Annotated in this window: 204 protein-coding genes and 8 tRNA genes (1 of these 212 cut by a window edge); 90 read left to right on the forward strand and 122 right to left on the reverse strand. The window is 64.7% G+C overall.

The window, feature by feature from the left end; all coding sequences use genetic code 11:
* Both ACYVG8_RS00235 and ACYVG8_RS00240 read right to left on the reverse strand, forming a co-directional pair.
* Positions 1-418 (reverse strand): two-partner secretion domain-containing protein (locus ACYVG8_RS00235; protein ID WP_460744878.1); only part of this gene is annotated, 418 nt, incomplete at its 3' end.
* Positions 419-567: 149 nt separating this feature from the next.
* A complete protein-coding gene (locus ACYVG8_RS00240) occupies positions 568-2,250 on the reverse strand; it encodes a ShlB/FhaC/HecB family hemolysin secretion/activation protein (protein WP_460744879.1) in 1,683 nt (560 codons plus the stop codon).
* Positions 2,251-2,524: 274 nt separating this feature from the next.
* Between ACYVG8_RS00240 and ACYVG8_RS00245 the strand changes: the two genes are divergently transcribed.
* Entirely contained in the window at positions 2,525-2,791 is a 267-nt protein-coding gene (locus tag ACYVG8_RS00245) for a hypothetical protein (RefSeq protein ID WP_028497814.1), read from the forward strand.
* 38 nt (positions 2,792-2,829) lie between these two features.
* On the forward strand, positions 2,830-3,180 hold the full coding sequence (locus ACYVG8_RS00250; protein WP_028497813.1) for a tRNA-binding protein: 351 nt from the start codon (positions 2,830-2,832) through the stop codon (positions 3,178-3,180).
* 77 nt (positions 3,181-3,257) lie between these two features.
* Here ACYVG8_RS00250 and ACYVG8_RS00255 read toward each other — a convergent pair whose 3' ends face one another.
* The 3 genes from ACYVG8_RS00255 to ACYVG8_RS00265 form a co-directional block, all read right to left on the reverse strand.
* Entirely contained in the window at positions 3,258-4,490 is a 1,233-nt protein-coding gene (locus tag ACYVG8_RS00255; protein WP_460744953.1) for an autotransporter outer membrane beta-barrel domain-containing protein, read from the reverse strand.
* Positions 4,475-5,053 (reverse strand): hypothetical protein, encoded by a 579-nt coding sequence (locus ACYVG8_RS00260; protein WP_146745014.1) that lies wholly within the window; start codon positions 5,051-5,053, stop codon positions 4,475-4,477. The genes ACYVG8_RS00255 and ACYVG8_RS00260 overlap by 16 nt, the downstream gene beginning before the upstream one ends.
* Before the next feature lie 67 nt (positions 5,054-5,120).
* Positions 5,121-6,491 (reverse strand): sigma-54 interaction domain-containing protein, encoded by a 1,371-nt coding sequence (locus ACYVG8_RS00265; protein WP_112692111.1) that lies wholly within the window; start codon positions 6,489-6,491, stop codon positions 5,121-5,123.
* Positions 6,492-6,720: 229 nt separating this feature from the next.
* Between ACYVG8_RS00265 and ddaH the strand changes: the two genes are divergently transcribed.
* Together ddaH and ACYVG8_RS00275 are read left to right on the forward strand one after the other, a co-directional pair.
* Positions 6,721-7,485, forward strand: a complete 765-nt coding sequence (gene ddaH, locus ACYVG8_RS00270) for a dimethylargininase (RefSeq protein ID WP_028497809.1) — start codon at positions 6,721-6,723, stop codon at positions 7,483-7,485.
* A gap of 209 nt (positions 7,486-7,694) precedes the next feature.
* On the forward strand, positions 7,695-9,110 hold the full coding sequence (locus ACYVG8_RS00275; protein WP_036384720.1) for a basic amino acid/polyamine antiporter: 1,416 nt from the start codon (positions 7,695-7,697) through the stop codon (positions 9,108-9,110).
* Here the strand turns inward: ACYVG8_RS00275 and recR are convergent.
* Genes recR through dnaX form a run of 4 tightly spaced genes read right to left on the reverse strand, consistent with a single transcriptional unit; the run spans position 9,107 to position 12,556 of the window.
* A complete protein-coding gene (gene recR / locus ACYVG8_RS00280; RefSeq protein WP_028497807.1) occupies positions 9,107-9,709 on the reverse strand; it encodes a recombination mediator RecR in 603 nt (200 codons plus the stop codon). The genes ACYVG8_RS00275 and recR overlap by 4 nt on opposite strands.
* 12 nt (positions 9,710-9,721) lie before the next feature.
* Positions 9,722-10,123 (reverse strand): GFA family protein, encoded by a 402-nt coding sequence (locus ACYVG8_RS00285; RefSeq protein WP_028497806.1) that lies wholly within the window; start codon positions 10,121-10,123, stop codon positions 9,722-9,724.
* A gap of 27 nt (positions 10,124-10,150) precedes the next feature.
* Positions 10,151-10,477, reverse strand: a complete 327-nt coding sequence (locus tag ACYVG8_RS00290; RefSeq protein WP_028497805.1) for a YbaB/EbfC family nucleoid-associated protein — start codon at positions 10,475-10,477, stop codon at positions 10,151-10,153.
* A 3-nt stretch (positions 10,478-10,480) separates the two neighbouring features.
* Positions 10,481-12,556 carry a DNA polymerase III subunit gamma/tau gene (gene dnaX / locus ACYVG8_RS00295; protein ID WP_460744880.1) on the reverse strand — a complete coding sequence of 692 codons (2,076 nt, stop codon included), beginning with the start codon at positions 12,554-12,556 and terminating at the stop codon, positions 10,481-10,483.
* A gap of 135 nt (positions 12,557-12,691) precedes the next feature.
* On the opposite strand from dnaX, the gene ACYVG8_RS00300 reads away from it, so the two are divergent.
* Positions 12,692-14,068: an FAD-binding oxidoreductase gene (locus ACYVG8_RS00300; protein ID WP_036384717.1), complete on the forward strand. Its 1,377-nt coding sequence runs from the start codon at positions 12,692-12,694 to the stop codon at positions 14,066-14,068.
* 23 nt (positions 14,069-14,091) lie between these two features.
* Here the strand turns inward: ACYVG8_RS00300 and ACYVG8_RS00305 are convergent, their stop codons facing one another.
* The gene (locus ACYVG8_RS00305; RefSeq protein ID WP_211249582.1) at positions 14,092-14,607 is read right to left on the reverse strand and encodes a GNAT family N-acetyltransferase; all 516 of its coding nucleotides are present in this window, start codon (positions 14,605-14,607) and stop codon (positions 14,092-14,094) included.
* A complete protein-coding gene (gene uvrB, locus ACYVG8_RS00310) occupies positions 14,591-16,594 on the reverse strand; it encodes an excinuclease ABC subunit UvrB (protein ID WP_028497801.1) in 2,004 nt (667 codons plus the stop codon). Before uvrB ends, ACYVG8_RS00305 begins: the two co-directional genes overlap by 17 nt.
* A gap of 225 nt (positions 16,595-16,819) precedes the next feature.
* On the opposite strand from uvrB, the gene ACYVG8_RS00315 reads away from it, so the two are divergent.
* Positions 16,820-17,692, forward strand: coding sequence for a D-alanyl-D-alanine carboxypeptidase family protein (locus tag ACYVG8_RS00315; RefSeq protein WP_107889463.1), 873 nt, complete (start codon positions 16,820-16,822; stop codon positions 17,690-17,692).
* A gap of 224 nt (positions 17,693-17,916) precedes the next feature.
* Here ACYVG8_RS00315 and kdpE read toward each other — a convergent pair whose 3' ends face one another.
* From kdpE to kdpF, 6 genes are all read right to left on the reverse strand, one after another.
* A complete protein-coding gene (gene kdpE / locus ACYVG8_RS00320; protein ID WP_112692114.1) occupies positions 17,917-18,606 on the reverse strand; it encodes a two-component system response regulator KdpE in 690 nt (229 codons plus the stop codon).
* Positions 18,603-21,278: a DUF4118 domain-containing protein gene (locus ACYVG8_RS00325; RefSeq protein ID WP_460744881.1), complete on the reverse strand. Its 2,676-nt coding sequence runs from the start codon at positions 21,276-21,278 to the stop codon at positions 18,603-18,605. The genes kdpE and ACYVG8_RS00325 overlap by 4 nt, the downstream gene beginning before the upstream one ends.
* 76 nt (positions 21,279-21,354) lie before the next feature.
* Positions 21,355-21,996, reverse strand: a complete 642-nt coding sequence (kdpC, locus tag ACYVG8_RS00330) for a potassium-transporting ATPase subunit KdpC (RefSeq protein WP_084299743.1) — start codon at positions 21,994-21,996, stop codon at positions 21,355-21,357.
* A 20-nt stretch (positions 21,997-22,016) separates the two neighbouring features.
* Entirely contained in the window at positions 22,017-24,080 is a 2,064-nt protein-coding gene (kdpB, locus tag ACYVG8_RS00335) for a potassium-transporting ATPase subunit KdpB (RefSeq protein WP_460744882.1), read from the reverse strand.
* Positions 24,081-24,138: 58 nt separating this feature from the next.
* The gene (gene kdpA, locus ACYVG8_RS00340; protein ID WP_460744883.1) at positions 24,139-25,917 is read right to left on the reverse strand and encodes a potassium-transporting ATPase subunit KdpA; all 1,779 of its coding nucleotides are present in this window, start codon (positions 25,915-25,917) and stop codon (positions 24,139-24,141) included.
* Positions 25,914-26,006, reverse strand: coding sequence for a K(+)-transporting ATPase subunit F (gene kdpF, locus ACYVG8_RS00345; protein WP_084299741.1), 93 nt, complete (start codon positions 26,004-26,006; stop codon positions 25,914-25,916). Before kdpF ends, kdpA begins: the two co-directional genes overlap by 4 nt.
* 365 nt (positions 26,007-26,371) lie before the next feature.
* Here kdpF and ACYVG8_RS00350 point away from each other — a divergent pair, with 365 nt between their 5' ends.
* Positions 26,372-27,937 carry a methyl-accepting chemotaxis protein gene (locus ACYVG8_RS00350; RefSeq protein WP_028497794.1) on the forward strand — a complete coding sequence of 522 codons (1,566 nt, stop codon included), beginning with the start codon at positions 26,372-26,374 and terminating at the stop codon, positions 27,935-27,937.
* 105 nt (positions 27,938-28,042) lie between these two features.
* Here the strand turns inward: ACYVG8_RS00350 and ACYVG8_RS00355 are convergent, their stop codons facing one another.
* The 4 genes from ACYVG8_RS00355 to earP all read right to left on the reverse strand — a co-directional run bounded on the left by ACYVG8_RS00355 (position 28,043) and on the right by earP (position 32,027).
* Positions 28,043-29,350: a hemolysin family protein gene (locus tag ACYVG8_RS00355; protein WP_107889459.1), complete on the reverse strand. Its 1,308-nt coding sequence runs from the start codon at positions 29,348-29,350 to the stop codon at positions 28,043-28,045.
* Between the two features lie 222 nt (positions 29,351-29,572).
* Positions 29,573-29,926, reverse strand: a complete 354-nt coding sequence (locus ACYVG8_RS00360) for a helix-turn-helix domain-containing protein (RefSeq protein WP_308417826.1) — start codon at positions 29,924-29,926, stop codon at positions 29,573-29,575.
* Between the two features lie 339 nt (positions 29,927-30,265).
* Positions 30,266-30,826: an elongation factor P gene (gene efp / locus ACYVG8_RS00365; RefSeq protein ID WP_028497791.1), complete on the reverse strand. Its 561-nt coding sequence runs from the start codon at positions 30,824-30,826 to the stop codon at positions 30,266-30,268.
* Between the two features lie 67 nt (positions 30,827-30,893).
* Positions 30,894-32,027: an elongation factor P maturation arginine rhamnosyltransferase EarP gene (gene earP / locus ACYVG8_RS00370; protein ID WP_028497790.1), complete on the reverse strand. Its 1,134-nt coding sequence runs from the start codon at positions 32,025-32,027 to the stop codon at positions 30,894-30,896.
* Between the two features lie 119 nt (positions 32,028-32,146).
* Here earP and ACYVG8_RS00375 point away from each other — a divergent pair, with 119 nt between their 5' ends.
* Positions 32,147-32,599, forward strand: coding sequence for a peroxiredoxin (locus tag ACYVG8_RS00375; RefSeq protein WP_028497789.1), 453 nt, complete (start codon positions 32,147-32,149; stop codon positions 32,597-32,599).
* A gap of 52 nt (positions 32,600-32,651) precedes the next feature.
* On the opposite strand, the gene leuD is transcribed toward ACYVG8_RS00375, so the two are convergent.
* The 6 genes from leuD to ACYVG8_RS00405 form a co-directional block, all read right to left on the reverse strand.
* Positions 32,652-33,293, reverse strand: a complete 642-nt coding sequence (gene leuD / locus ACYVG8_RS00380) for a 3-isopropylmalate dehydratase small subunit (RefSeq protein WP_028497788.1) — start codon at positions 33,291-33,293, stop codon at positions 32,652-32,654.
* Positions 33,290-33,421, reverse strand: a complete 132-nt coding sequence (locus ACYVG8_RS00385; RefSeq protein WP_084299740.1) for an entericidin A/B family lipoprotein — start codon at positions 33,419-33,421, stop codon at positions 33,290-33,292. The genes leuD and ACYVG8_RS00385 overlap by 4 nt, the downstream gene beginning before the upstream one ends.
* A 76-nt stretch (positions 33,422-33,497) precedes the next feature.
* Positions 33,498-33,641 (reverse strand): entericidin A/B family lipoprotein, encoded by a 144-nt coding sequence (locus ACYVG8_RS00390; protein WP_084299739.1) that lies wholly within the window; start codon positions 33,639-33,641, stop codon positions 33,498-33,500.
* Positions 33,642-33,723: 82 nt separating this feature from the next.
* Entirely contained in the window at positions 33,724-35,142 is a 1,419-nt protein-coding gene (leuC, locus tag ACYVG8_RS00395; protein WP_460744884.1) for a 3-isopropylmalate dehydratase large subunit, read from the reverse strand.
* A 114-nt stretch (positions 35,143-35,256) separates the two neighbouring features.
* Positions 35,257-36,165, reverse strand: a complete 909-nt coding sequence (locus ACYVG8_RS00400) for a LysR family transcriptional regulator (RefSeq protein WP_199489742.1) — start codon at positions 36,163-36,165, stop codon at positions 35,257-35,259.
* 5 nt (positions 36,166-36,170) lie between these two features.
* Positions 36,171-36,782: a TetR/AcrR family transcriptional regulator gene (locus ACYVG8_RS00405; RefSeq protein WP_084299738.1), complete on the reverse strand. Its 612-nt coding sequence runs from the start codon at positions 36,780-36,782 to the stop codon at positions 36,171-36,173.
* Between the two features lie 403 nt (positions 36,783-37,185).
* On the opposite strand from ACYVG8_RS00405, the gene ACYVG8_RS00410 reads away from it, so the two are divergent.
* The 3 genes from ACYVG8_RS00410 to adeC are packed head-to-tail and all read left to right on the forward strand — an operon-like array spanning position 37,186 to position 42,973.
* Positions 37,186-38,367 (forward strand): efflux RND transporter periplasmic adaptor subunit, encoded by a 1,182-nt coding sequence (locus ACYVG8_RS00410; RefSeq protein WP_028497784.1) that lies wholly within the window; start codon positions 37,186-37,188, stop codon positions 38,365-38,367.
* Positions 38,368-38,379: 12 nt separating this feature from the next.
* Positions 38,380-41,529, forward strand: coding sequence for an efflux RND transporter permease subunit (locus tag ACYVG8_RS00415; protein WP_028497783.1), 3,150 nt, complete (start codon positions 38,380-38,382; stop codon positions 41,527-41,529).
* Between the two features lies 1 nt (position 41,530).
* A complete protein-coding gene (adeC, locus tag ACYVG8_RS00420; RefSeq protein ID WP_028497782.1) occupies positions 41,531-42,973 on the forward strand; it encodes an AdeC/AdeK/OprM family multidrug efflux complex outer membrane factor in 1,443 nt (480 codons plus the stop codon).
* A 71-nt stretch (positions 42,974-43,044) separates the two neighbouring features.
* Here adeC and ACYVG8_RS00425 read toward each other — a convergent pair whose 3' ends face one another.
* Positions 43,045-44,562, reverse strand: a complete 1,518-nt coding sequence (locus tag ACYVG8_RS00425) for an MFS transporter (protein WP_028497781.1) — start codon at positions 44,560-44,562, stop codon at positions 43,045-43,047.
* Positions 44,563-44,649: 87 nt separating this feature from the next.
* On the opposite strand from ACYVG8_RS00425, the gene ACYVG8_RS00430 reads away from it, so the two are divergent.
* Entirely contained in the window at positions 44,650-45,582 is a 933-nt protein-coding gene (locus ACYVG8_RS00430) for a LysR family transcriptional regulator (protein ID WP_107890331.1), read from the forward strand.
* Between the two features lie 24 nt (positions 45,583-45,606).
* Here ACYVG8_RS00430 and ACYVG8_RS00435 read toward each other — a convergent pair whose 3' ends face one another.
* The 7 genes from ACYVG8_RS00435 to ACYVG8_RS00465 all read right to left on the reverse strand — a co-directional run bounded on the left by ACYVG8_RS00435 (position 45,607) and on the right by ACYVG8_RS00465 (position 55,226).
* The gene (locus ACYVG8_RS00435) at positions 45,607-46,233 is read right to left on the reverse strand and encodes a hypothetical protein (protein WP_460744885.1); all 627 of its coding nucleotides are present in this window, start codon (positions 46,231-46,233) and stop codon (positions 45,607-45,609) included.
* 129 nt (positions 46,234-46,362) lie between these two features.
* Complete coding sequence (locus ACYVG8_RS00440; protein ID WP_460744886.1) at positions 46,363-49,755, reverse strand: RHS repeat domain-containing protein; 3,393 nt, start codon at positions 49,753-49,755, stop codon at positions 46,363-46,365.
* A gap of 42 nt (positions 49,756-49,797) precedes the next feature.
* Positions 49,798-50,775 carry an RHS repeat-associated core domain-containing protein gene (locus tag ACYVG8_RS00445; protein ID WP_460744887.1) on the reverse strand — a complete coding sequence of 326 codons (978 nt, stop codon included), beginning with the start codon at positions 50,773-50,775 and terminating at the stop codon, positions 49,798-49,800.
* A 54-nt stretch (positions 50,776-50,829) separates the two neighbouring features.
* Complete coding sequence (locus ACYVG8_RS00450; protein WP_112692120.1) at positions 50,830-51,849, reverse strand: RHS repeat-associated core domain-containing protein; 1,020 nt, start codon at positions 51,847-51,849, stop codon at positions 50,830-50,832.
* Positions 51,850-52,076: 227 nt separating this feature from the next.
* Positions 52,077-53,105 carry a threonine aldolase family protein gene (locus ACYVG8_RS00455; RefSeq protein WP_107889452.1) on the reverse strand — a complete coding sequence of 343 codons (1,029 nt, stop codon included), beginning with the start codon at positions 53,103-53,105 and terminating at the stop codon, positions 52,077-52,079.
* Between the two features lie 118 nt (positions 53,106-53,223).
* Complete coding sequence (locus ACYVG8_RS00460) at positions 53,224-54,789, reverse strand: MDR family MFS transporter (protein WP_460744888.1); 1,566 nt, start codon at positions 54,787-54,789, stop codon at positions 53,224-53,226.
* A complete protein-coding gene (locus ACYVG8_RS00465) occupies positions 54,786-55,226 on the reverse strand; it encodes a MarR family winged helix-turn-helix transcriptional regulator (RefSeq protein WP_051528607.1) in 441 nt (146 codons plus the stop codon). The genes ACYVG8_RS00460 and ACYVG8_RS00465 overlap by 4 nt, the downstream gene beginning before the upstream one ends.
* A 139-nt stretch (positions 55,227-55,365) precedes the next feature.
* Here ACYVG8_RS00465 and tadA point away from each other — a divergent pair, with 139 nt between their 5' ends.
* Genes tadA through ACYVG8_RS00485 form a run of 4 tightly spaced genes read left to right on the forward strand, consistent with a single transcriptional unit; the run spans position 55,366 to position 57,464 of the window.
* Positions 55,366-55,899 carry a tRNA adenosine(34) deaminase TadA gene (gene tadA, locus ACYVG8_RS00470; protein ID WP_107889449.1) on the forward strand — a complete coding sequence of 178 codons (534 nt, stop codon included), beginning with the start codon at positions 55,366-55,368 and terminating at the stop codon, positions 55,897-55,899.
* On the forward strand, positions 55,853-56,332 hold the full coding sequence (locus tag ACYVG8_RS00475) for a L,D-transpeptidase (RefSeq protein ID WP_028497774.1): 480 nt from the start codon (positions 55,853-55,855) through the stop codon (positions 56,330-56,332). The genes tadA and ACYVG8_RS00475 overlap by 47 nt, the downstream gene beginning before the upstream one ends.
* Complete coding sequence (locus ACYVG8_RS00480; RefSeq protein ID WP_084299730.1) at positions 56,329-57,024, forward strand: L,D-transpeptidase; 696 nt, start codon at positions 56,329-56,331, stop codon at positions 57,022-57,024. Before ACYVG8_RS00475 ends, ACYVG8_RS00480 begins: the two co-directional genes overlap by 4 nt.
* 2 nt (positions 57,025-57,026) lie before the next feature.
* The gene (locus tag ACYVG8_RS00485) at positions 57,027-57,464 is read left to right on the forward strand and encodes a DUF2721 domain-containing protein (protein ID WP_028497773.1); all 438 of its coding nucleotides are present in this window, start codon (positions 57,027-57,029) and stop codon (positions 57,462-57,464) included.
* A 16-nt stretch (positions 57,465-57,480) separates the two neighbouring features.
* Here the strand turns inward: ACYVG8_RS00485 and ACYVG8_RS00490 are convergent, their stop codons facing one another.
* From ACYVG8_RS00490 to ccoN, 10 genes are all read right to left on the reverse strand, one after another.
* On the reverse strand, positions 57,481-58,134 hold the full coding sequence (locus ACYVG8_RS00490) for a hypothetical protein (RefSeq protein ID WP_112692125.1): 654 nt from the start codon (positions 58,132-58,134) through the stop codon (positions 57,481-57,483).
* 16 nt (positions 58,135-58,150) lie between these two features.
* Positions 58,151-59,533: an AAA family ATPase gene (locus tag ACYVG8_RS00495; RefSeq protein ID WP_028497772.1), complete on the reverse strand. Its 1,383-nt coding sequence runs from the start codon at positions 59,531-59,533 to the stop codon at positions 58,151-58,153.
* 198 nt (positions 59,534-59,731) lie between these two features.
* Positions 59,732-60,151, reverse strand: a complete 420-nt coding sequence (locus ACYVG8_RS00500; protein WP_028497771.1) for a Spy/CpxP family protein refolding chaperone — start codon at positions 60,149-60,151, stop codon at positions 59,732-59,734.
* Between the two features lie 335 nt (positions 60,152-60,486).
* Complete coding sequence (locus ACYVG8_RS00505) at positions 60,487-60,930, reverse strand: YbaY family lipoprotein (protein WP_051528604.1); 444 nt, start codon at positions 60,928-60,930, stop codon at positions 60,487-60,489.
* Positions 60,927-61,436, reverse strand: a complete 510-nt coding sequence (locus ACYVG8_RS00510; protein ID WP_051528603.1) for a FixH family protein — start codon at positions 61,434-61,436, stop codon at positions 60,927-60,929. Before ACYVG8_RS00510 ends, ACYVG8_RS00505 begins: the two co-directional genes overlap by 4 nt.
* A 52-nt stretch (positions 61,437-61,488) precedes the next feature.
* The gene (gene ccoG / locus ACYVG8_RS00515; RefSeq protein WP_112692126.1) at positions 61,489-62,922 is read right to left on the reverse strand and encodes a cytochrome c oxidase accessory protein CcoG; all 1,434 of its coding nucleotides are present in this window, start codon (positions 62,920-62,922) and stop codon (positions 61,489-61,491) included.
* A 194-nt stretch (positions 62,923-63,116) separates the two neighbouring features.
* Complete coding sequence (ccoP, locus tag ACYVG8_RS00520; protein WP_028497768.1) at positions 63,117-64,043, reverse strand: cytochrome-c oxidase, cbb3-type subunit III; 927 nt, start codon at positions 64,041-64,043, stop codon at positions 63,117-63,119.
* Entirely contained in the window at positions 64,043-64,255 is a 213-nt protein-coding gene (locus ACYVG8_RS00525) for a cbb3-type cytochrome oxidase subunit 3 (protein WP_028497767.1), read from the reverse strand. Before ACYVG8_RS00525 ends, ccoP begins: the two co-directional genes overlap by 1 nt.
* 11 nt (positions 64,256-64,266) lie before the next feature.
* Positions 64,267-64,881: a cytochrome-c oxidase, cbb3-type subunit II gene (ccoO, locus tag ACYVG8_RS00530; RefSeq protein WP_028497766.1), complete on the reverse strand. Its 615-nt coding sequence runs from the start codon at positions 64,879-64,881 to the stop codon at positions 64,267-64,269.
* 23 nt (positions 64,882-64,904) lie between these two features.
* Positions 64,905-66,326 (reverse strand): cytochrome-c oxidase, cbb3-type subunit I, encoded by a 1,422-nt coding sequence (ccoN, locus tag ACYVG8_RS00535; protein WP_028497765.1) that lies wholly within the window; start codon positions 66,324-66,326, stop codon positions 64,905-64,907.
* 353 nt (positions 66,327-66,679) lie between these two features.
* Between ccoN and ACYVG8_RS00540 the strand changes: the two genes are divergently transcribed.
* On the forward strand, positions 66,680-68,470 hold the full coding sequence (locus ACYVG8_RS00540) for a M61 family metallopeptidase (RefSeq protein WP_460744889.1): 1,791 nt from the start codon (positions 66,680-66,682) through the stop codon (positions 68,468-68,470).
* A 7-nt stretch (positions 68,471-68,477) separates the two neighbouring features.
* Here ACYVG8_RS00540 and ACYVG8_RS00545 read toward each other — a convergent pair whose 3' ends face one another.
* Positions 68,478-69,524, reverse strand: coding sequence for an AraC family transcriptional regulator (locus ACYVG8_RS00545; protein WP_028497763.1), 1,047 nt, complete (start codon positions 69,522-69,524; stop codon positions 68,478-68,480).
* A 221-nt stretch (positions 69,525-69,745) separates the two neighbouring features.
* On the opposite strand from ACYVG8_RS00545, the gene ACYVG8_RS00550 reads away from it, so the two are divergent.
* The 9 genes from ACYVG8_RS00550 (at position 69,746) to pepN (ending at position 83,343) form a co-directional block, all read left to right on the forward strand.
* On the forward strand, positions 69,746-71,017 hold the full coding sequence (locus tag ACYVG8_RS00550) for a hydantoinase/carbamoylase family amidase (protein ID WP_036384704.1): 1,272 nt from the start codon (positions 69,746-69,748) through the stop codon (positions 71,015-71,017).
* A gap of 44 nt (positions 71,018-71,061) precedes the next feature.
* Positions 71,062-71,742: a glutathione S-transferase family protein gene (locus ACYVG8_RS00555; protein ID WP_460744890.1), complete on the forward strand. Its 681-nt coding sequence runs from the start codon at positions 71,062-71,064 to the stop codon at positions 71,740-71,742.
* Between the two features lie 226 nt (positions 71,743-71,968).
* The gene (gene allE, locus ACYVG8_RS00560; RefSeq protein WP_028497761.1) at positions 71,969-72,742 is read left to right on the forward strand and encodes a (S)-ureidoglycine aminohydrolase; all 774 of its coding nucleotides are present in this window, start codon (positions 71,969-71,971) and stop codon (positions 72,740-72,742) included.
* Positions 72,743-72,877: 135 nt separating this feature from the next.
* Positions 72,878-73,906: an aspartate/ornithine carbamoyltransferase family protein gene (locus ACYVG8_RS00565; protein WP_107889446.1), complete on the forward strand. Its 1,029-nt coding sequence runs from the start codon at positions 72,878-72,880 to the stop codon at positions 73,904-73,906.
* Between the two features lie 351 nt (positions 73,907-74,257).
* Complete coding sequence (locus tag ACYVG8_RS00570; protein ID WP_199489744.1) at positions 74,258-75,715, forward strand: YfcC family protein; 1,458 nt, start codon at positions 74,258-74,260, stop codon at positions 75,713-75,715.
* A gap of 88 nt (positions 75,716-75,803) precedes the next feature.
* Entirely contained in the window at positions 75,804-77,168 is a 1,365-nt protein-coding gene (allB, locus tag ACYVG8_RS00575) for an allantoinase AllB (RefSeq protein WP_028497758.1), read from the forward strand.
* Positions 77,169-77,392: 224 nt separating this feature from the next.
* Positions 77,393-78,832: an NCS1 family nucleobase:cation symporter-1 gene (locus ACYVG8_RS00580; protein WP_036384703.1), complete on the forward strand. Its 1,440-nt coding sequence runs from the start codon at positions 77,393-77,395 to the stop codon at positions 78,830-78,832.
* A gap of 151 nt (positions 78,833-78,983) precedes the next feature.
* A complete protein-coding gene (locus ACYVG8_RS00585; RefSeq protein WP_036384702.1) occupies positions 78,984-80,423 on the forward strand; it encodes a YfcC family protein in 1,440 nt (479 codons plus the stop codon).
* A 298-nt stretch (positions 80,424-80,721) separates the two neighbouring features.
* A complete protein-coding gene (gene pepN / locus ACYVG8_RS00590; protein ID WP_460744891.1) occupies positions 80,722-83,343 on the forward strand; it encodes an aminopeptidase N in 2,622 nt (873 codons plus the stop codon).
* 104 nt (positions 83,344-83,447) lie between these two features.
* Here the strand turns inward: pepN and ACYVG8_RS00595 are convergent, their stop codons facing one another.
* A complete protein-coding gene (locus ACYVG8_RS00595) occupies positions 83,448-83,780 on the reverse strand; it encodes an SCP2 sterol-binding domain-containing protein (RefSeq protein WP_028497755.1) in 333 nt (110 codons plus the stop codon).
* 262 nt (positions 83,781-84,042) lie between these two features.
* Between ACYVG8_RS00595 and ACYVG8_RS00600 the strand changes: the two genes are divergently transcribed.
* From ACYVG8_RS00600 to ACYVG8_RS00615, 4 genes are all read left to right on the forward strand, one after another.
* Complete coding sequence (locus tag ACYVG8_RS00600) at positions 84,043-84,693, forward strand: GntR family transcriptional regulator (protein ID WP_107889444.1); 651 nt, start codon at positions 84,043-84,045, stop codon at positions 84,691-84,693.
* 310 nt (positions 84,694-85,003) lie between these two features.
* Positions 85,004-86,920: a M14 family metallopeptidase gene (locus ACYVG8_RS00605; protein WP_460744892.1), complete on the forward strand. Its 1,917-nt coding sequence runs from the start codon at positions 85,004-85,006 to the stop codon at positions 86,918-86,920.
* A gap of 455 nt (positions 86,921-87,375) precedes the next feature.
* Entirely contained in the window at positions 87,376-87,885 is a 510-nt protein-coding gene (locus tag ACYVG8_RS00610; protein ID WP_036384701.1) for a PAS domain-containing protein, read from the forward strand.
* 16 nt (positions 87,886-87,901) lie between these two features.
* Entirely contained in the window at positions 87,902-89,365 is a 1,464-nt protein-coding gene (locus ACYVG8_RS00615; protein WP_107889442.1) for a methyl-accepting chemotaxis protein, read from the forward strand.
* A 77-nt stretch (positions 89,366-89,442) separates the two neighbouring features.
* Here ACYVG8_RS00615 and ACYVG8_RS00620 read toward each other — a convergent pair whose 3' ends face one another.
* Positions 89,443-90,378: a LysR family transcriptional regulator gene (locus ACYVG8_RS00620; protein ID WP_460744893.1), complete on the reverse strand. Its 936-nt coding sequence runs from the start codon at positions 90,376-90,378 to the stop codon at positions 89,443-89,445.
* A gap of 103 nt (positions 90,379-90,481) precedes the next feature.
* Here ACYVG8_RS00620 and ACYVG8_RS00625 point away from each other — a divergent pair, with 103 nt between their 5' ends.
* The gene (locus ACYVG8_RS00625; RefSeq protein WP_460744894.1) at positions 90,482-91,480 is read left to right on the forward strand and encodes an aldo/keto reductase; all 999 of its coding nucleotides are present in this window, start codon (positions 90,482-90,484) and stop codon (positions 91,478-91,480) included.
* Between the two features lie 13 nt (positions 91,481-91,493).
* Here the strand turns inward: ACYVG8_RS00625 and ACYVG8_RS00630 are convergent, their stop codons facing one another.
* Positions 91,494-92,897: an MFS transporter gene (locus ACYVG8_RS00630; protein ID WP_460744895.1), complete on the reverse strand. Its 1,404-nt coding sequence runs from the start codon at positions 92,895-92,897 to the stop codon at positions 91,494-91,496.
* A 113-nt stretch (positions 92,898-93,010) separates the two neighbouring features.
* On the opposite strand from ACYVG8_RS00630, the gene ACYVG8_RS00635 reads away from it, so the two are divergent.
* The gene (locus ACYVG8_RS00635) at positions 93,011-93,874 is read left to right on the forward strand and encodes a helix-turn-helix transcriptional regulator (protein WP_028497749.1); all 864 of its coding nucleotides are present in this window, start codon (positions 93,011-93,013) and stop codon (positions 93,872-93,874) included.
* Positions 93,875-94,069: 195 nt separating this feature from the next.
* On the opposite strand, the gene ACYVG8_RS00640 is transcribed toward ACYVG8_RS00635, so the two are convergent.
* On the reverse strand, positions 94,070-94,258 hold the full coding sequence (locus ACYVG8_RS00640; protein WP_460744896.1) for a hypothetical protein: 189 nt from the start codon (positions 94,256-94,258) through the stop codon (positions 94,070-94,072).
* 115 nt (positions 94,259-94,373) lie between these two features.
* On the opposite strand from ACYVG8_RS00640, the gene ACYVG8_RS00645 reads away from it, so the two are divergent.
* The gene (locus tag ACYVG8_RS00645) at positions 94,374-94,628 is read left to right on the forward strand and encodes a type II toxin-antitoxin system HicA family toxin (protein WP_112692131.1); all 255 of its coding nucleotides are present in this window, start codon (positions 94,374-94,376) and stop codon (positions 94,626-94,628) included.
* Positions 94,625-94,966 carry a type II toxin-antitoxin system HicB family antitoxin gene (locus tag ACYVG8_RS00650; protein WP_028497747.1) on the forward strand — a complete coding sequence of 114 codons (342 nt, stop codon included), beginning with the start codon at positions 94,625-94,627 and terminating at the stop codon, positions 94,964-94,966. Before ACYVG8_RS00645 ends, ACYVG8_RS00650 begins: the two co-directional genes overlap by 4 nt.
* Positions 94,967-95,248: 282 nt before the next feature.
* On the opposite strand, the gene ACYVG8_RS00655 is transcribed toward ACYVG8_RS00650, so the two are convergent.
* The 3 genes from ACYVG8_RS00655 to ACYVG8_RS00665 form a co-directional block, all read right to left on the reverse strand.
* Positions 95,249-95,324: transfer RNA gene (locus ACYVG8_RS00655), tRNA-His, on the reverse strand.
* Between the two features lie 43 nt (positions 95,325-95,367).
* A tRNA-Arg gene (locus ACYVG8_RS00660) sits at positions 95,368-95,444 on the reverse strand.
* A 25-nt stretch (positions 95,445-95,469) separates the two neighbouring features.
* A tRNA-Pro gene (locus ACYVG8_RS00665) sits at positions 95,470-95,547 on the reverse strand.
* A gap of 112 nt (positions 95,548-95,659) precedes the next feature.
* On the opposite strand from ACYVG8_RS00665, the gene folD reads away from it, so the two are divergent.
* The 10 genes from folD to ACYVG8_RS00715 all read left to right on the forward strand — a co-directional run bounded on the left by folD (position 95,660) and on the right by ACYVG8_RS00715 (position 104,473).
* Positions 95,660-96,511 (forward strand): bifunctional methylenetetrahydrofolate dehydrogenase/methenyltetrahydrofolate cyclohydrolase FolD, encoded by an 852-nt coding sequence (folD, locus tag ACYVG8_RS00670; RefSeq protein ID WP_028497746.1) that lies wholly within the window; start codon positions 95,660-95,662, stop codon positions 96,509-96,511.
* A gap of 77 nt (positions 96,512-96,588) precedes the next feature.
* A complete protein-coding gene (purU, locus tag ACYVG8_RS00675; RefSeq protein WP_028497745.1) occupies positions 96,589-97,449 on the forward strand; it encodes a formyltetrahydrofolate deformylase in 861 nt (286 codons plus the stop codon).
* Positions 97,449-98,054, forward strand: coding sequence for a hypothetical protein (locus ACYVG8_RS00680; protein ID WP_028497744.1), 606 nt, complete (start codon positions 97,449-97,451; stop codon positions 98,052-98,054). Before purU ends, ACYVG8_RS00680 begins: the two co-directional genes overlap by 1 nt.
* A 186-nt stretch (positions 98,055-98,240) precedes the next feature.
* Positions 98,241-99,173, forward strand: coding sequence for a protein translocase subunit SecF (secF, locus tag ACYVG8_RS00685; protein ID WP_028497743.1), 933 nt, complete (start codon positions 98,241-98,243; stop codon positions 99,171-99,173).
* Between the two features lie 142 nt (positions 99,174-99,315).
* Positions 99,316-99,954, forward strand: a complete 639-nt coding sequence (locus ACYVG8_RS00690; protein ID WP_107889436.1) for a DedA family protein — start codon at positions 99,316-99,318, stop codon at positions 99,952-99,954.
* Between the two features lie 41 nt (positions 99,955-99,995).
* Positions 99,996-101,918, forward strand: coding sequence for a DNA mismatch repair endonuclease MutL (mutL, locus tag ACYVG8_RS00695; protein WP_460744897.1), 1,923 nt, complete (start codon positions 99,996-99,998; stop codon positions 101,916-101,918).
* Between the two features lie 81 nt (positions 101,919-101,999).
* Positions 102,000-103,166 (forward strand): benzoate/H(+) symporter BenE family transporter, encoded by a 1,167-nt coding sequence (locus ACYVG8_RS00700; protein ID WP_028497740.1) that lies wholly within the window; start codon positions 102,000-102,002, stop codon positions 103,164-103,166.
* 32 nt (positions 103,167-103,198) lie between these two features.
* Positions 103,199-103,732, forward strand: coding sequence for a helix-turn-helix domain-containing protein (locus ACYVG8_RS00705; protein ID WP_233495187.1), 534 nt, complete (start codon positions 103,199-103,201; stop codon positions 103,730-103,732).
* Positions 103,732-104,304 carry a PIN domain-containing protein gene (locus ACYVG8_RS00710; protein ID WP_036384697.1) on the forward strand — a complete coding sequence of 191 codons (573 nt, stop codon included), beginning with the start codon at positions 103,732-103,734 and terminating at the stop codon, positions 104,302-104,304. Before ACYVG8_RS00705 ends, ACYVG8_RS00710 begins: the two co-directional genes overlap by 1 nt.
* 73 nt (positions 104,305-104,377) lie before the next feature.
* Positions 104,378-104,473 (forward strand): hypothetical protein, encoded by a 96-nt coding sequence (locus ACYVG8_RS00715; protein ID WP_373325114.1) that lies wholly within the window; start codon positions 104,378-104,380, stop codon positions 104,471-104,473.
* Positions 104,474-104,742: 269 nt separating this feature from the next.
* Here ACYVG8_RS00715 and ACYVG8_RS00720 read toward each other — a convergent pair whose 3' ends face one another.
* Positions 104,743-105,351, reverse strand: coding sequence for a glutathione S-transferase (locus ACYVG8_RS00720; RefSeq protein WP_460744898.1), 609 nt, complete (start codon positions 105,349-105,351; stop codon positions 104,743-104,745).
* A 120-nt stretch (positions 105,352-105,471) separates the two neighbouring features.
* On the opposite strand from ACYVG8_RS00720, the gene ACYVG8_RS00725 reads away from it, so the two are divergent.
* Positions 105,472-105,927 carry an Lrp/AsnC family transcriptional regulator gene (locus tag ACYVG8_RS00725; protein WP_460744899.1) on the forward strand — a complete coding sequence of 152 codons (456 nt, stop codon included), beginning with the start codon at positions 105,472-105,474 and terminating at the stop codon, positions 105,925-105,927.
* Between the two features lie 20 nt (positions 105,928-105,947).
* On the opposite strand, the gene ACYVG8_RS00730 is transcribed toward ACYVG8_RS00725, so the two are convergent.
* Complete coding sequence (locus tag ACYVG8_RS00730; RefSeq protein WP_315383125.1) at positions 105,948-106,874, reverse strand: pyridoxal-phosphate dependent enzyme; 927 nt, start codon at positions 106,872-106,874, stop codon at positions 105,948-105,950.
* A 147-nt stretch (positions 106,875-107,021) separates the two neighbouring features.
* Between ACYVG8_RS00730 and ACYVG8_RS00735 the strand changes: the two genes are divergently transcribed.
* Together ACYVG8_RS00735 and ACYVG8_RS00740 are read left to right on the forward strand one after the other, a co-directional pair.
* Positions 107,022-108,830, forward strand: a complete 1,809-nt coding sequence (locus ACYVG8_RS00735) for a putative nucleotidyltransferase substrate binding domain-containing protein (RefSeq protein WP_460744900.1) — start codon at positions 107,022-107,024, stop codon at positions 108,828-108,830.
* Positions 108,830-109,438, forward strand: a complete 609-nt coding sequence (locus ACYVG8_RS00740) for a 3'-5' exonuclease (protein ID WP_028497733.1) — start codon at positions 108,830-108,832, stop codon at positions 109,436-109,438. The genes ACYVG8_RS00735 and ACYVG8_RS00740 overlap by 1 nt, the downstream gene beginning before the upstream one ends.
* A 53-nt stretch (positions 109,439-109,491) precedes the next feature.
* On the opposite strand, the gene yiaY is transcribed toward ACYVG8_RS00740, so the two are convergent.
* The gene (gene yiaY / locus ACYVG8_RS00745) at positions 109,492-110,640 is read right to left on the reverse strand and encodes an L-threonine dehydrogenase (RefSeq protein ID WP_107889433.1); all 1,149 of its coding nucleotides are present in this window, start codon (positions 110,638-110,640) and stop codon (positions 109,492-109,494) included.
* Positions 110,641-110,727: 87 nt separating this feature from the next.
* Complete coding sequence (adh, locus tag ACYVG8_RS00750) at positions 110,728-112,248, reverse strand: aldehyde dehydrogenase (RefSeq protein ID WP_028497731.1); 1,521 nt, start codon at positions 112,246-112,248, stop codon at positions 110,728-110,730.
* 326 nt (positions 112,249-112,574) lie between these two features.
* Between adh and ACYVG8_RS00755 the strand changes: the two genes are divergently transcribed.
* Positions 112,575-114,404, forward strand: a complete 1,830-nt coding sequence (locus ACYVG8_RS00755; RefSeq protein WP_460744901.1) for a sigma-54-dependent Fis family transcriptional regulator — start codon at positions 112,575-112,577, stop codon at positions 114,402-114,404.
* A 3-nt stretch (positions 114,405-114,407) separates the two neighbouring features.
* On the opposite strand, the gene cysK is transcribed toward ACYVG8_RS00755, so the two are convergent.
* Positions 114,408-115,340: a cysteine synthase A gene (gene cysK / locus ACYVG8_RS00760; protein WP_028497730.1), complete on the reverse strand. Its 933-nt coding sequence runs from the start codon at positions 115,338-115,340 to the stop codon at positions 114,408-114,410.
* 173 nt (positions 115,341-115,513) lie between these two features.
* Here cysK and ACYVG8_RS00765 point away from each other — a divergent pair, with 173 nt between their 5' ends.
* The gene (locus ACYVG8_RS00765; protein WP_107889432.1) at positions 115,514-116,314 is read left to right on the forward strand and encodes a CHAD domain-containing protein; all 801 of its coding nucleotides are present in this window, start codon (positions 115,514-115,516) and stop codon (positions 116,312-116,314) included.
* Between the two features lie 122 nt (positions 116,315-116,436).
* Here the strand turns inward: ACYVG8_RS00765 and ACYVG8_RS00770 are convergent, their stop codons facing one another.
* A complete protein-coding gene (locus ACYVG8_RS00770) occupies positions 116,437-118,056 on the reverse strand; it encodes a YdgA family protein (RefSeq protein WP_460744902.1) in 1,620 nt (539 codons plus the stop codon).
* A 156-nt stretch (positions 118,057-118,212) separates the two neighbouring features.
* Here ACYVG8_RS00770 and ACYVG8_RS00775 point away from each other — a divergent pair, with 156 nt between their 5' ends.
* The 4 genes from ACYVG8_RS00775 (at position 118,213) to ACYVG8_RS00790 (ending at position 121,327) form a co-directional block, all read left to right on the forward strand.
* Entirely contained in the window at positions 118,213-119,394 is a 1,182-nt protein-coding gene (locus ACYVG8_RS00775) for a DesA family fatty acid desaturase (RefSeq protein WP_028497727.1), read from the forward strand.
* 16 nt (positions 119,395-119,410) lie between these two features.
* Positions 119,411-120,001 (forward strand): methyltransferase domain-containing protein, encoded by a 591-nt coding sequence (locus ACYVG8_RS00780; protein WP_460744903.1) that lies wholly within the window; start codon positions 119,411-119,413, stop codon positions 119,999-120,001.
* Positions 120,002-120,093: 92 nt separating this feature from the next.
* Positions 120,094-120,819, forward strand: coding sequence for an energy transducer TonB (locus ACYVG8_RS00785; protein ID WP_460744904.1), 726 nt, complete (start codon positions 120,094-120,096; stop codon positions 120,817-120,819).
* 37 nt (positions 120,820-120,856) lie between these two features.
* Entirely contained in the window at positions 120,857-121,327 is a 471-nt protein-coding gene (locus ACYVG8_RS00790) for a copper chaperone PCu(A)C (RefSeq protein WP_028497726.1), read from the forward strand.
* A gap of 157 nt (positions 121,328-121,484) precedes the next feature.
* On the opposite strand, the gene ACYVG8_RS00795 is transcribed toward ACYVG8_RS00790, so the two are convergent.
* Positions 121,485-121,889 (reverse strand): RidA family protein, encoded by a 405-nt coding sequence (locus ACYVG8_RS00795; protein ID WP_028497725.1) that lies wholly within the window; start codon positions 121,887-121,889, stop codon positions 121,485-121,487.
* 124 nt (positions 121,890-122,013) lie between these two features.
* Here ACYVG8_RS00795 and ACYVG8_RS00800 point away from each other — a divergent pair, with 124 nt between their 5' ends.
* The 11 genes from ACYVG8_RS00800 to ACYVG8_RS00850 all read left to right on the forward strand — a co-directional run bounded on the left by ACYVG8_RS00800 (position 122,014) and on the right by ACYVG8_RS00850 (position 131,131).
* A complete protein-coding gene (locus tag ACYVG8_RS00800) occupies positions 122,014-122,916 on the forward strand; it encodes a LysR family transcriptional regulator (protein WP_460744905.1) in 903 nt (300 codons plus the stop codon).
* A gap of 100 nt (positions 122,917-123,016) precedes the next feature.
* Positions 123,017-123,235: a YgaP family membrane protein gene (locus tag ACYVG8_RS00805; protein ID WP_028497723.1), complete on the forward strand. Its 219-nt coding sequence runs from the start codon at positions 123,017-123,019 to the stop codon at positions 123,233-123,235.
* A gap of 6 nt (positions 123,236-123,241) precedes the next feature.
* On the forward strand, positions 123,242-123,604 hold the full coding sequence (locus tag ACYVG8_RS00810) for a carboxymuconolactone decarboxylase family protein (RefSeq protein ID WP_107889429.1): 363 nt from the start codon (positions 123,242-123,244) through the stop codon (positions 123,602-123,604).
* Between the two features lie 256 nt (positions 123,605-123,860).
* Positions 123,861-125,582 (forward strand): arginine--tRNA ligase, encoded by a 1,722-nt coding sequence (argS, locus tag ACYVG8_RS00815; RefSeq protein ID WP_028497721.1) that lies wholly within the window; start codon positions 123,861-123,863, stop codon positions 125,580-125,582.
* 179 nt (positions 125,583-125,761) lie between these two features.
* Positions 125,762-126,790: a CAF17-like 4Fe-4S cluster assembly/insertion protein YgfZ gene (gene ygfZ, locus ACYVG8_RS00820; RefSeq protein ID WP_281661359.1), complete on the forward strand. Its 1,029-nt coding sequence runs from the start codon at positions 125,762-125,764 to the stop codon at positions 126,788-126,790.
* Between the two features lie 147 nt (positions 126,791-126,937).
* A complete protein-coding gene (locus tag ACYVG8_RS00825; protein WP_281661360.1) occupies positions 126,938-128,683 on the forward strand; it encodes a putative bifunctional diguanylate cyclase/phosphodiesterase in 1,746 nt (581 codons plus the stop codon).
* A 333-nt stretch (positions 128,684-129,016) separates the two neighbouring features.
* Entirely contained in the window at positions 129,017-129,310 is a 294-nt protein-coding gene (locus ACYVG8_RS00830; RefSeq protein WP_308417874.1) for an H-NS histone family protein, read from the forward strand.
* Positions 129,311-129,513: 203 nt separating this feature from the next.
* Positions 129,514-130,446, forward strand: coding sequence for a dihydroorotate oxidase (locus ACYVG8_RS00835; protein WP_107889427.1), 933 nt, complete (start codon positions 129,514-129,516; stop codon positions 130,444-130,446).
* A 128-nt stretch (positions 130,447-130,574) separates the two neighbouring features.
* Positions 130,575-130,650 (forward strand) — tRNA-Asn (locus ACYVG8_RS00840).
* Positions 130,651-130,708: 58 nt separating this feature from the next.
* A complete protein-coding gene (locus ACYVG8_RS00845) occupies positions 130,709-131,002 on the forward strand; it encodes a GIY-YIG nuclease family protein (protein ID WP_028497717.1) in 294 nt (97 codons plus the stop codon).
* A gap of 24 nt (positions 131,003-131,026) precedes the next feature.
* On the forward strand, positions 131,027-131,131 hold the full coding sequence (locus tag ACYVG8_RS00850) for a type II toxin-antitoxin system HicB family antitoxin (RefSeq protein ID WP_107890327.1): 105 nt from the start codon (positions 131,027-131,029) through the stop codon (positions 131,129-131,131).
* A 3-nt stretch (positions 131,132-131,134) separates the two neighbouring features.
* Here the strand turns inward: ACYVG8_RS00850 and ACYVG8_RS00855 are convergent, their stop codons facing one another.
* The 4 genes from ACYVG8_RS00855 to ACYVG8_RS00870 form a co-directional block, all read right to left on the reverse strand.
* The gene (locus ACYVG8_RS00855) at positions 131,135-132,889 is read right to left on the reverse strand and encodes a cytochrome c peroxidase (RefSeq protein WP_460744906.1); all 1,755 of its coding nucleotides are present in this window, start codon (positions 132,887-132,889) and stop codon (positions 131,135-131,137) included.
* A 14-nt stretch (positions 132,890-132,903) separates the two neighbouring features.
* Entirely contained in the window at positions 132,904-135,567 is a 2,664-nt protein-coding gene (locus tag ACYVG8_RS00860; RefSeq protein WP_460744907.1) for a hypothetical protein, read from the reverse strand.
* A gap of 137 nt (positions 135,568-135,704) precedes the next feature.
* Positions 135,705-136,664 (reverse strand): FecR domain-containing protein, encoded by a 960-nt coding sequence (locus ACYVG8_RS00865; RefSeq protein WP_460744908.1) that lies wholly within the window; start codon positions 136,662-136,664, stop codon positions 135,705-135,707.
* Positions 136,661-137,176 (reverse strand): sigma-70 family RNA polymerase sigma factor, encoded by a 516-nt coding sequence (locus ACYVG8_RS00870; protein ID WP_107889423.1) that lies wholly within the window; start codon positions 137,174-137,176, stop codon positions 136,661-136,663. The genes ACYVG8_RS00865 and ACYVG8_RS00870 overlap by 4 nt, the downstream gene beginning before the upstream one ends.
* 186 nt (positions 137,177-137,362) lie before the next feature.
* Between ACYVG8_RS00870 and ACYVG8_RS00875 the strand changes: the two genes are divergently transcribed.
* From ACYVG8_RS00875 to ACYVG8_RS00885, 3 genes are all read left to right on the forward strand, one after another.
* A complete protein-coding gene (locus ACYVG8_RS00875) occupies positions 137,363-138,415 on the forward strand; it encodes an NADP(H)-dependent aldo-keto reductase (RefSeq protein WP_107889422.1) in 1,053 nt (350 codons plus the stop codon).
* 88 nt (positions 138,416-138,503) lie between these two features.
* Positions 138,504-139,112 (forward strand): LexA family protein, encoded by a 609-nt coding sequence (locus tag ACYVG8_RS00880; protein ID WP_234412933.1) that lies wholly within the window; start codon positions 138,504-138,506, stop codon positions 139,110-139,112.
* A 52-nt stretch (positions 139,113-139,164) separates the two neighbouring features.
* On the forward strand, positions 139,165-139,329 hold the full coding sequence (locus tag ACYVG8_RS00885; protein WP_156952443.1) for a hypothetical protein: 165 nt from the start codon (positions 139,165-139,167) through the stop codon (positions 139,327-139,329).
* A gap of 91 nt (positions 139,330-139,420) precedes the next feature.
* Here ACYVG8_RS00885 and ACYVG8_RS00890 read toward each other — a convergent pair.
* The 6 genes from ACYVG8_RS00890 to uvrC all read right to left on the reverse strand — a co-directional run bounded on the left by ACYVG8_RS00890 (position 139,421) and on the right by uvrC (position 142,302).
* A tRNA-Cys gene (locus ACYVG8_RS00890) sits at positions 139,421-139,494 on the reverse strand.
* 41 nt (positions 139,495-139,535) lie between these two features.
* Positions 139,536-139,611: transfer RNA gene (locus ACYVG8_RS00895), tRNA-Gly, on the reverse strand.
* An 18-nt stretch (positions 139,612-139,629) separates the two neighbouring features.
* Positions 139,630-139,705: transfer RNA gene (locus ACYVG8_RS00900), tRNA-Gly, on the reverse strand.
* A 31-nt stretch (positions 139,706-139,736) separates the two neighbouring features.
* Positions 139,737-139,812: transfer RNA gene (locus tag ACYVG8_RS00905), tRNA-Gly, on the reverse strand.
* A gap of 81 nt (positions 139,813-139,893) precedes the next feature.
* Complete coding sequence (gene pgsA / locus ACYVG8_RS00910; protein WP_028497711.1) at positions 139,894-140,475, reverse strand: CDP-diacylglycerol--glycerol-3-phosphate 3-phosphatidyltransferase; 582 nt, start codon at positions 140,473-140,475, stop codon at positions 139,894-139,896.
* A gap of 30 nt (positions 140,476-140,505) precedes the next feature.
* The gene (gene uvrC, locus ACYVG8_RS00915) at positions 140,506-142,302 is read right to left on the reverse strand and encodes an excinuclease ABC subunit UvrC (protein ID WP_028497710.1); all 1,797 of its coding nucleotides are present in this window, start codon (positions 142,300-142,302) and stop codon (positions 140,506-140,508) included.
* A 114-nt stretch (positions 142,303-142,416) separates the two neighbouring features.
* Between uvrC and guaB the strand changes: the two genes are divergently transcribed.
* A complete protein-coding gene (guaB, locus tag ACYVG8_RS00920; RefSeq protein WP_028497709.1) occupies positions 142,417-143,877 on the forward strand; it encodes an IMP dehydrogenase in 1,461 nt (486 codons plus the stop codon).
* A gap of 91 nt (positions 143,878-143,968) precedes the next feature.
* Here the strand turns inward: guaB and astE are convergent, their stop codons facing one another.
* The 3 genes from astE to ACYVG8_RS00935 form a co-directional block, all read right to left on the reverse strand.
* Entirely contained in the window at positions 143,969-144,973 is a 1,005-nt protein-coding gene (gene astE / locus ACYVG8_RS00925; protein WP_028497708.1) for a succinylglutamate desuccinylase, read from the reverse strand.
* Positions 144,974-145,096: 123 nt separating this feature from the next.
* Complete coding sequence (locus tag ACYVG8_RS00930) at positions 145,097-145,975, reverse strand: beta/alpha barrel domain-containing protein (protein ID WP_051528595.1); 879 nt, start codon at positions 145,973-145,975, stop codon at positions 145,097-145,099.
* A gap of 132 nt (positions 145,976-146,107) precedes the next feature.
* Positions 146,108-147,235: an NAD(P)/FAD-dependent oxidoreductase gene (locus tag ACYVG8_RS00935; protein ID WP_036385023.1), complete on the reverse strand. Its 1,128-nt coding sequence runs from the start codon at positions 147,233-147,235 to the stop codon at positions 146,108-146,110.
* 247 nt (positions 147,236-147,482) lie between these two features.
* Here ACYVG8_RS00935 and ACYVG8_RS00940 point away from each other — a divergent pair, with 247 nt between their 5' ends.
* The 5 genes from ACYVG8_RS00940 (at position 147,483) to ACYVG8_RS00960 (ending at position 153,497) form a co-directional block, all read left to right on the forward strand.
* The gene (locus ACYVG8_RS00940; protein WP_107889418.1) at positions 147,483-148,457 is read left to right on the forward strand and encodes an ABC transporter substrate-binding protein; all 975 of its coding nucleotides are present in this window, start codon (positions 147,483-147,485) and stop codon (positions 148,455-148,457) included.
* 110 nt (positions 148,458-148,567) lie between these two features.
* Positions 148,568-149,386, forward strand: a complete 819-nt coding sequence (locus ACYVG8_RS00945; protein WP_028497706.1) for an ABC transporter permease — start codon at positions 148,568-148,570, stop codon at positions 149,384-149,386.
* Between the two features lie 52 nt (positions 149,387-149,438).
* Positions 149,439-150,233 carry an ABC transporter ATP-binding protein gene (locus tag ACYVG8_RS00950; RefSeq protein ID WP_199489745.1) on the forward strand — a complete coding sequence of 265 codons (795 nt, stop codon included), beginning with the start codon at positions 149,439-149,441 and terminating at the stop codon, positions 150,231-150,233.
* A 97-nt stretch (positions 150,234-150,330) separates the two neighbouring features.
* A complete protein-coding gene (locus tag ACYVG8_RS00955) occupies positions 150,331-152,157 on the forward strand; it encodes a sensor histidine kinase (protein WP_460744909.1) in 1,827 nt (608 codons plus the stop codon).
* Complete coding sequence (locus ACYVG8_RS00960; RefSeq protein WP_107889417.1) at positions 152,154-153,497, forward strand: sigma-54-dependent transcriptional regulator; 1,344 nt, start codon at positions 152,154-152,156, stop codon at positions 153,495-153,497. The genes ACYVG8_RS00955 and ACYVG8_RS00960 overlap by 4 nt, the downstream gene beginning before the upstream one ends.
* A gap of 2 nt (positions 153,498-153,499) precedes the next feature.
* Here the strand turns inward: ACYVG8_RS00960 and ACYVG8_RS00965 are convergent, their stop codons facing one another.
* From ACYVG8_RS00965 to ACYVG8_RS00975, 3 genes are all read right to left on the reverse strand, one after another.
* Positions 153,500-154,795, reverse strand: coding sequence for an EAL domain-containing response regulator (locus ACYVG8_RS00965; protein WP_112692145.1), 1,296 nt, complete (start codon positions 154,793-154,795; stop codon positions 153,500-153,502).
* A gap of 170 nt (positions 154,796-154,965) precedes the next feature.
* Positions 154,966-155,610: a response regulator gene (locus ACYVG8_RS00970; protein WP_460744910.1), complete on the reverse strand. Its 645-nt coding sequence runs from the start codon at positions 155,608-155,610 to the stop codon at positions 154,966-154,968.
* A gap of 43 nt (positions 155,611-155,653) precedes the next feature.
* Positions 155,654-155,974 (reverse strand): helix-turn-helix domain-containing protein, encoded by a 321-nt coding sequence (locus ACYVG8_RS00975; protein ID WP_107889414.1) that lies wholly within the window; start codon positions 155,972-155,974, stop codon positions 155,654-155,656.
* Positions 155,975-156,173: 199 nt separating this feature from the next.
* Between ACYVG8_RS00975 and ACYVG8_RS00980 the strand changes: the two genes are divergently transcribed.
* Positions 156,174-156,791: a helix-turn-helix domain-containing protein gene (locus ACYVG8_RS00980; RefSeq protein WP_028497701.1), complete on the forward strand. Its 618-nt coding sequence runs from the start codon at positions 156,174-156,176 to the stop codon at positions 156,789-156,791.
* Positions 156,792-156,908: 117 nt separating this feature from the next.
* Entirely contained in the window at positions 156,909-157,613 is a 705-nt protein-coding gene (locus tag ACYVG8_RS00985; RefSeq protein ID WP_460744911.1) for a helix-turn-helix domain-containing protein, read from the forward strand.
* Here the strand turns inward: ACYVG8_RS00985 and corA are convergent.
* From corA to ACYVG8_RS01030, 9 genes are all read right to left on the reverse strand, one after another.
* On the reverse strand, positions 157,576-158,673 hold the full coding sequence (gene corA / locus ACYVG8_RS00990) for a magnesium/cobalt transporter CorA (protein ID WP_107889412.1): 1,098 nt from the start codon (positions 158,671-158,673) through the stop codon (positions 157,576-157,578). The two genes, ACYVG8_RS00985 and corA, sit on opposite strands and share 38 nt — an antisense overlap.
* Positions 158,674-158,742: 69 nt before the next feature.
* Positions 158,743-160,254, reverse strand: coding sequence for a Ppx/GppA phosphatase family protein (locus ACYVG8_RS00995; RefSeq protein WP_460744912.1), 1,512 nt, complete (start codon positions 160,252-160,254; stop codon positions 158,743-158,745).
* 177 nt (positions 160,255-160,431) lie between these two features.
* Entirely contained in the window at positions 160,432-161,133 is a 702-nt protein-coding gene (phoU, locus tag ACYVG8_RS01000) for a phosphate signaling complex protein PhoU (protein WP_028497697.1), read from the reverse strand.
* A gap of 146 nt (positions 161,134-161,279) precedes the next feature.
* On the reverse strand, positions 161,280-161,942 hold the full coding sequence (gene rpiA, locus ACYVG8_RS01005; RefSeq protein WP_028497696.1) for a ribose-5-phosphate isomerase RpiA: 663 nt from the start codon (positions 161,940-161,942) through the stop codon (positions 161,280-161,282).
* Between the two features lie 89 nt (positions 161,943-162,031).
* A complete protein-coding gene (gene ispF / locus ACYVG8_RS01010; RefSeq protein WP_036384690.1) occupies positions 162,032-162,526 on the reverse strand; it encodes a 2-C-methyl-D-erythritol 2,4-cyclodiphosphate synthase in 495 nt (164 codons plus the stop codon).
* 13 nt (positions 162,527-162,539) lie between these two features.
* Complete coding sequence (gene ispD, locus ACYVG8_RS01015; RefSeq protein WP_028497694.1) at positions 162,540-163,235, reverse strand: 2-C-methyl-D-erythritol 4-phosphate cytidylyltransferase; 696 nt, start codon at positions 163,233-163,235, stop codon at positions 162,540-162,542.
* Positions 163,232-163,957 (reverse strand): DNA polymerase III subunit epsilon, encoded by a 726-nt coding sequence (dnaQ, locus tag ACYVG8_RS01020; RefSeq protein WP_028497693.1) that lies wholly within the window; start codon positions 163,955-163,957, stop codon positions 163,232-163,234. The genes ispD and dnaQ overlap by 4 nt, the downstream gene beginning before the upstream one ends.
* 26 nt (positions 163,958-163,983) lie before the next feature.
* Positions 163,984-164,433, reverse strand: coding sequence for a ribonuclease HI (gene rnhA / locus ACYVG8_RS01025; protein ID WP_112692147.1), 450 nt, complete (start codon positions 164,431-164,433; stop codon positions 163,984-163,986).
* Positions 164,423-165,157 (reverse strand): class I SAM-dependent methyltransferase, encoded by a 735-nt coding sequence (locus ACYVG8_RS01030; protein ID WP_107889410.1) that lies wholly within the window; start codon positions 165,155-165,157, stop codon positions 164,423-164,425. Before ACYVG8_RS01030 ends, rnhA begins: the two co-directional genes overlap by 11 nt.
* 30 nt (positions 165,158-165,187) lie before the next feature.
* Here ACYVG8_RS01030 and gloB point away from each other — a divergent pair, with 30 nt between their 5' ends.
* Together gloB and ACYVG8_RS01040 are read left to right on the forward strand one after the other, a co-directional pair.
* The gene (gene gloB, locus ACYVG8_RS01035; RefSeq protein WP_107889409.1) at positions 165,188-165,961 is read left to right on the forward strand and encodes a hydroxyacylglutathione hydrolase; all 774 of its coding nucleotides are present in this window, start codon (positions 165,188-165,190) and stop codon (positions 165,959-165,961) included.
* A 265-nt stretch (positions 165,962-166,226) separates the two neighbouring features.
* Positions 166,227-168,125, forward strand: coding sequence for a LysM peptidoglycan-binding domain-containing protein (locus ACYVG8_RS01040; RefSeq protein WP_460744913.1), 1,899 nt, complete (start codon positions 166,227-166,229; stop codon positions 168,123-168,125).
* Positions 168,126-168,219: 94 nt separating this feature from the next.
* Here the strand turns inward: ACYVG8_RS01040 and ACYVG8_RS01045 are convergent, their stop codons facing one another.
* The 9 genes from ACYVG8_RS01045 to cmk all read right to left on the reverse strand — a co-directional run bounded on the left by ACYVG8_RS01045 (position 168,220) and on the right by cmk (position 176,133).
* Positions 168,220-168,864 (reverse strand): MBL fold metallo-hydrolase, encoded by a 645-nt coding sequence (locus ACYVG8_RS01045; RefSeq protein ID WP_084299701.1) that lies wholly within the window; start codon positions 168,862-168,864, stop codon positions 168,220-168,222.
* Positions 168,864-169,853, reverse strand: a complete 990-nt coding sequence (gene rfaD, locus ACYVG8_RS01050) for an ADP-glyceromanno-heptose 6-epimerase (RefSeq protein WP_028497687.1) — start codon at positions 169,851-169,853, stop codon at positions 168,864-168,866. The genes ACYVG8_RS01045 and rfaD overlap by 1 nt, the downstream gene beginning before the upstream one ends.
* A gap of 48 nt (positions 169,854-169,901) precedes the next feature.
* The gene (rfaE1, locus tag ACYVG8_RS01055) at positions 169,902-170,867 is read right to left on the reverse strand and encodes a D-glycero-beta-D-manno-heptose-7-phosphate kinase (RefSeq protein WP_051528592.1); all 966 of its coding nucleotides are present in this window, start codon (positions 170,865-170,867) and stop codon (positions 169,902-169,904) included.
* Between the two features lie 14 nt (positions 170,868-170,881).
* Positions 170,882-171,613, reverse strand: coding sequence for an orotidine-5'-phosphate decarboxylase (pyrF, locus tag ACYVG8_RS01060; protein ID WP_051528591.1), 732 nt, complete (start codon positions 171,611-171,613; stop codon positions 170,882-170,884).
* Between the two features lie 13 nt (positions 171,614-171,626).
* The gene (lapB, locus tag ACYVG8_RS01065) at positions 171,627-172,796 is read right to left on the reverse strand and encodes a lipopolysaccharide assembly protein LapB (RefSeq protein ID WP_028497685.1); all 1,170 of its coding nucleotides are present in this window, start codon (positions 172,794-172,796) and stop codon (positions 171,627-171,629) included.
* Between the two features lie 85 nt (positions 172,797-172,881).
* Complete coding sequence (locus ACYVG8_RS01070; protein ID WP_028497684.1) at positions 172,882-173,178, reverse strand: LapA family protein; 297 nt, start codon at positions 173,176-173,178, stop codon at positions 172,882-172,884.
* Between the two features lie 180 nt (positions 173,179-173,358).
* Positions 173,359-173,667: an integration host factor subunit beta gene (locus tag ACYVG8_RS01075; protein WP_028497683.1), complete on the reverse strand. Its 309-nt coding sequence runs from the start codon at positions 173,665-173,667 to the stop codon at positions 173,359-173,361.
* Between the two features lie 12 nt (positions 173,668-173,679).
* Positions 173,680-175,449: a 30S ribosomal protein S1 gene (rpsA, locus tag ACYVG8_RS01080; protein WP_084299696.1), complete on the reverse strand. Its 1,770-nt coding sequence runs from the start codon at positions 175,447-175,449 to the stop codon at positions 173,680-173,682.
* A gap of 18 nt (positions 175,450-175,467) precedes the next feature.
* Entirely contained in the window at positions 175,468-176,133 is a 666-nt protein-coding gene (cmk, locus tag ACYVG8_RS01085; RefSeq protein ID WP_028497681.1) for a (d)CMP kinase, read from the reverse strand.
* 190 nt (positions 176,134-176,323) lie between these two features.
* On the opposite strand from cmk, the gene aroA reads away from it, so the two are divergent.
* Together aroA and ACYVG8_RS01095 are read left to right on the forward strand one after the other, a co-directional pair.
* Positions 176,324-177,610: a 3-phosphoshikimate 1-carboxyvinyltransferase gene (gene aroA / locus ACYVG8_RS01090; protein WP_107889407.1), complete on the forward strand. Its 1,287-nt coding sequence runs from the start codon at positions 176,324-176,326 to the stop codon at positions 177,608-177,610.
* Complete coding sequence (locus ACYVG8_RS01095; protein WP_051528589.1) at positions 177,607-178,056, forward strand: nucleoside triphosphate pyrophosphohydrolase family protein; 450 nt, start codon at positions 177,607-177,609, stop codon at positions 178,054-178,056. The genes aroA and ACYVG8_RS01095 overlap by 4 nt, the downstream gene beginning before the upstream one ends.
* 134 nt (positions 178,057-178,190) lie before the next feature.
* On the opposite strand, the gene ACYVG8_RS01100 is transcribed toward ACYVG8_RS01095, so the two are convergent.
* The 19 genes from ACYVG8_RS01100 to ACYVG8_RS01190 all read right to left on the reverse strand — a co-directional run bounded on the left by ACYVG8_RS01100 (position 178,191) and on the right by ACYVG8_RS01190 (position 197,482).
* Complete coding sequence (locus ACYVG8_RS01100; protein ID WP_028497678.1) at positions 178,191-178,916, reverse strand: YebC/PmpR family DNA-binding transcriptional regulator; 726 nt, start codon at positions 178,914-178,916, stop codon at positions 178,191-178,193.
* A 119-nt stretch (positions 178,917-179,035) separates the two neighbouring features.
* Complete coding sequence (fliR, locus tag ACYVG8_RS01105) at positions 179,036-179,830, reverse strand: flagellar biosynthetic protein FliR (protein ID WP_028497677.1); 795 nt, start codon at positions 179,828-179,830, stop codon at positions 179,036-179,038.
* Position 179,831: 1 nt separating this feature from the next.
* Positions 179,832-180,101: a flagellar biosynthesis protein FliQ gene (gene fliQ / locus ACYVG8_RS01110; RefSeq protein ID WP_460744914.1), complete on the reverse strand. Its 270-nt coding sequence runs from the start codon at positions 180,099-180,101 to the stop codon at positions 179,832-179,834.
* 10 nt (positions 180,102-180,111) lie between these two features.
* Positions 180,112-180,873, reverse strand: a complete 762-nt coding sequence (gene fliP / locus ACYVG8_RS01115; protein WP_051528588.1) for a flagellar type III secretion system pore protein FliP — start codon at positions 180,871-180,873, stop codon at positions 180,112-180,114.
* The gene (gene fliO / locus ACYVG8_RS01120; RefSeq protein WP_051528587.1) at positions 180,873-181,316 is read right to left on the reverse strand and encodes a flagellar biosynthetic protein FliO; all 444 of its coding nucleotides are present in this window, start codon (positions 181,314-181,316) and stop codon (positions 180,873-180,875) included. The genes fliP and fliO overlap by 1 nt, the downstream gene beginning before the upstream one ends.
* Before the next feature lie 4 nt (positions 181,317-181,320).
* Positions 181,321-181,764 carry a flagellar motor switch protein FliN gene (fliN, locus tag ACYVG8_RS01125; RefSeq protein ID WP_028497674.1) on the reverse strand — a complete coding sequence of 148 codons (444 nt, stop codon included), beginning with the start codon at positions 181,762-181,764 and terminating at the stop codon, positions 181,321-181,323.
* 37 nt (positions 181,765-181,801) lie between these two features.
* Positions 181,802-182,803 carry a flagellar motor switch protein FliM gene (gene fliM, locus ACYVG8_RS01130; protein ID WP_028497673.1) on the reverse strand — a complete coding sequence of 334 codons (1,002 nt, stop codon included), beginning with the start codon at positions 182,801-182,803 and terminating at the stop codon, positions 181,802-181,804.
* Positions 182,804-182,805: 2 nt separating this feature from the next.
* Positions 182,806-183,246 (reverse strand): flagellar basal body-associated FliL family protein, encoded by a 441-nt coding sequence (locus ACYVG8_RS01135; protein WP_460744916.1) that lies wholly within the window; start codon positions 183,244-183,246, stop codon positions 182,806-182,808.
* 113 nt (positions 183,247-183,359) lie between these two features.
* The gene (locus ACYVG8_RS01140) at positions 183,360-184,601 is read right to left on the reverse strand and encodes a flagellar hook-length control protein FliK (RefSeq protein ID WP_158537403.1); all 1,242 of its coding nucleotides are present in this window, start codon (positions 184,599-184,601) and stop codon (positions 183,360-183,362) included.
* A 109-nt stretch (positions 184,602-184,710) separates the two neighbouring features.
* A complete protein-coding gene (gene fliJ, locus ACYVG8_RS01145; protein ID WP_107889405.1) occupies positions 184,711-185,145 on the reverse strand; it encodes a flagellar export protein FliJ in 435 nt (144 codons plus the stop codon).
* Between the two features lie 7 nt (positions 185,146-185,152).
* Positions 185,153-186,556, reverse strand: coding sequence for a flagellar protein export ATPase FliI (fliI, locus tag ACYVG8_RS01150; protein ID WP_084299694.1), 1,404 nt, complete (start codon positions 186,554-186,556; stop codon positions 185,153-185,155).
* Positions 186,543-187,355: a FliH/SctL family protein gene (locus tag ACYVG8_RS01155; protein WP_169735623.1), complete on the reverse strand. Its 813-nt coding sequence runs from the start codon at positions 187,353-187,355 to the stop codon at positions 186,543-186,545. The genes fliI and ACYVG8_RS01155 overlap by 14 nt, the downstream gene beginning before the upstream one ends.
* A 4-nt stretch (positions 187,356-187,359) precedes the next feature.
* The gene (fliG, locus tag ACYVG8_RS01160) at positions 187,360-188,358 is read right to left on the reverse strand and encodes a flagellar motor switch protein FliG (protein ID WP_028497668.1); all 999 of its coding nucleotides are present in this window, start codon (positions 188,356-188,358) and stop codon (positions 187,360-187,362) included.
* Positions 188,351-190,015: a flagellar basal-body MS-ring/collar protein FliF gene (gene fliF, locus ACYVG8_RS01165; protein WP_331637541.1), complete on the reverse strand. Its 1,665-nt coding sequence runs from the start codon at positions 190,013-190,015 to the stop codon at positions 188,351-188,353. The genes fliG and fliF overlap by 8 nt, the downstream gene beginning before the upstream one ends.
* 176 nt (positions 190,016-190,191) lie before the next feature.
* Positions 190,192-190,527: a flagellar hook-basal body complex protein FliE gene (gene fliE / locus ACYVG8_RS01170; RefSeq protein ID WP_028497666.1), complete on the reverse strand. Its 336-nt coding sequence runs from the start codon at positions 190,525-190,527 to the stop codon at positions 190,192-190,194.
* Positions 190,524-191,939: a sigma-54-dependent transcriptional regulator gene (locus ACYVG8_RS01175; RefSeq protein ID WP_028497665.1), complete on the reverse strand. Its 1,416-nt coding sequence runs from the start codon at positions 191,937-191,939 to the stop codon at positions 190,524-190,526. Before ACYVG8_RS01175 ends, fliE begins: the two co-directional genes overlap by 4 nt.
* A gap of 4 nt (positions 191,940-191,943) precedes the next feature.
* Positions 191,944-192,624 (reverse strand): chemotaxis protein CheB, encoded by a 681-nt coding sequence (locus ACYVG8_RS01180; protein WP_028497664.1) that lies wholly within the window; start codon positions 192,622-192,624, stop codon positions 191,944-191,946.
* Positions 192,621-196,793, reverse strand: a complete 4,173-nt coding sequence (locus ACYVG8_RS01185; protein WP_051528584.1) for an EAL domain-containing protein — start codon at positions 196,791-196,793, stop codon at positions 192,621-192,623. Before ACYVG8_RS01185 ends, ACYVG8_RS01180 begins: the two co-directional genes overlap by 4 nt.
* A gap of 284 nt (positions 196,794-197,077) precedes the next feature.
* A complete protein-coding gene (locus tag ACYVG8_RS01190) occupies positions 197,078-197,482 on the reverse strand; it encodes an OsmC family protein (RefSeq protein ID WP_028497663.1) in 405 nt (134 codons plus the stop codon).
* Between the two features lie 909 nt (positions 197,483-198,391).
* Here ACYVG8_RS01190 and ACYVG8_RS01195 point away from each other — a divergent pair.
* The 6 genes from ACYVG8_RS01195 to ACYVG8_RS01220 all read left to right on the forward strand — a co-directional run bounded on the left by ACYVG8_RS01195 (position 198,392) and on the right by ACYVG8_RS01220 (position 217,529).
* On the forward strand, positions 198,392-200,389 hold the full coding sequence (locus ACYVG8_RS01195) for a hypothetical protein (RefSeq protein ID WP_460744918.1): 1,998 nt from the start codon (positions 198,392-198,394) through the stop codon (positions 200,387-200,389).
* A 36-nt stretch (positions 200,390-200,425) separates the two neighbouring features.
* Positions 200,426-202,987, forward strand: coding sequence for a DUF5585 domain-containing protein (locus ACYVG8_RS01200; RefSeq protein ID WP_460744919.1), 2,562 nt, complete (start codon positions 200,426-200,428; stop codon positions 202,985-202,987).
* Between the two features lie 48 nt (positions 202,988-203,035).
* The gene (locus ACYVG8_RS01205) at positions 203,036-205,840 is read left to right on the forward strand and encodes a Tc toxin subunit A (RefSeq protein WP_460744920.1); all 2,805 of its coding nucleotides are present in this window, start codon (positions 203,036-203,038) and stop codon (positions 205,838-205,840) included.
* 54 nt (positions 205,841-205,894) lie between these two features.
* On the forward strand, positions 205,895-210,061 hold the full coding sequence (locus ACYVG8_RS01210; protein WP_460744921.1) for a Tc toxin subunit A-related protein: 4,167 nt from the start codon (positions 205,895-205,897) through the stop codon (positions 210,059-210,061).
* A gap of 53 nt (positions 210,062-210,114) precedes the next feature.
* Complete coding sequence (locus tag ACYVG8_RS01215; protein WP_460744922.1) at positions 210,115-212,910, forward strand: RHS repeat-associated core domain-containing protein; 2,796 nt, start codon at positions 210,115-210,117, stop codon at positions 212,908-212,910.
* A 74-nt stretch (positions 212,911-212,984) separates the two neighbouring features.
* Positions 212,985-217,529: a SpvB/TcaC N-terminal domain-containing protein gene (locus ACYVG8_RS01220; protein ID WP_460744923.1), complete on the forward strand. Its 4,545-nt coding sequence runs from the start codon at positions 212,985-212,987 to the stop codon at positions 217,527-217,529.
* Between the two features lie 5 nt (positions 217,530-217,534).
* Here ACYVG8_RS01220 and ACYVG8_RS01225 read toward each other — a convergent pair whose 3' ends face one another.
* A complete protein-coding gene (locus ACYVG8_RS01225) occupies positions 217,535-218,056 on the reverse strand; it encodes a L,D-transpeptidase family protein (RefSeq protein ID WP_460744924.1) in 522 nt (173 codons plus the stop codon).
* Between the two features lie 164 nt (positions 218,057-218,220).
* On the opposite strand from ACYVG8_RS01225, the gene tsaD reads away from it, so the two are divergent.
* Both tsaD and ACYVG8_RS01235 read left to right on the forward strand, forming a co-directional pair.
* Entirely contained in the window at positions 218,221-219,255 is a 1,035-nt protein-coding gene (tsaD, locus tag ACYVG8_RS01230) for a tRNA (adenosine(37)-N6)-threonylcarbamoyltransferase complex transferase subunit TsaD (protein ID WP_028497657.1), read from the forward strand.
* A gap of 4 nt (positions 219,256-219,259) precedes the next feature.
* Positions 219,260-220,564 carry a replication-associated recombination protein A gene (locus tag ACYVG8_RS01235; RefSeq protein ID WP_460744925.1) on the forward strand — a complete coding sequence of 435 codons (1,305 nt, stop codon included), beginning with the start codon at positions 219,260-219,262 and terminating at the stop codon, positions 220,562-220,564.
* A gap of 7 nt (positions 220,565-220,571) precedes the next feature.
* On the opposite strand, the gene ACYVG8_RS01240 is transcribed toward ACYVG8_RS01235, so the two are convergent.
* The 3 genes from ACYVG8_RS01240 to ACYVG8_RS01250 form a co-directional block, all read right to left on the reverse strand.
* Complete coding sequence (locus tag ACYVG8_RS01240) at positions 220,572-220,901, reverse strand: type II toxin-antitoxin system RelE/ParE family toxin (RefSeq protein WP_028497655.1); 330 nt, start codon at positions 220,899-220,901, stop codon at positions 220,572-220,574.
* Positions 220,898-221,170, reverse strand: a complete 273-nt coding sequence (locus tag ACYVG8_RS01245) for a type II toxin-antitoxin system Phd/YefM family antitoxin (RefSeq protein ID WP_028497654.1) — start codon at positions 221,168-221,170, stop codon at positions 220,898-220,900. Before ACYVG8_RS01245 ends, ACYVG8_RS01240 begins: the two co-directional genes overlap by 4 nt.
* Positions 221,171-221,258: 88 nt before the next feature.
* Positions 221,259-222,134, reverse strand: a complete 876-nt coding sequence (locus tag ACYVG8_RS01250; RefSeq protein WP_233495190.1) for a prephenate dehydrogenase — start codon at positions 222,132-222,134, stop codon at positions 221,259-221,261.
* Positions 222,135-222,387: 253 nt separating this feature from the next.
* Here ACYVG8_RS01250 and ACYVG8_RS01255 point away from each other — a divergent pair, with 253 nt between their 5' ends.
* The 3 genes from ACYVG8_RS01255 to ACYVG8_RS01265 all read left to right on the forward strand — a co-directional run bounded on the left by ACYVG8_RS01255 (position 222,388) and on the right by ACYVG8_RS01265 (position 223,486).
* Positions 222,388-222,708, forward strand: a complete 321-nt coding sequence (locus ACYVG8_RS01255) for an ElaB/YgaM/YqjD family protein (RefSeq protein ID WP_028497652.1) — start codon at positions 222,388-222,390, stop codon at positions 222,706-222,708.
* 92 nt (positions 222,709-222,800) lie between these two features.
* Positions 222,801-223,181, forward strand: a complete 381-nt coding sequence (locus ACYVG8_RS01260; RefSeq protein ID WP_084299685.1) for a phage holin family protein — start codon at positions 222,801-222,803, stop codon at positions 223,179-223,181.
* On the forward strand, positions 223,178-223,486 hold the full coding sequence (locus ACYVG8_RS01265) for a hypothetical protein (RefSeq protein WP_028497650.1): 309 nt from the start codon (positions 223,178-223,180) through the stop codon (positions 223,484-223,486). The genes ACYVG8_RS01260 and ACYVG8_RS01265 overlap by 4 nt, the downstream gene beginning before the upstream one ends.
* Positions 223,487-223,495: 9 nt before the next feature.
* Here ACYVG8_RS01265 and ACYVG8_RS01270 read toward each other — a convergent pair whose 3' ends face one another.
* The 5 genes from ACYVG8_RS01270 to ACYVG8_RS01290 all read right to left on the reverse strand — a co-directional run.
* Entirely contained in the window at positions 223,496-224,665 is a 1,170-nt protein-coding gene (locus ACYVG8_RS01270) for a dicarboxylate/amino acid:cation symporter (protein ID WP_036384673.1), read from the reverse strand.
* Between the two features lie 95 nt (positions 224,666-224,760).
* Positions 224,761-225,558 (reverse strand): aminodeoxychorismate lyase, encoded by a 798-nt coding sequence (gene pabC / locus ACYVG8_RS01275; RefSeq protein WP_460744926.1) that lies wholly within the window; start codon positions 225,556-225,558, stop codon positions 224,761-224,763.
* A 55-nt stretch (positions 225,559-225,613) separates the two neighbouring features.
* Positions 225,614-226,462, reverse strand: a complete 849-nt coding sequence (locus ACYVG8_RS01280) for a Rossmann-like and DUF2520 domain-containing protein (protein ID WP_028497648.1) — start codon at positions 226,460-226,462, stop codon at positions 225,614-225,616.
* A 69-nt stretch (positions 226,463-226,531) separates the two neighbouring features.
* Positions 226,532-227,806 carry an O-acetylhomoserine aminocarboxypropyltransferase/cysteine synthase family protein gene (locus ACYVG8_RS01285; RefSeq protein WP_460744927.1) on the reverse strand — a complete coding sequence of 425 codons (1,275 nt, stop codon included), beginning with the start codon at positions 227,804-227,806 and terminating at the stop codon, positions 226,532-226,534.
* A 115-nt stretch (positions 227,807-227,921) separates the two neighbouring features.
* Positions 227,922-228,097, reverse strand: the 3' end of a protein-coding gene (locus ACYVG8_RS01290) for a pyridoxal-phosphate-dependent aminotransferase family protein (protein WP_107889395.1). Its footprint extends 979 nt past the window's final position; the window shows 176 of its 1,155 coding nt (coding positions 980-1,155); the start codon falls outside the window, past its right edge; its stop codon occupies positions 227,922-227,924.

Raw genomic sequence — 228,097 nt, forward strand, 5'->3', positions numbered from 1 at the left:
CGGACGGGTTGGCGACGATGACGTCGGCGCGCGGACCGGCCACTTCCAGCAGGCCGCGCAGCAGGCTGGGCTGGCTGCTGTTGACCTCGTTGATGATCAGCCTGGCACTGCCGTTGGCCAGGGCCGGATTGCTGCGCACCCAGCCGCCAAGCTCGGTCTGCACATCGTGGCGGGCGTTGTTGAGGATGGCGCCGCGCGGGCCGACGTCGAACTGGCGGTAATGGTTGTGCGAAACGCCAGCGGCGTTGGGGGTCTGGATGTCGACCTGCGGCAGGCCGCTGGCGGTGCGCTGCACCACCGGCTGCTGCGTGCTCGCGGCCCCCGGATCGGCGACGATGCCGTCCGCGCCGGCGCCGGCAGCCAGCAGGAACAGCAGCGGAAGCAGCAGGGACGGCACGCAGCGGCGGACGAGGGGCATGGTGACGGCGCGGGACGGGTTGGACTCCGTCACGCTACGCGGCACAGGCGCGCATGCCATCTGCCGGATTCCCGAGTTGAAACGGGAAGCCGCTGATTATTTGCTGGTTTTTACTGTGAAGAGACTCAGAGAAAGACGATTTATCCGGCTCAGAAACTGCTGTTGATGCTGAAACCGCCCGTGGTGCTGGCGGTCCGGAACCCGGTCGGCTTGCGCAGCGGCCAGCCGGCGAACAGGTCCCAGTTCAGCCGGCTGCTGCCACCGCGCCAGCCGATGACCGCACCGCTCAGTTCCCGGCCCAGCAGCCGCCGGGCGGACGGGCCGCCGACGCGGCCATGGTCGAGACCGAGATAGAGCTCCTGGCTGCCGCCGCCGGGGCTCAGGCCAAGCTCGTTGCGGATCAGCCAGCCCCGCTCGCCGGTCAGCGACAGTTCGCCATCGAAGCCACGCACGCTGTAGCGCCCGCCAATGGCAAAACGGTCCTGCGGCGTCAGCGCGACATCGCTCCACTGCCCGCGCAGCGTGCCGGCATAGCGCCAGCGTTGTCCCGGCCACGAAAACGGCAGGGTCAGGCCAAGGTCGGCGCGCAGGAAACCGCCGCGCGCATCCTCCTCGCCCAGCCTCTGCCCCGGTGCCGGCAAGGCATTGAACGCGCCCGTGCCGCGCCGCCAGGTCAGTGTGCCTTCCAGCAGGCTGCCGGCCAGATGCACCCGCTGGCCCAGTGACAGTTCCCAGCCCGCGGTGCGGCGGCGTTGCGATGCCATCGCGTTGTCGTCGACGTGGTTGCTCGACTGCCGTCGCCAGCCGCGCAATGCCAGGGTGGTCTTGCGTTCGGCGCTGCGCAACAGCACCCGGGACAGGCTGAGCTGGGCGTTGCGGCTGTTGCCACGGTACACCCGGCCGGGAACCGGGCTGGCCACGGTCTGGAAATAGTCGTAGTCGCTGGCATTGGCACCGAGCAACCAGTAACCGAAAGGCAGGGAATAATGGACCGCACTGTTGCGCGTACCGTGGCGCGGCCCGCCGTCGCCGCCGAGGCTGCGGCCGGTGCTGAAATAGAACAGGTCGCTGAGGGTCAGCAGATTGTCGATCGACAGCGTCACCGTGCCCTGGTAGCGGCCGGTCGAGCGCGAGCCGCCATCGTCGGCGGACAGGGTCAGCCGGTACGGAAAGGCCTCGTTGCCGCCGAGTACCAGGTCGCTGATGCCGGGTTGCTCGGCCGGCTCGATGCGCAGCGCGGCTTCGGTCGACGGTACGCGCTTGAGGTTTTCCAGCCCCTGCTCGATATCGCGCAGGTTCAGCAGGTCTCCGGGGCGGACCGGAATCGCATTGCGATGCGCCGGGCGCAGGCGGGAAGCGGTCTCGTCGCGGATGGCGCGCAGGCGGCCGGGCAGCACGGTCAGTGTCAGGATTCCCGTATCCAGATGCTGGGCACCGACCAGCACCCGGGTGGTGACATAGCCGTCGCTCGCGATCGCCTGCTGTACCCGGCGGGCGGCGGCAGCGATGCCCAGCGCGCCGAGGCAGCGACCAGCAGGATCGCCGATGGCCGCCAGTGCCCGCCGGAAGCGTTCGGCCTGTTCGCCGTCGAGGCGGACGGTGTGAATGGGAAAGCACGGGGTTTCGTCCGCCGGCCAGTCGGCCCCTCCTCCCGTTTCCGGGGGCGGCAGGCGCAGCGCGGGGAGGGCCTCCAGCCGTTCACGCTGCGCCTTTTCCCGTTCCTGCTGACGAATCAGTTCCTGATCCGGGGTGTCGGCAAGGCTGACGGGCGGCAGTTGCGCCAGCCCCAGGGCCAGGCTGGTGGTCACGAGGCGGCGGAGAAGGAACGACATGTCATCGCGGGCAAGGAGGTCGCAGGAGCCCGTACGCTACGCGGCCAGGCTGGCACTGACATCGCGACGAATCTTTAATTTCATACGGAAAAAACTGATTTTTTACGGCTTGCCAGGCAGGATAAAGAAGGAAAGAAACCCTGCTCCCCGCTTGGCCCAACCCCGGATTCCGGACTTTTTCCCACGACTGTTTCCCGAGCCATCGATGACCCGGGGCTTACAAAAATTGCCCGCGCGGGGCAGACTGGGGCCCATGACCGCACGCTGGATAAAAATGCGTCATCAGCTGGAAGTCCGCTCGCTGATTACCAACAAGACCCACCAGGGCGAATGTACGCATCTGTCGGTCGAGGGCATGGTCTTTCTGGCTGACTTCGTGCCCCAGCATGCGGAGCGGCTGGAGGTCACCATGCTGCCAGCCGATATCGGCGCCTACCGCGCCACGCCATTCGTCGCCGAGACCGAGGTCCGGCACTGCTACCGGCACACGGATGGCGAACGTTATGAAATCGGCGTGGTCATCCGGGAACGCAAGCGCTGACGCGTGTCCCGGCGAGCACGCCCATGCAAGGACACCTCATGAGCGCTCCCGTCAAACCGGTCGTCACCCTGGACGATCTGGACAAACTCGATATCCGTCTCGGCCAGATTCTTGCCGTCGACGATGTGCCGCGCAGCGACAAGCTGGTGCAACTGACCGTCGACTTCGGCGATTTCCAGCGCACCATCCTGTCCGGCATGAAGCAGGAACGCGATCCGCAGGAGATTGTCGGCAAGCAGGCGCTGTTCGTGGTCAATCTCGCACCGCGCAAACTGTCCGGCGTGGTGTCGGAAGGCATGGTGTTCGACATCGGCTTTGCCGATGGCGTCGCCAAACCGGCGCTGGCCCAGCCCGAACACCCCCTGCCGAACGGCTCGCGCGCAGGCTAGCGCAGCCTCGCACCCGACAAAAAGCCACGGGTTTTCGCCCGTGGCTTTTCTGTTGCTGATGAAGCGGGAAGCCGGACTCAGAACATCCAGCGCGCCTTGACCGAAGCGGTCTGGTTGGTGAAGCCCTCGCGGAACTCGATGTCGTAGCGTGCCGACAGTTCCAGCGTGTCGTTGACCCTGTTCACCAGCCCCAGCCCGCCGCGACCCAGCCACTTGCTCGGCTCGATGCCCTTGGTCGTGAACGCGGCCGACGGCGTGCCGGCAAAGGCGGCGACAATGCTCGACTGCTTGCCGAGGAAATCGTAACCGGCGCCGATGTTCGCCACCAGCGTCGTGCGCTCGTTCAGTATCTGCGACAGCTTGCCGTCCACGCCGACGATCAGTTCCTCGGCCCGGTTGCTGTCCACGTTCAGGTTCAGCGCATCGGCGCCGGTTTCGCGGTAGCCCTGGTCGCGGATCACCGCGTAGTCGGCGCGCAGCGACGGGGTGAACGAGGTGCGCTCGCCCAGCGCCAGGGTATGGGCCACCGCCACGCCAAGACGGCTGGCTTCGTTCAGCCCGGTGTCGGCCCCGACCACCATGCCGTAGGTTCTGGCCGTGTAGCCGCTGGCACCGTTGCTGTCGGCCTGATCGGCCCAGCTGCCGAGCGGCCTGGCCCAGACCCGGCGGTCGGTAAAGAACTCGTCGCCGGACGAGCGGCCGTGCTGGCCTTCCTGACGCGCCTGCACCACGCGGTTGGTGCCGTGCAGCGCGCCGCTGGTCGCCTGGGATGCGCCAGCGGTCAGCAGCGGCAGGGTCTGGCTGACGGCGTTCGATACTTCGCGCTCGCTGCCGAGCTGGCCCAGTGCGGTGATCACGGTCCCCATGTCACCGCCGGCATTGCCGCCAGCGATCAGGCGGTCAAAGACCCGGGCAGCCCCCGGGGCCGGGCTGTTGCCATTGCTGATGGCGGCCTGGCTGGCGCTGGTGCTCTGGCTCTTGACGATCTCGAGGTCGATGCGGCCGCCTTCCCCGCTGTTGATGGCCAGGCTCCTGAAGTCGAACAGGGCGCTGTTGTCAGTGACTTTGCTGAAGTTGCCACTGAGGCCGGCTCCGGCCGTGACCACGCCGACGAGCTTCTGGCCGACGGCGAGGGTGTTGGCGGTCTTGACGTCGACATCGGTGCTGCCGGCGAAGCTGACGACACCGTCCACGGCCAGCTGGCTGTAACCGCCGGTCAGGCTGCTCTGGGCGGCAATGCGCAGCACGCCGGTCCCGGTCTGGGTAAAGTTGCCGGCGACATAGCCGGTATCTTTCAGCCCCAGGTCGATGGTGCCGGCGTTAGGGAGGCAAACCCGCCGGTCTCCCCGGCGGCAAAGACGTTGATGACACCACCGCTGGCGTTGAGCAGGCTGCCCCCCGTGGAAATGGTCTCGGCCTCGATGCCCCGCACCCGGATGTCGCCATTGTTGCCGCTGTTGGTGGCCGTGCCGGTAATCAGGCCATTGTTGACCAGCTGGCCGGAAATCGTGACGCTGTAGATGCCGTCGGCAACGGCCAGACCTTGTCCGGCGCTATTGGCCGCACTGGCAGACATGTTCCGGTTCTTGGTCAGCGTGCCGGAAAGATCGCCATCGATGTAAATGCCGTAGGCCTTGGCCCATTGCCCCGTCTGATTGGCCGACCCCGCGCGGATAGCGCCGGCATTGGTCAGGGTGCCGGCCAGATTCCGGGTGACCCGGATGCCGTAGTTGGTGTCCTCGACCATCAATGAGGCATCAATGATGCCGTTGTTGAGCAAGGTCTTGCCGACGCCAAGATCGGTGGCGAACTGGACCGCCGCCGGCTGGTCCTGCTGTTCCACCCCCGAACCGGCGCCGGTCGTTCTGAGCAAATCCGGGACGGAATTACCTTTTTGTCATCGCAGCGCCGGATCTGGCCGCAGGATAAAACCCTCTCCGTCAGGCCTGCAGCCCCAGCCGCTGCATGCGCCCGATCAGGGTAGTGCGCGGCAGTCCCAGCGCCGCTGCCGCCCGGGCCGCATTGCCGCCATGCGTCGCCAGCGCCTGGGCGATCCACTGTCGTTCGGCCTCCTCCAGCCGGTGGTGCAGGTCGCCGTCGACCGGCAGGACCGGCGGCAGTGCCGGCGACTCGCCGTCGTCCGGCAGCGAGATCCGCTCCAGCACTGCCCCCTGCCCGCCATGCAGCAGCAGGCTGCGGCGGATGGCGTTTTCCAGCTCACGGACATTGCCGGGCCATGGCAGCCGCTGCAGCTGCGCCAGCGCCGCATCGCCCAGCGCGGTCACGTTCGGGTTCAGTTCGGCCGCATCGCGGCGGACGAAGGCGTGTGCCAGCAGCGCGATGTCGTCACGGCGCTCGCGCAGCGGCGGAATATGCAGGCAGCCGACATTGAGCCGGTAGTACAGGTCCTCGCGCAGGCGGCCATCGGCGATCGCCTCGCGCGGTCGCTGGTTCAGCGCTGCAATCAGCCGCACATTGGCATGCTGGGCCAGCTGGCTGCCCAGCGGCAGATAACTGCCGTCCTGCAGCACGCGCAACAGCTTGCTCTGCAGCGACTGCGGCATCGAGTTGATTTCGTCCAGGAACAGGGTGCCGCCATCAGCCAGGGCGAACATGCCCTTGCGGTTTTCCGCACCGGTAAACGCGCCACGCGTGGTGCCGAACAGCGTGCTTTCCAGCAGGGTTTCCGGAATGGCGGCGCAGTTCAGGCTGATCATCGGCCGCGCGCTGCGGCGGCTCATCGCATGCGCGCGCCGCGCAAACAGTTCCTTGCCGGTTCCGGTCTCGCCATGGATCAGCAACGGCAGGTCGGTCACGGCGAAGATGTCCAGCGCCGCCAGTTGCCGCTGCATGGCCGGGTCACGGGTCAGGATGTCCGGTGGCGGGGTATGCCGCGCCGCGCCGTCACTCGGCATTTCCGATACCGTACGGCCGACTTCCATCGCGCCGATCAGCTCACCGTCGCGATCCAGCAGCGGGAAGGCACGGTGCAGGTAATGGACCGGTTGCCCGCCGGCGCCGTGGTAGGCCTGATAGGCATCGACCAGCGGCACCCGCTCGCGCAGGCAGCGCAGCAGCGTGCTGTCATCGGCATCCAGCCACGGCGTGATCTCCAGTACATGGCAACCGATCATCTGCTGCGGGTCGGTGCCGTCCAGCAGGGCACTGGCGTGGTTGTAGTAAACGAAGCGGCCCTGGGTATCGACGATGGTGACCGGCTGATCAAGCCCGTCCAGACCGGTCCGGACGCAGTCAACCAGCCATTGCAGCGATTCGGCAACACGGAATGTCGCGTGGTCGTCGGTTGTCATCACAATCCCTTGTTCTGTCTGAGTCGCAGGACCGTCGAAATATGGACATTCGTCCATTTCTCGACAAACGATCCCATTTTACCTGCTTCGGCCAGCCTGAATATGGCAAAAAACAGCGAAAAACACCGCATTTTCCATTTTTCAGCGTCTGAAATTCCAGAAAACCAGGCACGCACCTTGCTAAGTAACAGGCAGACACTCCCGATTACCAAACGGAAAGGACTCCACCATGTTCAAGCACATCATTGCCCGCACTCCCTGCCGCGCGCTGGTCGACGGACTGAGCTCCAGCCATCTGGGCAAGCCGATCTATGAAAAGGCGCTCGAACAGCACAATGCCTATATCCGGGCGCTGCAAACCTGCGAGGTGGACATCACGCTGCTGCCGGCGGATGAACGCTTTCCGGACTCGGTCTTTGTCGAAGACCCGGTACTGTGCACACCGCATTGCGCCATCATCACCCGCCCGGGCGCCGAAACCCGGCGTGAGGAAACCGAGATCATCGTCGAGACCATCGAACGCTTCTATCCGGGCAAGGTCGAGCGCATCACGGCACCGGGCACGGTCGAAGCCGGCGACATCATGATGGTCGGCAGCCACTTCTATATCGGCCAGTCGGCACGGACCAATGCCGAAGGCGCCCGGCAGATGATCGCCATCCTCGAACGCCACGGCATGACCGGTTCGGTGGTGAAACTGGAAAAAGTGCTGCACCTGAAGACCGGCCTCGCCTATCTGGAGCACAACAATCTGCTGGCCTGCGGCGAGTTCATCACCAAGCCGGAATTCCAGTCGTTCAACATCATCGAGATTCCGGAAGAAGAGTCGTATGCAGCCAACTGCATCTGGGTCAACGAACGCGTGATCATGCCTTCCGGCTACCCGGTCACCCGCGACAAGATCGCCAAACTCGGCTACCAGGTGATCGAAGTCGACACGTCCGAATACCGCAAGGTGGACGGCGGGGTGAGCTGCATGTCGCTGCGCTTCTGAACCGGCATGTCCGGCGGGCACCGGTAGCCGGGGGGCAACGGTGCCTGTCCGACGGGGTGCGGGGCTGGCAGGCAGTTTCTCCGCTGCCTTCCGGCTCCGCCCGCCCCTGCAGTGGCGGGCAGACCCCGCTTCGCTCATCCGTCCTGCATGATGCAGGCGGGTGAGCAAACCGGCCCGGGCAATCCCGGGCCTTTTCGGTGGAGCGCACAATGACAAACGCAACACGACTCGGCCTGCCCGCACTGACGGCGCTGGTGGTGGGCGGCATTATCGGCAGCGGCATATTCAGCCTGCCGCAGAACATGGCCGAAGGGGCTGGCGCTGGCGCCATCCTGATTGCCTGGGCCATCACCTTCGTCGGCATGCTGACGCTGACGCGGATCTTCCAGTGGCTGTCGACATCGCGTCCGGATATCGACGACGGGGTCTATGGCTATGCGCGCGAGGGTTTCGGCCGCTATCTGGGCTTCAATGCCGCCTGGGGCTACTGGATTTCGGCCTGGATCGGCAGTACCGGCTATCTGGTGGTCATGTTCAGCGCACTCGGCTCGTTCGCCGCGCTGAGCTTCTTCGGCGACGGCACCACGCTGCCGGCCCTGCTGTGCGAACTGGCCGTGCTGTGGCTGGTCCACTCCTTCGTGCTGCGCGGTGTGCAGAGCGCGGCGCTGACCAACTTCGTGGTCACGGTGGCCAAGATCGTGCCGATCGGCCTGTTCATTGTCTGTGCCGCCCTGATGTTCCGCGTCGATGTGTTCCGCATCGATTTCTGGGGCAGCGCGGCACTGGGCAGCGTGACCGACCAGGTGAAGAACACCATGCTGTATACGGTGTGGGTGTTCCTCGGCATCGAGAGCGCCACGGTCTATGCGTCCCGGGCGCGCAATATGGTCGACGTCAGCCGGGCAACCTTCCTCGGTTTCATCATCACCATGCTGTTGCTGGTCTGCGTGTCGGTGCTGTCGCTGGGCATCGTGCCGCAGCATGAACTGGCGGCGATGAAGAATCCGTCGATGGCGCAGGTGCTGGCAGCGGCCGTCGGACCGTGGGGCGCGGCGCTGATCAATATCGGCCTGATCGTCTCGGTGGCTGGCGCCCTGCTGGCCTGGACCATGCTGGCGGCGGAAATGCTGTACCTGGCCAGCCGGGGCGAGCGCAATACTGCGCCGTCGCTGTTCGGTCGCGTCAACGCCCGCGGTACGCCGGCACCGGCACTGTGGCTGACCAATGTACTGGTTTCCGGTCTGCTGCTGATCGCCTATCTGAATGCGTCCGGCTACAACGCACTGATCCAGCTGGCCACGTCGATGGCGCTGATCCCGTATCTGCTGTGTGCGGGCTTCTCGCTGCAACAGGCCATGCACGCGCCGCAGCCGTCCACCGCCCGTATCGGTCTGACCGCGCTGGGCTCGGCTTACGGGGTATGGCTGATCTATGCCGCCGGGCTGAAGTTCCTGCTGCTGTCGATGATCCTGTATGCACCGGGGCTGCTGTTCTTCCTGTGGGCGCGGCGTGAACGCGGCGAACCGGTGTTCGCCAACCGGGGCGAGCAACTGGCAGCCGGTGTGGTACTGGTGCTGGCGGTGACGGCGGTCGTCGCCATGCTCAGCGGCAAGCTGGCGCTTTAATCCTTGATCCCGCGCCGCTCGTACAGTGCCTGTGCGAGCGTGCCGGGATCGACGTATTCAAGCTCGCCGCCGACCGGCAGGCCACGGGCAATGCGCGTCAGCGTCAGCCCGCGATCCTTCAGCAAGGTGTGCAGCACATGCGCTGTCGCCTCGCCCTCGGCGGTGAAATTGGTCGCCAGCACCACTTCCGATACCGTGCCGTCCAGCGCCCGCCGCGCCAGCTGTTCCAGCGGCAGGTCGCGCGCGGTCAGGCCGTCCAGCGGCGATACCCGCCCCATCAGCACGAAGTACAGGCCGTCGTAGCTGCGGGTCTGTTCAATCATCATTTCATCAGCCGGCATCTCGACGATGCACAGCAGGTCCTGGCGCCGCTGCGGATCGGCACAGACTCCGCACAGCTCGCTTTCGCTGAAGGTATTGCAGCGGGCGCAGTGCTTCAGATGGCTGCGCGCATGGTCGATGGCGCGGGCAAGCCGGTCGGCGCCGGCGGTGTCGCGCTGCATCAGGTGATAGGCCATGCGCTGCGCCGACTTCGGGCCGACACCGGGCAGGACACGCAGCGCGGTGATCAGCGAATCGAGCGAGGGAGGATTTTTCATGCAGTCGGGGGGTCAGTCGTCGAGCTCGCCGTGCAGGCTGCGCGGCAGGGCATCGTCGATATGGAAACCGGGAATGGCGCTGGCGGTCCACACATGGACCTGCGCCGCAATGGCTTCCGGATGGTCCAGCGTGGCAACGCTGACTTCGAAATAGTCGCCGTCGAGCGGCTCGAAGAACAGGCTCGAACCGCAGGTCGGACAGAAATGCCGCCACGCACGTGCCGATGAGCGGTAACGGGCAGTCTGCCCGTCCACGCTCACCGCCTCGCGCGGGAACGAGACGCCGAAATACACCGGCGCCCCGGTCGCCCGCTGGCAGGTGCGACAGTAGCAATAGCCTGCCTTCAGCGGCTGGCCGTGACACTGGTAGCGAACCGCGCCGCACAGGCAGCGGCCCTGAAGACAGTCATCCATCGCGCGCCCTCCGGGCAGCCGGATCACTCAGAACGGCAGCTTCATCCCTGCCGGCAGATTCAGGCCTTGCGAGAAGCCGCCCATTTTTTCCTGGGTGGTGGTGTCAATGCGACGGTTCGCGTCATTGACGGCGGCAGCGACCAGGTCTTCCAGCATTTCCTTGTCGTCCATCACGCTGTCGTCGATCTGCACGCGCTTGACGTCGTGGTTGCAGGTCATGGTGATCTTGACCATGCCGGCGCCGGACTGGCCTTCCACCTCGATGGTGGCCAGCTCGTCCTGGGCCTTCTTCATGTTTTCCTGCATTTGCTGCGCCTGCTTCATCAGGCCTGCAATACCGTTCTTGCCGAACATGGCTTACTCCTCAATCGGTTGAATGGATTCGGGCACGAGCGTGGCGTTGAATTCCCGCATCAGCTCGGCCACTTTCGGGTCGCTATCGATGGCGGCGCGCGCGGCGGCAAGTTTTTCGCCCTGCACCCGTGCACGCTGCATCAGATGGGTTTCGCCAGCCACTTCGCCGATCTCGACATCGATCTGCACCGGCTGGCAGAAGTGATCGGCCAGCGCGCTGGCCAGTTGCTGCTGGTAATCGTGTCCGGACACGAAGCGGTGGGCAGACGGCACGCGCAAGGCAAAGCGGGTACCGTCCAGCCCGGCGCACTCGGCGTTCTGCGCCAGCATGCGCGCCTTCGCGCCCAGTCCTTCCTTCAACTGGTCGACCAGCGCAATCCAGTCGCCGTCGAACGACAGCGGCGAATCGGCGCCGACCGGCGCGATAACCGGCGCTACGGCCGGCACGCCAGCGTCGGCGGCAGGCGGCAGTACCGCCGCTTCCGGTTCCGGAGCAGGTTCCGCGGCAACGGCGGCGGGCGGTTCGCCAAACATGTCGTCGTGCGCTTCGGCCTCGGCCACGGTCAGCCCGTCGGGCTGCGCACCGTCGTCGGCCACTGCGGCCGGCTCGACCGGCGACGGCGCCTCGACGACCGGCGTCGGCTGATCGGCTACGGCATCGGCGACCGGTGCGTCGTCCCAGGGCGGCACGACAGCCGCTTCCGGTACAGGCGGCGGTTTCGCCACAAGCTCGGGCGCCGGTACCGGCTCGGGTTCAGGCGGTGGCGTGTCGTCGGGTGGTGGCGTTGGCGCAGCCGGGCGCGGCGCGACCCGGGTCGCCGGCGCGGGTGGCGGGGTCGCCGGTCCGCGCTTGAGGAATTTTTCCAGTGCGGCACGCGCCGCAGCCGGACCGGTGCCGCCCGCAGGCGGCGGGGAGGACGGCCGTTCGACGGCAGGACGCGCGGCAGCGGCGGGTGCCGGACTGGCCGGGGCAGCGGCTTCGGCCACCGGCGCATGCGCCGGGTGGAAGGCCAGCATGCGCAGCAGCGTCATGTTGAAGCCGAGCTGCTCGTCCGGTGCCAGCGGCAGGTCGCGACGGCCCTGGGTGGCAATCTGGTAATACAGCTGGACGTCTTCCGCCGCCAGGGTCTGCGCCAGTGCCAGCAGCGCCTCGTGGTCGGGGTCGTCCTCGGCCAGTGCCTGCGGTACGGTCTGCGCCAGCGAGATCTGGTAGAACAGGCAGGCGAGTTCTTCCAGCGCGGCATCGAAACCGACGCCGCGCTGCGCCAGTTCGCTGGCTTCGGCCAGCAGGGCCGCGCCATCGGCATCGGCCAGCGCCGCGATCAGCGCGAACAGGTAGCGGCGGTCAACGGCCCCGAGCATGGCGCGCACGCCGGCTTCCTGCACTTCGCCAAGGCCATAGGCGATCGCCTGGTCGAGCAGCGACAGCGCGTCGCGCATCGAGCCATTGGCCGCCCGGCCGAGCAGCGTCAGCGCGCCGGGCTCGTACGGCACCTGCTCGGTTTCGAGCACATGGGCCAGGTGGCCGGACACCTGCGGCGGTGTCATGTTGCGCAGGCTGAACTGCAGGCAGCGCGACAGCACCGTCACCGGCACCTTTTGCGGGTCGGTGGTGGCCAGAATGAATTTGACGTGCGCCGGCGGTTCTTCCAGCGTCTTCAGCATGGCGTTGAACGCCGACTTCGACAGCATGTGCACTTCGTCGATGATGTACACCTTGTAGCGGCCGGCGGTCGGCGTGTACTGGGCGTTCTCGATGACTTCGCGGATGTTGTCGATGCCGGTATTGCTGGCCGCGTCGATTTCGAGCAGGTCGACGAAGCGGCCGGCGTCGATCTGGCGACAGGCCGCGCATTCGCCGCACGGCTCGGCGCCAACGCCGCGTTCGCAGTTCAGGCTCTTGGCCAGAATGCGGGCGATGGTGGTCTTGCCGACCCCGCGCGTGCCGGTCAGCAGATAGGCGTGGTGCAGGCGTTCGCCGGCCAGCGCATTGCCAAGCGCACGCACGACGTGCTCCTGGCCGACCAGATCGGCAAAGCGTTTCGGACGCCACTTGCGGGCAAGGACTTGATAGCTCATAGGTAGCGGATTCTATCTTAGGTTGCCGGACAACTCATAAAGGGATGCTGCAAAAAGCCGGAGGGGGGCGTAGTCTTTTTTGCATAAAAACCGACTGCAACCGATCCGGAACGGATCCCGGGAGAAGAAACTGCAATGATTCCTGCCGCCGCACTGGCCGAGCTGTCGTCGCTGCTTGGCGACCGCCTGTCCACCACCCGCAGCGTCTGCGACCAGCATGGCCGCGACGAATCCCCCTACCCGGCCATGCCGCCCGACGCGGTCGCCTTCGCCGACAGTACCGACGAGGTCGCCCGCATCGTGCAGGTTTGCGCCCGCCACCGCGTGCCGGTCATCCCGTATGGCGCCGGCTCGTCGATCGAGGGCCATCTGCTCGCCATCCGGGGCGGGCTCAGCCTCGACCTGTCGCGCATGACCCGCATCATCGCCATCGACGCCGACGACCTGACCGCCACGGTCGAGGCCGGCGTGACCCGCGAGGCGCTGAACGACGCGCTGCGCCACAGCGGGCTGTTCTTTCCGATCGACCCCGGCGCCAACGCCAGCCTGGGCGGCATGAGCGCCACCCGCGCGTCCGGCACCAATGCCGTTCGCTACGGCACCATGCGCGAGAACGTGCTGGCGCTGACCGTGGTCACCGCCGCCGGCAAGGTCATCCATACCGGGACGCGGGCGCGCAAATCGTCGGCCGGCTATGACCTGACCCGGGCCTTCGTCGGCTCGGAAGGCACGCTGGGCGTCATGACGGAAATCACCGTGCGCCTGCATCCGCAGCCGATGGCGGTATCGGCGGCGGTCGCCACCTTCGACAGCGTCGCCGACGCCGTGAATACCGTGATCCGCACCATCCAGTACGGGATTCCGGTCGCACGGGTCGAGTTCATGGATATCCAGGCCGTCCGTGCGGTCAACGCCTACTCGAAGCTGTCGCTGCGCGAGGCGCCGACGCTGCTGTTCGAGTTCCACGGCAGCGAGGCCGGTGTGGCCGAGCAGGCGGAGACCGTGCAGGCCATCGCACACGAGTTTGGCGGCACCGATTTCGAGTGGGCCAGCCGCCAGGAAGACCGCAGCCGGCTGTGGGCGGCGCGGCACAAGGCCTATTTTGCCTCGCTGCAGCTGCAGCCGGGCTCGACCTGCGTGACCACCGATGTCTGCGTACCGATTTCCCGGCTGGCCGAATGCGTGACTGCCACCTGTGCCGATATCGACGCGTCCGGCATCCTGGCCACCGTGCTCGGCCATGTCGGCGACGGCAATTTCCACGTGCTGCTGCTGGTCGACCCCGCCGACCCGCAATCGCGCGAACGCGCCGAAGCCGTGAATGCCCGCATCGTGCGCCGTGCGCTGGACATGGACGGCACCTGCACCGGCGAGCACGGCGTCGGCCTGCACAAGATGGACTTCATGCGTGCCGAGCATGGCGAGGACGCGCTGGACATGATGCGCGCGCTGAAACGCGCCTTCGACCCGCAAAACCTGATGAACCCGGGCAAAATCGTCACGCTGGACTAGCACCGGGCGCCGGCACGGGATCGCTACAGCAGCAATTGCATCTCGTGCCACGCCATGCCGCCATGCAACGACGGCGACGGTCGCACATACGCATAGCCGAGTTTTTCGTACAACGGCACGTGCCGCTCGCGGCACATCAGCTGGATCGAGGTCTTGCGCCACTGCCGTGCGCGTTCGACAAAGGCGCGCATCAGGGCGCCGGCCAGCCCTCTGCCCTGCCAGTCCGGATGAACGACCACGGACAGGATCACCAGATGGGCGCCGTCCGGGTCGTGGCCGACCAGTTCCTTGAACGCCTCGTCCTCCATTTCCACCACGTCGGCCGCACCGGCGTTGATGAAGCCGGCGACCTCGCCGTCCATCTCGGCCACCAGGAAGGCCTGCGGAAAGGTCTCGATGCGGATGCGGATCTTGTCGCGGGTGGCGGCTTCGTCGCCCTCATAGGATTCGGTCTCGATCCGGTAGCAACGGTCGAGATCCCGCGCCTCGACCTGGCGGATGCGGCAGGCGTCGCCTGCCCGCTCATTCTTCGTCGACAAACAACTGCTCCTTCAGTGAACGCAGGGTATCGCGCAGACGGGCTGCTTCCTCGAACCGCAGGTCGCGGGCCGCTGCCATCATGTCTTTCTCGGTGGTCTTGATCAGCTTGGCCAGCTGCTTTTCGTCATGCAGCTTCGGCGCGGCCTTCGCCTTCGGGTCATTGTGATAGACGCCGTCGATAATGTCCTTGATGCGCTTCTGCACCCCGCGCGGCACGATGCCGTTGGCCAGGTTGAACGCCGTCTGTTTGGTGCGGCGGCGGTCGGTCTCGCCGATCGCGCGCTCCATCGACGGCGTGATCCGGTCCGCATACAGAATGGCGAGGCCGTGCAGGTTGCGCGCCGCGCGGCCGATGGTCTGGATCAGCGACCGCTCGCTGCGCAGGAAGCCTTCCTTGTCGGCGTCGAGGATGGCGACAAGGCTGACTTCCGGGATATCCAGCCCCTCGCGCAGCAGGTTGATGCCGACCAGCACGTCGAACACGCCGAGACGCAGGTCGCGGATGATCTCCACCCGCTCCACGGTGTCGATGTCCGAGTGCAGGTAGCGCACCTTGATCCCGTGTTCGGTGTAGTAATCGGCCAGTTGTTCCGACATGCGCTTGGTCAGCGTGGTCACCAGCACCCGCTCGCCCTTGGCCACGCGCAGGGTGATTTCGCTCATCAGGTCGTCAACCTGGGTCGCCACCGGCCGCACGCTGATCAGCGGGTCGACCAGCCCGGTCGGCCGCACCACCTGTTCGACCACCTGCCCGGCATGGTCGGCCTCGTACGGACCCGGCGTGGCCGACACGAAGATGGTCTGCGGCATCAGTTGCTCGAATTCCTCGAACTTCAGCGGCCGGTTGTCGAGCGCGGAAGGCAGGCGGAAGCCGTAGTCGACCAGGTTTTCCTTGCGCGCCCGGTCGCCGCGATACATGCCGCCGACCTGCGGCACGGTCACGTGGCTTTCGTCGATGATCATCAGCGCGTTTTCCGGCAGATAGTCGATCAGCGTCGGCGGCGCCTCGCCCGGCAGCTTGCCGGAGAAGTGGCGCGAGTAGTTCTCGATGCCCTTGCAGAAGCCCATCTCGTACAGCATTTCCAGGTCGAAGCGGGTGCGCTGCTCGATGCGCTGCGCCTCGACCAGCTTGCCCTCGCGCTCGAAGCGGCTGCGCCGCTCGGTCAGCTCTTCCTTGATGGTTTCGCACGCGCGCAGCACGGTCTCGCGCGGTGTCACGTAGTGGCTGGACGGGAACACGGTAAAGCGGCCGACCCGGCTGTGGATGCGCCCGGTCAGCGGGTCGAACAGCTGCAGCGTCTCGACCTCGTCGTCGAACAGGCCGATACGCAGCGCCAGCTCGGCACTTTCGGCCGGGAACACGTCGATGATGTCGCCGCGCACGCGGAAGGTGCCACGGGTGAAATCGACCTCGTTGCGATCGTACTGCATCACGGCGAGGCGGGCGATGATGTCGCGCTGCGGGCAGCGGTCGCCTTCCTTCAGATGCAGGATCATCTTGTGGTAGTCGGACGGGTCGCCGATACCGTAGATCGCGCTGACTGTCGCCACGATGATACAGTCCGGCCGCTCCAGCAGCGCCTTGGTCGCCGACAGCCGCATCTGTTCGATATGCTCGTTGATCTGCGAATCCTTTTCGATGAAAAGGTCGCGGCTCGGCACATACGCTTCCGGCTGGTAATAGTCGTAGTAACTGACGAAATACTCGATGGCATTCTCGGGAAAGAACTCGCGCATTTCGGCATACAGCTGCGCGGCCAGCGTCTTGTTCGGCGCCATGACAATGGCCGGCCTGCCGGTGCGGGCGATGACGTTGGCCATGGTGTAGGTCTTGCCCGAACCGGTTACGCCAAGCAGCGTCTGGTAGGCCAGCCCGTCGTCCAGCCCGTCGATCAGCTTTTCAATCGCGGCCGGCTGGTCGCCGGCCGGCGGAAACGGCTGGTGCAACTGGTACGGGGAGCCCGGAAAGGTGACGACATCGGCCATGTGATCGCCTATGAATCAAAGAATAAGAAGGAAATTGTAGGCGTATGCCGCCCCTCGCGGCGAGCCCGACCCGGAATTTACAATTTTTCGATTCGGAACCACCTGTGCTTGCGTTTAAAATCGGAGCCTTCGCCAACCAGGGAAACCCTTACGGCCTTTGACGATGCCGTCTGCCGGGCGGCGGACGCATCGCATGCGACAGGCTCTCGAGGGAGGAAACAATAAATGCTGCCCCGCTTTCTCATTTCCGGATTGACCGCCGCCGTGCTGGCGCTCAGTCCGATGCTGCCCGCCGCCGCCGAGCAACTGCGCGTCGCGTCGCTGGACAGCCTGGAGTCGGCTCCCGTGCTGCACTCCAACGCCGTGCTGATCATCAATGCACAGACCGGCGTTCCGGTATTCAGCAAGAATGCCGACAAATTGTCGTCCATCGCCTCGATCACCAAACTGATGACCGCCATGGTCGCCCTGGACAGCAATCCGGATCTGGACGCCGCGCTGACCATCAGCGACGACGAGGTCGACCGGCTCAAGCGCACCACGTCCCGCCTGCCGGTCGGCACCACGCTGACCCGCCGCGAAATGCTGCTGCTGGCGCTGATGTCCAGCGAGAACCGCGCCGCCCACGTGCTGGCCCGCTCGGCCCTGCCCGGCGGCACCGGCATCTTCGTGTCCCGCATGAACCAGAAGGCGCGCCAGCTCGGCATGACCCATACCCGCTTCTACGACCCGACCGGGCTGAACAGCGGCAATGTGTCCACCGCGCAGGACCTGGCCAAGATGGTGGCGGCGGCCTACCGCTATCCGCTGATCCGCCAGTTCACCACCACGCAGGAACATGACGTCTACGTGAAAACCCGCCTCACGCACTACAAGAACAGCAATGCGCTGGTGCGCGAGGGCGAATGGCAGATCGGGCTGTCCAAGACCGGCTACATCCAGGAAGCGGGCCGTTGCCTGGTCATGCACGCCATGGTCGGCACCACGCCGCTGATCATGGTATTCCTCGACGCCGGCGGTTCGGCCGCACGCACCAACGACGCGCGCGCCATCCGCACCTGGCTCGAAGGCCATCCGGGGACGTGGCTGGCCGGTTGAGGCTACCCCCATCGGCGCCCGGAACACCGTGGCGCCATTCCATGCCCGGCAAACACCAGGGGGCGCCAGACACGGCAGCCCCCTGTTCGATTCCGGTGCTCGCCCTGTCTCGCTGCGGCAAGCGAATCCCGCTTCGCTCGTCCATGGTTTCTGCTGCCTGTGCGCGGTGGTAACGGCACCGGCACCAGAATCCCCATTTCATCCGGGCTGAGGGCTCACGTCCCTCACAGCAACAGCCGGTAGCCGACCCCTGTCTCGGTCAGCAGGTGGCGCGGCTGGGCCGGATCGGCCTCCAGCTTCTGCCGCAGATGGCCCATGTAGATGCGCAGATAGTGCGGCCGGTCGGCGTAGCCGGGGCCCCAGGTATCGAGCAGCAACTGGCGATGGGTCAGCACCCTGCCGTGGGCCTTGATCAGCGTTGCCAGCAGCCGGTATTCGATCTGCGTCAGCCGGACCGGCTCGCCGTTGCGGCTGACCGCGCGCGCGGCGAGGTCGACACTGATATCGCCGAAGCGGCAGATGCTGTCGCCGTCATCGGCCAGACGCGTGCCGCGCCGCAGTTGCGCCCTCACCCGCGCCAGCAGCTCGGGCACGCCGAACGGCTTGACCAGATAGTCGTCCGCACCGGCATCCAGCGCGGCAACCTTGTCCTCTTCCCGTTCGCGCGCCGACAGCACGATGACCGGCACCGCCGACCAGCCGCGCAGGTCGGTCAGCACCTCGATGCCGTCCAGATCGGGCAGGCCGAGGTCGAGCACCACCAGGTCCGGCTGCCGGGTCCCGGCCTCGATCAGGCCACGCTGGCCACCGTCGGCCTCGAACACGACAAAGTGCTCGGCCTCCAGTGCCGCACGCAGAAAGCGGCGGATGGGCGGATCGTCCTCGATGATCAGGATGCGGGGTTCGGTATTCATGCGTCGGACTCGGCTGCGTCAATGTCAGGCGGTGTGGTCAGCGGCAGCGTAAAGCTCAGCCGCGCGCCGCCCCCCGTCAGGGATTCGGCCTGCATCTTACCGCCATGCGCGTCGATGATGCTGCGCGCCAGCGCCAGCCCGAGGCCGGCGCCCGGCGTGGCCGATTCGCGCTCGCCACGGGCAAAGGTATCGAACAGCCGCTCGGGGTCACCGTCCGGCAACCCGGGACCGTCGTCCTCGACGCCAACCACCAGATAGTGACCGTCGACCCGGGCGAACAGCCGGACCCGGCTGCCGGCCGGCGTGTACTTGGCGGCATTGTCGAGCAGGTTGCACAGTACGCGTTCGATCATGACCGCATCGAACTGCACCAGCGGCAGTTCGGCCGGCAGCCGGGTTTCGACCCGGTGGCCGCCGAGGCTGGCCGCACTGGCACGCAGGGCGCTGCCGACCACCTCTTCCACGGCCTGCCATTCGCGGTTCAGGCGGACACCGCCGGCCTGCAGCCGCGCCAGCGCCAGCAGATTGTCGACCAGCGCCGCCAGCCGTTTCGCCTCGTGATGCACGGCACTGGCCAGGCCATCGCGCGTCGCCGCCGGCTGGGCCGGATTGGCCGCGGTTTCCGCCAGCCCGACCAGCGCCGTCAGCGGGGTGCGCAGATCGTGCGACACGCTGGCCAGCAATGCATGGCGCAAACGCTCGGATTCCATTTTCACCAGCACGTCCTGCGCCACTTCCACATAGTGGATCCGTTCGATGGCCAGTGCGATCTGCGCTGCCGACGCTTCCAGCCACTGCACCGTTTCCGGCTCGTCCAGCCGCGCCAGATCGGCCGGGCGCAGGCCGAGCACGCCGCGAATGCGCATCGGCGCTTTCAGCGGCAGGTAGCGCGCCGTGGCGGCCGACAGCGTCCGGGTACCGGCGCCGGCGGCCTGGCCGCTGTCGTAAACCCACTGCGCGACCGCGCTGTCCGGCACCCAGTCGCCGCCCTGCCCGTCGCTGGTCGCCGCCCGTACCCGCTCATGGCTGTCCGGCAGCAGCAGCACGCTGACTGCGCCCAGCGCACTGTCCAGATGCCGGGGCAGGCACTCGACCACCTGGTCCAGCGTCAGTGCCGCCGACAACTCGCGCGCCAGCGCCGCCAGTGCATAGGCGCGCCGTTCGCGCGCCCGGGCCACATCGGCGGCAAAGCGCAACCGCGCCGCCAGCTGGCCAATCCCCAGTGCCACCGCCAGCATCAGCACAAAGGTGAACAGATACTGGCCGTCGGCCACCGTGAACGAAAAGCGCGGCGGCACAAAGAAGAAATCCAGTCCGCCAACGGCCAGCAAGGCGGCCAGTGCACCGGGGCCACGGCCCCAGCGATAGGCGATGCCGACCACCGCCACCAGATAGACCATCACCACGTTGGCAAGGTCGAACACCGTCAGCAGCAAGGCAGTCAGCGCGGTGGTCAGTACGCCGATGGCAACCGTCCACGCATAGCCGCGCCAGTCGGTGCGGCGCGGCTGGCGCGAGCGGATCGGCGCCCGCGGCACATCGAGCGCGATCTGGTGCAGTTCCAGCCCCGGCGCCAGCCGGGCCAGCGATTCGGCCAGCCGGGGGCGCAGGCCGGCCCAGCCCCGGCGCCGGCTGCCGGCACCCAGCACTACGGTGCCGGCATTGTGCCGGCTGGCACATTCCTGCAGCGCGGCCGCGATGTCGTCGCCGGCCAGCGATACGGTTTCGGCGCCGAGTTCGGCCGCCAGTTGCAACGCCGACAGCGCACGGCCGCGCACCTCGGCGCTGGCGCGCGCCAGTTGCGGCGTTTCCACATAGACCGCCAGCCAGTCGGCGCGCAGCGATTCGGCCAGCCGCGCCGTCGCCCGCACCACCTGCTCGCCGCCATCCGGTCCGACACAGGCCAGCAGCCTCGGCACCGCCGGCCACACCGGCCGGATATCGCGGTCAGCGCGCCAGGCACGCATTTCGGCATCGACCCGCGCCGCCGTCCGCCGCAGTGCCAGCTCGCGCAGCGCCAGCAGATTGCCCTTGCGGAAAAAGTGCCCGGCCGCGCGTTCGGCCTGGCCGGCCAGATAGACCTTGCCGGCCTTGAGCCGGTTCAGCAGTTCGTCCGGCGGCAGGTCGCACAGGATGACGTCCTCGGCCGCGTCGAACACCCGGTCCGGCACGGTTTCCGCCACGCGGATGCCGGTGATGCGGCCGACGACGTCGTTCAGGCTTTCCAGATGCTGGACATTGAGCGCGGTATAGACGTCGATGCCGGCGGCCAGCAGCGCTTCGATATCCTGCCAGCGCTTCGGGTGCCGGCTGCCGGCGACGTTGCTGTGGGCGAGTTCGTCGACGATGATCAGCGCCGGCTTTGCCGCCAGCGCCGCATCGAGGTCGAACTCGGCCAGTGTCCGTCCGCGGTACTCGACTGCGCGCGCCGGCAGGATCGGCAACCCGTCGAGCAGCGCGGCGGTCTCGACCCGGCCATGGGTCTCGGCCACGCCGATCAGCACGTTGGCGCCGGCCTGCAGCTGTTCGCGCGCGGCGGACAGCATCGCGTAGGTCTTGCCGACGCCGGCGCAGGCGCCGAAGAAGATTTTCAGCTTGCCACGGGCGGCGCGTTCGCTGTCGCGTGACAGGCTTTCCAGCAGTCGGTCGGGATCGGGACGGGTATCGTTCATCGGCACGGCAGTCTGTGAATGTGAGTCGACCCGTCCCGCGCAGGGCGGGACGGGTGGCGGCGGATCGGGGTAACGCTCAGCGCTTCAGGTCATCCAGCGCCAGGTTCAGCGCCAGCACATTGACGCGCGATTCACCGAACAGCCCCAGTTGCGGGCCCTCGGTCGCATGCACGATCAGCGCCCTGACCTCGCTTTCGGGCAACTGGCGCGCCCGGGCGATGCGACCCGCCTGATACAGCGCCGCTTCCGGCGAGATATGCGGGTCCAGACCGGAGGCCGAGCTGGTGGCCAGGTCGGCCGGCACCGGACCGCGCTGGTCCGGATGCGCGGCGCGCAGCGCGGCAACGCGGGTCGCGACCTGCTCGGCCAGCACCGGGCTGTTCGGCCCCAGGTTGGCCGCGCCGGACGACGCCGCATTATAGGCTTGCGGCCCGGTGGCCGACGGGCGGCCCCAGAAGTAGCGCTCACCGGTGAACGACTGGCCGATCAGCCGCGAGCCGACCACCTTGCCATCGCGGACGATCAGGCTGCCGGCAGCCTGTTCCGGGAACAGCAGCCGGGCCACGCCGGTCACGGCCAGCGGGTACAGCAGGCCAACGATGGCCGACAGCACGACAAACACGGTCAGCGCCGGGCGCAGTACGCCACGCCAGATCGAGTCCTTGCCGCGAGCGGCGGCGTGCGCCGGGTGCGACGGGTTTGCAAGCGATTGGTACATGGAATGTCTCCGGTCGGGGATCAGGCCCAACCCAGCGCATTCAGCGCCAGGTCGATCAGTTTGATGCCGGCAAACGGCACGAGGATGCCGCCGAGGCCGTAGATCAGCAGGTTGCGACGCAGCAGCCGCGCCGCGCCCAGTGCGCGATAGCGCACCCCCTTCAGCGCCAGCGGAATCAGGAACACGATCACGATGGCGTTGAAGATCACCGCCGACAGGATGGCCGAGTTCGGGCTGGTCAGGCCCATGATGTCCAGCCGGCCCAGTTGCGGGTAGGTGACGGCGAAGGCGGCCGGGATGATGGCAAAGTACTTGGCGACGTCGTTGGCCAGACTGAAGGTAGTCAGCGCACCGCGCGTCATCAGCATCTGCTTGCCGATCTCGACAATCTCGATCAGCTTGGTCGGGTTCGAGTCGAGGTCGACCATGTTGCCGGCCTCTTTCGCAGCCTGGGTACCGGTGTTCATCGCCACCGCGACGTCGGCCTGGGCCAGCGCCGGCGCGTCGTTGGTACCGTCGCCGGTCATGGCCACCAGCTTGCCTTCGGACTGGTAGCGGCGGATCAGCGCCAGCTTGTCTTCCGGGCGGGCTTCGGCCAGGAAGTCGTCGACGCCGGCTTCGGCAGCGATGGCAGCAGCGGTCAGCCGGTTGTCACCGGTAATCATCACCGTCTTGATGCCCATGGCGCGCAGTTCGGCAAAGCGCTCCTTGATGCCGCCCTTGACGATGTCCTTGAGTTCGACCACCCCCAGCACGCGAAGCCCGTCGACCACCACCAGCGGCGTGGCGCCACGGCGGGCAACGTCGTCGATGGTGCCGTCCAGCGCCGCCGGCCACTGACCGCCACCGTCAGCCACATGGCGGCGCACCGCGTCAGCAGCCCCCTTGCGGATATGGCGCGAGCCGATGTCGACCCCGCTCATCCGCGTCTGGGCGGTAAACGGCAGGAAGTGGGCATCGCCCAGTGCGCGACCGCGCAGGTCGAAGCGGGTCTTGGCCAGCACGACAATCGAGCGGCCTTCCGGCGTCTCGTCCGACAGCGATGCCAGTTGTGCCGCATCGGCCAGTTCGCGCTCGTCCACGCCCTGCGCCGGCAGGAAGGCGCTGGCCTGGCGGTTGCCGAGGGTGATGGTGCCGGTCTTGTCCAGCAGCAGCACGTCGACGTCACCGGCTGCCTCGACCGCACGGCCGGAAGTGGCGATGACATTGGCCTGCATCATCCGGCTCATGCCGGCGACACCGATGGCGGACAGCAGGCCGCCGATGGTGGTCGGAATCAGGCACACCAGCAGCGCCACCAGCACGGCGATGCCGACCGGACTGCCACTGCCGGCTGCATCGGCGCTGTAGATCGAGAACGGCAGCAGTGTAGTGCAGGCCAGCAGGAACACCAGCGTCAGTGCGGTCAGCAGGATGGTCAGTGCGATCTCGTTCGGGGTTTTCTGCCGACGCGCGCCTTCGACCATGGCGATCATGCGGTCGAGGAAGGCCTCGCCGGGCTTGACCGTGATGCGCACCACCAGCCAGTCGGACAGCACGCGGGTCCCGCCAGTGACAGCGGTGAAGTCACCGCCGGATTCGCGGATCACCGGTGCGGACTCGCCGGTAATGGCGGATTCGTCGACCGACGCCACGCCATCGATCACCTCACCGTCCAGCGGCACAATGTCGCCGGCCTCGATCAGCACGATGTCGCCGCACTGCAGCGAGAAGGCGTCGATCACGCTGACGGTCGAGAGACGGTCGGCAGAGGCCAGCCGCTTGGCGCTGACATTCTTGCGGGCGCCGCGCAGCGCGGCAGCCTGGGCCCGGCCCCGGCCTTCGGCCAGCGCCTCGGCCAGGTTGGCGAACAGCACGGTGAACCACAGCCAGGCGGCGATCGCCAGGGTAAAGCCGGCCGGGGCGTCGGCCACGCCGGCCAGCGCCGCAAAGCCGAGCAGCGAGGTCAGCACGCTGCCGGCCCAGACGACGAACATCACCGGATTTTTCCACTGCGCCCACGGCGACAGCTTCCTGAACGCGTCTTTCAGCGCCGGTCGCAGCAGCGCCGGGTCAAGCAGCGGCAAGGTACGAGTTGTATTCATGATCGTTTCCATGGCCCGCCGGAGCGGGCACAAATGATTTCTGCGGGATGCGCCAGGCTCAGCGGAACAGTTGCAGGTGGTCGACGATCGGCCCCAGCGCCAGCGACGGAATGAAGGTCAGCGCGCCGACCAGCAACACCGTGCCGACCAGCAGGGTGACGAACAGCGGACCATGCGTGGGCAGGCTGCCGGCGGTGGTCGCCAGCTTCGGCTTGGCGGCCAGATGACCGGCAATGGCCAGCACCGGGATGATCACGCCGAAGCGGCCGAACCACATCGCCATGCCCAGCATCACGTTGTAGAACGGGGTATTGGCCGACAGACCGGCAAAGGCCGAACCGTTGTTGTTGGCGGCGGACGTGAACGCGTACAGCACCTCGGAGAAGCCGTGCGCCCCGGTATTCAGCATGCCGGCGCGGCCAGCCTCGACCACCACGGCGATGGCACTGCCGCCCAGCACCAGCGTCGGCGGGATGAGGATGGCCAGCGCCAGCATCTTCATCTCGAAGGCTTCGATCTTCTTGCCCAGGTATTCCGGCGTGCGGCCGATCATCAGCCCGGACACGAACACGGCGACCAGCGCGAACACCAGCATGCCGTAGAAGCCGGAACCGACCCCGCCGTAGATCACCTCGCCCAGCTGCATTTCCAGCATCGGCACCAGACCGCCGAGCGGCATCAGCGCATCGTGCATGGCGTTGACCGCACCGCACGAGGCCGCCGTGGTCACCACGGCGAACAGCATGGTGCCGATCACGCCGAAGCGCATTTCCTTGCCTTCCATATTGCCGAGGCCCGGATCAAGCCCGGCAAGCTGCGGATTCAGCTGGCCCTCGGCCATAAACGCCGCCGCCGCCATCAGCACGAACAGCACCGTCATGGCAGCAAGAATGGCGACACCCTGGCGCCGGTCGCCGATCATCCGGCCGAACACCAGGCACAGCGCGGCCGGGATCAGCAGGATGGCCAGCATCTGGCTGAAGTTGGACAGCGGGGTCGGGTTTTCGTACGGGTGTGCCGAGTTGGCGTTGAAGAAGCCGCCGCCATTGGTGCCGAGCAGCTTGATCGCTTCCTGCGAAGCCACCGGTCCCATCGCCAGCAACTGGGTGGTCGCCTGCTCGGTCTTCATGGCCGGCAGGCCGGCCGCATCGGTCTGCGGCTTGCCGTCGGCATCGACGACCGGCACGCTGTAGCTGACCGTTTCGGTCAGTTGCGCCAGCCGGTAGCTGTCGACGTTCTGGATCACGCCCTGGCCGACCAGGAACAGGGCATACAGGAACGACAGCGGCAGTAGCAGGCCCAGGGTCGCCCGCGACAGGTCGATCCAGATATTGCCGAGGCCGCTGGCCGAACGACGGGCAAAGGCACGCATCAGCACCACGGCGACCACAATGCCGGTCGCGGCGGACAGGAAGTTCTGCACCGCCAGCGCCAGCATCTGCGTCAGGTAGCTCATCGTCGATTCGCCACCATAGCCCTGCCAGTTGGTGTTGGTCACGAACGAGATCGCGGTATTGAATGCCGAATCGGGGGCGACGGCCGCAAAGTCCTGCGGATTGAACGGCAGTCCGCCCTGCACGCGCTGCAGCAGATAGACGGCAATCAGGCCGATCACGTTGAACACCAGCAGTGCACTGGCGTAGCGGCTCCAGTGCATGTCCTGGTCCGCATCGGCGCCGGCCAGCCGGCAGACGCCACGCTCGACGGCATCCAGCCAGCGCCAGCGCGCGGCCAGCCGGCCGTCGAACAGGGCCGCGCAGTAATTCGACAGCGGCCACGCCAGAACCAGCAGCACGGCCAGGAACAGCCCGACCTGCAGGATGGCAGCATGGTTCATGCGACCTCCTCGGCGTTGATCAACGCCCAGACCAGGTAAACCGCCAGGCCCAGCGCCACGGCGCCGGCCATCCAGTAAAGCATGCTCATCGCCGGGTCTCCAGTTTGCGGCAGCCGGACAGCAGACCGGCTACAGCCAGGGCAAACAGCGCACAAAGCGCCAGATAGACGACATCCATTCCGGTCTCCAGATCAGTGGGGGGATTTCGTCATGGATGCTAGGCGCCGGCGTATAAATCCGGCGTCGAGAGCCCGGTCATCCCTGTAAACGGAATGTAAAAAAAGGCGTGCCGGGCCGCGGAGCCCGACGAAAGAAAACGGGGAAAACAGCATTGAAAACAGCCATTTGCAATGAAACATGCCAGGAACATGCCTGCAAAGTCAGCTCTTTGACATAAATAGGTCAACCGTGCCGCTATAATGATTTCGCCCCTTATAAGAAAAAGCCTTCCCGAATGCGCAACAACCAGCCCGTCACCCAGCAAGAACGCAGTTTTCCAGGCGAACAGCGACTGATCTCCAGTACCGACCTGAAAGGCCGCATCACGTATTGCAACGATGCGTTCGTCCATCAGTGCGGGTTCAGCCGTGACGAGCTGATCCGTGCGCCGCACAATCTGATCCGCCACCCCGACGTGCCGGCTGCCGTATTCGGTCACATGTGGGCCGCGCTGAAGCAGGGGCAGCCGTGGATGGGCATCGTCAAGAACCGCTGCAAGAATGGCGATCACTACTGGGTCAACGCCTATGTGACGCCGGTCTATGACGGCGACCAGGTGTCGGGCTACGAATCGGTACGGGTCAAGCCGACCCGTGAGCAGATCGCCCGGGCGGAAAAGCTGTATGCCCGCATCAATGCCGGCAAGTCGGCCACGTCCCGCATCAGCCGCGTGCTGCCGCAGGTGATCGACTGGCTGCCGTACGGCGTCGTGGCCGTACTGGGTGGCGCGGCGGGCGCGCTGTTCGGCCCCGCCGCCGGTCTGGGCGCCGCCGTGGCACTGGCGGTACCGGTCGGTCTGGCCGGACTGCGCTTCCAGCGTCGTGAACTGGCGCGCTTGCTGGAACTGCCGGGACAGGCCCTGTCCGATCCGCTGCTGGCCGCGCTGTACACCGACCGCAGCGGCGTGGTCGCCCAGCTGGAAATGTCCATGCTCAGCCAGGAAGCGCGGCTGCGCACCTGCATGACGCGGCTGGAGGACAGTGCGGTGCAGCTGGCCAGCCAGGCGCAGGAAGCCGATCGCCTGACGCACGGCAGTTCCGACAGCCTGAAGCGCCAGCAGGAGGAAACCGAGCGGATTGCGGTCGCCGTCGGCCAGATGGCCAGTTCGGTGCAGAGCGTCGCCGACGGCGTGCAGAGCACGGCCAACGCCACCCACGAAGCCAATCAGCTGACCCGTCAGGGCCGCGACATGACCACCGAAACCCATGACGCGATCCAGCGTCTGTCGCAGGTGGTCGGCAAGGCCGGCGAGTCGATGGGGCGCCTGGCCCGCGACAGCGAAGAGATCGGCGGGGTGGTCGATGTGATCGAGGGCATTGCCGAACAGACCAATCTGCTGGCACTGAATGCGGCAATCGAGGCCGCGCGCGCCGGGGACCAGGGCCGCGGCTTCGCCGTGGTGGCCGATGAAGTGCGGACGCTGGCCCAGCGTACCGCCCAGTCGACCCAGCAGATTCACGGGCTGATCGCCCGCCTGCAGGGCACGGTCAATGAAGCGGTCGCCACCATGGATACGGCCTGTACCCAGGCCAGCGCCTCGGTGGTGCAGGTCGGTCAGGCCGAGCAGGCACTGGCCGGCATCAGCGACGCCGTCTCCCGCATCAACCAGATGACCCTGCAGATTGCCAGTGCCGCCGATGCGCAAAGTCGCTCGGCCGAGGAGATCAACCTCAATGTCGGCACCATCGCCCGGCTGACCGACGCCACCAATGACGAAGTGCACCGGACCGCGCGCCTGAGCGAAAGCCTGACCCAGACCGCGCTGGACCAGCAGGCGCTGGTGTCACGCTTCAACCGCTAGTCCGGCCCGCGGGAAACCGGCATGAAAAAGCCCCGTGCTGCCATGGCAGCACGGGGCTTTGACTGCGGCGACAGCAGCAGCGCCGGGTTTACGCAGCCCTGCGCTTTATTCGTCGTGCGGGTAAATCCGCAGCAGCACGATGCGCGGGCCATGCATCTTCTTGACCACGGCGTCAAAGTGCTCGAACTCGATCCGTTCCCCTTCGGACGGCACATTGCCGAGCCGGGAGAAAATCAGCCCGCCGACCGTGTCGACCTCTTCGCCCTGGTCCGGCTCGATATCGACCCCCAGCGCGCGTTCCAGGGTAAAGATCGGCAGGCTGCCCTTGCCAAGCAGCGAGCCGTCGTCGAGCCGCGCCCATTCGTTGCGCGCCTGGCGGAACTCGTCGCGGATCTCGCCGACCATCGCGCCGAGCAGGTTGTCCAGCGTCAGATAGCCGAGCGGCTGGCCGTCGTCACTGTCCTCGACGATGGCGAAGTGCGGCGCTCCCTGCTGCAGGCGGCGGAACAGCTCCATGGCCGACAGGTGCGGCGACACCCGCAGTGCCGGACGCAGCAGTTCGCCGAGATCGACGTCGTCATGCTTCTGCATGGCGAACAGCACGTCTTTCAGGTGAATGATGCCCTGCACGTGACCATTGTCATCGAGATACGGGTAGCGGCTGAAACGGTGCTGGGCCGCACGGTCGAGGCTGGTCTGGAAATCGTCTTCGGCACGCAGGCACACCGCCTCGTTGAACGGGCGCATCAGGTCCGACACTTCGAGTTTGCGAAAGTCGAGCGACTGCGCGAGCACGCGCCATTCGTCGCCGGTAAACTGGCCGTCGGCACGCGACGAGCGCAGGATCAGCTTCAGCTCGTCGGCGGAATAGTGGCTGTCATGCCCGGTGTCGCCATCCAGTTTCAGCAGGCTCAGCACCTTGCCGGCGCTGTGATTCAGCAGCCAGATGGCCGGATACATGGCCCAGTAGAACACGTACAGCGGCGGTGCCGTCCACAGGCCGACTTTCTCCGACATGCGGATGGCCAGCGATTTCGGGGCAAGTTCGCCAACGACGATGTGCAGATAGGAAATGGTAAAGAAGGCCACGACAAACGAGATGCCGTGCACCAGTTGCGGCGAGTCAATGCCGGCGGCCTGCAGCAGCGGTTCGAGCAGGCGCGAGAAAGCCGGTTCACCAATCCAGCCCAGACCGAGCGAGGACAGCGTGATGCCGAGCTGGCAGGCTGACAGGTAGGCGTCCAGGTCCTGATGCACCCTGACCAGCAGACGCCCGCGACGCCCGTGCGTCTTGGCCATTGCCTGCACGTGGGTCTGCCGGAGCTTGACCAGGCCGAATTCGGCCGCAACGAAAAACCCGTTCAGCAGAACGAGCAGGAACGCAGCAAAAACGAGTAATAAGTTACTACCCATATCGGGGACACCAGCGGATGTCCCACACCTTTCCGATTGTCAGGAGAGGGCAAATTGTGCACGAATCGCCGCACGCTGTCGCGGAAATGGCATGCTGCGACGCAATGAGCCGGAGCCGGCCCATACCGCCCCCGGCCGGATTTTTTCATCTGCCGGGCATCGCCCCGCCGCGCCAGCAACGGGCACGGAGCCTGCGCATGGCAGCCGGCGGCACGGGCACGGTCAGCCCTTGCGCTTGATCATTTTTGCCAGGCTCGCATACAGCTCCGGATGCTGGTCGCGCAGATAATGGACAATCTTCAGATCATCTTCATTCAGCGCTTCAATATCGACGTGCCGGACGTAGAGCAGGTTCAGCAATATCCGCACCGGTTTCGGAATATAGTAACCACGCTCATAGCGACTGCCGCCACTTTGTGAAATACCCAATGGGCTCCAGAACTGTTTCTGGGTTAATCCGACTCCCTCCCGGATACGAATGACATCGCTGTTATCGAACAATTTGCGCACAAACGGTTTGCGGCTGCCAACCGCCATGACCGACTGGGCCGCGCCGTGGCTGAGCTGATTATCCATATTACCCCCGATAAAAACCGTATTCGCCAGCAAATAACACCTGTCTGGGTGCCAGTATTCCGCGTGACCAGACCGGAGTGACCTTGAGTTCCCTCCGCTGACCAACTAGGCTTAGCCATGCTAAATATTCCGCACGGTCACCAGCAATAGGATTTTTCTCAAATTAAGTGGCGTCATTTCTGATGCCATGGACATGTCAGATAAATCAAGTCGGCAGAAGGCTACAATCAGGGCAATCCCGGTCATATACCGGCCGGAAATGAAAACGCCGCTTTCCGTGAGAAAAGCGGCGTTTCGGCCAGAGATTCAACTGCGGCCCCGGGGGGGCGGTGAGTGAACTCAGGCGCGCTTCTTGAATTCGCCAGTGCGGGTGTCGATTTCGATGAGGTCACCGATTTCGACGAATGCCGCCACCTGAACGATGGTACCGTTCAGCAGACGGGCCGGCTTCAGCACCTTGCCCGACGTGTCGCCGCGAACGGCCGGTTCGGTGTATTCGACTTCGCGCACGACGGTGGTCGGCAGTTCGAGCGAGATCGCGCGGCCATCGTAGAACACCACTTCGCACACGTCTTCCATGCCGTCCTGCAGGTACGGGAGCACGTCACCCATGTTGTCGGCTTCGATCTCGTACTGGTTGTACTCGGTGTCCATGAACACGTACATCGGGTCGGCGAAGTACGAGTAGGTGCACTCCTTCTTGTCGAGGGTGATGACGTCGAACTTTTCGTCTGCCTTGTACACGGCTTCGCTTGCGCTGCCGGTCAGCAGGTTCTTCATCTTCATCTTGACGACGGCGGCATTGCGGCCCGACTTGTTGTACTCGGTTTTTTGCACGACCATCGGCTGGCCGTCGAACATGAACACGTTGCCGGAGCGAAGTTCCTGAGCGGTTTTCATCTAATATCCTGTAACTGACTGTCTGATTGGCGAGCAGCAAAGTGCCCGCGTTTCGGAAAACGCGTGATTATAAAAGACTTTCGCAAAAACGCGCCAGATTGGACGTCAGATCCCCCAGCGCGGCAAGCCGGTCCGCCCAGCGGCGCGCATGTGCGCGAATTTCCGGCAGTACGGCGACATAGGCCTGCCAGGCCTCGCCGATCCCGTCGCCGGCCCCGTTCCAGACCCGATGCATCTGCCGCACCGAAGCCGCCGCCGCCGGGCTCAGGCCCTCGCAATACCGGGTCAGCCACGCGTCCAGTTTGACCAGATGGGCATCGTCCTGCTGCGGGTAGATATGCCACAGCAGGGGCCGGGCCGCCCACTGTGCACGCACGAACGAGTCTTCGCCGCGAATGAAATTGATGTCGCAAGACCATAACAGCGGGTCGTAATCCGGCTGGGCGACAAACGGCAGCACGCTGAGGGCCAGCGCGCCTCGGCGCAGTGTTTCGCCACGGGTCAGCGGCCGTCCGGCCCAGCCGGCGACCGAATCGAGCACGCGCCCTTCCGGCACCAGCACGTGCACGGCGCATTCGCCAGAGGCCAGCGCGTCCAGCCAGGCCGGCAGCGCCGGGTTCTCGTAGGCGAACAGCGAGACGGTCAATGCGCCCTCGTCGATGCTCAGGCCGGCCTCGTGCCGGAACGCGGCCTGCGCGACCGGATCAGCCACGAAGGCATCGCGCTGCGCAGACAGCGCACGCTCGGCCAGCAGTCCGCCACTGCGCGGGGTGAAGCCGGGAAAGAAGAAATGCTTGCGCAGCGGCGGCTGCGGCGAGGCCATGCCGTGGCAATCGTCGATCCAGCTCTCCGCCGACAGGTATTCGAGATTGATCCACACCGGCGGTGGCGACGCAGCCGCCATGGCCTGACGAAACCGGGGCGGAATCTCGCAGGCGAAGGCCTCGACCACCACCCGGTGCGGCACGACCTCGTCCCAGTGTGCGGACCAGTGGCGCACGTCGACACCATCCCGTGTCTGTGCGGTCAGCGTCGGGTCGATCTGTGGCGCAATGCGGGCGAAGCTGTGCAGGTCGTCGACCCACAGCCGCACCGGCTCGCACCGTTCGGCGGCCAGTTGCCGGGCCAGCCGCCAGCACACGCCGATATCGCCGTAATTGTCGATGACGGTGCAGAAGATATCCCAGGAAAGCACGGGCATGGGGAGAGGCCTGCGGAGGAAAAGCGGCATGCTCTCACAAGCGGCGGGCGGCGCGAAGACTGGAAGCGGCGGCGCCATTCGCTACACTATGCAGACTGAAGACCCAGCCGGAGAAGTTCATGAGCGCCACGCCCTGCCCCGATTTCACCCTGCCGTCCACTGGCGACGACAGCTTCACGCTGTCCAGCGCGCCAAAGCCGCTGGTGCTGTATTTTTATCCGAAGGACAACACGCCCGGCTGCAGCAACGAGGCCGCCGCCTTCCGTGACCTGTACCCGGCCTTCCGCGCTGCCGGCGCCGAGGTGGTCGGCATTTCGCGCGACAGCCTGAAATCGCACGAGAATTTCCGCGCCAGATTCGAGCTGCCGTTCGCGCTGCTGTCCGACAGCGACGAAACCGTCTGCACGCTGTTTGACGTGATCAAGATGAAGAACATGTACGGCAAGCAGGTGCGCGGCATCGAGCGCAGCACCTTCCTGATCGGCCGGGATGGCGCGATCGCCGCCGAGTGGCGCAAGGTCAAGGTACCCGGCCACGCCGAGCAGGTGCTGGAAGCGGTAAAAGCGCTGTAAGTGCACCGGCGGGATCGGGGCAGACCCCGGTCCCGCCGGAAAGATCAGGCGCTTACGACGCGAACAGCCACGGCTGCGACTGCTTGCGCGCGTCCTCGAATGCGTGGATCTCGTCCGCGTGCTGCAGGGTCAGGCCGATTTCATCCAGTCCGTTCAGCAGGCAGTGCTTGCGGTGCTCGGTGATGTCGAACGGGAACGACTCGCCGGACGGCGTGGTCACCACCTGGGCGGCCAGATCGACCACCAGCCGGTAGCCTTCGCTGGCCTCGCACTCGCGGAACAGCTGGTCGACGACCGCTTCCGGCAGCACGATCGGCAGCAGGCCGTTCTTGAAGCTGTTGTTGAAGAAGATGTCGGCAAAGCCCGGCGCGATAACGGCACGGAAGCCATAGTCGTCCAGCGCCCACGGCGCGTGCTCGCGCGAACTGCCGCAGCCGAAATTCTGCCGTGCCAGCAGCACCTGCGCACCACGGTAGCGCGGGAAGTTCAGCACGAAATCGGGATTCTGCGGCCGCTTGCTGTTGTCCATGCCCGGTTCGCCATGGTCGAGATAGCGCCATTCGTCGAACAGGTTCGGGCCAAAGCCCGAGCGCTGGATCGATTTCAGGAACTGCTTCGGAATGATGGCGTCGGTATCGACGTTGGCGCGGTCGAGCGGACAGGCGAGTCCGTCGAGTCGGGTAAAGGCTTTCATTTGGCTACTCTCTCAATGGCGCGACCGCCGGCACTGATGTCGCGGCCGACCCCTTGCACGGTGTTGCAGCCGGCCAGAACGCCGGCCAGAAGAACAACAAGTACGCTCAGCTTTGTCATGTTTTTCATCTATCGATCAGCAGTCCGGGACCGACCCGCAGGCCCCGGACTGCCGCCCCCTTCAGTCAATGTGCGGCAGGTGTCGCTACATTTTTTCTTTGACGTCCTCGGCAGAATTCGACATGCCCTGCCCGGCAGCCTTGACGTCCTTGCCCATGCCGGACACGGTGTTGCACGCGGACAACCCGATGGCGGCCAGCGCCGCTACAGCCACTAACAACAGCTTCATGTCACGCTCCTTGAGGTGCTGCCATCACCCGATGGCCACCCTAAGCATAGCGCGTGAATCCGCCGTGCCGGACCGTGCGGCATCAGCCCGCGGTACGCAGGTCGACGAAATGGCCGGCGACGGCAGCGGCGGCGGCCATGGCCGGACTGACCAGATGGGTACGCCCGCCCTGCCCCTGCCGCCCTTCGAAATTGCGGTTCGAGGTCGATGCGCAGCGCTCGCCCGGCTCCAGCCGGTCGGCGTTCATCGCCAGGCACATCGAGCAGCCCGGCTCGCGCCACTCGAAGCCGGCAGCGCGGAACACCTGGTCCAGCCCCTCGGCCTCGGCCTGCGCCTTGACGTTGCCGGACCCCGGCACCACCATCGCCAGCCGGACCGAATCGGCCTTGTGCTTGCCGGCCACGACCGCGGCCGCTTCACGCAGGTCCTCGATGCGCGAGTTGGTACAGCTGCCGATGAATACCTTGTCGATGGCGATGTCGGTGATCGGCGTATTCGCTTCCAGTCCCATATAGCTGAGGGCGCGGATCATGCCGTCGCGGCGGACCGGATCGGTCTCGCGCGCCGGATCCGGCACCCGGCCGGTGACGTCGGTCACCATTTCCGGCGACGTGCCCCAGGTCACTTGCGGCGCGATGGCGGCGGCATCCAGCCCGACCACGTGGTCGAACTGCGCACCGTCGTCGGACACCAGCGTGCGCCAGTTGGCGACGGCGGCTTCCCATTGCGCGTCGGTCGGCGCAAACGGGCGTCCCTTCACGTAATCGATGGTGGTCTGGTCGACGGCGACCAGGCCGGAGCGCGCACCGGCCTCGATGGCCATATTGCACAGCGTCATCCGCCCTTCCATCGACAGTCCGCGAATCGCGTCACCGGCGAATTCGATCGCGTAGCCGGTACCGCCGGCCGTGCCGATATGACCGATGATGGCCAGGGCGATGTCCTTGGCGGTCACGCCGGGCTGCAGCTTGCCGTCGACGCGAACCAGCATGTTCTTCGATTTTTTCGCCGTCAGGCACTGGGTCGCCATCACGTGCTCGACTTCGGACGTACCAATGCCATGGGCCAGCGCGGCAAAGGCGCCATGGGTCGAGGTGTGCGAGTCACCACAGACCACGGTCATGCCCGGCAGCGTCGCGCCCTGTTCCGGACCGACGACGTGGACGATGCCCTGGTTGCGGTCCATGAACGGGAAGTAGGCCAGCGCACCGGTGGCACGCACATTGGCATCCAGCGTCTCGACCTGCAGCCGCGAGATCGGGTCCTTGATCCCGGCGATGCCTTCCTCCCAGTGGTCGGTCGGCGTGTTGTGGTCGGCGGTGGCGACAATGGAAGAGATGCGCCACGGCTTGCGACCGGCAATCTTCAGCCCCTCGAACGCCTGCGGGCTGGTGACTTCATGCACCAGGTGGCGGTCGATATACAGCAGGGCGGTGCCGTCGGCATCGGTGCGCACGACATGGCTCTGCCAGAGTTTGTCGTAAAGGGTGAGTGCGGCCATGGTGAACCTTCCGGTAAGGAGATGGCGGGAGAATATGCAGCGATTATGCACGCCCGCCGTCCTCATCGGCACTGAAATCGGACGACGCAGACATCGCAGATGGCGATGGCTGGATCAGGCGCTTTCGCCGCTGGCGGCCAGGTGGCCGAACAGGCGTTCGGCGGCCGGCGACAGGGAGGCGCCTGCCTTGCGGCACAGGTACAGATGGTGGGTGGCCCACGGTTCGTCCAGCGTCAGCGCCGCCAGCCCGAGCGGCACCAGATACGGCGAGATGGCGGCGCGCGGCACCACGCCGACCCCCAGCCCGGCCGACACCATCGCGCAGACAGCATCGAAACTGCCGACCTGGATGCGCAGCGGCAGGTCACGGCCGATATCGCCGGCGGCCAGCAGCAGCCGGCCATGCAGCGTACTGCCGGCTTTCAGCCCGACCATCGGATAGTCGAGTGCCGCGGCAAAGCGCAGCCGCGTCTGCCGGGTCAGCGGATGGCCGGGCGGCGCCAGCAGCACCAGTTCGTCGCTGCGGCACAGCGTCAGTTCCAGCCCGTCGTGGCGCAGCAGTTCGCTGACGACACCGAGGTCGGCCACGCCTTCGGTCACCGCCTGGGCGATGCGGGCCGACACGTGCTCTTCCAGATCGACGCGGATGCCGGGCCACTGCCGGTCGAAGCTGGCCAGCACCGGTGGCAGGAATTCGACGATGGACGAGATATTGGCGAACAGCCGCACATGGCCGCTGAGCCCGGCGCCATAGCTGGCAATCTCGCGCTCGACCCGGCCGGCTTCTTCCAGCAGGCCGCGCGAGCGCACCAGCAGCGCCAGCCCGGCCGCAGTCGGCCGCACGCCACGATTGTGCCGCTCGAGCAGTGCGGTACCGAAGGCGGCTTCAAGGTCGGACAGCCGCTTGCTGGCGGCACTCGGCACGATATGGCAGCGCTCGGCGGCGCGGGCGATGCTGCCGCTGTCGGCGGCGGCGATAAACAGCTCAAGGTCCCGCCAGTCAAAACCGATGCGCGTGGGCATGGCGGTCAGGCGCTGAGCAGGTACTGCATGACCATCTTCAGGCTGCGCATGATGGCTTCCTTGTCGAAGTCGTCATTGCGTACCGAGCGGATGATCAGCCCGTCGAAAATGGCGCTGATGATTTCCACCCGCCCGTTCAGTTCCCGCTCATCCTGAACCCAGCCGGTCTGCAGCGCATTGCGCAGCATGTTGCGGAAGCGGGCGCGAACGATGGCATCGGCCTCCGACACCATGGCCGAGACCTTCGGATTGCGCGAGGCCTCGCTGAGGATTTCCAGCCACAGCCCGGCCTCGTACGGGTCGATCGACATTTCGACGCCCTCGTCGACACAGTCGAGCAGATGGCGGAATACGTCCTCGGCGGCCTCGAAGGCGGCGATCTTTTCCAGCATGTCGGCCAGGTCACGCTGGACGATGGCGGCAATGATCGCCTCCTTGTTGGCAAAGTAATGGTAGATGTGGCCAACGCTCATCCCCGCTTCTCTGGCGATGCCCGCCATGCCCGCGCCATGAAAGCCATGCTGCCTGAAACAGTCGGCTGCGGCCTTGATGACCTGTTCCCGCCGACTGTCCGCACAGCACGGCGAACCCGCCGCGTGCATTTCCTTGCCTGCCATTCCTCTGTCTCCCGAACATGTTGTACTTGACGCGTGACCGCATTGTAGTGGCAATGCGCCACCACAGGTAAAAAACTAGAATGAACGTTCACTCTAGCGCCAGAAACGGTGCTAGACTGCGCGTCCACCCACTAGTGGAATCGCCATGTCGTGCGATTCAGTCGCAATTAACTCGAACGGCCTGCGCTGCGCGACTCATCGCGCAGGCGCCCGCCATTCCTCTTTTGCCGCGCAGATCCGTGGCAGGGGCCACAGGCCCTCCCCTTGTTGTAGCAAGCGCCGCCCTGGCGAGCAGCCGGCCACCGCGACGCGGTCGTATGAAGCATCAGACAGCAGCCAAAAATAACAATCGCCAATGCCCGCTTGCGCTCATTGGCCAGCTTTCATTCCAGAGAGGTTCCACATGCAGATCAATCGAACTGTCGCGCAGTTGACTGCCGCCGGCATCCTGCTCTCCGGCAGCATCCTGCTGACCGGCTGCGGCAAGAAGGACGCCCCTCCGCCCCCGGGGCCGCAGGAAGTGTCCGTGGTCTCGGTCGTGTCGCAGCAACTGGCCATGACGACCGAATTGCCGGGTCGCACCTCATCGTTCCAGATTGCCGAAGTCCGCCCGCAAGTCGGCGGCATTATCCAGAAGCGCCTGTTCCGCGAAGGCGCCGACGTCAAGGCTGGCCAGCCGCTGTACCAGATTGATCCGGCCACCTATCGCGCCGCCTACGACAGTGCCCGCGCCACGCTGGCCAAGGCCGACGCCAATCTGACCACCGCGCGGCTGAAGGCCGAACGCTACCGCGAGCTGGTGTCGATCAATGCCGTCAGCAAGCAGGAATACGACGACGCCGACGCCGCCTTCAAGCAGGCCGCCGCCGACGTGGCCGGCGCCAGGGCTGCCGTGGAAAGCGCGCGCATCAACCTCGACTACACCCGCGTGAGTTCGCCGATCTCCGGCCGCATCGGCAAGTCGACGGTGACGCCGGGCGCCCTGGTGACGCAGAACCAGGCCGATGCGCTGACCACGGTCCAGCAGATCGACCCGATCTATGTCGACGTGACCCAGTCGAGCACCGAAGTGCTGCGCCTGCGCCGCGAACTGGAAAGCGGCAAGCTGGCCCGCGCCGGCAACGGCGGCGCCCGGGTCAAGCTGCGGCTGGAAGATGGCAGCGACTATGCGCATGAAGGCCGGCTGGAGTTCTCCGACATCACTGTCGACCAGGGCACCGGCGCCATCACCATCCGCGCGGTATTCCCGAACCCGGAACGCAATCTGCTGCCGGGCATGTATGTCCGCGCCGTGCTGGAAGAAGGGGTCAATGACCAGGCGATCCTGGTTCCGCAACAGGGTGTGACCCGCAATCACAAGGGCGAAGCCACCGCACTGGTGGTCGGTCAGGACAACAAGGTCGCCGAGCGCGTGCTGAACGTGTCGCGCACCATCGGCGACAAGTGGCTGGTAAACAGCGGCCTGAAGCAGGGTGACCGGGTCATCGTCGAAGGGCTGCAGAAAGTGCACCCGGGCGCGGTGGTCAAGCCTGTCCCGGCCAAGCCGGCCAAACCCGCCCCGCAAGCCGCGGCCGCCAAGCCGTAAGAGGATTCATTCATGGCCAAGTTTTTCATTGACCGGCCGATTTTCGCCTGGGTCATCGCCCTCGTCATCATGCTGGCGGGCGCCCTGTCGATTCTGAAGTTGCCGGTTTCACAGTACCCGAGCATTGCGCCGCCGTCGGTCACGATCAGCGCCAACTACCCGGGTGCCTCGGCCCAGACGCTGCAGGATACGGTCACCCAGGTGATCGAACAGCAGATGAAGGGGATTGACCACCTGACCTATATGTCCTCGACCAGCGATTCGAGCGGCTCGGCCAGCATCACCCTGACATTCGATGCCGGCACCGATCCCGATATCGCCCAGGTCCAGGTGCAGAACAAGCTGTCGCTGGCGACGCCGCTGCTACCGCAGGAAGTCCAGCGTCAGGGCATTTCCGTGTCCAAGAGCTCGTCGAGCTTCCTGATGGTGCTCGGCTTCGTGTCCGAAGACGGCAGCATGAGCGGCAGTGACCTGACCGACTATGTGGTCGCCAACCTCCGTGATCCGATCAGCCGGGTCAACGGGGTCGGTACCGTGCAGGTGTTCGGTTCGCAGTATGCGATGCGCGTCTGGCTGGACCCGAACCGGCTCGACAAGTTCAGGCTGACACCGAGCGACATCGCCACGGCGATCACCGCGCAGAACGCGCAGATCTCCGCCGGCCAGCTCGGCGGCACGCCGTCGATTCCGGGCCAGCAGATCAACGCCACCATTACTGCGCAGACCCGGCTGCAGACGGCCGAGCAGTTCGAGCAGATCCTGCTGCGGGTGCAGCCTGACGGCTCCAAGGTATTGCTGAAGGATGTCGCCCGGGTCGAGATCGGCAGCGAAAGCTACGATACCGTCGCGCGCTTCAACGGCAAGCCGGCGGCCGGCGTGGGCATCCAGCTCGCGACCGGTGCCAATGCGCTGGACACGGCATCGGCCCTCGAAGCCAAGCTGGCCGAACTGCAGCCGTACTTCCCGGCCGGCACCAAGGTCGTGATCCCGTACGACACCACGCCGTTCGTGAAAGTGTCGATCCATGAGGTGATCAAGACGCTGGGCGAAGCCATCGTGCTGGTGTTCCTGGTCATGTACCTGTTCCTGCAGAACTGGCGCGCGACGCTGATTCCGACCATCGCCGTGCCGGTGGTGCTGCTGGGCACCTTCGGCGTGCTGGCGGCGGCCGGATTCTCGATCAACATGCTGACCATGTTCGCCATGGTGCTCGCCATCGGTCTGCTGGTCGACGATGCGATCGTGGTGGTGGAAAACGTCGAGCGGGTGATGAGCGAGGATGGCCTGTCGCCACGCGAGGCAACCCGCAAGTCGATGGGACAGATCACCGGCGCCCTGGTCGGCATCGCCCTGGTGCTGTCGGCCGTGTTCGTGCCGATGGCGTTCTTCGGCGGCTCGACCGGCGTGATCTATCGCCAGTTCTCGATCACCATCGTTTCGGCCATGGTGCTGTCGGTGCTGGTGGCCATGATCCTGACCCCGGCCCTGTGCGCGACGCTGCTGAAACCGGTCCAGAAGGGCCACCACATCGTCGATACCGGCTTCTTCGGCTGGTTCAACCGGGTGTTCGACACCGGCACCCAGCGCTATCAGTCCGGCGTGCGCGGCATTCTCGGCCGCAGCAAGCGTTTCATGCTGATCTACGGTGTGATCATCGCCGTGATGGCGCTGATGTTCATGCGCCTGCCGACCTCGTTCCTGCCAGACGAGGACCAGGGCATCCTGTTCAGCCAGATCCAGCTGCCGGCCGGTGCCACCCAGGAACGTACCCTGGAGGTCATCAAGCAGGTCGAACAGCACTTCATGGTCAAGGAAAAGGACGCGGTCTCGTCAGTGTTCGCCGTCGCCGGCTTCAGCTTCAGCGGCAATGGCCAGAACAACGCGATCGCCTTCGTCAGCCTGAAGGACTGGGACCAGCGTGACGGCAAGACCCAGAGCGTGAAGGCTCTGGCCGGGCGCGCGATGGGTGCGTTCTCGCAGATCAAGGACGCGATGGTGTTCGCCTTCGCCCCGCCGGCCGTGGTCGAGCTGGGCAATGCGACCGGCTTCGACCTGCAACTGCAGGATCGCGGCGGCCTCGGTCACGACAAGCTGATGGAAGCGCGCAACCAGTTGCTCGGCATGGCGGCGAAGAGCCCGGCGCTGGCAGGGGTGCGTCCGAACGGTCAGGAAGATACGCCGCAGCTGCGCATCAACATTGACCAGCAGAAGGCCACCGCGCAGGGGCTGAGCATCGCCGCGATCAACGACACCCTGTCGTCGGCCTGGGGCGGCGCCTACGTCAACGACTTTATCGACCGCGGCCGGGTGAAGAAGGTCTATCTGCAGGCCGATGCCCCGTACCGCATGGTGCCGGAAGACCTGAACAAGTGGTTCGTGCGCAATACCCAGGGCGACATGGTGCCGTTCTCGTCCTTCGCCACCGCAAGCTGGGAATACGGTTCCCCGCGTCTGGAACGCTATAACGGCGTGCCGTCGCTGGAAATCCTCGGCGAACCGGCGCCGGGCAAGAGCTCGGGCGAGGCGATGCAGGAAGTCGAGGACATGATCGCCAAGCTGCCCCCGGGCATCGGCTACGAGTGGACCGGTCTGTCGTTCCAGGAACGCATGACCGGCTCGCAGGCACCGGCGCTGTACGCGATCTCGCTGCTGGTGGTGTTCCTGTGCCTGGCCGCACTGTACGAAAGCTGGTCGATTCCGTTCGCGGTGATGCTGTCCGTGCCGCTCGGCGTGGTCGGTGCGGTGGTTGCCACCAGCGTGACCGGGCTGTCCAACGACGTGTACTTCAAGGTCGGTCTGCTGACCACGATCGGTCTGGCGGCGAAAAACGCCATTCTGATTGTCGAGTTCGCCAAGGAGCTGTACGAAGGCGGCATGGGCCTGATAGACGCCACGCTGGAAGCGGTGCGGATGCGTCTGCGCCCGATCCTGATGACCTCGCTGGCCTTCACGCTTGGCGTGCTGCCGCTGGCAATCAATAACGGTGCCGGTTCCGGCGCGCAGAACGCGATCGGTACCGGCGTGGTCGGCGGCATGATTTCCGCCACCGTACTGGTGATCTTCCTGGTTCCGCTGTTCTTCGTGCTGGTCCGCCATCTGGCCGACCGCAAGCGCACGGCCGCGACGGCAACCGAAGCTACCCCATCCCAAGAGGGTCAATGACATGAAGTACGCCCCCCTCTCCGCACTGGCCGCCGCGCTGCTGCTCAGCGGTTGCATCAGCATGGCGCCGACCTACCACCGGCCGGCCGAGCCGGTGGATGCGGCCTGGCCGCAAGGCCCGGCCTACCCGAAGGAGGCGTCGCCGGCCGACGCCACCCCGGCGGCCGATATCGGCTGGCGCGATTTCTTCGTCGATGAGCGGCTCAAGCGCCTGATCGCGCTGGCGCTGGACAACAACCGCGACCTGCGCGTCGCCGCGCTGAACATCGAGAAGGCGCGTGCGCAGTACCAGATCCAGCGCGCGGACCTGTTCCCGTCGATCAACGCCCAGGGCGCCGGCACCGGCCAGCGCACGCCGGGCAGCCTGAGCACCACCGGCCAGGCGCTGACCACGCGTCAGTATTCCGCCGGACTGGGCTTCAGCGCCTATGAGCTGGACCTGTTCGGCCGGCTGACCAGCCTGAAGAACCAGGCGCTCGAGCAGTACTTCGCCACCGAAGCGGCGCGCAACAGCGCACAGATCAGCCTGGTGGCGGAAGTCGCCAATGCGTGGCTGACCCTGTCGGCTGACCGTGAACGACTGCGGGTCGCCGCTGACACGCTGAAAAGCCAGCAGTCGTCGTACACGCTGATCCAGCGTCGCTTCGAGCTCGGCTCGGCCTCGGCGCTGGACCTGCGTCAGGCGCAGACCAGTGTCGATTCGGCCCGGGTCGATATCGCCGGCTTCACCGCTCAGGTCGCCCAGGACGAGAACGCACTGGCACTGCTGGTCGGCATGCCGGTCCCGCAGGATCTGCTGCCGGTCGAATCGGTCGAACGCGTCGCGGCGGTCACCGACATTCCGGCCGGCCTGCCCTCGACGGTACTGGTCCGGCGTCCGGACGTGCTGCAGGCCGAGTACCAGCTGAAAGCGGCCAATGCCAATATCGGCGCGGCCCGCGCGGCGTTCTTCCCGAGCATCACGCTGACGGCATCCGGCGGTACGGCCAGCAACACCCTGTCCGGCCTGTTCAAGGCCGGATCGGGCGCCTGGTCGTTTGCCCCGCAGATCAATCTGCCGATCTTCTCCGGGGGCCGCAACCTGGCCAATCTGGACGTGGCAAAGACCGAAGAGAAGATCGCCGTCGCCCAGTACGAGAAAGCGATCCAGAGCGCGTTCCGCGAGGTCGCCGATGCGCTGGCCCAGCGCGGCACGGTCAATGATCAGCTCGACGCCCAGTCGTCGCTGGTCACGGCCACGGCCGATGCCTACCGCCTGTCGGGCGCCCGCTACGACAAGGGGGTCGACAGCTATCTGAACGTGCTGGACTCGCAGCGCTCGCTGTACAGCGCCCGTCAGGGCCTGATCACCGTGCGCCTCGCGCAGCTGGCCAACCAGGTCACGCTGTACAAGGTGCTCGGCGGCGGGCTCGGTGAAACCACGAAAGTGGCCGCCAAACCCTGAAACGGTCAGCCATCTGCAGAAAAACGCCACATCCGGTCCGGATGTGGCGTTTTTTCATGGATGGCCGGCAGTCAGTTGTAGACCCGCTGCCGGTAGACGATCAGGCCGACGATCACCGCCATCACCGCCAGCAACTGGTAGTAGTCGAGACAGGACATCAGCATCGACTGGCGATCCACGCTTCGCGCCAGCACACTGAGCGCCATCTGCCCGCCCGGGTCGTGCAGGATGCCATCCAGTTGCTCGACCTGCTGCCGGTACAGCGGGTTGAAGAGGCTGAAATTCTCCGACAGCCGGCTGTAGTGCACCGCGCCGCGCGACTGCAGAAACAGCGTCGCCAGCGTGATGCCGAACGACGATGCCAGCTCGCGGATGACATTCTTGCTCTGGTAGGCATGCGAGAACGTGCGCTCGTCCATGTTCATGAACGCGCCCTGTGCCACCGGACCGATAAACAGCGACATGAAGCCGCCGCCGAGCAGCATGGTGACACCGAACCAGGCCCAGGTCACATCCGGCGAGAAGCGGCTCATCAGCGCCGACGACCCGGCCAGAATCACCAGCCCGCTGAGCATGTAGACGCGGAAACCGGCCTTGATCCGCAGCAGCGTCACGTGCAGCAGGGCGCTGGCCAGACTGCCGATCGACGACAGCGCCGCCAGACCGCCGGTATTCAGGATGGTGAAGCCCAGCCCCTCATGCGCCAGCTTCGGCATGATGAAGCCGTTGGCGTTGACCACCAGATAGCCGAAGAAATAGCACATCATGCCGATCAGGAAGCGGGCCTGGAACAGCGGCCGGTAGTCGATCAGCGGCCGCGCGTGCCCCATCTGCCGGCGGCAGAACCACAGCACGCACAGCGCACCGGCCACCGACAGCGCCAGCAGCCGGCCGGACTCGCTGAAGAAGTCATAGCGTGAGCGCTGCAGCGCATACTGCAGGCCGATCCCGCCGACGACCACCCAGATCAGCCCGCCCCAGTGCGCCTGGCTCTTGTCTTCCGCCGAGCCGACCTCGGTCGGCATGAACCGCCAGCACAGTACGGCGACCAGCGCCAGCACCGGCAGCATGGACCAGAACAGGTCGCGCCACTGGCCATGGTCGAGCAGCCAGCCGGCCAGCAGCGGCGCCAGCGTCGATGCGCCCAGCAGGGCGATGACGAAGGCCAGCAGCGGCCGCAGCCGGCCCGGGCCGGCGACGGTATTGCACATGACCCGGCCGGCACAGAAGAAGGTCGCGCCGCCCGCGCCCTGCAGCACGCGCCCCAGCACGAATTCCGGCACATTGGCGGACAGGGCACAGACTACGGTGCCGATCGCGTACACCAGCAGCGACACCAGCGCAAAGTCGCGGTAGCCCAGCTGCTCGGCCAGCCAGCGATGCTTGAACAGCATCAGGATGGCGGCCACCGAGTAGGCCATGGCGGCGAAACTGAATTCTTCCGGTGCGGCGCCAATGCCGCCGACGATATACGAGGCGGAAAAATTGACCATGCCGTTCTGCAGGAACTCGATGCAGGTCAGGCTGGCGATGAACAACAGGAACAGCGGGCCGGGCAGCGGCTCGCCCGGGGAGGCTGGCTGGGTCATGCGATGGGGGCAATGGGGGAGAAGAGCCCGATTGTAGGAATATCAGCCCAATCACACCAATCGATGCGAAAGATTTACAGTATCGACATGGATAATATTCAACATGCGGACTTCCGCCGGCTGGACCTGAACCTGCTGGTCGCCTTCGACGCGCTGATGCAGGAGCGCAGCGTCAGCCGCGCGGCCGAGCGGCTGTATATCGGCCAGCCGGCCATGAGTCATGCCCTGGCGCGCCTGCGCGAGCTGTTCGGCGACGAGCTGCTGTTCCGCAACGGCGCGGTCATGGAACCGACCTCGCGGGCGCTGGAGCTGGCGGCCCGCATCCGCCCGCTGCTGATGCAGGCCGGCACCCTGACCCAGCAGAGCGCGTTCGATCCGTCGACCCTGAACAGTCACGTTCGCATCTCGATGTCCGACCCGCTGGAAGCCATCCTGCTGCCCGGGCTGATCGCCCGCCTGCGCGAGCAGGCCCGCGGACTGACGCTGTCGGTGCAGCCGTCGTCGGCACCGATGCAGCTGGAACTGCTCGATCGCGGCGAGATTCTGCTTGCGGCCGGTCACTTCCCCGAGCTGCGCGATGTGCATCAGGCCGTGCCGCTGCTTGATGTCCCCTACTACGGCATGTTCAATCCGGCCCTGGTGCCGCTCGGCGAGGCGCCAACACTGGAACAGATCCTGTCCGTGCCGCACATTCACACTGCCTACGGCGGCGACTCGCTGGGGATTTTCGACCGGGCACTGAAGCGCCAGGGCCTGCAGCGGCGCATTGTCGTGCGCAGCGCCAGCCTGCTGTCGATCCCGTTCGTGGTCAGCCAGTCGGCACTGTTCGCCGTGCTGCCGGCCATTGCCACCCGCCCGTTCCTGCACCACCGCGAGTTGCGCATCGTCCCGATTCCGCTCGATGGCCTGGCGCTGGCACTGCATGTTGTCAGCCACCGCCGCAATCAGGCCGACCCGCTGGTCGCCTATCTGGCCGGTCTGATCATAGACAGCGGGCGGGAGCTGTTTCCATCCAGCTGAATCACTGGCTTCTCCACACCAATTTTATTTAGTCAATACTTTATCGGAAAAGATGTAAGAAGCCCGGTTTTTCAAATCAAAGGTCAAGCCGTACGCAGTTTGTCCCTGAAAGTGAAAATTATAGTATCGATAGACATTAAGGGTTTCACTGCTGGGTGGAATTCTCCGTGAATATTTATCTATGGTTCCCACGGCCAGTAACGTCCCATCGGGCTGGCTCAGACAAGGCTGGACCCACTTGCCACCGTTCTTGTCCACATGCGTCATGTATAGCATATTGCCTTCAGCACGATGAAAAATCGTCAATGTGCCATCTTGTGGACTGGCGTTCGGTCTCTGCCACTCGAACAGAAGCACTCCGTCCAGGTAATAGCGCGCCGTATCCTGTTCCACGCCATTCGCGGCAGCACGCAGATAAATCAGGCGCCCACCGGCATCGTACCAGTTAGCCAGCGTCGAGCTGGTCTTCAACCATTTTGCAGTAACGGTCTTGACACCATCCTCCATGCCATAATCAAATGTTTTTATATTATAGCTGCCGTGGAGAACAAACTGCTGCTTGCTGACATGTCCTTCGTTATCATTAGTAAAAGCAACGGCATCCGGAAAATAGCTTGTAACAGTCTGACTATTATTGCCAATCTGTAACAACTGGTTGTTGGCATTGTAGCGATAAACAGCATGATTGTAACCATCACTTGTTTCGCTATTGATCTGCGATATATTCCCGGCATGGTCATACAGGAATGACTGGGAAGCAATGGAATTACCGAATTGATCCTAGCAAACCAGGTTTCCCGTCCGGTGCCAGCTGGCAAGTTGTGCGCGATCATTATATGCAAACGAATCCACCCAGCGGGTTCCCCCTCCTCCCAGGCTGGAAGTATACTTCGCCTGCAGCAACAAACCATGGTGGTCATAATTCATGGAAACCGCCATAATCCGCCAGAGCTTGCCGGCTACCGTACCTGCACTGCCCTGCCTCGGTGGAGGCCCCAGCTTCCATTCGGTATGGTTTGTCCTGTTATAATTCCCGTACCCATAATTAATGTCCATGGGTATCCGTTCCAAACCCGGCGAAACGATTCGTGCAGAAGAACCGCGGATATTTCTGATATTTCCATTTATTTCATCACGCATGATAGTTGCTTCGCACAGCAATGCGCCATGCATCGACCAGCTCATCTTCCGTGTCAGCCCCTGCGAGTCATACAGACAGTCGATAACAATCGTGTGTGCCGGCGGCGTCACAGGAAAAGAGAACAATGCCCGCAGCAGCAGGCCTTGCACGGAGCGAGGGGTCTGGACGGAATAGGATCCGAATGCCAGACCGGCCCATCCACCACTGCTGCCGTTCTCGTTGTTGAACTCATCATAGGAAAACGTATGCGTATACTGGTCAGCGCGATGACTTTTCAGCAAGCGGGTACGAATATCATACTCATAAATCCTTGATGCCGATTCCGTACCATCGGCATTGCTGACATCCCGTCTTGTAACATTATCAAGGACGGCATCGTATTGATAGGCCCAGGTTCTTCCGTTGGAAATCTTCACCGTTGACGGGCGAGAAAACATGGCTGAACCAGCATAGTCATATGAGGTACTGACCCCATCCACAATTGAGGATTTCTGCCGTCCCAACCCGTCAAATTCTCGAGTTCCGATCACTTTTTCGTCGATGGCAATCATGCATACTGACTCATCCAGTAAATGAGGGGCGTAAGTCATCGTCTGCCGCCCGCTCGATGACCCTGTTCTGGCCACGGGGCGATCAAATGCGTCATATTCAAAAGATTCGGTTTCCCGGGCTGTTTTGGCATGACGGATCAAGCGTAAAAAAGCATCATAGAACAGGGTTTCGGTCACATCCGCCATCTCCTTGCTGGCTGGACTGCAGATTTCCCGCTTGCTTAGCTCGCCATGGGCATCAAAACAGGTCAGGGTTTTGACGTCACCAGGCTGATGAACCTGCTCAATGGAAAATGTCCCGTCTTCCATTTGAAAAAACTGATAGTCGTCAGAAGAACACCCCGGTTTTTTCATACTAACCAATTCATCATAGACATTATAGTCCGACAGGGTTGTTTTCGAAAAAACCTGCTCTCCTGCATAGTCATATTGCGTTTCTTGTATCAGCTGACCAATTTCGTTATAGATAAAACCGGCCATCAAATAATCCAGCGCCTTTCCATCCCGAATGATATTCACTTCTTTTTTAACCACATGACCGGATCCATCCCGGACAAGGGTTTCACTGAAAGCATCTGTTGTACTCCTGGTGACCTGCTTGCCGGATTGCCACTGATACGTGACATGCACGGTATAACCGTACGGTCGCCCCGGCGCATAAACGGTCCTGATGGTACGCCCGATCTCATCATAGCCATACTCGGTGATCACACCATTTTCATTAACAGCTGACTGAACAAGCCCCGTGGTGTACGCACGCGTCACCACTTCACTTTTGGTCACTTGATCCCAGCCGACAATTTTTTTGGTGACAGACAGCTGTCTGGTATTTTCGTTTCGCTGGTAAATAAAATAAAATATCGTTGAAAAATAATCATCAGTCGTCAATGATTTGATACTGGATATTTTTTTTAATGGTGCACCATAGCTACCATAAGTATGGCTGACCATCGACTGTGCCACGAAAGTGGCCGTACTTTCATTTTGCAGTGCAAACTGTTCGGTTTTCACCATGACCAATGAAGTCGCAGCAATGGATTGATAAGTGTAGCCAAAAATTTTTCTGGGATAATCACCAGATCCATTGCCTGAAGATATAATCCTTGTTTTAATATAATTGACAAATCCATTTGGATCAGCAGGGCACAACACTTCCCCGTCGCCATTCTTCTCACCCATCACGTCATAATATTCATACCACTCTTTCATTCCATTTTCATCAGTGAATTGAACGAGATTGGCAAATTGATCATATTGACAGGATGTCAGCCGTGAAACGTTACAAGGTGTTCCGGCACGATCACTGCCGGTGCTCACATGGACATTCAAAACAGACAGCATGAAAGTCGATGATTGCGCATCAATACCCTTTCCAGGAACCAATGCATATCCGTATGTGCTGTATTTTCTGCGCGCGGCGCCATCTTCCCTGCCTGGACGAGGAAAACATTTCACAAGCAGATAGAATTTATTATAATGAAACTCGGTAATCTTGGCCGGCAGAGCCGCATTCCCGATTTTCTCGGTTACTATATACGTATAGTCATCCGGTCGGGATTCCAGATTGTCGGCATCAGAAATCCATGCCGGGCCGTCAGCCCCCCCCAGGTAATTCTTTTTTCCATATTCATACGCAAAGTGTACCGCATGCTCTGCTGACTGACGGGAATCAATGAAATCAACAGCCCGGACATCCTGTTTCAGCCCCGATGGCTTTGGCAGGCTTTTATAAGAAATGATATCCTGTTGAACATAATTAACCCAGGCATCCCATTTTATTATTTCCAGATAACTGTCGTTATGAATCGCATACTTCATGCGGCACAGTGATGGCCCTGAGCGAATGGCGACGCCAGTCAGCTGTTCAACACCACTGCTATCGCAGGTAAAGTCCAGCAGCGAGTCCACAACCGATACAGTATGAGTTTTCCCTGTCGCTGTCGTCGCAATTGTTGTCGTAACAAGATTTACGCCTCCATCATCACTGATCACAAACGAAGAATCACTGTTCCAGGCCAGATTGAGACCGAGACCATTGGGCAGTTCAACCCGGGTCGTTCTCCCGTTTTCTATTGTTTCAATGATGCCTTCTTTGCCTACCAGCTGGTATTTATCAGGATTTGCAGAGATTTGTTTGAAATCAAATGTCAATGTCCGCTTGTATTTCAATGTCGCGATGCCATCCTGATCTTCAATCAACTGATAGCGCGCCCCGTTGGAGAGGACCAGTGTCTGAATGGCGTTATTATTTTCATCAACCTCGGCATCGATATGAGAAAGATTAAATTCCCAGCCAACACCAAATCCATAATTCAATGCATTGAACTGGTTGAAGCGAAGGGCTAGCGAGATTTCAGGCCCCTGCAATTTATTACCTGATACGCTGGCCACCGGGATATGGCGAAGATACATTCCACTACATGGATCAATGCCATTTTTCGTCCAGTCCATCAGGCTGAAAATATTGGAATAGAACAGCATACCCCCCCTACCTGATATAGTATTCTGACCGGCGTTGGCTGGTTAAATAATGATATTAAAATTTTGCATCGACATGACAGAATTTGCATGCGAGGAATTCTGAAAACTGGACGGGGCCGTAAAAAACACATGTTCTAGCGTAGATGACGAACGCAATGAGCTGCCCAATGACCCCCCTTCGCGCAACTGCTGCAGAGATGACATGCCGCTATGGTTTCGTGCTTCCATCAAAAACCAGTTTGATGCCGACTTTGAACCGGCCAGCCCAACCAGGGATTCTGGATTTGAAGCCGTGCGTGTCATCCCTGAAAATCCGCTCATGCCGGAAGAGACAGACCGCCTGGACGAGGTCAACGTACTGCGGCCGCTTTGTGCGGCGAGTGCTTTGGCAACGGTCCTCGCAGTTATTGCCCCCCGTAGTGCAGCCAATTGGCCCAGGACGAGAAATACTACGGACACAATATAAAAGCCGTTGGCAACCCTTATCAGGGTTGCGGACAATGCAGGATTATCATCCTGGGCGAGCGCACCCACAATTTGCAGTACTCCCCCTGACAGCATCAACGCGCCAGAGAGGATTGCAGACCAGAGGACAATTCCGGCCCCCCCGGCAAAGAGCAATATGGTAAACCCCAGAAAAACCATCAGCAAATTACCCAGGCCCAATATCAAATTTTGCCTCACATCAATGTTACTGATATCTGCGTAGCCTGACGGATCGCTTCGGTTGACAGGATCTCCCGAGCAGAATCCATATGGATTGACACCGCCTATTGAAAAAGGGCTGAAAATGTCCTGACTCAGGAAACGCCCATATGCCGGATCGTAGCACCGTACACCATGACCAAGAAGATATAGCTGACAGTGGGGCCCTACCCAGACAATCCGTTCTCCATGCATGCCGATGCAAGGCGGAACGCTGTCGGCCTTGACCCCGCTGGATGCTTTCTCTTCCTGAGTGGCGATCCGGTCAGGCTTTTTCCTCTGCGGCGGGCGGGAAAAACGAAAAGGAGGCATCATGTTTCTCCTGGAAAAATATTGGCTGCACCCCTGACTGTGCAAAAAAGCATTGCGTCAAAAATGCATCAGCCCACCCAGCTTTGCATCAAAGAACAGAAGATCAAATCCCCTTGCCGGATCAAATCGGCGGATGCCATACAGAGAACTGGTTCCGAGCGCAATGACTTCTCTGTTCAGCCTTCTCGCCAGGAGTGCAGCATTTGCGTGGGCCCCGTTCTTTGCTGCATGGCAGGACATCAGATAAAGTGGCGTACGGCTTGAGCTCAAACGATAAACCTCCATTCTGGCCAATTCATTAGCCCAGACATTGACCGGCATATACTCCCCACTATATCCCTGCAGAATGCCTGGTCTGCCATGCGTCGCCACCAGAGAACCTTGTTTAAAATCTGTGGCAAACAGAAAATCTATTGCTGGCTTATCACTGGATTTTGGACTGAAATTATTTTTGATATAGCCGCTTGCCACTCCCTTGAGATAATGTCCCCTCAGCTTGGCATAGCTTGCTGCCAGCGGCATGGGCAGCCCCAGCAGAATGGAGGCAATGCTCAGCCCCAGCGTAGTCCACCCCAGTGCACGCGACAGCACTGGATCAACCTCCTTCACAAGGATGGATACAATTCCATATACCCCGGCTGTCACGCCCAGCGCCAATGAGCTGACCGCAAGAAACAGTCCGACAGGCAATAACGAAATTGAAAATACGCCAAAGGTGGCCAGACTCAGAACAATACCCAGAACAGCGAGTGCAATACCAAACCAGTCCGCAGCTGAGACATAGCCGGATGGATCACTTCGATTGACGGGATCGCCCAGGCAATAGGCATAGGAATTGGTGCCAGCAATGGAAAATGGGCTGAATGGATCCTGGCTCAGAAAGCGCCCGCACTCTGGATCATAGCTGCGGGCACCATTACCAAGAAAATACAGCTGGCAGCGCTGTCCCACCCAGGTTATTCGCTCGCCGTGCAAGCCCACAGATGTCGTCAGGGCACCTCGAACCGGCGCAGTGCCCTGCCTTGCCTGCGGCAGCAACCGGCCGCCTGAAGTCGGATTGGTAGAGGCAGAAGGCATGATATTTCCATGCTGGAACCGTCAGCACATGATCAGACCAGGCTCGCAAAGAGTGACAGGAAAGTGTGCATGCGATTTTTAATAAGGAAAATCAGAAAACACGCAGCCCGGAAAGAAAGCTGGTGGCACTGTGCAGTGATTACTCTTCTGCTTTATAGGTGAGTTCAACCTGTGGCAGGGGCCAGCCGACGAATGGGGAGCCCGTTACTGAAACGGGCCCCCCCCCTTTATACCGTCAGCCCCGACTCGACTGCAGTAGCCAGCTTCGCCACATCTTCTTCAGTGATCTGCCAGTGGGTCACGAAACGCATCATCCCGTGTTCCGGCGGATTGGCCCTGATCCCGTGCGCCGTCAGTGCCGCCATCAGCGCCACGGTGTCGACTTCGGGGGCGAGGCGGCACCAGACCATATTGATATCGAGCTGACCGCGCATGACCGAAATACCTGGCAGGGCATCGAGCCGGGCCGCCAGGCGGCGGGCGTTCGCGTGGTCCTGGTCGAGTCGCTGCGTCATGCTGTCCAGCGCAATCAGCCCGGCGGCGGCCAGGATGCCGACCTGACGCAGCCCGCCGCCCATCAGCTTGCGCTTGCGTCGCGCGGCAGTGATGAAATCGCGCGAGCCGGCCAGCATCGAGCCGACCGGCGCCGCCAGCCCCTTGGACAGACAGATCATGACCGAATCGGCATGGGCGGCGACCCGGGCCGCATCGACCCCGAGCGCCGTGGCCGCATTGAACAGCCGCGCGCCGTCCAGATGCACCGGCACGCCGAGGGCATGGGCGTGGGCCGCGATGGCGGCCATATTGTCCAGCGGGATGACGCGTCCGTTCGAGTGGGCGTTTTCCAGACAGACCAGCCCGGTTTTCGGCTCGTGGATATCGTCGGTGCAGCGGAGGCGCGCGGCGACCGCCGCCGGATCGAGTACCCCCTGATCGCTGGCTAGCGTGCGCAGGTTGACACCGGCAATGACCGCGGCAGCGCCGCCCTCGTGCCAGACGATATGGCAGTCATCGCCGAGCACGACTTCGTCGCCGCGCCGGCAGTGGGTGAACAGCGCCAGCTGGTTGCCGAAGGTGCCGGACGGCACGAACAGCGCCGCCTCCTTGCCCAGCCGGGCCGCGACGCGCGACTCCAGCTCGATCACGGTCGGGTCGTCGCCATAGACGTCGTCGCCGACCTCGGCGCGCGCCATCGCGTCGCGCATGGCAGGGGTGGGATGGGTCACGGTGTCACTGCGTACGTCGATCCAGCGCATGGCAATCGGCCTCTTCGGTCAGGAAAGGCATCAGACTAGCATGCGGCCCGGCACCGATCAGCCCGCAGGCCGGACGACATCTCCCTCCCGCGCGCCGGGTCCCCCGGCCATCGTCGTCTCAGGCCGGGCTGTCGGTCCGCCGGTCTGCGAACGGCGGCAGGCGCCGGCTGATGGCAAAGCTGATGCCGGCGATCAGTACGCAGCCGGCAAAGGCAAGATGGATGCCACTGACCAGCCCGAGTCGCGCCTGTTCGACCAGTGTGGCGGCATCGAACCCGCCCGCATGCGACAGCGCAGACAGCGTCTGCAGGTCCTGGGCCCGCACCAGCAGTTGCGGGCTGTCGAACAGCTGCGTCACGCGCGCATCGGTGACCCCGCTGCCGGCCAGTGCCGCCCCGATCTCATGCCCGTAGCGCACATTGACCAGCATCCCGGCCAGGCTGGCGCCAAACATGCTGCCCAGCGTGCGGTTGGTCTGGATCAGCGCCGAGGCAATGCCGGTATCCTGCCGCGTCACGGCCGACTGGACCTGCAGCGTCAGGTTCGGCAGCTGAAAGCCCAGACTCAGCCCGCACAGGCCGAATACCAGCGCCAGCCATGCGACCGGCGAGTCATGCTCGAGCGTCACCAGCAGCGCGCAACCGGCCATCAGACCGAGCAACCCCCACGAAATCAGTTTTTCCGGATGCGCCAGCCGCGGCATCAGCCGGCCGTTGATGATGCTGCCGATGGTCACGCACACCAGCAGCGGCGTGACCAGCAGACCGGCCATTTTCGGCGAGAAGCCAAAGCCGCCCTGCAGCAGCAGTGGGGCATAGAACACCAGCACGAACATCGCCAGCCCGGTCAGCGCGCTGATCACGCACAACTGGCGCACGGCCGGGGTGGAGAACAGGTGAGCGGGAATCACCGGCGCACGGCTGCGACGCTGGTGGCGGACGAAGACCGTGCACAGCACGATGGCCGCAACCACGATGGCCCAGTACAGCGGGTTGCCGAAGCCCAGCGTCGCCCCCTGCTCCGAGGCCAGCAGCAGCCCGCACATCGACAGTGTCAGCAGCAACGCACCGCCCCAGTCGATACCGGCATCGTCAGCACGCCGATGGACGATATGCGGCAGAAAGATCCACACCACGGGCAGCGCCAGCAGCGCGACCGGCAGGTTCACGTAGAACACGCTGCGCCAGCCAAGGTGCTCGGTCAGCCAGCCGCCCAGTACCGGCCCCATTGCCGTGGCAATGCCGAAGCTCGCCGACAGCATGGCCTGCCAGCACACCCGCTCCAGCGGCTCGGGAAACAGGTCGCTGACGCAGGCGAAGGCGGTACCGGCCAGCATGCCGCCGCCAATCCCCTGCAAGCCACGCGCCAGCACCAGCTGCAGCATGCTGTCGGCCATGCCGCACAGTGCGGAAGCCAGGGTGAACAGCACGATCGCTGCCAGCACCAGCCCCTTGCGGCCGTGCAGGTCGCCCAGCCGGCCGGCAATCGGAATCATCACTGCCGTGGTCAGCAGATAGGCAGACGCCACCCACTGGTACAGGGCGAAGCCCTGCAGCTCGGCCACCACGCGCGGCAGGGCGGTGCCGACCACGGTCTGGTCGAGTGCAATCAGCAACATGACCAGGCAGATACCCAGCATGGCCGCTACCGACTGCGAGCGGCTGCGCACCGGACTGGCACTCATGATTCACCTCGTGCCGCCTGGCCGGTTTCGAATACCTGCTGCAGGATATCGAGCGCATCGTGAACGGTGTCGCGCGCCGTCGGCGGCACGCGATCGAGCAGGGCGCCGGCATGACGGTCGAGCTCGGCATTGATCCGCGCCGCCTGCTCCTGGCCGGCCGGGGTCAGCGTCAGCAGCACGCCACGGCGGTCGGTCTCGCTCGGCTGGCGTTCGACCCAGCCCTGGGCCACCAGCCGGTCCACCGCCCGGCTGATCCAGCTTTTTTCCCACGCGCCAATCCGGCACAGCGCCGCCTGCGAAATCGGCCCATGGCGATACAGCCACGACAGCATGCGGCTCTGCGCCGGCTGGCCGAACGTCGACAACGCCTGTTTCTGTTCATTGATGAAAAAACGCATGACATTGCGCAACTGGGCAATCTGCCTGTCGTCAGCCATCCGGCTTCTCCCGACGGAACCAAGAATGACTGCAATGTAGCCGTAAAAGTTGTCTTTAGCAACAATAACGCCAGTAATCGATGCCACGACGCCGACGGGCGGCGCGTATAATTGCCGGATTCTCACCGCCGATGCCGCCATGACCCCCGCCCTTCCCCACGACGAATTTTTCATGCGCCAGGCGCTTGAACTGGCGATGGAAGCGGCTGCACGGGGCGAAGTGCCGGTCGGCGCCGTCGTAGTGCTCGACGGCAAGGTGATCGGTCGCGGCTCCAACGCGCCGATCGGCAACAGCGACCCGACCGCACACGCCGAAATCGTCGCCCTGCGCGCGGCCGGCGAGCGGCTGGGCAACTACCGCCTGCCCGGCGCCGAGCTGTACGTGACGCTGGAACCGTGCGTGATGTGCACCGGCGCGATCCAGCATGCGCGGATCGCGCGGGTGATTTTCGGTGCCCGCGACCCGAAAACCGGCGCGGCCGGCAGCGTGGTCGACCTGTTTGCCGAACCCCTGCTGAACCACCATGCGGACGTCACCAGCGGCGTACTGGCCCAGACCTGCGCCGACATGCTGTCCGATTTTTTCCGTTCCCGGCGCGCGGCCCAGAAGGCGGCGCGGAGTGCCCATGCAGATTCGCATTGTTCTTGCCGACCAGACCCTGACCTTGCTTGACGACGCGGGCGCACTGGTGCGCCGCTATCCGGTCTCCACCGCTGCGCGCGGCGCCGGCGAGCAGTCCGGCAGCTTCCAGACCCCGCGCGGCCGCCACCTGATCCGCGCCCGGATCGGCGCCGGCCAGCCGGCAGGCGCCGTGTTCAGGGCGCGCCGACCGACCGGGGAGATCTGCGATGCCGCCAGTTATGCCGCCAATCCGGACCGCGACTGGATCCTGACCCGCATCCTGTGGCTGTCCGGCTGCGAACCGGGTCGCAACCGGCTCGGCAAGGTCGACACCATGCGCCGCTATGTCTATATCCACGGAACCCCCGACGAGGTCGATATCGGCAAGCCGGGCTCGCACGGCTGCGTGCGCATGCGCAACCATGACCTGATCGACCTGTTCGACCGCGTACCGGTCGGCACACCGGTGGAAATCATCGAATGAATGCCGGTCTGCCGCTGGCTGCCGCCCTGCTCCTGGCCGCCGCCCTCGCCCAGGCGGCACCGGCCGATTTTGTCGATGCACAGCAACGCGTACCGTTGCTGGCTCACGCGACCAATCCGCGCAGCCCGGACAAACCGTGGCTGCGGGTTGACGTCGCCGGCCAGTGGCTGACCCTGTACGACGCCGACGGTACGCCGCGTCGCCACTACCGTGTCTCCACGGCCAGCAATGGCGTGGGCGAAACCGAAGGCAGTTACCAGACGCCGCGCGGCTGGCACGTGGTCTGCGACAAGATCGGCGACGACGCACCGGCGGACACCATCATCTATCGCCAGCAGGTCACCGACTGGCGCTACACACCGGCGCTGCATGCACAGTATCCGGACAAGGACTGGATCCTGACCCGCATCCTGTGGCTGTGCGGCGTCGAACCGGGCCGCAATCAGGGGGAGCGCGACGACGGCACCGTGGTCGACAGCTACCGCCGCTTCATCTACATCCATGGTGCCGGCGATCATGTACCGTGGGGAACGCCAAGCTCGAAAGGCTGCGTGCGCATGTCCAGCCCGGACGTGATCGACCTGTACCGCATCGCCCGCCCCGGCCTGGAAGTCCTGATCGATGCCCCGCACGACCCGGCGCCCCTGTCCGCTGGCGCGCCTTCTTCCGACCCGCTGCACCAGGACCCCTGACAATGGAATTGTCCCTGACCACCCCGGCACTGCTGTTCCCGGCCCTGTCCCTGCTGCTGCTCGCCTACACCAACCGCTTTCTGAGCCTGTCGGCGGTGATCCGCAACCTGTACGACCGTCACCGGGAAAAGCCCGATCCGCGCCACCTGCGCCAGCTCGACAACCTGCGCCGCCGCGTCGAACTGATCCGGCAGATGCAGACCGCCGGCACGCTGAGCATTCTGCTGACCTCGGTCAGCATGACCTTCCTGTTCTTCGGCCTGCACCTGGCCGGCCTGATCGCCTTCGGCATCTCGCTGGTGCTGATGTGCGTCTCGCTGGCGCTGTCGGTCATGGAACTGGCGATTTCCGGCGATGCGCTGACCATCCTGCTCGCCGACCTCGAACAGATCAGCGGCGAGGACAAACCGAAACCGCGCCGCTGGCTGCGCCGGCCGTAGGAACGGCCCCCCGGTCTTATTCCTTGCGTGCAGCCCCCAGCCGGGTTTGCGAAAAACGGTTTACCTGCGTCCTGAAATGCCGATAGGAGTCCAGCCCTTTCACAGGGCCATTCGGGTCAAGATCAAAGGTCAGCCGTGCCCGCATGTCAGCAAAACGCCCCTTGAATTTTTTCAGCCGGCTGCCTTGTGTCTGGCTGGCCTCGCAAAGCGCCTCACACAGCAACTGCTTGCTGTCCCGGACTTTCTCCAGTCTTGAAATACCGGGGATACACTCAAGGCTTCCCTTGTAGCCACTATTGCCAGCAACTCTCTTGATGGCTTCCGCATCTGCCAGCAACCAGGTTTCCAGCATCGTAACCGGGATAACAGGGATAATCCGTTCAGCCGCCAAGATACCGAGCGCGGCACGCCATACTTCCTGCTCACGAGTCTCAACACCGACATTATCAGCATCACGGTGAACAAATATCACATCACTATTCGGATAGTGCCTTGCCAATGCCATAAGTTTTTCTCTGACAGAACGACCAACAGCGGGGCTGAACAGGCTGAGATCGGGTGCTTCACCACGCACCTCAGTGAAACCTTCTTCAATTAATACGCTTCCAATATGTTCAACCAGACGCAGATCGGAGCTGCCCTCTCCGGTAAGAATGAAGCTTAATTTCATATTTTCGCCCCTGTATTCAGTGTTCGAAATCCATCGATATCTGGCTGTCAGGCGGAAGCGCCAGGTACGCAATAATGGATCCCTTGTCTATGCATTCCTCCCCTGATTTGCAGCGCCAGCTTTCTCGCAAGCTTTTACAACGGATAGTGGATGCAGGCTTGCCATCCGGCCCCCTTACCTTGACCGCATCGGCATAAATCAGGTCATCCGGCGTTTCCAGTTTGACCAGGACCGGAGAGTGTGTGGCGATAAGAATCTGCCGCATGGGGTTGTCTTCGCCCGCAGCCAGATCGGGGTCAACCGCCAACTCTTTCAACAGTGCCAGCATTGCGCTCATTTTGGCCGGATGAATACCGTTTTCAGGCTCCTCAAAGCAAAGCAGCCCACTGAAATCCGGGTCTTCTGCCATGATGCACAGGGCCAGAAAACGCAGCGTGCCATCGGAAAGAGCACGAGCGGGCAGGAATGCGCCGGCTCGTTCCTTGACCTCCAGCGTCAGCAATTGCCTTACCGGATCCATATCCACCCGGACATCGGAGGTTGGCACAATCTCCGACAGCCTGCTGGCAATACGGGAATATACGTTTTCGTCTCGCCGATGCAGCTTGTACAGCGCCGCCGCCAGTTTGCCGCCATCGGCACCGACACTACCGTTCTCGTGGATTTTGTTCGAGCGGCGCATTGCACTGGGTTCCAGCGACAGAAACCGCCACGACTGCATCTCTCGGCGAGCCGCGAGGATCGTTGGCCAGACAGCACTATTGGTATTGGCAATCACTGTTTTCGGAATATGGCGTGCAGGGATTTTTTGTGGCTGACCACTACTGCCACCATCCTGGTGCAAATGAATCTCGATGATTCCATCATCCATCACCTGCGTTGAAATATAGCCTGCACCTTTTCGCTTGTTGACCACGGCCTGATCGCGAAACCGGGTAGCGCTCAATGGGAAGTGCAGGTGATTTACCGCTTCACCCTTGTTGATATAGCTCAGCGTCTCGCGGGCAAGATAAAGGCCAAAGGAGCCATTTGCCTCCTCCTGCAAGTCTCTGGCGAGCTCTACTTCATAGCGGAGAAAGGTAGAAGTCGCAATGGCCTTTCTTCCGAAGTCATCGATGATATCCAGCGGCACAAGCATCTCTGCTGCTAATACCAGGCGCTCTGCCCGGTAATCTCCATTGGTCCAGAAAATATCCAGAGGATCGGTCGACTCGGAGTCCCGTACCGCCAATGCGGCCTCAACAATAGATTTATCACTTAATAGGGAAAGGAACTTTATGGCATCGAAAATATTCGATTTTCCCACCCCGTTCAGCCCGGCGATACAATTGAATGGCCCCAGGGATACGGAAAAATCCAGAAGATTTTTGAAGCCATGGGCTTCGAGCTTGGTGAGCATGAGCGTTCTCTGTCATCGAACTGATGGTCAGAACTGTAACAGAGTCTGCCAGTCATGACGGCTGCAGCAGGAAGGTGCAAATGGGGACATGTGGCATCAACCACACAAAAAAAGGCACCGTCCGAAGACGGTGCGAACCCATGGAGGAATGCCGATGAGGACATTACCGGTGTGGGCTACCTGCCCACCGAGGTTTGACTAGGGCTGACGCGAGGGTAACGCGGGCTTTTCGTCGAAAATCGTTTGCTGCGCCGGTGTCAGCTGGGTGTACAGCGCGGTGACAACCGGTTTCATGGCTTCGAGGTGCCTGACCTGCGTGCGGGCCATTTCAATATGGCGTTCGACACGTTCAGGCGCGGTGGCCGGCGGGTGACGGCGGTTCGCTTCAGCGAGTTCGCGCATCTGGCGCTGCTGCTGCTCACGGAGCGCGCGGTAACGTTGCCAGGCCGGCTCCTGCTTCCCGGTGAGCTCGAGTCTGGACTGGAGCGTTTCAAGTTGCCGTTCCCCCTCTTCCATCGACAATGGGCCGGCCCGCATGACTTGTGCTGCCGGCGGGACGCCGTCGGTCACTGGCGCGGCGACGACAGCGCCCGAAAAAAGAGACACTCCCAGCAGCATGGCGGACGCCGTAGCGCGTACAGGTGTTCGCATGGCGTGTTCTCCGTTTCTTGGTGAATTATCAGGAGACCCCGGTGGGGAAGTGAAATTCATCATAGGCGGTCCTGGTAACGATCATGTGTCCGCCCGGCGCCAATTGTTAACAAACATTGCGTTCTCCCCAGTCTCGCTGGGCAAGCGGGTGGACATCCTGTGGATATCTGGCCACGACACTGATCAAGTCTTTATTTTTAAACGATATCCGTGAAATTGCTCATTTTTTCAGCTAAACGGCCATCAACAGGCCACAATAAAAAACGGGCCCTTTCCAGGACCCGTTTTTTACTGGCGGATGTTCAGTGCCCTATCGGCCTCACCGTCACGTCAACGTGTGCAGGCGCCCCCTGCGTCAGCACCGGATACGCATCGGCAGTCAGCATCAGCAGCCGGCCGTCACGGTCGGTAATGCGGGCCGACACCTGATAACGGGCGTGCCTGCTCACCTTGTCCGCATCCGTGCACAGCTCGAAGGCGTGCGGCAGTGTGCGTTCGCCGCCCAGTCCGGTGTACTGCTCGGCCAGCACGGTCGCCGGCGCATCGGCCAGCGACGTGTCCAGCAGCTGGACGCGCAGCAGCGCACCCGGCGGCAGGGCAGCAGCGCCGGCGGGCAGCAGCACCCTGCCGCTCACCGTGACCTGGGCCGGAGCGACAGCAGCAGGCCGCGCCAGCGGCGGCGCGGCGCAGGCGGCAAGCCCGGCCGCCATCACCAGCGCCAGCACAACCGGGCGGATTCTGCTCAACGTGCCGGTTCCAGCATCACGCCATTGCCCTTGTCCGGCGTCCATTGCCCTTCGACCCGCCAGCTGTCGGCCGGGTCCTGCAGGCGCACGTACCAGTGCTTGGATGCCACCGTCAGCTTGACCTCACCGATATAGCTGCCCGCTCCCTCGCGCTTCAGCGTTGCGGTCACGTCATGACCGGCGATGGTCGGATGCTGGAATGACAGCGTCAGCGTGTCCGGCAGCGGCTGGCTGCCCTGCTGGCGCAGCAGCACGCGCACCGCACCGCCCTGATCGGCAAACAGCATCTGCGCGCTCAGTCCGCGCTGTGCGGCGGCGGCATCGCGCCCGAGGTCCTCGTTGATCTCGTTGCCGCGCTTGTAGTAGTCGTCGTTGACCAGCGGATCATTGGTCTGGACGGCAATCACCAGCGTCGCAATCCCGGCAACGACCACGATGGCCGGTCCGAGCATCAGCAGCCACGGCCAGCGCTGCTTGTACCACGGGGGGGTCAGGGTGGTGCTCATGCGGATTCTCCGTTTGCAGTCGGCCGGGCTCACGCCCGGCCATGGATCATTGTCATTCGCCGATGAAGCTCGACTTTTCCGACAGCGAGATGCTGCCGCCGTCGACCGAGGTCGCGGTGAAGTGGATCGGATGGCTGCCGCTGGTCGCCGCTTCCGGGTCCACCTGTGCATGCACGGTAATCACTTCGTTGCCGGTCGGCCCGATCGTGACCACCGGGGTGTCGGTCACCAGCTTGATGCCTTCCAGCCCGTTGACGCCCAGCCGGACCTGCTGCGGCTTCTCGGACAGGTTGATCAGACGCAGGTTGTAGGTATTCTCCAGCATCCCTTCATCGGTTTCACGCACCAGCGACGCACGGTCGCGAACGATGTCGAGCCGCATCGGCTGGCGCATGACCAGCGAGGTCATCGCCACCCCGAGCACGGTCAGCAGCACCACGGCGTACATGACCACGCGCGGCCGCTTGAGCCGGGTCAGGATCGCACTTTCCGGATACTTCTTCTCCAGCGCGCTCTCGGTGGTGTAGCGGATCAGCCCGCGCGGATAGCCCATCTTGTCCATCACGTCGTCGCAGGCATCGATACAGGCAGCGCAACCGATGCACTCGTACTGCAGCCCGTCGCGGATATCGATGCCGGTCGGACAGACCTGGACGCAGATGCCGCAGTTCACGCAGTCGCCCTTGCCGGCCGCGTGGGCATCGACGCCCTTCTTGCGTGCGCCGCGCGGTTCGCCACGTTCGGCGTCATAGGAAATGATCAGCGTATCGGCATCGAACATCACACTCTGGAAGCGGGCGTACGGGCACATGTACTTGCAGACCTGTTCGCGCAGCATGCCGGCAAACAGATAGGTGGCGCCGGCATAGAAGAACACCCAGAACGCTTCCCAGCCCGCCACGTTCAGCGACACCAGATCGCCGAACACGCTGCGGATCGGCAGGAAATAGCCGACCAGGGTAATGCCCGACAGCAGCGACACGGCAATCCACAGCGCATGCTTGACCGTTTTCTTGCCGATCTTGGTCGCAGTCAGCGGGCCCTTGTCGAGCTTGATCCGCTTGTTGCGATCGCCTTCGACCAGGTTCTCGATCCACATCATGATTTCGGTGTAGACCGTCTGCGGACAGGCATAGCCGCACCACAGCCGCCCGGCGATGGTGGTCCAGACAAACAGGCCGAATGCACAGCTGATCAGCAGCGCGGCCAGATAGATGAAGTCCTGCGGGAACAGCGTCAGACCGAACAGATAGAACTTGCGGTTCATCAGGTCGAACAGCACGGCCGGCCGATCGTTCCAGGTCAGCCACGGCAGACCGAAATACACCAGCTGGGTCAGCACGACCAGCGCGATGCGCCAGTTGGCGAACACGCCCCAGGCCTGGCGCGCATAGATCTTCTTGTGGCTTTCGTACAGCGAGATCGGCTGGATCTCGACCACTTTTCTGGGTTTGTTGTCGGGGTCTTGCTGCTGCGGGTCACTCATTTCGGCAGTTCCCTTTACGGAGGATTCGACGGAAACCGCGCAAGCGGTCTCGATCCAGTCCTCCCGATGATGCGCATTACACATTACAGGAGACGGAAACGATCACGGCACCGGCCGGACCGCTTCCACAAGCGTCACTGCCCGCACGGGGCGGGCAGCGATTCACACTTACAGCGTACCGTCAGACGACCAGTTTACTGCTGGGCGGCTGCTTTGGCAGGCTTGTTCGACAGGCCCCAGACATAGGAGGCCAGCAGGTGCACCTTGCCGTCGCCGAGGAAGTCCTTCCACGCCGGCATCTGGTTGCTGCGACCATTGGTAATGGTCTCGACGATGGTCTTTTCGGTACCACCGTACAGCCAGATATTGTCGGTCAGGTTCGGCGCGCCGATATCCTTGTTGCCCTTGCCGTCCGGACCGTGGCAGGTCGCGCAGATGGCCTTGAACGTGTCGGCACCGCGGGTGGCGCGTTCGGCATTGTGCTTCTTGCCGGACAGCGACATCACGTAGTTGGCCACGTCCTTGACCTTTTCCTCGCCGAATGCAGCGCCGAACGGCGGCATCTGGCCATGGCGACCGTTGAGGATGGTTTCCTGGATTTTCTCAGGCGAGCCACCGTACAGCCAGTCGTTGTCGGTCAGGTTCGGGAAACCCTTCGCACCGCGGGCATCGGAGCCGTGGCACTGGACACAGTAGGTCTGGAACAGGCGATAGCCCATTTCCTGTGCCTTCTGGTCGCCGGCGACGGTCGGGATGTCCTGCTTCAGGAAGGCGTCATACAGCGGCTGGTACTTGGCTTCCGCCGCGGCGCGTTCCGCCGTGTACTCGCCAACCGACGTCCAGTTGCGGATGCCCTTGAACGAGCCCATGCCCGGATACAGCACCAGGTAGGCAACGCCGAACACCAGCGTGAGCGTGAACATCCACATCCACCATTTCGGCAGCGGGTTGTTGTACTCGGCCAGATCACCGTCCCAGACGTGGCCCGTGGTCTTGACCTCGGTCCCCGACTCGACTTTCAGTCTGTTCTGCGAGAACAGCAGATAGGTCAGACCGACAATCCCGACGACGACGACGCCGGAGATCCAGTAGCTCCAGAAATCGCTTACGAAATCACTCATTATTTTGCTCCGTTGTGGCCCGGGGTCGACAGGCGACCCAGGCCGGACCGCGCAGCATTATCGTTGTCATCGTCGGCAAACGGCAGGTTCGCCGCCTCCTCGAAGCTTTTCTTCGCCGCCCTGCCACCAAAGGCCCAGATCAGGATCAGGATGAAGCTGGCAAATGCGGCAACGGTGACGATGATGTGAATCAGCGTGGCGGTATCTAGCATATCGATTGCTCTCAGCGGGTGTTTTTCAGCGCGAGACCGAGGCCTTGCAGGTAAGTGACCAGGGCGTCCATTTCCGACTTCCCTTCCACTTCGCTCTTGGCCTTGGCGATCTCTTCATCCGAATACGGCACACCGACCAGGCGCAGGGCGCGCATCTTGGCCTGGACGCTGTCCGCGTCAGCCAGGTTGCGGGCCAGCCACGGGAACGCCGGCATGTTCGATTCGCTGACCACGTCACGCGGATTGATCAGGTGGACGCGGTGCCATTCATCCGAATAGCGGCCGCCGACACGGGCCAGATCGGGACCGGTACGCTTCGAACCCCACAGGAACGGGTGATCGTAGACCGACTCCCCCGCCACCGAGTAGTGACCGTAACGCTCGGTTTCCGCACGGAACGGACGGATCATCTGCGAGTGGCAGTTGTAGCAGCCTTCGCGGATGTAGATGTCGCGACCGGTCAGTTGCAGTGCCGTGAACGGCTTGACACCGGCAACCGGCTGCGTGGTCGAGCGCTGGAACATCAGCGGCAGGATTTCAGCCAGCATCGCCACGCTGACCACGAGCAGGGTAAACACGATCAGATAGCCGACATGCTCTTCGACCAGTTTTTGGATTCTTTCCATTTGCGTCTCTCTCGTCAGCTATATCAGGCGTGTGCGGCAACGGCCGGGATACGGGCGTCGACAGCACGGCCCATCGTGACGGTGCGGAACACGTTGTAAGCCATGACCAGCATGCCGACCAGATACAGCAGGCCACCGATCAGACGAACGAAGTGGTACGGATAGGTTGCCTTGACCACTTCGGCGAACGCGTAGGTCAGCGTGCCGTCCGGGTTCAGGGCGCGCCACATCAGACCCTGGGTCACACCGGCGATCCACAGCGCGGCGATGTACAGCACGACGCCCAGCGTGGCCAGCCAGAAGTGAACTTCGATCAGCTTGGTCGAGAACATCTGTTCACGGTTGAACAGGCGCGGGATCAGGTAGTACAGCGAACCCATGGTGATGAAGCCAACCCAGCCCAGCGCACCGGAGTGAACGTGACCAATGGTCCAGTCGGTGTAGTGCGACAGCGCGTTGACGGTCTTGATGGCCATCATCGGGCCTTCGAAGGTCGACATGCCGTAGAACGACAGCGACACCACGAGGAACTTCAGGATCGGGTCGGTACGCAGTTTGTGCCATGCGCCGGACAGGGTCATGATGCCGTTGATCATGCCGCCCCAGCTCGGTGCCAGCAGAATCAGCGAGAACACCATGCCGAGCGACTGGGTCCAGTCAGGCAGCGCGGTGTAGTGCAGATGGTGAGGACCCGCCCACATGTAGGTGAAGATCAGCGCCCAGAAGTGGACCACCGACAGGCGGTACGAGTAGACCGGACGACCGGCCTGCTTCGGGACGAAGTAGTACATCATGCCGAGGAAGCCGGCGGTCAGGAAGAAGCCGACCGCGTTGTGGCCGTACCACCACTGCACCATCGCATCGACGGCACCGGCGTAAGCCGAGTAGGACTTCCACATCGACACCGGGATGAAGGCACTGTTGACCACGTGCAGCAGGGCCACGGCGAGAATGAACGCACCGTAGAACCAGTTGGCGACGTAGATGTGCTTGACCTTGCGCTTGGCGATGGTGCCGAAGAACACGACCGCGTAGGCGACCCAGACAATGGTCAGCAGTACCTTGATCGGCCATTCCATCTCGGCATATTCCTTGTTGAAGGAAAGGCCGAGCGGGTAGGTGATCACGCACAGGACGATGACTGCCTGGTAACCCCAGAAGGTAAAGGCGGCCAGTGCATCAGAGAAGATGCGGGTCTGACAGGTGCGCTGCACCACGTAGTAGCTGGTCGCGAAAAGGCCACAGCCGCCAAATGCGAAAATCACACCGCTGGTATGAAGTGCGCGCAGGCGACCAAAGTGGAAGTACGGTCCGAAGTTCAGATCAGGCCAGACCAGTTGGGCTGCGATCGTCACGCCGACCAGCATACCGATGACACCCCACACGACTGTCATCACGGCAAACTGGCGCACCACCTTATAGTTATAAGTGGATTGCGTCTCCATCGAGGATTCTCCAAGGTTACGAACGAGTCATCCGCAAAAGACCGCCAGACCTTCGTCTGACAGCCAGTCAGGCCGGCCCCCAGCCAGACCATGACATGTTTCCGGATTGATTTTTTGACGGCGCGCCACCATCTTCTGGCGAGCACCCCGTTTGCATGGTGGCATTCTAATGCAAACCCGCATGGCGAACTAGCTGAACAAAAGCTTAAAGCACCATGCGCGCAGCACGTAAACAGCCACATCTTGCATACGGCGGATTATATTGTCATGACCGTTTGACCCCTTGACGCAGGTCAATTGCGGACGGCCCTTCACTCGCCCGTCATGGGCCTGGATCTGACGGAACGCTTCTCATGTCCCACCCCGTGCACTACCGGATCACCGCGGCCGACCCCGCCGCCCATCTGTTTTCCATCGAAATGACCGTTCGTCGGCCGGCTGCCGACGGCCAGGTATTTCGCCTGCCGCGCTGGATTCCGGGCAGCTACCTGCTGCGTGATTTCTCCCGCCATCTCGGCCCGCTGTCGGCCCGGTCGGCGCACGGGCCGGTCACGCTGACCGCACTCGACAACCACAGCTGGCAGGCCGCGCCCTGCCATGGCCCGCTGACCCTCAGCTACACCGCCTATGCCTTCGACCTGTCGGTCAGGGGGGCCTATCTCGACCGCGAGCGGGGCTTCTTCAACCCGACCAGCCTGTGTCTGGAGGCAGTCGGACAGTCCGGCCAGTCACACGGGCTCCGTGTCGACGCGCCGGCGCCGGGCACGGTCAGCGGCGACTGGCGTCTGGCCGGCACGCTGCCGGCCGACGGCGCTGCGCCGTTCGGCTTTGGCGACTTTGTCGCCGACAGTTACGACACGCTGATTGATCACCCGTTCGAGCTCGGCCATTTCGACGTTGTCCCCTTCCGCGTCTGCAACACCGATTATGAAATTGTCGTATCCGGCCGCCATCGCGGCGATCTCGACCGGCTGGCGCGCGATGTCGCACGGATCTGCGAATGGCAGATCCGGCTGTTCGGCGAACCGGCACCGTTTCACCGCTACCAGTTCCAGCTGTTTGTCGGCAAGGACGTCTATGGCGGGCTGGAGCATCGCGACTCGACCGCGCTGATGGCGAGCCGCGACGACCTGCCGGTCCACGGCGACGACACGCTGAGCGACGGCTATCTCGACCTGCTCGGCCTGTTCAGCCACGAACATTTCCATGCCTGGAACGTCAAGCGGATCAAGCCGGCCGCCTTCACCCCCTACGACCTGTCGCAGGCGGCGCTGACCTCGCTGCTGTGGGCCTTCGAGGGCGTCACGTCGTACTACGACGATCTGACCCTGGTGCGCAGCGGCGTGGTGCCGGTCGAACGCTACCTGGCCCAGCTGGCGCGGACCCTCACCGCCGTGCAGCGCGGCAGTGGTCGCCACAAGCAGACGCTGGCCGAATCCAGCCTCGATGCCTGGACCAAGTACTACCAACAGAATGAAAACAGCCCCAACGCCATTGTCAGCTATTACCAGAAGGGTGCGCTGGCCGCGCTGGCGCTGGATCTGAAGATCCGCCAGGACAGCCACGGCACCCGCTCACTCGACGATGTGATGCGGGCGCTGTGGCGGCGCTGGCGCGATACCGGCGCCGGCATCGGCGAGACGGAGTGGGAACGGATCGCTCAGCAGGCGACCGGGCTGGATCTGGGCGCCTTCTTTGACCAGGCCATCCGCTCGACGGCCGACCTGCCGCTGCAGGCGCTGCTGCAGGACGCCGGCGTGACCGTTGCCTGGCGTGTCGCCCAGAGTGGCGCCGACAAGGGGGGCGCGCCGTTGCCCGCCGCAAGCGACACACCACCACGTGCCGTCATCGGCGTGCGCAGCGCGGCCGATCCGGCAGGCATCCGCCTGACCCATGTTCTGGACGGGGGGGCCGCACAGGCGGCGGGCCTGTCGGCAGGGGATGTTCTGGTGGCGATCGACGGGCTGCGCGCCAGCGATCTCGAACGCCAGCTTGCCCGCCACCGGCCCGGCGACAGCGTTCGCCTGCACGCCTTCCGCCGCGACGAGCTGCTGGCCTTCGACGTCATCGTCCAGGCCGCGCCCGCCGATACCTGCTGGCTGGCGCCGCAGGACACACCGCTGTGGCTGTCGCCGGCGGCCTGAGTCGCGCTCAGGTCACCAGTTGCAGGCAGCGCTGGCGATACTCGCTCGGCGAACAGCAGAACCAGCGGTGGCAGGCCCGGCAGAAATTGCTGGGGTCGGAGAACCCCAGCCGGTAGCCGATCTCGACCACCGCCAGATTGCCGTGGCTGAGCCAGTCGCTGGCCAGCGTGCGCCGCACCTGGTCGAGCAGCGCCTGAAAGCTCTGGTTTTCCTGGCGCAGCTTGCGCTGCAGCGTACGCACCGACAGCCCGAGATGGGTGGCAACATCGACCAGCTTCGGTTCGCCGCTGGGCAGCATGTCCTGGATCTGGGTCAGCACCCGGTCCGAGAACAGGCTGCGCTCCAGCCGCGACAGATAGTCGCGGATCGCCTTTTCGTTCAGCCCCACCAGCATGGTATTGGCACTGGCATACGGCTCGATGGTATCGGCATAGGTAAAGCCGATCGCATCGGCCTCGGCCCCCAGCGTCACCGGCACATGGAAATACTGGTCCAGCCGCTCGGTCCCCGGCGCCGGCGGCATGCCGAGCGTGACGAAGGACGGAATCACCTGACGCTGGCTCAGCTTGCATGCCTGGCGATAGACAAAAGCCAGCATGGCGATGCGCGCCGCGTGGTTCATCTCGCTGCCGCCGAGCGTGTTGACCACCAGCGCGCTGCCGCCGGCATCATGGCGCAGACTGATATACATGGTGGTCGACAGCACGGTCGCATAGCGCGCGACCAGGCTCATCAGCTCGGACAGCGAACCGCAGGCGAGGATGGCCAGCCCGAGCCCGTGCAGCGTGGCCGGCTGGACTTCCTCGCCGAGCCGCAACCCGAGCAGCGGGTCGCCGGTCGCCTCGATTGCCAGTCGCCAGAAGCGGCGCACGCCGATCATCGGGAAGCGCGCCTCCGGCACATTGAGCCGGTTGGCGTCCAGCCCGGCCCCTGCCATCAGCGGCAGCGGATCGCAGCCGTAGCCGCGCACGGTCTGGCAAAGCGCCCGGATCCAGCTGGCCAGCACACTGGGAGACACCGGGTCGAGCGATGCTGCGTAACTGTCCTGAGCCACTTGCGTCTCCCTGCGAAAATCGGATCGGTGGCGGCCCCGGGCCGGTGCAACACCGGTGTTCCGCGCCGCCCTGGTCTGGCAGATAGCCGGCTTTTCTCATGCCGGCATGTTGGTGATCATAGCAACCGGAACCGCGCGGAATCTTGACTGGCGTCCAATGACAAGGATTTGGCGCAGGAAATCAATTCGTCCCGCCCGCCAGCACCTAGACTTAGTCAATCATGACCCAGCTTCCCTTCTCCTACCCGGCCATCGACGGCGAGCGCCTGCTCGCCGACCTGCACACCCTGCGCGGTTTCGGCGCCGTCGGACACGGCGTGGTCCGCCCCAGCCTGTCGCCGGAAGACATCGCCTCCCGGCACTGGCTGCGTCAGCGCATGGCCGATGCCGGCCTCGACGCGACCCTCGACGGTGTCGGCAATGTCATCGGCCGTTCGCCGCAGCCGGGGCCGGCACTGCTGCTCGGCTCGCATACCGACACCCAGCCACTCGGCGGCTGGCTCGACGGCGTCTATGGCGTAATCGCCGCACTGGAAGTCGCCCGCACCCTGCGACACGACCCGGTACTGGGTGCCATCGCCCTGGATGTCGCCAGTTTCATTGACGAAGAAGGCACGCATTACAGCTTTCTCGGCAGCCTGTCGGCCAGCGGGCAGCTCGACCAGCCGACACTGGACGCCGCACGCTGTCGCGACGGCACCTCGCTGCCGGAACGCCTGCATGCCGCCGGGCTCGACGGCCGGATCGCACCGCTCGACCTGCGCCGCTACGCCGGCTTCATCGAACTGCATATCGAACAGGGACCGGTACTCGACGATGGCGGCAAGCGCCTCGGCGTGGTCAGCGGGATTGTCGGCGCACGCAATATCGATATCGTCGTCAGCGGCGAGGCCAATCATGCCGGCACCACGCCGATGGCGCGCCGGCATGATGCCGGCCGGGCGCTGATCGCGCTGGCCAGTGCCATCGAGGACACCTTCAGCCGCACGGCCGGCCCGGAAACAGTATGGAATATCGGCCGCATGAGCTTCCAGCCGGGCGCAGCCGCCATCGTGCCGGAACGCGCCGAATTGCGGCTGCAGTTCCGCGACCTCGACAGCCGCCGGCTCGACCGGCTGGAAGCCGCCCTGCAACCGCTGGCGGCAGATATCCGTACCCGCTGGCAGGTCGGCGTCGACATTGCCCGCGCCGGCCAGCCAACCCTGCCGGCCCATCTGTCGCCGGTGCTGCAGGCGCACCTGGTCCGGGCAACCGAACGTCGCGCATCCGGCGCCTGGATCACCCTGCCCAGCGGCGCCATGCACGACGCCGGCATCTTTGCCCAGGTCATGCCGGCCGCCATGCTGTTCGTCCCCAGCCTTGGCGGACGCAGCCACTGCCCGGAAGAAGACACCCGCCCCGACGATCTGGTACTGGGCGCCCAGGCACTTGCCGACGCCGTTGTCGACTGGGCCCGCTTCACCCTCCCCGACCGGCTGCCCGCACGCAAGTAGCCCCGCGGCCGGTTGCTCCCTCCCCGCAAGAACAGGAGATCGACATGATCACGCTTTATGGCCGGCGCAATTCCGGCAATGTGCAGAAAGTCCTCTGGACCCTGGATGAAATCGGTATCGGGTACCAGCGCCTGAATGCCGGCGGCAGCTTCGGCGGCACCCAGGTTGCCGACTATCTGGCACTGAATCCGAACGGGAAAGTGCCGACCCTGGTCGATGGCGACCTGGCCCTGTTCGAGTCCAACACCATCGTGCGCTACCTGGCCGCCCGCTACGGCAACGACTCGCTGTGGCCGGCCGATCCGGCGCAACGCGCCGCCCGCGAAAAATGGATGGACTGGGAACTGTCCACCCTGGCGCCGGTGGTCGGCCCGGCCTTCCTCGCCACCATCCGCACCGCCCCGGCCGAACGCGACCACAAGCTGATTGCCGCCCGCGCGGCAGCGCTGGCCGACACCTTCGGCCTGCTGGACCGAGAGCTGGCCCGGACCCCGTATCTGTCCGGGGCCGAATTCGGGCTGGCCGACATCCCGGCCGGCACGCTGACCGCACGCTACAGGGCGCTGCCGCTGGATCGCCCGCCCCTGGTCCATGTCGACGACTGGTTCGAGCGGCTGTCGGCGCGCCCGGCTTTCCGTCGTCATGTACTGATCGAGATCGGCAGCACCCCGGACGAATGGACCCGGCTGGAGCGCGCCGAGGCCGGCCAAACCGGCAAACAATGACTGCAAACAGGAAAAAACGACCGCCGCAAGGCGGTTTTTTCATTGCCTTTCAACAGCTTGAAACACATGGCGCGCAGAGACAACGACTTGTCATCCCCGGCCATGCGACTTGCACGGGGCCACGCGTAGACTTCATTCAACACCTGAAGACAAACCGCCACAAACACCATGAGTACGGCGATTTTTCTGAAAGATGAATGCACGTTAACCGAACTTGGAGATAATCATGCCCTATCCCGACGGCCCGCTGAAGAACCGCTCCGTAGTCAAGCACGGCAACTATGCCGTCCTGTCGAACGACGGTCGCGTCATCAACTGCGTTCCCGGCTTCGCCGACTGCAAGCTGACCATCCTCGCCACGCCGAAGATGGGTGCCAGTTTCATCCAGTTCATCGGCACGGTCGGCGCGGAAGGTCGCACCACGCTGACTTACGCCGCCCAGCCGCACGAAGAAAGCTTTATCTACATCCTCGATGGTGAAGGCCAGCTCAAGCTGACCGTCGGTGGCGAAAGCAAGGTGATGGGTCAGGGTGGCTATGCGTATGCCACCGCCGGCCAGGGCATTGCCTTCGAGAACGCCAACGGCAAGGAATGCCGGATCCTGCTGTACAAGCAGCGCTATGTGCCGCACCCGGATGGCCGCAAGCCGTTCACCGTGTTCGGCAATACCAATGAAATCGAATGGCAGGACTACGACGGCATGAGCAACGTCCACCTGAAGGACCTGCTGCCGATCAACGAAGCGTTCGACATGAACATGCACATCCTGAGTTTCGATCCGGCTGGCTGCCATCCGATCATCGAAACCCATGTGCAGGAACACGGCGCCTACCTGTACGAAGGCGAAGGCCTGTACCTGCTCGATACCGACTGGATCCACGTGCAGGCGGAAGACTTCATCTGGTTCGGCCCGTTCACCAAGCAGGCCTGCTATGGGACCGGACGTGGCCCGCTGACCTACATCTACTCGAAGGACTGCAACCGCGACGTCGAGATCTGAAGCTTTCTGTCCGCGCCGGGCTTCCTTTCCTCTCCGCTAACCGCCTGATTCCCCGTCCGGCCCGTCACCGGGCGGGAGGCGCGGACAGCCCTTATGAACGCTCCATTCCGTATCCCTTTCTGAAGGAATCGCATCATGGCTCTCACCAAGAACTTCAAGACCCTGGACATCCGCGAGCAACTGGCCGCTACCGGCATGAAGGGCAAGAACATCACCTTCCTCGACGATTTCAAGCGCGAACAGATCCATGCGCTGTATGAATCCGCGAAGATGCTCGAACCGTTCCTGCGCACCGGCGTCGACCTGCTGAAGGGCAAGACCCTGTACACGCTGTTCTTCCAGCCGTCGACCCGTACCCGCTGCAGCCATGAAAACGCCATGCTGCGCCTGGGCGGCAACGTGATCACCGAAGCCGACCCGCTGCACAACTCGTCGGTAGCCAAGAACGAAAGCCTGTACGACAGCCTGCGCGTCACCTCGCAGTACGCCGACGTGATCGTCATGCGTCACCCGGACGACAAGGAAGCGCTCGGCGCCATCGAACAGCTCGGCACCGACAGCTCGCCGATCATCTCCGGCGGCTACGGCCACGTGACCCACCCGACCCAGGGCCTGCTGGACAGCTACACCTGCTGGCGCGCCTTCGGCGACCTGCAGAACGCCACCGTGGTGATCAGCTCGCCCGACCTGTCCCGCGCCCGCTCCGGTCAGTCGTTCGCTCTGGCGCTGGCCGCCATGGGTGCCCGCATTGTCTACACCGGCACCAGCGAGCTGCGCACGCCGGAAATCATCCGCAAGAAGCTGACCGCCATGGGCGCACGCTGGGAAGAGCATTTCGACCTCGACCAGAAGAAGCATGCGGAAATGTTTGCTGACGTCGGCGCCGACCTGATCTACCTGCCGGGCTGCTCGGTGAAAAAGGACGATCCGGACCGCGAAGCGTTCATGCGCAAGCTGGAAAACCACTACGTGTCGCTCGACATGCTCGACAACCTGAAGAAGAAGACCGGCAAGGTCGTCGGTGTCCATCACTCGCTGCCGCGCAACCCGGGCGAGTTCGACATGGCCATCGACCGTACCGAACACGAGCTGTACTTCAAGGCCATCGGTTTCTCGGTCGCCGTGCGCATGGCCCTGCTGGCATCGGTCATCGGCGTCAACTGATCAGGTTCCCTCGTTCCAGTACCGGCCGCTGCCTGCGGTGGCCGGTTTGCGTTGCGAATGCCGCCGTCCCGGCGTACCCGGTGCGGCGGCCGGTCGCGAGTACTGTTTGGCTTCAGATGCCAGGAGGCGACACGGCGCCCTGCCATGCCGCCCTGTGCCAGGAGGTGGATCGGTCATTGGCCGGGACGCCCTGCTGACGGACGGGGATGTCCCCGACCCGGTCAAGCACCTGCTGCCGCATGTTGTCTGCCGGTTTTCCGGCATACGCATACCGGACCCTGACGCCCGAACCCGGCAAGTCCCTGGCCGTCGTCCGGTGTGCTGACACCCGTCAACACTCTGGAGAGAAGCATGAGCACCCATCCCGCCACCAATGCGCCGATGCCCCCCGACAGCCGGCCGGCCCGCAAATCATTCCGGATGCCGGACATCTACATCGTCCTGTCGGTCTTTATCCTGGTCATGGCCGTCCTGACCTTCATCATCCCCGCCGGCGAATACACCCGCGAAACCCTGCAGACCGCCCACGGTCCGCAAACGCTGGTCGTGGCCGGCACCTACCACCAGGTCGCCCAGCAACCGGTCGGCTTCATGCAACTGGTCACCGCCATCCCTGACGGCCTGAAGCGCGCCGCATCCATCGTGTTCCTGACCTTCATGGTCGGGGGCGGCATGGGGCTGATCAAGCGTGCCGGACTGATCGACATCGGCGTGCACAAGCTGATCGACGGCGTCGGCGACAAGGGCTTTCTGGTCATTCCGATCCTGATCGGCATTTTCACCGGCCTGGCCGCCTTTATCGGTGTGCCGGAACTGTCGCTGGCCTACCTGCCGGTGCTGCTGCCGCTGTTCTACCGGCTCGGCTATGACGGCATGTCGGCCATGGCGGTCGCCCTGCTCGGACCGTGCATGGGCTTCACCTTCGGCCTGACCATTCCGGGCTCGGTCGGTGTCGGCCAGCAGATCGCCCAGTTGCCGATCTTCTCCGGTTCGGCCTTCCGCGCCGTGGTGCTGGTGATCGTCACCATCGTCACCGTCGCCTACGTGATGCGCTATGCCGCCCGGGTCAAGGCTGACCCGAGCCGCAGCCTGACGCTGGACTCCGACCAGCTGATGCGTGCCGAGCTGCAGGAAGCGCAGCGCGAACAGGGCGAGCTGGTCGTCACCCGCCGCCACATCCTGGCCGGCCTCGCCTGCCTGGTGATGTTCCCGTGCGCCATTGCCGCCATCCTGATCAACAACCTCGGTTTCGAGGCCATCGGCGGGCTGTTCCTGTTCATCGGCATCACGGCATCCGCCATTGCCGGCAAGCGGCCGCAACAGATCTGCGACGACGTCAATGCCGGCATGCGTGACATGATGGTCGCCGCGCTGCTGTGCGGGGTGGCCAGCGCCATCGCCGTGGTCATGGACCGTGGCGTGATCACCGATACCCTGGTGTACTGGCTGGAACAGATCATGCGCAGCGTGCCGGCCGAAGTGTCCGCCATCGTGGTGTTCTGGGAACAGGCGCTGTTCAATGCACTGGTGCCGGGCGCCACTGCCCTGACCGTGCTGACCATGCCGGTGCTGTCGCCGCTCGGCACCCTGCTCGGCATCTCGCAGCAGGCCGTCGTCACCGCCAATGCCTGGGGTGGCCAGCTGACCGACATCTTCTTCCCGACTTCGGGCTTCTTCGTCGCCACGCTGGTGATGGGCAAGGTCGACTTCGGCAAGTGGATCCGCTTCTACACCCCGCTGATGCTGATACTGGGCGCCATCGCCTGTGTCGCCCTGTATCTGATGCAGACCATGAACCTCGGCATGTAGCCGCAGACGGCCCATGAAGATGGGCACGGACCGCCAGAGGCGGGCCTGGCGACAGGCCCGCCGCAATGAACCGAAAGGACTCCTTACCATGATGTTCGACACGATCATCCGCAATGGCGCCGTCGTGTTGCGCGACGGCACCGTTCCGCTCGACCTCGGCATCCGCGACGGCAAGATCACCTGTCTCGCCGGCCGCCTCGACCCGGCGCAGGCCGCCGAAGTCATCGACGCCGACGGCCAGTACGTGCTGCCCGGCATGGTCGACGCGCACATGCACATTTCCGAGCCCGGCCGCACCGAGTGGGAAGGCTATCTGAGCGGCACCCGGGCCATGGCTGCCGGCGGCACCACCACCTTTGTCGAGATGCCGCTGAACACCATCCCGGCCACCACCGATCTGGCCTCGCTGCAGATCAAGCTGGATGCCGCACGGGGCCAGTGCCACGTCGACTATGCGCCGATGGGCGGGCTGGTGCCGTGGAACCTCGCCGACCTCGAACCGCTGTCCGCCGCCGGCGTGGCCGCCTTCAAGTGCTTTGTCGCCACCTGCGGCTCCGGCAAGCCGGGCGACTTCATGAATGTCGACGACTACGAGCTGTATCGCGGCATGCAGGTGCTGGCCAGAACCGGCGACCTGCTGGTCATCCACTGCGAAAACGCAGCCCTGACCGACAAGCTCGGCCGTGACGCCCGCGCCGCCGGCAAGACCCGCGTGTCCGACTACGTGGCCAGCCGCCCGGTGTTCACCGAGGTCGAAGCGGTCCAGCGCGTGCTGCTGATCGCCAGGGAAACCGGCTGCCGGGTGCATATCGCCCACAACAGCTGCCCGGAAGCAGTCGACGCCATCCACCGCGCCATAGCCGACGGGGTCGATGCCAGCGTCGAGTCCTGCCCGCACTACTTCCTGCTCTGCACCGAGGAGCTGGATGCGATCGGCCCGCGCGCCAAGTGCTCGCCGCCGATCCGCGACCGCGCCAACCAGGAACGGATGTGGGACGCGCTGCGTGCCGAACGCATCCACATCATCGGTTCCGACCACTCGCCATGCACGCCGGACCTGAAAGCATCGCCGAATGCCTTCGATGCCTGGGGCGGGCTGTCCGCCTGCCAGAACAGCGTCGACGCGATGTTCGATGCTGCCGTACTCCAGCGCGGCATCGACCCGTCGCTGCTGATGCGGCTGCTGGCCACCCGACCGGCCGAACGCTTCCGCCTCGGCCAGAAGGGCGAGATCGCAATCGGCAAGGATGCCGACGTGGTGCTGCTCGACCCGACGCGGCCATACACGCTGCGCGCCGAGGACCTGTACTACAAGAACCGTTTCAGCGCCTACGAAGGACGGCGCATCGGCTGCCGCATCACGCGCACGCTGCTGCGCGGGCGCACGGTCTTCCGCCTCGACAGCGGCATCGTCGGCGAGCCGGCCGGCCAGTTGCTGCGGCCGGGTGAGTGAACGGCGCGAAAAGACCACATGCTGTCGGGTCATGACAACTCCCGTCCGGTAACCGGTCCGTAAACTGGTTCTGTTCCGGCCGTCACGACAGGCGGCCGGCACTACCGGATATATCCGGTGTGGCGGCCGGCCAGCGGCGGCCGCCACACCCGACAGCGCCGCACCGTGCGACGACCTTCCCGCAACGGGTGCGGCACAGGAATTCATCCTTCAGGGAGCTTTTCATGAACGCACCGGACCCCTCCACCCTTCCGCCCTCGTACAGCCCGCGTCTGACCAATGACGATCTGCTCCCGATCTCGCGGCGCAGCTGGGGTACCTACAACTACTTCGCCATGTGGATGAGCGATATCCACAGCGTCGGCGGCTATGTATTCGCCGCCGGGCTGTTCTTTCTCGGCCTGTCCGGCTGGCAGATCCTGCTGGCGATGATGGCCGGCATCCTGGTGGTCAACAAGCTGCTCGACGGCGTCGGCGTGATGGGCCAGCAGCTCGGCGTCCCGTATCCGGTCATCGCCCGGCTCAGTTTCGGCGTGTTCGGCGCCAATCTGCCGGCCATCCTGCGTGCCATTGTCGGCATCGTCTGGTACGGCGTGCAGACCTGGCTGGCCTCGACCGCGCTGGTGATCATGGTGGCCGCGCTGTGGCCGGCGGCAGTCGGCCGGCTCGACGGCATGTGGCTCGGGCTGACCGAGCTGGGCTGGATCTGCCTGATGATCATGTGGTGTCTGCAACTGGCGCTGTTCTGGCGCGGCATGGAATGGGTGCGCCGCTTTATCGACTTCTGCGGCCCGGCGGTCTACCTGGTCATGTTCGCACTGGCGGCCTGGATGCTGTCGCAGGCCGGCTGGGGCGCCCTGACCCTGTCGCTGTCTGACAAGACGCTGAGTCCCGGCGAGACCCTGTACCAGATGCTGTCGGTGGTGGCGCTGGTCATCGCCTACTTTGCCGCACTGCTGCTGAATTTCGCCGACTTCTCGCGCTTCGGCGTCAGCACGAAGGCGGTCCGGCGCGGCAATTTTCTCGGCCTGCCGATCAACTTCCTCGCTTTCGCGCTGGTGACGGTTGCGGTCACCGCCAGTACCGTTTCCGTCTTCGGCGAGGCCATTCTCGACCCGATCCATGTCGTGCAGCGCATCGATCACCCGACCGTGCTGGTGCTGGGCTGCCTGACCTTCGTCATCGCCACCATCGGCATCAATATCGTCGCCAATTTCGTCTCTGCCGCATACGACATTGCCAATATCGCGCCGAAGCACATCTCGTTCTGGCGCGGCGGCGTCATCACTGCCGTGCTGTCCATCCTGGTCATGCCGTGGTCGCTGTACCACAACCCGATCGTGATCAATCTGTTCGTCGGCTGCCTCGGCGCCTGTCTCGGCCCGCTGTTCGGCGTGATCATCACCGACTACTACGCGATCGCCCGCCGCCAGGTCGACATCAGCGCGCTGTACAGCGAATCGCCGGACGGTGCCTACTGGTATCACCGCGGCGTCAACCGCCGTGCGGTACTGGCGTTCTTCGTCGCCGCGATTCCGTCCTGTGTCATTGCCCTGTGGTCGCCGCTGGAACGGCTGGCGCCGTTCGCCTGGATCATCGGCACGCTGCTCGCCTCGGCGCTGTACTGGCTGCTGATGAAGCATCGCCGCCAGCCGGTCATCTGACGACCACCGGCATGGCGTGCAAGGACAATGCATTGTCAGTCCCGGACAGCAAAGCCCTTCCGCACCCTGCTTAGACTAGCCATGAGTCATATCACGTTCCCCTGGCGGCCGGCCCAAGCCGGTTCGCCCAGTCCCAAACCTGGAGGTCATCATGGCTACCCTGCACACCCCGTCCGAGCAGAAGACGGACAGCAAGTCACCCGCGGCGAAGAAGTTCGTGATTCCGGACATCTACGTCATCCTTGGCGCCATGGTGCTGATCGTCGCCGTGCTCAGCTACATCATGCCGGCCGGCGAATATGCACGCACCATGGTCAACGGTCGTTCGACCGTGGTGCCGGGTTCGTTCCAGTTCATCGAACAGACCCCGCTGAGCTTCATGCAGATCATGTCCGCCATTCCTGACGGCATGGTCAAGGCGGCCGACGTGGTCATCCTGACCCTGCTGGTCGGCGGCGCGGTTGGCGTCATCCGCATGGCCGGCGTCATCAACTACGCGATCGACAAGCTGCTGGCCGCCCTCGGCGCGCGGGTCAGCCTGATCATGTTCGTGCTGGTCTTCATTTTCAGCCTGATCGCCGCCTTTGTCGGCACGCCGGAACTCGGCATCGCCTACCTGCCGATCGTGCTGCCGCTGATGCTCCGGCTCGGCTATGACACCACCAGTGCCGTCGCCATCGCGCTGCTCGGCCCGTCGGTCGGCTTCGCCTTCGCCCTGACCGCCCCGGCCACCATCGGCACCTCGCATATCGTCGGCCAGCTGCCGATGTTCTCCGGCGCCGGCTATCGCGCGATCTTCCTGGTGGTCAGCACCCTGATCTCGATCGCCTATCTGATGCGCTACGCGGCACGGGTCAAGGCAGATCCGGCCCGCAGCCTGACGCCGGAACTCGACGCCACCCTGCGCAGCAAATACCAGGCCGAAACCAACGCCGGCCCGGTGGAATACACCGTCCGCCAGCGGATCGCTGCCGTCGCCACCCTGGTGATGTTCATCACCATCATCTGGTCGATCCTGCAGTTCAAGCTCGGCTTCGTCCCGATCTCCGGCCTGTTCATGGGCATGGCCGTGGTATGCAGCCTGATTGTCGGCCAGCGCCTGAACGACATCTGCTCGAACTACAACGAAGCGATGCGCGGCGTGATGGTCGGCGCACTGATCTGCGGCGTGGCACGCGGCGTCTCGGTCGCCCTGGAAAACGGCCATATCCTCGACACCATGGTGTACTACCTCGCGCAGATGCTGTCCGGCCTGCCGACCTCGCTGACCGCCATCGGCATCTGGATCGTGGAATGGGCATTCAACCTGGTGGTGCCGTCCGGCGCCGGCAAGGCCGTGATCACGCTGCCGGTGTTCTTCCCGCTGGCCGACCTGGTCGGTCTGCACCGCCAGGTGGTCGTGCTCGGCCTGCAATGGGGTGACGGGCTGGCCAACCTGATGCAGCCGACCGAAGGCTACTTCATGGCCATCATCGCCATGGCCGGCCTGCCGTTCGGCAAGTGGCTGAAGTTCTACCTGCCGCTGTTCGCCATTCTCAGCGCCGTCTGCATCATCGGTCTGCTGGCAGCGGTCTCCATCGGCCTGAACTGATCCTGGCCTGCGCGCTCTGCAAACGCCGTCCTTCGGGACGGCGTCTGACTGTCCATGAACCCCGGCCACAAAGAACGGACGAACGAAGCGAGGTTTCCCCGCGGCGGCGGGGACAGAAGAGGCAGGGTTCAATCAGGCAGACTGCCGTGCTCGGGACAGATTCTGTCAGTCGGGTGTGTACCGACGCCACGGTGAACATCGGCGCCCACCTTGATGAGCCGTCTGGACGGTGTTCGGTCGCCCGGCCGGGCACGGCGTATAATCCCGGGGTCTGAAGCCACTTTCCCGGACCTGGATCATGAGCCAACCGCAAGCCAAGTACCGCGCCGATTATCTCCCGTCTGCCTTTCTGATCGATTCGGTCGATCTGACCTTCGACCTGCGCGACGACGACGTCCGCATCGACAGCCGCATGACGGTCCGGCGCAATCCGGCGGCGGCGGCCAGCAGCGAGCTGGTGCTCGACGGCACGGCCGAACTGGTGTCGGTGACCCTCGACGGCGAACCGGTCGCCGTCAACCACTATTCGAACGACGCGGAAACGCTGACCCTGCGTGACGTGCCGGAAAGTTTCATTCTCGAAATCGCCACCCGCGTCGACCCGTATGCGAACTCGTCGCTGATGGGGCTGTACGCCAGCAACGGCAACCTGTTCACCCAGTGCGAGCCGGAAGGCTTCCGCAAGATCACCTATTACCTTGACCGTCCGGACGTGATGGCCAAGTTTTCCACCACCATCATCGCCGAACGCAACCGCTTCCCGGTGCTGCTGTCCAACGGCAACAAGGTCGGCGAAGGCCAGACCGACAAGCGGCGTCACTGGGTCAAATGGGTCGACCCGTACCGCAAGCCGAGCTATCTGTTTGCGCTGGTCGCCGCGCGCCTGTCGGTGCTGCGCGACGAGTTTGTCACCCGGGGCGGCAAGAAGGTCACCCTGGAAATCTGGGTCGAGCCGCAGGACCTGGACAAGTCGCAGCACGCGATGGAAAGCCTGAAGCGCGCAATGGACTGGGACGAACGCCGCTTCGGTCTCGAATACGACCTCGACACCTACATGATCGTCGCCGTCGGCGACTTCAACATGGGGGCGATGGAAAACAAGGGCCTGAACGTCTTCAACACCAAGTACGTACTGGCCAGCCGCGCCACCGCCACCAACACCGATTTCGACGGCGTCGAGGGCGTGATCGGCCACGAATACTTCCACAACTGGACCGGCAACCGCGTGACCTGCCGCGACTGGTTCCAGCTGTCGCTGAAGGAAGGGCTGACCGTCTTCCGCGACCAGGAATTCTCGGCCGACATGGGCAGCCGCGCGGTCAAGCGCATCGGCGACGTGCGCAATCTGCGCGCGATGCAGTTCCCGGAAGACGCCGGCCCGATGTCGCACCCGATCCGTCCCGAGAGCTATCTCGAGATGAACAACTTCTACACCATGACCGTGTACGAAAAAGGCGCGGAAGTGGTGCGGATGTACCACACCCTGTTCGGCGAGGACGGCTTCCGCCGCGGCATGGATCTGTATTTCAAACGCCATGACGGCCAGGCCGTCACCTGCGACGATTTCCGCGCCGCCATGGCCGACGCCAACGGCGCCGACCTGACCCAGTTCGGCCGCTGGTACAGCCAGGCCGGCACGCCGGAGGTGAAAGTCTCCTGCCAGTGGTCGGAACTCGGCCATACGCTGACGCTGACCGTCAGCCAGTCGACACCGCCGACCCCGGGCCAGGCCGACAAGCTGCCGCTGCACATCCCGCTGGCCATCGGCCTGCTCGATCCGGACGGCAGGGAATTCCCGCTGACCCTGTCCAGCGACGCCGCCCCCGGCCCGACCACGCGCGTGCTGTCGGTGCAGGAAGCCACCCAGCATTTCACTTTCATCAATATCGACCGCAAACCGGTCCCGTCGCTGCTGCGCGGCTTCTCCGCACCGGTCCGGCTGACTTACGACTACAGCGACAGCGAACTGGCCTTCCTGCTGGCTCACGACCGCGACGACTTCGCCCGCTGGGAAGCCGGCCAGCAACTGGCCGAACGCATGCTGCTGGCGCTGTACCGCGCCAGCGTCGACGGTCTCGAACTGGCCGTGCCGGACGACTTCATCTGCGCCTGCCGCGCCGTGCTGGTCGATACCGCGCTGGACCCGGCCTTCGTTGCACTGGCGCTGGTACTGCCATCGGAAAACGAGCTGCTGGAAAAGATCGACGCCGCCGATCCGGAACGCATCCGCCAGGTGCGCGCCTTTGCCCGCGCCGAACTGGCCCGCCAGTTGCGCGCCGACCTGATTGCCGCCTACGAACTGAACGACATCAAACCGTTCAGCCATGAACACGCCGGTCAGCGCGAGCTGAAGAACCTGTGCCTCGGCTACCTGGCCGCACTGGACGATCCGCTGGCCATCGATCTGGCCGTCAGCCAGTGCCGCAATGCCGACAACATGACCGACCAGATCGGCGCACTGAACGCGCTGCGCGATATCCGCCATCCGGATCGCGACGCGGTGTTCAACGAGTTCGCCCATCGCTGGATCGACGACGCGCTGGTGATGGACAAATGGTTCGCGCTGAATGCCGCCAGCCATCGCGGCGACACGCTGCAGATGGTGCAGGACCTGCTGCTGCACCCGGCGTTCTCGCTGCGCAACCCGAACAAGGCACGCGCGCTGCTCGGCAGCTTCGGCCGCAATATCGCCGCCTTCCATCGCGAGGATGGCGCCGGCTACCGCTTCATGGCCGACCAGGTGCTGGCGGTCGATGCGATCAACCCGCAGGTCGCGGCGCGGCTGGTGGCGGCGTTCAACCGCTGGAAGCGGGTCGATCCGGCGCGGCGGCAGATGATGCAGGCCGAGCTGGAACGGCTGATCGCGCATCCGGCCCTGTCCAAGGACGTCTACGAAATCGTCGAAAAGAACCTCGCGTAGCCCGTATCAGCAAAACGGCCCGGAAATCCGGGCCGTTTTGCTGTCCACAAACGCCGCCTGCGAAGAACGGACGAGCGCAGCGAGGTGCCTGCCGAATCAGGCGCTCAGGCCGGGCGGGAGAACGCCTGCATCAGCGTCATCATTTCCGGCAGGTTGGACAGCTTGATCTTGCCCTGCATGAAGGCCACTTCCGGCCGCAGTTCGCCACGCTCGATCGCCAGATAATCGGCACCGCTGGCTTCAACCACACACTTCGCTTCGCCGGTCAGCCCCTTTTCGACCTGGCACTGGCCCTTGTCGAGCGCCACGGTCCATTCGCCGCCCGGCTCGCCGGACAGTTTGAAATGGAAGCGGCTGACCACGCCGGCGGCCTTGTCGGCCTGCAGGCGTGCCGGCATGCCGGCAAACAGTTCATCGAGAGTGGAAGGCAATGCCATGTCGGGTTCTCCAGACGGGTCCGCAGCGGCCGGCAAGCCGGGCGGACGGGGTTAAACAAGTGTTTAATGTCATAGTACTACCAGTTTCCAGCTAATGGATACGCGAATCTGCGGCACTTGTCCAACCACGCCAGCCCCGGTCATTCCGACATAAATGCGACACCCTGCGCCATGTTCTTGTGTCAAACACCAAGACAATCTTGTGTGCCGTCGCAGCGTATAGGAAAATACTAATATTAAAAATACCGGGCATGTTCATATCATGACATTCAAAGCCAACGATTCCCTGACGGAGCAGATTGCCCGTTATCTGGGCAAGCAGATCATCCAGAACGACATGCATGCCGGCGAGCGCATCCAGGAACTGCGCATTGCCGCCGAACTGGACGTCAGCCGCGGGTCGGTGCGCGAAGCGCTGCTGCTGCTGGAACGCCGCCATCTGGTCAATATCTACCCGCGCCGCGGCGCCGTGGTGGCGGAACTCGGAGCGGAAAGCGCCGACGAGTTCTTCGACCTGTGGTTCGCACTGATCGAACGGGTGGTGGTCACCTTCTGCCAGACCTGGGACAACGAAGAACTGGCGCCGTTCTTCGACATCAGCACCCGGCTGATGGAAGCCCAGCAGCATGATGACCTCGAAGCGTACTACGACAGCTCGGTCGCCCTGCTCAGCGCACTGTATCCGCTCGGCCGCAACCGCTATCTGGAACAGACGCTGGACGACCTGCTGCCGCTGACCCAGCGCTGCTTCTACGCCGTGCTGAAGAGCGGCAAGACGCAGATGGCCATGACCAACCAGCTGGTCGACGCCACGCTGAAGGCGGTCACCGCACGCGATGTCGAGCGTGTCCGCAAGGCCATTGCGGACTTCAGTGCCGCCTACCGCCACATCATTGCCGAGGCACTGCAATAAACGCGGCGACAGGAACACGGAAAAGACAAAGACTCGTCCCGCACGAGTCTTTTTTCTTGTGCCTGCGAAAATTGCAGCTACACCCAATTGATCTGCATCACCCTAAATTTAAGAAATAGTTAATATACTTATTACCTCGGAATCCGCGTTCGAATGCCCACCCGGCATGCAGGCGCCGGATTCCATCGTGGATAGTCGGGCGGCCGCCCGGCCTGCGCCCAGTCGCCGATCTTCCGGCCAACACCGGACTCGACGTCCGTTACGCGACCGGACCCCGCTTTCATGCCTCACCCGTTACGGAGAGCCATAAATGCACACCTTCCCTTCCCGTCGTTTCGCCCTTGCCACCAGCGCGCTCGCCATCATGAGCCTGCCGGCACTGGCAGCCCTGCCACAAGCCCCGGGCTATATCGACGATTCGACCGCCGTTCCGGCCGCCAAGACCCGCATTCTGCCGCCGATGTTCGAGCAGACGCTGACCAGCACCCGGTTCCTGGTCGGTGCCGACAATCCGCTCGCCACCGTCGCCGAGGCCAGCGACTTCCACAAGACCAGCAACTACACGCAGACCGTCGAGTACATGAAGAAACTCGCGGCCGCCTCCAGTGGCGCGATCAAGCTGACCTGGATGCCGGAGAAAAGCGCCGAAGGCTACGACATGATGCTGGCCGTCGCGTCGACGTCGGCGGACAAGAGCCCGGAAGGCCTGAAGAAGTCCGGCAAGCCGACCGTGCTGGTCGAAGCAGAAATCCACCCGGGTGAAGCCAACGGCAAGGACGCGATGTTCATGCTGCTGCGCGACATGACCACCGGCAAGAAGCCGCTGGCGTCGATTCTGGACAAGGTCAACATCCTGTTCATCCCGACCGTCAACGTTGACGGCGACATGCGCACCAGCGCCTATGGCCGCATCAACCAGAACGGTCCGGACATCACCGGCTGGCGCGTCAACGGCCAGAACCTGAACCTGAACCGCGACTTCACCAAGCTCGACAGTGCCGAAATCCGCAACGTGGCCTGGGTGTTCAACCAGTACGACCTGAGTTTCTTCGCCGACACCCACTCGACCGACGGCGCCATGTATCCGTACGACAGCTCGTACTGCAATAACGGCGAAGGCTGGTCGCCGGCCGCGACCCGCTGGATGGATACCGTGATGCAGCCGCACGTCTACAAGGAAGTGCAGAGCTACGGCCACCAGATCCACGAGTGCATCAGCCTGAACGACAACAAGGACCTGACCCAGGGCTACTACCCGTACCGTACCGACCTGGCCCGCTTCTCGAACCAGTACGGCGATATCCGCAGCGTGCCCTCGGTGCTGATCGAACAGCATGCGCTGCACCCGTACAAGACCCAGGTGCTCGGCAACTACGTAATGCTGAAGGCGATGTTCGAATCGGTCGGCAACAATGCCGGCTCGCTGAAGACCGCCATTGCCGCCGACCGCAGCAAGGCACTGTCCGACGACAAGGTCACCCTGACCTGGAAGCCGGGTACACCGAAGAAAGTCCAGTTCACCGGCGGCGCCTACACCTACGAGATGTCGCCGATTACCGGCCAGAAAACCATCAAGTGGACCAACAAGCCGAAGACGATGACCGTACCGGTCACCGCCAACGACGTGCCGGACCTGACCGTCACCCGGCCGGCCGAGTACATCGTGCCGGTGCAGTGGAGCGACGTGATCAAGCGGCTGCGCGCGCACGGCATCCAGATGAAGACCCTGGACAAGCCGACGCCGGTCGAAGTCACCCTGTACCGGATGGACAACGTCAAGCTCGCCGGCGGCTTCGAGCCCGACCGGGCGGCGAAGAACCAGATCCCCGGCTATGAAGGCCACCTGCTGGTCAGCGGCGATGCCAAACCGGTCAAGCGCCTGCAGACTTTCCCGGCCGGCTCGGTGGTCATCGATGCCCGGCAGCCGCTCGGCGTGCTGGCCATGAACCTGCTCGAACCGACCAGCCCGGATTCGTTCTGGTCATGGGGCTTCTTCAACTCGACCCTGGTCGCCGCCGAAGAACCCGAGGAATACGTGATGGAACCGATGGCGCGGCAGATGCTGGCCCAGGACCCGAAACTCAAGGCCGAATTCCAGCACAAGCTGAAGACCGACAAGGCCTTCGCCAGGGATGCCGGCGCCCGTCTGCAGTGGTTCTACCAGCACACGCCGTTCTATGACGCCAATGCCTATCTGTATCCGATTGGCCGGGTAGAAAAGAAGTAGTTTTTCCGGCAGTCCCGGGACAAGGGCGACGCCTGCCGCGTCGCCCTTGTCTTTTTGTCATGACCCGGATTTTTTCCAGCGAAAACAAGGCAATCCGCTTGACAATAGCAAGCGGATTAACCTAAATTCCGTCAATGCCGGCAGCATCAGAATTGTCGCAAAAAAATGCGGAACAACAGCGGACGAATGGCCGCACCGGACGCCACGGCATCCCGGCGTGCGTCAGCAAATCCCTGCCACGAAGCCCTGTCATGACCCGCCCTCCCCCCTGCGCCCGCGCAGCCCTGACAAAAAGTCGTACCGGTCCCGGGCAGGCGGGCCGCCGCCCCTCCCGCCGCCCCCTCTCCCTCGCAGACATTTCCCTCGCCTGCCGTGCGCCATGCACCGCCGGCGTTGTGGCGTAGCCGATGGCGAACGACCGGTCGCAAAGACACAAAGCAACGGAGTTGATTTCAATGAACAACCAGGAAGTGCGACTGCAGCCCGACGACCTGATCATCACCAAGACGGACCAGAAAGGCATCATCACCTATGCCAACCGGAAGTTCATGCAGGTGTCGAACTACGCGGAATCCGCCTTGCTGGGACAAGCGCACAACCTGATCCGCCACCCGGACATGCCGCGCGGCGTCTTCCGGCTGATGTGGAAGACACTCATGCAGGGCAAGGAATTCTTCGGCATCCTGAAGAATTACACCGCGGATGGCGGGTTCTACTGGGTGTTCGCCAATGTCACGCCCGACTATGGCATCGATGGCAGCACCAAGGGCTATTATTCGGTCCGCCGCATGCCGACCCGGCATGCCATCGACACCATGACCAGAATCTATGCCGAAATGCGCGCGGTGGAACAGTCCGCCGGCAAGGCAGCAGCACCGGATACCTCGCTGGCCTGGTTACAGGACTACCTGGACAAGGCCCACGCCGGCTCGTACGAAAATTTCGTCCTCGGCCTGAACAAGTAACAGAGAATCAACCTACATGGGCACCACCACCACTTCCTCGCTGTTCCTGAAACAGCGTACCTATCTGTATCTGCTGGCATTCAACATCCTGATCCTGATCGCGGCCGGCCATGAAGTCTTCATCGACAACGACAGCCTGTACCTGCTGGCCCTGCCCGCCTGTTCGATCCTGCTGAGCTTCCATGTCCACCGGCAAACGTCGCGGATGTTCGCCATTCTCGGCATCCTGAAGGAGCAGTTGAGCTACGCGAACAAGGGCGAGCTGTACCACCGCGCAACCCGCACGCCGGGCATGGGCGAAATCGGCCTGGTCGCCTGGGAACTCAACGATTTCATGGACCTGATCGAGACCTATTTCAAGGAAATCAATACCTGCTTCGTGCGCATCAGCAAGGGCGATTTCAACCGCTATCCGCTGTCGTCCGGGATGCCGGGGGTGTTCTCGCTGTCGATGGAAGTGTTCGCCAAGGCGATCAAGGCGATGGAGGACAACGACGTCTATGTGCGCCAGAACCAGCTGTCATCCCAGCTGCACAAACTGAACACCCAGTACCTGCAGAGCAATCTGGCCTCCAACCAGAGTGACCTGAACGTGATCAGCAGCGAGATGGAATCGGTGTCCCGGCTGGCGGAAGGCAATGCCGCCGGTGCCGACGAGAGCCTGAAGAGTGCGCAGGACCTGAGCCTGCAGCTGGATACCATCGTCGACAGCGTCAGCGCGGTGAATGAAACCGCGATGACCCTCAGCGAAAAATGGACCCATATCGAGACCTCGCTGTCGTCGATTGCCGCCATTGCCGACCAGACCAACCTGCTGGCGCTGAATGCCGCCATCGAGGCGGCGCGGGCCGGTGAGCAGGGTCGTGGCTTTGCCGTGGTCGCCGACGAGGTGCGCATCCTGGCCGAGCGCAGCAAGAGCACGGCCGGCGAAGTCAAGAACGTGCTGACCGTGCTGTCGGACCTGATCGCCAACATGCGCGAGAAGTCGAGCCAGAGCGGCGAGACCGCCGCCCGGGTCAAGACCTCAATCGACGCATTCCGCAGCCAGTTCGAGAACCTGGCGGAAACGTCGAGCGAAGTGATCGGCCGCGTGTCGCTGGTACGCGACAAATCGCTGGTGTCGCGGGTCAAGGTCGACCACATCATCTACAAGCAGGGTGCGTACATGCACCTCGACGCACGTCAGGCCAGCGAGTCCGACAAGCGCGACGTGCGCAGCGATACCTGGATCAAGAGCGAAGGCCAGACGCAGTTCGGCAGCACCCGCTCGTTCCAGGCGCTGCAGGCCAGGATATCGCTGGTCAGCGACAATATCGCCACCGCCACCGCCACCCTGGCCGAACACGGTGCCGGGGAAAGCGAAGCCATCCTCGCCCGGATGCGCGAAGCGGAAAAGGCCAGCCAGGAAACCATCCAGTTGATCGACGCCATGGTAGTGGAGAAGCACGATACCGGCAGCAAGGCCGCCATCGCCGCCTGATCCGCTCCGCCCGACAGGCGCCGCCGGCGCGGGAGACGTTCCTGCACCGGCGGCGTTTTCATTTCCGCACGAGGCCGTCAGCCGGCAACGGCTGGACGCAACAGCCCGATAAACGCCCGCAGCGTGGCCGGCATCTGCCGCCGGCCCGGGTAATAGAGAAAGAAGTCCAGCGGCGGCAGGCAATAGCTGTCGAGCACGCGCAGCAGCCGCCCGTCGGCAAGTGCGTCCGCCACCATGGCCTCGTACATATAGGCCAGGCCGATGCCGTCCAGCACTGCGCCGAGGATCAGCACATCATCGTCGAGCAGCAGTGGTCCATTCACCTGCACTGCCAGCGGCCGGCCATGGCGGACAAACTCCCAGTCATACACCGCGCCACCAGGGAAGCGACGGCCGATGCAGGCGTGATCCTTCAGTTCGTCCGGCGTGACCGGCAGTCCGTGCAGTGCGGCGTAGGCCGGCGCGGCAACGACAATCAGCCGCGATGCCGGCGCCAGCGGCAGCGCCACCATGTCACCGGCCAGACTGTCACCGAAACGGATGCCGGCATCGAAACCGCCAGCGACGATATCCACCAGTCCGTCATCCGTGACCACTTCCAGCCGCACCTGCGGGCAGGCCTGGTGAAAGCGTGCGAACAGCGGCGCCAGCAGCAATCTTGCCGCTGCCCGCGGCACATTCAGCCGCAGCGTGCCGCTGGGCGTATCACGGAACAGATTGACCTCGTCGAGCGCCTCGCCAATCTCGCGCAGCGCCGGCGCCAGCCGCGCCAGCAGGCGCTCGCCGGCCTCGGTCGGGGTGACGCTGCGCGTGGTGCGGTTCAGCAGACGCACGCCCATGCGCGCCTCCAGTCCGCGCAGTGCATGGCTGAGCGCCGACGCCGACACCCGCCGCTCGGCGGCGGCCTTGCGAAAGCTGCGATGGCGCGCCACGCAGGCGAAGGCGTCCAGCTCTCCCAGATCGGGCGGGGCCTGGTGGCCATGGGCGCGAACCTCGTTGTCGGATCGGGTCATTGATGAATTTTCCTCAGTAGTTCATCCATCATAAGCGGACTTATCACCAGCAATGAAGCACGCGACACTACCGGGGTCGTCACCTGACCAGGAAAACTCCGCAATGAAAACCCGCACACTGGGCCGGCAAGGCCTGAACGTTTCCGCCATCGGCCTCGGCTGCATGGGCATGAGCTTCGGCTACGGCGCCGCCGACGAGCAGGAAGCCATCGCCACGCTGCAGCGCGCCATTGATCTTGGCGTCAGCTTTCTCGATACCGCCGAAGTCTACGGCCCGTATACCAACGAGACCCTGCTTGGCCGCGCCATCAGGGGCCGCCGCGACCAGGTGGTGCTGGCGACCAAATTCGGCTTCAACATCCTGCCGCACGGCCAGGGCACCGAGCGCATGGCCGGCGTCGACAGCCGGCCGGAACATGTGCACGAGGCGGTGGAAGGCTCGCTGCGCCGCCTCGGCGTCGACTGCATCGACCTGCTGTACCAGCACCGGGTCGACCCGCAGGTGCCGATCGAGGACACCGTCGGCGCCATGGCCGAACTGGTGCGTGCCGGCAAGGTGCGCCACCTTGGCCTGTCGGAAGTGTCGGCGGCCACGCTGCGCCGCGCGCACGCGGTGCATCCGATTGCCGCCGTCCAGTCCGAGTATTCGCTGTGGAGCCGCGATGCCGAACGTGAAGTGCTGCCGGTCTGCCGCGAACTCGGCATCGGCTTCGTCCCGTACAGCCCGCTCGGACGCGGTTTCCTGACCGGCAAGCTGACCAGTACCGACAGCCTGGCGGCTGACGATTTCCGCCGCACGCTGCCGCGCTTCCAGGACGAGGCGCTGCGCCACAACCTGGTGCTGGTCGACGCGCTGACCAGGCTGGCGACCAGCCGGGGCTGCACGCCGGCGCAACTGGCGCTGGCCTGGCTGCTGGCACAGCATGAACAGATCGTACCGATCCCCGGCGCACGCCGCGTCAGCCATCTGGAGGAGAATGCCGCCGCCGCCAATATCGAACTCGATGCCGACGCACGCGCCGCCATCACGGCGGCCCTGCCCCCGTCCAGCGTGGTCGGCCAGCGCTACAACGATGCGCAGCTGACCATGGTCAACCTCTGAGCGGTACCTGCCGTCACCGGCAGCGATAGCGTACGGCACTGGCCACCAGCACTGCCATCAGGCACAGCTCGGCAGCCAGTGCCGTCAGCACCGCCTGCAGGTAGTCGCCGCCGGTCGCGTGCAGGCGGTGGGCAAACACCGCCCCCAGCAGCGCTGGCCCCAGCCCCAGTGCGGCCTGCTGCACCGTGGTCAGCATGGCTCCGCCGGCACCGGCCCGGGTCACCGGCACATCGGACAGGCCGATGCGGAAAAAGCAGCTGACGATCAAGGCCTGCCCGCTGCCGATCAGCAACGACCCCGGCACCAGACTCAGCACGCCAAGCTGCGGCCATGCCCGGCTCAGCGTCAGCATCAGCACCAGCAGGCCGGTCATCTGGACAACGCAGCCAAGCCGCAGCGTCACCACCTTGCCGAAACGCTCGACCAGCCGCGCAGTCTGCAGCGATGCCAGAAAATAGATCACGCCCAGCGTGATAAAGGCATTGCCGGACTGGAAGGGCGACAATCCGGCTCCGGACTGCAGCAGCAGTGCCACCACGAACATGAAGCCACTCCAGCACGAGAAGAACAGCACGGCGATCAGCAGGCCGAAGCGCACGCTCGGCAGGCGCAGCAAGGCCGGCGGCAGCAAGGGAAACGCACCACGCCGTTCCTGGTGCAACTCGACCCGCCACAGTGCCCACAGCAGTGGCGGCACCGCCAGCAGCATCGCCACGCACGGCCACGGCCAGTGCTGCGCCGGCCCCAGTGCCAGCGGCAGCAGCAGAAAGACGATCAGCAGCGCCAGCAGCACGGTGCCGGGCCGGTCGATGCGTGCGGCGTCGTTTTGCCGGGTCTCCGGCACCCACAGACGGGCGCAGCCCAGTACCAGCACGCAGATCGGCAGATTGATCAGGAACACGCTGCGCCAGCCAAGCCCGGCAATATCGGCCGAGACCAGAAAGCCGCCCAGCACCTGGCCGACCACGAAGGCCAGCCCGCCGATGGCGCCATACAGACCGAGCGCACGCGAATGTTCGCGGCCGCGCAGGCTGACATGCAGGGTGGCCAGGATCTGCGGCACGATCAGCGCGGCGCCGACGCCCTGCAGCGCCCGCGCCAGCAACAGCATCCATACCGTACCCGCCAGCCCGCACAGCAGCGAAGCGAAGCCGAACAGCCAGACACCGTGGCAGAACAGCCGCCGCCGGCCAAAATTGTCGCCAAGCCGGCCACCCATGGCCAGGCAGACGGCAAAGGCCACACCATAGATGGCGACGATCAGTTCGAGCTGTGTCGGCGTGGCATCCAGTGAGCGGGCGATGGCATCGAGCGCAACATTGACAATGGAGAAGTCGATCATCGGCAGCAACTGCCCGGCCAGCAGGATCATCAGTCCGGCACGGCCGAGCGCTGGCGGGTAAACGGGGTTTTTCATGGGATGCAATCGTGGTTCCGGCTGGAGTGAAGTGCCAGCATCGCGTATCGTTTAACCGGGTACCAGTTCTTGCTTATCCTGGTATAAAAACTGCCCGTCACCGGAATGCCATCATGCCCAGCGCCCCCCAGACCGACGCCGCCGCCCACCGCACCCGCGAACTGGGTACCTTTCTGCGCAGCCGCAGGGAAAGTCTGGACCCGGTCCGCCTTGGCCTGCCGCGCGTCGGTCGCCGCCGCACCCCGGGCCTGCGCCGGGAAGAAGTCGCCCAGCTGGCCGAGGTCGGCGTCACCTGGTACACCTGGCTGGAACAGGGCCGGCCGATCCAGGCCTCGGCCAGATCGCTCGGCGCCATTGCCGTCGCCCTGCAGTGCAGCGCGGCGGAAACCCGCCATCTGTTCGCCCTTGCCGGCCTCGGTGAACCGGTCGCGCCCCACGCGCCCTCCTGCGAACGGCTGTCGACCGCTTCCCGCATCCTGCTCGACCAGCTCGATCCGCTGCCGGCCCTGATCCAGAATGCCCGCTTCGACATCCTCGGCTACAACCCGGCCTACAGCCGCCTGATCGGCGTCGATCTGACGCAGGTCCCGCATGAGGATCGCAACTGCATTTATCTGGCGCTGACCCACCCGGTCTGGCGCAGCCGGCTGGCCGACTGGAACGATATCCTGCCGCGCATGGTCGCCTCGTTCCGCGCCGCCATGGCCGGCCATCTGGAAGACCCGCAATGGGGCGCGCAATTGCAGCGTTTTCTCAGCATCTCCGCCGACTTCCGCGACACCTGGCAGCGCAATGAGGTGCGCAGCATCGAGAACCAGAGCAAACGCTTCCGCCACCCGCTGGTTGGTGTGCTGGAGCTACAGCAGGTCAATTGGTGGTCGGCACCAAGAAACGGCGATCGTTTGCTGGTGTACGTACCGGTCGATGCCGACAGCGAGCGGGCGTTGAAGCGGATCGCGGAAGACGGGGGACCATGACCGGACTCACCGGCGGCCACTTGCCGCTACCCCATTGATTCTCATCTGACCCCTGCATAAAAACCCGGAATTTTGCAGGGGTTCTTTATTGTCGCCAGAAAGGGTTTGTGGCGCCGGCGTCACACCCCGGCCGGTCACAGGATAATGAAGTGCAGGTCGCTCTCGTTCATCTGGTCGAGGCGGTCGATGGCGGCTTTAACCTGGCACACGGGGGTCAGCCTGTTGCGGGCGGCAATCGATGGCACCATCCCGGTCATCGAGCGTGACCTCGACCGCATCGCTCTCCAGACCGGCCTTGTCGGTAATGCGCAGGCTGATCAGACGGTCACGGCACGTGGCGGTAGTGTCCTTGCCATCGGCAAGGATCTGGAAATCCGGTCGCATGGGGCGCCCCCAAAAAAACAAGGCCCCATGCCGGTGGAAGGTCAACACCGACACCAGCCGCCGCATCTACCCATCAATGGTTTGACTTGGTACTACAATTTGGTACCATAAATCAATGAAACGCAGATACCAATCCACGCTGGAACTGATCTTCAAGCGCCCCGTCAGCGGCAACATCCGCTGGAAAGAGATTGAGGCCCTGCTCGTCGAACTGGGCGCCACGGTGGAAGAGCGCGAGGGTTCGCGCATCGGCGTGACGCTGTTCGGGTCGGTGCGCGTGTTTCACCGGCCCCACCCGTCACCGGAGACAGACAAGGGTGCCGTAGCATCAGTCCGCAAGTGGTTGGAAGAAAACGGAGTCAAGCCATGAACAACATCATGATCATCAACGGCCAGAAGGCCGTCATCGCCTACGATCCCGAAATCGAGATGTTCCGCGGCGAGTTCATCGGTCTGAGCGGCGGAGCCGACTTCTATGCGGCGGATGTCGCCAGCCTCAAGGCCGAGGGCGAAACCTCTCTCCGGGTTTACTTGGCTATGTGCACGGAAAAGGGTATCGAGCCCTACAAGTCCTATTCTGGCAAATTCAACGTGCGCATTGATCCGGCCACTCATTCTGCGGCCGCCGTTTCTGCAGCCGCACAGGGGAAAAGCCTGAATGAGTGGGTAGCCGAAGCTATCGAAGAGTACGCTGAGCACGCTGCATAGGCATTCTGCCGCCGGGCCATTCACGCGGCATCGGCATGCCGGCTTTCAAGTAGAGCGAGACGAATGCCCGGTTCATCCCCGCGCACGCGGGGAACACTGATCGAACGGCACTACGACAGACGACGAGCAAGGGTCGCCAAGCCGGTCCGGTGACCTCACGACAACAGGTCAAGTTCCGAAAACACAAAATCATCTTCCGAAATTCAGCCTGGACCAGCAGGCGCCACAACGTCCGAAACGACACAAGCCCCTGATTCTGCTGAATCAGGGGCTTGTGAATTTTGGGGTGGATGATGGGGCTCGAACCCACGACAACTGGAATCACAATCCAGGACTCTACCAACTGAGCTACATCCACCACAGAAACCGGTACTACAACTCTTGCTGCTGACCACTCCGAGTGGCGCGCCCGACAGGATTCGAACCTGTGACCCTCGGCTTAGAAGGCCGATGCTCTATCCAACTGAGCTACGGGCGCACGGACCGTCGGGCGTTGCCTTGAATGGTCGGGGCGGTGGGATTCGAACTCACGACCCCCTGATCCCAAATCAGGTGCGCTAACCAGGCTGCGCTACGCCCCGAACAAGAGGACGCCACTATAAAAACCCGGACGATTCCTGTCAACACCTGTTGAGCAAAAAGCCCAAAAAATGCGAAAATCCGCTTTTCGGTTTCTGGTGTGAAAGCAAGGGCATGACGGCACAACTGATTGATGGAAAAACCATTTCCGCAGATCTGCTCGACCGGGTGGAAAACGGCGTAAAAATTCGTCTCGATGCAGGCAAACGCGCGCCGTGCCTCGCGGTCATCCTGGTCGGCAACAATCCGGCCTCGGAAGTCTATGTGCGCAACAAGAAGCGCTCGTGCGAGAAGGTCGGCATCACCTCGGTCGCCCATGACCTGCCGGCCACCACCACCGAAGCCGAGCTGCTGGCACTGATCGACCAGTTGAATGCACGCGATGACGTCGACGGCATTCTGGTGCAGCTGCCGCTGCCGGAGCACATCGCGTCGGAAACCGTGATCGAGCGCATTGCGCCGCACAAGGACGTCGACGGTTTCCACCCGTACAACATGGGTCGTCTGCTGGTGAAGATGCCGCTGATGCGCCCGTGCACGCCGCGCGGGGTGATGATCATGCTCGAACACACCGGCATCAACGTGAAGGGCATGAACGCCGTGGTGATCGGCCAGTCGAATATCGTCGGCCGGCCGATGGCGCTGGAACTGCTGATGGAGCGCGCCACCGTGACCATCTGCCACAGCCAGACCCGCGACCTGCCGGCCAGGGTGCGCGACGCCGACCTGGTCGTTGCCGCCGTCGGCATCCCGCATTTCGTCAAGGGTGACTGGATCAAGCCGGGCGCCGTGGTCATTGACGTCGGCATCAACCGCCTCGACAACGGCAAGCTGGCCGGCGACGTCGATTTCGACGCCGCGCGCGAACGCGCGAGCTGGATCACGCCGGTGCCGGGTGGCGTGGGCCTGATGACCGTCGCCACGCTGCTGCAGAACACCCTCGACGCCGCCAACCGCAACGCGTAACCTCGCGCGCACTCCCGCCTTACGATTGAGACGGGCTGCTTTTCGGGCAGCCCGTCGTGCATTTATACAGATTGATCATGAGCGAACAACATTCCGCCACGCTGTTGATGAGCTGCCCGGACCAGAAGGGTCTGGTCGCGGCCATCGCCAATTTCCTGATGACCTACAACGCCAACATCCTGCATGCCGACCAGCATCAGGATGCCGGCGAGAACCTGTTCCTGATGCGCGTGGAATGGGATCTGGACGGTTTCACCCTGCCGATGGAAAGCTTTGCCGCCGCGTTCCAGCCGATCGCCGACGAGCACCGGATGGACTGGAACGTGTCGCTGTCGTCGCGCAAGCCGCGGATGGCGATCTTCGTGTCGAAGTACGAGCACTGCCTGGTCGACCTGCTGCACCGCTGGCGCATCGGCGAGCTCGGCTGCGACATCCCGCTGGTAATCTCGAATCATGAAGACTGCCGCCGGCTGGTCGAGTTCAACGGCATTCCGTTCCATGTCGTGCCGGTCACCCGCGACAACAAGGCCGAAGCCGAAGCCGAGCAGTTCCGCCTGCTGGAAGAAGCCGGTATCGATTTCGTGGTGCTGGCGCGCTACATGCAGGTGCTGTCGGCCGACTTCGTCCGTCGCTACCCGAACCGCGTCATCAATATCCACCACAGTTTCCTGCCGGCCTTCGACGGCGCCAAACCGTACCATCGCGCCCACGCCCGCGGCGTGAAGCTGATCGGCGCCACCAGCCACTATGTAACCCAGGATCTCGACGAAGGCCCGATCATCGAGCAGGAAGTGGCCCGCATTTCGCACCGCGACGCGGTCGACGCGCTGATCGAAAAAGGCCGCGATCTGGAAAAGGTCGTGCTGTCGCGCGCCGTGCGCTGGCATGTGGACAACCGCGTGCTGTCGTACTGCAACAAGACGGTCGTGTTCGACTGATGCGACTGATCGACGACGCGCTGGAACTGGCCCGCTTCCGCATCTGGACGCTGGAGGCCTACCAGTATCCGTTCTGGCAGAGTGCGCTGCTGCTGACGCTGGTCGGCATCACCTCGGCCGCCAGCAACGAGGCGGTCGGCTTCGTGGCCGGCGCCGGCACGCGGATGCTGTTCTTCATCATCCTGACCTGGGCGGAAACGCTGCTGTTCATGGTGTTTATCGGCGGCTGGATGAAGCACGCCGGCTGGGAACGGCCGGCGCCGCTGTTCGGCCTGATCGTGCTGACCTACGCCCCGCAGTTGCTGACGCCGCTGACCAGCTGGCTGCCGCCGGATGTCAGCCAGGGACTGAACTTCGCGCTGTCGGTCTATTCGATCCTGCTGCTGATGCGCTCGCTGACCCTGATCAGCGGCCTGTCGCGCGGCCGGGTGATCGCCGGCATCCTGCTGTTCGCGCCGGTGTCGATCCTGGTGATGTCGCTGATGCTGAGCGTCGGCGTCTCGGCCGGCTGGATCGACCTGCCGGCCGACATGGCGGCATCCGTGTCGTCGTCCTCGTCATCCGGCGATGACGGCGGCAGTGCCGACGATGCGGCGCTGCCGTAAAAACCCTGCCGGCATCAGCTGGCCGTCAGCAATGTGCCGACGGCCCTGTGCTACCATACCCGGCTGATTTTCTGTCGGTGGCGACGTGTTCGCCGCCTGCATGCGGCCCGATGCCGCCTAACGATGGAAACCTCATTCATGCAAGACAGCAAGACGCCGGCCCCGGCCGGCAAACATCCGTGGTGGATGAAGCACTTCCTGAAGCACGACATCCGCTTCATGAGCTACGGCAAGGTGACCACGCTCATCTCGCTGCTGACCTTCCTCGCCGCCGTCTTCTTCCTGTACGCCAAGGGCCTGAACTACTCGGTCGAATTCACCGGCGGTACGGTGATGGAAGTCCAGTACCAGCAGGCAGCGCAGCCGGAAAAAATCCGTACCCAGATCGACGGCCTGCATATCGGTGACCCGGTGGTGCAGATGCTCGGCACCTCGCGCGACGTGCTGATCCGCCTGCCGAACATCAAGGACCGCACGTCGGCCCAGGTCTCCAACGAGGTGCTGACGGCACTGAAGTCCGGCGGTGACCAGGTCGAGATGCGCAAGGTCGAGTTCGTCGGCCCGCAGGTCGGCGAAGAACTGGTGACTCACGGCCTGACCGCGCTGACCATCGTCTGCCTCGGCATCATCGCCTACCTGGCCGTGCGCTTCGAGTGGCGCTTCGCCGTCGCGGCCGTGATTGCCAACATGCATGACGTGGTGATCATTCTCGGCTGCTTCGCGCTGTTCCAGTGGGAGTTCTCGCTGACGGTGCTGGCGGCGGTGCTGGCGGTACTTGGCTACTCGGTCAACGAATCGGTGGTGGTGTTCGACCGGATCCGGGAAAACTTCCGCAAGCCGGGCATGCGCGGCAAGAGCACGGCGGCAATCATCGACAACGCCATTACCGCAACCATGAGCCGGACCATCATCACCCACGGTTCGACCGAAATGATGGTGCTGTCGATGCTGTTCTTCGGCGGCCCGGCGCTGCACGGCTTCGCCATGGCGCTGACCATCGGCATCGTGTTCGGCATCTACTCGTCGGTGCTGGTGGCCAGCCCGATCGCACTGGCGCTCGGCGTATCGCGCGAGCACATGATCAAGCCGGTCAAGCCGAAGGAAGAAGCGGTCGTCTGACCCCGCTGCGCTCGTCCGCGCTTCCGGGCGGGGTTATCGGTAGTGTGAACGTGCGGCTGCGGCCGCACGTTTTGCATGCCGCTCATTCATTCATCCTTAAGCTCCGGACTGGCACAGTCCGTCTTTTTCCCCGGTGCGCCCCATGGAATTCATCAGCTTCATCATCGATTTCATCCTCCATATCGATGTGCACCTGACCGAGCTGGTCGCCGCCTACGGGCCGTGGATCTACCTGATCCTGTTCCTGATCGTATTCTGTGAAACCGGGCTGGTGGTGATGCCGTTCCTGCCCGGTGATTCGCTGCTGTTCGTCGCCGGCGCCATTGCCGCGCTGGGCGGCATGGATGTCCACCTGCTTGTGATCACGCTGATCGCCGCCGCCGTGATCGGCGACACGGTCAATTACCAGATCGGCAAGTATTTCGGCCACCGGCTGTTCAGCAATCCGGATTCGCGCGTGTTCCGTCGCGCGTATCTGGAAAAAACCCACGACTTCTACGCCCGCCATGGCGGCAAGACCATCATCCTGGCGCGCTTCGTGCCGATCGTGCGCACCTTCGCGCCGTTCGTGGCCGGCATCGGCGGCATGGGTTATCGCAAATTCCTCAGCTTCAATCTGGTCGGCGCCGTGCTCTGGGTCGCCGGCATCTGCTACGCCGGTTATCTGTTCGGCAACCTGCCGGTCATCCGCAGCAATCTGTCGCTGCTGATCGTCGCCATCGTCTTTGTGTCCTTCCTGCCCGGCCTGATCGAGCTGTGGCGCGTACGCCGGCTGCGCTAAGCCGGTAAAATCGCGTTTTCTGCCGTTCCGCCGGAGCCCGCATGTCCCGCATCCACCGCCTGCCCGACCATCTCGTCAACCAGATTGCCGCCGGCGAGGTGGTGGAACGGCCGGCGTCGGCGCTGAAGGAACTGCTGGAGAACAGCCTCGACGCCGACGCCAGCCGCATCACCGTCGACCTTGGCCAGGGCGGCATCCAGCTGATCCGGGTCAACGACGACGGCAACGGCATCAGCCAGGACGACCTGTCACTGGCGCTGCACCGCCACGCCACCAGCAAGATCTCGTCACTGGACGATCTGGAGCAGGTGTCCACGCTCGGTTTCCGTGGCGAAGGTCTGGCCAGCATCGCTTCGGTCTCGCGGATGACACTGGTCAGCCGCACTGCCGACAGTGAACACGCCTGGTCGGTCTCGGCACTGGACGGCACACTGGAAGCACCGGAACCGGCCGCCCACGCCCCGGGCACCACGGTCGAAGTGGCCGACATCTATTTCAACACCCCGGCGCGGCGCAAATTCCTGAAAAGCGAATCGACCGAATTCGCCCACTGCGCAACTGTGTTCGAGCGCGTCGCCCTCGCCTACCCGCATGTCGAATTCCTGCTGCGCCACAATGGCCGGGTGGTGAACCGGCTGCCGTCCGAGTCGCTGGCCGACCGGGTCGGCCGGCTGCTGGGCAAGGACTTCGTTGCCGCGGCTCTGGATATCGACGAAGCGGCCGGCCCGTTGGCCATCGCCGGGTTCGCTGCCTCGCCATCACTGAGCAAGGCCGGCCGGGATGCGCAGTACTGCTTCGTCAATGGCCGTTTCGTCCGCGACAAGCTGCTGGCGCATGCCGTGCGCCAGGCCTATCGCGACGTGCTGCATCATGAACGCCAGCCGTGCTACGCGCTGTTTCTGCGCGTGCCGCCGGAAGCGGTCGACGTCAATGTGCATCCGACCAAGGTCGAAGTGCGCTTCCGCGAATCCCAGGCCGTGCACCAGTTCGTGTTCCATGCCGTTAACCGGCGGCTGGCGACCACCCGCACCCGGGAAGCCGGCCAGGCCGACACCGGCGATGACCGCCCGGCCGATACCGATGCCCCCGATACCGATGCCCCCGCCATCCGGCCCGACACGGCCTCGCCGACGCCACACTACAGTGCAGGCGGCAATGGCAGTGCCGGCTTCGCCTATCGCGGCGGCACCCGGCCGCTGGACCTGAAAGCGGCCGAAGGCGGGCTGGACACCTACCGCCTGCTGTTCGGCGATATCGAATCCCGGGAACACGCCAGTGCCGGCGTCCGGCCCGCCGGCAGCGATGACGGCGATGCGCCAGCACCACAGACCGGCTCGCCGCTCGAGCCGGCGCCGGCACTGACAACCGGCGACGACACCCTGCCGCCGCTGGGCTTCGCCATTGCCCAGTTGCATGGCGTCTACGTGCTGGCACAAAACGCCGCCGGGCTGATCATCGTCGACATGCACGCGGCACACGAACGCATTGTCTACGAACGGCTGAAGCGCGCGTTCAACCGCGACGGGCTGCCGAACCAGCCGCTGCTGATTCCGGTCACCTTCCCGGCCGACCGCTTTGAAGTCGCCACCGCCGCCGACCAGGCCGAACTGCTGGCAAGGCTGGGCTTCGAGCTGACCGTGCTCGGCCCGGCGCAGCTGGCGGTCCGCGCCCGCCCGGCGCTGCTGGCCGATGCCGACCCGGTATCGCTGGCGCGGGCCACGCTGGCCGAAGTGCGCGAGCTCGGCGCCAGCGAGGCGATTACCGCCCGCCGCGACGAGATGCTGGCCACCATGGCCTGCCATGGCGCAGTCCGCGCCAACCGGCCGCTGACGCTGACCGAGATGAATGCGCTGCTGCGCGACATGGAAGCCACCGAACGCTCCGACCAGTGCAACCACGGCCGGCCGACCTGGCGGCAACTGAGCATGAAAGAGCTGGACGGGCTGTTCCTGCGCGGCCAGTAACCACGCCTCGTCCCCTTGGCGTCGCGGGCGGGTTCGCAGTTACACTCACCCTCCCGTCATTCGTGTCTGGCAGTCTGACCCATGCGTGCTTTCAAGGATTTGTCGCTGTCGGCGATCATCGCCGGCTTCGTGACCGTGCTGGTCGGCTTTACCAGCTCGGCCGTCATCGTGTTCCAGGCCGCTGAGGCATCAGGCGCCAATGCGGCCGAAGTCGCCTCCTGGATGTGGGCGCTCGGCCTCGGCATGGGCCTGACCTGCATCGTGCTGTCGCTGCGCTACCGGGTGCCCATCGTCACCGCCTGGTCGACACCGGGCGCCGCCATGCTGATTACCGGCGCTGCCGGCGTGCCGATGAGCGAGGCCATCGGCGCCTTTGTCGTCTCGGCGGCACTGATCACCGCAGCCGGATTCTCCGGCGTGTTCGAGCGGGCAATAAAGCGCATTCCGGTCTCGCTGGCCGCCGGCATGCTGGCCGGCGTCCTGTTGCGTTTCGGCCTCAATGTGTTCGTCGCCCTGCAGGCGCAGTTCCTGCTGGTCGTGAGCATGTGCGCCGTCTACCTGCTTGCCCGCCGTCTGCTGCCGCGCTACGCCATCATTCTCGCGCTGGCGGCCGGCCTGGCCGTGGCGCTGCTGCATGGACAGCTGCACTTCGGCGATGTGCGACTGGAACTGGCCACGCCGGTGTTCACCCTGCCGTCGTTCTCGTTCGCCGCGCTGGTCGGCATCGCCCTGCCGCTGTTCGTCGTCACCATGGCATCGCAGAATGTGCCCGGCGTCGCCGTGATCCGCGCTTCCGGCTACGACGTGCCCGTGTCGCCACTGGTCGGCTGGACCGGTCTGACCACGCTGCTGCTGGCGCCATTCGGCGCCTATGCGCTGAATCTGGCCGCCATCACCGCCGCCATCTGCATGGGCCGCGAGGCGCATGAAGACCCGTCGCGCCGCTATATGGCCGCCGTATCGGCCGGGGTGTTCTACCTGCTGATCGGCGCCTTTGGCGCCACGGTCGGTGCGGTGTTCTCCGCCCTGCCAAAGGAACTGGTGCTGGCCATAGCCGGTCTGGCGCTGCTCGGCACCATCGGCAACGGCCTGGCGGTCGCCCTGCGCGAGGACAGCGATCGCGAGCCGGCGCTGATCACCTTTCTGGTCACCGCGTCCGGCGTCACCCTGGCCGGCGTCGGTTCGGCCTTCTGGGGGCTGGTCGCCGGCGTGATTGCGCTGCTGGTGCTGCGCGTGCGGAACCGGTGAGGCGGGCAGGCTCGCCGGCACCATTTCGTTTATTGCGATTTTCGATTATTTCGTTTACGGTGTACCTGTCCGATATGGCTAAACAAGGGAAACAAGCCATGACCCCAGTTCTGTCAGCCGAAATGACGCTCCCGGCGGCGCGGGAGGCACAGCTGGCCGGTGAAGGGCGACGTGCGCTGGCCGCCTGCCTGGCAAGCGGCCCCGGCACCCAGCGCCTGCAGATACTCGATGAACAGAATCAGTCCCACCAGCTGGATCTGCCCATCTCTGCCCTGCGCCTGCTGCTGGATATCCTGGCCGAACAGGCAGAAGGCAATACCGTCAAAGTCGTTCCCGTGCATGCCGAACTGACCACACAGGAAGCGGCGGATCTGCTGAATGTCTCACGCCCGCATCTGGTCAAGCTGCTCGATAACGACGCTTTGCCCTGCCACAGGACAGGCAAGCATCGACGTATCCGGCTCACCGACCTGATGCGTTTCAAGGCTGAACGTGATCACAACAGTGAGCAGGCCATGGCTGCACTGGCCAGCCAGGCCCAGGCGCTGGGCATGGGCTACGACTGATGGCGACGCCCTTTGTCGCCCTCTGCGATGCCTGCGTCCTCTACCCTGCACCACTGCGGGACCTGCTGATATGGCTCGGACTGTCAGGGCAGTTCCGGGCGCGATGGAGCCCGCAAATCCACGCCGAATGGCAGCGCAACCTGCTGAAGAACCGCCCGGACCTGACACCCCGGCAAGTCAGCCGCACCGCAGCCCTGATGGACCAGGCCATCCCGGATGCCGTGGTGACAGGTCATGAACACCTGATAGAAGCGCTGGCCTTGCCTGATGCTGATGACCGCCATGTGCTGGCCGCAGCCATACACGGCAATGCCAGCGTGATCGTGACTTTCAATGAAAAAGACTTTCCGTCCAGGGTACTGTCAGGCTACGGAATCGACGCTCAGCATCCGGACAGCTTTATCGAAAACCTGTTCGATCTGGATCAGGCAGCCGTCGTCCAGGCAGCCCGGAAACAGCGAGAGCAGCTCAGAAATCCACCGATAGCGGTGGATCACTACCTCGCCATTCTGCTGAAGCAGGGCCTGGTGCGGACAAGCAAACTGCTTTCGTCTTTCCGGGGCATTCTCTAGCCTTTTTCCAACCAGCGTATGGATTGCCGCCAGCCTGTTCCTATATTTTTTTGCCGGTGCCTGCTGACTGCCCGTGGTCTGGCTGCAGATACGCATGCAGCGCCTCGCCAGCGAAGCCATGGTCCGGGGCACGCCCCTGCCCGCGCGGTACTGGACCATGACCCGGTAGTGGTTCTGGCTCGGCGTCCCGGCCTTTCTCTCGATGGTACGGGTCGTGGCACTGATGGTCTTCAAACACTTTCCGGGAGCCGGATCATGAAAAGTCTGATACAGCAGGTGCTCGGCGCCGACTGGGATGCCCTGCCGCCAGCGCTGCAGGCCCATTACCACTTCGGCACGACAAGCGACACCGGCCGGATGGATATCGAATACCCTCCGGTTCATGCAGCCGTTCCTGCATCTGCCCGGCCTGTGCGGTGTACTGGTTAATTGAACCGGTCAGCGCTGCGGCGACGCCAGGAATGCAGGCAGGCGTTCCGCGCGCAGCGAGAAGTCGGCCAGCAGCGGGCAGGCGTCGGGGACAAGGAGGTCCGGCAGCATCAGTTGCATGAATGCCCAGGCCACGGCAACCGACAGATCGGCCTGTGTCATGAGGGCGGCGTCGGCCGACAGTGGTGTGGCTGCCGCTTCCTGCTCGATGGCCGACCAGGCCGCAACGAGCTGACTGCTGACCCTGTCCAGCCAGGGCTGATGCTGCTTCCCGGCCGGCCGAAGGTTTTGCTCGTAGACGATCTGCACCGTTTTCTCGCAGGCGACCAGCGCCAGCCCGGTGAGACGCAGCGCGCGGACCCGTTCGCTGGCGGCAGCCGGCATCAGGGAGCGGCAGCTCACTCCCTCGGCGTAGTCGATGATCAGCGAGGAATCCATCAGCACAGTGCCGTCGTCGCAGACCAGCGTCGGTGCCTTCACCACCGGATTGATCTCGCGAAACCGGTCAAAGTCACTGAATACCGACAGCGGCCGGTGTTCGAAGGGCAGCCCCAGCAGCCGCAGGGAAATCGCCGTGCGCCGCACGTAGGGTGAATCCAGCATTCCGATGAGTTGCATTTGTCCTCCCGAGGAAAGTACCCCACGATACCGGGGATGCCATTCGTGGCGAATGGCAGTTCATCGGAAATCCGCCCTCCTGACCGATGATTCATCGGTCAGCAACCTGATCGGAAACACATGCCTGTCGACAAGAAGGACCGCCAGATCCTGGAAGCGCTCCAGGCTGACGCACGCCAGAGCCTGGCGGCACTGGGAAAGAGGATCGGCCTTTCACAGCCGGCGATGAGTGAGCGCGTGCGCAAGCTGGAGCACAGCGGCGTTATCGAAGGGTACGGCGCCCGCGTCAACCTGCGCGCGCTGGGCGTCGGCCTGGAAGCCATTATCCGGATCAGGACCACGCATGCCGGCATCGCCCGGTATCTGGCACTGTTCGAGGCCATGCCCGAGGTGTTGAGCGCTGACCGCGTGACCGGCGAAGACTGCTTTATCGTGCGCTGCGCCATCGCCGAGCCGCAGGACCTGGAGCGCGTCGTGGATGCCCTGGCCGTCGAGGGCGCGGTGACGACCTCACTGGTGCTGTCGAGCCCGGTCCGCAAACACGTGACCGTGCAGGCGGTAAAAATCACGCCGTAACGGCCCCCCGGGCAGACGCGCTACGCCTGGTCCTGCAGCCCGGCCCAGGTACGGATCTGGTCGATGGTCGCCGTCGCGCCGCCGCATACGATCACCAGCACCTTGCGGCAGGCGGCCAGGGCGGTGGCCTGCTCGTAGACCGCGGCCAGCGCTGCGCCACAGGCCGGTTCGACCAGAATGCGGTGATCGGTCAGAAAACGCTCGCAGGCAGCAAGGGCGCTGCGATCCGGTATCACCAGACTGTGGACCGGGTGTGTCTGCGCGCAGTGCCATGCCTGCTCGCACACCTGCTTGGCACCCAGCGAAGTGGCAATACTGCTGATCCGCTCCAGCGCCACCGGATGCCCGGCCTGCACGGCGGCCTGGAACGAGGCCGCCCCTTCGGTTTCCACCGCCAGCACCGGCACGTCATGCCAGCCATTGCGCTGCAGACCCGCCACGACGCCGGACAGCAGACCGCCACCACCGACCGACAGCACCACGGCATCCGGCTTGCCACTGGCCCGGGCGACCTCGTCGATCATCGTCGCATGGCCCTCCCACAGCAGCGGATCATCGAACGGATGCAGGAAGGCATCGCTCGCACCCAGCAGGGTTTGTGCATGCTGGTTGGCCTCCTGCCAGGAACTGCCGTGCACGATGACATCGGCCCCTTCCAGAGCCAGTAGTTCTTTCGCCCGTGCCGTCGTCGTTTCCGGCACCACGACCGTGACCGGCAGCCCCAGACAACGCCCGGCATAGGCGACGGCCAGCCCGGCATTGCCGCCTGATGACGACACGAAACGCTGCGCCCCGCGCTGCCGGTAAACGGTGCATGCGTGGCCGATACCCCGGATCTTGAACGACCCTGGCACTTGCAGCGCCTCCAGCTTCAGCCAGACGGACTGGCCGCTCAGCACGCTCAACGGGCGTGATTCCATCAACGGGGTTTCAATGTGCAGTGGCATGGCAGTGTGTTTCCGGGCGGAGGCACAAGATAGCACGGGTTTTCGCCGGCTCCCCAATGGCAAACATCTTGTCCGACAATCCTGATGACGCGCGTTCGGCAAACGGGCATCATGACGAAAGGATAATCACGACGGACTCGCCCCGCCATGCAACGATTCGACTTTTCCCACCCGCCTTTCGACGTTCTGGGGCCGGCCGAGCGCAGCCGGGTCGAGCAGGCAGTCGACATCCTGTACTTTGCGGCCGAAGCGGTAATTCTGGCTCCGGGCGCGGCGGTCGAACACATGTTCGTGGTCATGAAGGGCATGGCCTGCGAGCGCGCCGATGATGGCGAGATCGTCGCCGTCTTCCGCGAGAACGACACCTTCGACAGTCGTGCGCTGATCGCCGGCCGCGCCGGCCACCGCATCGACGCACATGAGGAAACGCTGCTGTTCGCGATTCCGAAGGCGGTGGTCATGGCGCTGATCGACGGCAACAGCCTGTTCGCCGCCTTTTTCTTCCAGAGCGCGGCGCAGAAATTCGCCGCGCTGGCCGGTCGCGGCAACAATCGCGAGTTGCAGACCATCCTGACCGCCTCGGTACGGGACGCTGTCGTGAAACCGGCGGTGTTCCTGCCCGCCGATGCCACCGTTTTCGACGCCGCCGTCGCCATGCGCGACCACAAAGTGCGCTCGGTGCTGGTCGGTGCCACTGACCGGGTCGGCATCTTCACCACCAGCGATTGCCGTGACGTGATCATCAACGGCACGCCGTCCGACACCCCGCTGGACGCACTGTGCCGCTTTGAACTGATTACCGTCGACATCGACGACTACCTGTTCGACGCCCTGCTGATCATGACCCGCCACATCATCCAGCGCGTGGTCGTCACCGAGGAAGGCCGCCCGGTCGGCGTGCTGGAACAGATCGACCTGCTGTCGTACTTCTCCAATCATTCGCACCTGATCGCCCAGCAGCTGGAAGTCGCCGACTCGCTGGACGCGCTGCGCGCGGTCGCCGCGCAGATGGAGACACTGATCGCCATGCTGGCCGGCCACGGCGTCAAGGCACGCGAACTGGCCCGGCTGATGCAGGCGCTGAACGGCAAACTGTTCGCCCGCGCCTGGGAACTGATCGCGCCGGACGGGCTGTTCGCCAACAGCTGTCTGGTGGTGATGGGATCGGAAGGCCGTGGCGAACAGATCATCAAGACCGATCAGGACAATGCCCTGATCGTGCGCGACGGCTACCCGCTCGACGGGGTCATGGTCGCCTGCGAGGCGTTCTCCGCCACGCTGGCCGATTTCGGCTACCCGCCATGCCCGGGCCGCATCATGGTCAACAACCCGGAATGGGTGCAGTCGCAGACCGGCTTCCGCAACATGCTGTATCGCTGGATCTACCAGCCGGACGAGGCGGCACAGATGAAGCTGGCCATCTTCGTCGATGCCAGCACCGTTGCCGGCGATGCCTCGCTGCTGCAACAGGCTCGCGAGTACCTGTTCGGCATCATGCACGACGACGCGTCCTATTTCGCCCGCTTCGCCCGTGCCGTCGACCAGTTCGACGCGCCGATGGGACGGCTGTCGCAGTGGCTGGGCAGTGGTCGCCACGGCGCCGAGCTGCTCGACCTGAAAAAGACCGGCATCTTCCCCATCGTCCATGGCGTGCGTGCCTATGCGCTGGAGTCCGGCCTCGACGATACCAACACCTTTGACCGGCTGACCGCGCTGGCGGCGGCCGGCCGCCTCGACGGCGAACTGGCGCACGACACGGCCGAAGCCCTGTCCTTCCTGCTCGAACTGCGACTGGCTCACGGTCTGGAGGCACAGAAACTCGGCCAGAAGGTCGATACCCAGATCGATGCCGCCCGCCTGTCGACACTGGAGCGCGACCTGCTGAAGGATGCGCTGGCCGTGGTCAAGCGCTTCAAGACCATCGTCCGCCACCACTTCAAGAGCGGGGCTTTCTGATGTGGGCAAAACTGCGCACGACGCTGGCGCGGCGGCGCCTGCGCCCGGAATGGCTCGGCCTGCTCGATACCCCGACCGACGAATATGTGTCCCTCGACTGCGAAACCACCAGCCTGAATGTGCGCGAGGCCGAGATCCTGTCCATCGGCGCAGTGCGGCTGACGCCGGGCCATATTCACGCCAGCGAATCGCTGTACCTGCTGGTCAAGCCGGAGCGGCTGCCCGAGCCGGGCAGCGTGGTAGTGCACGGCCTGCGCCCGAGTGACCTGTCCGATGGCCTGCCGCCGGCCGAGGCGGTCAGCCGCCTGCTGGAATTCATCGGCGGCCGCACGCTGGTCGGCTATTACCTCGAATACGACGTGGCGGTGCTGAACAAATACGTGCGCCCGCTGATCGGCACCGGTCTGCCACAGCCGCAGATCGATGTCTCCGGGCTGTATTACGACTGGAAGCTGAAACAGACGCCGAACGGCTATGTCGATCTGCGTCTGCAATCCATCCTCGACGAGCTGCACCTGCCGTCGCTGGGCCGGCATGATGCGCTGACCGATGCCATTACCGCCGCCGTGATCTGGCAGGCAATGGCCAGCCGCGGGCATCCGGGGTGATGCCTGCGGCGGGCGGGCACCGACGCCAGCAGGAACGTCGGTGCCTTTCCTGGCTACATCGCGTTGCGGAACAGGGCTTCGATCTCCTGCTGGCTGGCCGGACGCGGATTGGTCAGCCCGCAGGCGTCCTTCAGGGCATTGGCCGCCAGCAGCGGAATGTCTTCCGCCTTGACCCCGAGGCTGCTCAGACCGGCCGGAATGCCGACATCCTCTGACAGCTGACGGATCGCCGTCAGGCACGCCTCGGCACCGGCCTGCCCGCCGCCGGAGACGCTGCCGCCCATCGCCCGCGCCACATCGGCAAGCCGGTCTGCCGAGGTGGCGGCATTGAATGCCTGCACATGCGGCAGCAGCACCGCGTTGCACACGCCATGCGGCAGGTCATAGACGCCGCCAAGCTGGTGCGCCATCGCATGCACGTAGCCGAGCGATGCATTGTTGAAGGCCATGCCGGCGAGGAATTGCGCGTAGGCCATCTGTTCGCGGGCCTCGGCATTGCCGCCGTTGGCCACCGCGCTGCGCAGATGGCGCGAAATCAGATCGACCGCCTTCAGCGCACAGGCATCAGTGATCGGCGTCGAGGCGGTCGACACATAGGCCTCGACCGCATGGGTCAGCGCATCCATGCCGGTGGCTGCGGTCAGCGACGGCGGCATGCCGGCCATCAGCGCCGGGTCGTTGACCGACAGCAGCGGGGTCACGTTGCGGTCGACAATGGCCATTTTCACGTGCCGCTGCTCGTCGGTGATGATGCAGAACCGCGTCATCTCGCTGGCGGTGCCGGCGGTCGTGTTGATGGCGATCAGCGGCAGTTGCGGCCGGGTCGAACGGTCGACGCCCTCATAGTCGGAAATATGCCCGCCATTGGTCGCGCACAGCGCGATGCCCTTGGCGCAGTCATGCGGCGAGCCGCCGCCGAGCGAGACGATCGCGTCGCAGTCGGCGGCCTTCAGCGCCGCCAGCCCGGCTTCGACGTTGGCCACGGTCGGGTTCGGCTTGGCGCCGTCGAATACCGTTGACTGGATATCTGCATCGGCCAGCAACTGCTGGATGCGGGCCGCCATGCCGGAACGGGCCAGACCGGCATCGGTCACGATCAGCAACCGGCGCAGCCCGTGGCGGCGGATGGTCGCCACGGCCTCGCTGATGCAGCCGGTGCCCATGATATTGACGGACGGAATGAAAAACGTAGTGGTGGCCATGCCATGTCTCCTGTGTTGTTTTTGACTTCAGGTATGCCAGTGCGCCCGCCACGGGCAGCGTGCCCCGCGGCGGGAAAAGGGAAAAAATCAGAAGAAGCCGAGCGCGTCGGGGCTGTAGCTGACCAGCATGTTCTTGGTCTGCTGATAGTGGTCGAGCATCATCTTGTGGTTCTCGCGACCGACGCCGGACTGCTTGTAGCCGCCAAACGCCGCATGCGCCGGATACAGGTGGTAGCAGTTGACCCACACCCGCCCGGCCTGGATGCCGCGACCGAAGCGATAGGCGCGCGAGCCGTCGCGCGTCCACACCCCGGCGCCCAGTCCGTACAGCGTATCGTTGGCAATTTCCAGTGCTTCGGCCTCATCCCTGAAGGTCGTTACCGCCACCACCGGGCCGAAGATTTCTTCCTGGAAGATGCGCATCTTGTTGTGGCCCTCGAACACGGTCGGCTTCACGTAGTAACCGCCACCGAGTTCGCCGCCGAGTTGCTGGCGTTCGCCGCCGGTCAGGCAGCGCGCCCCTTCCTGGCGGCCCAGCTCCAGATAGGACAGGATCTTGCTCAGTTGCTCGTTCGAGGCCTGGGCGCCGATCATGGTGGTCGGATCGAGCGGATGGCCCTGCTTGATCGCCTCGACGCGCTTGATCGCACGCTCCATGAAGCGGTCGTAGATCGAGGCCTGCACCAGGGCGCGCGACGGGCAGGTGCAGACTTCGCCCTGGTTCAACGCGAACATGGCGAACGCTTCCAGCGCCTTGTCGAAATAGGCGTCGTCCTCGTTCATCACATCGGCAAAGAAGATGTTCGGGCTCTTGCCGCCCAGTTCCAGCGTGACCGGAATCAGGTTCTGGCTCGCATACTGCATGATCAGCCGGCCGGTGCCGGTTTCGCCGGTAAACGCGACCTTGGCGATGCGGCGACTGGAGGCCAGCGGCTTGCCGGCCTCGAGCCCGAAACCGTTGATGACATTGATGACACCCGGCGGCAGCAGGTCGCCGATCAGCTCCATCAGCACCATGATCGACGCCGGCGTCTGCTCGGCCGGTTTCAGCACCACGCAGTTGCCGGCCGCCAGCGCCGGCGCGAGCTTCCAGATCGCCATCAGGATCGGAAAGTTCCACGGAATGATCTGCGCCACCACGCCGAGCGGTTCGTGGAAATGGTAGGCAATGGTGTCGTGATCGACTTCGGAAATGCTGCCTTCCTGCGCCCGCAGGCAGGCAGCGAAATAACGGATGTGATCGACGGCCAGCGGCAGGTCGGCGGCACGGGTTTCACGGATCGGCTTGCCGTTGTCGATGCTCTCGGCCAGCGCCAGCGTTTCCAGATTCTGCTCCATCCGGTCTGCGACCCGGTTCAGCAGCAGGGCGCGCTCGGCGGCCGACGTGCGACCCCAGGCGGCCTTGGCCGCATGCGCGGCATCCAGCGCCCGTTCGACATCGGCTTCCTTCGAGCGGGCAATGCGGCAGAACGGCAGGCCGGTGATCGGCGAGATATTGTCGAAATACTCGCCGTCGGCCGGCGCGACCCACTGGCCGCCAATGAAATTGTCGTAGCTGTCGCGGAACGGATAGGCGACGCCCAGGAACTGCAATTCGGCGTGGTTCATTGGTGTTTCTCCTCCCGGGCTTGTTCTGGCGTGGCCCCTCACCGGCCCGGGGTTTCGGCGGAGGCCCCCCTTCATCCGCAATTCCCGTGCCACCCGCCAGACAGCCGGTAACAAGCCGAAACAAGGGCTTACAGCGGAGATTCTCTGTGCCGGGACGGGACAGTCCGGGTGACCGCTGTATCGTTTCGGCACACCCGGGCGCCGGAATCGGCGCCCGGCGCGCGGTCCTGGCCGGGGCGTGCTAATGTTCTAAGCATTCCCGGCCAGCAGATGCCGCACGAGCGGCACGCCCACAGTCAATGAGCCCGGGATGAGGAGACAAGCCCATGACGGCCCGACTCGATTCGCGCCCCGTCCCGCGGCTGGCCGGCCATGCCGACCTGATCGCGCACGCGCATGCCCGTTCCGCCACCCACGGCCTGCGCCGCCAGGACGCCCCCGACCTCGACCGCCTGCCGCGCTCGGAACTCGAGCTGCGACGGGAACAGCACCGGACCCTGCTGCGACAGGCCACCCCGGTCATGACCGAGCTGTGCCGGCAGCTGGCCGGCACGCGCTGCATGGCGGTGCTGTCCGGCCCGGACGGACTGCTGCTGCATGCCGATGGCGACGCCCGCTTCCTGCGCCGCTCGGAACAGGTAGCCCTGCAGCCAGGGGCCGACTGGTCCGAAGGCCGCAAGGGCACCAATGCCATCGGCACGGCCCTGGCCACCGGCACCCCGCTGGTGGTCGGCGGGCCGGAACACTTTCTCGATGCCAACCGCTTTCTGGTCTGCGCCTGCGCGCCAATAGAGGATGCCGACGGCACCCTGCTCGGTGCGCTCGATGTCTCCGGCGATGCTTCGTCGTCCGGTCTCCATCCGCTGACGCCGGTCCAGACCGCCGTGCTGCAGATGGAACACTGCCTGTTCCTGGCCCGCCACGCCGATGCAGTCTGCCTGGCCGTCGACGACCGGCCGCAGCGGCTCGGCACGCCGGCGGAAGGCCTGCTGGCCTTTACGCCGGACGGGCGCGGGCTGGCCATGAATCGCGCCGCGCGGCGGCTGTTCGGCCTGCATCCCCGGGCGCTGCCGCCGGCGTTTGCCGATCTGTTCGACGCCGGTTGCGAACCGGAGGCCGCGCTGCCTCACGCGACAGAGTCCCGGACCGTACGCGGCCGGGATGGCTGCGACTGGCTGGTTCGCCGCTACCCGGCGCCCGCCCCGGTGGTCCGCCCTCCGGCCGTCGAACCGGTTGCCGGCCGGGCCCTGTCGGCACTGCAGTCCGGCGACCCGGTCATCAATGCCGCCATCGGCAAGCTGAAGCGGGTGCTGGGCAAACAGGTGGCGGTGGTACTGTCCGGCGAAACCGGTACCGGCAAGGAGCTGTTCGCCCGTGCCATCCACGACGACACCCCCGGCCGCGACGGCCCGTTCGTCGCCGTCAACTGCGCGGCCATTCCGGAAGCGCTGATCGAAGCCGAGCTGTTCGGCTACGAAGAAGGCGCCTTTACCGGCGCCAGACGCAAGGGCGGCATCGGCAAGCTGCTGCAGGCTGATCGCGGCACGCTGTTCCTGGACGAGATCGGCGATATGCCGACCAGCCTGCAGGCGCGACTGCTGCGGGTGCTGCAGGAACGTGCGGTCACGCCGCTCGGCAGCACCCGTACCCTGCCCACCGATTTCATGCTGGTCTGCGCCACCCACCGCGACCTGCGGGCGATGGTCGACGATGGCAGCTTCCGCGCCGATCTGTACTACCGGCTGAACGGCCTGACCATCCGTCTGCCCGCCCTGCGCGAGCGCGTCGATCTGGCAGCCCTGATCGGCAGGATGCTCGGAGCCGGAACGACAACGCCGCCGCCGCGTCTGAGTGACGCGGCGACGGCGTTGCTGCTTGGCCATGACTGGCCGGGCAATCTGCGCGAACTGGCGACGGTACTGCACACCGCCCGCTGTCTGGCCGACGACGGGCTGATCGATGTCGAGCACCTGCCGGATGAGCTGACGACCCGCCCCCGCCTGCCGCCTGCCGCCACGGCAGTCCGCCTCTGCGAACATCAGGACCGGCTGGTCGCCGATACGCTGGAACGGCTTGGCGGCAATATCTCGGCGGCGGCACGCGCGCTGGGCATCTCGCGCAACCGGCTGTACCGCCAGCTGGCGCGGGCCCGCTGACTATCAGTCGACCAGATCGGCGTACAGCGGCGTGGACAGGTAGCGTTCGCCGAACGACGGAATGATCACGACGATGGTCTTGCCGGCGTTTTCCGGCCGTCTGGCCAGCTCCAGCGCGGCCCAGGTCGCGGCGCCGGACGAAATGCCGACCAGCAGCCCTTCCTTCGCCGCCATGGCGCGGGCAGTGGAGAATGCATCGTCGTTCTTGACGCGGATGATCTCGTCGTAGATTTCGGTATTCAGCACCTTCGGCACGAAGCCGGCGCCAATGCCCTGGATCGGGTGCGGTCCCTTCGCGCCACCGGACAGCACCGGGCTGGCATCCGGTTCAACGGCGACGATCTTCACGCCCGGCTTGTGTGCTTTCAGCACTTCGCCCACGCCGGTAATGGTGCCGCCGGTGCCGACGCCGGACACGAAGATGTCGACCTGGCCGTCGGTATCGCGCCAGATTTCCTCGGCCGTGGTCTTGCGGTGGATTTCCGGGTTGGCCGGATTTTCAAACTGCTGCGGAATCAGATAGCGGCTGTCGGCCGCGGCCAGCTCACTGGCCTTGGCGATGGCGCCGCCCATGCCGTCCGGCCCCGGGGTCAGGATCAGTTCCGCGCCGTAAGCCTTCAGCAGGATGCGGCGCTCGCGGCTCATGGTTTCCGGCATGACGATGGTCAGCTTGTAGCCGCGCGCGGCGCAAACCATGGCCAGACCAATGCCGGTATTGCCACTGGTCGGCTCCAGGAAGATGGTGTCCGGCTTGACCTTGCCGGCCTGTTCGGCGGCATCGACCATGGCGACCGCAATGCGATCCTTCACACTGTGGGCAGGGCTGTAGAACTCCAGCTTGGCGAGCACGGTCGCCTGCGCGCCCTCTGTCACCCGGTTGAGTTTCACCAGCGGCGTGTTGCCGACCAGTTCACTGACATTCTGCGCAATGGCCATTTCTATATTCCTGAAAAATAGGTTTCACACATGGACTAGCCTCTAACGAGCATATTAGCCCGATTGCGGCCGACTGCGCGCGCGCAGTTTGTTCTAAATTAGGGCAAATTCGCTATATCCTGCATGTTGTTGCCCAATGGACCGGCCCACGCTGCCCGACCGAGAGTCACACCATGCCCCAGTCGCTGAAAAAACTGCTTGCCCTCGAAATCGCTCACCGCATCGATGCCATGCGGACGTGCCGCAAGCGCGCGCTGCGCGGTGAGGATGCCGAGTCGCTGCACAATCTGCGCGTCGCGCTGCGCCGCCTGCGCAGCCTGACCCGGCCGCTGCAGCCGCTGCTGACGCCCCGCATCCGCCGCATCGAGCGCCGGCTCAAGCGGCTGGTGCAGGACACCAATGCCCTGCGCGATGCGGAAGTCCACCAGCAATGGCTGTCGCGCCTGGCACCGGACCTGCCGCCGCCGTCGCCCCGGCGCAAGGATGCCGCCCGCCTGCGCAGGGCCCTGAAAAGCGGCCGGCTCAAGCGCGATCTGAACCTGCTGCGCGAGCGGCTGCCGCGGCAACTGGCGAAAACGCCGAAATTCGCACTGACCCGGCTGCTGGCCGGCGGCTGCGACGCGGCCCAGATCGAACTGGCGCATGCGCTGTCGCGCAGCGGCTTCGACGATGCCGCTCCGCAGGACCTGCACAACAGCCGCCTGCTGACCAAACGGGTGCGGTATCAGGCGGAAAGCTATGCGGTTCTGCTCGGTGACAGCCGGCTGGCCTTGCTGGCCACGCCGTGCCGGGAGCTGCAGGATGCGCTGGGCGATCTGCGCGACCTCGAGGCCTGTGCCGCCTCCCTGCCGCAGGCAGAACAGAAACGGGCCGCGGCCCGGGTCCGCCAGGCCCGTGCCGAATGCCGGGAACGCGCGCGGCTGGCCTGGCAGGACATGCACGACCGGCTGGCACCGACCCCGCTCGAAGACTGAACACAAAGGGGACACCGGCGGTCATCGTGGGGAAATCCCGCTTCGCGCGTCCGTCCTTCAATCCCTGCAGCAGCAATTGAAAAGCCCCCCGTTCATATCGACTGAACGGGGGGCTTTTCATTTTACGGTCTGGCAGCGGCGGCAGGTGGTGGTGCCGGCTCCGGCTCCGGTGCCGGCGGCGCTTCCTGCCACGGCATGGACACCGGCTTGCCGCTGATGCTCATCTTGCCGTCCTTCCAGTTCATCCGCGTCCTGACCTGGCCATTCTGGATGGTCAGGTAGTGCCCTTCCTGCCAGATCTCCAGTTGCGAAGCGAGCAGGTTGCGGGCCAGATCGTCGATCTCGTCCACGCTCGGCGGGTTCTCGGCCGTTTCGTCGACCACGAACAGATTGCGCGCCTGCGCGACCACCATCGACTCCAGCGTCAGCTTCGGCACTTCGATGCTGGCATTGGCTTCGACCTTGGCCAGGAAGTCCGCCGGCTTGTTCAGGTCAGCCTCGCGCAGATTGTTCAGCGCCAGATCGCCGGAAGCCTTGACCTCGCCGGCCGGCAGCTTCAGGTAGAAATCGTTGACCAGCAGCTTCGGATTGTTGGTCAGCAGCGGCAGCCCGTTCTTCTTGATGGTATCGATGTACTGCTGGCGCAAAGCGGCCGGCTCGACCCCCTCGAACGGAATCGCCGACAGCGCCTGGTCCAGCCTGACCAGCGTCGGGCCGTGCAGGTGGTTGGCCGACACGTCAAGCCGCATCGGCCCGTAACTGTTCTGGTCCACGCTGAGGTGGGCAAACGACAGCTTGCCGCGGGTGTTGACGAAATCGTCCTGCTCGCTGGTGACGATCTGGTAGCGCAGCTGGTCGAGCACCGCCCTGGACGGCTTGATCTCGCCCACCGGGTTGATGAACTCGCCGACGCGCATGCGCGTCAGCAGGTACACCAGTTCGTTCAGCTTGATCTCGTACGGCAGGCTTTCCTTGGCGTCGAGGCTGACCTTGACGACGGACATCTCCGACGAGCCCAGCGTCACCCCGGTCTGGCCCGGGCGATGGCTGGACTGGTAATGCACCCCGTCCAGCGCGACGCGGCCCTTGGTCGCGGCCTCGACATTCAGCCCCGGCACCTTGACGTCGACCGCGTACTCCTTGTAGCCCGGCTCGTAGTCGATCCGGGTGTCCAGCCCCTTCCAGTCGACCTTGACCCCGGCCAGCGGCTCTTCATAGTCGAATTTCGGAATGCTGGCGGTCAGCGTGCCGCCACCGCCGAAGTTCAGCCGGTTGATGACCGTGATCGGCGGCTTGTCGCCAAAGAACTTCTGCAGCGTCTTGCGCGTCTGTTCGCTCATCGCGAACTCGGTGGTCACCACCGCGCGTCCCGGACGGAAGCCGAAGTCGCCGATTTCCGGCAGCGGGCCGTGCTTGATGTGATTGGTGTAGCGCACCGTGGTATCGAGCCACTCGGCCGCATTGGCCGGCAGCATCGACAGATACGGCGTGAACAGCTTCTTGTTGAACGTCAGCTCGGTCGTCTCGGTCGAACTGAACCAGCCGCGCTGGTAGCTGTGCGACTTGACCACGAACAGCGGCACGCTCTGCAGCAGGCGATACTGCTCGGCCAGCGTCTGCTCGGTTTTCAGGCCGAACCAGTAGGAACCGCCGCCCCAGGCAACGGCGGCAACGACGACGCCGACGGCGGCCTGCTTGAGGCCACGGCTGCGGAACACGGACAAAAAGGTATGCGAGGACATGGCGCGGAATGTTACACGACTCACCCCGGCTGGCGCAGCCAATGTGGCGTATCGCTGTGTACCGTTCCTCCGGTCGTCGCCACCCGCACCGTCGGCACCCACCCGTTTCACAGTCTGTGTAGAATGGAGTTTCTGCTCCAATATTGAGATACATCAATGGAATACCTGAATGGCCTTGTCAACTGGCCATGGTGGGGGTACGTGCTGTACACGCTGGCCGTGACCCACGTCACCATCGCCTCCGTCACCATCTTCCTGCACCGTCACCAGGCGCACCGCGCGCTGGACCTGCACCCGATCGCCAGCCACTTCTTCCGCTTCTGGCTCTGGCTCACCACCGGCATGGTGACCAGGGAATGGGCGGCCATCCACCGCAAGCACCATGCACGCTGCGAAACGGCCGACGATCCGCACAGCCCGCAGGTTCTCGGCCTGAAGACGGTCATGTGGCAGGGCGCCGACCTGTACCGCGAAGCCGCCAAAGACCAGGCGCTGCTGGACAAGTTCGGTCACGGCACGCCGGACGACTGGATGGAACGCAACGTCTATACCCGCCGCAGCGCGCTGGGCGTCGGCATCCTGCTGGTACTCAACCTGATCCTGTTCGGACCGATCGGCCTGACCATCTGGGCGGTGCAGATGGCATGGATTCCGTTCTGGGCCGCCGGCGTGGTCAATGGCGTCGGCCACTTCTGGGGCTATCGCAACTTCGAGAACGAGGACGCCGCCACCAACCTGCTGCCGTGGGGCATCCTGATCGGCGGCGAGGAACTGCACAACAATCACCATACCTTCGGCACCTCGGCCAAGCTGTCGTACAAGTGGTATGAATTCGACATCGGCTGGATGTATATCCGGCTGATGGAAATGGTCGGGCTGGCCAGGGTCCGCCGCGTGCACCCGGTACTGCTGCAGGGCACGCCGAAGCCGCAGCTCGATCTGGCCACGCTGCAGAGCATCGTCAGCAACCGCTATGCACTGGCGTCGCGCTATGCACGGGAACTGAAGGCGGCCTACCGCGCCGAGATTGATGCCATCCGCCGCCAGCACCCGGACATCTGCGCCCGCACACTGCGCCGGAAGATGAAAGTGTGGCTGAAGCAGGAAGCCAGGGACACGCCGAGCACCGAACGCCATGTGCTTGATCGCGCGCTGGCGGTCAGCCCGACGCTGGACACCATCTATCGCATGCGCCAGGATCTGAGCCGGGTGTGGGAGCGCTCCAGCCTCAGCCGCGAACAGCTGCTGCAGGAACTGCAGGACTGGTGCGCCCGCGCCGAAGCCAGCGGCATCCGCCAGCTGGAGAACTTTGCCCGACGCCTGCGCGCGGTCGGCTGAACGGACGCAGAAAGCCATGGCACAGGACAGCTCGCTTGCCGACTTCTGGGATACCCGCTACCAGCAGGGCGTCACGCCGTGGGACGCGGGCCAGGTGCCGGTCGAGTTTGCCGCCTTTGCCGAAGAACAGCCGCGTGGCCGGGTGCTGGTGCCCGGCTGCGGCAGCGGCTACGAGGTACGCTGGCTGGCCGAACGCGGCCACGCCGTCAGCGCCATCGACTTCAGCCCCGCCGCCATCGCCGTGGCGCGCCAGGTCATCGGCAACGACAGCCTGCTGCGCGAGGCCGACTTCTTTGCGCTGGACGAGCCGCCGTACGACTGGGTTTACGAGCGGGCCCTGCTGTGCGCGCTGCCGCCGCGCACCTGGGCAGACTGGGGTACACAGATGGCGCGCCTGATCCGTCCCGGCGGCCTGCTGGCCGGTTACTTCTTCCATGCCGACACGCCGAAGGGGCCGCCGTTCGGCCTGCACGACACCCGGCTGCAGCAATTGCTCGAACCCGGCTTCCGCCGCATCGACGATCGCCCGAGCGGTACCGGCCTGCCGATCTTCAGCGGTCGCGAGCGCTGGCAGGTCTGGCAGCGGCTGGACAACGCTGGCACCTGATCACCATCAAGCATCCTGCGACGGATTGCCGCACGCCACCGTCATGCCCCCCGCAGCCCGCCCGCCGCAGGTAAACTGGCGCCGCCATGCTGATGTCCCGCCCCCTGATTCCCGCTGCCGTATCGCTTGCCCATATTGCCGTTCTCGCGGCACTGGCCGGCGTGTGGGTGGTCGAGCGTGCGCCAATCCCGCCGCGACCGCTGCAGGCCATGCTGTACACCCCGGCGGTCGCCACCCCGGTCGAGGCCCCCCCGGCGTCGGCACCACCGGCACCACAGGCCCGACCGGCCGCCGCAACCGCACCGGCGCACAGCATCCCCACTCGCGAACAAGCTGACGCCCCGGCCGACATCACCCGGAAAACCCGCCCGCAGCCGCCCGCACCGACCGCGGCACCGGCTACACCGGCCAGTCCGCCGGCAGCAGCGAGTGCCGCGCCGGACAGCAGCAGCGCCACGGCCGACGGCAGCGCAACCGCCAGTGGCGGTCAGGGCCGGCACGGCACGCAGGACAGCGGCGGCGACGGCCCGCACGAAGCCAGAATCATCAGCTCGATGTACAGCAATCGACCGCCAACCTATCCGGCAGCATCGCGCAGCCTCGGCGAAGAAGGCCGCGTCATTCTCAAGGTCCGCGTCAATGCGGCAGGACGGCCGGAGAGCATCGACATCGACACCTCCAGCGGCTTCCCGCGCCTCGACCGCGCCGCGACTGACGCCGTCCACCGCTGGCGTTTCGAGCCGGCGATGTCGCAAGGTCAGCCGGTCGCCGGCTGGGTCCGCGTCCCCATTCTGTTCCGGCTCGACAACAGCCGCTGATTTCTCCCCCTTTACCCCGTTCTGCAAGGACACCCCAATGAAGACCTTTGTATCCGCTGCCCTGTTGCTGCTGTCGAGCACCGCCTTCGCCCACAGCTATACCGCCGGCGACGTCGCCATCGGCCACCCGTGGGCCCGCGCCACACCGGGCCCGGTCAAGACCGGCGCGGCCTACCTGACGCTGCAGAACAAGGGCAAGAGCGCCGACACGCTGCAGGGTGCCGACGGCGATGTCGCCGACCGGGTCGAAATCCACAACCATATCAACGACAACGGCGTGCTGAAGATGCGCCGGGTCGATGGCGTGAGCGTCGAACCGGGCCAGCGCGTGGCACTGCAACCCGGCAGCTACCACATCATGCTGATCGGCCTGAAAAAGCCGCTGCTGGCCGGCGAATCGTTCCCGCTGACACTGCACTTCAAGCGCGCCGGCGATGTCAGGGTCGACGTCAAGATCGAAGCGACCACCAGTGAGGCCCCCGCGGCCGACGCCCACGGCGAACACTGATCCGGACAGCATCCGGGCGGCAAGGATTCTGCTCCCTGTTTTGCGCACGCAAGTGCGCAGGACAGAGGGGGGGCGTCCTTGCCGCCCTTTGCATTGCGGGGCAACGGTCATGAGGCAACGCCCTGCGAGTCAAGGCGTGCGGGCACAGGCATCCTCGCTACGGCCTGGCCCCGGGCAGTCTGGCCACCACCTTGATCTCGAGATCAAAGCCGTACAGCCAGGTAACGCCCACGGCGGTGAGTGCAGGATGGGGCGCCTCCCCCCAGTAATCGGGCAGGACCTTCCACAGGGTATCGAGCACGGCCTCGGGGTTGACGATAAACAGCGTGACATCGATGACATGATCAAAGCTGCAGCCTGCGGCTGACAGGATGGCGTTGAGATTGTCAAACGCCCGGCGGATCTGTGCTTCCAGACCGGGCTCGGGCGAGCCGTCCTCGCGGCTGCCGACCTGGCCGGACACGAAAAGAAAGCCGTTGGCGCGGATGGCGGGCGAATAGCGGTTTTTCTCGTACAAGGCCTGACGGCCGGCGGGAAAAACGACCTGGCGAACATTGCTCATGAAAGTCTCGACCACGAAGTGACAGGAGCCGCCACTATCCGCGAGGGCCAGACCGCGATAAACAGGCAATACTCCCCAGCGCTGTTTGTAAAATTCAAACAATCGACAGAGAGGGAGCGCGCCATTGGACCGTTTCGACGCCATGCAGGCTTTTGCCAGGGTCGTGGAGACCGGCAGCTTCACCAGGGCAGCGGATGCCCTGCACATCAGCCGGACCACGGCCACCCAGCTGGTCCAGCAACTGGAGGCGCGGCTGCGCGTGAGCCTGCTTCACCGCACCACGCGCAAGGTCGGACTGACCCCGGCCGGCAGTATTTACTATGAGCGCGTGGTCCAGTTGCTGGCCGATCTGGACCGGGCCGAGGCGGATCTTCCGCAGGCGCTGGGCACGCCCGCGGGCCGGCTGCGCGTCGACGTACCCGGGCCGCTGGCCAGCATGGTGCTGGTGCCTGCGCTGCCGGCGTTTTTTGAACGCTATCCCGGCATCGAGCTGCACATGGGTGCCGGCGATCGCATGGCCGATCTGCTCGACGAGAGCATTGATTGCGTGGTGCGCGGTGGGCCCGTCACCGACCAGTCCCTGATCGCCCGGCATGTCGGGGATCTGCAGATGTCGGTATACGCGGCGCCGTCTTATCTGGCCCGCAAGGGGATGCCCGCGCACCCGGGCCAGCTGGCGGGGCCGGAGCACAGCCTGGTCGGTTTTCTGTGGGAGTACCGCAATCTGCCGCAGCCTTATGCGCTGCGGCGCGGGAACGAGTGCATCCCCGTGCGCGGCCACTACGCCCTGGCGCTCAATGATGGCAATGCCTATCTGGCGGCCGGCCTGGCCGGGCTGGGCGTCGTCCTGCTGCCCGACTACATGGCCCGCCAGGCAGTCGGCGAGGGCCGGCTGCAGCGTCTGTTCGAGGGCTGGCACGTCGACCCCATGCCCATACATGTGGCTTTTCATCGCACCAGGCACAGCAACGCACGGCTGCGGGCCTTTATCGACTGGGTGGTCGAACTCATGGCCGCCCTCCGCTAGCGCGCAGTCCCGGCTCGACCCGGCCGGAAAACAATATGCTTGATAATATAATGTTATTTGTTATTATATTTGTACGTGTATTGTTAACCCGGAGAACAACATGCAAGCCAATGTGGGCGGTCCCGACCGCATCCTTCGCATCATCGCCGGCCTGGCGCTGATCGCCGCCACGGCACTCGGCTGGATTGGCGCCTGGGGCTGGATCGGCCTGCTGGTCCTGGCCAGCGGCGTATTCCGTTTCTGCTTTGCCTACCGGCTGCTCGGTCTGAACACCTGCGGCAGTTGCTGCAGCGGCAAAACCTGCAAGAAAGCGGAGTAAATCCACATGAACAGCACCGATTACCGTGATCTGACCCGGACCCTTACCCAGAACCTGTCCGCGCTGCGCAGCGATCTGCCCGAGCTGATGAAAGGCTTCGGCGATCTCGGCCGCGCCGCCACCCGCGACGGCGCACTGGACCACAAGACCAAGGAACTGATCGCCCTCGCACTCGGCGTCGCCGCGCGCTGCGACGGTTGCATCGGCTTCCATACCCAGGCGCTGGTCAGGCTGGGTGCCAGCAAGGCCGAAGTCGAGGAAGCCCTCGGCATGGCGGTCTACATGGGCGGCGGGCCGTCGCTGATGTACTCGGCCAACGCCATCGCCGCCTTCGACGAATTCAGCGCCGCCGCCGCCGACGCGCGCTGACGCGCTGACACCCTGCCATCGGCCGGGGGCACCGACGCCACGGCAACCGCCGGTCCCCACCCTTGCAAGCAGTCCGCAACCGCCTTCATGGCGGTTTTTCCTTTCCCTTTCGGGAAGTTCCGGATATCCAGCGTTGCCGGGGCGGGGGGCCCGGACATACAATCAAGCGGTACTTTTCTGCATTTGCCGGCATCAATGCTGCTTTGGCTGTTATTTGCAGCTTTTTTACCGCGCCCCTCACTACGGAATCCGCAAGATGACGCTGCAACATCTTCTGCAAGACAAGCTCGCCGCCGCGCTCGCCGCCGCCGGTGTCCCCGACGCCCAGCCGCTACTGCAACCCGCAAGCCGACCAGAGTTCGGCGATTACCAGGCCAACGGCGTGATGTCCGCGGCCAAACAGCTGAAGATGAATCCGCGAGAGCTGGCGCAGAAAGTCATCGACAAGCTCGACCTGACCGGCATTGCCAGCAAGGTCGACATCGCCGGACCGGGCTTCATCAACATCACGCTGGATCCGGCCTTCCTGGCATCGCGCCTGGACCATGTACTCGAACAGCCGAAGCTCGGCGTCGAACCGCAGCAGCCGACCAAACGCGTGATGGTCGAATACTCGTCGCCGAACCTGGCCAAGGAAATGCACGTCGGCCACCTGCGCTCGACCATCATCGGCGACACGCTGGCCCGCGTGGTCGACTATCTCGGCCATGACCTGGTGCGTGGCAACCACGTCGGCGACTGGGGCACCCAGTTCGGCATGCTGACTGCCTACCTGGTGGAAACCCAGCAGGCCGGCAATGCCGCGCTGGAACTGAACGACCTGGAAGGCTTCTACCGCAAGGCCAAGATCCGCTTTGACGAAGACGCAGACTTCGCCGATCGCGCCCGCGACTACGTGGTGCGCCTGCAGGGCGGTGACGCTGACGTGCTGGCACTGTGGAGACAGTTCGTCGACGTGTCGCTGAAGCATTGCGAGGCGGTCTACCGCAAGCTTGGCGTCGGTCTGACCCGCGACGACGTGCGCGGCGAATCGTCCTACAACGACGACCTGCCGATCATCGTCCAGGAACTGCACGATGCCGGCCTGCTGACCGAAGACAACGGCGCCCAGGTCGTGTACCTGAACGAATTCAAGAACCACGACGGCGAACCGATGGGCGTCATCGTGCAGAAGAAGGACGGCGGCTTCCTGTACACCACCACCGATATCGGTGCCGTGCGCTACCGCCACAAGACGCTGCACCTCGACCGCGTGATCTACGTGGTCGATGCGCGCCAGAGCCAGCACTTCCAGCAGATGTTCAGCATCTGCCGCAAGGCCGGCTTCGCCCCGGCCGGCATGTCGCTGGAGCACGTCGGCTTCGGCACGATGATGGGTGACGACGGCAAGCCGTTCAAGACCCGCACCGGTGGCACGGTCAAGCTGATCGAGCTGCTGGACGAGGCCGAAGAACGCGCCTTTGCCCTGGTCAGCGAAAAGAACCCGGACCTGGCGGAAGCCGAACGCCGCAAGATCGCCCACGCGGTCGGCATCGGCGCGGTCAAGTACGCCGACCTGTCGAAGAACCGCAACAGCGACTACATCTTCAACTGGGACCTGATGCTGGCGTTCGAGGGCAATACCGCCCCGTACCTGCAGTATGCCTACACCCGCGTGGCCAGCATCTTCCGCAAGGCCGGCGCCTTTGACGCCAGCGCACCGCTGCAACTGAACGAACCGGCCGAGAAACAGCTCGCCCTGGTACTGGCACAGTTTGGCGACACGCTGAATGCCGTGGCCGACGACTGCCTGCCGCACGTGCTATGTGGTTACCTGTACCAGGTTGCCACCCACTTCATGCGCTTCTACGAAGCCTGCCCGGTACTGAAGAGCGAAGGCGCCGTGCGCGCCAGCCGCCTGAAGCTGGCCCGGATCACGGCGGAAACGCTGCGTACCGGTCTGGACCTGCTCGGCATCGAAGTGCTCGAGTCGATGTAAGCCCGGGGAACGGGAGCCGGTTCGCGCCGGTTCCGTTCGCGAACCGCATGCCGGCGTGCCCCTTTCGGGACACGCCGGCATTTTTTTACTTGTCGACCCGGCCTGCCGTCCCCATCTTGTCCGCCAGTACATCGCACGGCACGATCGATACCGCCGCGCCCAATGGAGAATCTCTCAGCATGAATGCATCCTGGCTCGAATTCCTGGCCGCGCAAGGCGCGGTCGTTACCGATGGTCATGTCAGTGCCTTCGCCGGCCGCGACGCGCGCGCCGACAGCGGGCTGGCAGCGGCACACGCGCCGACCGTCACGCCGCTGACCCGGTTCGCCGTGCTCGATTTTGCCGGCGACGATGCGCAGGCCTTCCTGCAAAGCCAGTTTTCCAGCGATGTACGTCAGGTCGACGCGACCAGCGCCCAGCTGTCCAGCTACTCGACCGCCAAGGGCCGCATGCTGGCCAGTTTCCTGATCTGGCAGCGCGACGGCCGCTACCGGCTGCTGCTGGCCGCAGATCTCGCCAGCGCCATCGACCGCCGTCTCGGCATGTTCATCCTGCGCAGCAAGGTCAGCCATGCCCCGCTGGCCGGACAGGTCCTGCTCGGCATCGCCGGCGAGCACGCCGCCCGCCGTGCCGGCGTCATTGCCCCCGCACCGGCCGCCGATTTCAGCCTGACCGCCTTCGACGGTGGCGAAGTCATCCGCCTGCCGGGCGAGCGCTTTGTCGTCATGGTCGCGGAAGACCGGGCGGCGGACGTCTGGCATGCGCTGCAGGAAGCCGGTTCGCAAGCGACCGGCGAAGCCGCGTGGGACTGGCACGACATCGCCACCGGCACCCCGTGGATCAGCCTGGCCACCCAGGAAGCCTTCGTGCCGCAGATGACCAATATGGAGCTGCTTGGCGCGGTCAATTTCAAGAAGGGCTGCTATCCGGGCCAGGAAATCGTCGCCCGCACCCAGTACATCGGCAAGGTCAAGCGGCGCATGCTGCGTGCCCATGTCGATGCCGATGCCAGCGCCGGCCAGGACCTGTACGCGGCGGAAACCGGCGAGCAGTCGATCGGCAAGATCGTGCAATCGGTGCCGGCCGCACACGGTGGCAGCGAAGTACTGGCGGTCGCGCAGCTGTCGGCCTGGGCATCCGGGGTGCATCTCGGCGCCCCGGACGGACCGGCGCTGACGGCCGGCACCCTGCCCTATCCGGTAGCGTAAATCACGGCGCTGACAGATAAGCATTCGTAATGCCGGTGCGAACCGGCGATGCGGATCAATTGTCAGCGCAGGACGACTAATGCCACAATCGCGGCGCCCGACCGTGCAACGGAGAATGCCTCCCCGGCGGGACACCGAGGTCCTCCCGTGAAGTGGTTTTCGCTGTATCCGTCCTTCCTGCAACCCGCCAGGTCCGAGCCGCCACCGGCCCAGACCCAGATACTGCTGTGCGCGCTGGAACAGTGCGTCGACTCGGTAATGATTACCGACGCCAATGGCATCATCACTTATGTGAATGCCGCCTTCGAGCGCATCACCGGCTTCAGCAAGCGGGAAACCCTCGGCCGTACCGCCTCGCTGCTGCGTTCCGGCCGCATGAGCGCCGCTTTCTACGCCCAGTTGTGGGCACAGCTGCGCGCCGGACGGGTATTCAAGGCCATCTTCATCAATCGCCGGAAAAACGGCGAGCTGTACAGTGAAGAGAAAACCATCACGCCGCTGACCGACGAAAACGGTCAGATCACCCACTACATTTCCACCGCGCGCGATGTCACCGAACGCCTGCGCACCCAGGACCAGCTGCACCGGCTCAGTCATTTCGACCTGCTGACCGGGCTGAACAACCGTGGTGCCTTCCTGAGCCTCGGCGAGCGGGTACTGGAGCGGGCGCGGCTGGACAATCATCGCGTTGCCGTCGTCCTGGCCGACGTCGACCACTTCGGCCAGCTGAATGCCATTCATGGCCAGAATGTCGGCGATGCACTGCTGGTGGAAATGGCCGAGCGCCTGAGCCGGCTGTGCCAGAGCGAACACCTGGCCCGCACCAGCGGCCGCGGCTTTGCCTGGCTGATGACCGATCCGGCACCGGACACGGTGCTGACCCAGGCCATGCGCCCGCTGCAGAGCTGGCAGACCCCGTTCCCCTGCGACAATGTCTCGCTGCCGATCACCGTCTCGGCCGGCATCGCCCTGTTCCCGGACGATGCCGAAAACTTCTTCGACCTGCTGCACAAGGCACAACTGGCCAAGCGGCTGGCCAAACAGGGCGGTGGCGGCATCAGCCAGCGCTACCAGCCGGAACTCGGTCTCCGCGAAAGCGGCGACAGCCGGCTGTGCGCCGAACTGCGTACGGCACTCGGCAACGCCGAGCTGTCGGTGTTCTACCAGCCAATCTTCGACCTGACCTGGAACCGGCTGGTTTCGGTCGAGGCGCTGCTGCGCTGGGATCATCCGCAGCACGGCATGCTGTCGCCGGCAATCTTCCTGCCGCTGGCACAGCGCAGCGGGCTGATGCCGCAGCTGAACCGCTACGTCAGCGACATCGCCTGCACGGCCCTGTCCCGCATCAACGACGGCAGGGAACGGCCGCTGCGGCTGTCGATCAACCTGTCGGTGGGCCAGTTCGCCGACCCCGGGTTGCCGGACACCATGCGCCAGGTACTGACGCGTACCGGCTTCCCGCCCGGGCTGCTGACCGTGGAAGTCGACAGCGCGGCACTGAGCGGCCCGCAGGCGCGCCCGGACGGTGCGCTGGCGGCGCTGGGCGCGCTCGGCATCGAACTGGCCATCGACGACTTCGGCCTCGGCCACCTGGCGCTGGAAGCCCTGCGCCGGCTGCCGGTGCAGGCGGTCAAACTCGACCGGCAGCTGGTCGGCCGGCTCGACAGTGACCCGCTGGCGGAAAATGTGGCTCGCGCCAGCCTGCTGCTGGCCCGGGAACTCGGCCTGACCCTGATTGCCGAAGGGATAGAAACGCCCCGCCAGATCCAGTGGCTGCAACAGCAGGGCTGCCATTTTGGCCAGGGTTATCTGCTGGCAAAACCGATGTCGGCAACGGCATTGGCGGAATATCTGGATTCCGACCAGTGTCGCTTTGGCAGCGAACTGCTATAAGCAACGGTTCATCATGCCGGGCTGAAAATACCCGGCGTCTTCTGCCCGGCAAGTTCCGTGACGATGCGCCGAAAATTCATCTGCACAAGTGTCCGTTCGTTCATCGGCACGTAAGAAATACCCCTTTTAATCGGGCGGGCAATCCTTCCGCCGACCGATTTACAAAAAATTGACAAATATCAGCCCGCAAATGACCCCGGGGGTCTTTTCAAAGTCGGCAAAAACTATTATTTTCCGGGGTGTTTCTTGACAAACAGAAACCTGTTTCGCTAACGTGAAGCAAGTTTCCGATTCACCCGCACAAAAAGGCAGAACACAATGGACTTCCAAAACATGGAATACACCGAACTCCTGACGCTGAAGGCGCAGATCGAGTTCGAAATCAAGCGTCGCGAATCCGAAGAAAAGAGCAAGGCCCGCAAACAGATTCTCGAACTGGCCAAGACCTACGGTCTGGAACTCGACGAAGTGCTGGGCAAGGTGGCTACCACCACCCGCAAGCCGGTTGAAGCCAAATACCGCCACCCGGCCGACCCGTCACAAACCTGGACCGGCCGTGGCCGCAAGCCGCGCTGGGTTGAAGAACTGCTGCAAAGCGGCAAGACGCTGGAAGACCTGGCCATCTGAGCCTGGCCATTGCCTTCCGAAAGCGGCAGAGAAATCTGCCGCTTTCGTTTTTTCAGCACAACACGAATGGGCACATTATCCGGTCATTTCAAGACCAGCTGCATAATGAGAATCCATGCACGAATAGCGCTTGACCGGTCACAACACCGGCAGCGGAAAATTCGCGCATAGTGCCCTTTTCCCTTCGACGCAGGAGCCTGCCCGTGACCGATATCTCCACCCACATCCTCGACCAGCGCATGCGCAGCCCGGTATACAACGCGTCCGGCGTGATGTGCAGGGAGACTACGGAGCTTGAAGCCGTACGCCACAGCGATGCCGGCGCACTGGTCAGCAAAAGCTGCACGCTGGAGGCCCGCGACGGCAATCCCGAGCCGCGTTACGCCGCCACGCCATTCGGCAGCATCAATTCGATGGGCCTGCCCAACCACGGCTATCGCTATTATCTCGACTACGCCGCCCATTACGATTACACCGACAAGCCGCTGTTCATCTCGATTTCCGGACTGAGCCTGGCGGACAATCTGCACATGCTCGACGCGTTCCAGCGCCTGAAACGCCCGCTGCTGCCGGAGGTGAATCTCTCCTGCCCGAACGTGCCGGGCAAACCGCAACTCGGCTACAGCTTTGACGACATGGCCACGGCGCTGACCGCCATCCACGCGGCGATGGACATTCCGTTCGGCGTCAAATTGCCCCCGTATTTCGATATCAGCCACTTTGAAATGGCGGCGGAAATCTTCAATCGCTTTGAACGTCTGAAGTTCCTTACCTGCATCAATTCGATCGGCAATGGGCTGGTGGTGGACACCGACAGCGAGACCGTGCTGATCAAGCCCAAGAACGGGCTGGGCGGCATTGGCGGCGATTATGTATTGCCAACGGCATTGGCCAACGTCAATACGTTCTATCGGCTGTGCCCGGACAAGCAGATTATCGGCTGCGGCGGCATCGGAGCCGGTGAGCAGGTATTCCAGCACATACTCTGCGGCGCAAGTGCCGTTCAGGTCGGTACCCGGTTGTGGGAAGAAGGCGCCGGCCTGTTCACCCGTCTCAATCAGGAGCTGGTGGCGATCATGCAGCGCAAGGGTTACCAGTGCCTGGCGGACTTCCGTGGCAAGCTGTGCACGCTTTAAACCGCTTAGTGGATGATGGAAAAGGGAAAAGTGCCGGCAAGGCCGGCCATTCCGGTCCGGACGTTCTGAATTCCTGAAGAAACGCTTGACGCTTCAATAAGGAAACCGTATAGTTCGCCTCCATCAATTCCCCGATAGCTCAGTTGGTAGAGCGCCGGACTGTTAATCCGTAGGTCCCTGGTTCGAGCCCAGGTCGGGGAGCCAGATTCAACGCCGTGAACCATTGGTTCACGGCGTTTCACGTTATGGGCCATCCCTTGCCATGAACTGGTACCTGTACCTGCTCGAATGCCGCGGCGGCAGCCTGTATACCGGCATCACCACCGATGTCGAGCGCCGCTATGCGATGCACGCGGCCGGCAAGGGGGCCCGCTATACCCGCCTGCATCCCCCCGAACGCATCGCGCTGGTCGTCGCCTTCGACAGCAAGTCCGACGCCCTGAAAGCCGAGTACGCCATCAAGCGCTTCAGCCCGGCCGAGAAGCGCCGCTGGATCGCCGAAGCCGGTGGCGCTGCCGGGCAGCCCCTGACCGCACAGGAAGACGGCCATCGGTAGAAACAGCGAAATCCACCAACTTGCCTGCCCCGGCGCGTACTGACCCTGATCGACCGCTATGCCAGGGCACACCACGAAAGCCGCACGGGCTTTCTCGCCCGTGCGGCCGTCCTGGCCATGCGCGACTGACCCTCAGCGCCGCGCCGACACCGGCTCCAGCCCCATCTCGGCCGGTGTGGCCGGCCCGGTCCTGGCTTCGCCGCTGACCGCCTGCAGGAATGCATGCAGCGCCTGTTTCTCCCGCAGCGTCAGCCCCAGCGGCCTCAGCTCGGGCGCCGCCTGCGGCAGATCGGGCCGGCTGGCGGCCGTCTGCACCATACCGGCATCGTACATGGCGATCACCCCCAGGTTCTCGGTCAGCGGAAACAGCCCGTTATGCATGTACGGACCGGTCAGCAGGATGTCGCGCAGTGACGGCGTACGGAATTTGCCCCGGCCAGCCGGGTCACCGGTCACGGCGTAACGGCCAAGGTCCTCGAGTTCGCGGCCGAAATAATGCAGGCCGTTGCTGTGGAAACGGTTGTCGGACAGCAGTGCCCCATTGTGGCAGTTGATGCAGCGCGCCTTGGTCCGGTACAGATGCAGCCCCCACAGCGCCCGGTCATCAAGCGCCATGCGCTCGCCCTTCAGGAAACGGTCGAAGGCGCTGTCATGGCTGATCAGCGTGCGCTCGAACGTCGCCAGCGCCCGTGCCATGCGCAGCGTATCGACCCGCGCATCACCAAAGGCCGCCGCAAACAGCGGCGCATACCCTGGCTGTGCCGCGATGCGGGCGACTGCACGCGCGAGCGGCTGGTGCATTTCCAGCGGATTGCTGATCGGTCCCAGCGCCTGCGCTTCCAGCGAGCCCGCCCGGCCGTCCCAGAACAGCGACGTGGCATAGGCACTGTTCAGGATGCTCATCGAATTGCGCTCGCCACGCTGGCCGAGATGGCCCAGCGAGACCGCGCGCCGGTCGGTCCAGCCGGTGGCCGGATTGTGACAGCTGGCGCAGGACACCTGCCCGTTGCGCGACAGTTGCGGATCGAAGAACAGCCGACGCCCGAGTTCGACCTTCTGCGGAGAGTACGGATTGTCGGCCGGGAACGGCACGGGGGGCAGCAGGCCCAGATCGGCGAAGCCGTCGCGCACCGACGCATCGATCTGCGGCGGCGGCCAGTCCGGCTGCCATGACTCGCCCGGGCGGTAGCGCGCGTACTGCGCCCGCCATTGCGCCAGTTGCGCCGCCGACGGCGGCAGATCCTCCCCCACCGCGGCCGCTGGCGGCCGCAGGAAGGCGCCAGACGGGCCGGACCGGCGGGCCGGCACGACCGCCGGCTGCCCGCGCACCAGCCGCACGGCACCGGCACGCGTCGGCAACAGACTGGTGGCCGGCAGCTCGCGGTGGGTATCGTCGAACCACACGGCGCGCACGCCGCCGACCCGGTGCAGGGTCGAACTCCAGTAGAAGGTCGGCAGCGCATCCGGAAACGCCCGCCGGTCGATGGCCGGCCGCGACGGCCGGGTGGCAACACGGGACAGATCGAGCAGCGATTTCAGCTCGTCCTCGTCCGGCAGCCGCCAGTCGTCATGGCCGCACAGCCGCGCGGCATTGACCGCCGCCACATACGACGGCGCATCGCAGCGGGGCAATGCCGCATCGCAGCGCCCGGCCTCGCCGCCGCGGCGGCTGTCGACCGGCAGATACACATGGTCGCGCGCGCGCAGCCCGGAGCGGGTCTTCCGCTCCCAGAGCAGACCGGTACGCCGGTCGAGCACGCAGGCCACCTCGCCAGTGCGCCCGCCAGTCTGCGGCACAAAGCGCAGACCGCCATCGCCGCGTGCCATGGCCGGCAGGGCGGCGCCCAGCGCCAGCGCTCCCGGCAGCAGATACTTGAATATCGACATGTGCCAGCCCTCCGTCAGAACCGATAGTTGGCTTGCAGCCAGATTTCGCGACCATTGCCATACTGGTCGTTGTTGCGCTTGATCAGCGGCGAGGTCGACACCAGCACCGGCTGGCGGTTCAGCACATTGAGAATGTCCACCGTCAGTTCCAGCTGGCGCCAGAACGTCGGCTGCCAGACCAGCCGCGCATCCCAGGTCCAGTACGACGGCAGCGTGCCCTCCTGGTACATATCCAGCTGGTCGGCCTTGTTCACGCCGACATAGAACACGTCGTCGCGCTTGCTCAGCCAGTTGAAGCGGTTGTTCCAGCGCAGCCCGATGCCGTTCCAGCCGGCGTTGAGATCGAGCGTGACCCGCGACGGCTGGTTGAAGTTCGCCGTCGGGCGGTCGGCAGCATCGATCAGCCTGCCGTTGTAGTAGATCTGCCCGTTGTCGACCCCGGTGTCGTCATAGCCGTCGACCAGACTGTTGTTACTGCGGAAACGCTCGTAGCTCAGTGCCAGCCGCATCTGCCAGTCCGCGCCCAGCGCCTGCCACGGCCGCTGGTTGGCGAGGCTGAGCCCGAACGAATCGGTGCGCGACTCGCCGTCGTTCACATACTCGTAGCCGAGCAGCACGTTCTTGCTGTCGCGCAGCGCCCGCTTGTTGATTTGGTCGCGTCCCTCGCGATGGACATAGGACAGCACGCCCTCCAGCCCGGCGAACTGCTGGGTCAGCGCCAGCGAGCGCTCGTCGTTGTACGGCGTATCCAGGTCGCGGTAGCGCGAGATCTCCCCGCTGCCCGGCGAGGCCACCGGCAGGCCGGCGCTGTTCAGTACCGACTCGGTCAGTTTGCTGACCCGCTCGCGCAGCGCCAGATCGAGCACGTTGTCGCCGTAATAGCGCGCCATGCCGAGCGTGACCACCGACTGTCGACTGCCGAACAGGTCCCAGTCCATCCGCGTCCGCGGCGACAGATTGCTGTTGCCCAGATAGCTGTCGCGGTCGAAACGCAGCCCCGGGGTCAGACTGACCCGCCCCCAGCGCATCTCGTCGGCCAGCCACAGTGCCCGGCTGTTGTAGGACACGCCGACCTGGCCAGCGTGATAGCGGGTCAGGCTGGTGATCTTTTCGCTGCCGTTGGCCTGATGCGTCAGCCGGTACGAGCTGGCGTCATTGAAGCGCTGGTAGTCGACCTCGACCCACTGGCTGTCGACCCCGACCGACAGCGTGTGCGCCACCGGCCCGGTCAGCAGCGGATCGAGATCCAGCCGCGCCTTCAGCGCCCAGCTGTCGCGGGTTTTCTGTTCCTTGCCCAGCCCGCCGGTGGTGAACTGGGTGCGGGTGCTGGCGAAATAGTGGGTGACCAGATCGTCGCGGTTCGAGGTACGGCTGTCGTCGAAACGGTCCCAGCCCAGCTGGAAGTTGAATTTCGCGCCATTCAGGCGCTGATCCAGATTCCACGCCACCCCGGCCGCATCATGCTCGTTGTCCCAGCGTGAATCGACAAACAGCGAATTGGCCCGCTGCTCGCGGCGGGCGCTGTACTTCAGCGTCAGATCGGTCACCGTATCGCTGTCGATCCACCAGCTGAGCTTGCCCAGCAGATTGTCGACCCGGTCCTGTTCGGTCGAGGTGCCGGCCACCACACTCTTGTCCAGGCTGACCGAGCTGGCGCGGCGGATATCCGACTCGCGGCGCGACAGGCCGAGGACCACGCCGAAGCGGTCATCCAGCTTGCGGTCGACATTCAGCGAATAGAAGCGCTTGCGCCAGTCCGGGGTATAACCGGACATGCCGAGATCGTAGTTCGACTGGTTGCCGTCGCTGACCCGCTGTTCGCTGAGATTGGAGCCACTCATGCGATAGCCGACATCGACACTGTCCTGGCCACTGGCCCGCTTCAGCCGCGCATCGACCACACCGCCATTGAAGCGGCCGTATTCGACCGGAATATTGCTGTCGAACACCCGCACTTCGCCCAGCAGGCGGGTATCCAGGAAATAGGCCTGGCTGTTGCTGGGAATGTTCCTGACCTGCAAATTGCTGTTCTTGTTGGCCGGATTGATATTGTTGCTGCCATCCATGCCGTCGATCTGGAACAGGTTCTGGTACGGGCTCGCACCATGGAACGACAGGTCCTCCGGCGCCAGCGAGCCACGCGTCAGCGAGCCCCCGGCGCTGCTGTTCTGGCGCACGGCCGGATGGGTGGCCAGCAGTTCGCTCAGGTCGCCATTGGCCGCCGGCGTATTGCGGATATCGTCGGCGCTCAGCAGCGCCCGGCCCGGCGCCAGCGGCGGACGCCGGTCGCTGATCACCACCACCGGCAGGCGGATTTCATCGCGCAGGCGGTCGGCGATCACCACCACCGCCGGCAGGCTGTCGGGGTTGCCGTCAGCGCTCCGGCCATCCGGGCGCAGCACGAAGCCGTCGCGGGCATCGCCGGCGACCTCGATGCCGCTGCCGACCAGCAGCTGCTTCAGCGCATCGAGCAGCGAATAGCGACCGTCCAGCCCGGCGGTCTGCCGGCCGGCCGCAATATGGGAACCGAACGAAATCATCACCCCGGCCTCCCGGCCCAGCCAGTTGACCGCCGCCTCCAGCGAGCCGGCCGGGATCTGGTAGTAACGGGTCTCCGCGGGCAATCCGTCGGCCCGTGCCGGCGCGGCCGGCACGCACAGCGCGGCCCCCAGGGTCATGCCGATCAGGACGCGCCGGAATGGCGCCGGAACGGAAAGTCTTCGCCGATGCATGTCTTCTGTCTCTCTGTGCAGTGGAGTTCTCCCTCTGCTGTCACGCGAGACGAAAAAACGGACCATGAAAATACGGATTATTTTCAGATGGCGACCGGAGCGGGCGGGCGCGGATACAGCCCGACCCACAATCGGGTGCGCTGGCGCAGCTCCAGCCCCAGCCCGCTGGCGAGCAGATGCAGGATGCGGTCGGTATCGGCCAGCGGATAGGTGCCGGAGACGCGCAGCCCGGCAATGGCAGGGTCGCAGTGGATCCAGCCATGCCGGTAGCGCCCCAGTTCGGCAAGCAGATCGGCCAGCCGCCAGCCGGACACCACCAGCATGCCGTCGGCCCAGCTGGCGTCCTCCGCCGCCAGCACGACGTTCGACACGATGCCTGCCGCACGGAAGCGCACCTGTCTGCCTGCAGGCAGCGACAGGGGCCGGGCCGCAGACGGACAGAGCCGCACCGCGCCGGTGTGCACGCCGAGCGTGTCGCTGTCCCCGCCGGCCCGCAGCACGAACTGCGCCTCAACGGCCTCCGCCCATCCCTGCCCGCAGGCAAGACGCAGCGGCCGCCCGGCGCGGGCCGACACGCTGGCCAGCACTTCGCCGCGCAGCAGCGTGACCTGATGCCTGCGCGGATCGCGGCCCAGCGCAATGGCGCTGTCGGTATTCAGCGTCAGCCGCACACCGTCGGCCAGCGCCACGCTGCGCGTCTCGCCGACCCCGGTCAGATAATCGGCCTGCCACGGCTGCGCCCGCGCGACCAGCAGCGCCGACGTGCCGCCGACGGCCAGCACGCCCAGCGCCTGCAATGCACGGCGGCGGGCCGGCGAAGCCGGCCGCTCCAGCGTATCGCGCGCGGCGCCGGCCGGCAGTTGCCGCCAGCGCGCCCGCACCGTCTCGATCCGCTGCCAGGCCTGATGGTGAACCGGGTCGGCGTCCAGCCACGAATGCCACTGTGCCAGCCGTTGCGGCGTCGGCGGGCAATCGGCGAACTCGACCAGCCAGGCCACCGCCTGACCGGCCACTGCGGCGCTGAACGGCGCGGCGCGGCTCATTGCGGCAGCTCGGCGAAATAGCACTGCATCGCCGCCCGGCTCATGTGCCGCTTGACCGTGCTGACCGAGATGCCGAGCCGGGCACCGATCTCGGCATAGCCGAGGCCATCGAGCTGGGACAGCAGAAAGGTGCGCCGCACCGCCGCCGGCAATCCGTCCAGCAGCCGGTCCAGCTCGCACAGCGTTTCCAGAATCATGAGCCGCGTTTCCGGTGGCGGCGCCACCGGTTCCGGCAGGCTGGCGAGCGTCTCCAGCCAGGCGCGCTCGATCTCGGCCCGGCGGTAGTGGTTGGCCAGCACGCGTCGCGCCACCGTGGTCAGAAAGGCACGCGGTTCCTGAATCGCGCCGACATCACGCGACAGCAGTACGCGCACAAAAGTGTCCTGCGCCAGATCGGCGGCCTGCTCCACGTCTGCCAGCCGGCGGCGCAACCAGCCGGACAGCCAGTGGTGATGCCCGTGGTAGAGCTCGGCCACCACCGACGCCGCATGGGCAGTAGATGCGTCAGCCACAATCCCTCCGCGTCGGAAAAAACCCAAATAGTAATGAGAATCGTTCTATTCGTGAAGCATTAATTCCCATTCGGCATGCCGTCGATATAACCATCCGGCCGGCTGCAGCGCAGCAGAAGCCATTTGAGGCCGCGAACCGCTCTGCTACCCTGAGCGACCCGAATCCCGTCTCGCAAAGGACGCGCAATGGAATACGTCGCATTGGGCGACAGCGGCCTCGATATCAGCCGCCTGACCCTGGGCACCATGACCTGGGGCGAACAGAACACGGCGCAGGACGCCTTTTCGCAGATCGACCTGGCACTTGAACACGGCATCAACCTGATCGACGTCGCCGAGATGTACCCGGTCCCGCCCCGCCCGGAAACGCAGGGCGACACCGAGCGCATTCTCGGCCAGTGGCTGGCGCGCTCCGGCCGCCGCGACAAGGTGCTGATCGCCACCAAGGTGGTCGGCCCGATCAACGACCCGACCCGACCCAGTCACTTCCGTGACGGCAACACCCACTTCGATCGCGCCAATCTGACCGCTGCCCTCGACGCCAGCCTCAAGCGCCTGGGCACCGACTACGTCGACCTGTACCAGCTGCACTGGCCGGATCGCAATGCCAACTACTTCGGCAAGCTCGGCTACCCCTACCAGGACGACGCGCCGGACAGCGCCCCCATCGAGGAAACCCTCGCCGTGCTGAAGGAATTCATCGCGGCCGGCAAGGTGCGCCATATCGGTGTATCCAATGAAACCCCGTGGGGAGTCGGCCGCTTCCTGGAAGCCGCCCGTCATGCCGACCTGCCACGCATCGTGTCGATCCAGAATCCGTACAGCCTGCTGAACCGCAGCTACGAGATCGGCCTGTCGGAATTCGCCCACCGCGACGGCATCGGCCTGCTCGCCTATTCACCGCTGGCATTCGGCGTCCTGTCCGGCAAGTACCTGAACGGCGCCCGGCCGGCCGGTGGCCGCCTGACCCTGTTCGACCGCTTTGTCCGCTACAGCAATCCGCAGGCCGAGGCCGCCACCGCGCAGTACGTCGCCCTGGCCGATGCCCATGGGCTGACACCGGCGCAACTGGCGCTGGCGTGGGTCAACAGCCGCCCGTTCGTACTCAGCAACATCATTGGCGCGACCACGCTGGCGCAGCTGGAAGAAAACCTGCGCAGCATCGATGTCACCCTCGACGCCACGCTGCTGGCCGGCATCGAAGCCATCCACACCCGGCAGCCGAATCCGGCGCCCTGACACCGTTCGTCGGCCTGTACGCCGACACGGGCTTGCCGACGGCGGGGTTTCTGTTATTCTTGTTACACGAATAACAGAAACCCCGTGCATGAGCGAAACCCAGAAACCCCGACAACGCAAACCCGGCGCCGGCCGCAAGGCCGGTACCGGCCAGTTCGGTGGCGAGCCGACCGTGATCGTCCGCCTGCCCGAGGCCGATCGCGACTCGCTGCTCGAGCTGGCCCGCCTGCGCTCCGAACGACGACGCGGCCTGTTCCCGCCACTGCCGGCCGACCAGGTCTACCGCCCGATGCCCGATGCGCCCCGGGTCGCCATCCCGCTGGCCGGCGTCTCGGTCCGTGCCGGCCTGCCGTCCCCCGCCGCCGACTTCGAGAGCGAGCAGCTGGATCTGAACGACTACCTGCTGCGCGATGCGCCATCGACCATCATGTATCGGGTCAAGGGCCTGTCGATGATCGGCTGCGGCATCGACGAAGGAGATCTGCTTGTCATAGACCGCAAGCTCGAGGCCGGGCACAATGACATTGTACTCGCCGAGATCCCGGGTGAAGGTGCCACGGTCAAACGCCTGTACCGCAAGGGTGGCCGCGTGGCGCTGCTGCCCGAGAACCCGGACTTCGAGCCCATGGAATTCTGCGGCGAGCAGGAGTTGCTGCTCGTCGGCGTCGTTACCGGCTGCATCAAGAAATTCCGCTAGCCCCGGTCCCGCTTACCTTTATCGCAGTCGTCACCGTATTGCGGAGGTCACCATGTCCCATCTGATGAACTTCATTCCCCGCCGCCTGGCGGTCTTTCCCACCGAACGCGAGGCGATGCTGTACGCACGGCAGAAGCTGGCGGAGGGCCTGAAACAGGTCAACGTCGTCGCCGGCAAGCATGGCTGGGTGGTCAACCGCGCCGGCCGCCTGAACTGAAACGCCGGCGGGCACCGTGACAGGTGCCCGCCTGAATGCCGCCCATGCAAAAAGCCACCGTCGGGACGGTGGCTTTTTACTTCGGTGTCACTGGAGGCGGGGGTCGGAATCGAACCGGCGTCTACGGATTTGCAGTCCGCTGCATAACCACTTTGCTACCCCGCCTTTGAACGGCACGGCAGGAACACTTCCTGCCGGGATAAAACTGGAGCGGGAAACGAGGCTCGAACTCGCGACCTCAACCTTGGCAAGGTTGCGCTCTACCAACTGAGCTATTCCCGCTTGGGGTGAAAATCAGGCTGGAGCGGGAAACGAGGCTCGAACTCGCGACCTCAACCTTGGCAAGGTTGCGCTCTACCAACTGAGCTATTCCCGCATACCGTGATTTTCTGCCGCAAAGAAAGAAGTGGAGCGGGAAACGAGGCTCGAACTCGCGACCTCAACCTTGGCAAGGTTGCGCTCTACCAACTGAGCTATTCCCGCATACTTTCTCTTTGCCTCCCGCGTCGTTGCCGTCGCGAGAGATTGCGAATTATAGGGATTGCCGAATGGCTGTCAACCCCATCAGACGTCGATTTTTTTACCCGACAGCTCGACCGAAGCCATTTTCAGGTAATAAACCATTGACCACAAAGTAAGAATGGCCGCGATCACCATCAGCACATTTCCCAGCAAATTTGTATCGACATACGGAACCAGCGGCGCATCGGACAGCAGCAACAGAATGGCAACCATCTGCGCCGTGGTCTTCAGCTTGCCGACGGTGGCCACGGCGACGCTCTTGCGCTGGCCAAGCTGCGCCATCCACTCGCGCAATGCCGAAATGGTGATCTCGCGACCGATGATGATCATCGCCAGGATGCTGTCGGTCCGTTCCAGGCGCACCAGCAGGATCAGCGCCGCCGCGACGATCAGCTTGTCCGCCACCGGGTCGAGGAAGGCGCCGAATGCCGAGGTCTGCCCCCAGCGCCGGGCGAGAAAACCATCGAGCCAGTCGGTCACCGCAGCGAACGCAAAGATCAGCGCCCCGACCAGATTGGCCGTTTCCACCTGGATCCAGCTTACCGGCAGGTAGAACACCGCCACGAACACCGGGATCAGCGCCACGCGCATCCAGGTCAACAAGATAGGAAAATTAAACGGCATCGCTCGGTCTTCGGTTGTCTTCCGCACGGCTCAATGCAGCGCGGCATGTATTTTTTCCGCCAGCACGCGGTTGATGCCTTCCACCTGGGCGATATCGTCCACGCTCGCCGCCGCCAGCCCCTTCAGGCCGCCGAACCGGGTCAGCAGCCGCTGCCTGCGCTTGGGACCCACGCCGGCAATCTGTTCGAGCGAAGAAACGGTGCGCGCCTTGGCCCGGCGCGCGCGGTGGCCGGTGATGGCGAAGCGGTGCGCTTCGTCTCTTACCGTCTGGATCAGGTGCAGTGCTGGATGGTCTTTCGGCAATTGTATCGCCTTTTGCTCGCGAACCAGTATCAGGGTCTCCAGACCGGGCTTGCGCGCCTCGCCCTTGGCCACGCCGACAATGGGCAGATCGTTCAGGCCCAGCTCGTTGAGCACCTCCAGCGCCACCCCGACCTGGCCCTTGCCGCCGTCGATCAGCAGCACGTCGGGCAGCTTGCCCTCGCCGGCGGCCAGCCGCGCATAGCGCCGGTTCAGCGCATCGCGCATCGCCGCATAGTCATCGCCCGGCGTGATGCCGCTGATGTTGAAATGGCGGTACTCGCCCGGCTGCATCGCGCCCTTGTCATAGACCACGCAGCTGGCCACGGTCGCCTCGCCCATGGTGTGACTGATGTCGAAGCACTCCAGCCGCTCGACATTCTCGTAGCCCAGCGCCTCGCCCAGCGCGGCCAGCCGCGCCTCCTGGGTCGCCTGGCCGGACAGTCGCTGCTCGATCGACAGCCGGGCATTCTTCTCGGCCATATCGAGCCAGACCCGGCGTTCGCCATTCGGGTTCGACACGATGGCCACCCGGTGGCCGGCCAGGCTGGCCAGCGCTTCGGTAACGACGCCGTCGACCGGCTGGTTCACATAGATGACGCCGGGCGCCGGCTGGCGGCCGTAATGCTGCAGCAGGAAAGCCTCGACAATGCCGCGCTCGTCCATCTCGTCGGCGTTGTCGGGGAAAAAGCGCTTGTCCCCCAGATGACGCCCGCCGCGGATCATGACCAGGTTCACGCACGGCATGCCCTGCCACACCACACAGGCAGCGACATCGCAGTCGATCTCGCTCGAATTGCTGCTGACGTACTGGCGCTCCTGCACCCGGGCCAGCGCCTGGATCTGGTCGCGCAGCTCGGCCGCCTTCTCGAACGCCAGCTCGGCACTGGCCGCCACCATGTCCGCCGTCAGCTCGTCGATCAGTTCGCTTTGCCGGCCGGACAGGAAGTCGGACGCGCGGCGCACGTCGGCACGGTAGTCGTCGTCAGAGATCCGCCCGACACAGGGCGCGGTGCAGCGCTTGATCTGGTACAGCAGACAGGGCCGCGAGCGGTTGGCGAACACCGCATCCTCACAGGTTCGCAACTTGAAGACCCGCTGCAGCACATGAATGGCCTCGCGCACCGCCAGGCCATTCGGGTACGGGCCAAAATACTGGTGCTGCCGGTCCAGCGCACCGCGGTAATAGGCCAGTTGCGGATAGGCATGACCGGACAGCATCAGGTACGGATAGGACTTGTCGTCGCGGAACAGGATGTTGTACTTCGGCGTCAGCGACTTGATCAGGTTGTTTTCCAGCACCAGCGCCTCGGCCTCGGAACGGGCCACGGTGGTCTCGATCGACGCGATCTGGCGCACCATCAGCCGGATGCGCGGGCTGAGGTCGGACTTCTGGAAATACTGGCTGACGCGACGCTTCAGGTCGACGGCCTTGCCGACATAAAGCACCTGCGCATCCGCGTCCAGCATGCGGTAAACCCCCGGCAGGTTCGGCAGGGTGGCGAGTACGGGTTTCGGATCGAACATCGGAAAGCAGACAGTAACAATTTGGTGAATCGGGGTTACAACGCGGCAGTCGCCAGATTTTGCCCAACGAATAGCACGCCCGGTATAATGTTTTTTTGCCGCAAAGGAAACACGATGCGCATCGTCCAGAAAGCGTATACGTTCGACGACGTTCTGCTGGTTCCCGCCCACTCCTCCGTTCTTCCGCGTGACGTCAGTCTCGCCACCCAGTTCACCCGCAACATCCGGCTGAATCTTCCGCTCGTGTCCGCCGCCATGGACACCGTGACCGAAGCCCGCCTCGCCATTGCCCTGGCGCAGGAAGGCGGTCTCGGCATCGTGCACAAGAACATGTCGGCACAGAAGCAGGCGGCCGAGGTCGGCAAGGTCAAGCGTCACGAGTCCGGTGTGGTCAAGGACCCGATCATCATCCGTCCGGACATGCTGGTCCGCGACGTCATCAAGCTGTCCCGCGAACACAAGATCTCCGGCCTGCCGGTGATCGAGAACGGCACCGTGGTCGGCATCGTCACCAACCGCGACATCCGTTTCGAGAACCGTCTCGACACGCCGGTTCGTGACATCATGACCCCTCGCGACCGTTTGGTCACGGTCCGTGAAGGCGCCTCGCTTGAAGACGCGCGCGAACTGATGCACGCCCACAAGCTGGAACGCGTGCTGGTCGTCAACGACGCGTTCGAACTGAAGGGCCTGATCACGGTCAAGGACATCATCAAGACCAGCGAAAAACCGCTGGCCTGCAAGGATGACCAGGGCCGTCTGCGCGTCGGCGCCGCTGTCGGCGTGGGTGAAGGCACCGAAGAACGCGTGACGCTGCTGGTCGAAGCCGGCGTCGACGTCGTCGTGGTCGACACCGCCCACGGCCACAGCCAGGGCGTGATCGATCGCGTGCGCTGGGTCAAGCAGAACTTCCCGCACGTCGAAGTCATCGGCGGCAACATCGCCACCGCCTCGGCTGCGCGCGCACTGGCAGACGCCGGCGCCGACGCGGTCAAGGTCGGCATCGGCCCGGGCTCGATCTGCACCACGCGTATCGTCGCCGGTGTCGGCGTGCCGCAGCTGACTGCCGTGTCTAACGTCTGCAAGGAACTCGCCGGCTCCGGCATTCCGCTGATCGCCGACGGCGGCATCCGCTTCTCCGGCGACATCAGCAAGGCCATCGCCGCCGGTGCGAACACCGTCATGCTCGGCGGCCTGCTGGCCGGTACCGAGGAAGCCCCGGGTGAAATCGAACTGTTCCAGGGCCGCTCGTTCAAGAGCTACCGTGGCATGGGTTCGCTCGGAGCCATGCAGCAGGGTTCCAGCGACCGCTACTTCCAGGACAACGAGGCGAATGCCGACAAGCTGGTTCCGGAAGGCATCGAAGGTCGCGTGCCGTACAAGGGTTCGGTCATTGCCGTCATCCATCAGCTGATGGGCGGTCTGCGCTCGTCGATGGGCTATTGTGGCTGCGGGTCGATCGACGACATGCGTACCCGTGCCGAGTTCGTCGAGATCACCTCGGCCGGCATGCGTGAAAGCCACGTCCACGACGTGACCATCACCAAGGAAGCACCCAACTACCACGTGGATTGATGCAGGCGACCGTTTGCCATGGCAAACGGCCGGTGCCCGCCACGCAAAAGGAGCTGCAGCTGCAGCTCCTTTTTCTTTGGCACAGACCGACTCAGTCCAGCGTTACCGGCTCGACAACGATACCGGCGCGCAGCCCGGGCCTGACAGTCGGGTTCGGGAACAGGATGCGCTCGCCGCCGCCTTCGGCGATCCAGCGTTCCTCGCCGTCCTCGGCAATGACAAAGCCCGCCGCCAGCGGGGTGAAATTTTCCACCGAGTCGGCCAGGTTCAACCGGAACGCTTCGCTGCGCTTGACCAGATCGTACCTGGCGCGGAACAGCGGCAGTGCCGGATCGAAATCGGCCTTGCCATCGTCGGCCCCTCCGAGCAGCGCCCGCAGCGCGCGGTCAATGCCGGCAAAACGCGAGAGGTCGTTGTGGCCGAACGGTCGCGCCTTGCCCAGCTCCAGCGTATAGGCATCCACACCGAGCCGATGGCTGGTGAAGTAGCTGAATGTCGCCGCCGGCGCACTGTGCAGCAGCACGGCTTCGATACCGGCCTGGCCGAGCCAGCCGAGCCGGGCACGCGCGGTCGGGCGCTCGTGCAGATACGGCTGAATGGCGAATTTCTCGAATAGCGAGCCGCGAATCGCCGTATGCAGATCCAGATGCAGCCGCGCGCCATGGCTGGATGAGAAAAAGGTGGTCGCGGTCTGTTCCAGCCGCCGCGCATGCGCAGCCTCGCGCATGTCGGGCTGGGCAGCATGCCGGCCATCGAACAGCCGGTTCAGGTCGTAGTCCAGATAGCGCTCGCCGCTGCGCAGCGCATCGGGGTTGCCGAGCTGCACCCGCGTGCGTCGCGCCAGCGTCAGCCGGCCATGCAGCAGGTCATCGATGATGGCCATCACCACCTCGACCGGTGCCGTTTCATTGCCGTGGATGCCGACCGTCAGCAGTACGTCGGTATTCGATGCGCCGGCCTGCGCCGGCAGCAGGTCGAACACGCCATCGGTCACCATCCGCAGGCTGCCGCCTGCGGCCAGGGCGAGATCGGGTACGGCACGGCCGGCCAGGGCGTCATCGAGCAGGCGGGCGGCGGTATAGTCGGGGGTCTGCATGGCGGCTCTCGGAACGGAAGTCGACCGATTGTAGGCATGGATTGCCGTCGTGACGATGCCGTGACGCGGTTTTGACCGCCCATGGCGGAAATCGCCCGCTCCCCGGCATCGCCGACAGCGGTGCTAGAGGCCGACCGAACGCAACGCCTGCGCCACATGCGAGCGGGTCGGCAGGCCGGTGATGCCGGCCAGCAGCCGGCCGGTTTCCGCCAGCCGGCCCAGATCCACCCCGGTCCTGACCTCCAGCCCGTCGAGCAGATAGACCACATCCTCGCTGGCCAGCGTGCCGGCGCAGCCAGGCAGCCACGGATTCGGCAGCACGCCGCCAGTCGCCGTCTCCACCGTCGTCACCCCGCACTGCAGGCTGGCGAGCAGATTGGCGATGCCCAGCCCGTAACTGTCCATCCAGCGCACGGCCAGTTTCTTTACCGGTACCCGCCGGTCCACGGCCTCGAACACCCGGCGGACCCGGTCCGGCGTCAGGTGACCGGTCAGATCGGACAGCACCACGCTGTCGCAGCCCATCGCATACAGCTCGCCGGCCACTGCCGCTACCGCCAGTGGCGACAGATCGCCCTCGTACGGGCAGCCGAACGCGCCGGCCACGCGGCCGCGCACCTTGAAGCCGGCCTGATTGATGGTGTCGATCGTGCCTGCCAGATGGTCGAGCACGGCAGCCAGGCTGCCGTCCAGATGCCGGCGCGAGAACGTCTCGCTGGCGGTCGCCCGGACCATCAGTTCGCCGGGCCAGTTGGCCGGCAGACGCGGCATGGCCGTCAGCGGGCCACCGCCTTCCGCCAGATAGCGCACGCCCTTGCGTGGCGGCAGCTCGCCCAGCAGCCCGGATTCGGCATCCAGAGCCCCCACGGCCAGCGTCGGCATGCCGGCATCGGTCAGCCGGATGGCGATATCGAGCTGGTGTGGCCGCAGTGCCACCCACGAAGGCAGCACCTCGCTCAGCACCAGATCGACGATATGGACCTGTTTCGGTAGTGTCTGCATGACTCCCTCCGCCCTCGCCGTCCCGAGGGGACCTCGGAAACCCCCGGCATCGCGTGATGACGGCGGCCCACCGGCGGGCTCAGCCCTTCTCTATGTAGCGCCTGAGCCGGGGATTGCCAGTCCGATCCGCAATCAGTCGATATCGAGCGCAACCGGGCGATGCCCGTCCAGCCGGTCCCCCACCTCGCGCGCAATGGCCAGACAGGCCGTCAGGCCGGGCGATTCGATACCGAACAGATTGACCAGCCCGTCCAGCCCGTGGACTTCCGGCCCCTCGATGCAGAAATCGCCGCTCCGGCCATCGAGCTTCGGCCGCACACCGGCATAGGCCGGCATCAGTGCCGTCTCCGGCAGAGCCGGCCACCAGCGGCGGATCGCTTCGGCAAAGGCACCGGCCCGGCCCGGGTCCACCTGGTAATCGGGCTGTTCGACCCACTCGACATCCGGGCCGAAACGCGCCTGCCCGCCCAGATCCAGGGTCAGGTGCACGCCAAGCCCGCCCGGCTCGGGCAGCGGATAGATCAGCCGCTCGAACGGCACCCGCCCGGCGACGGAAAAATAGTTGCCCTTCGCATAGCGGGCACGCGGCACATCGGGCAGGCCCTCGATCATCGCCGCCAGGCCGGCCGCATCCAGCCCGGCCGCATTGACCAGTTGCCGGGTCGCCAGCAGCGACACATTGTCACTGCCTTCCTCCCCGATCTCCAGCCGCAGCACGCCACCGTCGCAGTCGATGCGCCGCACCGGGCTGTGCAGCACCAGCACCGCGCCGGCCGCTTCGGCATCGGCCAGCAGCGACCACATCAGCGCATGGCTGTCGATGATGCCGGTGGACGGCGACGACAGCGCGCCCCGGCAGCGCAGCGACGGTTCCAGCCGGGCCACGCCATCCGCATCCAGCAGGACCAGATCGTCGACGCCACTGGCACGGGCACGCATGGCCATCGACTCCAGCAGCGGCAGCTGGGCATCCTCGGTGGCGATCACGAGTTTGCCCAGCCGGCGGAACGGCACGCCACGTGCCGCGCAATAGCCATAGAGCAGCTCGCGTCCCTCGACGCACAGCCGCGCCTTCCACGAGCCGATCGGGTAATAGATGCCCGCGTGCACAACCTCGCTGCTGCGTGCGCTGATGCCCTGCCCGATCGCTCCGGCCTGCTCCAGCAGCCATACCTCACGCCCGCGCTGTGCCAGCTCGCGGGCCACCGCCAGACCGATGACGCCTGCCCCGATCACGACGGTATCGACGATTTCCTGCATGTCGATCCTTTCATTCCATAGCACGTTTTCGCACGTCAGCGGGCGGAAATCCATCCCGTTTTCCAGCCCGGTGTGCGAATCCCCGCACACACCCCGACAGGAAAATACACCAACACAATGATTTCAATCATGTTTTCTTAAAACCGGAGCTGGCATGCCGTTTGCGTTAACGGAAAGCATGGACGACACGTTCCATACACGCACCGCCCGGACACGGCGGTGACGAACGAGAACATGAGGAGACACCATGACCCCCCAACGCTATCTGCTGGCCGGCGCACTGACGCTTGCCGCCCTGTCCGCCTCCGCCGCCGACCTGGTCCGCCTCGGCAACCTGAAGTTCGCCCACTACGGTGCGGTGTCCTACATGAAGGAACTGGCACCGAAGTACAACCTGAAAATCGACGAGCGCGTGTTTGCCAAGGGCATCGACATCATTCCTGCCATCGTGGCCGGGGAAATCGACATCGCGGCCAGCGCGGCTGATGGCGCCATCGCCGGCCGTGCGGCCGGCGCACCGATCTACGTAGTCGCCGGTTTCTCGAAGGGCGGCGTGCGCTTCGTGTCGCGCAAGGGCGCCGGCATCCAGACACTGGCGGACCTGAAAGGCAAGAAGGTCGGCGTGGCGCGTGGCGGCACCCAGGAAATGCTGCTGCTGGCCGAACTGGCCAAAGCCGGCCTGAGCTGGTCGGACAAACCGGGCAAGGATGTGCTGGTGCTGTACATGCCGTATGCCGACCTGAACCAGGCGATGCTGGCCGGCAGCATCGATGCGATGAGCCAGTCCGAACCGCAGGCGGCGCAGGCCATCAACAAGGGCTTCGGCGTCGAGCTGCTGAAGCCGTATGACACGCCGATCGGCGAGCCGGTGCGCACGCTGGTCATGACCGAAAAAATGTACAAGGAAAAGCCGGACGTGGCGCTGCGGGTCATGAAGCTGTTCGTCGAGGCCACCAGAACCTTTATCGACAAGCCGCAACTGGCCGAACAGTACGTGCGCCAGACCATGTTCAAGAACCAGATCAGCGCGGAGGACTACAAGGACGCCATGGGCAATGCCCGCTTCAGCTACAGCACCTCGGTCAAGGAGATCCAGACCAATACCGACATGATGAAGCGCTATGGCGTCGGCAAGATGGCCCAGCCGCCGAAAGCCGCTGACTGGGTGAAGCTCGATCTGCTGCAAAAGGCGGAAGGCGCGCTGAAGACCGGTTCGAACTGAGCCTGCGGGTGCACCGGCGGCCAGGATGGCGCCGGTGCCGGCCTGACTGATTGCGAACAAAGGCGCGTGTCCCGGCTACGCCGGGAGGCCGCCCGTTGCTGGAGCATGAGATGAAACCCAGATTCAACCGGACCGTTCAGGGTCTGCTTGTCCCGATTGTGCTGCTGGTGCTGTGGGAGGCCGTCGTCCGCGCCGGACTGGTCAACCCGCACCTGCTGCCCGCCCCGTCGCAGGTCGCCGTCAAATGGTGGGAATACCTGCTGCCGACCCAGCCGTTCGAGCCCGAAGCCGGCTCGCGACTGGCATGGTGGTTTTCCGGCGACCTGATCCACGATGCGTTTGCCAGCCTGTACCGGGTACTGATCGGCTTTCTGGTCGGCGCCGGCCTGGCCTTGCCGCTGGGCCTGCTGATGGGCGCCAACGACCGTGTCTATCACTTCTTCAACCCGCTGGTTCAGTTGCTGCGCCCGATCCCGCCGATTGCCTTCATTCCGCTGTCCATTCTCTGGTTCGGCCTCGGCAATCCGCCGGCGTTCTTCCTGATCGCCATCGGCGCGTTCTTCCCGGTGCTGATCAACACGCTGTCCGGGGTGCGCAACGTCGACAGCATCTACCTGCGCGCGGCACGCAACCTCGGCGTCGGCCGCATGACGCTGTTTACCCGGGTCATTCTGCCGGCCGCCACGCCATACATCCTGACCGGCGCGCGCATCGGCATCGGTACCGCCTTCATTGTCGTCATCGTCGCCGAGATGATTGCGGTCAACGACGGCCTCGGCTACCGCATTCTGGAAGCGCGCGAGTACATGTGGTCGGACAAGATCATTGCCGGCATGTTGTCGATCGGCGTGCTCGGACTGGCCATCGACCTCGGCATGACCCGGCTGAACAACCATCTGCTGCGCTGGCATCGCGGGCTGGAAAGCTGACGGCGCGCACCATGCCCGTCATCCCGTCCCCTGCCGCCCCGAAGGAATTTCCATGTCCGACCTGATCCATATCCGCAATGTCGACAAGCGCTTCGCCACTGCCGACAAGGAAGTCGTCGCGCTCGACGACATCAACCTCACCATTCCCGCCGGCCAGTTCGTCTGCCTGCTCGGCCCCTCCGGCTGCGGCAAGTCCACCCTGCTGAACGCCATTGCCGGTTTCTCGCTGCCGAGCAGCGGCGACATCCTGGTCGACGGCCAGCCGGTGCGCGAGCCCGGGCCGGACCGGGGCATGGTGTTCCAGGAGTACGCGCTGTTCCCGTGGATGACCGTCGAGCAGAACATCCGCTTCGGCCTGGAAATCAAGCGGCTCGGCCAGCGCGAAATGGCCGAGAAGGTCGACGCGCTGCTGGCAATGCTGAGCCTGTCAGACTTCCGCCACCGCTTCCCGAAAGACCTGTCCGGCGGCATGCGCCAGCGCGTCGCCATTGCCCGCGTGCTGGCGCTGGACTCGCCGATCATGCTGATGGACGAGCCCTTCGGCGCACTCGACGCCCTGACCCGGCGCAATCTGCAGGACGAGTTGCTGAAGCTGTGGGCGGAGCTGAAAAAGACCATAATCTTCGTCACCCACAGTATCGAGGAGTCGATCTACCTGGCCGACCGTACCATCGTGCTGACCTACCGGCCCGGCCGGATCAAGCGCGACGTGCAGATCGACATGGAACGACCGCGCGACCCGAGCGCGCCCGGCTTCAATGCGCTGAAGCGGGAACTGGCCGAGCTGGTCATGGAAGAGCAGCGTCGCCACCACAACGACGAAATCCACGCCGTCACCAGCGACTGAGACAGCCGACGCCATTGCATGGTATCTAAACGGGACAGCGGGGCGCGCCATGCGCGGGCCCTGCCGTCCCGGCCATCCCGTTTTACGCAGGTTTCCCATGCCGTCTTCCTTCCGCTTTCGCCTGCGCGGCACGCGCTGGCTGGCCGCTGCCGCCATCTGCTGCGCCAGCCTGGTCGCAGCGGTGGTCTATCACGTGGTCTACGCACACGGTCTGGACACGCTGACCCAGCTTGGCCGTCACCGGGCCGAACTGTTCAGTGCCGGGCTGAGAAGCAGCATCGCCCGCTACGACTACCTGCCGACCCTGCTCGCCCTGAACCCGGAAGTGGCGCGCCTGCTGCGCGAACCGCATGATCCGGCCCAGGTCGACCGGCTGAACCGTTATCTGGCACGCATCAATGCCGAGGCCCAGTCGTCGGCGCTGTACGTGATTGCCGCCAACGGCACCACGCTGGCCGCCAGCAACTGGAACCAGCCCAGCAGCTATGTCGGCAGCAACTATGCATTCCGGCCATACTTCCGCGACGCGCTGGCCGGCGGGACCGGCCACTTCTATGCCGTAGGCGCCACCACGCGCGAGCCCGGCTATTTTCTGGCCAAGCCGGTGCGCGACGCCGGCCGCCTGGTCGGTGTGGTCGCGGTCAAGATCGATCTGGCGGCGCTGGAGCGCACCTGGCGGCAGAGCGCCGAAAAGGTCATGGTGTCCGACGACAACGGCATCATCGCGCTGGCAGCCGATCCGGCCTGGAAATTCGCCGCGCTGGACGAACTGGATGCGCGCCAGCGCGCCCGGCTGACCAGCACGCGCCAGTATTACACCTCGCCGCTGCCGCGACTGTCGGTGGTCTGGCACGACGACGATCAACTGGCGCTGGATGGTCACCGCTATCTGGTCAATACCACACCGCTGCCGATACTCGACTGGCGCATGCGCATCCTGCTCGACCTGCAGCCGCTGAAGACCACTGCCGGGCTGGCCGGGCTGGCCAGCGCGCTCGCCTGCTGGGTAGTGATGCTGCTGGTACTCTACGCGCGCCAGCGCACGCGCCGGTTGCGCGAGCGGCTGGCTGCGCGCGATGCGCTGGAACGTACCGTGGCCGAGCGAACCGCCGAGCTGGCCGAGGCCAATGCCCAGCTGACACGCGAGATTGCCGAACGCCGCGACACCGAAGCCAGGCTGCGGGTGACCCAGCACGATCTGGTGCAGACCAGCCGGCTGGCGGCCCTCGGCCAGATGGCTGCCGGGCTGGCCCACGAACTGAACCAGCCACTGGCCGCCCTCGCCACCTATGCCGGCAATACCCGCCAGTTGCTGGCGCGCGGTCAGCGCGATCTGGCCGAAGACAATCTCGACCAGATCGCGGCGCTGGTCGAACGCATGGCCCGGCTGACCTCGCAACTGAAGCTGTATGCGTCACGGCGGCGGGCCGAAGGCAGCGGTGCCGGGACAGCCCGGCCCGACCAGGCGCTGGACCATGTCCGGCACTGGATGGACGCCCGTTTCGCCCGCGCCGGTGCCACACTGATCACGGCGATGCCGCCGCATGCCCCGTTGCTGCCGCTGGAACCCGCCGCTCTCGAGCAGGTGCTGCAGAACCTGCTCGCCAATGCGCTGGACGCCATGCCGCCCGATGCATTGCGCCGCGAAGTCCGGGTCAGCGCCGGCGAGGACGACAGCGGCCGGCGCTGGCTGGAAGTGCAGGACAGCGGCACCGGCATCGCCAGCGAGCTGATCGACCGCATCACCGAACCGTTCTTTTCCACCAAGCCGCTTGGCCAGGGTCTCGGGCTTGGCCTCGCCATCGTGCGCGGGCTGATCGAGGACAGTGGCGGGCGGCTCGGCATCGCCAATGCCGATGACGGCGGCGCCAGCATCATGGCAGTCTGGCCGCCCTCGGCTGCCCCGACAGGAGAACCGGCATGAATGCCACCGCGTCCCCCGACATCCACGTTGTCTACGTCGAAGACGATGCCGCCGTGCGTCGCGCCAGCACCCAGGCTTTTGTGCTGGCCGATCTGCAGGTCCGCGACCTGCCGCGCGCCGAGCCGGCACTGCCACTGCTGACGCCCGACGCCCCGTGCATACTGGTCAGTGACGTGCGCCTGCCCGGCATGAGCGGGCTGGAACTGCTGGAGCGGGTGCGCCAGCAGGCGCCGGACCTGCCGGTGATCCTGGTGACCGGACACGGCGATGTCGGCATGGCGGTCAATGCGATGCGCGCCGGCGCCTATGACTTTATCGAGAAACCCTATTCGCCGGAACGACTGCTCGATGTCGTTCATCGCGCGATCGACCAGCGCCGGCTGACGCTGGAAAACCGGCGCCTGCGCGAGCGGCTGGCGACGCTGGAAGGCATGGATGCGGTCCTGCTCGGCCACAGCCCGGCCATTGAGCGGGTCCGCCACATCGTCGCCAACCTGGCCGACACCGATGCCGATGTGCTGATCCTCGGCGAAACCGGCACCGGCAAGGAACTGGTCGCGCAAAGCCTGCATGACGGCGGTCGCTGGCGTGCCGGCAACTTTGTTGCCATCAACTGCGCGGCGCTGCCGGAAAGCGTGTTCGAGAGCGAGATGTTCGGCGCCGAGCCCGGCGCCTACACCGGCGCCACCCGACGCCGGATCGGCAAGATCGAACACGCCCACCGCGGCACGCTGTTTCTTGACGAGATTGAGGGCATGCCATTGCCGTTGCAGGCCAAATTGCTGCGGGTTCTGCAGCAGCGCTCGGTGGAACGGCTTGGCGCCAACGAGGCCGTGCCGGTCCAGTGCCGGGTGGTGGCCGCCAGCAAGGAAGACCTGGCCGATGCCAGCCGCGACGGCCGCTTCCGCGCCGACCTGTACTACCGGCTGAATGTCGCCACGCTGACCCTGCCGCCACTGCGCGAACGACGCGAGGACATTCCGCTGCTGTTCACCCACTTTCTGCATCAGGCCGCGCGCCGCTTCGAGCGACCGGCACCGGAGCTGTCGCCGGCGCTCAGCGACCGGCTGACGGCCCAGCACTGGCCGGGCAATGTCCGCGAGCTCAAGCATGCAGCCGAGCGCCATGTGCTGGGATTGTGGGAAACCGACCTGCCAGCCGGCGATGACACGCTGTCGTTGCCCTTGCGGGTCGAACGCTTCGAGAGCGCGCTGATCGAGTCGGCGCTGGCCGCCAGTCGCGGTGGCGTCACCGAAGCGGCGGCCGCGCTCGGCATCGCCCGCAAGACGCTGTATGACAAGCTGGCCCGCAACGGCATCGATCCGGCCCGCTTCCGCTGAGCTCAGCACGCACCGGCACGGGTCTGCCGGCAGCGCAGCCAGTCGATAAAGTCGGTTTCGCACATGGCCGGCGCGATGAAATGCCCCTGGACCTCGTCACAGCCCAGCGAACGCACCAGCTGGTAGTCCTCGTCGCGCTCGATGCCCTCGGCCACGGTACGCAGACCGATCCGGTGCGCCAGTTGCTGCACGGCGGTCAGCACCTGGGTCGCCGTCTCGCTGCAGCTGGCGCGGTGGACCAGCGAGCGGTCGATCTTCAATTCATCCAGCGGCAGTTCGGCCAGCAGGTGCAGCGCGTTGTAGCCGGCGCCAAAGTCGTCCAGCGACAGCTGGAAGCCCCGCATGCCAAGGCGGATCAGGTTGTCCAGCGTCGGCCCCATGTGCTGGATGACCGACCATTCGGTCATTTCCAGCACGACACGCTCGGGCTCGATCCGGTACGCGCGGGTCTGGTGCAGGATGCGATCGGCCAGCGCCGGATCCGCCAGCTGCGACCAGCACAGGTTGAAGCTCAGCGTCAGTCCGGCGTCCTGCGATTCCAGCTGGCCCAGCAACTGCAGCGACTGCTCCAGCAGGATGGCACTCATCCGTTCCATCAGGCCATGCAGCTCGATCCCGCTGAGAAAGCAGGCCGTCGGCAGGATGCCCTGCTCGGGGTGGCGCCAGCGCGCCAGCACCTCGAAGCCGAGCGGCCGGCCGGTCAGCGGGTCCGTCTTGGGCTGGTACCACGGCTCGATGGCACGGCTGTCGAGCGCGCGTTCCAGCACGGGGCGGCTGACGAACATGGGTTGTGCTGACGACGGATACGTATTCACCGGCTTGCCTGCCCTCGTACGATCGGTCACCACTTCCTGCAGCAGCCTGTGCAGCTGCTCGGGACGGACCGGTTTGTCCAGCAGCCCTCCGAAAGGGACCTGGTATTGCCGCATCATTTCACGCACGGCCAGCATCAGCCGCGGCGGCAGTGAACAGCTGAGCAGCAGCACCGGCTTGCGCGGCAGCGCGGCCAGCTGCCGGATCAGCTCGACGCCATCCATCTCCGGCAGTTGCAGGTCACAGATCACCACGTCGACGGCCCCGATGCCAAGCCCGTCCTCCGCCAGTCCGTCCAGCCCGCGCAGGATATGGTAGGCATCCCAGCCGCTGCTTGCTGCATAGATCACGCAGGCGCCCAGTGCGCGCAGTGCCTGGCACAGCGCGGTCCGCTGGCTGTCATGCCGCTCGGCGATCAGCACGTTGAGCGGCAGGCACGCCTCGGACAGACAGACCGGCGACGGGGAAAAGGTGTTTCTGGTCATGAGCGGAACCCCGGCAACAAAACGATATGGCGCGTCAACATTGAACACGCCGCAGCAGCTTACCGCCCGGTCCGGAATGACTTGAATCAGCCAAATCCTTTTCTTGGCATCACATAATCCGAGTATATGAAAGCCATCACTTACGTCATCAGAACTTTCTGGTTTTTGTGTCAGCGGGCCCGCTGCATCAGCCCGCTCTGCTCGGCAAATTCGAACAACGCCCGATCGCTGCCCAGCCCCAGCTTGTGAAACGCGGTGACCTTCTGCTGGCTGATGGTCTTGATGCTGCGGTTGCGCAAACCGGCGATCTCGGTCACCGACAGCCCGCGCAGGCACAGCAGCAGCACTTCCCGCTCCCGGCGCGACAGCCGGTCGAGACCGCTTTGCCACCAGGGGGCGCCATCGCCCGATGCCGCGCAGACGGCGCTGCGGACACTTCGGTCGACAAAGGTGCCGCCGGCCGCGACCACGCGCAATGCCAGTGCCAGTTGCCGGCGGGCGATGCATTTAAGCAACAGTCCGTGCACGCCGGTGTCCAGCACCAGCCGCAGCACGGCCGGATTGACCAGCATGGTCAGCACGATGATCTTCAGTGCCGGGTAGCGCCGGCGCAATCCGGCCACCATCGCCACCCCGTCGCCATGATCGCCACCGGGCATCATCAGGTCGGTGACCAGAATGTCCGGCAGTTGCCGTTCCAGCAGCGGCATCAGCGTGGTCGAGCTGTCCGCCTCGCCGCACAGGCTGGCATCGCACATGCCGGTCACCAGGCTGCCGATGCCCATCCGGACCAGTGCATGGTCGTCGGCAATCATGATGCGGATGGCGTGTCCGTGCCGGGACGCCCCGCCCGTTCCGTCACACCCGTCCCTTGTCCATCCCGTCGCCATGATTGCCCTCCCGCAGCGGTGACTGACTGACCGTTCTTGGTCGCAGAACGCGCTTGCCATTAACATCCCAGCGGTCCGGCCACAGCTCGCACAGCGGGATGCCAAGGAAAGCCGCGATGACGATTTCACCGGAGCGTACCGGCCGGCGCAATGCGTTGCGAACGTTGGCGGATGGCAGGTGATGCTCCCGCGCCAGATCCGCCATGCTTTTGCCGCGTTTCCTGATGGCCGCCTTGACGTCTTCCGGGTGCCAGTACCGGGGTGTGTCGTTCGTGTTCAGGTTTGTCATGTGGATTTTCTCAATCCGGCCATTTGCCGTATAAGTTAGCGTTCGGGATCAACTGAGAATCCAGTTGACCATATTCGGCCTTCTCTGCATCCAAATTCGCAATATAGCGAATGCAGTGACGGCAGTACATTCGCCAACCCTTCACAGAGGACAAGTGTGCTAACGACGCCACACCCAACCGTTAGCGCCAGACAACCGGATGAACAAAAAACTGAAGAATCCCGAATTTGTGCAACGCGTGAAATGGCTGATCGATACCCGTTACGACGGCATTCCGGCCCGGCTCAGCGACGCCACCGGCGTCTCGAAGGCCGGCCTGTCGAAGATTCTCAATTCGGGAACGCAGCCGTTTTCCCGCACGGTGACCAAACTGGTGGAGGGCACTGGCTGCACGCGCGACTGGCTGCTCGATGGGGATGGCGAGCCGTTCCCGGGTGAGCCCCGCCTGCCGGCCATGGCAATGAGCGATGCTTTGGCGGCGACGCCGGCCGAGTCGTGGCAGCAGCGCTGCTTTATCGAACTCTATGGCCATGTATGCGCGATGTCGGGAGCGCTGCCGGTGGCAATCGAGCCTGAACGTCTTGCCCGGGGCATCGCTGTCGCCACCCGCACGGCGATGCCGGACAGCCAGCTGGAACCCGTCGCACTGGAGACGGCCATTGTCGTGGTTGAAACCAGGCTGGCGCAGCGGGCGTTGCGCCTGACGGCCGAACAGCGGGCGGTGATGGCACTGAGCTGCTACCAGTTGAACGCACTGGCCGGCGGCTCGTCGTTTGACGATATCCTGCGCGTGTTGTTGGAAGACCACGTCCGTTGACGGCGTCCCTGCGTCCGATTGGTTTTTTCACGCCGCATGAGTTAGCGTTCGGGACCGAATGCCGGTGAGTGCGAACACACCACCGGCTCCCCGTCCACCCGTGGGTAACCGTAGCCGATGATCCAGAAACTGAAAAACCCCGAGTTCGTGCAGCGGGTGCAATGGCTGATCGACACCCGTTTCGACGGCATCCCCGCCCGGCTCAGCGAGTCCAGCGGCGTATCCCGGGCCGGTCTGTCAAAAATCCTCAATGAGGGTACGCGTCCGTTCGCCCGCACCGTGACCAAGCTGGTGAATGCTGCCGGCTGCAGCCGGGACTGGCTGGTCGATGGGGTTGGCGACGCATTTCCCGCGCCGGCCGACACGACGCTGTGCGAGACGCGGGCAAGTTACGGTCCGTTGCCGGCACCGGACGCCGGCCTGCCGGAACGGCAGCGCTTCATCCGCATCTATTCCCATGTCAGCGCGCTGACCCGGGCGCTGCCGGTCGAGACCACGCCGGAGCGGCTGGCCAGGACCATCGCCATTGCCGCCCATGCGGCGACGCCGGCCGAAGTCGGGCTGGATGTTGCGGCGCTCGAATCGACCATTGTCGCCGTGGAAAAGGCACTGGTGCAGTACGGCATCGCGCTCGATGCCGAACAGCGCGCCATCATCACGCTGAATCTGCGCCAGCTCGACCTGCTGACCGGTGGCCGCTTTTTCGATCACATTCTGGCTGCCCTGCTCGATGGTCATCCACGGCAGGCAGCGGACGCGGGGATCGAACCCGCGTCATGCACGGCTACAGCCAGCGCCGACGCCAGAACACCCAGCCCATGACCATGGCAATGCCGATCATCACGCTCCAGACCAGGAAATAGCCGTAGCGCCAGTGCAGTTCCGGCATGAATTCGAAGTTCATGCCATACACGCCGACGATGAAGGTCAGCGGCATGAACAGGGTCGAGACCACGGTCAGGAAGCGCATTTCGCGATTCAGGCGGTTCGACTGGTTGGACTGGTACAGCTCGACCATGTCGCTGATCAGATCGCGCAACAGGTCCAGCGATTCGATCAGCTGGGTCGCATGGTCGTAGACATCACGCAGGAAGATCCGCGTATTGTCCTGCACCAGGTCATGGTCGCCGCGCACCAGGGTATTGATCGCCTCGCGCAACGGCCACATCGCCCGCCGCAGCTCGAGCGCGTCGAGCTTCAGTCCGCGGATGCGGTGCAGTGCGCCGCCGTCGATCGGCATGCCGGCCAGCAGCATGTCGTCGAGCTGGTCGGTCTGGTCGGCAAAGCGGTCCAGGGTGATGAAGTAATAGTCGACCACGGCATCCAGTAGCGCATAGGCGAGGTAGTCCGGCCCGTACTTGCGCGCCTGGCCCTTGCCGGTCCGCAGCCGCTCGCGCAGTGCCTCGAAGCGGCCGGTCGGCCGTTCCTGCACGCTGAGCACGAAGTCGCGGCCGAGCACGATGCTGATCTGGTCGCTGTCGAGTTCCCCGTCGCCGTTCAGGCCGAAGGTGCGGGTGACAATGAACAGGTAGTCGCCGTAGTCCTCGACCTTGGGCCGCTGCTGGGTGTTCAGCATGTCCTCGACCACCAGCGGGTGCAGCTTGTAGCGGCGCCCGATCTCCTCGAGCACGGACGGGTTCTGCAGCCCGTACACATTCAGCCACTGCACGCCATTTTCCAGCGGCGGCTGGGTGCGGCTTTCGTTGACGGCCTCCAGCCCGGTCTGCCGGTAATCGGTGTCGTTGTATTCGATCAGGGCCAGCGACGGCGCATCGGTGCGCACGGCGCCGATATGTGCCAGGGTGCCGGCCTCCTGGCCAACCTTGACCAGTCGCGCCTTGCCCGGGCGGCGATGCTTGCGTTTGTAGCGCGAATCCGTCATGCGTACTCCAGCGGAACGTCAGCCTGCCACCCTGCCACGGACCACGCGCCGGCGCCAGCCCGGAAATGCTCAGACCAGCAGTTTGCGATCGTCCTGCCCGCGCACGGTCAGCTGGAAACCGATGTCCTTCCAGCCGCTGGCTTCCTCGCGCAGTGCGCTGGCCGTCATCGGATGGCTGTCCAGCCAGTCGGCGTCCAGAACCACCCGGAACTGGCGTGGCGCGACGGTGCTGAAGTGCAGGTTCTCCGGCAGCGCCAGGTCGCGACGGCTGCGCGAGAACAGGGCCGCCAGCCGCAGCGACACGACCACCGGCCACAGGCTGTCGTCGGTGACCTGCGACAGCAGTTTGCCGAGCGAGCCGCGATGGGCCAGGATCAGCGTCGCCAGCACCTTCTGCTCCTGGCGGGAAAAGCCGGGCATGTCGGCATTCTCGACGATATATGCCGAATGCTTGTGGTAACCGGTGTGCGAGATATCGAGCCCGATCTCGTGCAGCGCCGCCGCCCAGCCCAGTTCGCGTTTCCAGTCCGGCGCCGCCTCCTGCCCGGCCGACAGCCCGGCCAGCACGTGATGGGCCACCCGGGCCACGCGCGTGGCCTGCACGGTGTCGACATGGTAGCGGCGCATCATCTGCGCCACGCTGTCGGCACGCGGGTCGCGCTCGTCCTGGCGACCGAGCAGGTCGTACAGCACGCCGTCGCGCAGGGCGCCGAGCGTAACGTCCATGCGCTGGATACCGAGTTCCTCGAATACTGCCAGCATGATCGACAGCCCCCCCGGCAGGACCGGGGCGCGATCGCCGCGCAGGCCGTTCAGGTGGGCGGCTTTCAGGCTGCCGGCGCGGATCAGTTCGGCGCGCAGCTTTTCCATGCCGTCCAGGGTGATGCCTTCGCTGGAGAAATCGGACTGTTCGAGGATGTCGCGCAGCGAACGCGCAGTGCCGGAAGTGCCGATGGCGAGCTGCCACTGGTCGGGGCCGAATTCGGCGGCGATGCGCTGGATCTGGTCGCGCGCGGCCACCACCGCATCCTTGAAGTTGTGCCGGGTCAGACGACCGTCGGGGAAGAAGCGCAGGCTGTAGCTGACACAGCCAAGGTTCAGGCTTTCGGTCTTCAGCGAACGCATGCCCTGGCCGACAATGAACTCGGTCGAGCCGCCACCGATATCGACCACCAGCCGCTTTTCCTGGCTGGCCGGCAGGCTGTGCGCCGCACCGAGATAAATCAGGCGCGCTTCTTCGCGGCCGGCGATGATTTCGATCGGAAAGCCGAGCAGCCGTTCCGCCCTGGCGATGAACAAGGCGGCATCCTTGGCAACGCGCAGGGTATTGGTGCCGACCACGCGCACCCGGTCAGGGTGGAAACCGCGCAGGCGTTCGCCAAAGCGGGCCAGACAGGCCAGCGCACGGTCGGCGATGTCCTGGTCGAGTTCGCCGGAAGGCAGCAGCGCGCCGCCAAGGCGGACGGTGTCCTTCAGCGAGTCCAGCGGATACAGCATGCCGTCCATCACGCGGACGATTTGCAGGCGAAAACTGTTCGAGCCGAGATCGACGGCGGCGAGGGTGTCAAACGATGCGGTCATCTGGGCGGCGCTGGCAGGGAAAGGAAGGAAAGCGACACGGTGCGCCGCAGGGGGTCTGCCGGCGACACCGGGCAACACGGGCAGGGGCGGACCGGATGGCCCGACCCTGGCCGCGCTATTGTCACACAGCTGGCGGGAACCGGCAGCAAGCCGCTACCGGTTGCCACCGGGAAAGGCCTACAGACCTTCGCGCTCGACGTCCTCGAGCGAGGTGTGACGGATGTCCTTGCCCTTGACCAGGTACACCACGTATTCGGAGATGTTCTTGGCATGGTCACCGATGCGCTCGATCGCCTTGGCGATAAAGATGGTGTCCAGCGACATGGTGATGGTGCGCGGGTCTTCCATCATGAAGGTGATCAGCTGGCGCAGGCTGGCGCTGAAGTCCTCGTCGAGCTGACGGTCCTGGCGGGCCACGTCCAGCGCGCCGTAGACGTCGAGACGGGCAAAGGCATCCAGCACGCGGCGCAGCATCACCAGCGCGACATTGGCCATCTTCTCGATTTCGCGCAGGCGAGGCACCTGGACCCGCTCGTCTTCCAGCATTTTCTTGCCGACGCGCGCGATCTTCTGCGCCTCGTCACCGATGCGCTCAAGATCGGTAATGGTCTTGATCACGGTGATGACCATGCGCAAGTCGCTGGCCGCCGGCTGGCGACGGGCGATGATGTGCTGACACTCCTCGTCGATCCCCACCTCCATCGCATTCACATGCACGTCGTCGGCGACGACGCGGCCCAGTGTCTCGATGTCACCGTCAATCAGCGCCTGCATGGCACTGCTGATCTGTTGTTCGACCAGTCCCCCCATCTGCAGCACGCGGGTGCGGATGGTTTCGAGTTCCATGTCGAACTGCTTGGATATATGTTCTTTTGGCATTATCGCGCTCTTCGGTTTGCCCAGCGTCAGCAGACGAGTGTATTGCCCTGCCGTGACATCGGTATGACAGGCCGTTGTAACGGACCGGGCCGGCGCAGGTCATGCAGACACTGCCCCGGCCCGGTCCAGCGACATGATATCGGCGCTTACTCGAGAACCTGTACCGTGCCATCGGCACGGCCGAGCAGCAGCACGTCGGCATGACGGCGGGCAAACAGGCCGCAGCAGATCACGCCCGGAATGTGGTTGATGGTTTCTTCCATCTCCACCGGCGCCATGATGTTCAGCCCGTGCACGTCGAGGATGATGTTGCCGTTGTCGGTCACGTAGTCCTGCCGCCATTCCGGATGACCGCCCAGCTTGACCAGCTTGCGTGCGACCAGGCTGCGCGCCATCGGCAGGACTTCCACCGGCAGCGGGAATGCGCCGAGCTTCTGTACCAGCTTGGCTTCGTCGGCGATGCAGACCAGCTGTCTGGATGCGGCGGCAACGATCTTCTCGCGCGTCAGCGCACCGCCACCGCCCTTGATCATGTGCAGGTGATGGTTGATTTCGTCGGCGCCATCGATATACACCTCGAGGTCGCCAACCGAGTTCAGTTCGTAGACCGGGATGCCGATCGCCTTCAGCCGGGCGGTGGTCGCCTCGGAACTGGATACGGCACCGTCGATGCGGTCCCTGATTGTGGCCAGCTCGTCGATCAGGAAATTGACGGTGGAACCGGTACCGACGCCGATGATGGCGTTGTCCGGAATGTACTGCACTGCCTTCTTGGCCGCAGCCATCTTCATTTGGTCTTGGGTTTTCATGCTGACGTCTCCGTTGCAGATAGCAGGATTATCCCATAGCCGGGCGCCAACGGCCCACCGGATCGCAGCGGGCGGGCCGGACCGTGCAGTTACTTGCCGCTACGGTGCGACAGCAGGCATACCGCCTCGGCGGCGATGCCCTCTTCACGTCCCAGATGGCCAAGCCGCTCGCTGGTCTTGGCCTTGACGTTCACATTGTCGGGCGGGACGCCAAGGTCGGCCGCCAGGTTCGCGCGCATGCGGTTCACGTACGGGGCCAGCTTCGGTGCCTGGGCAATCACGGTGCAGTCGATGTTGACCACGTCGAAACCGGCCGCCCGCACCCGCTGAACCGCTTCGCGCAGCAGCACCCGACTGTCCGCTCCCTTGAAATCTAGGTCAGTATCGGGGAAATGGCGGCCAATATCGCCAAGCCCGGCCGCGCCGAACAGCGCGTCGGTCACGGCATGACACAACGCGTCGGCATCGGAATGACCATCGAGGCCCCGGTCATGCGGAATGATCACGCCGCCGAGAATCAGCTTGCGGCCTTCGACCAGCCGGTGGACATCCCAGCCCTGTCCGATACGGAAAGGTATTGTCATCGCGTTTCTCCCGTCATTCGACCCGCCCGCCCCGCTCCGCGGCCAGGATGGCGCGCGCCAGCGGCAGATCATGCGGCCAGGTCACTTTCAGATTCATGGTATCCCCTTCGACCAGCCGCGGCGACAGTCCCAGCCGTTCGACGGCACTGGCCTCGTCGGTCACACCGGCATCCAGTTCGCCGCCCAGCGCCCGTGCCAGCAGACCGGCACGGAACATCTGCGGCGTCTGCGCCTGCCACAGGCCATCGCGCGCCACGGTGGCGGCAACGCGCAGCCCGCCGTCAGCCCGTTTCAGCGTGTCGGCCACCGGCACCGCCAGCAGGCCGCCGACCTCGTCGTCGTCCAGCGTGTCGATCAGCCGTGCCAGCGCGGCGGCCGGCAGACAGCAGCGGGCGGCATCGTGGACCAGCACCCAGTCGCCGGCGTCCGCCGCCAGCACCGCCAGTCCGTTGCGCACGCTTTCGGCGCGCGACGGACCACCGACGCGGAGCACGGCCAGCCGGCGATCTTCCGGCCAGGCGAAGGTATCGAACCAGCCATCGTCCGCCGCCAGGACCAGGACGATGCGGTCGAGGCGCGGCTCGGCCAGCAGGCGTGCCAGCGTGTGCGCGAGCAGTGGCCGGCCGGCCAGTTCCAGATACTGCTTCGGCCGCCCGGCGCCCATGCGGCTGCCGCCGCCGGCGGCCGGCACCAGGGCAATGCGGCTCACGACGCGTCGGCGCCGGCCGGCGCGTCCAGCGGCTCGTAGTCGCGCCATACGCAGGCGCCGCCGGCCTTCTTGTCCAGCCGCGCCAGCATCGCCTCATGCCCGGCCTGCTCGGCCGCGCTGGCGCGCTGCACGATCAGCGGCTTGCGCGCGCCGAGCGACAGGTCGTTGCTGCTGTCACTGTCGGTCTCGATCGCCATTTCCAGGCTTTCCTGACCACGGGTCAGCGCCAGATAGACTTCGGCCAGCAGCTCGCAGTCGATCAGCGCGCCGTGCAGGGTCCGGTTGCTGCGGTCGATCTCGAAGCGGTCGCACAGGGCATCGAGGTTGTTGCGCTTGCCGGGAAAGACCTCGCGCGCCATCGCCAGGGTGTCGATCACACCACCGGCCACGCTGCGGGTCTTCGGCAGCCGCACCCGCTCGAACTCGGCATCGAGAAAGCCGATGTCGAACGCCGCGTTGTGGATGATCAGTTCGGCATCACGCAGGAAGTCGGCAATCTCGCCGGCCACCTGCTTGAACACCGGCTTGCCTTCGAGCATGTCGAGGCTGATGCCGTGCACGCGCTGCGCATCCGGATCGATGTCGCGCTGCGGGTGGATATAGAAGTGGCAGTGCCTGCCGGTCAGCTTGCGGTTGACCATTTCCAGCCCGGCCACTTCGATCAGGCGGTGTTCGCGCGGATCGAGGCCGGTGGTTTCGGTGTCGAGGATGATTTGTCGCATGGGGGTCCTGTGCGCCGGTCCGGCCATCAGCGCGAGCGTTCGCTGACGCCGCGGTTGGCCAGCTGGTCGGCGCGTTCATTGAATTCGTGGCCGGCGTGGCCCTTGACCCAGCGCCAGTCGATGTCGTGCGGCTGCCGGGCGGCATCCAGTTGCTGCCACAGGTCGGCATTCTTGACCGGTTCCTTGCTGGCGGTCTTCCAGCCGCGCGCCTTCCAGCCCTTGATCCACTCGCTGATGCCCTTCTGCACGTACTGCGAATCGGTGTACAGCACGATGCGGCACGGCCGCTTCAGGCATTTCAGCGCTTCGATGACCGCCATCATTTCCATGCGGTTGTTGGTGGTCATCGGCTCGCCGCCGAACAGTTCCTTCTCCTGGCCGCGATAGATCAGCAGCGCGCCCCAGCCGCCGGGGCCGGGATTGCCCTTGCAGGCGCCGTCGGTATAGATGTCGATATGTTCTGGTTCAGTCTGCAATGTCGTCTTTCAGCATTTCATTCGGGGTCATGGCCGGGCGCTTGGCGCGGGTGACGGCAATCAGTGGCTGGGCCAGCACTTTCCAGCGCGGCATGATCAGGCGCATGCCGCGCACGCGCTTGACCGCCTCCAGCGCATAGACGCCGCTGGCGACCGGCCACCAGCGATCGCCGGCATCTTCCATGAAGGCGAAGCGGCCCCGCCACTTGTCGGAGGCCAGCGGCGGCGCGTAGCACAGGAAGGCGCCGCCGGCGATATCGAAATTCAGCAGCTCGAGCCAGTCCTTCAGCCGGCCGAGGCTCAGGAAGTTGCCGTTCCACGGCGACGGCGCGCGGGTCAGTACCCGACGCACGCCAAACAGCGAGACCGGGTTGAAGCCGGTCAGCAACAAACGCCCTTCCGGCACCAGCACCCGCTCGACCTCCCTGAGCACCTCGTGCGGATGCGACGTAAAATCGAGGGTATGCGGCATCAGGACCAGGTCGAGACTCTGTGCGGCGAACGGCAGCTGTGCCGGATCGGCGACAATGTCGGCATCGGGCCGCAGGCCGACCACGCGCTGCCATGGAATCCGGTTGTCGCGCAGGAACGGCTGGTCGGCAAAGCCGATCTGGATCGCACGATAGCCAAAGGCATCCGCAACCGCCTGGTCAAAATAGGCCTGTTCGCGCGCCATCACATACTGGCCCAGCGGCGACGCCAGCCACTCTTTCAATCCGGGCATCCGCCCACTCCTTGTAGCAAAGGGCTCGTCATGGTCGACGTCACTCCGGTTCCCGCCTTCAGCAGCAATTATATCTGGGTTCTGCACCGCGCCCAGACCGCAGTCGCAGTCGACCCCGGCGATGCCGCGCCGTTGCTCGACCATCTTGCCGGCGCCGGGCTGGTGCTGGACGCGGTACTGATCACCCATCATCACGCCGATCATGTTGGCGGATTGCCGGCGCTGCAGGCGAGATTCCCCGCCCTGACGGTCTGCGGGCCGGCCGGCGTGGCCGGCGTCACCCACCCGCTGGCGGACGGCGACCGGGTGGAACTGGCCGCGCTCGGGCTCAGCCTGGACGTACTGGCAGTGCCCGGCCACACGCTCGATCACCTGGCCTATGCCGGCGCAGGCTGGCTGTTCTGTGGCGACACGCTGTTCGCCGCCGGCTGCGGCCGGCTGTTCGAGGGCACGCCGGCGCAGATGCTGGCGTCGCTGACGCGGCTGGCCGCACTGCCTGATGACACCCGCATCGCCTGTGCCCATGAATACACGCTGGACAACCTGCGTTTCGCACTGGCGGTCGAGCCGGACAACCCGGCACTGCATGCCCGTCTCCGCCGCGACCAGGCCAGCCGCGATGCCGGCCTGCCGACCCTGCCCTCGACGCTGGCGCTGGAGCACGACACCAATCCGTTCCTGCGCGTCCGCGTGCCGTCAGTGCAGGCCGCCGCCGCGCGTCAGGCCGGCGAGCCGGCGACCGGTGACGGGCTGGCGACCTTCACCGCGCTGCGGCGCTGGAAAGACCGGTTCCAGGCCGGTTAGCCCCGGTTTCGCCCGCCACGCCCACGGCATGAAATGACCGTCCGGCGGATATTCCGGCGGAATGAATTGCGTAAATTCAACCGCCAACAGTTCAAATCGGGACAAACCCGCTGAAACTATTGACATTTCCTGTTGACGATCCTTCCGGCGAGCGCATACGATTCCCGCTAATTTTGTATCAATCCTTTACAGGGGACCTCCAAAAACCGACGCGCGCACCGTGCGGCCGGCTTTTGAAGGTGCCCTTCACATCGGGCCGGGCACGATGAAACACACACTGAAGCTGGCATTGTCGCTGGCGTTCGCAGGCGGCCTTGCCGGCCAGGCACACGCGGAGTTCGACAACCTGTCCTATTCCTCCGGGCAGGCGATGATGCAGCAGAACAACATCCTGCTGCGCAATGGCGACGATGTCTGGCAGCGCATCCGCGAAGGCTTCCAGATGGATGAAGTCAACGCCGATCTGGTCCGCCGCTTCGAACGCCAGTACGCCGCCAATCCGGCCGGCATCGAACGCACGCTGGGCCGCAGTCACAAATACCTGTTCCACATCATCAACGAAGTCGAAAAGCGCGGCATGCCGACCGAGCTGGCCCTGCTGCCGGTGGTCGAAAGCGCCTTCGTCCCGCAGGCGGAATCGCCGGTCGGTGCAGCCGGCCTGTGGCAGTTCATGCCGGCCACCGGCCGTCATTACGGCCTTGAGCAGACCTGGTGGTACGACGGCCGTCGTGACGTGGTCGGCGCCACCCAGGCGGCGCTGAACTATCTCGAATACCTGCACGGCCTGTTCGGCGACTGGTCGCTGGCGCTGGCCGCCTACAACTGGGGCGAGGGCAATGTCAGCCGCGCCCAGGAACGCAACCGCGCCCAGGGCCTGCCGGACGACTTCGAACACATCCGCATGCCGGCCGAGACGCGCAACTATGTGCCGAAGCTGATTGCCGTGCGCAATGTGCTGTCCGACCCGAAGCGCTACAACGTCGCGCTGAACAAATTCCCGAACCGCCCGTACTTCGTCGCCGTCAGCACCGGCAAGCATATCGACATCGACGTGGCGGCCAAACTCGCCAATGTGCCGGAAGCCGAGCTGAAAACGCTGAACCCCGGCTACAAGCGCCCGCTGCTCGCCTACAAGAACGGCCGCCAGTTGCTGATTCCGGTCGACCACTTCGACCGCTTCGAGAAGAACCTGGCCAGCTGGGACAAGCCGCTGTCGCAGTGGCAGGCCGTGGTCGCCCAGGATGGCGACACGCCTGACGTGGTGGCCGAACGCTACAACATGACCGTGGCCGAGCTGCGCTCGGTCAATGGCGCGCTGGGTGGCCGGCTGCAGGCCGGCCAGCCGCTGCTGGTGGCCCAGCGCGGCAGCAGCGCGGCACCGGCCCTGATTGCCGCCGCCGATCGCGACGACCAGGCCGAGGCCCCGCGCACCGTCGCCGCCCGTCCGGTCAGCGACAGCCCGGCCCGCCCGGTGGTGACCGTTGCCCGCGCGCCGGTCGTGGCCGACAAGGCCCCGGTCGTGGCGGCCGCGCCGGTCGCCAGGCCCGCCGTGATGGTCGCCAGCGCCGATACCCGCCCGGCGGCCAGCAGCAGAAGCAGCAGCGCCGTGACCACCGACCTGCCGCCGGCCGTCGATACCGTGGCCTCGCCGCGTCCGTTCGCCGATATCGAGGTCGTGCCGTCTCCGGTCGTCGCCACAGCCGCTTCGGCCGAGGATGCGATCAGCGAAATCGCGTCGATCAGCCCGGCCGTCGATACCGTGGCCCGGACTGAACCGGCCCGCCCGCAGCAGACAGTCGCTGTCGCGACTTCATCACGGCATACGGTCAGCAGCGGCGATACGCTGTATAGCCTGGCCAAACGCTACAACATGAGCGTCGCCCAGCTGCGCGATCTGAACCAGCTGAACGGCAATGCGCTGCAGCTCGGCCAGACGCTGCAGGTCGCCGCCGGCAGCAGCAGTGACCTGATCACGGTCGCGGCCAGCAGCGCCGCCGCCCCGCGCACCCAGCAATACCAGTACGTGGTCCAGCGTGGCGATACGCTGTACAGCATCGCCCGCAAGTTCGGTCTTGATCATCAGGACCTGCGCCGCTGGAACGACGAGCGCAAGCTCGCCCGCCTGCAACCGGGCAACCGGGTCACGCTGGTGGTCGGCATCTAGTCGCAGCGGGGCCACCCCGCTTTGCCGCGCCTCGCGTCAGAATGAAAACAGGCCACCGGTTTACCCGGTGGCCTGTTTGTCTTTCATGCCGGCTTCAGCCGAAGCGCTTGTCGGCCACAAACGGATTGTGCCGGCGCTCGTCACCGAAGGTCGACTCCGGGCCATGGCCGGGAACGAAGCGGATGTCGTCGCCGAGCGGGAACAGCTTGCCGCGAATTGACGCCACCAGGTCATCCTGATTGCCACCGGGAAAGTCGGTACGGCCAACCGAGCCGGCGAACAGCACGTCGCCAACCCAGGCCCGGGCGGCTTCGCGGTCGACAAACACCACGTGGCCGGGGGTATGGCCGGGACAGTGCAGTACATCCAGCGTGCGTTCGCCGACGCGGATGCGGTCGCCCTCGTCCAGCCAGCGGTCCGGCGTCAGCGCCTCGGCCGGCGGGAAGCCGAACATCTCCGCCTGCTGCGGCAGGCCGGTCAGCCAGTACTCGTCGGCGCGATGCGGACCGAGAATCGGCACGTCCAGCGCCGTTGCCAGCGCGGCAGCGGCCCCGACGTGGTCGAGATGGCCATGGGTCAGCAGCACGCGGGTCACCTTGACGTCCAGCGCGTCAATGGTGGCCAGCAGCGTGTCGACATCACCGCCGGGGTCGACCACGGCGGCTTCACGGGTGGCGTCGCACCACAGGATCGAGCAGTTCTGCGCGAACGCGGTGACCGGAACGATGCGGTCGCCCATCAGCGCAACGCGTCCGCGTAGCGGGCCACGCCATCGGCGACGGTCAGGAACTCGTCAGCGTAGCCGGCCGCACGCAGCGCGCCGATATCGGCGCAGGTGTAGCTCTGGTACTTGCCCTTCAGGGCGTCCGGGAAGTCGATGTACTCGACGATGCCGGCGGCGATCATCTGCTCCAGCGTCATTTCTGCCTCACCCTGCTGGCGGCGGCAGGCGTTGACCGCTGCCAGCGCCACATTGTTGAACGGTTCGGCTCGGCCGGTGCCCAGGTTCCAGATGCCGGACGATTCCGGGTGATCGAGGAAGTGCAGGTTGACCCTGACCACGTCTTCCACCGACACGAAGTCACGGCTCTGCATGCCGGCTTCATAGCCATCGTAGCTGCCGAACAGCTTCACCTTGCCCGTGTCGCGATACTGGTTGAAGTGGTGGAAGGCCACCGAAGCCATGCGCCCCTTGTGCTGCTCGCGCGGGCCATAGACGTTGAAGTAGCGGAAGCCGGCGACCTGGGCGGTCAGCCCGTTCTGCATCCGCTTGCGCACGACCTGGTCGAACAGGAATTTCGAGTAGCCGTAGACATTCAGCGGGCTTTCGAAGCCGCGTTCCTCGCGGAACACCTGCCCCCCGCCGTACACCGCCGCACTGGACGCGTACAGCAGCGGGATGGCGTCCTGCTGGCAGTATTCGAGCAGGCTGACCGAATACTGGTAGTTGTTCTCCATCATGAACTTGCCGTTGTGCTCCATGGTGTCGGAGCACGCGCCCTGGTGCAGGATCGCGCGGATCTCGCCGTCCCAGACGCCATCGAGCAGCATCTCGATAAACTGGTCCTTGTCGACGTAATGGGCGATGTCGCAATCGACCAGATTGCGGAATTTGGGGCCATCGGTCAGATCATCGACCGCGATAATGTTGCGTTCGCCGCGCGCATTCAGTGCGTGGACCAGGTTGGCGCCGATAAAGCCTGCGGCACCGGTAACGACGGTATACATGGAGTGCTCCTTCTGGCGCGCCGCGAACGATCGCGACGACGCGTTTGATCAATGACCGAACAGTTCGGACCGTCGGACGACGGCCGTGCCCAGCTTGCCGACCACGATGCCGGCAGCGACATTGGCCACCTGCATCGCCTCGGGCAGCGCCAGCCCGGCGGCGACCATCAGGCCGAGTGTGCCGATCACGGTGTCCCCGGCGCCGGATACGTCGAACACTTCGCGGGCGACGGTCGGCACATTCAGCGGGCCGTCGGCGCGGAACAGGCTCATGCCGTCCTCGCTGCGCGTGACCAGCAGCGCGTCGAGCTGCAGATCGCTGCGGATGCGCTCGGCGCGCGCCGCCAGGTCATGCTCGTCGCGCCACTGTCCCGCCACCTGACGGAATTCGCTGCGGTTCGGCGTCAGCAGCGTGGCACCGGCGTACTTGTCCCATTCATCGCCCTTCGGGTCGATCAGCACCGGCTTGCCGGCAGCACGGGCCAGTTCGATCATGCGCGTGACGTGGGTCAGGCCACCCTTGCCGTAGTCGGACAGGATGACCACATCGTGGTCGGCGATCAGGCGGCTGTACTCGTCGAGTTTTTCCGCCAGCACTTCATGGCTGGGGGCATCCTCGAAATCAAGCCGGATCAGTTGCTGCTGGCGGGCGATCACCCGCAGCTTGACCGTAGTGGCGATGCGCGCGTCGCGCCGGAACGACACCGCCACGCCATCGCGTTCCAGCAGGGCAGCCAGGGCATCGGCCGCCTCGTCCTCGCCCACGACCGACAGCAGTGTGGCGTTGCCACCGAGGCTGACGATATTGCGCGCGACGTTGGCCGCGCCACCGGCGCGCTCTTCCATGCGGGCAATGCGCGCCACCGGTACCGGCGCTTCCGGCGAGATGCGCTCGACGTCACCGAACCAGTAGCGGTCCAGCATCACGTCACCGACCACCAGCAGGCGGGCGGCGGACATCCGCGCCATCAGACCGGGTTCGCGCGCCAGCAGCGCGGGAATGAATTCACTCATCGGACGGACTCCGTTCAGGCCAGGCCAAGTTCGGCATGGATGGCGGCCAGCGTCGCCAGCGGATCGGCGGCACGCGTGATCGGCCGGCCGATGACCAGGTAGTCGCTGCCGGCCTGCAGCGCGGCGGACGGGGTCATGACCCGACGCTGGTCATCGGCCACGGCATCGGCCAGGCGGATGCCCGGCGTGACCAGCCTGAACGACTCGCCCAGTGCAGCCTTCAGTTGTGCCGCCTCGAGGGCGGAGCACACCACGCCGTCCAGCCCGCTGTCGCACGCCAGCCGTGCCAGCCGTTCGACCTGGGCCGCAGCGCCGTCGTTCAGGCCGATTTCGGCCAGTTCGGCATCACTCATGCTGGTCAGCACGGTCACGCCGATCAGCAGCGGCGGCTGCGACAGGCTGGCCACGGCTTCGCGTGCGGCCTCCATCATTCGCCGGCCGCCGGACGCATGCATGTCGACCATCCACACCCCGAGATCGGCCGCCACGCGGCAGGCGCTGGCCACGGTATTCGGGATGTCGTGGTACTTGAGGTCGAGAAACACGTCGAAGCCGCGCGCGGTCAGCTTGTCGACCAGGTGGCGACCGGATGCGGTGAAGATTTCCTTGCCGATTTTCAGCCGGCACAGGCCCGGCTCCAGCCGGGCGACGAATTCGAGCAGGTCTTTCTCGGCCGGGAAGTCGAGAGCGACGATAACGGGCGACGCGCTGTGCGCGATCGGGGCGGCGGGAGCAAACGGATTCATGGTTGGGCGGCGTTCAGACGGACAGCGACTCGCTGCGGTTCGGAGTCAGGCTTTCCCACTCCCCGCAGGCCGGGCACTTCCAGAAAAAGGTTTTGGAACGGAAATTGCAGTGCTGGCAACGATGCACGCGCAGGCGCTTGGCATGTGACAGCACCACTTCGCGGGCCAGTTCGGCATCCTGCCGGGTGGCCGGGTCCATGGAGCCGAATTTGGCGTCGATCAGTTTGGCAATGCCGGCCAGCGACGGATAGCCGTGCACGGCATCGCGCAGGAACGACAGGCCTTCCCGCTCGCCGCCATGCTGGGCGACCCGCGGATACAGCAGATCGGCCAGGTCGAGCTGCGGATAGGTTTCCAGCCAGCCCCGGACCAGTTTGATGCCGTCGGCGGTCCGGCCCAGCGCGTCATAGGCGCCCAGCACCCGTTCCGCCACCAGGGTCAGGTATTCCGGCTGCTGGTTTTCCAGTGACTGCCAGGCAGTAATCGCGCCTTCGGTGTCACCGGCGGTCAGCAGGATGTCACCATTGAGCAGATACGCTCGCGGGCAGCGGCGATTGGCAGCGAACGCGGCCGCGACTTCCTTGCGGGCCTGTTCCAGATCGGACTTGAACAGCGCAGCCTGGGCCAGCTCGCAATGGAATTCGGCCAGTTCGCGCTGGAACTGGGTCGCGTCGTTGCGCAGCGTCTTCGCCAGCGTGATGGCCCGGTCCCAGTCGCGTTCCTGCTGGTACAGGGCCAGCAGCCGCGAGCGTGCCAGGCTGGCGACGGCGGGCCGGTCGGTCAGCTGGGTAAGGATTTCCTCCGCCCGGTCGACCAGTCCGGCGCGCTGGAAGTCGTCGGCCAGTTCCAGCCGGATCTGGTCATGGGCAGGCTCGGGCAGGTCCGGGTTTTCCAGCAGGCCCTGGTGCAGGCGGATGGCAAGGTCGTTCTCGCCACGGCGGCGGTACAGCTTGCCGAGCGCGATCTGCAGATCCAGCGCACCGGGTTCCTGTCGGGCCACTTCAGCCAGCCGGCGGCTGGCTTCGCTGGTGTCGTCATCGACCAGGGCGGCCAGGCCGCGGAAATAGTTGGTCGGCAGTTTGCGGGCACCGGCGATCACGGCCCGCATGTCGATGCGCGCGGCCAGCCAGCCCAGCGCGAAGAACAGCGGGAAGATCAGCAGCCACCAGAGTTCGAAATCCACCAAGAGGAAGATCCTTAGGAAACGGGAATGACGGAAAGCGCCGGGCCGAAACGGCCCGGGATGCGGTCAGGCGCGGGAAGCGCGATTACTCGGCCACGGATTCGCTCGGGTCGTTGACGACCTGACCCGGCGCCTGCTGACGCGCACGCAGTTCTTTCTTCAGTTGCGTCAGTTCACGGCGCAGCTTCAGCGAATAGAAGAAACCGGCAGACAGGCCGGCGGCGGCGCCGACGGCGAAGAAAACCAGCAGCACCAGGATCAGCGGTGCCTGCCAGGTATGGCCCATGAACAGGTTCAGCGTGACCGAATCACTGTTCTGCATGGCGAGCGTGAGCAGCAGCACAAACACCAGAAACTTGATTATCCAGCCTACATAGCGCATTGCGCGACCCTCCATGACAGAGGCTGAAGTTTAAACGATGTCGGCGGGCCCGGCATCGCGTTGGACGAAAAACGCTAAGGAATGACAGCCGCGGATGAACAAATACTGCGCAATCCCGCAATGCGCGGACGGCAGACGCAAAAACGCCGCAGGTTACCCTGCGGCGTTTCGTGACTCGCGTTAGCCCGAGGCTTGCGCTTCTTCCTGAATCCGAGCGTCGACGCGTTCGCGCAACTCCTTGCCGGCCTTGAAGTGCGGAACGTATTTCTCCGGCACTTCAACACTGCTCCCCGACTTGGGATTGCGACCGGTACGCGGCGGACGGTAGTTCAGATCGAAGCTGCCGAAGCCGCGGATCTCGATGCGCTGGCCACGTGACAGGCACGTTGCCATCGCATCAAGAATGGTCTTCACCGCGAGCTCCGCGTCCTTGGCAATCAACTGAGGATAGCGCTCCGCGAGCCTGGCAATCAGCTCAGACTTGGTCATTGCACTGCCTGATTACTCGTTGCCGCCGGACAGTTTGGCCTTCAGCAGCGCGCCCAGGTTCGTGGTGCCGGCGTTGGCGTTGGCTTCAGCCTGGAAGCGGCTGACCGCACCCTGCTCTTCAGCCGCATCCTTGGCCTTGATCGACAGCTTCAGCGAACGGCTCTTGCGGTCGACGTTGATGACCAGAGCTTCGATCTCTTCGCCTTCCTTCAGCAGCGAACGGGCATCTTCGACGCGGTCACGCGACAGCTCGGAAGCCGGCAGGTAACCTTCGATGTCGCCGTCCAGCGCGATCACGGCGCCACGTGCGTCAACGGTCTTGATGATGCCCTTGACCAGCGTGTTCTTGTCGTGGATCGACACGAAGCTGCCGAACGGATCGCCTTCGAGTTGCTTGATGCCCATCGAGATGCGTTCCTTGTCGGTATCGATCGACAGGACCAGCGCTTCGACTTCGTCGCCCTTCTTGAACTGGCGGATGGCTTCTTCGCCGGCAACGCTCCACGACAGGTCGGACAGGTGCACCAGACCGTCGATGCCGCCCGGCAGGCCGATGAACACGCCGAAGTCGGTGATCGACTTGATGGTGCCGGTGATCTTGTCACCCTTCTTGTAGTTGGCCGAGAAATCATCCCACGGGTTCGGCATGCACTGCTTCATGCCCAGCGAGATGCGGCGGCGGTCTTCGTCGATCTCGAGGATCATGACTTCGACTTCGTCACCCAGCGACACAACCTTGGACGGATGCACGTTCTTGTTGGTCCAGTCCATTTCGGACACGTGGACCAGGCCTTCGATGCCCTGTTCGATTTCGACGAAGGCGCCGTAGTCGGTCAGGTTGGTGACCTTGCCGAACAGGCGGGTGCTTTGCGGGTAGCGACGGCTCAGGCCCACCCACGGATCTTCGCCCAGCTGCTTCAGGCCCAGCGACACGCGGTTCTTCTCTTGATCGAACTTCAGCACCTTGGCTTCGACTTCGTCGCCGACGGCCAGGACTTCGCTCGGGTGCTTCACACGACGCCATGCGAGGTCGGTGATGTGCAGCAGACCATCAATGCCGCCCAGGTCCACGAAGGCGCCGTAGTCGGTGATGTTCTTGACGATGCCCTTGACGACTGCACCTTCCTTCAGGTTTTCCAGCAGTGCCTTGCGCTCTTCGCCCAGGGTTTCTTCCAGCACGGCGCGACGCGACACAACGACGTTGTTGCGCTTGCGGTCGAGCTTGATGACCTTGAATTCGATCTGCTTGCCTTCGAACGGCGTGGTGTCCTTGACCGGACGCACGTCGACCAGGGAACCCGGCAGGAAGGCGCGGATGCTGTTGACCATGACGGTCAGGCCGCCCTTGACCTTGCCGCTGATGACGCCGGACAGGATCTTGCTGGTTTCCAGCGCTTCTTCGAGCTCAAGCCATGCAGCCATGCGCTTGGCCTTGTCGCGCGACAGCTTGGTTTCGCCATAGCCGTTTTCCAGGCTATCGAGCGCCACGGTAACGAAATCACCGATGCTGACTTCCAGTTCGCCCTTGTCGTTCTTGAATTCTTCGACCGGGATCAGCGACTCGGACTTGAGGCCGGCGTTGACGGTGACGAAATTCGGATCGATAAGGACAACTTCAGCGGTGATCACTTCACCGGCCTTCATCACCTGACGGGACAGGCTTTCTTCGAAGAGGGCGGCAAAGCTTTCCATGGCGGGAACAGTGTTAGTCATTGAAATGGAGACTCGGTGCGAACGATGGGAATCCGCGAGGTGACGTTGATGATGTCCGCACGATCCCATCCCGTACGGAGAAAAAAATCATGCCCGCGGCGCGATGGCGCGATACCACTCGATGACCTGATCGACGGCAGCGTCAATGGTCAGGCGGGTGGTGTCGAGCAACCGGGCGTCGGGCTCTTGCCGGAGCGGTGCCACCGGGCGGGCGGCATCGCGCTCGTCACGGTCGGCAATATCCTGCTGAATCTGCTGGAGATTAGCAGACGCGCCCTTTCCGATCAACTGCTTATAGCGTCTGCGGCCCCGTTCGTCGGCACTGGCGGTCAGGAAAACCTTCAGCGTGGCGTCGGGAAACACGACCGAGCCCATGTCGCGACCGTCGGTCACCAGACCGGGCGGGTGGCGAAAGTCGCGCTGGCGCTGCAGCAGCGCGCTGCGCAGCGCCGGCAGGGCGCCGATCCGCGACGCACAGAGACCGATGTCCTCGCTGCGGATCTCGTCGGTGACATCGATGTCCTCGAGCCAGACCCGGCCGTCGCGAAACGCGATCGGCAGCCGCACGGCGGCCATCGCCAGCTTGGCCTCGTTGTCCAGCGGGATCTGGTGGCGGACGGCGTACAGCGCAGCCAGACGGTAAAGCGAACCGGAATCCAGGTAGTGGAATCCCAGGCGAAGCGCGACCATCGCAGCCACGGTGCCTTTGCCGGAGGCGGACGGACCATCGAGCGTAATGACAGGTGCAGACATGTGTAAGGTTGGATACCGGCAGCAAATGACAAACAGCCGGACGCATCCGGCTGCAAACGTATGAAATGCTAGCGCATTTTCATTGCGCTGCACAATCCGCCGGCATGACTATGGCGTCGTCGCTCCCACGCCGGCGGGCGGGTGTGCTAGCGTTCGGCATCCGACTCAACGCTTGGTTCCCCTCTCCCGCATGGAATTTCTCGATCTGTCCGTTCGTGACCGGGCACAAGGCACCGTATGCCTTCCCGGTTCGAAAAGCATCTCCAACCGCATCCTGCTGCTGGCCGCACTGGCCAGTGGCGACACTCTGGTCCGTGGCGTGCTCGCCGCCGACGACACCGAGCGCATGCTCGACGCGTTGACGACACTGGGTGTCGCGCTTTCGCCGCAGTCCGGCACGCGGGATATCCTGATTCATGGCGTCGGCGGCCGCTTTCCGGTCCGGCGCGCCGATCTGTTCCTCGGCAATGCCGGCACCGCCTTCCGGCCGCTGACCGCCGCACTGGCGCTGACCGGTGGCGATTACCACCTGCACGGCGTGCCGCGCATGCATGAGCGCCCGATCGGCGATCTGGTCGACGCGCTGACCGCACTCGGTGCCCGGATCGACTATCCCGGCCAGCCCGGCTTCCCGCCGCTGGACATCCATCCGGTCGACATCGCCGCCGGCGGCACCACGCGCGTCAACGGCAATGTGTCCAGCCAGTTCCTGTCCGCGCTGCTGATGGCGCTGCCACTGGTGGGCGGCGGTACGGTCGAGGTGATCGGCGAGCTGATTTCCCGCCCCTATGTCGACCTGACGCTGAACCTGATCGCCCGCTTCGGCGTCACGGTCGTGCGCGACGGTTACGCCCGCTTTACCGTACCGGCCGGCAGCTGCTATGTGAGCCCCGGCGAGATCCATGTCGAAGGTGACGCGTCCAGCGCCAGTTACTTCCTGGCCGCCGGCGCCATCGGCGGCGGTCCGGTCCGGGTCGAGGGCGTGGGTCGCGACAGCATCCAGGGCGATGTCCACTTCGCTGCCGCGCTGGCGCAGATGGGCGCGCAGATCGAGATGGGTCCGGACTGGATCGAGGCGCGGGCGCCGGCCGGTGGCCGGCTGCGGGCGGTCACGCTGGACTGCAATGCGATTCCGGATGCGGCGATGACGCTGGCAGTGGCCGCGCTGTTTGCCGACGGCACCACCCGGCTGGAGCAGATCGCCAGCTGGCGGGTCAAGGAGACCGACCGCATCGCGGCCATGGTCACCGAGCTGACCAGGCTGGGCGCCACGGTCGAGTCCGGCGACGATTTCATTGCCGTGACTCCGCCGGCACAACTGACGCCGCAGGCCGCCATCGACACTTACGACGACCATCGCATGGCGATGTGCTTCTCGCTGGCCAGCTTTGCGGTACCGGTGCGCATCAACGATCCGCGCTGCGTGGCCAAGACCTTCCCTGACTACTTCGACGTTTTCGCGGGGCTGTGCGCATGAGCCGGGACCGTTTCGTCACCGATCGCCATGCCTTCATGGCCGCCGCCGGCGAACCGCAGCCGCAGTCGCCGGTTTTCCGCCCGCAACAGCTGCCGATGTGGGAAACCATGCTGGCTGAAGAGCTGGCCGAATTGCGCGAGGCGATCGATCACTATCGCGCGGTCGACCCGAATGACGCCGACGCGCTGGCGGCGGCCCAGGCCGAGTTCTGCGCCGAGGGCTGCGACGCAATCAATGTGCTGGTCGGGCTGATGATTTCCCAGGGGCTGCCGATCGATGCCATGGCCGATGCGATCCACGCCGCCAATATGGCCAAGTGCGTCGATGGCCACATGGTTCGCCGCGACGACGGCAAGATCCTGAAGCCGGCCGGCTGGCAGCCGGCGGACAAGCTCGGCGTGATTCTTGCGGCCAGACAGCGGCAAATGGAGAAGGCGCAAGGGTAACCGCAGCGTCGGTGCACGCCCGGCTGACAACGGGGTTCGCGAACACGCCATTCCCGCCTCACCCGCCACGCTTCACAGGCAGAAAAAACGGCGATGCATTCGATGCATCGCCGTTTTTTCCTGCGCGGACGGGTTTATTCGTCCATGACAGCGCTGGTATAGACTTCCTGCACGTCGTCGAGGTCTTCGAGCGCGTCGATCAGCCGTTGCATGCGCGCGGCGTCGTCGCCGGTCAGTTCGGTATCGTTCTGCGCGCGCATGGTCACTTCACCGATATCGGTCTTGTAGCCGGCCGCTTCCAGCCGTTCCTTGATGTCGGCGTACTCGTACGGCGGCGTGATGACTTCGATCGAGCCGTCGTCGTTGGTGACCACGTCGTCGGCGCCGGCTTCCAGCGCGGACTCCATCAGCGCATCCTCGTCGGTGCCCGGTGCGAACACCAGGTAGCCACAATGCGTGAACTGGAAGGCCACGCAGCCGTCGGTGCCCATATTGCCGCCGAACTTCGAGAACGCATGGCGAACGTCGGCCACGGTGCGGGTCTTGTTGTCGGTCAGGCAGTCGACCATGACGGCAGCGCCACCGATGCCGTAGCCTTCGTAGCGGATTTCTTCATAGGTCACGCCATCGAGCTGGCCGGTGCCGCGCTTGATCGCGTTCTCGATATTGTCCTTGGGCATCGACTCGCCCTTGGCCTTTTCCACCGCCAGGCGCAGGCGCGGGTTGGCCGTCGGATCCCCGCCGCCCATCTTGGCGGCAACGGTGATTTCCTTGATGAGTCGGGTGAAGATCTTGCCGCGCTTGGCGTCCTGGCGACCCTTGCGGTGCTGGATGTTCGCCCATTTGCTGTGACCGGCCATGTGTAACCTCGTGAAGATCGAAAAAACCCGCCGCAGGCGGGTTCAGACGGGTGATATCGGTGAGCACCGGCGGCGACAGAGGCGTCGGTGCGGGGTCTGGTACGGATTCTAGCACCGCCTCACGGGGCGCTGCCAGTCTGCGGCAGCAGCAGTTGACGCATGAGGACGAAGGCCTGCAGGTAGACCTGTTCCAGCGCCGTTCCCAGCAGCGGGATCGACAGGTACAGCACGACGAAGCCGATGGTCAGCGTCATCGGGAAGCCAAAGCTGAAAATGTTGAACTGCGGCGCGGCGCGCGTCATCACCCCGACCGACAGGTTGACGATCAGCAGCGCCGCCACCAGCGGCAGCGACAGCCACAGGCCGAGGGCCAGCATGGTGCCGCCCCAGCCGGCCAGCATTTTCAGGCTCATCGCCGGCAGCGGTGCCAGCGATACCGGCAGCAGGGTGAAGCTTTCCACCAGGGTGCCGAGCATGACGTGGTGACCGTTGATGGCCAGCAGGATCAGATAGGTGAACAGGGTCAGCAGCCGCGAGACCGACGACACCTGGGCGCCAGAGCCCGGATCGAACTGCATGGCGAAGCCCAGGCCCATCTGCATGGCAATAATGGCACCGGACACCTCGACGGCGGTAATCGCCAGCCGCATGGTAAAGCCCATGGCGGCGCCAATCAGCAGTTGCTGGACGATGATGAACACGCCCTCGCCCGAGACGACCGGCACCGCCGGCATCGGCGGCAGCAGTGGTGCAATCAGCACCGTCAGCGAGATCGCCAGCACGGTCTTGATCCGGCGCGGGACCTGCTTGGTGCCGAACAGCGGGTCGGCCAGCAGGAAACCGGTAATGCGGAACAGCGGCCACAGATAGGTCGACAGCAGCAGGCCGATCTGGGTGTCGGTCAGTTCGAGCACGTCAGCCGATCATGCTGGGAATACTGGCCAGCAGGCGCGTGGTGTATTCGATCAGCGTGCGCAGCATCCACGGTCCCGCCAGCACCAGCACCAGGAACATGGCCAGCAGCTTCGGGATGAAGGTCAGCGTCATTTCGTTGATCTGGGTCGCGGCCTGGAACACGCTGACCAGCAGGCCGACGCCGAGCGCGACCAGCAGTATCGGCGCGGCGACGATAATCAGGATGAACAGCGCATTCTGGACCAGGTTGATGACCATTTCCGGCGTCATGTCCGCACCTTCACTTTATGTAGAAGCTCTGCACCAGCGAGCCGATCAGCAGGGTCCAGCCGTCGACCAGCACGAACAGCATCAGCTTGAACGGCAGCGAGATCATGGTCGGCGACACCATCATCATGCCCATCGCCATCAGCACGCTGGCCACGACCAGGTCGATGATCAGGAACGGGATGAACACCATGAAGCCGATCTGGAACGCCGTCTTCAGTTCACTGACCACGAAGGCCGGAATCAGCGTTTTCAGGCTGACGTCGGCCTGGGTGGCCGGCTTGTCCTCGCGGGCAATCTCGATGAAAAAGGCCAGGTCCTTCTCGCGCGTCTGCCGCAGCATGAATTCGCGGAACGGCTCCGCGCCCTTCTCCGCTGCCTGCAGGATGCTGATCTGGTCTTCGGAGAACGGCAGCCAGGCGTCCTTGTAGGCCTTGTCGAAGGTCGGCGCCATGACGAACAGGGTCAGGAACAGCGACAGGCCGATGACCACCTGGTTAGGCGGCGCCTGCATCAGGCCGATGGCCTGGCGCAGCAGCGACAGCACGATCACGATGCGGGTGAACGCGGTCATCATCAGCAGCAGCGCCGGGATGAAGGTCAGCCCGGTCAGGAACAGCAGCATCTGCAGCGACAGCGAGTACTGGGTACCGCCATCCGGCGCCGGGCCGGAATTCATCAGCGGCAGCCCGCCTGCCGCCATCGCCGCTGCCGGAAGCAACCATAGCGCCAGCGGCAGCAGCGCCCGGCGACAGTAGGACAAAAGGGAAACCATCATGCTTTTCGGTCGGAAGGCGTTCGTTGCAGACGTTCGATCGCCGTTTTGAGACGGGCGGCAAAGTTGCCGTCCGCAAGGGAAGGAGGAGGCGTATCGGCGTTGTCGGGGCGTTCCATGTCCTTCAGCAGGCTGATGTGCTGCGGCGTGACGCCGAGCACCAGCCAGCGACCGGACACCTCGACCACCACCACGCGTTCGCGCCCGCCAAGCAGCGTGCCGCCGACGACGCGCACCGCGCGTCCACCGGACAGTCCCGCCTGGTTCAACCGGCGTACCAGCCAGGCCAGTGCAGCAATCAGTCCGAGAACCAGACCGAGGGCCAGCACGACCTGCACCAGCCCGCCGATCGGGCCGGGCATGGCGGCGGCCGGCGCCGCGGCGCGGGCCGACAGCGAAACCGCCGCCAGCGTTGCGGCGGCGGCGACGGGCGTCAGGCGCATGGTGCTACTTCTGCAAACGGCGCAGCCGCTCGGCAGGGGTAATGATGTCGGTCAGGCGGATACCGAACTTGTCGTTCACCACCACGACTTCGCCCTGGGCGATCAGGCAGCCGTTGACCAGCACGTCCATCGGTTCGCCGGCCAGGCCGTCGAGCTCCACCACCGAGCCCTGTGCCAGTTGCAGCAGGTTGCGGATGGCAATCTTGGTCCGCCCCAGTTCCACGGTCATGCTGACCGGGATGTCGAGAATCATGTCCAGGTTGGTCGCACCACCGGCGGCCTGCTGTGTCGCGGGCGAAAACTCCTGGAACAGCCCGGCGGCCGGCTGTGCGCCGCCAGCCGCTTCTGCCGGCGCGGCCGCAGCCTCGCCTTCAGGCGGCGCGTCGGTGGCACTTTGCTGTTCGGCCATTGCGGAGGCCCAATCGTCCATCGTCACTTCGTCGTTCATGTCTTATCGATCTCGTTTGCGTCGGATTGCTCGCCACTCAACTGCCATGAGCCAGCGCTTGTTCACTCAGTTCCTGCGCGCCGGCCAGGACTTTTTCGACCTTCAGCGCGTATTGACCGCCGGAGGTGCCATAACCGCACTCCAGCACCGGGATGCCGGACACGTCAGCCACCACCGTCGAGGCGATATCGACCGGGATCACATCGCCCACTTTCAGGTTCAGGATGTCGCCCAGCGCGACCTCGGTTTCGGTCAGCGTGGCAACCAGCTCGACCTCGGCGATCTGCACCTGTTTCGACAGCAGGTTGACCCAGCGGTTGTCGACTTCGGTCCGGTCGGCCGCCATGGTCGACGACAGCACGTCGCGGATCGGCTCGATGGTCGAGTACGGCATGCAGACGTGGAAGTCGCCGCCGCCCGCGCCCAGCTCGATGCGGAAGGTCATCGACACCACGACTTCGGTCGGCGTGGCGATGTTGGCAAACTGGGTATTCATTTCGGAACGCATGTAGTTGAACTCGATCGGATAGACCGGTTCCCATGCCTTCTGGTACTCGTTGAACACCACGTCCAGCAGTCTGCGGATGATGCGCTGCTCGGTCGCGGTAAAGTCGCGCCCCTCGACCCGCACATGGTAGCGACCGTCGGAGCCGAACAGGTTGTCGACGATCAGGAACACCAGGTCGGGATCGAAAATCAGCAGCGACGTCCCGCGCAGCGGCTTGACGTGGCACAGGTTGAGGTTGGTCGGCACCACCAGGTTGCGGATGAACTCGCTGTACTTGTGGACCTTGACCGGCCCCACCGAAATTTCGGCGTTGCGGCGGATGAAGTTGAACAGGCCGATACGCAGGTTGCGCGCGAAACGCTCATTGATGACTTCGAGCGTCGGCATCCGGCCGCGCACGATGCGTTCCTGCCGCCCGATCTCGTAATTGCGGACATCGGGCGAACTGGCGTCGCCGACATCGTTGTCGTTGCCGGTAACGCCGCGCAGCAGCGCGTCGACCTCTTCCTGCGAGAGGATGTCGTCGGACATGATTACTGCAACTGAACGATGAAGGACGTGAATACTACCGAGCGCACGACGTCGGCGTGGCCGGAATCAGCGAGCGACTCGTTGATGACGCTGCGGATCTGCGCCTTCAGCCGGGCCTTGCCTTCGGCCGTGGCCACATCGGCCGAGGTCTTGCTGGACAGCAGCAGGATCAGGTTGCTGCGGATGCGCGGCATGTAGGCCGAGATCAGCTCGGCGTCGCCCGGCTTGCCAAGTTCGACCTGCAGTTCGGTCTGCAGCATCGTGCCCGGATCGGACAGGTTGACGACGAAGGTGTCGATCTTGCTGAACGTCGGCGCGACCGGCGCGGCGGCGGCTTCTTCAGCCTTCGGCTTGCTTTCGCCATTGCCGTGCGCCAGGAACAGATAGCCGACAGCGCCAGCGAGCAACAGGACAACTCCGACCAGCGCGCCAATGACCAGCATTAGTTTTTTACCGCCCGCTGCCGGTTGAGCTTCTGCCAAAGATGCCATGTGCAATACCTGTAAAGATTTGTAAATACGTATTTTCGCGTAATTGTCGCTTGCCGACTAGCGTATCACGCAAATACGCTGACTCTTCCATCATCCTTGCCGGTCGCAGGCTGGATAACTGTTGTCGTCACCCCCGCGCCGGCATTGCCATCCAGCGAAAAACTGCCGTCGCCGCGGCCGGACGAGGACTGCCCGCCCTGTTGCGCAAATGACGACGCGCTCTGCTGATCGCGCTGCCCGCTCGACACCTGCGCATCGGCAAGCTGGATGCCCTGCCCGGCCAGTTGCTGCGCCAGGCGCGGCAGGTTCTGTTCCAGTACATCCCTTGTATTCGGCACGGCGGAGACAAAATTGAGCGTCAACTGATTTTCCGCGCCGAACTTCAGCGTGACCTCGATCGGCCCCATTTTTTCCGGGTTCATCTGCAGGCGAGCCCCGTCGAGCTTGTGCTGCGCCAGCAGGGCGACGTGCTGGCCGAGCTCCTGGCCCCATTGCGGGCTGGTCACCGGCTGCTGCATCTGCAGTGCCAGCGGGGCCGGAGCGGCGGCAGTCGGCGCGGTCTGTCCGCCATTGGCGATATGGGCCAGTGCCGAGGCCGCCTGCTGCGGCGTGGCGGCGCTGGCGACGGTGGCCGCACCGGAGGATCGGGCCGCCGCCTGCAGTTCGCTGCCGAAGTCCACCGGTTGCTTGCTCTCGACCGGCGCGGTTTCGTCCAGCGTGGCTTTTGCCACGCCCTGGGTGCCGGGCTGCGCAGCCCGGCCCGCGGCAGCGGTGGTGGCGGCAGCACGCTGCGCGGCAGCATCCTGGACGGTCTTGCCGCCGTCCTGTGCCGGTACCTGAGCCTGGCCCTGTGCATTGCGCGCCGCCACAGCGGCACGGTCGGCCGCCTGGGCGGCATTCTCCTCGCTGTCACCGCTGGCGGCCACGACCGCGGCGCCCTCGTCCCTGCCCGTCAGGCGCAGGTCGGCCTGACCGTCGTCGCTGGCAGCCACGACCTGCTCGCCAACCGCGGTGTCGACGACCGGTTTGACCGGCTCGGTCAGCACCGGCGCGCCCAGCATGGCGGCAAGTGTTGCCGGATCGGGACGGACGTCCTTGCCGTCCGGCTCCCCGGTCTTGCTGTCCGCCTCGTCGACCACGGTGGTCTTGTCGGTCTTGCCCTTGCCGTCGAGCACGGCGATCTGTTCGTCGACCAGCTGTGTGAACGTGTTGTCCGGCGTGGACGGTCCTTTTCCTGCCGAAGCGGTCTTGCTGCTGGCGGCAGACTGCGCCTGGGCGACGGTCGGGGTGGAAAGCGAAATACTCATGGCAGGCAGGCCCAAGGTTAGGTACACAACAGACAACAGCAATGCAAGAATCATGCCTGAAAAAATGCGCCATGCGGCGCAAGAAACGATCCGGAATTCCAGTCGCGGCCTAGCGTGGACGGCGGAAACCGCGGGTGGCCAGTTCGTCGGTCAGCTTCTGCTCGCGCCGCGCCTTGACCGCCTGTTCGCGCTGCGCGGCCTGCTCGTCGAGGGTTTCGAATGCCTTCAGTTTCTTGCGCTCGGCCAGCCAGCGGGTGCGCGTGGCTTCGCACTCCGCCTCGCGCAGAACCAGTTCCTCGCGCTGGGCATTCACGGCAGTCTCGATGCGTTCGAGAAAGCGCTGATAGTCGGCCCACTGCACGGCTGACATGCCGGTGCTGGCACGCTGGATGCGCTGCATGCGGTATTCGGCCAGAAACTGCTCCAGTTGCGCGAGTTTCTGCCCGGCCTGGACCAGACGCTGCTGTGCCTGGCCCATCAGTTTGGCGGCGGCGTCGGTGCGATCGGTCGCCAGCCGGGTCAGCAGTGCGTAACGGCTGTTCATGCCGGGCTCACTGGCCCGTGACCTGCACCAGCCCGGCGAGCGAGGTCTCGAAGTCGCTGGCCTCGCCGGCCGGCTGGATCAGGTAGGCATTCATGGCCGGTTCGAGGCGGATGGCCTCGTCCAGCAGGCGGTCGGCGCCGGGCACGTAGGCACCGACGCTGATCAGGTCCAGGTTGCGCTGGTAGCGCGAATAGAACTGCTTGAAGCGGCGGGCGGCGTCCAGGTGTTCCTGCGGGACGACGTCGGCCATGACCCGGCTGATCGACTGTTCGATGTCGATGGCCGGATAGTGGCCGGATTCGGCCAGCCGGCGACTGAGCACGAAGTGGCCGTCGAGAATGGCCCGTGCACTGTCGGCAATCGGGTCCTGCTGGTCATCGCCCTCGGACAGCACGGTATAGAACGCGGTAATCGAGCCACCGCCCGGCCGGCCGTTGCCGGCCCGCTCGATCAGTTGCGGCAGCTTGGCGAACACGGACGGCGGATAGCCTTTGGTGACCGGCGGTTCGCCGATGGCCAGGGCGATTTCGCGCTGGGCCATCGCATAGCGGGTCACCGAGTCCATCAGCAGCAGGACGTCCAGTCCCTGGTCGCGGAAGTACTCGGCCAGCGCGGTCGCATAGGCGGCGCCGTGCAGGCGCATCAGCGGCGGTGAGTCGGCCGGCGCGGCGACCACGACCGAACGGGCGAGGCCTTCCTCGCCGAGAATGGCTTCGATGAAGTCCTTGACCTCGCGGCCCCGTTCGCCGATCAGCCCGACCACGACCACGTCGGCACGGGTGTACTTGGCCATCATGCCGAGCAGCACCGATTTGCCGACACCGGAGCCGGCGAACAGGCCGAGACGCTGGCCGCGGCCGACCGTCAGCAGGCCGTTGATGGCGCGCACGCCGACGTCCATGCTGTCGCGCACCGGGTCGCGGTCGAGCGGATTGACCGGCTGCGAGTACAGCGGATAGAAATCGTCGGCCAGGATCTCGCCGCCGTCGTCGAGCGGTCGCCCGAGCGAGTCGACGATGCGCCCCAGCAGCTTGAAGCCGACCGGCACCCGTCGCCCGCCAGCCTGGTCGGACGGCGCCTGGCTGTGGCCGAAGCGCGGCGGCGAATGCACGATCAGCGGTTCGACGGCAATGCCCGGCATCAGGCCGTGCACGTTGTTGACCGGCATCAGGAACAGGGTGTCGGTGTTGAAGCCGACCACTTCGGCTTCGACCCGCCGGCCGTCCGGCAGGCAGACCGAGCAGGCGCCGCCGACCGGCAGCCGCAGCCCGGCCGCTTCCATCACCATGCCGGTGACGCGCGTCAGCTGGCCGTTCGGTCGCGACAGGTCCGCCGTGCGCACGGTGTCGCGGCAGGCGGACAGGTAATCACTCCACGGATGGCCGGATTGGCCGGTCTCAGCGGACGACATGATCCGCCTCGACGTCACCCGGCACCGGTTCGGCACCGAGCGCTTCACCCAGCGCTTCGCGCCGGGTGGCCAGGCGCAGGTCGATCCGCCCGCTGGGCAGGTCGATCAGACAGCCGCCGCGTCCGACCGAGGCGTCGGGAATGTACTGCCAGCTGGCATCAGCCGCCTCGCGTTCGATCACGCGGCGCGCGACGATCAGGTCGTCGGGATGCACGCGCAGCCGGGCCTGCTTCAGCGAGCCGGCCAGATTGGCCAGCGCCCCGGTCAGCAGCGGTTCCAGGGCATCCTCGCAGGCCGCCACGTGCGCGCCAACCAGCCGGTCCGCACATTCCAGCGCCAGCGACAGCAGTTGCGGCGCCAGGTCGGACTCCAGCTGGGTCAGCGAGGTTTCCAGCCGTGTGCGCAGCGCCTGCAGCAGCGCCAGTTCGGCCTGCAGCTCGGGGCGCAGTTCGTCATGTGCCGCAACTTTGCCTTCTTCGCGGCCCTTGTCCAGACCTTCGGCATGACCGGCCTCGAAACCGGCCTGCCATGCTTCCTGGTGAATGGCTTCCAGTTCGGCGGCGGTCGGGTACGACGACAGCGTTTCCGGCTCGATGTCGACCTCTTCGGTCGGCACGTCGACGCCGCGCGGATCGATTTCCGGTTCGTCGACGACTTCCGGTTCCGGCTCGGCCACGGCTTCCGGCGCGACCGGATTCAGGCGCGCGCGGGCCTTGGCCGGCGTCAGAAACGCCGGGGGGGCCGGGGGTTCTATGGGGCGAAGGTCCCAACGCTGCCACGCAGCGTCTTCGCCTGACACGGGCTTATTCGACAACACCTTCCTCGCCACCCTTGCCGCCCAGCACTATCTGGCCGTCGTCGGCCAGTTTGCGAACGATCTTGAGAATTTCCTTTTGCTCGGCCTCGACCTCGGACACCTTGACCGGTCCCTTGGCCTCCAGGTCGTCCTTGAGCATTTCCGCGGCCCGCGACGACATGTTCTTGAAGATCTTGTCCTTGAGGGTCTCGCTGGTGCCCTTGAGGGCGGTAATGAGGCTTTCGCTGGAGACTTCGCGCAGCAGCACCTGGATCGACCGGTTGTCGATATCGCACAGGTTCTCGAACACGAACATCTTGTCCTGGATGCGCTGGGCCAGATCCGGGTCGTGCTCGCGGATCGATCCCAGCGCCGCGCCTTCGACCTGCGCCCCCATGAAGTTGAGGATTTCGGCCGCCAGCTGCACGCCACCCATGGCGCTCTTCTTGATCCGGTCGGAGCCGGACAGCAGCTGGGTCAGCACGTCGTTCAGTTCGCGCAGCGCCTGCGGCTGCACGCCTTCGAGTGTGGCGATACGCAGCAGCACGTCGTTGCGCAGCCGCTCGGTAAAGTTCGACAGGATCGCGCTCGACTGGTCCGGGTCCAGGTGAACCAGGATGGTGGCGATGATCTGCGGGTGCTCGTTGCGGATCAGGTCGGACGCGCTGGACGGGTCCATCCACTTCAGGCTTTCGATGCCGGTGTGGTCGTTGCCCTGGGTAATCTTGTCCAGCAGGTTCGAGGCCTTGTCCTCGCCCAGCGCCTCGGTCAGCACGCTGCGCAGGAATTCGTCGGACGAGTCGATGGACGCGCGCATCCGCGCTTCGTCCTTGAACAGCTGGGCGGCCTGGATGATCTCGTCGCGGCCAAGGTTGCTGATCTGCGTCATCAGCGTCGAGATCTTCTGCACTTCCTTCGGCCCCAGGTACTTGAACACCTCGACGGCATCCGCCTGACCGAGACTGAACAGCAGCACGGCACTGCGCCGGATACCCGCATCACTCATCGTTGCTCACCCATTCCTTGATGATCTGGGCCGCCATGCGCGGATCGTTGCGCACGACCTGTCGGGCAGATTCCAGCGCCATTTCGTATTCACGGCGCGCCACTTCGACCGGGTCGTCGCTCGGCAGGCCGCTGTCGGTGCTGCTGATGGCGACGCCGTCGGCATCGACTTCCGCCCCTTCCATGCCCGGCGGCAGCGGCACTTCCTTCGGCCGGATGATGTCGCGCACCACCGGACGGACCACGCCGAACAGCAGGTACAGCACCACCAGCAGCAGGAAGCCGTACTTGAGCACGTCGCTGAGGTTGTTGGTCACGTAGTCGACGGCACGATCCTGCAGCGACAGCCGTTCCGGACCGGTGGCGGCAAAGCTGGCATTGACCACGTTCAGCGAGTCGCCACGGGTCTGGTTGTAACCCATCGCTTCACGAACCAGATCCTGGATCTGCTTGATTTCCTTGTCCGACAGCGGCGTCGGGCGCTCGACGCCATCCTTGCCGGCAGCGAGCTTGTAGTTGACGACCACGGCGGCGTTCACGCGCTTGATCGAGCCGACCGGCTGCTTGACGTGCTGGATGGTGCGGTCAAGCTCGTAGTTGGTCGTGTTGTCCTTGCTGCTCTTCAGCGGCGGCTGCGCCGCCTGGCCATTGGCCGGCGTCGGCATCAGTCCGGCCTGGGTGCCCGGCGGCAGCGTGATCGGCGCGGCGGCGGCCGACGGCGGCTGGTTCGACAGCGCGCCCGGCACGCCCCCCTGCGGATCGGTCACGCGCGTGGACGATTCGGACGTCTGCTGGCTGCGGATCGCAGCCGCATTCGGCGGGGTGTTCGGGTTGAAGTTTTCCGAGGTCTGCTCGGTTTCGGAGAAGTCGAGCGCGGCGGTGACTTCGGCGCGCACGTTGCCGGCGCCGACGATCGGTTCGAGGATGGCCTCGATGCGCTTGGTCAGTCCCTGCTCCACCTGACGCACATAGTCGAGCTGGCGGCGCGACAGGCCGGACAGGCCGTCATCCAGATCCGGGTGCTTGGAGATCAGGTTGCCTTCCTGGTCGACGATGGTGATGTTTTTCTGCGACAACCCCGGCACCGCGGACGCCACCAGGTTGCGGATCCCGGCAATCTGCCCGGCATCGAGGATGAAGCCGGGGCGCAGCGTCAGCATCACCGACGCGGTCGACGGCTGCTGTTCGCGCACGAATACGCTCTGTTTCGGGATGGCGAGGTGAACGCGGGCGTGCTCGACCACGTCCAGCGACTCGACCGTACGCGCCAGTTCACCTTCGACGGCGCGCTGGTAGTTGACCTGCTCGGCAAACTGGCTGATACCGAACTTCTGGTTGTCCATCAGTTCGAAACCGACGCCGGAGGCTTTCGGCAACCCCTGCGCCGCCAGTTTCAGACGAGTGTCATAGACGCGGGCGGACGGGATCTCGATCACGCCGCTGTCGGTCAGCTTGTACGGCACGTTCAGCTTCTGCAGCGCTTCGGTAATCTGCCCGCCATCGCGGTCGGACACGTTGCTGAACAGCACCTTGTAGGCCGGTTCGCGCATGTAGAAGTAGCTGCCGAGCAGGACGGCAAAAATGGCGGCGAGGCCACCGAGCAAGAGCATTTTCTTGTTCGGCGGCAAATCGCGATAACGCGCCATGCTTTCACGCACACGCGTCTGCATGGAGGGAGGGGGAGGCGAACCAGCCAATTCGGCCATGAGATAGACAATTCCGGACCCACCAGCCGAGCCGGCCGGCAGGAAAAGGTAGATCACAGAAAAACCGCGCAGTACACGGAGACCGACGCAGAACGGGAACGCGGAGGCTTTGCCCGGTTTTCGTTACATCAAATCTGGGTGTTCATGACTTCCTGATAGGCGGTCACCAGCTTGTTGCGCACCTGGACCATGGTCTGGAACGACAGGCTGGCCTTCTGCAGCGACAGCATTACGTCATGCAGGTTGACGCTTTCATCGCCAAGTTCGTAGCGCTTCTGCATGTCGACGCTGGTGCCCTGGGTCTCGGCAACCTTGTCGATCGACTGCTTCAGGATGTCGGAAAAGTCGACAGCCTTGCCTGCGCCATCCAGCGCGGCCGGTGCAGCAGCCGGTTTGCCGCTGGCCATCGCGGCAGCAGAGCGCAGTTCGCCCAGCAACTGATCGATACCTTGAATATTGTTCATTGATTCTCTCCGCGGTCGCCGCCGCAAGCCGGTTCGCTGGTCTCGACATCGCCCGTTTCGCGCCAACGGGCCAGTTTGTAACGCAAGGTTCGTTCGCTGATGCCCAGTCGTTCCGCCGCCAGGCGCCGCACGCCGTTCACGGCCTGCAGCGTGTCCAGAATGTACTGTTTTTCCAGACTGCGAATACCCTGAGTCTCAGCCTCATCTGAGGATTTCGTCCGGACAATCTCGGACTTGAGTATTTGCCCTAGCTCTACAACAGTAGTTGCTGGTGCCGGCACCAGTGTGAAATGCAGGCTGTCGCAGTCAATTTCCTCACCGCATGCAAGAATTTCCGCACGCTGCAGGACATTTTCCAGTTCGCGGATGTTACCGGGCCAGTCATAGGCGGTCAATTTGGCGATGGCTGCCTGCGACAGCCCCGGAGACAGCCGCTTCGAGCGCCGGGCCAGTCCGCACAGGATGTTTTCGGCCAGCGGCACGATGTCGGCGCGACGCTGGCGCAGCGGCGGCAGGGTCAGCGGGAACACGTTGACGCGATAGTACAGGTCGGCGCGGAAGCGTCCGGCCGCGACTTCGCCGGCGAGATCGCGGTTGGTGGTCGCCAGGATGCGGATGTCGAGCTTGACCGTACGGCTGCCGCCGACGCGTTCCAGCTCGCGCTCCTGCAGCACGCGCAGCAGTTTGGCCTGCAGCGACAGTGGCATTTCCGAGATTTCATCCAGCAGCAGCGTACCGCCCTGTGCCTGCTCGAACTTGCCCTGGTAGGTTGCCACCGCCCCGGTGAAGGCACCCTTTTCGTGGCCGAACAGCGTCGACTCGAACAGTGCTTCTGGGATGGCCGCACAGTTGACGGCAATGAACGGCGCTAGCCGGCGTGGCGAGTGGCAGTGCAGGAAGCGCGCCATGACTTCCTTGCCGACGCCGGATTCGCCATTGATCAGCACGGTCGCCTCGCTGGCGGCGACGCGGCGGGCCAGTTCGAACACATCGCGCGACGCCTTGGCGACCGCGACCACGGCCGGCGGCTGCGACTCGTCGGCCGGCAGGGTCATCCGGTGGCGATTGACTTCGGCCAGCAGGACGTCGGGTTCGAACGGCTTGGTCAGGTAGTGACAGGCGCCGGCACGCAGCAGGTCGACGGCGCGATCGACCGCGCCATAGGCGGTCATCAGCATGAACGGCACCTGCAGCGCACGGCGACGAATCTCGTGGAACAGCCGGTAGCCGTCCATCGGTTTCATCTGTCCGTCGGACAGCACCAGTCCTACTGCCTCGTGGCGCAGCACGCTCAGCGCTTCCTCGCCGTCGCCGGCCGTCAGCACCTGCAGTCCGCCCAGTTCGAGCGTATCGACCAGCGCTTCGCGCAAGGCGACGTCGTCTTCCACGACCAGTATCGGCAACTCCGCCATTCGTTTACTTTCCTCCGGGTGCAGGCCGGCGCGCCAGACACTCCATGATTCGTCCGCCTATGCGGTCCAGCGGCAGCACTTCATAAGCGGCGCCCAGCGCGATGGCTTCTTTCGGCATGCCGAAGACCACCGAGCTGGCCTCGTCCTGGGCCAGGGTGTAGGCACCGGCCTGTTTCATTTCCAGCAGCCCGCGCGCGCCGTCGCGGCCCATGCCGGTCAGGATCACGCCCAGTGCGGCGCTGCCGCTTTCGTTCGCGGCGGAGCGGAACAGGACATCGACCGACGGCTTGTGCCGGTTGACCTCCGAACCGCGGTCCAGCACCGCCATCCAGTTGGCCCGCCAGCCGGCCATCAGGTGGGCATCGCCGGGCGCAATATACGCGCAGCCGCGTTGCAGCGGTTCGTTATGCTCGGCTTCCTTGACCCGTATCCGGCACAGGCCATCGAGCCGCGCGGCAAACGAACGGGTGAAGTTCGGCGGCATGTGCTGGGCGACAAGGATAGGCGGACAATCGGGCGACAGGGCCGACAACACTATTTTCAGTGCCTCGGTCCCCCCGGTGGACGCGCCGATAAAGACCAGCGGCGGCCGGACAGGCGGCGGACGGGTGCCTCGCGGCAGGATGACATCTGCGTCATAGCTGGGAGCAACCTGAATAATCGTGCTCGGGGACGCTTCTTTCACACTTCACTCCTGAAGCCATCATGGCGTACGGTTTCGGCCAGTTCCATTATCGGTAACGGCCGCGAAATCAGGAAGCCCTGTACTTCGTCGCAGCCCTGCCCGCGCAGGAACTGCCACTGTGATTCGGTTTCCACGCCCTCGGCCAGCACCTGGACGCCGAGGCTGTGTCCCAGGCCGATAATGGCGTTGACGATAAGGGCATTATCGTCGTCCACGCCGATATCCTGCACAAAGGAACGATCAATTTTGATCTGGTCCAGCGGAAAACGCTTGAGGTAGGCGAGACTGGAATAGCCGGTGCCGAAATCGTCTATCGACAGCGACAGGCCGCGCGCCTTCAGTTCGGACAGCACGGCTTCGGTTTCGCGCAGGTCTTCCATCAGCACGCTTTCGGTCGCTTCGACCTGCAGCCAGCACGGCGCCAGCCCGGTCAGTGCCAGGGCGCGGTCGATGGTGTCGACCACATGCGCAGTAAACTGCCGCGCCGACAGGTTGACGGCAAAGGTGATCGGCGGCAGCCCGTCGTCCTGCCAGGCTCTGGCCGCCTGACAGGCGGTATGGATCACCCAGTCGCCGATCGGCACGATCAGCCCGGTTTCCTCGGCGATCGGGATGAAGCGCGCCGGCGAGATCAGCCCCTGCTCCGGATGTTTCCAGCGCAACAGCGCTTCGACGCCGATCAGTTTCCCGCTGCGCATGTCGATCTGCGGCTGGTAGTGCAGTTCGAATTCCTGCCGGTCGAGCGCGCGGCGCAGCCCGTTTTCGATCACCAGGTATTCGCTGATGCGTTCGTTGATGGCCCGGGTGAAGAACTGGTAGTTGTTCCGGCCCAGCGCCTTGGCGTGGTACAGCGCGGCATCGGCGTGACGCAGCAGGGTGTCGATGTCGCGGCCGTCATGCGGGTACACGGCGATGCCGAGCGATGTGGTCACCATCAGGTCGGTATCGCCGACGTGTACCGGCGCGCTGACCGAGGCCCTGAGCTGGTCGGCCAGCCGGGCGAGGTCGTTGACCGAGTGCATGCCGGTCAGCACGACGACGAACTCGTCGCCGCCGTAGCGGCAGACCACGTCGCTGCTTCGCGTCTGGCGCGAGAAGCGCTGGGCGATCACCCGCAGCAGCCCGTCGCCGTAGCTGTGGCCGAGGGTATCGTTGATGTTCTTGAAGCGGTCGAGATCGCAGAACAGCACGCCGACCAGCGAGCCGTCACGGTCCGCCTGCGCCAGGGCGGCGTTCAGCCGTTCGTACAGCAGCGGCCGGCTCGGCAGGTCGGTCAGGTGGTCGTAATTGGCCAGCCGCAGTGCGCGCGCTTCGGCGGCTTTCAGGTCGGAAATGTCGACGAACATGCCTATGTAGTGGGAGATCCGGCCACTGGCATCGCGTGCGGTGGCAATCGAGCACCACTCGGGATGAACCTCGCCACTGGCGCGCAATCCCGACACCTCGCCCTGCCAGTGTCCGCTCTGCGCCAGTGCGGCTGCCTGTGCGGTCAGCAGCGCGGGCGCCCCCTGCCAGCGATAGGTCATCGGCTGGCCGCATGCCTGCCCGGCCGCATAGCCGGTAATGGCGCAGAACGCGGCATTGACGCGGACGATCTCGCCCTGCGGGTCGGTGATGAACACCGCTTCGCGGCCGTGCTCGAACACCTGCGCCGACAGCGCCAGCTCCCGCTCGGCCGCCCGCTCGTCGGTCACGTCCTGTACCGACCCGATCAGCTGGATGGCGCCGGCCGCCAGATCGTGGCGGTGGCTGATCAGCTCCAGGGTGCGCAGTTCGCCCTGCGCGGTCAGCACCTGGATATCGATCGACTTGCCGCTGCTCTCGCCGCGCAGCAGCTCGGCCAGCCGGCTCATGACCCGTCCGCGGCTCTCGGCAGTCATGAAGTCGAGTGCCACCGACAGTTCGACCTTCTCGTCCGCCGAGACCAGACCCAGCAACCGGTAGGTCTGCGGGGTCCAGAACAGGGTCAGTGTTTCCGGGTCCAGTTGCCAGCCGCCAATCCGCGCGGCGTGCTGGGTCTGGGCCATCAGCTGTGCCTGGCGCTCGCTGTCGGTGATGTCGCGCAGCATGCAGACCATGCCATCGAAGCGGCCCAGCGTATCGCGGTACGGCTCCAGGCTGATCTCGACATGGCGCGGGCCGCGCCCGCCATGGTTCACCCAGCAGCGCTCGCGCACGCTGTCGCCGCCCTGGCAGCGCGCGCGCGCTGCCGCCAGGTCCAGCGTCAGCCCCATGGCCCGGGCCCGCTCGGAAAACGGCCGGCCCAGCACGGCGGCACCATCGGTTCCCAGCCAGTCACGCATGGTCCGGTTGGCCAGCTCGATACGGTCATTGCGGTCGATGAAGGCCATGCCGTCCGACGTGGCTTCGACCACCTTGCGGAAGCGGCGCGCCGTTTCCTCGGCCTGCTTCTGCGGGCTCAGGTCGATCATGACGCCATGCATGCGCTGCGGCAGGCCGTCCTCGTCGCGCAGATAGACCTGCCCCCGGTCCAGCACCGGCAGGACACTGCCATCCGCGCGCAGCAGCCGGTATTCGGCGAAATACAGTGCGGTTTCGCCGCGCAGGTGGCGCCCGAGTTCATGCGCGACATGGGCGACATCCTCCGGATGCACACGGGCACCGCGGTCGCGGTAGCTGTCGGCCGGCATCGTATCCAGCCCGACCATGCCGAGCCAGGATGGCGAAAAATAGGCCCCGGGCAGCGCCAGGGTCAGCAGGCCGTCGCCGTCCGGCGAGCGCAGCGCGGCGCGCCAGGCGTCGCCGGACGGGAAAGTCAGGTCGAACACCATGTCGCCGGTCGCGGCAAATACCGCTTTCCAGCGCGCATCCTGTTCGGCCAGTTCATGTTCACGCTGTTTGAGTTCGGTAATGTCGACAAAGGACACGATCAGGGCAACTGACGCCGCCCCCTCGACATGCAGCGGCTCGACATGGGTGCGGACCCAGCACGGCGGCTGGCCGTCATCGCGCAGTACGCCGATGACGACATTGCGCACGGCCTGTCCGCCGCGCAGCACGCGTTCGGTCGGATAGTCGTCGGGGGCCAGCGCCCTGCCCTGCTCGTCGACCATGCGCCAGCGCCGGTCATTCAGCAGCATGCCGCCCGCTGCCAGTCCGGGCTGACCGAGTATGCGTTCGGCCGCCTGGTTGCCGACCAGAACCCGCCCGCCGCCATCCACCAGCAGCAACCCCTCGGACAGCGCCGAGACCATGGCCCGGTAGCGCGCCTCATTGACGGCCAGCGAGCGCTCGGCCCGCTGCAGCCGCTCGTCATGGCACCAGACCGCGATCAGCGCCGCGCAGGCGGCCGTGACCGGACGCAGACGTTCCCGCACCAGCAATTCGTCGCCATCATGCCGGGTGACCAGTCCCAGCAGGCCGACCTGCCGGCCGGCATGCATCAGCGGCACATGGATCAGGCGCCGCGCGCCGGCGACGCCGGACTCGCAGCAGGGACCGTCCGCCGGCGCCCGCGGGTTTTCTCCACCGTCCAGCAGCAGCTGACGCAGGCAGGGCGGCAGCACGGCGCTGTCACAGCCACTGGCCAGGCAATCGGGTCCGTAGCGGCCGGTCGCCAGCGTGCGGGGCGGCCGGCCTTCGCAGACGTGGGCGATCAGCCCGCATTCGCTGCCGGTCAGCTCGACCAGATGGGTAATCAGATCAGTGAACACGCCCTGCTCGCCGTCGGCATGCAGCAGCCGCGACAGCGCGCCGGTCACCCAGTCCAGCAATGCATGGCCGTTGTCGCCGGCCGGCGTGTCGCGTTCGGTGACATCCTTCTGCATGCCGAGCAGGTAACGACCGTCCCCGAACTCCGCCGCCACCACGCTGAGGTCGTTCCAGAACACCGAGCCGTCGGCGCGGACATTCTTCAGTACGCCCCGGAACGGACGTCCGTCGGCCAGGCAGTCGCGCAGGCGCGCGCGGGTGACGGTGTCGTCATCGCCATATTGCAGGAAGCGGCCGTTGCGCCCCAGCACCTGGTGACGGCTGTAGCCGGTCAGCCGTTCGAATGCCGGATTGCAGTAGACGATGGGATGGCCGGGATGGTCGGCATCGACGATCACGGCACTGTGCTCGATACAGTCGAGCGCCTGGGTCAGAAAGCGCGGCGGCCCCGATTCCTGCCCGGATGAAGAGACGTTTTGAACGGTATATTCGTCCATACGACGGCGGAGGCATCCCTGCAAAGTCGAAAAAATCCCGGCGGGCCAGGGCCTCGCCGCGCACTCGTGTCGTCGTTGCCGCTCCCCCGCCGTCAGCGGAGGAAACAGGCCGGGAAACATTCTTTACCTGTTTGAGATTTTTTTCCACACCGATCAAGCCGGCAAGCATAAACCCTGCCAGCCCCCAAGCGGATCGTGCGCGAGTCCGGCCCCGACCACAAGGGGTGGACAGCAACCGCCTGCCCGGCCAGGGACAAGGCGGCGGGCGGGTTGCCTGCCCTGTCCTACTGGCAGTCCACAATCTCGAAGTCGTGGCTGAGGGTGGCCGTCTTGCCGAGCATGATCGAGGCCGAGCAGTACTTTTCCGCCGACAGGCTGATGGCCCGTCCGACATGTTCCGGCTTGAGGTCGCGTCCGTGGACAATGAAGTGGAAATGGATGCGCGTGAACACCTTGGGATCGCTGTCGGCGCGGTCGGCATCCAGCTCGACCTGCACGTCGCGCACATCCTGGCGGGCTTTCTTCAGGATGCTGACCACGTCGTAGCAAGTGCAACCGCCAGCGCCCATCAGCACCAGTTCCATCGGGCTGGCGCCAAACTGCTTGTCCGGGTCGATGACGACCCCATGGCCGCTTTCGGACTCGCCGAGGAAGCGGGTACCTTCGATCTGCTTCAGTCTTGCTTTCATGAATCAGGGACTTTCAATTCGCTATCGGAAACAGCGTTGAGAATACCCGACAGCGGAATCCGGCCGCCAGCCGTTTCCGCGGCAGGCCACCTGCTGCCGCCCCTGTCGCCACGCGCTTTCGCCACTACCACAGGGGCACCGCACGCCAGGCCGGAGAGCGTCAATGGCGATTCACTACCGCCTGTCTCCACCCGATATCCATTCATCGGAACGCGAGCAAATCGACTGGAAAAATAGCACGCTTGGCAGATACTGAGGAAAACCTTCAGTCCTCACCGCAAAGCCAGCGTCTCTATTCTGCCGGATCGCATTCCGCCAATGGCCATCGGCCCAGCAATACCGGTTTGCGCCCCCGGCCCGGCATGTCACGCCGTGAATCCGGATTCACGATAAAACGCCAGGTGCCTCGCGTTCGCTGAATACCGTATCTGCTCCATGGTGTCCGTTGCACGACGATGGAGAGTCATCCGCCTGTATTTCGTTCGGGCCGGGAGCCAGTTCATGTCTGAAAACTCCAAAAATGATCTGCTTGCCATGATGCTTGGCCATTCAATAACGCTTGGCTGGGATGCCATAAGCGTTTATCAAAGAAACAGCCTAAACGATATTATCTGGCAACAGTTTTCCCAATATATTTCGACAGGCGAATTATTTGATACTGCGGAAGAAGACATCCCGGGAAACCACGATCAGAATGGCGACAGCGTCTATATACATGCCAACAATCTGGTACTCGGGCAGCCCCGGCTTTCATTCGATACGGCAACGCTCGACGACGCGGCGGCATCGCTGCAGATACCGTTCCTGTCCGGATTTTTTTTCACGCTGAGCGAATCGCCTGGCGCACCGGTCGCCCTGACCGGATACCACACGGTTTTCCCGGACAGCGAGTTCAGCCTGGAACTGGGTTTGCCGCTGCAGCAAAGCAGCAGCGATGTTTCTCCCCAAAGCGACATCTACTTCGACCTGTCCGACGGCATCCCGGGCAGCGCCACTGTCAACCTGACCACTGACGACCGGACAAATCAGCAGATCGGCCAGTATTTCCTGGACAAATTCACCAGCATTGGCGTCTCTGCCAGGCACTATGTGCTGGCCACGCTGAACACCGGCGACGATGAGACGCCACTGACCCCGGTGGCATTCGCCATCCGTACCCAGGCCGCGCCGGGCGGGGCGGGCGATGGCGCCGTGCTGGTCTTCGTCCAGACCCGCAACGGCACCGGCGGCCCCCTGCCGTCGGCCGACTCCGGTTTCCCCTACCTGATTCCGGATGATTCGCAGGATGGCAGTGCGCTTTATTCCGGTTCGGTGCTTATTTCCAGTCGTGCCCTGTGCAACGATCTCGTGGCCCCTGCCTTTCAGGACCAGATTAGCGCAAACGGGCTGTCGCTCCAGCCCGGACAGAGCAGTACGAGCGGCCTGTGCGGATATCTGGTCGCCACCGGGGGGGTCGCACCGACGGACAGCGTCACGCTCTCATGGTCGGCCACGCACGAGGCCGACGAGTACGACTATACCGCGACCCTCTCGTCACTCGATTTTCCCTTTGCGCCACAGGATGGCCCGGGTTTTACCCTGGTGCCGAATCTGACCGGCCTGTATCAGGAGTGGAACAACAATGAATCCTGTGTTATCCGGCTGCACGGCAGCAGCCCGCGGGGAAACAGCGACGGCGAGGAAACCCTCGATCCTGTTTTTTATTCGCACAGCCACTTTCCTGTTTCCATTTCGCCAGAAAACGCGGTCGCATTCCATTTGTCGCTCAATGAGCGGGATATTACCGTCAATCTGCCCGGCATAAGTGCACTGCTGAAAGCCTGGGACTGGCGCTGCGAACAGACCGATGAATTGCTGGCCACGCTCCGCGGCCTCGTGTCGCAGATTCTTCATTCTGCCGATACGATCGATCTTCCCGGTATCGCCCGGTTCACACTCGACAATCAGCTGTTCCCGGACGGCAGCACGCTGCAGCTCGGTGATGTTGCCATTCCCGGCGACATGGCCCTGTTCGGCCAGCTGGCTCCCTCGTCGTCCAGCCAGTCGCTGTTGCCACGGCAGGCAACCGTGGCGGCCGGCACCTCCTGCACCTTCACGCTGGAGGCCGACGGCGCAAGTGCTGTCACCTGGTCGATCGGGAACGCATCGGGCATCGATGTCACCGGCCGCATCCGGGCCAGCGCCAACGGCAGCGCCGTCTATCAGGCGCCGGACCGGGCGGCATTGAGCAGCGCATCGATGCCGGAAACCGTCACGGCCAGCTTTACTGCCCGCGATGGCAGCAACGGCAGGGCCAGTGCGGTCGTGGTCGTGTCCGGCAACGCCATCAATGTGAATCCGGGCTTCATTCTGGCCACGGCCGGCCAGGCACCGATCATTTTCACCGCCTCGGTGGCCGGGAATGCCGACACCACCGTCACCTGGAGCCAGGCCACGGAAACCGGATCCCCGCAACCGGGCGTCCACCAGGCCAGCTATTCCCCCGTCCTGGGCAGCGGCCAGTCCTGCGCACTGCAGACCGTCACCGCCAGCATCGGCAGTGCGACCGGTGACACCGCCACGGCCAGCGTACTGGTCATGGCGCCCGACACCACGCCTTCCCTGCTGGTCGGCGGTGGCTCCTGGCAGTCCGGCAACCCGTCGGAAGTCGTCACGGGAGGCCTGTTTCCGCTGCCGCCCTATGGCCAGCGACAACTGACCGCGCTGGAAGGCAATCCCGGCGATGGCAGCTATGCGAACGTCACCGCCAGTTGCACCTGGCAGATTCTGGACGATCCCCCCCAGGGGTCCATCAACCAGGGGCTGTATATCGCTCCGGCAACCATCACCACTTCCTGCGTGACCATTCTTGCCAGCAATGGCAGCCATTTCGGTTACACCGTCGTCCCGCTGGCGCCAGGCGACTGAGGTTTTTCCGACGCGCCCGTTTCAAGGAGTCCCATGATGTCAAACTCGAAAACCGACCTGCTTTCCGCTCTGGACGGCAAGTCCATCACGCTGGGCTGGAATGCCGTCGTCGTCTACAACCGCGACCGGATCAATGCCCTGTTTGCCCAGCAGTTCGCCCAGAAAACGGCCGCGGGAAACAATCTGGTGGTGCCGGATCAGGAAATCCCCGACAACCACTCGTCCAGCGCCAGCGACATCTATCTCAGTGTCAGCGATCTGGCGCTGGGACCGCCCCTGCTGTCGTTCGCCAATGCGGACCTCGACACTTCCACGGCCGCGCTGACCATGCAGTTCCTGTCCGGCTATTTCTTCTCGATTGCGGAGTCGGAAACGGCGCCCTCGACCATCAGCCGCTATGACGGGGTATTGCCAGACAGCAATTTCAACCTGACCGCCACGCTGGACCTGTCAAAAACCGAGGGGGACATCAGCAGCTCCGGCGATGTGTATCTTGACCTGTCCCAGGCCAGCGCGGCGGACATCAGTGTCAATCTGGTCGAAGGGCAATCCAATATCACGCAGTTGAGCACCTATTTTCAGCAGCTGTTCAATCAGGCAAGCGACGAGCAAAAACGGTACCCGCTGGGTTCACTGCAAAATATCGACAGCAGCAACCCGCTGAACCCGACGCAATTTGCACTGCGCACCCAGCCGGCCCCCACGGCCTCGGCGAATATTTCGGACAAGAGCTATGGCGACGGCGCCGTGGTCCTGTTTATCCAGACCGCAGCCAATACCAGCGGCACGACCGGCAGCCTGCCCTCGTCAGGCTCCGGCTATCCCTACCTGATTCCGGACGATACAGACAGTGCAGGCAATGCCCTGTACTCGGGCGCAGTCATTGTGGAAAGCGCAACGCTTTTCGACAGCATCATCAGACCGGCCTATCTGTCCCAGATCGGCAGCGATGACGTTGTACTGAACACCAAACTGCTGGACAACGGCACCGCCTCCCCGGCCAGTTATCTCATGGCAGCGACCGGGCATGTCCGTGGCGGCACGCTGGACATGTCATGGGAATTTTATGAAGAGCAACCTGCTCCAGCCCCCATGGCGCATGTCATCGTTACCGTCCACACGTCCGACACCAATAAAAATCTCCAGCCAGTTCTTCTCGATATCACCGGCATGACGGTTGTGCCCTCTGCCCAGTCGATAAAACTAAGCTGGTCGGGACAATTCGACCAGTTCATCTATCAGCTGCACCACCAGCTTTCCCCGAATGATTTCCAAGACATTACCAACCAGAGCATGCGCATTTCCTACCCGCTCACCAGCACGTCGACACCTTCCGTCGATCCCGACAGCAATATTGTCAAAATCACAAATTCCCGGAGCAGCACGGACATTACGCTGGGCGGTTATCCCTGGTGCAACGAAATCGATGACGCCGAGTACCGTGATCAAATCACGCAGGACTTGTCCGGAGACACTTACTCGGCCATCGAGAAGCTGGCCTCGCTGCAGGTTCCGGATATCGATGTCTTTACCCTCAGCAACATGCTGTTCCCGAACGACAACGCACTGCAGCTCAGTGATGCCTCCGTCCCCGGCGACATGGCGCTGTTCGGTCAGATCAATCCATCGGCCACGACCTGCCTGCTGTCGCCGCTGCAGGCGACGGTCGTCGCCAGCAATCCGGCGCAATCCGCCCTGGTCAATGACACCCAGGTCTTCACCCTGACCGGACCGGCCGGCGCCACCATCAGCTGGTCGCTGAGCAACAACGCCGACGTCTGCACGGATGATCGCATCGAAGGTCGTGAAGACGGCATCAGCGCGACCTACAAGGCGCCGGATATCTCGCTGCTGAGCAGTGCATCGTTCCAGGAAGTCATCACCGCCGTCGCCGTTGTCGACAATGCCGACGGCACCACGAGCACGTATACCGCCAGCGCGGTTGCCATCGTGTCGGCCAACCCGATCAATATCAATCCGTGCTTCGCCTATGCCGTCTCCGGCAGCAGCGCGCCAATCACGTTCACCGCATCCGTGGTCAACAAATCAGCCGAAGATGCGGGTCAGCCCGCCTGGGGCGGCGCCACCGACACGACCCCCGACAGCGCCCCGCCCGGCATCTACACCGCCAGCTACACGCCGACCCTGTCTACGGGAGCATACGGGCTGGAAACCGTCACGTTCTCGATAGGCTCGGTCTCCGCCACGGCCAGTGTCCTGGTGGTCAAGCCGGGTCTCTACCCGACGCTCCATGTCGGTGCCGGCACCTGGCACGCCGGAGATACCGATCCCGATGAAGTCGTGGCCGGCAACCTGACCCCGCTGGCGCCCGGCGCATCGCGCCAGCTTGCGGCAATCCAGACCAACATGATGACGGGCGAAAGCACCGACATCGCCAGCACCCCCGGCTGCACCTGCTCCATTCTCGGCGCCCCGGTGCCGGATGACGGCTCACTGGGCTCCCTTTCCGCAACCGGGCTCTACACGGCGCCGGCCCTCGCCAAAACCACCTGTGTCGCCATCATGTTCATGACCACTTCCGGCAGTGACTTCGGCTACACCGTCATCCCCCTGCTGCCCGGCAAGACGGCGGCCTGAGCTTCGTCCCAACCGGCCGCGGCACCGGCCATCCGCAAAGGAACTGACATGCCCTCCACCCCTCTGCTTTCACAGTTGCTGCAACGGCACGGCCTCGACAGCAACACGTTCGACTCGCTGTTCGATATCGTCGGCCAGTCGAAAAGCGCCTTTGTCCGCCGGCATGGTTCCCGTCTCGGAGCCGGCGCCGCCAGCCTGTACGACGATGCGCTGCGCCAGGCGGTCCCGCTGGCCCGCCGCTATCGCACCCGCCGCCGGGGCGGCAGCGCCCCGGCGGCGCTGATCGACGGCCAGCCGACCTATCAGTCGCTGTTCCAGGAAGACTGGCACACATGCAGCCCGGAAGACGCGCTGGAAGCCAACGATTCCCCGGTCATCTATCTGTGCCGGCTGTACCAGTGGGCGCAGCAGATGGATGCGATCTCGGACGACGGCAGCGGCAGCATGATCCCGCTGACCACCCGCCGTCCCGATCTCGCATCACTGGTACTCGACCGGGTCAGCACCGACCAGACCGTCACCGCCCTGTCGCTGGTGAACGAGATCCTGGGCAAGGCGCTTGAGAGCTACACCGGCACCACCACGCTGAAAGCGCTCAACGACAAGCTGGCGGCAGCCCGCTTTCCGTTCACCCTGCCCTACGATTACGCCAGCCAGCAGATTACCCGCGGGCTGGACGGTGTCCGGTCGTCGCTGATGTCGCTGACCCAGCAGCTCGATACCGCATGGCCGTATTTCCTCGTCCCCGCGTTGTCGACCACGCAGGGGGAAACCGCCCAGCAACAGGGCAGCCAGCTGTCGACGGAACAGTACACGCTGCTGACCGAGACCCCCCCGAGCACTTATTCCTACCCGACGAACTACGGTGTCGCGGACAGCAGCAGCCTGAAGACACTGTCCGGTTTCTGCCACCAGACCGGCCTGGCGGCCTGTGACGTGCAGGACCTGCTGTGCTCGCAGGGCAAGGACGCCGCCTACAGCGTGGTGGCCTCGCACAACGTGACCTCCCCGGCTCTCGTCGCCGCGCCAAACCAGTATGGTGCGGTCTACATTCACGGCGACAGCACGGCCGACACCAGCATCATGACCCTTGCCGCTGACAGCGGAGACCCGGATGCCTCGACCCTGACCCATACCAGCGACGATCGCTTCGACCGCATGAGCCGGTTCATCCGCCTGCGCAACTGGATGCAATTGCCGTTCGACCAGCTTGATCTGCTGCTGGTGTCGACGATGATGGCCGAGGGCAATGTGAAGGATAACACCCAGCCTGTGGACCTGCTGGCCAATGCCAATACGGTGCGGACGCTCGGCGTGTTCAGGGAACTGAACCGCAGCGCCACCATCAGTGCCGAAACCTTTGCCGCCTGGGTCGGCCAGATCACGCCGTATGCAGTCGGCAACAACGTCCCGTTCTACGACCGGCTGTTCAACAGCAATGGCCTGTTCAGCACGCCGCTGGTCTGCGATGGCAGCGCATTCTCGTCCAGCAGCACCACCGTCATCAAGCAGCTGTCTGCCGGCCTGGGCATTACCCAGGCCGAATACGAGCTGCTGGCCAGTCATGTATCGGCCAAGCAGAGTCTGACCTGCTCGCTGCCGGTATTCTCGGCCTTCTACCGGCTGGTGACCCTGCCGCGCGCCTTCGGCCTGAGTGTCACCGCCGGTCTCGGCATCATCAACCTGCTCGGTTCCCATGTGATCGGCACGCTGGCGGGCAAGCCTCCGGTCAACACCACGCCCAGCGACACCGCGCCGGACATCCTCGACATTATCGTGGCCTTCGCCGCCTGCGCCGACTGGATCAGCAGCCACGACCTGTCGGTGGCAGCCGTCACCTTCATGGTGCATGCGCCGACGGGTACGCTGACCGGCACCCCGGCCCAGACCACCCTGATCGACGGCATTGTCCACGATCTGGCGTCGACGCTGCTGACCGTGGACCGGCTGATCGCCGCCGGCGCACCGCAAAGCGACAGCGACGGTGCCGCCATCGACTGGGCCACGGCGCTGGCCAGCGTGCTGGATGCCAGCGGGCTGGTCATTGATCAGGCCGATCTGTCCGGCGCCATCGATACGGCACTGGCCGCCGTCAAGATCGACGCCGCCGCCAGCCAGCTGGTCAAGACACAGTTGCTGACGGCCGATACCGCCCAGCAGGGCGTGACCATCGCCGCGCTGTCCGGCTATCTGGATGCCGCTCCGGACTATCCGCTGCTGCTGCTGCAGTGGGCCGGCAGCGACAGCTACACCTTCCTGTCCACCACGCTGACGCTGGATGCGGATGGCGTCATCACGCCGACCGCGGACTACCTGAAACTGCTGTACACGCTGGGCCGCATCCAGGCGGTAGTGGTGAGCTTCGCGCTCAGCGCCGGTCTGGTGCAGACCTATGTGAACCATCCGGGCTGGTTCGGCGCCAGCGTCTCCAGCGGCGCCATTGCGGTCACCCTCGGTACGCTGTACGGCTTCAGCCGCTACAACGACCTGCTCGATGGCAGCACCGCCGATGAAAGCGCCCTGCTCGACTATCTGGCCGGCGTCAATGCCGCCACTCCGCCGAGTGCCGCCGTCGCGGCAAAGCTGCTGGCAGCCCTGATCGACTGGTCGGACAGCGAAGTCGCGAATGCGGCAGCGCAGATGGAGCCCTCCGGCAAGATCGCCAGGACGCTGCAGGAGATCGACGGCGTGCGGCGCCAGCAGGCGCTATGGCAGCAGACCGGCCTGTCGGCCGAGCTGCAGATCCAGCTCAGCGCACTGGTCCCCACCAAGACCGACGGTTATGCCGCAGCGGGCGAGTCCGTGGTCGCCGGCCTGAACAGCCGTCTGAACGGCACGGGCGAAGCCGGATAACCCGTCTTCCGCATCCCGCCTTGCCTTCCCCCATTCGCACCGCAGAGGTGAATCATGAGAAATCTCCATGCACAACTGGACGAGTCGCTGCGCGACGCATATGTCTCGTACTACCTTGGGCAGCTCGTACCCAATACGCCGGCGCTGTCGGCGGTCAAGACCGAAGCCGATCTGTATGAATACCTGCTGATCGACCCCCGGGTGGCGACCGACGTCACGACCAGCCGGGTCGCTCAGGCCATTGCCAGCGTCCAGCAATACATCAACGCCGTGATGCTGAACATGGAGCCCGGCCGCGCGTCGCTGCCGGCCGACGATGTCGCCGACTGGGCGCAGAGCGGCAGCCAGTACTCGATCTGGGCCGGTGACCAGGAATTGCAGGACTACCCGGAAAACTATATCGACCCGACACTGCGCGAGCGGAAGACCGGACTGTTCGGGTTGCTGGAAAACCAGCTGGCCGCCCACGCCCTGAACGACACGTCGATCCAGCAGAGCTTTCTCGCCTACCTGACCGGCTTCGAAACCATCAGCAACCTGAAGGTACTGAACGGCTACGCCGAATCGCCGGATTCGGGCAATGCGGTCTACTACCTGACCGGCCAGAGCAACATCGTGCCGAACCAGTTCTACTGGCGTTCACTGGACATGTCGGCACGCGACAGCAGTGGCGCGCTCAATCCGACCGCCTGGACCGAGTGGAACGCTATCGAGCTGGCGCAATCGGCCGATATCGAAATCATCCGCCCGTTCGTGTCCGGCGGCCGGCTGCATCTGGTCTGGCTGCAACGCGGTGAATTGCCGCAGACCGGGCCGGAGACGGATACCACCGAGTATTCGGAATACAAGCTGTGCTGTGCCTATCGCGGTTTCGACGGCAACTGGAGCGTGCCGCACACGCTGCGCAGCTGGAGCAGCCCGGACGGCACGACCGATGCCAGTGCCTACGATTACGAGCTGATTGCCGTCATCGACCAGCGACCGGACAAGTACAAGGCCGGAACCACGCCCGACTACACGTACTACAACGACGAAGACATCATCTACATTTCGCTGGTCGCGACGCAGACGGCTGACGCCAGCAAGGTCACCTATCTGAATGCGCCCTGCGACCTGCTGTTCACGCCACTCGGCGAACCGGCCGTGCCGAGCAGCGACTACGACAGCTTCGGCCAGTACCTGCACATGACGCTGTACAGTTCGGACAGCACGCTGCAGAGCACATTCAGTAAACAAACCGCCACCACCACCACAGCAACAGGGGCAAGCGGTTCGTCGACGCATCAGGCAGACATGGCGCTGAACATCATCAGCAGCACACTGAGTGCCGATGGCTCGCAGATCACTTACGTCCTCGAAGGCACGGACAGCTACACCAGCGCGGCCACCGGCAAGGGCACGCTGCAACTGACCAGCGCGGACGGCTCGGTGACCATCTGCAGTGCAAGCGTTGCGCTGAATGACAGCGGCAGCGCCAGTACCGGCCAGGGCAGCTGCACCGTCGCCTACAGTGCCGGCGCCACCACCACGGTTCAGCTGTCGTATACCGCCAGCACCTCCAGCGAGGAGATGGCAGACGACGCCGCCGTCAATTTCAAGATCACCACGGCCGAGAGTTATCCCGATACCAGCAACATTCCGGTACTGAAAACGAATGCCGGCAACAATGCCCAGTATCTGGATTTCACCGGCAGCGACGACACCGGCGTCAATACGCTGCGCATCCGCCTGAACACCCAGATCGGCAAGGACCTGATTGCCCGCGCCAGCGCCTCGGTTGCCAGTGTGCTGAGCTGGGACACGCAGAACCTGACCGAACCGCCGCTGCTCAGCACGGATGCACCGGCCCCCATCGATTTCAACGGCGCGAACGGCCTGTATTTCTGGGAACTGTTCTTTCATGCCCCGCACCTGGTTGCCTACCGGCTGAACCAGGAACAGCAGTATGCAAAAGCGGCGCTGTGGATACATTATCTGTTCGACCCGTCGGCGCGACGTTCCGACGGCAGCTCGCCGCCGCCCTACTGGAACTCGCGCCCGCTGGTCGAGGCCGGCAATGCATCCTATGAGGCAGCGGGTCCGACCGATCCGGATGCCATCGCCTACTCGAATCCGGTCCACTACCAGAAGACGCTGTTCCAGTTGTATGTCCGCAACCTGATTGCGGCCGGGGATGCGTTCTACCGCACGCAGACCCCGGACAGCCTGAGCATGGCCAAGCTGATCTACCGCCAGGCGCTCGATCTGCTGGGGCCATTCCCGGGCGGGGAACTGGAGAACGACTGGGCGCCGGTCACGCTGGGCAGCGCCGTCTCCGCAGGCAATCCGGCGCTGCGGGACTTCGAGCGCACTCAGGCCGGGCCGACGCCGGTGCCGCAGGCCACACCGGCCCCCCACCCGCTGCTGGGCGCGCTGGACCTGCCCTCGCGGCCGCCGCTGAACTCGCAGTTGCTCGGTTACTGGTCGACGCTGGACAGCCGCCTGTACAACCTGCGCCACAACCTGAGCCTGACCGGGCAGCCGATGTCGGTGCCACTGTACGCGACACCGGCCGACCCGGCCCGGCTGATGGCCGCGCGTGGCGCCGGCGCCACGCCGCTGCAGGTGCTCGGCTACGCGGCAGCGCCAACCATTCCGGCCTATCGCTTCCAGGCACTGCTGCCCAGCGCCTACCGCGCCGTCGCCACGCTGAACCGCTTCGGCGATCTGCTGCTGTCGTATCAGGAACGGAAGGACCGTGCCAGCCAGGAAGAAATGCAGCAGGAACAACTGCTGGCCCTGTCTGCCTTTACCGTCAGCCTGCAGCAGCTGTCGCTGCAGGCGGCCAACGACACCCTGGATGTGCTGAATGCCAACCTGAGCAGCGCAACCGACCGCCAGACGCACTTCCAGCAGTTGGCCAGCAACGGCAACTCCACCCAGGAAACGGCCGCGATGGGGCTGCAGGGTACCGGGCTGATACTGGGGACGTCCTCCATTCCGTTCCTTGCCGCCGGTGCCGCCCTGGCAATGATGCCCAATATCAGGGGCACCGCCTGGGGGGGCGCCATGAAGCAGGCGCCCCTGCTGGCCACCGGAACCATTCTCCAGACCCTGGCCATCAGTCTCAACGGCTCTGCCGCGATCATCGCCGAGTCGGAAGCCTACGATCGTCGCAACAAGGAGTGGCAATTCCAGGCCGATCAGGCACAAGACGAGATCGATACGCTCCACCTCCAGGTCACCGTGCAGAATGTTCTGGTCACCGCGGCCCAGACTTCACTGGATCAGGCCAATGCCCAGCAGCAGCAGATTCTGGACATGAAAAATTTCCTGCAGACCCGGGACAGCAGCGGCTCCCTGTACCAATGGCTGGTCGGCCAGATGTCCGCGCTGTACAGCAGCGCCTACCAGGCAGTCCAGGCACTGTGCCTCGGCACCCAGGCGAGCTGGCAGTACGAAATGGGGGATTACAAGACCACCTTCGTCAACCCCAATGCCTGGGACGACAGCCACAAGGGCCTGACTGCCGGCGACACGCTGACGTTCAACCTGCAACAGATGGAAAACGCCTATCTGCAGCGCAACGAGCGCAGGCTGGAGATCGTCAAGACGGTAGCGCTGAGCACACTGCTCGGCAGTGAGTGGAAAGGCAGCATCGTCACGCCCACCGACGGCACGGACACCAGCTACATCGATTTCTCCATCAATGAAGCGCTGCTGGACAGCGACTACCCGGGCCATTATCTGCGCCAGCTGAAATCGGTCAGCCTGACCCTGCCGGCCACGGTCGGGCCCTACCAGGATGTGCGTGCCACGCTGGCACAGTCCAGCAGTTCGGTACTGCTGACGGCGGATATCGCAGGCGTCAACTACCTGCTGGATCCGGACGGCAGCGGCGCATCCCCGGCCAATGTCATCACCAATCTGCGGCCAAGCCAGCAGATCGTGCTGTCCACCGGACTCAACGATGCCGGCCAGTTCGTGCTCGACATGTACGACCAGCGCTACCTGCCATTCGAGGGTACCGGCGCCGTCTCGGGCTGGCGGCTGACTTTCCCGCACGCCAGCGGCACCGATCAGGCGTCCCTCCTCGGCTCGCTGACCGACATCATTGTCCAGTTGCGATACACCGCCAGGGACGGCGGCCCGGCCTTCGCCAAGGCGGTCATTGCCGCGCAGACGGCACCGGCCGCCAGCGGCAAGGCGACAAAAACCGCGTCCCGGGCCACCCGCCACTGACCCGGCCCCGCCGCCCGGCCCGCCGGGCGGCACCTGCATAATGAGGTGCAGCAATGATAGACAGCTACGACGAAATCGGCCGGGTGTGCGCCAATACCCCGGACATCACCGTCTTCGACGTCTGCGGCAACGTGGCACGACAGGTTCAGTCCAACCGGATACTGCCCGACGATCCGCTGGAGATCCGGATCACCCGCAACACTTATTCGATAAACGGTTTTCTGGTCTCCAGCATCGATCCGCGCCTGTTCGACCTGCAGCAGCAGGACAGCACCGTCCAGCCAAACGTCAGCCAGTTGAACGACCTGACCGGCCGCTGCCTGCGCAGCGACAGTGTCGACGCCGGCAAGCGCACCCTGGTATGGGATGTCGCAGGCAATCCGTTCCTGCAGTTTCTCGACGACGACGCCACCAGGCAGAGCCGCTTCGACTACGACACGCTGGGCCGACCGACTGCCGCCTACCAGAACGACGCCACCGGGACCGAACGGGTACGGGAACGCTGGTGCTATGGCGAGGGGGAGTCCGACCAGACGGCCGCCCGGGCCGGCAACCTGCTCGGCCGTTGCGTCCGCCATTACGACACGGCCGGCCGGCGAAGCATTTCCGGCTACACGCCCGGCGGCAAACCGCTTGGCGAGACCCGCCAGCTGGTCAAGGACCGCAGCCAGGGAACCGACTGGCAGGGGGCCGACGATGCAGCCTGGGCGGCCCTGCTGGAAACAAACGCCTATACCAGCACTCATGCCTACGATGCGCTGGACAATCCGCTGTCGCTGCTCGATGCGGTCGGCAACCGGCATGACCGCACGTACAACGTCGCCGGCCAGCTGGTCTCCATTGCCATCACCCAGAAAGGCAAGGATGCGGTCACGGTGATCAGCGACATCCGCTACGACGCCAACGGCCTGCGCATTTTCGACCGGCTCGGCAACAATGTGACCAACGAGCACAGCTACGATCCGGCCACCCGACGACTGATTGCCAGCCAGACCCTGCGCCCGGAGCAGGAAGGGCGCGACCCGATGCTGCAGGATCTGTACTACGACTATGACCCGGTCGGCAACATCATTGCCACCTACAACTATGCGCTGAACGACAGCGACAACGACAACGCCGGCATGCTGGGTGAGTCCACCTTTACCTACGATGCGTGCTACCAGCTGTGCGCCACGTCGGCCCGGGAAAATGCCAGGACCCGGCAGGGCCCCATGCCGCCCGATCCGATCACGCCGATCGTCATCGACCCGACGCAGATGAGTCCGTACGGACGCACCTACCGCTATGACAAGGGCGGGAACCTGCAGCAGATCAAGCATGAGGGGGCGGTGTCGTTCACCCAGGATTTCGTCGTGTCCGCCCGCAGCAACCGCAGCGTACTGCAGACCGCCACCGGCATCGACCCGGGCGCCGTCGATGCGCTGTTCGACGCACAGGGCAACCCGGCCACGCTGAGCACCGGCGCCACGCTGGCCTGGAACCGCTACAACCAGCTGGCGCAGGTCACCACCGTCACCCGCAGCGATGGCAATCCGAACGATACCGAAAGCTATTTCTACGATGGGCAGGGACAGCGGGTCTGCAAGGAAAGCAAGACGCTGCAGAGCACCGACAGTGGCAGCGTCAATACGATCCAGACCCTTTACCTGCCGGGCCTGACGCTGCGGCGCACCTATTACGGCAGTACGCTGAATGAGGAATTGCACACGCTGTCGATCCACGGCAGCAGCGACCAGGATATCCGCATCCTGCACTGGGAAGCCGGCGCACCGACCGATATCGCCAACGACCAGTATCGCTACAGCGTCAACAACCAGACGCGGTCGAACCTGATCGAGCTCGATGCCAATGCCGATATCCTGACCCTGGAGGAATACTATCCCTTCGGCGGCACGGCGGTCTGGTCGACGAAAAACACCACCGAGGCGAAGTACAAATTCCAGCGCTACGCCGGCAAGGAACGGGATGTCACCGGCCTGTACTACTACGGCTTCCGTTATTACATCCCGTGGATGGCACGCTGGGTCAATCCGGACCCGGCCGGCTATTCGGACGGGCTGAATGTCTATGAAATGACCAGGAACAATCCGGCCACCTATTTCGACCCGGATGGCCATCACAGTTTCAGCTACAGCGTACCGGACAGTGGTGTGCCGTGGATGTTCATGCTGCTGCCGGCACTCCTCGTGCTGCGACCGCCGGAACGCGGGTTGCTGGACGAGCCCCTCCCTGATCATCCAGGCATTCTCGAGTTGAGTCACTTCGATCGCGGACCGGCTTCCGGTACGGAAACGGGTAACGAGGAATACATCGACGGCTACCCGCTGGAAGACGTCCCGCTGGACAGCCCGTCGCCGGAGGCAGGCGACGCGTTCGTGGCGAGCGGGATGTCTGCTGAAGCGGCGCCGCTGCTGCCCGAGCGCCCTCTCGCCAGCCCGGCGCCAGCCAGCCGCGCCACCTTGAAAGCACGGGAGCTGGCAGGCAATCTGGGGGCACTCAGGGCCGCGACCGAGACCCATACCGGCATGTTGCGCTATACCGCCGAGATCGAGTATGCACAGACGATGGTCAATACCCTGACTGCCTTCGAAAAACTCATTATCGATGATCCGGGAAATGTATCCGGAATCATGGCGAAATTGGGATTCAATGACACGGAAACAATAGCCGAAGCCTTCGGTCTTCTGCATACGCAGAAGGGGAGAAGCAGTGAAATTGCCCAGAGCATTACGGCCGCGCTCGATGAGCAAATGAAGCGTCTGCATGCAAACGAGCCCATCGAAGCTTTCAACGTATCAGACTATTACCTGCACATGAATGGCGCGACGACAATGTCCAGCCATGCTTGATCCCCCGGTCCCGGCAAGGGGCCGGTGCTGCCCGCCCCTTGCCGGTCCAGTGCCATCCTGATCAGGAACGCATCATGAATCAGCAATTGGATGTCATTACCCCTTCGTCACTGCCGAAGGGCGGCGGCACGATCCAGGGCATGGGCGAGGCACTCGGCAAGGTCGGCATGACAGGCCAGGCCGGCCTGACCCTCCCCCTGCCGGTGTCGGCCGGCCGCGGCCATGCCCCGTCCGCCGTGCTTGCTTATGGCAGCGGCAGCGGCAACGGCCCGTTCGGGCTCGGCTGGTCGCTGGCCGGCCCGTGGGAAATCCGTCGCCGCACCAGCCTCGGCGTGCCGCGCTACCAGGACGATGACCTGTTTCTCGGCCCGGACGGCGAGGTGCTGGTCATCGCGGCCGGAGACGACAATCCGGTCACGGTCTCGACCTATGGTGACCTGACACTGGACCAGAGCTATACCGTCACCCGCTACTTGCCACGCATCGAAAGCGGATTCGATCGCATCGAACGCTGGCAGGGCAAGGACGACGGCAATGATTTCTGGCTGGTGCATGGCAGCGACGGCCAGCTGCACTGCGCCGGCAAGAGTGTGGCGGCCCGCGCCGCCGACCCGGCCGACGCCAGCCGCATTGTCCGCTGGCTGCTGGAAGAGTCGGTTACGCCGTCCGGCGAACACATCAGCTACCAGTACCGGCACGAGAATGCCGATGGCGTGACGCTGAGCGGCGCCGAGGCACTGCGCGACCATGCCGCGCAGTGCTATCCGCTGCAGTTCCAGTACGGCAATACCGTGCCCTGTGTGCCGTTGTACGCCTGGGGCCAGGGCGATCCGCCCGTCTGGCTGTTCACGCTGGTGTTCGACTATGGCGAACGCGGCACCGATGGCATGACCGCGCCGCCGTGGACAGCACCTGACAGCTGGCCGGTGCGGCAGGACCCGTTCTCCGACTATGCATGCGGCTTCGAGCTGCGCACGCTGCGGCTGTGCCGCCAGGTGCTGATGTTTCACCAGTTCGCGGCACTCGGCACGGCACCGGTGCTGGTTGGTCGCCTGCTGTTCGACCATGACGAAACTCCGTTGTGCAGCCAGCTGGTCGGTGCCCGGCACTGGGCCTACGACAGCCGTGGCACGCCGCTGTCGCTGCCGCCTCTGGATCTCGGCTATGCGCCGTTCAGCACCGACTGGCCGGCTGACGGCTACCAGCCGTTTCCTGCCCTGCCGGGTCTGGATGAAAGCCCGCATTACCAGCTGGTCGACCTGTACGGCGAGGGCCTGCCCGGCGTGCTGTACCGTAATGGCAGCGACTGGCGCTATCGCCCGCCGCAGCGCGATGCGCAGTCGGGTGGCGATGCCATTGCCTACGGACCATGGGAATCTCTGCCGCTGGTGCCGACGCTGCAGGCGGACAGCATGGCATTGATGGACCTGAATGGCGACGGCCGGCTGGACTGGCTGCTGGCCAGCCCCGGTCTGAGCGGTTATTTCACGCTGAACCCGGATCACAGCTGGTCCGGCTTCGTGCCGTTTCCGGCGCTGCCGACCGAGTTCCACCACCCGGAAGCACAACTGGCCGACCTGATCGGTGCCGGGCTGTCCGATCTGGCGCTGATCGGTCCGCGCAGCGTGCGGCTGTATGCAAACCGGCGCGAGGCCGGTTTCGGCCCCGGCGAGCAGGTCGACTGCCCTGACGCCACCCTGCCGACCATCGGCCACGACCCGGCCGCACTGGTCGCCTTCAGCGATATACTCGGCTCCGGCCAGCAGCATCTGGTACGCATCCGCCACGACCGGATCGAATGCTGGCCCAATCTGGGGCGCGGCCATTTTGGCGCCATGCTGACCCTGGCCGACGACCTGCCGTTCGATGCTGCCTCGTTCAACCCCGCCCGGGTGTTTCTCGCCGACCTGGATGGCTCCGGCGCCGCGGACCTGATCTATGCCGAGTCAGACCAGATCCGGATTTTCCTCAATCAGTCCGGCAACGGTTTCGACAGCAACGGGCACACCCTGCCGCTGCCGGCCGGCATCCGCTTCGACGACCTGTGCCACCTGGCTTTCGCCGATGTCGGCGGCAATGGCACCGCCAGCCTGGTGCTCAGCGTGCCGCACATGACACCACAGCACTGGCGCTACGACTTTGCCGCCGCCAAGCCGTATCTGCTGACCTCGATGAACAACAATATGGGCGCCGGTACCACCTGGAGCTATCGCGGTTCGGCACAGGAATGGCTGGATGAAAAACAGGCGGCGCCGGAGCACGTTTGCTCACTGCCGTTCGCCATGCCGCTGCTGTCGCGCATGGTCAGTACCGACGAAATCACCGGCAATATGCTGACCCAGCAATACCACTACCGCCAGGGCGTGTATGACGGCGCATGCCGGGAGTTCCGCGGCTTTGGCTTCGTCCAGCATCTGGACACCGACGCGTGCGCGGTGCCGACCGGCAGCGATGATGACTACTCGCCGCCGACGCTGACCAGGGCGTGGTATCACACCGGTGTGCAGGATGCCGAGGACAACCCGGCCGACACCCCGTATGCCGATCCGGCGCTGTTCGCTCTCGGCCCGTCCCGCTTCAGCAGCCTGAACACCGGCACCGGCGCCGACGACGTGCTGCCGGCGCCGGATGCCAGTACCCTGTTCCTGCTGTCGCGAGCCCTGAAGGGATCGCTGCTGCGCCAGGAGGTCTACGGCCAGGATGGCAGTGCACAGGCCGGGGTTCCGTACCATGTGCAGACCGCCCGCTACCAGGTCCGCCTGCTGCAGCCAGCCAGCGACACACAGCCGTACGCGGTCGTGCTGCCTATGCTGCTGGAGCAGCTGGACGTGCACTACGAGCGGATCGCCAGTGATCCGCTCGTACAGCAGCAAGTGACACTGCAGGTCGACGCGTATGGCGTGCCCACGGCAGCGGTCGCCATCAACTACGCGCGCCGGCCGCAGGGAGAGGTCGACCCGTACCCGTCCACGCTGCCGGCAACGCTGTGGGACAGCAGCTATGACGATGCCCAGCAATCGCTGCGGCTGACGGAAAGCCTGACCGGGGTGTATCACCTGACCGACCCGCAGGCATGGCGGCTCGGTCTGCCATGGCAGCAGCGCCGGAATGTGGTGACCGATCCGGACGGCTATGCCGGCTACCCGGTCGGCAACAGCAGCACCGGGCTCGATTACGAGGCGCTGGTCCAGCCCGACGGCGTGCTTGGCGACAGCCAGCCACGGGACTATGCCGGACAAAGCCTGGTCTGCTACTTCAACCAGGCCGGCACCGCGCAGCAGGATGCGCAGTCCGCGCCGCCCTGGCTGGCGCTGGTCCACCACATCGAAGTCGCCGAGCTGGATGCCGAGGCGCTGCATGCGTATGACGATGTGCCCGATTTCGACCTCAAGACCGAACTGGCGGCGGCCGGCTATGTGGAACAGCCGCTGCTGTTTCCGCGAGCGGACGAATCGGCCGCCACGGTATGGGTCATCGCCCACGGCTATCACGGCTACGTCGATGCCGAAGGCGCCTGGCTGCCGTTCAATCTGCCGCGCACGCAGCAAAGCAGCCTGCTGGTCGGCGCCAGCACGCTGGCCTATGACGACGACAGCTGCGTCGTTGTCAGCAGTACCGATGCGCTGGGCAACCAGACCCGGACCGCCTGCGACTACCGTTTTCTGGCCCCGTGGCAGTTGATCGATGCCAACGGCAACAAGCAGGAAGTCCTGTTCGACGCACTCGGACGCGTGTGCGCGACCAGTTTCTACGGCAGCGAACTGGACGAGAACGACGCGGTGATCAGCACCGGCTTCAACCCGGTCGCGGACTACGATGCCGGCGCGGCCGCCGTCGCCAGCATCGACGCGGCACTGGACGATCCGGCCGGTGCGGTGCAGGGCTGCGCGTCGGCCTGCCTGTACCAGTCCGACAGCTGGATGGGCAGCATCAGCCAGGCAGGGCTGGCCGCGTACGGATCAGCGGCACAGGCCGCCGCCTGGTGGCAGGCGCTGCTGCACGCCCACCTGATTGCGCCGGATGGCCGGATCCGTTCCCGCGGCCATGCATGGGCGCGAGGCGCGACCGATATCGCCGGCCTGCCGTCATCACTGCGCCCGCTGCTGACCGATGCGCCGCGCAGCCCGGTGCAGAGCGCGATCCTGCAGGCCGACCAGTACCCGGGCGCGGGCACCGCCGCGCAGATCCGCATCGCGCTGACCCAGTCCGACGGCTTCGGCCGTGCGCTGCAGAGCAAGCAGAAGGCAGAACCCGGCGACGCATACCAGGTCGATGCCGACGGCAATGTGCTGCTCGACGACAACGGCATGCCGGTGGTGGCCGATACCGGTACCGCACCGCGCTGGACGGTGTCCGGCCGGGTCGAGTACGACAACAAGGGCCAGCCGATACGCCAGTACCAGCCGTATTTCATCAATGCGCCGCAGTACGTGAACGACTCGTCGATCCGCAACTGGGGCTATGCCGATACCCATTACCACGATGCGCTGGGACGGGAAATCCGCGTTGTCACCGCACTGGGTTACCTGCGCCGGCACAGCGACTACCCGTGGTTCAGTGTCGACGAGGACGAGAACGATACTTTGAGCGAGGTGCTGTCGGCACAGGGGGCGCGCTGACCGCTTCACGGCCGGATCTCGACCTGCGTTCCCTCATCGATCAGGTCGAACAGCTCGCGCATGTCGGCATCGTCCAGCGCCACGCAGCCATCGGTCCAGTCGAAGGTGGCGCCGCCGCCATGGATGAACAGCGCGCCGCCGAGCCGGGTGTCCCACGGAGGGACTTCGCCGGCGGCGTGGGCGGCCATGATGCGGCGGTAGTCGTTGTCGGAAATCAGCCCGGCTTCCAGCCCGCGCAGGGCGTCATCCGGCCCCGGATAGCTGATGCCCAGTGAGCGATAAAAGCGGCTGGCCGGATTCTTGACCCGGATATCGTACTGGCCCTCGGCGGTGCGGCCGTCGCCGGCCTCGTGCTTGGTGCCCAGCGGGTGGCTGCCCAGCGACACCCGATAACTGCGGATCGGCTGGCCGTCAGCCAGTACCACCAGGGTGCGGGCACGCTTGTCGACCCGCAATGTCAGGGTAGCCGCACCGGCCAGCAGCGGCAGCAGCGCGATCAGGAACAGCAGCAGGCGAAGGCGGGTCACGTCGGGTCGGCCGGGAAGTCGGGGGGAAGCGGCATGATGTTACCCCGGCGCGAACCGGGCCCCGCCCGCCCGGCTGACGAACGGTTCGCGCGCGTCCGCTTGCCGCACGGGGTAAAATGACCGATTGATCACGCAGACTGCCGGCCTTCGCCGGCCCGCTCCCCATGCTCGTTCTCGGCTTTGAATCCTCGTGCGATGAGACCGGCGTTGCGCTGTACGACAGCGAACGCGGTCTGATCGCCCATGCACTGCACACCCAGATGGCCATGCATGCCGAATATGGCGGCGTGGTGCCGGAACTGGCCAGTCGCGACCACATCCGCCGTGCGATCCCGCTGGCCCAGGAGTGCCTGAAATCCGGCGGCAAGACACTGGCCGATGTCGACGCCATTGCCTACACCGAAGGCCCCGGCCTCGGCGGCGCGCTGCTGGTCGGCGCATCGGTCGCCAATGCACTGGCCTTCGGCCTCGGCATCCCGGTAGTGGCGGTCCATCATCTGGAAGGCCACCTGCTGTCGCCGATGCTGGCCGACCCGGCACCGGCCTTCCCGTTCGTTGCCCTGCTGGTGTCCGGCGGCCATACCCAGTTGATGGCGGTCCGCGCCATCGGCGACTACCAGACCCTCGGCGAAACGCTGGACGACGCGGCGGGCGAGGCCTTCGACAAGACCGCCAAACTGCTCGGCCTGCCGTATCCCGGCGGTCCGCTGCTGTCGAAGCTGGCCGAGTCCGGTGATCCGCTACGCTTTACCCTGCCCCGGCCGATGCTGCACTCCGGCGATCTCGACATGAGCTTTTCCGGACTGAAGACCGCGGTGCTGACGCTGGTACGCAAGATCGAACGCGAAGCCGGCGGCATCGACGAACAGACCCGCGCCGACATCTGCCGCGCGTTCCAGGAAGCCATTGTCGACGTGCTGCTGCACAAGTCGCTCGGCGCGCTGAAGCGCAGCGGCCTGAAACGGCTGGTGGTGGCCGGTGGCGTCGGCGCCAACACCCAGTTGCGCGCCGCGCTCGACCGCGCTGCCGCCCGCCACCGTTTCGAGGTGTTCTACCCGCCGCTGTCGCTGTGTACCGACAATGGCGCGATGATCGCGCTGGCCGGCTGCCACCGGCTCGCGCACGCACACCCGGCAGGCAGCTATTCGGTCAAGCCGCGCTGGGATCTGTCGGCACTGCCGGCACTGACCGGAGGCTGAACCGATGGCGGACCTGTTCAAAGTCGACCCGACGCCGCCGCTGGCCGAAGCCCTGCGGCCGCAGACACTGGACGAGGTCATCGGCCAGACCCACCTGCTCGGTCCCGGCAAGCCGCTGCGGCTGGCGTTCGAGTCCGGCACGCCGCACTCGATGATTCTGTGGGGCCCGCCCGGCGTCGGCAAGACCACGCTGGCGCGGCTGACTGCCCATGCGTTCGACTGCGCGTTCATCGCGCTGTCGGCCGTATTTGCCGGGGTCAAGGATATCCGCTCGGCCATGGAACAGGCCGAGCAGCATCTGGCACAGGGCCGGCACACCATTCTGTTCGTCGACGAGATCCACCGCTTCAACAAGTCGCAGCAGGACGCGCTGCTGCCGTATGTCGAATCCGGCCTGGTGACCTTTATCGGCGCCACGACCGAAAACCCGTCGTTCGAGGTCAACTCCGCGCTGCTGTCGCGCGCCCAGGTCTATGTGCTGAAATCGTTCGGCGACGACGAGCTGCGCCAGTTGCTGGCGCGCGCGCGCGACAAGGCGCTGACGACGCTGCAGTTCGACGATGCCGCCGTCGATACGCTGATCGGTTATGCCGACGGTGACGCCCGCCGTTTCCTGAATCTGCTCGAACAGGTGCAGACCGCGTCGCGTGCTGCCAGAACAACCACGATCAGCGCCACCTTCCTGCAGGAGGCGCTGACGCTGAACGCGCGCCGCTTCGACAAGGGCGGCGACAATTTCTACGACCAGATTTCGGCGCTGCACAAATCGGTGCGCGGCTCGGACCCGGATGCCGCGCTGTACTGGCTGTGCCGGATGCTGGATGGCGGCGCCGACCCGCGCTACCTGTCGCGGCGCATCGTGCGCATGGCGTGGGAGGATATCGGGCTGGCCGATCCGCGCGCGATGCAGATCGCCAACGACGCGGCAACCACCTTCGAGCGCCTCGGCTCGCCGGAAGGCGAGCTGGCGCTGGGGCAGGCAGTCATCTATCTGGCCATCGCCGCCAAGAGCAACGCCGGCTATATGGCGTACAACCAGGCACGTGCCTTCGTCAAACAGGACAAGTCGCGCGAGGTGCCGGTGCATCTGCGCAATGCGCCCACGAAGCTGATGAAGGAACTCGGCTACGGCCATGAGTACCGCTATGCCCATGACGAGCCGCACGCCTATGCGGCGGGTGAAACCTATCTGCCCGACGACATGCCGCCACCGCGCTGGTATGTGCCGGTGCCACGCGGGCTGGAAAGCAAGATTGCCGACAAGCTGGCCTTCCTGCGCCAGCTGGACGAGGACGCCGGCAAGTCGTAGAGGGGCGCTACGGTACGCTCAGCAACCTTCGTGTCAATAGTGACTGCATGTCTTCTCTGGCATCTGCGATCAGGTGGATGTAAACCGTACTCTGCCTGACCTCGTAGATGATGCGATTCATGCCCGCCAGCGCCTGCCGGTATTGCGTCAGGTTCAGGCGCTCGATTTCCTCGGGAATCCCTCCCGCCAGCGGGAAGGTTTCCAGCGCGCGGATGGATGCCTTTATCTTGTCGTAGCTGTCCTGCCAGACCGCCGCAGAAAAGCGCCGGAGCAGATAGCGCCTGAGTGTCTGCAGATCCCGCGTGGCGGAGGCCAGCAGTACGACGCGATGGCTCATTGCGGATCTTCCCGGTCCAGTTCGGCAAAGACGTCTTCGGCATCACGAAATTGCGCCAGCTCGATTTCCCGGTTTCCCATGGCCAGCAGCTTCAGCAAGGCCATGGTCTGCTCCTGCTCCTCATAGCTTTTTACGTCCATGACCACCAGCTTGGCTTCGCCATTCTGGGTAATCAGCAACGGCTCGCGGCTGCAGGAAATGTCCCTGACAATTTCGGCAGCATGGCTCTTGAGATAACTGATGGGTTTGATGTGCGATGAAAATTTCATGGAGGGCCCCGGCTCGGCGCTGAACAGACAGGACTGATTTTAGACCGAATTCAGTCCACAACCAATTCTGCTCCGCCCGGCGGTACCCTCACCGCTTCTGGAAGCGCGCAAACCAGTCCAGCCGGACGGCGCGCGCGCGCCGGTAGCGGGCTTCCATCGCGTCGCCGTCCCCGGCTGCCAGCTCGGCACGCAGGGCGGCCAGTTCGTTGCTGAAGGCATCGATCTCGGCCAGCAGCGCCTCGCGGTTGACCAGCGAGATATCACGCCACATTTCCGGATGACTGCCGGCGATGCGGGTGAAATCGCGAAAGCCGGTCGAGGCGAAGTCCAGGCAGCGCTGGGCATCGGGCCGCGAGGCCACGCTGTTCACGTACGAGAATGCCAGCAGGTGCGGCAGGTGACTGACGGTGGCGAACACCCGGTCATGGTCGGCCGGCGCCATCGCCACCACGGTGGCGCCACAGGTGCGCCAGGCGTCGCTGACCCGTTCGACGGCATCGGGCAGGGTCGTGTCCAGCGGCGCGACCACCACGGTGCGGTGCTCGAACAGCCCGTACTGGGCCGCCGCCGCACCGGACAGGTCGGAGCCGGCGATCGGATGCGCCGGGACACAGTAACCGAGCTGGCATGGCAGGTGCCGCTGCATCAGCAAGGCCACGTCGCCCTTGGTGCTGCCGGCATCGGTGACGATGGCCCGGGGCGGCAGATGGGCAGCAATGGCGTCGAACACTCCGCCCATCTGTCCGACCGGCGTGGCCACCAGCACCAGGTCGGCATCGCGCACCGCAAGGCCGGCATCGTGTTCGCAAGCATCGATCACGCCCAGTTCGATGGCGCGTTCGAGGTTGCGCACGCTGCGCCCGACCCCGACCACATGGTCCACCTGGCCGGCGCGCTTCAGCGCCAGCGCGAAAGAGCCGCCGATCAGGCCGACGCCGATGATCACCAGTTTGCCGATCCGCACACCTGTCCCCATCCCGAATAAATGCCCGTCATGATAGGCGAAAGGCGCGCCCGCCGGTCCAAGTTTGTCGATTGCCGGCCAGGGCCGGCGTCGGCTGCGCCATTGCCAAGTCGCCATGATTACGCAACTATGCAGAGACAAGCGCTTGATCCTCGCCCGACCGCCCCCAGCTGTCTTCTTGTAGCCGCCGACGGCCCGGGTCCGGACCGTCAGTGCATGTCTTCCCCTTCTTTCAACCCCACAGGAGAGTTTCATGGCAACTCAGAACGCAAGAAAGCAGGACCCGCAGGAAGCCCTGATCGACGATCTGCGCGATGTGCTGGCCGATACCGAAGCCATGATCGACGATGTGACCGCCCAGGGTGGCGAAAAGGCGCTGGCGCTGCGCGGCAAGATTGCCGACAACCTGCGCGCCGTGCGCAGCCGTCTGTACGACGCGGAACAGAAGGTGGCCGGCAAGGCCAAGGAAGCCGCCAGGGCGACCGATACCTATGTGCATGACCATCCGTGGCAATCGGTCGGCGTCGCCGCCGGCGTCGGCTTTCTGCTCGGCCTGCTGGTGTCGCGCCGCTGAGGCACCACCGATGACGCTGCCAGGCCGTCCCGCACTGCGGGGTGGCCGGCGCGTTTTTTTCTGATACCCGACCGAGACCCTTCACTGCGACCATGACCGATACCCGGCGCCCCTCCGCTTCCCCTGGCGTCATGCAACGGCTGCTTGGCAGCCTGCTTGGCCTGCTTCACGCCCACATGGGCCTGCTCGGCGTCGAGCTGGAGGAAGCGCGCGAGCGCATTCTCAGGATGGTGGTCCTCGGCATGCTCGGTGCCGGCGCGCTGCTGCTGTGCCTGCAGACGGTGATGATCGGCATCATCGTGCTGGCCGATCCGTCATGGCGACCGTATGCGGTCGGCACCATGGTGCTGGTCTTCCTGCTGATGGGCCTGGGCTGCATCGCTGCCGCACGCAAGCTGGCGCTGCACTCGCCGACGCCGTTTGCCGCCACGCTGGATGAACTCAAGCGCGACAAGGAGCGTCTGCTGTCATGAGCATGAGTGCCGCCGAAATCCGCGCCCGCCGCGATATCCGCAAGCAGCTTTACCGTCTCGAACTCGAATCGCACCGGCTGGAACTGGTCAGCGTGCTGGACGAGATGAAGCACCCGATCCGTCAGGCCGGCCGCTTTGCCGCCATGCTCGGCCTGCTGCGTGGCGGCTCGTCCGGCTGGATCGCCGCGCTTGGCAGCCTGGCCGCCTCGTCACGCTGGAAAGGTGCCGCCAGGTTCATTCCGCTGGCGCTGGCCGGCTGGCGACTGGCCGGCATCGTGCGCCGGCTGATTGCCCGCCGGCGCTGATCCCTTCTCTCAGGCTTCGTCGCCGACCGCTACCGCGGCCGGCACGGCCGCATCGACCGCCACCGCAATCGCGCCGTCGCCGGTCACGTTGCAGGCGGTGCCGAAGCTGTCCTGGGCCACATACAGCGCAATCATCAGCGCCAGACTGGCATCGCCAAAACCGAGCATCGACGCCAGCAGACCCAGCGCCGCCATCACGCCGCCGCCCGGCACGCCGGGTGCGGCGACCATGGCCACCCCCAGCATCAGGATGAACGGCAGCATGGTCGACCAGCTGGCCACGTCGAGCCCGGCGGTCATCATCATCACCGCCGTCGCGCACGACACCAGCGTGATGGTGCTGCCGCACAGATGGATGGTCGCGCACAGCGGGATGACGAAATCGCCGATCTCGTCGCGTACCGGCATCGCCCGCGCCTGACGCAGCGTGACCGGAATGGTCGCCGCCGACGACATGGTGCCGAGCGCGGTCAGGTAGGCCGGCAGCATGGTCCGCAGCAGGCGCAGCGGATTGCGTCCGGTCGCCGTACCGGCCACCGTATACAGCACCGCCAGCCATACCCAGTGCAGCAGCACCGCCAGCAGCAGCACCACGCCAAAGGTCTTCAGCGTATCGAACACCGTGCCGTCGGCCGCCATGCCGGCGAACACGCCGGCAATATAGAACGGCAGCAGCGGGATCAGGGCACTGGCCAGCACCCACTCGACGATATTGCGCCCCTCGTCGGCGACCCGGCGCAGCGAGGTCGCACCGGTCGCGGAAATGCCGATGCCGCCGATAAAGGCCAGGCCCAGCGCGGTCATGACGTCAAACAGCGGCTTGATGTCGACGGTAAAGAACGGCTCCAGCGCCTGTTCATGCCGGGCCGCGGCATGGATGCCCTCGGCGATCAGCCCCGGCAACACCTCGTGCGCCACCGCAAAGGCGAAGCCGCCGGCCAGAATGGTCGACAGATAGGCCAGCCCGACCGTCAGCCCGAGCAGCCGGCCGGAATTGCGTTCCAGGCTGGCAATCCCGCTCATGATGTAGAACAGGATGATCAGCGGAATGACGAAATTGAGGAACTGGCCGAACAGCGCCTTGAAGGTCAGCAGACCGCGCACCACGTCCGCCGGGGCAAACAGGCCGAGCAGCGCACCGACCAGCATGCCGGCCAGCAATTTCAGAATAAGGTTCATCGACGATTCGAATCTGACATGCAAACCGGCGATTATATAAGTTATCCACAAAATTCTCAGTCAGACGCTTCCTGTTTTCGTTCAGAAAAGCGCCACTATCCGGCCTCGGTCAGTACGGCCGCCAGCTGTTCTGTCGCCGTGCGCGAGCGGCTGCGCCAGTCGCCGAGCCGGGCCAGCGGCCAGACGCCGATCAGCGAATTGACGCAGAGGATCTCGTCGGCAGCAAGCAGGTCGCCCAGTCGCAATTCGGTTTCCTGCAGCGGCAACGTCGCCATCAGGCAGGCGCGCACGGCGCCGGCGACACCGGCACCGTCCAGCCGTGGCGTCAGCAACGCACCATCATGACTGATGACCAGATTGGACATCGTGCCTTCGATCACCCGGCCTTCGCTGTCGCGCAGGATGCCTTCGCGAATGGCCGGGTCGGCCCATTCGGCCCGGGCCAGCACGTTCTCCAGCCGGTTCAGGTGCTTGATGCCGGCCAGCCGCGGCTGGAGCGCCAGCCGCCAGTCGCACAGCCGGGCGACGATGCCGTCGCGAAAGCAGCTGTCCGGCGCCGCCAGATACGGCGAGGCCTGGACGATCAGGGTCGAGCCCGGCGCCGAGGCCGGCGAATAGCCGCGTGCGCCCTGCCCCCGGGTCACGGTGATCCGGACCGTGGCTTCGTCAATGCCGGCGCAGACGCGGGTAATGTCGGCCAGCAGCGGGTCGACATCCGGCAGCGGCAGCCCCAGTGCCGCGCAGTCATGCGCCAGCCGCTGCCATTGCCAGCGCCACAGCCGGGGCTGGCCATGGCTGGCGCGCAGGGTGCGGAACACGCCGTCGCCATAGGTGAAGCCCCGGTCGGACACGGGCAGACTCTCGGCGGGCTGATGATTGATCAGGATCGGCATGGCGGCAGCAAACAGGGGAACGAAGCTGCCATGATGCCAGTTCGGCAGCGGACAATCACCGCGCCAGCGCCTCGTGCACGGCGGCGATCCGGGCCGGCTCCAGCCCCGGCGCAGCCAGTTGCAGGGCCAGCCGGCCCAGCGCCCGGTAAGCGTCGGCGTCGGCCGGCACCTGGTCAAGACCGGCCAGATGCAGCGCCACGGTGGCCGCATCGCCGCGCGCCACCGGTCCGGTCAGGGCGGCCGCCGGGCCAAGGGTGAAGGCATTGGCCAGCGACTGGCCTGCCAGCGGTGCCAGCACCGCACGTGCGGTCGCGGCATCCAGCCCGGCCCGCTGCGCGGTCCGCAATGCCAGATCGGCCAGCACCACCGCGTAGTTCGAGGCGATCGCACAGGCGGCGTGATACCCGGGCTTGGCGGCGGCGGCAAGCGGGAACGGCGCGCCACCGATGGCGGCAAACAGGGCAGACAGGGTCTGGCAGGCTGCCGCATCGCCTTCCAGTGCCACCGGCGTACCGGCAAACTCGCGCACCGCCCGCGCCGGCTCGGCAAAGCTCAGCGCCGGGTGCGCGCTGGCGGTCGCCAGCCCGCGCGCGGCCAGCGGTGCCAGCACGGCGGCGGTCAGCGCACCGCTGGCGTGAAAAACCGTGCCGCGGTCGATGCGACCGGCCAGTGTCTCGGCAACCGCAGCCAGTTCGCTGTCGGGCACGGCCAGCAGCCACAGCGCAGCCGGCGGCATGGCGTCCAGCGCCAGTGCCTGACCGGCGCCGATAAAGGCCACCGCGTCAGCGGCGGAGTCCGTACGCCGGGTACAGACGCCGCCGAGGCGCACCGCGCCGGCCTGATGCCACAAGCGCGCCAGCGACCGGCCGACCCGACCGGCGCCCACCACGTTCAATACCTGCATGCCAGGCAACCTCCAGCAATGAAAACGGCGCGATGGCCAAGGCCATCGCGCCGGCAAACATACACTTTGTCAGGCTGCAGCGGCCAGCGCCTGGTCGATATCTTCCAGCAGGTCGTCGATATGCTCGATGCCGATCGACAGCCGGATCATTTCCGGACGCACGCCGGCCTTCAACTGCTCTTCCGGGCTCAACTGACGGTGGGTGGTGCTGCCCGGATGGCAGGCCAGGCTCTTGGCGTCGCCGATATTGACCAGTCGCGTGACCAGCTGCAGCGCGTCGATGAACCTGGCGCCACCGACCGCACCGGTCTTGATGCCGAAGCTGAGCACGCCGGAAGCGCGTCCGCCCATGTACATGTCGACCAGCAGCTTGCTGATATTGCCTTCCAGCGCCGCATACTCGACCCAGTCGACCAGCGGATGCCGGGACAGGTGGCGGGCGATGGCCAGTGCGTTGTCGCAGATCCGGTCCATGCGCAGCGGCAGGGTCTCGATGCCCTGCAGGATCAGGAAGCTGTTCATCGGCGAGATCGCCGCGCCCATATTGCGCAACGGCACCACCCGCGCCCGGGCGATATAGGCAGCCGCCCCCAGCACTTCGACGTAGTTGACGCCGTGATAGCTGACGTCCGGTTCGTTCAGGCGCTTGAAGCGCTCCTTGTGCTCGCCCCACGGGAACTTGCCCGAGTCGACGATGATGCCGCCGATGCTGGTGCCGTGGCCACCAAGGTATTTGGTCAGCGAATGGACCACGATATCGGCGCCATGCTCGAACGGACGGCACAGGTACGGACTCGGTACGGTGTTGTCGACGATCAGCGGCACACCGTGGGCGTGGGCAATGTCGGCAAAGGCGGCGAAATCGACCACATTGCCGAGCGGATTGCCGATGCTTTCGCAGAACACCGCCTTGGTGCGTGCGTCGATCAGGCCGGCAATGTCTTCCGGTTTGCGATAGTCGACGAAGCGCACTTCGATGCCCAGTTGCGGCAGGGTATGGGCGAACAGGTTGTAGGTGCCGCCATACAGGGTCGAGGTGGCGATGATGTTGTCACCGGTCTCGGCAATGGTCTGGATTGCGTAGCAGGTTGCGGCCATGCCGCTGGCGACGGCCAGTGCGCCGATGCCGCCCTCCATCGCCGCGACGCGCTTTTCCAGCACGTCGGTGGTCGGGTTCATGATGCGGGTGTAGATATTGCCCTGCACCTTCAGGTCGAACAGGTCGGCACCATGCTGGGTGCTGTCGAACGCAAAGCTGGTGGTCTGGTAGATCGGGACGGCGACGGCCTTGGTGGTCGGGTCGGGCGAGAATCCGCCATGGACGGCCAGGGTTTCAATGCGCATGACGACAGGTCCTGTACGAAAAGAGGGATGACCGCAACATAACCGGCCACGGCCATGCAGGCAACCATCCCTCTGTACTGACTTAATAGCTATTTGGCATTTGCCGTGGCGCTGCTTACCCGGCAGCACGCACCAGTTCGCGCTGCAGTACGGCCAGCCCGGCGCCCAGCTCGACCGGGATCCCGCTGCGCACGGCGGCACGCTCGATCGCCGCCAGCGTGGCCACCAGATCGTGCGCGTCGATATTGCCCATATGGCCCAGCCGGAACATGCGGCCGGCATAGGCAGCCA

It is taken from the genome of Microvirgula curvata, from assembly GCF_054781615.1.

Excerpts from the sequence above, each read along its gene's own strand:
- ACYVG8_RS00585 (WP_036384702.1), top strand. The coding sequence starts at position 78,984 with ATGGCTACCCTGCACACCCCGTCCGAGCAGAAGACGGACAGCAAGTCA.
- ACYVG8_RS01260 (WP_084299685.1), top strand. The coding sequence starts at position 222,801 with ATGACCGATACCCGGCGCCCCTCCGCTTCCCCTGGCGTCATGCAACGG.
- secF (WP_028497743.1), top strand. The coding sequence starts at position 98,241 with ATGAAGCACTTCCTGAAGCACGACATCCGCTTCATGAGCTACGGCAAG.
- ACYVG8_RS01040 (WP_460744913.1), top strand. The coding sequence starts at position 166,227 with ATGAAACACACACTGAAGCTGGCATTGTCGCTGGCGTTCGCAGGCGGC.
- ACYVG8_RS00300 (WP_036384717.1), top strand. The coding sequence starts at position 12,692 with ATGATTCCTGCCGCCGCACTGGCCGAGCTGTCGTCGCTGCTTGGCGAC.
- fliM (WP_028497673.1), bottom strand. The coding sequence starts at position 182,803 with ATGTCCGACGACATCCTCTCGCAGGAAGAGGTCGACGCGCTGCTGCGC.
- dnaX (WP_460744880.1), bottom strand. The coding sequence starts at position 12,556 with ATGAGCTATCAAGTCCTTGCCCGCAAGTGGCGTCCGAAACGCTTTGCC.
- ACYVG8_RS00735 (WP_460744900.1), top strand. The coding sequence starts at position 107,022 with ATGCAACGATTCGACTTTTCCCACCCGCCTTTCGACGTTCTGGGGCCG.
- fliO (WP_051528587.1), bottom strand. The coding sequence starts at position 181,316 with ATGCGCCTGACGCCCGTCGCCGCCGCCGCAACGCTGGCGGCGGTTTCG.
- pgsA (WP_028497711.1), bottom strand. The coding sequence starts at position 140,475 with ATGCCGTTTAATTTTCCTATCTTGTTGACCTGGATGCGCGTGGCGCTG.
- ACYVG8_RS01285 (WP_460744927.1), bottom strand. The coding sequence starts at position 227,806 with ATGCGCATTGAAACCCTGGCCGTCCATGGCGGATTCTCGCCCGACCCG.
- ACYVG8_RS00465 (WP_051528607.1), bottom strand. The coding sequence starts at position 55,226 with ATGGCTGACGACAGGCAGATTGCCCAGTTGCGCAATGTCATGCGTTTT.
- ACYVG8_RS00425 (WP_028497781.1), bottom strand. The coding sequence starts at position 44,562 with ATGACCCAGCCAGCCTCCCCGGGCGAGCCGCTGCCCGGCCCGCTGTTC.
- ddaH (WP_028497809.1), top strand. The coding sequence starts at position 6,721 with ATGTTCAAGCACATCATTGCCCGCACTCCCTGCCGCGCGCTGGTCGAC.
- ACYVG8_RS00860 (WP_460744907.1), bottom strand. The coding sequence starts at position 135,567 with ATGACCCTGGGGGCCGCGCTGTGCGTGCCGGCCGCGCCGGCACGGGCC.
- ACYVG8_RS00460 (WP_460744888.1), bottom strand. The coding sequence starts at position 54,789 with ATGAGTGCCAGTCCGGTGCGCAGCCGCTCGCAGTCGGTAGCGGCCATG.
- pepN (WP_460744891.1), top strand. The coding sequence starts at position 80,722 with ATGAGCCAACCGCAAGCCAAGTACCGCGCCGATTATCTCCCGTCTGCC.
- ACYVG8_RS01140 (WP_158537403.1), bottom strand. The coding sequence starts at position 184,601 with ATGAGTATTTCGCTTTCCACCCCGACCGTCGCCCAGGCGCAGTCTGCC.
- ACYVG8_RS00290 (WP_028497805.1), bottom strand. The coding sequence starts at position 10,477 with ATGTTCGGCAAGAACGGTATTGCAGGCCTGATGAAGCAGGCGCAGCAA.
- ACYVG8_RS00615 (WP_107889442.1), top strand. The coding sequence starts at position 87,902 with ATGGGCACCACCACCACTTCCTCGCTGTTCCTGAAACAGCGTACCTAT.
- ACYVG8_RS00770 (WP_460744902.1), bottom strand. The coding sequence starts at position 118,056 with ATGTCCTCGCATACCTTTTTGTCCGTGTTCCGCAGCCGTGGCCTCAAG.
- ACYVG8_RS00855 (WP_460744906.1), bottom strand. The coding sequence starts at position 132,889 with ATGTCGATATTCAAGTATCTGCTGCCGGGAGCGCTGGCGCTGGGCGCC.
- ACYVG8_RS00775 (WP_028497727.1), top strand. The coding sequence starts at position 118,213 with ATGGAATACCTGAATGGCCTTGTCAACTGGCCATGGTGGGGGTACGTG.
- ACYVG8_RS00725 (WP_460744899.1), top strand. The coding sequence starts at position 105,472 with ATGCCTGTCGACAAGAAGGACCGCCAGATCCTGGAAGCGCTCCAGGCT.
- ACYVG8_RS00430 (WP_107890331.1), top strand. The coding sequence starts at position 44,650 with ATGGATAATATTCAACATGCGGACTTCCGCCGGCTGGACCTGAACCTG.
- ACYVG8_RS01265 (WP_028497650.1), top strand. The coding sequence starts at position 223,178 with ATGAGCATGAGTGCCGCCGAAATCCGCGCCCGCCGCGATATCCGCAAG.
- ACYVG8_RS00565 (WP_107889446.1), top strand. The coding sequence starts at position 72,878 with ATGGCTCTCACCAAGAACTTCAAGACCCTGGACATCCGCGAGCAACTG.
- ACYVG8_RS00410 (WP_028497784.1), top strand. The coding sequence starts at position 37,186 with ATGCAGATCAATCGAACTGTCGCGCAGTTGACTGCCGCCGGCATCCTG.
- ACYVG8_RS00960 (WP_107889417.1), top strand. The coding sequence starts at position 152,154 with ATGAATGCCACCGCGTCCCCCGACATCCACGTTGTCTACGTCGAAGAC.
- phoU (WP_028497697.1), bottom strand. The coding sequence starts at position 161,133 with ATGCCAAAAGAACATATATCCAAGCAGTTCGACATGGAACTCGAAACC.
- ACYVG8_RS01270 (WP_036384673.1), bottom strand. The coding sequence starts at position 224,665 with ATGAACCTTATTCTGAAATTGCTGGCCGGCATGCTGGTCGGTGCGCTG.
- rfaD (WP_028497687.1), bottom strand. The coding sequence starts at position 169,853 with ATGTATACCGTCGTTACCGGTGCCGCAGGCTTTATCGGCGCCAACCTG.
- fliJ (WP_107889405.1), bottom strand. The coding sequence starts at position 185,145 with ATGAACAGCCGTTACGCACTGCTGACCCGGCTGGCGACCGATCGCACC.
- fliG (WP_028497668.1), bottom strand. The coding sequence starts at position 188,358 with ATGAGTGATGCGGGTATCCGGCGCAGTGCCGTGCTGCTGTTCAGTCTC.
- ACYVG8_RS00605 (WP_460744892.1), top strand. The coding sequence starts at position 85,004 with ATGCACACCTTCCCTTCCCGTCGTTTCGCCCTTGCCACCAGCGCGCTC.
- ACYVG8_RS00810 (WP_107889429.1), top strand. The coding sequence starts at position 123,242 with ATGAACAGCACCGATTACCGTGATCTGACCCGGACCCTTACCCAGAAC.
- ACYVG8_RS00830 (WP_308417874.1), top strand. The coding sequence starts at position 129,017 with ATGGAATACACCGAACTCCTGACGCTGAAGGCGCAGATCGAGTTCGAA.
- ACYVG8_RS00680 (WP_028497744.1), top strand. The coding sequence starts at position 97,449 with ATGCGACTGATCGACGACGCGCTGGAACTGGCCCGCTTCCGCATCTGG.
- ACYVG8_RS01135 (WP_460744916.1), bottom strand. The coding sequence starts at position 183,246 with ATGCTGGTCATTGGCGCGCTGGTCGGAGTTGTCCTGTTGCTCGCTGGC.
- ACYVG8_RS00510 (WP_051528603.1), bottom strand. The coding sequence starts at position 61,436 with ATGAGCACCACCCTGACCCCCCCGTGGTACAAGCAGCGCTGGCCGTGG.
- ACYVG8_RS01255 (WP_028497652.1), top strand. The coding sequence starts at position 222,388 with ATGGCAACTCAGAACGCAAGAAAGCAGGACCCGCAGGAAGCCCTGATC.
- corA (WP_107889412.1), bottom strand. The coding sequence starts at position 158,673 with ATGACGGATTCGCGCTACAAACGCAAGCATCGCCGCCCGGGCAAGGCG.
- ACYVG8_RS00885 (WP_156952443.1), top strand. The coding sequence starts at position 139,165 with ATGTCCCATCTGATGAACTTCATTCCCCGCCGCCTGGCGGTCTTTCCC.
- ACYVG8_RS00930 (WP_051528595.1), bottom strand. The coding sequence starts at position 145,975 with ATGCAGACACTACCGAAACAGGTCCATATCGTCGATCTGGTGCTGAGC.
- ACYVG8_RS00640 (WP_460744896.1), bottom strand. The coding sequence starts at position 94,258 with ATGCGACCGGATTTCCAGATCCTTGCCGATGGCAAGGACACTACCGCC.
- tadA (WP_107889449.1), top strand. The coding sequence starts at position 55,366 with ATGACCCCCGCCCTTCCCCACGACGAATTTTTCATGCGCCAGGCGCTT.
- ACYVG8_RS00620 (WP_460744893.1), bottom strand. The coding sequence starts at position 90,378 with ATGACCCGATCCGACAACGAGGTTCGCGCCCATGGCCACCAGGCCCCG.
- ACYVG8_RS00690 (WP_107889436.1), top strand. The coding sequence starts at position 99,316 with ATGGAATTCATCAGCTTCATCATCGATTTCATCCTCCATATCGATGTG.
- leuD (WP_028497788.1), bottom strand. The coding sequence starts at position 33,293 with ATGAAAGCCTTTACCCGACTCGACGGACTCGCCTGTCCGCTCGACCGC.
- ACYVG8_RS00405 (WP_084299738.1), bottom strand. The coding sequence starts at position 36,782 with ATGGCAGGCAAGGAAATGCACGCGGCGGGTTCGCCGTGCTGTGCGGAC.
- ACYVG8_RS00985 (WP_460744911.1), top strand. The coding sequence starts at position 156,909 with ATGATCCAGAAACTGAAAAACCCCGAGTTCGTGCAGCGGGTGCAATGG.
- earP (WP_028497790.1), bottom strand. The coding sequence starts at position 32,027 with ATGCCCGTGCTTTCCTGGGATATCTTCTGCACCGTCATCGACAATTAC.
- ACYVG8_RS00550 (WP_036384704.1), top strand. The coding sequence starts at position 69,746 with ATGACCCAGCTTCCCTTCTCCTACCCGGCCATCGACGGCGAGCGCCTG.
- ACYVG8_RS00610 (WP_036384701.1), top strand. The coding sequence starts at position 87,376 with ATGAACAACCAGGAAGTGCGACTGCAGCCCGACGACCTGATCATCACC.
- adh (WP_028497731.1), bottom strand. The coding sequence starts at position 112,248 with ATGAACCACGCCGAATTGCAGTTCCTGGGCGTCGCCTATCCGTTCCGC.
- ACYVG8_RS00630 (WP_460744895.1), bottom strand. The coding sequence starts at position 92,897 with ATGAAAAACCCCGTTTACCCGCCAGCGCTCGGCCGTGCCGGACTGATG.
- fliE (WP_028497666.1), bottom strand. The coding sequence starts at position 190,527 with ATGAACAATATTCAAGGTATCGATCAGTTGCTGGGCGAACTGCGCTCT.
- ccoG (WP_112692126.1), bottom strand. The coding sequence starts at position 62,922 with ATGAGTGACCCGCAGCAGCAAGACCCCGACAACAAACCCAGAAAAGTG.
- ACYVG8_RS01205 (WP_460744920.1), top strand. The coding sequence starts at position 203,036 with ATGCCCTCCACCCCTCTGCTTTCACAGTTGCTGCAACGGCACGGCCTC.
- ACYVG8_RS00265 (WP_112692111.1), bottom strand. The coding sequence starts at position 6,491 with ATGACAACCGACGACCACGCGACATTCCGTGTTGCCGAATCGCTGCAA.
- purU (WP_028497745.1), top strand. The coding sequence starts at position 96,589 with ATGAGCGAACAACATTCCGCCACGCTGTTGATGAGCTGCCCGGACCAG.
- ACYVG8_RS00845 (WP_028497717.1), top strand. The coding sequence starts at position 130,709 with ATGAACTGGTACCTGTACCTGCTCGAATGCCGCGGCGGCAGCCTGTAT.
- ACYVG8_RS00965 (WP_112692145.1), bottom strand. The coding sequence starts at position 154,795 with ATGACCAGAAACACCTTTTCCCCGTCGCCGGTCTGTCTGTCCGAGGCG.
- ACYVG8_RS00555 (WP_460744890.1), top strand. The coding sequence starts at position 71,062 with ATGATCACGCTTTATGGCCGGCGCAATTCCGGCAATGTGCAGAAAGTC.
- recR (WP_028497807.1), bottom strand. The coding sequence starts at position 9,709 with ATGAAAAATCCTCCCTCGCTCGATTCGCTGATCACCGCGCTGCGTGTC.
- ACYVG8_RS00540 (WP_460744889.1), top strand. The coding sequence starts at position 66,680 with ATGTCCCACCCCGTGCACTACCGGATCACCGCGGCCGACCCCGCCGCC.
- ACYVG8_RS01200 (WP_460744919.1), top strand. The coding sequence starts at position 200,426 with ATGTCAAACTCGAAAACCGACCTGCTTTCCGCTCTGGACGGCAAGTCC.
- folD (WP_028497746.1), top strand. The coding sequence starts at position 95,660 with ATGACGGCACAACTGATTGATGGAAAAACCATTTCCGCAGATCTGCTC.
- adeC (WP_028497782.1), top strand. The coding sequence starts at position 41,531 with ATGAAGTACGCCCCCCTCTCCGCACTGGCCGCCGCGCTGCTGCTCAGC.
- allB (WP_028497758.1), top strand. The coding sequence starts at position 75,804 with ATGATGTTCGACACGATCATCCGCAATGGCGCCGTCGTGTTGCGCGAC.
- kdpE (WP_112692114.1), bottom strand. The coding sequence starts at position 18,606 with ATGAATACCGAACCCCGCATCCTGATCATCGAGGACGATCCGCCCATC.
- allE (WP_028497761.1), top strand. The coding sequence starts at position 71,969 with ATGCCCTATCCCGACGGCCCGCTGAAGAACCGCTCCGTAGTCAAGCAC.
- ACYVG8_RS00485 (WP_028497773.1), top strand. The coding sequence starts at position 57,027 with ATGGAATTGTCCCTGACCACCCCGGCACTGCTGTTCCCGGCCCTGTCC.
- pabC (WP_460744926.1), bottom strand. The coding sequence starts at position 225,558 with ATGCCGATCCTGATCAATCATCAGCCCGCCGAGAGTCTGCCCGTGTCC.
- ACYVG8_RS00875 (WP_107889422.1), top strand. The coding sequence starts at position 137,363 with ATGGAATACGTCGCATTGGGCGACAGCGGCCTCGATATCAGCCGCCTG.
- ACYVG8_RS00880 (WP_234412933.1), top strand. The coding sequence starts at position 138,504 with ATGAGCGAAACCCAGAAACCCCGACAACGCAAACCCGGCGCCGGCCGC.
- cmk (WP_028497681.1), bottom strand. The coding sequence starts at position 176,133 with ATGTCTGCACCTGTCATTACGCTCGATGGTCCGTCCGCCTCCGGCAAA.
- uvrC (WP_028497710.1), bottom strand. The coding sequence starts at position 142,302 with ATGTTCGATCCGAAACCCGTACTCGCCACCCTGCCGAACCTGCCGGGG.
- ACYVG8_RS00650 (WP_028497747.1), top strand. The coding sequence starts at position 94,625 with ATGAACAACATCATGATCATCAACGGCCAGAAGGCCGTCATCGCCTAC.
- ACYVG8_RS00580 (WP_036384703.1), top strand. The coding sequence starts at position 77,393 with ATGAACGCACCGGACCCCTCCACCCTTCCGCCCTCGTACAGCCCGCGT.
- ACYVG8_RS00710 (WP_036384697.1), top strand. The coding sequence starts at position 103,732 with ATGGCGACGCCCTTTGTCGCCCTCTGCGATGCCTGCGTCCTCTACCCT.
- ACYVG8_RS00935 (WP_036385023.1), bottom strand. The coding sequence starts at position 147,235 with ATGCAGGAAATCGTCGATACCGTCGTGATCGGGGCAGGCGTCATCGGT.
- ACYVG8_RS00795 (WP_028497725.1), bottom strand. The coding sequence starts at position 121,889 with ATGAGCAATGTTCGCCAGGTCGTTTTTCCCGCCGGCCGTCAGGCCTTG.
- ACYVG8_RS00980 (WP_028497701.1), top strand. The coding sequence starts at position 156,174 with ATGAACAAAAAACTGAAGAATCCCGAATTTGTGCAACGCGTGAAATGG.
- ACYVG8_RS00995 (WP_460744912.1), bottom strand. The coding sequence starts at position 160,254 with ATGACCGCATCGTTTGACACCCTCGCCGCCGTCGATCTCGGCTCGAAC.
- ispF (WP_036384690.1), bottom strand. The coding sequence starts at position 162,526 with ATGACAATACCTTTCCGTATCGGACAGGGCTGGGATGTCCACCGGCTG.
- ACYVG8_RS00375 (WP_028497789.1), top strand. The coding sequence starts at position 32,147 with ATGAGCGCCACGCCCTGCCCCGATTTCACCCTGCCGTCCACTGGCGAC.
- leuC (WP_460744884.1), bottom strand. The coding sequence starts at position 35,142 with ATGGCCGCACTCACCCTTTACGACAAACTCTGGCAGAGCCATGTCGTG.
- ccoO (WP_028497766.1), bottom strand. The coding sequence starts at position 64,881 with ATGGAAAGAATCCAAAAACTGGTCGAAGAGCATGTCGGCTATCTGATC.
- ACYVG8_RS00525 (WP_028497767.1), bottom strand. The coding sequence starts at position 64,255 with ATGCTAGATACCGCCACGCTGATTCACATCATCGTCACCGTTGCCGCA.
- ACYVG8_RS00400 (WP_199489742.1), bottom strand. The coding sequence starts at position 36,165 with ATGCCCACGCGCATCGGTTTTGACTGGCGGGACCTTGAGCTGTTTATC.
- ACYVG8_RS00730 (WP_315383125.1), bottom strand. The coding sequence starts at position 106,874 with ATGCCACTGCACATTGAAACCCCGTTGATGGAATCACGCCCGTTGAGC.
- ACYVG8_RS00720 (WP_460744898.1), bottom strand. The coding sequence starts at position 105,351 with ATGCAACTCATCGGAATGCTGGATTCACCCTACGTGCGGCGCACGGCG.
- ACYVG8_RS00785 (WP_460744904.1), top strand. The coding sequence starts at position 120,094 with ATGTCCCGCCCCCTGATTCCCGCTGCCGTATCGCTTGCCCATATTGCC.
- ACYVG8_RS00355 (WP_107889459.1), bottom strand. The coding sequence starts at position 29,350 with ATGGGTAGTAACTTATTACTCGTTTTTGCTGCGTTCCTGCTCGTTCTG.
- ccoP (WP_028497768.1), bottom strand. The coding sequence starts at position 64,043 with ATGAGTGATTTCGTAAGCGATTTCTGGAGCTACTGGATCTCCGGCGTC.
- fliQ (WP_460744914.1), bottom strand. The coding sequence starts at position 180,101 with ATGACGCCGGAAATGGTCATCAACCTGGTCCAGAATGCGCTGTTCATC.
- ACYVG8_RS00755 (WP_460744901.1), top strand. The coding sequence starts at position 112,575 with ATGACGGCCCGACTCGATTCGCGCCCCGTCCCGCGGCTGGCCGGCCAT.
- ACYVG8_RS00780 (WP_460744903.1), top strand. The coding sequence starts at position 119,411 with ATGGCACAGGACAGCTCGCTTGCCGACTTCTGGGATACCCGCTACCAG.
- ACYVG8_RS00700 (WP_028497740.1), top strand. The coding sequence starts at position 102,000 with ATGCGTGCTTTCAAGGATTTGTCGCTGTCGGCGATCATCGCCGGCTTC.
- ACYVG8_RS00450 (WP_112692120.1), bottom strand. The coding sequence starts at position 51,849 with ATGCCTTCTGCCTCTACCAATCCGACTTCAGGCGGCCGGTTGCTGCCG.
- ACYVG8_RS00250 (WP_028497813.1), top strand. The coding sequence starts at position 2,830 with ATGAGCGCTCCCGTCAAACCGGTCGTCACCCTGGACGATCTGGACAAA.
- ACYVG8_RS01240 (WP_028497655.1), bottom strand. The coding sequence starts at position 220,901 with ATGAGCCATCGCGTCGTACTGCTGGCCTCCGCCACGCGGGATCTGCAG.
- kdpF (WP_084299741.1), bottom strand. The coding sequence starts at position 26,006 with ATGAGCATGCTTTACTGGATGGCCGGCGCCGTGGCGCTGGGCCTGGCG.
- ACYVG8_RS00495 (WP_028497772.1), bottom strand. The coding sequence starts at position 59,533 with ATGCTCACCAAGCTCGAAGCCCATGGCTTCAAAAATCTTCTGGATTTT.
- ACYVG8_RS00415 (WP_028497783.1), top strand. The coding sequence starts at position 38,380 with ATGGCCAAGTTTTTCATTGACCGGCCGATTTTCGCCTGGGTCATCGCC.
- ACYVG8_RS00445 (WP_460744887.1), bottom strand. The coding sequence starts at position 50,775 with ATGATGCCTCCTTTTCGTTTTTCCCGCCCGCCGCAGAGGAAAAAGCCT.
- ACYVG8_RS01075 (WP_028497683.1), bottom strand. The coding sequence starts at position 173,667 with ATGACCAAGTCTGAGCTGATTGCCAGGCTCGCGGAGCGCTATCCTCAG.
- ACYVG8_RS00390 (WP_084299739.1), bottom strand. The coding sequence starts at position 33,641 with ATGAAGCTGTTGTTAGTGGCTGTAGCGGCGCTGGCCGCCATCGGGTTG.
- rfaE1 (WP_051528592.1), bottom strand. The coding sequence starts at position 170,867 with ATGAGTGAATTCATTCCCGCGCTGCTGGCGCGCGAACCCGGTCTGATG.
- ACYVG8_RS01070 (WP_028497684.1), bottom strand. The coding sequence starts at position 173,178 with ATGCGCTATGTAGGCTGGATAATCAAGTTTCTGGTGTTTGTGCTGCTG.
- guaB (WP_028497709.1), top strand. The coding sequence starts at position 142,417 with ATGCGCATCGTCCAGAAAGCGTATACGTTCGACGACGTTCTGCTGGTT.
- kdpB (WP_460744882.1), bottom strand. The coding sequence starts at position 24,080 with ATGAATACAACTCGTACCTTGCCGCTGCTTGACCCGGCGCTGCTGCGA.
- ACYVG8_RS01175 (WP_028497665.1), bottom strand. The coding sequence starts at position 191,939 with ATGGCGGAGTTGCCGATACTGGTCGTGGAAGACGACGTCGCCTTGCGC.
- ACYVG8_RS00765 (WP_107889432.1), top strand. The coding sequence starts at position 115,514 with ATGCCCCAGTCGCTGAAAAAACTGCTTGCCCTCGAAATCGCTCACCGC.
- ACYVG8_RS01185 (WP_051528584.1), bottom strand. The coding sequence starts at position 196,793 with ATGGACGAATATACCGTTCAAAACGTCTCTTCATCCGGGCAGGAATCG.
- ACYVG8_RS01100 (WP_028497678.1), bottom strand. The coding sequence starts at position 178,916 with ATGGCCGGTCACAGCAAATGGGCGAACATCCAGCACCGCAAGGGTCGC.
- ACYVG8_RS01045 (WP_084299701.1), bottom strand. The coding sequence starts at position 168,864 with ATGGGCGACCGCATCGTTCCGGTCACCGCGTTCGCGCAGAACTGCTCG.
- ACYVG8_RS00570 (WP_199489744.1), top strand. The coding sequence starts at position 74,258 with ATGAGCACCCATCCCGCCACCAATGCGCCGATGCCCCCCGACAGCCGG.
- ACYVG8_RS00865 (WP_460744908.1), bottom strand. The coding sequence starts at position 136,664 with ATGAGCCGCGCCGCGCCGTTCAGCGCCGCAGTGGCCGGTCAGGCGGTG.
- dnaQ (WP_028497693.1), bottom strand. The coding sequence starts at position 163,957 with ATGCGACAAATCATCCTCGACACCGAAACCACCGGCCTCGATCCGCGC.
- ACYVG8_RS01280 (WP_028497648.1), bottom strand. The coding sequence starts at position 226,462 with ATGCAGGTATTGAACGTGGTGGGCGCCGGTCGGGTCGGCCGGTCGCTG.
- kdpA (WP_460744883.1), bottom strand. The coding sequence starts at position 25,917 with ATGAACCATGCTGCCATCCTGCAGGTCGGGCTGTTCCTGGCCGTGCTG.
- ACYVG8_RS00635 (WP_028497749.1), top strand. The coding sequence starts at position 93,011 with ATGCCCAGCGCCCCCCAGACCGACGCCGCCGCCCACCGCACCCGCGAA.
- ACYVG8_RS00285 (WP_028497806.1), bottom strand. The coding sequence starts at position 10,123 with ATGGATGACTGTCTTCAGGGCCGCTGCCTGTGCGGCGCGGTTCGCTAC.
- yiaY (WP_107889433.1), bottom strand. The coding sequence starts at position 110,640 with ATGGCCACCACTACGTTTTTCATTCCGTCCGTCAATATCATGGGCACC.
- fliI (WP_084299694.1), bottom strand. The coding sequence starts at position 186,556 with ATGTCGTCCGCTGAGACCGGCCAATCCGGCCATCCGTGGAGTGATTAC.
- astE (WP_028497708.1), bottom strand. The coding sequence starts at position 144,973 with ATGCAGACCCCCGACTATACCGCCGCCCGCCTGCTCGATGACGCCCTG.
- ACYVG8_RS00490 (WP_112692125.1), bottom strand. The coding sequence starts at position 58,134 with ATGAAATTAAGCTTCATTCTTACCGGAGAGGGCAGCTCCGATCTGCGT.
- ACYVG8_RS00805 (WP_028497723.1), top strand. The coding sequence starts at position 123,017 with ATGCAAGCCAATGTGGGCGGTCCCGACCGCATCCTTCGCATCATCGCC.
- uvrB (WP_028497801.1), bottom strand. The coding sequence starts at position 16,594 with ATGGCCGATGTCGTCACCTTTCCGGGCTCCCCGTACCAGTTGCACCAG.
- ACYVG8_RS00950 (WP_199489745.1), top strand. The coding sequence starts at position 149,439 with ATGTCCGACCTGATCCATATCCGCAATGTCGACAAGCGCTTCGCCACT.
- ACYVG8_RS00645 (WP_112692131.1), top strand. The coding sequence starts at position 94,374 with ATGAAACGCAGATACCAATCCACGCTGGAACTGATCTTCAAGCGCCCC.
- ACYVG8_RS01095 (WP_051528589.1), top strand. The coding sequence starts at position 177,607 with ATGAGCCGGGACCGTTTCGTCACCGATCGCCATGCCTTCATGGCCGCC.
- ACYVG8_RS00440 (WP_460744886.1), bottom strand. The coding sequence starts at position 49,755 with ATGCTGTTCTATTCCAATATTTTCAGCCTGATGGACTGGACGAAAAAT.
- ACYVG8_RS01210 (WP_460744921.1), top strand. The coding sequence starts at position 205,895 with ATGAGAAATCTCCATGCACAACTGGACGAGTCGCTGCGCGACGCATAT.
- ACYVG8_RS00245 (WP_028497814.1), top strand. The coding sequence starts at position 2,525 with ATGCGTCATCAGCTGGAAGTCCGCTCGCTGATTACCAACAAGACCCAC.
- gloB (WP_107889409.1), top strand. The coding sequence starts at position 165,188 with ATGGTCGACGTCACTCCGGTTCCCGCCTTCAGCAGCAATTATATCTGG.
- tsaD (WP_028497657.1), top strand. The coding sequence starts at position 218,221 with ATGCTCGTTCTCGGCTTTGAATCCTCGTGCGATGAGACCGGCGTTGCG.
- ACYVG8_RS00625 (WP_460744894.1), top strand. The coding sequence starts at position 90,482 with ATGAAAACCCGCACACTGGGCCGGCAAGGCCTGAACGTTTCCGCCATC.
- ACYVG8_RS00385 (WP_084299740.1), bottom strand. The coding sequence starts at position 33,421 with ATGAAAAACATGACAAAGCTGAGCGTACTTGTTGTTCTTCTGGCCGGC.
- ACYVG8_RS00275 (WP_036384720.1), top strand. The coding sequence starts at position 7,695 with ATGACAAACGCAACACGACTCGGCCTGCCCGCACTGACGGCGCTGGTG.
- kdpC (WP_084299743.1), bottom strand. The coding sequence starts at position 21,996 with ATGTACCAATCGCTTGCAAACCCGTCGCACCCGGCGCACGCCGCCGCT.
- aroA (WP_107889407.1), top strand. The coding sequence starts at position 176,324 with ATGGAATTTCTCGATCTGTCCGTTCGTGACCGGGCACAAGGCACCGTA.
- efp (WP_028497791.1), bottom strand. The coding sequence starts at position 30,826 with ATGAAAACCGCTCAGGAACTTCGCTCCGGCAACGTGTTCATGTTCGAC.
- pyrF (WP_051528591.1), bottom strand. The coding sequence starts at position 171,613 with ATGAATCCGTTTGCTCCCGCCGCCCCGATCGCGCACAGCGCGTCGCCC.
- ACYVG8_RS00475 (WP_028497774.1), top strand. The coding sequence starts at position 55,853 with ATGCAGATTCGCATTGTTCTTGCCGACCAGACCCTGACCTTGCTTGAC.
- fliN (WP_028497674.1), bottom strand. The coding sequence starts at position 181,764 with ATGAACGACGAAGTGACGATGGACGATTGGGCCTCCGCAATGGCCGAA.
- ACYVG8_RS00240 (WP_460744879.1), bottom strand. The coding sequence starts at position 2,250 with ATGTCGTTCCTTCTCCGCCGCCTCGTGACCACCAGCCTGGCCCTGGGG.
- fliP (WP_051528588.1), bottom strand. The coding sequence starts at position 180,873 with ATGGTTTCCCTTTTGTCCTACTGTCGCCGGGCGCTGCTGCCGCTGGCG.
- ccoN (WP_028497765.1), bottom strand. The coding sequence starts at position 66,326 with ATGGAGACGCAATCCACTTATAACTATAAGGTGGTGCGCCAGTTTGCC.
- rpsA (WP_084299696.1), bottom strand. The coding sequence starts at position 175,449 with ATGGGATCGTGCGGACATCATCAACGTCACCTCGCGGATTCCCATCGT.
- ACYVG8_RS01190 (WP_028497663.1), bottom strand. The coding sequence starts at position 197,482 with ATGAAAGCAAGACTGAAGCAGATCGAAGGTACCCGCTTCCTCGGCGAG.
- ACYVG8_RS00595 (WP_028497755.1), bottom strand. The coding sequence starts at position 83,780 with ATGGCATTGCCTTCCACTCTCGATGAACTGTTTGCCGGCATGCCGGCA.
- ACYVG8_RS01220 (WP_460744923.1), top strand. The coding sequence starts at position 212,985 with ATGAATCAGCAATTGGATGTCATTACCCCTTCGTCACTGCCGAAGGGC.
- ACYVG8_RS01245 (WP_028497654.1), bottom strand. The coding sequence starts at position 221,170 with ATGAAATTTTCATCGCACATCAAACCCATCAGTTATCTCAAGAGCCAT.
- rpiA (WP_028497696.1), bottom strand. The coding sequence starts at position 161,942 with ATGAAAACCCAAGACCAAATGAAGATGGCTGCGGCCAAGAAGGCAGTG.
- ACYVG8_RS00970 (WP_460744910.1), bottom strand. The coding sequence starts at position 155,610 with ATGATTGCCGACGACCATGCACTGGTCCGGATGGGCATCGGCAGCCTG.
- ACYVG8_RS00955 (WP_460744909.1), top strand. The coding sequence starts at position 150,331 with ATGCCGTCTTCCTTCCGCTTTCGCCTGCGCGGCACGCGCTGGCTGGCC.
- ACYVG8_RS00360 (WP_308417826.1), bottom strand. The coding sequence starts at position 29,926 with ATGGATAATCAGCTCAGCCACGGCGCGGCCCAGTCGGTCATGGCGGTT.
- ACYVG8_RS00945 (WP_028497706.1), top strand. The coding sequence starts at position 148,568 with ATGAAACCCAGATTCAACCGGACCGTTCAGGGTCTGCTTGTCCCGATT.
- ACYVG8_RS00975 (WP_107889414.1), bottom strand. The coding sequence starts at position 155,974 with ATGACAAACCTGAACACGAACGACACACCCCGGTACTGGCACCCGGAA.
- ACYVG8_RS01215 (WP_460744922.1), top strand. The coding sequence starts at position 210,115 with ATGATAGACAGCTACGACGAAATCGGCCGGGTGTGCGCCAATACCCCG.
- ACYVG8_RS01030 (WP_107889410.1), bottom strand. The coding sequence starts at position 165,157 with ATGCCCGGATTGAAAGAGTGGCTGGCGTCGCCGCTGGGCCAGTATGTG.
- ACYVG8_RS00790 (WP_028497726.1), top strand. The coding sequence starts at position 120,857 with ATGAAGACCTTTGTATCCGCTGCCCTGTTGCTGCTGTCGAGCACCGCC.
- ACYVG8_RS00315 (WP_107889463.1), top strand. The coding sequence starts at position 16,820 with ATGCTGCCCCGCTTTCTCATTTCCGGATTGACCGCCGCCGTGCTGGCG.
- ygfZ (WP_281661359.1), top strand. The coding sequence starts at position 125,762 with ATGAATGCATCCTGGCTCGAATTCCTGGCCGCGCAAGGCGCGGTCGTT.
- ACYVG8_RS00325 (WP_460744881.1), bottom strand. The coding sequence starts at position 21,278 with ATGAACGATACCCGTCCCGATCCCGACCGACTGCTGGAAAGCCTGTCA.
- ACYVG8_RS00480 (WP_084299730.1), top strand. The coding sequence starts at position 56,329 with ATGAATGCCGGTCTGCCGCTGGCTGCCGCCCTGCTCCTGGCCGCCGCC.
- ACYVG8_RS00350 (WP_028497794.1), top strand. The coding sequence starts at position 26,372 with ATGCGCAACAACCAGCCCGTCACCCAGCAAGAACGCAGTTTTCCAGGC.
- mutL (WP_460744897.1), top strand. The coding sequence starts at position 99,996 with ATGTCCCGCATCCACCGCCTGCCCGACCATCTCGTCAACCAGATTGCC.
- ACYVG8_RS00740 (WP_028497733.1), top strand. The coding sequence starts at position 108,830 with ATGTGGGCAAAACTGCGCACGACGCTGGCGCGGCGGCGCCTGCGCCCG.
- ACYVG8_RS00500 (WP_028497771.1), bottom strand. The coding sequence starts at position 60,151 with ATGCTGCTGGGAGTGTCTCTTTTTTCGGGCGCTGTCGTCGCCGCGCCA.
- ACYVG8_RS00455 (WP_107889452.1), bottom strand. The coding sequence starts at position 53,105 with ATGCGCTGGATCGACGTACGCAGTGACACCGTGACCCATCCCACCCCT.
- cysK (WP_028497730.1), bottom strand. The coding sequence starts at position 115,340 with ATGGCCATTGCGCAGAATGTCAGTGAACTGGTCGGCAACACGCCGCTG.
- ACYVG8_RS00940 (WP_107889418.1), top strand. The coding sequence starts at position 147,483 with ATGACCCCCCAACGCTATCTGCTGGCCGGCGCACTGACGCTTGCCGCC.
- argS (WP_028497721.1), top strand. The coding sequence starts at position 123,861 with ATGACGCTGCAACATCTTCTGCAAGACAAGCTCGCCGCCGCGCTCGCC.
- ACYVG8_RS00600 (WP_107889444.1), top strand. The coding sequence starts at position 84,043 with ATGACATTCAAAGCCAACGATTCCCTGACGGAGCAGATTGCCCGTTAT.
- ACYVG8_RS01235 (WP_460744925.1), top strand. The coding sequence starts at position 219,260 with ATGGCGGACCTGTTCAAAGTCGACCCGACGCCGCCGCTGGCCGAAGCC.